Annotated in this window: 222 protein-coding genes and 1 pseudogene (1 of these 223 only partly in view); 81 read left to right on the top strand and 142 right to left on the bottom strand. The window is 70.6% G+C overall.

The features are described from left to right. Both KAG51_RS03140 and tgt read left to right on the top strand, forming a co-directional pair. A protein-coding gene (locus KAG51_RS03140) for a M50 family metallopeptidase (RefSeq protein WP_290580528.1) crosses the window boundary here: on the top strand, positions 1–459 show its 3' portion. Its footprint begins 207 nt before the window's first position; the window shows 459 of its 666 coding nt (coding positions 208–666); the start codon falls outside the window, past its left edge; its stop codon occupies positions 457–459. Beyond that, positions 456–1,673 carry a tRNA guanosine(34) transglycosylase Tgt gene (gene tgt / locus KAG51_RS03135; RefSeq protein WP_290581243.1) on the top strand — a complete coding sequence of 406 codons (1,218 nt, stop codon included), beginning with the start codon at positions 456–458 and terminating at the stop codon, positions 1,671–1,673. The genes KAG51_RS03140 and tgt overlap by 4 nt, the downstream gene beginning before the upstream one ends. Positions 1,674–1,719: 46 nt before the next feature. On the opposite strand, the gene KAG51_RS03130 is transcribed toward tgt, so the two are convergent. Further along, a complete protein-coding gene (locus KAG51_RS03130; RefSeq protein WP_290580526.1) occupies positions 1,720–2,433 on the bottom strand; it encodes a queuosine precursor transporter in 714 nt (237 codons plus the stop codon). Positions 2,434–2,495: 62 nt separating this feature from the next. On the opposite strand from KAG51_RS03130, the gene KAG51_RS03125 reads away from it, so the two are divergent. After that, complete coding sequence (locus KAG51_RS03125; protein ID WP_290580524.1) at positions 2,496–3,749, top strand: geranylgeranyl reductase family protein; 1,254 nt, start codon at positions 2,496–2,498, stop codon at positions 3,747–3,749. A 36-nt stretch (positions 3,750–3,785) separates the two neighbouring features. On the opposite strand, the gene KAG51_RS03120 is transcribed toward KAG51_RS03125, so the two are convergent. Next, complete coding sequence (locus KAG51_RS03120) at positions 3,786–4,307, bottom strand: hypothetical protein (protein ID WP_290580522.1); 522 nt, start codon at positions 4,305–4,307, stop codon at positions 3,786–3,788. A 123-nt stretch (positions 4,308–4,430) separates the two neighbouring features. On the opposite strand from KAG51_RS03120, the gene KAG51_RS03115 reads away from it, so the two are divergent. Both KAG51_RS03115 and KAG51_RS03110 read left to right on the top strand, forming a co-directional pair. Then, positions 4,431–5,237 (top strand): exodeoxyribonuclease III, encoded by an 807-nt coding sequence (locus tag KAG51_RS03115; RefSeq protein WP_290580520.1) that lies wholly within the window; start codon positions 4,431–4,433, stop codon positions 5,235–5,237. Positions 5,238–5,342: 105 nt separating this feature from the next. Continuing rightward, positions 5,343–6,614 carry an MFS transporter gene (locus KAG51_RS03110; RefSeq protein WP_290580518.1) on the top strand — a complete coding sequence of 424 codons (1,272 nt, stop codon included), beginning with the start codon at positions 5,343–5,345 and terminating at the stop codon, positions 6,612–6,614. A 72-nt stretch (positions 6,615–6,686) separates the two neighbouring features. Here the strand turns inward: KAG51_RS03110 and KAG51_RS03105 are convergent, their stop codons facing one another. Further along, positions 6,687–9,095: an immune inhibitor A domain-containing protein gene (locus KAG51_RS03105; protein WP_290580516.1), complete on the bottom strand. Its 2,409-nt coding sequence runs from the start codon at positions 9,093–9,095 to the stop codon at positions 6,687–6,689. 385 nt (positions 9,096–9,480) lie between these two features. Between KAG51_RS03105 and KAG51_RS03100 the strand changes: the two genes are divergently transcribed. Then, a complete protein-coding gene (locus tag KAG51_RS03100; RefSeq protein ID WP_290580514.1) occupies positions 9,481–9,684 on the top strand; it encodes a cold-shock protein in 204 nt (67 codons plus the stop codon). 103 nt (positions 9,685–9,787) lie between these two features. Here KAG51_RS03100 and KAG51_RS03095 read toward each other — a convergent pair whose 3' ends face one another. Beyond that, positions 9,788–9,955 carry a hypothetical protein gene (locus tag KAG51_RS03095; RefSeq protein WP_290580512.1) on the bottom strand — a complete coding sequence of 56 codons (168 nt, stop codon included), beginning with the start codon at positions 9,953–9,955 and terminating at the stop codon, positions 9,788–9,790. Between the two features lie 168 nt (positions 9,956–10,123). Between KAG51_RS03095 and KAG51_RS03090 the strand changes: the two genes are divergently transcribed. After that, entirely contained in the window at positions 10,124–10,531 is a 408-nt protein-coding gene (locus KAG51_RS03090) for a thioredoxin domain-containing protein (RefSeq protein ID WP_290580510.1), read from the top strand. Positions 10,532–10,543: 12 nt separating this feature from the next. Here KAG51_RS03090 and KAG51_RS03085 read toward each other — a convergent pair whose 3' ends face one another. Beyond that, positions 10,544–11,365, bottom strand: a complete 822-nt coding sequence (locus tag KAG51_RS03085; protein WP_290580508.1) for a class III extradiol ring-cleavage dioxygenase — start codon at positions 11,363–11,365, stop codon at positions 10,544–10,546. Between the two features lie 88 nt (positions 11,366–11,453). Here KAG51_RS03085 and KAG51_RS03080 point away from each other — a divergent pair, with 88 nt between their 5' ends. Beyond that, the gene (locus KAG51_RS03080) at positions 11,454–14,054 is read left to right on the top strand and encodes a DEAD/DEAH box helicase (protein ID WP_290580506.1); all 2,601 of its coding nucleotides are present in this window, start codon (positions 11,454–11,456) and stop codon (positions 14,052–14,054) included. A 12-nt stretch (positions 14,055–14,066) separates the two neighbouring features. Here KAG51_RS03080 and KAG51_RS03075 read toward each other — a convergent pair whose 3' ends face one another. Next, a complete protein-coding gene (locus KAG51_RS03075) occupies positions 14,067–14,240 on the bottom strand; it encodes a hypothetical protein (protein WP_290580504.1) in 174 nt (57 codons plus the stop codon). A gap of 66 nt (positions 14,241–14,306) precedes the next feature. Continuing rightward, positions 14,307–14,813, bottom strand: a complete 507-nt coding sequence (locus KAG51_RS03070) for a nuclease-related domain-containing protein (protein ID WP_290580502.1) — start codon at positions 14,811–14,813, stop codon at positions 14,307–14,309. 448 nt (positions 14,814–15,261) lie between these two features. On the opposite strand from KAG51_RS03070, the gene KAG51_RS03065 reads away from it, so the two are divergent. After that, positions 15,262–15,987 (top strand): alpha/beta hydrolase, encoded by a 726-nt coding sequence (locus tag KAG51_RS03065; protein ID WP_290580500.1) that lies wholly within the window; start codon positions 15,262–15,264, stop codon positions 15,985–15,987. Between the two features lie 38 nt (positions 15,988–16,025). On the opposite strand, the gene KAG51_RS03060 is transcribed toward KAG51_RS03065, so the two are convergent. From KAG51_RS03060 to KAG51_RS03050, 3 genes are all read right to left on the bottom strand, one after another. Further along, entirely contained in the window at positions 16,026–16,499 is a 474-nt protein-coding gene (locus tag KAG51_RS03060) for a hypothetical protein (protein WP_290580498.1), read from the bottom strand. 108 nt (positions 16,500–16,607) lie between these two features. Next, positions 16,608–17,030 carry an organic hydroperoxide resistance protein gene (locus KAG51_RS03055; protein ID WP_290580496.1) on the bottom strand — a complete coding sequence of 141 codons (423 nt, stop codon included), beginning with the start codon at positions 17,028–17,030 and terminating at the stop codon, positions 16,608–16,610. A gap of 47 nt (positions 17,031–17,077) precedes the next feature. Then, complete coding sequence (locus tag KAG51_RS03050; protein WP_290580494.1) at positions 17,078–17,509, bottom strand: MarR family transcriptional regulator; 432 nt, start codon at positions 17,507–17,509, stop codon at positions 17,078–17,080. Between the two features lie 150 nt (positions 17,510–17,659). Between KAG51_RS03050 and KAG51_RS03045 the strand changes: the two genes are divergently transcribed. Beyond that, on the top strand, positions 17,660–18,193 hold the full coding sequence (locus KAG51_RS03045) for a hypothetical protein (protein ID WP_290580492.1): 534 nt from the start codon (positions 17,660–17,662) through the stop codon (positions 18,191–18,193). Positions 18,194–18,240: 47 nt separating this feature from the next. Here KAG51_RS03045 and KAG51_RS03040 read toward each other — a convergent pair whose 3' ends face one another. Together KAG51_RS03040 and nrdR are read right to left on the bottom strand one after the other, a co-directional pair. After that, a complete protein-coding gene (locus KAG51_RS03040) occupies positions 18,241–21,120 on the bottom strand; it encodes a vitamin B12-dependent ribonucleotide reductase (RefSeq protein ID WP_290580490.1) in 2,880 nt (959 codons plus the stop codon). Between the two features lie 141 nt (positions 21,121–21,261). Continuing rightward, complete coding sequence (gene nrdR, locus KAG51_RS03035) at positions 21,262–21,756, bottom strand: transcriptional regulator NrdR (protein ID WP_290580488.1); 495 nt, start codon at positions 21,754–21,756, stop codon at positions 21,262–21,264. A 336-nt stretch (positions 21,757–22,092) separates the two neighbouring features. Between nrdR and KAG51_RS03030 the strand changes: the two genes are divergently transcribed. From KAG51_RS03030 to KAG51_RS03020, 3 genes are all read left to right on the top strand, one after another. Next, a complete protein-coding gene (locus KAG51_RS03030) occupies positions 22,093–22,467 on the top strand; it encodes a DUF2256 and DUF3253 domain-containing protein (protein ID WP_290580486.1) in 375 nt (124 codons plus the stop codon). A 40-nt stretch (positions 22,468–22,507) separates the two neighbouring features. Continuing rightward, positions 22,508–22,921, top strand: a complete 414-nt coding sequence (locus KAG51_RS03025; protein WP_290580484.1) for a VOC family protein — start codon at positions 22,508–22,510, stop codon at positions 22,919–22,921. Between the two features lie 82 nt (positions 22,922–23,003). Beyond that, entirely contained in the window at positions 23,004–23,567 is a 564-nt protein-coding gene (locus KAG51_RS03020; RefSeq protein ID WP_290580482.1) for a DNA starvation/stationary phase protection protein, read from the top strand. Here KAG51_RS03020 and KAG51_RS03015 read toward each other — a convergent pair. Then, entirely contained in the window at positions 23,560–24,273 is a 714-nt protein-coding gene (locus tag KAG51_RS03015) for a gamma-glutamyl-gamma-aminobutyrate hydrolase family protein (protein ID WP_290580479.1), read from the bottom strand. The genes KAG51_RS03020 and KAG51_RS03015 overlap by 8 nt on opposite strands. A 123-nt stretch (positions 24,274–24,396) precedes the next feature. Between KAG51_RS03015 and KAG51_RS03010 the strand changes: the two genes are divergently transcribed. The 3 genes from KAG51_RS03010 (at position 24,397) to KAG51_RS03000 (ending at position 25,967) form a co-directional block, all read left to right on the top strand. After that, positions 24,397–24,636: a hypothetical protein gene (locus KAG51_RS03010; RefSeq protein WP_290580477.1), complete on the top strand. Its 240-nt coding sequence runs from the start codon at positions 24,397–24,399 to the stop codon at positions 24,634–24,636. 96 nt (positions 24,637–24,732) lie between these two features. Further along, the gene (locus tag KAG51_RS03005) at positions 24,733–25,275 is read left to right on the top strand and encodes a DUF6318 family protein (protein WP_290580475.1); all 543 of its coding nucleotides are present in this window, start codon (positions 24,733–24,735) and stop codon (positions 25,273–25,275) included. 188 nt (positions 25,276–25,463) lie between these two features. After that, entirely contained in the window at positions 25,464–25,967 is a 504-nt protein-coding gene (locus KAG51_RS03000; RefSeq protein WP_290580473.1) for a hypothetical protein, read from the top strand. A gap of 143 nt (positions 25,968–26,110) precedes the next feature. Here KAG51_RS03000 and KAG51_RS02995 read toward each other — a convergent pair whose 3' ends face one another. Next, positions 26,111–26,545 carry a LysM domain-containing protein gene (locus KAG51_RS02995; RefSeq protein ID WP_290580471.1) on the bottom strand — a complete coding sequence of 145 codons (435 nt, stop codon included), beginning with the start codon at positions 26,543–26,545 and terminating at the stop codon, positions 26,111–26,113. A gap of 291 nt (positions 26,546–26,836) precedes the next feature. Between KAG51_RS02995 and KAG51_RS02990 the strand changes: the two genes are divergently transcribed. Continuing rightward, complete coding sequence (locus KAG51_RS02990; RefSeq protein WP_290580469.1) at positions 26,837–27,736, top strand: YihY/virulence factor BrkB family protein; 900 nt, start codon at positions 26,837–26,839, stop codon at positions 27,734–27,736. 31 nt (positions 27,737–27,767) lie between these two features. Further along, complete coding sequence (lexA, locus tag KAG51_RS02985; RefSeq protein WP_290580467.1) at positions 27,768–28,499, top strand: transcriptional repressor LexA; 732 nt, start codon at positions 27,768–27,770, stop codon at positions 28,497–28,499. 47 nt (positions 28,500–28,546) lie between these two features. On the opposite strand, the gene galE is transcribed toward lexA, so the two are convergent. The 6 genes from galE to trpC are packed head-to-tail and all read right to left on the bottom strand — an operon-like array spanning position 28,547 to position 35,320. Continuing rightward, entirely contained in the window at positions 28,547–29,506 is a 960-nt protein-coding gene (gene galE / locus KAG51_RS02980) for a UDP-glucose 4-epimerase GalE (RefSeq protein WP_290580465.1), read from the bottom strand. A 37-nt stretch (positions 29,507–29,543) separates the two neighbouring features. Continuing rightward, positions 29,544–31,487 (bottom strand): ATP-dependent DNA helicase, encoded by a 1,944-nt coding sequence (locus KAG51_RS02975; RefSeq protein ID WP_290580463.1) that lies wholly within the window; start codon positions 31,485–31,487, stop codon positions 29,544–29,546. Between the two features lie 53 nt (positions 31,488–31,540). Beyond that, positions 31,541–32,473 (bottom strand): prolipoprotein diacylglyceryl transferase, encoded by a 933-nt coding sequence (gene lgt / locus KAG51_RS02970; protein WP_290580461.1) that lies wholly within the window; start codon positions 32,471–32,473, stop codon positions 31,541–31,543. After that, a complete protein-coding gene (gene trpA, locus KAG51_RS02965) occupies positions 32,470–33,288 on the bottom strand; it encodes a tryptophan synthase subunit alpha (RefSeq protein ID WP_290580459.1) in 819 nt (272 codons plus the stop codon). The genes lgt and trpA overlap by 4 nt, the downstream gene beginning before the upstream one ends. 2 nt (positions 33,289–33,290) lie before the next feature. Then, complete coding sequence (trpB, locus tag KAG51_RS02960) at positions 33,291–34,508, bottom strand: tryptophan synthase subunit beta (RefSeq protein ID WP_290580457.1); 1,218 nt, start codon at positions 34,506–34,508, stop codon at positions 33,291–33,293. Between the two features lie 5 nt (positions 34,509–34,513). Continuing rightward, positions 34,514–35,320: an indole-3-glycerol phosphate synthase TrpC gene (gene trpC, locus KAG51_RS02955; RefSeq protein WP_290580455.1), complete on the bottom strand. Its 807-nt coding sequence runs from the start codon at positions 35,318–35,320 to the stop codon at positions 34,514–34,516. 169 nt (positions 35,321–35,489) lie between these two features. Between trpC and KAG51_RS02950 the strand changes: the two genes are divergently transcribed. Both KAG51_RS02950 and KAG51_RS02945 read left to right on the top strand, forming a co-directional pair. Continuing rightward, the gene (locus KAG51_RS02950; RefSeq protein ID WP_290580453.1) at positions 35,490–35,870 is read left to right on the top strand and encodes a DUF4190 domain-containing protein; all 381 of its coding nucleotides are present in this window, start codon (positions 35,490–35,492) and stop codon (positions 35,868–35,870) included. A 135-nt stretch (positions 35,871–36,005) separates the two neighbouring features. Beyond that, positions 36,006–36,497 (top strand): DUF4190 domain-containing protein, encoded by a 492-nt coding sequence (locus KAG51_RS02945; RefSeq protein WP_290580451.1) that lies wholly within the window; start codon positions 36,006–36,008, stop codon positions 36,495–36,497. Positions 36,498–36,512: 15 nt separating this feature from the next. Here the strand turns inward: KAG51_RS02945 and KAG51_RS02940 are convergent, their stop codons facing one another. From KAG51_RS02940 to priA, 8 genes are read right to left on the bottom strand one after another with little or no spacing between them, the layout of a single operon-like run. After that, a complete protein-coding gene (locus KAG51_RS02940) occupies positions 36,513–36,965 on the bottom strand; it encodes a DUF2752 domain-containing protein (protein WP_290580449.1) in 453 nt (150 codons plus the stop codon). 2 nt (positions 36,966–36,967) lie between these two features. Next, positions 36,968–37,159: an HGxxPAAW family protein gene (locus KAG51_RS02935; protein ID WP_290580447.1), complete on the bottom strand. Its 192-nt coding sequence runs from the start codon at positions 37,157–37,159 to the stop codon at positions 36,968–36,970. 44 nt (positions 37,160–37,203) lie between these two features. Next, complete coding sequence (locus tag KAG51_RS02930; protein ID WP_290580445.1) at positions 37,204–37,824, bottom strand: Trp biosynthesis-associated membrane protein; 621 nt, start codon at positions 37,822–37,824, stop codon at positions 37,204–37,206. A 1-nt stretch (position 37,825) separates the two neighbouring features. Beyond that, positions 37,826–38,164, bottom strand: a complete 339-nt coding sequence (gene hisI, locus KAG51_RS02925; RefSeq protein ID WP_290580444.1) for a phosphoribosyl-AMP cyclohydrolase — start codon at positions 38,162–38,164, stop codon at positions 37,826–37,828. Further along, complete coding sequence (locus KAG51_RS02920; protein WP_290580442.1) at positions 38,161–40,005, bottom strand: ABC transporter ATP-binding protein; 1,845 nt, start codon at positions 40,003–40,005, stop codon at positions 38,161–38,163. The genes hisI and KAG51_RS02920 overlap by 4 nt, the downstream gene beginning before the upstream one ends. Continuing rightward, positions 39,998–41,803, bottom strand: coding sequence for an ABC transporter ATP-binding protein (locus KAG51_RS02915; RefSeq protein ID WP_290580440.1), 1,806 nt, complete (start codon positions 41,801–41,803; stop codon positions 39,998–40,000). Before KAG51_RS02915 ends, KAG51_RS02920 begins: the two co-directional genes overlap by 8 nt. Continuing rightward, on the bottom strand, positions 41,800–42,561 hold the full coding sequence (gene hisF, locus KAG51_RS02910; protein WP_290580438.1) for an imidazole glycerol phosphate synthase subunit HisF: 762 nt from the start codon (positions 42,559–42,561) through the stop codon (positions 41,800–41,802). The genes KAG51_RS02915 and hisF overlap by 4 nt, the downstream gene beginning before the upstream one ends. Continuing rightward, entirely contained in the window at positions 42,558–43,319 is a 762-nt protein-coding gene (priA, locus tag KAG51_RS02905; protein ID WP_290580436.1) for a bifunctional 1-(5-phosphoribosyl)-5-((5-phosphoribosylamino)methylideneamino)imidazole-4-carboxamide isomerase/phosphoribosylanthranilate isomerase PriA, read from the bottom strand. Before priA ends, hisF begins: the two co-directional genes overlap by 4 nt. Positions 43,320–43,413: 94 nt before the next feature. On the opposite strand from priA, the gene KAG51_RS02900 reads away from it, so the two are divergent. Further along, entirely contained in the window at positions 43,414–44,121 is a 708-nt protein-coding gene (locus KAG51_RS02900; protein WP_290580434.1) for an alpha/beta fold hydrolase, read from the top strand. On the opposite strand, the gene KAG51_RS02895 is transcribed toward KAG51_RS02900, so the two are convergent. Genes KAG51_RS02895 through hisD form a run of 5 tightly spaced genes read right to left on the bottom strand, consistent with a single transcriptional unit; the run spans position 44,118 to position 48,192 of the window. Next, positions 44,118–44,540 (bottom strand): hypothetical protein, encoded by a 423-nt coding sequence (locus KAG51_RS02895; RefSeq protein WP_290580432.1) that lies wholly within the window; start codon positions 44,538–44,540, stop codon positions 44,118–44,120. The genes KAG51_RS02900 and KAG51_RS02895 overlap by 4 nt on opposite strands. Beyond that, positions 44,540–45,175: an imidazole glycerol phosphate synthase subunit HisH gene (hisH, locus tag KAG51_RS02890; RefSeq protein WP_290580430.1), complete on the bottom strand. Its 636-nt coding sequence runs from the start codon at positions 45,173–45,175 to the stop codon at positions 44,540–44,542. Before hisH ends, KAG51_RS02895 begins: the two co-directional genes overlap by 1 nt. Next, a complete protein-coding gene (gene hisB, locus KAG51_RS02885; RefSeq protein ID WP_290580428.1) occupies positions 45,175–45,789 on the bottom strand; it encodes an imidazoleglycerol-phosphate dehydratase HisB in 615 nt (204 codons plus the stop codon). Before hisB ends, hisH begins: the two co-directional genes overlap by 1 nt. A gap of 10 nt (positions 45,790–45,799) precedes the next feature. Further along, the gene (locus tag KAG51_RS02880; RefSeq protein ID WP_290580426.1) at positions 45,800–46,897 is read right to left on the bottom strand and encodes a histidinol-phosphate transaminase; all 1,098 of its coding nucleotides are present in this window, start codon (positions 46,895–46,897) and stop codon (positions 45,800–45,802) included. Further along, the gene (hisD, locus tag KAG51_RS02875) at positions 46,897–48,192 is read right to left on the bottom strand and encodes a histidinol dehydrogenase (RefSeq protein ID WP_290581241.1); all 1,296 of its coding nucleotides are present in this window, start codon (positions 48,190–48,192) and stop codon (positions 46,897–46,899) included. The genes KAG51_RS02880 and hisD overlap by 1 nt, the downstream gene beginning before the upstream one ends. Before the next feature lie 67 nt (positions 48,193–48,259). On the opposite strand from hisD, the gene KAG51_RS02870 reads away from it, so the two are divergent. Continuing rightward, on the top strand, positions 48,260–49,474 hold the full coding sequence (locus tag KAG51_RS02870) for a benzoate/H(+) symporter BenE family transporter (RefSeq protein WP_290580424.1): 1,215 nt from the start codon (positions 48,260–48,262) through the stop codon (positions 49,472–49,474). 56 nt (positions 49,475–49,530) lie between these two features. After that, positions 49,531–49,947, top strand: a complete 417-nt coding sequence (gene ybaK, locus KAG51_RS02865) for a Cys-tRNA(Pro) deacylase (RefSeq protein ID WP_290581239.1) — start codon at positions 49,531–49,533, stop codon at positions 49,945–49,947. On the opposite strand, the gene KAG51_RS02860 is transcribed toward ybaK, so the two are convergent. From KAG51_RS02860 to KAG51_RS02820, 9 genes are all read right to left on the bottom strand, one after another. Continuing rightward, entirely contained in the window at positions 49,891–50,454 is a 564-nt protein-coding gene (locus KAG51_RS02860) for a hypothetical protein (RefSeq protein WP_290580422.1), read from the bottom strand. The two genes, ybaK and KAG51_RS02860, sit on opposite strands and share 57 nt — an antisense overlap. Continuing rightward, positions 50,451–54,023, bottom strand: coding sequence for a DNA polymerase III subunit alpha (gene dnaE / locus KAG51_RS02855; protein ID WP_290580420.1), 3,573 nt, complete (start codon positions 54,021–54,023; stop codon positions 50,451–50,453). Before dnaE ends, KAG51_RS02860 begins: the two co-directional genes overlap by 4 nt. Before the next feature lie 153 nt (positions 54,024–54,176). After that, positions 54,177–55,145 carry a hypothetical protein gene (locus KAG51_RS02850; RefSeq protein WP_290580418.1) on the bottom strand — a complete coding sequence of 323 codons (969 nt, stop codon included), beginning with the start codon at positions 55,143–55,145 and terminating at the stop codon, positions 54,177–54,179. A 90-nt stretch (positions 55,146–55,235) separates the two neighbouring features. Beyond that, on the bottom strand, positions 55,236–56,456 hold the full coding sequence (locus KAG51_RS02845) for a pyridoxal phosphate-dependent aminotransferase (RefSeq protein WP_290580416.1): 1,221 nt from the start codon (positions 56,454–56,456) through the stop codon (positions 55,236–55,238). Between the two features lie 90 nt (positions 56,457–56,546). After that, positions 56,547–57,401 carry an ABC transporter permease gene (locus KAG51_RS02840; protein WP_290580413.1) on the bottom strand — a complete coding sequence of 285 codons (855 nt, stop codon included), beginning with the start codon at positions 57,399–57,401 and terminating at the stop codon, positions 56,547–56,549. Beyond that, positions 57,398–58,384, bottom strand: a complete 987-nt coding sequence (locus KAG51_RS02835) for an ATP-binding cassette domain-containing protein (protein ID WP_290580411.1) — start codon at positions 58,382–58,384, stop codon at positions 57,398–57,400. The genes KAG51_RS02840 and KAG51_RS02835 overlap by 4 nt, the downstream gene beginning before the upstream one ends. 218 nt (positions 58,385–58,602) lie before the next feature. Then, positions 58,603–59,529 carry an RluA family pseudouridine synthase gene (locus tag KAG51_RS02830; RefSeq protein ID WP_290580409.1) on the bottom strand — a complete coding sequence of 309 codons (927 nt, stop codon included), beginning with the start codon at positions 59,527–59,529 and terminating at the stop codon, positions 58,603–58,605. A gap of 4 nt (positions 59,530–59,533) precedes the next feature. Then, a complete protein-coding gene (locus tag KAG51_RS02825; RefSeq protein WP_290580407.1) occupies positions 59,534–60,136 on the bottom strand; it encodes a signal peptidase II in 603 nt (200 codons plus the stop codon). Between the two features lie 23 nt (positions 60,137–60,159). After that, positions 60,160–60,561, bottom strand: coding sequence for a TraR/DksA family transcriptional regulator (locus KAG51_RS02820; protein ID WP_290580405.1), 402 nt, complete (start codon positions 60,559–60,561; stop codon positions 60,160–60,162). Between the two features lie 160 nt (positions 60,562–60,721). On the opposite strand from KAG51_RS02820, the gene ileS reads away from it, so the two are divergent. After that, a complete protein-coding gene (gene ileS / locus KAG51_RS02815) occupies positions 60,722–63,820 on the top strand; it encodes an isoleucine--tRNA ligase (protein ID WP_290581237.1) in 3,099 nt (1,032 codons plus the stop codon). A gap of 80 nt (positions 63,821–63,900) precedes the next feature. Here the strand turns inward: ileS and KAG51_RS02810 are convergent, their stop codons facing one another. The 14 genes from KAG51_RS02810 to KAG51_RS02745 all read right to left on the bottom strand — a co-directional run bounded on the left by KAG51_RS02810 (position 63,901) and on the right by KAG51_RS02745 (position 78,498). Next, entirely contained in the window at positions 63,901–64,686 is a 786-nt protein-coding gene (locus KAG51_RS02810; RefSeq protein WP_290580404.1) for a DivIVA domain-containing protein, read from the bottom strand. A 90-nt stretch (positions 64,687–64,776) separates the two neighbouring features. Then, positions 64,777–65,070: a YggT family protein gene (locus KAG51_RS02805; protein ID WP_290580402.1), complete on the bottom strand. Its 294-nt coding sequence runs from the start codon at positions 65,068–65,070 to the stop codon at positions 64,777–64,779. A gap of 6 nt (positions 65,071–65,076) precedes the next feature. Further along, the gene (sepF, locus tag KAG51_RS02800) at positions 65,077–65,586 is read right to left on the bottom strand and encodes a cell division protein SepF (protein WP_300232488.1); all 510 of its coding nucleotides are present in this window, start codon (positions 65,584–65,586) and stop codon (positions 65,077–65,079) included. 88 nt (positions 65,587–65,674) lie between these two features. Continuing rightward, positions 65,675–66,382 carry a YggS family pyridoxal phosphate-dependent enzyme gene (locus KAG51_RS02795; RefSeq protein ID WP_290580400.1) on the bottom strand — a complete coding sequence of 236 codons (708 nt, stop codon included), beginning with the start codon at positions 66,380–66,382 and terminating at the stop codon, positions 65,675–65,677. Next, positions 66,379–67,056, bottom strand: a complete 678-nt coding sequence (locus tag KAG51_RS02790) for a polyphenol oxidase family protein (protein ID WP_290580398.1) — start codon at positions 67,054–67,056, stop codon at positions 66,379–66,381. The genes KAG51_RS02795 and KAG51_RS02790 overlap by 4 nt, the downstream gene beginning before the upstream one ends. Beyond that, on the bottom strand, positions 67,057–68,205 hold the full coding sequence (gene ftsZ / locus KAG51_RS02785; RefSeq protein WP_290580396.1) for a cell division protein FtsZ: 1,149 nt from the start codon (positions 68,203–68,205) through the stop codon (positions 67,057–67,059). Positions 68,206–68,402: 197 nt separating this feature from the next. Beyond that, positions 68,403–69,149, bottom strand: a complete 747-nt coding sequence (locus KAG51_RS02780) for an FtsQ-type POTRA domain-containing protein (RefSeq protein ID WP_290580394.1) — start codon at positions 69,147–69,149, stop codon at positions 68,403–68,405. 7 nt (positions 69,150–69,156) lie between these two features. Further along, positions 69,157–70,572 carry a UDP-N-acetylmuramate--L-alanine ligase gene (murC, locus tag KAG51_RS02775; protein WP_290580392.1) on the bottom strand — a complete coding sequence of 472 codons (1,416 nt, stop codon included), beginning with the start codon at positions 70,570–70,572 and terminating at the stop codon, positions 69,157–69,159. Further along, positions 70,572–71,681, bottom strand: coding sequence for an undecaprenyldiphospho-muramoylpentapeptide beta-N-acetylglucosaminyltransferase (murG, locus tag KAG51_RS02770; protein WP_300232502.1), 1,110 nt, complete (start codon positions 71,679–71,681; stop codon positions 70,572–70,574). The genes murC and murG overlap by 1 nt, the downstream gene beginning before the upstream one ends. Next, positions 71,678–72,895, bottom strand: coding sequence for a putative lipid II flippase FtsW (gene ftsW, locus KAG51_RS02765; RefSeq protein ID WP_290580390.1), 1,218 nt, complete (start codon positions 72,893–72,895; stop codon positions 71,678–71,680). The genes murG and ftsW overlap by 4 nt, the downstream gene beginning before the upstream one ends. 56 nt (positions 72,896–72,951) lie before the next feature. Beyond that, positions 72,952–74,406 (bottom strand): UDP-N-acetylmuramoyl-L-alanine--D-glutamate ligase, encoded by a 1,455-nt coding sequence (murD, locus tag KAG51_RS02760; RefSeq protein WP_290580388.1) that lies wholly within the window; start codon positions 74,404–74,406, stop codon positions 72,952–72,954. A gap of 34 nt (positions 74,407–74,440) precedes the next feature. Beyond that, a complete protein-coding gene (mraY, locus tag KAG51_RS02755) occupies positions 74,441–75,505 on the bottom strand; it encodes a phospho-N-acetylmuramoyl-pentapeptide-transferase (RefSeq protein WP_290580386.1) in 1,065 nt (354 codons plus the stop codon). Positions 75,506–75,571: 66 nt separating this feature from the next. Next, positions 75,572–76,972, bottom strand: coding sequence for a UDP-N-acetylmuramoyl-tripeptide--D-alanyl-D-alanine ligase (gene murF / locus KAG51_RS02750; RefSeq protein WP_290580384.1), 1,401 nt, complete (start codon positions 76,970–76,972; stop codon positions 75,572–75,574). Then, on the bottom strand, positions 76,969–78,498 hold the full coding sequence (locus KAG51_RS02745; protein ID WP_290580382.1) for a UDP-N-acetylmuramoyl-L-alanyl-D-glutamate--2,6-diaminopimelate ligase: 1,530 nt from the start codon (positions 78,496–78,498) through the stop codon (positions 76,969–76,971). Before KAG51_RS02745 ends, murF begins: the two co-directional genes overlap by 4 nt. Positions 78,499–78,608: 110 nt before the next feature. Here KAG51_RS02745 and KAG51_RS02740 point away from each other — a divergent pair, with 110 nt between their 5' ends. Beyond that, positions 78,609–78,941 (top strand): Lsr2 family protein, encoded by a 333-nt coding sequence (locus KAG51_RS02740; protein ID WP_290580380.1) that lies wholly within the window; start codon positions 78,609–78,611, stop codon positions 78,939–78,941. Positions 78,942–79,092: 151 nt separating this feature from the next. On the opposite strand, the gene KAG51_RS02735 is transcribed toward KAG51_RS02740, so the two are convergent. The 5 genes from KAG51_RS02735 to KAG51_RS02715 all read right to left on the bottom strand — a co-directional run bounded on the left by KAG51_RS02735 (position 79,093) and on the right by KAG51_RS02715 (position 83,686). Then, positions 79,093–80,856: a penicillin-binding protein 2 gene (locus KAG51_RS02735; protein ID WP_290580378.1), complete on the bottom strand. Its 1,764-nt coding sequence runs from the start codon at positions 80,854–80,856 to the stop codon at positions 79,093–79,095. Continuing rightward, positions 80,853–81,290 carry a hypothetical protein gene (locus tag KAG51_RS02730; RefSeq protein WP_290580376.1) on the bottom strand — a complete coding sequence of 146 codons (438 nt, stop codon included), beginning with the start codon at positions 81,288–81,290 and terminating at the stop codon, positions 80,853–80,855. Before KAG51_RS02730 ends, KAG51_RS02735 begins: the two co-directional genes overlap by 4 nt. A gap of 94 nt (positions 81,291–81,384) precedes the next feature. Next, positions 81,385–82,341, bottom strand: a complete 957-nt coding sequence (rsmH, locus tag KAG51_RS02725; protein WP_290580374.1) for a 16S rRNA (cytosine(1402)-N(4))-methyltransferase RsmH — start codon at positions 82,339–82,341, stop codon at positions 81,385–81,387. 166 nt (positions 82,342–82,507) lie between these two features. Then, positions 82,508–82,957: a division/cell wall cluster transcriptional repressor MraZ gene (gene mraZ, locus KAG51_RS02720; RefSeq protein WP_290580372.1), complete on the bottom strand. Its 450-nt coding sequence runs from the start codon at positions 82,955–82,957 to the stop codon at positions 82,508–82,510. Positions 82,958–83,257: 300 nt separating this feature from the next. Beyond that, positions 83,258–83,686, bottom strand: a complete 429-nt coding sequence (locus tag KAG51_RS02715; protein ID WP_290580370.1) for a DUF3040 domain-containing protein — start codon at positions 83,684–83,686, stop codon at positions 83,258–83,260. 86 nt (positions 83,687–83,772) lie between these two features. Here KAG51_RS02715 and KAG51_RS02710 point away from each other — a divergent pair, with 86 nt between their 5' ends. Beyond that, the gene (locus tag KAG51_RS02710; RefSeq protein ID WP_290580368.1) at positions 83,773–85,035 is read left to right on the top strand and encodes an NAD(P)/FAD-dependent oxidoreductase; all 1,263 of its coding nucleotides are present in this window, start codon (positions 83,773–83,775) and stop codon (positions 85,033–85,035) included. Between the two features lie 55 nt (positions 85,036–85,090). On the opposite strand, the gene metF is transcribed toward KAG51_RS02710, so the two are convergent. After that, positions 85,091–85,984 (bottom strand): methylenetetrahydrofolate reductase [NAD(P)H], encoded by an 894-nt coding sequence (gene metF, locus KAG51_RS02705; protein WP_290580366.1) that lies wholly within the window; start codon positions 85,982–85,984, stop codon positions 85,091–85,093. 23 nt (positions 85,985–86,007) lie between these two features. Between metF and KAG51_RS02700 the strand changes: the two genes are divergently transcribed. The 3 genes from KAG51_RS02700 to KAG51_RS02690 all read left to right on the top strand — a co-directional run bounded on the left by KAG51_RS02700 (position 86,008) and on the right by KAG51_RS02690 (position 89,776). Next, positions 86,008–87,096 carry a polyprenyl synthetase family protein gene (locus tag KAG51_RS02700; protein WP_290580364.1) on the top strand — a complete coding sequence of 363 codons (1,089 nt, stop codon included), beginning with the start codon at positions 86,008–86,010 and terminating at the stop codon, positions 87,094–87,096. A 71-nt stretch (positions 87,097–87,167) separates the two neighbouring features. Further along, positions 87,168–89,219 carry a Stk1 family PASTA domain-containing Ser/Thr kinase gene (gene pknB / locus KAG51_RS02695; RefSeq protein WP_290580362.1) on the top strand — a complete coding sequence of 684 codons (2,052 nt, stop codon included), beginning with the start codon at positions 87,168–87,170 and terminating at the stop codon, positions 89,217–89,219. Positions 89,220–89,242: 23 nt separating this feature from the next. Further along, a complete protein-coding gene (locus KAG51_RS02690; RefSeq protein WP_290580360.1) occupies positions 89,243–89,776 on the top strand; it encodes a carboxymuconolactone decarboxylase family protein in 534 nt (177 codons plus the stop codon). A gap of 337 nt (positions 89,777–90,113) precedes the next feature. Here KAG51_RS02690 and KAG51_RS02685 read toward each other — a convergent pair whose 3' ends face one another. Together KAG51_RS02685 and KAG51_RS02680 are read right to left on the bottom strand one after the other, a co-directional pair. Then, a complete protein-coding gene (locus tag KAG51_RS02685; RefSeq protein ID WP_290580358.1) occupies positions 90,114–91,454 on the bottom strand; it encodes a class II 3-deoxy-7-phosphoheptulonate synthase in 1,341 nt (446 codons plus the stop codon). Positions 91,455–91,496: 42 nt separating this feature from the next. After that, positions 91,497–92,231 (bottom strand): lysophospholipid acyltransferase family protein, encoded by a 735-nt coding sequence (locus KAG51_RS02680; protein ID WP_290580356.1) that lies wholly within the window; start codon positions 92,229–92,231, stop codon positions 91,497–91,499. Positions 92,232–92,299: 68 nt separating this feature from the next. Here KAG51_RS02680 and KAG51_RS02675 point away from each other — a divergent pair, with 68 nt between their 5' ends. Next, the gene (locus KAG51_RS02675; protein ID WP_290580354.1) at positions 92,300–93,100 is read left to right on the top strand and encodes an alpha/beta fold hydrolase; all 801 of its coding nucleotides are present in this window, start codon (positions 92,300–92,302) and stop codon (positions 93,098–93,100) included. Then, a complete protein-coding gene (locus KAG51_RS02670; protein WP_290580352.1) occupies positions 93,093–93,515 on the top strand; it encodes a hypothetical protein in 423 nt (140 codons plus the stop codon). The genes KAG51_RS02675 and KAG51_RS02670 overlap by 8 nt, the downstream gene beginning before the upstream one ends. On the opposite strand, the gene KAG51_RS02665 is transcribed toward KAG51_RS02670, so the two are convergent. The 4 genes from KAG51_RS02665 to KAG51_RS02650 are packed head-to-tail and all read right to left on the bottom strand — an operon-like array spanning position 93,427 to position 96,130. Next, entirely contained in the window at positions 93,427–94,479 is a 1,053-nt protein-coding gene (locus tag KAG51_RS02665) for an ROK family glucokinase (protein WP_290580350.1), read from the bottom strand. The genes KAG51_RS02670 and KAG51_RS02665 overlap by 89 nt on opposite strands. Then, on the bottom strand, positions 94,472–95,392 hold the full coding sequence (locus tag KAG51_RS02660; protein ID WP_290580348.1) for an ROK family protein: 921 nt from the start codon (positions 95,390–95,392) through the stop codon (positions 94,472–94,474). Before KAG51_RS02660 ends, KAG51_RS02665 begins: the two co-directional genes overlap by 8 nt. After that, on the bottom strand, positions 95,389–95,697 hold the full coding sequence (locus tag KAG51_RS02655) for a hypothetical protein (RefSeq protein WP_290580346.1): 309 nt from the start codon (positions 95,695–95,697) through the stop codon (positions 95,389–95,391). Before KAG51_RS02655 ends, KAG51_RS02660 begins: the two co-directional genes overlap by 4 nt. Continuing rightward, positions 95,690–96,130: an SRPBCC family protein gene (locus tag KAG51_RS02650; RefSeq protein WP_290580344.1), complete on the bottom strand. Its 441-nt coding sequence runs from the start codon at positions 96,128–96,130 to the stop codon at positions 95,690–95,692. Before KAG51_RS02650 ends, KAG51_RS02655 begins: the two co-directional genes overlap by 8 nt. 135 nt (positions 96,131–96,265) lie before the next feature. Between KAG51_RS02650 and KAG51_RS02645 the strand changes: the two genes are divergently transcribed. Then, positions 96,266–97,993, top strand: a complete 1,728-nt coding sequence (locus KAG51_RS02645) for a long-chain fatty acid--CoA ligase (RefSeq protein ID WP_290580342.1) — start codon at positions 96,266–96,268, stop codon at positions 97,991–97,993. Here KAG51_RS02645 and KAG51_RS02640 read toward each other — a convergent pair. The 3 genes from KAG51_RS02640 to KAG51_RS02630 all read right to left on the bottom strand — a co-directional run bounded on the left by KAG51_RS02640 (position 97,960) and on the right by KAG51_RS02630 (position 100,602). Continuing rightward, positions 97,960–99,207 (bottom strand): hypothetical protein, encoded by a 1,248-nt coding sequence (locus KAG51_RS02640; RefSeq protein WP_290580340.1) that lies wholly within the window; start codon positions 99,205–99,207, stop codon positions 97,960–97,962. The genes KAG51_RS02645 and KAG51_RS02640 overlap by 34 nt on opposite strands. Before the next feature lie 16 nt (positions 99,208–99,223). Then, positions 99,224–100,219 carry a C40 family peptidase gene (locus KAG51_RS02635; protein WP_290580338.1) on the bottom strand — a complete coding sequence of 332 codons (996 nt, stop codon included), beginning with the start codon at positions 100,217–100,219 and terminating at the stop codon, positions 99,224–99,226. A gap of 152 nt (positions 100,220–100,371) precedes the next feature. Next, positions 100,372–100,602 carry a hypothetical protein gene (locus KAG51_RS02630; protein WP_290580336.1) on the bottom strand — a complete coding sequence of 77 codons (231 nt, stop codon included), beginning with the start codon at positions 100,600–100,602 and terminating at the stop codon, positions 100,372–100,374. Between the two features lie 126 nt (positions 100,603–100,728). Here KAG51_RS02630 and KAG51_RS02625 point away from each other — a divergent pair, with 126 nt between their 5' ends. After that, positions 100,729–102,393 (top strand): DEDD exonuclease domain-containing protein, encoded by a 1,665-nt coding sequence (locus tag KAG51_RS02625; RefSeq protein WP_290580334.1) that lies wholly within the window; start codon positions 100,729–100,731, stop codon positions 102,391–102,393. A 3-nt stretch (positions 102,394–102,396) separates the two neighbouring features. Here KAG51_RS02625 and KAG51_RS02620 read toward each other — a convergent pair whose 3' ends face one another. From KAG51_RS02620 to KAG51_RS02610, 3 genes are read right to left on the bottom strand one after another with little or no spacing between them, the layout of a single operon-like run. Next, entirely contained in the window at positions 102,397–102,672 is a 276-nt protein-coding gene (locus tag KAG51_RS02620; RefSeq protein ID WP_290580332.1) for an Lrp/AsnC ligand binding domain-containing protein, read from the bottom strand. Between the two features lie 34 nt (positions 102,673–102,706). Further along, the gene (trpD, locus tag KAG51_RS02615; protein WP_290580330.1) at positions 102,707–103,744 is read right to left on the bottom strand and encodes an anthranilate phosphoribosyltransferase; all 1,038 of its coding nucleotides are present in this window, start codon (positions 103,742–103,744) and stop codon (positions 102,707–102,709) included. A gap of 47 nt (positions 103,745–103,791) precedes the next feature. Further along, on the bottom strand, positions 103,792–104,208 hold the full coding sequence (locus tag KAG51_RS02610) for a response regulator (protein WP_290580328.1): 417 nt from the start codon (positions 104,206–104,208) through the stop codon (positions 103,792–103,794). An 84-nt stretch (positions 104,209–104,292) separates the two neighbouring features. Here KAG51_RS02610 and KAG51_RS02605 point away from each other — a divergent pair, with 84 nt between their 5' ends. The 4 genes from KAG51_RS02605 to KAG51_RS02590 all read left to right on the top strand — a co-directional run bounded on the left by KAG51_RS02605 (position 104,293) and on the right by KAG51_RS02590 (position 108,583). Beyond that, the gene (locus tag KAG51_RS02605; protein WP_290581231.1) at positions 104,293–104,871 is read left to right on the top strand and encodes a heme-copper oxidase subunit III; all 579 of its coding nucleotides are present in this window, start codon (positions 104,293–104,295) and stop codon (positions 104,869–104,871) included. Positions 104,872–104,955: 84 nt separating this feature from the next. Continuing rightward, the gene (locus tag KAG51_RS02600; RefSeq protein ID WP_290580326.1) at positions 104,956–105,810 is read left to right on the top strand and encodes a cytochrome c; all 855 of its coding nucleotides are present in this window, start codon (positions 104,956–104,958) and stop codon (positions 105,808–105,810) included. After that, complete coding sequence (locus tag KAG51_RS02595) at positions 105,807–106,880, top strand: Rieske 2Fe-2S domain-containing protein (protein WP_290580324.1); 1,074 nt, start codon at positions 105,807–105,809, stop codon at positions 106,878–106,880. The genes KAG51_RS02600 and KAG51_RS02595 overlap by 4 nt, the downstream gene beginning before the upstream one ends. Then, positions 106,880–108,583, top strand: a complete 1,704-nt coding sequence (locus KAG51_RS02590) for a cytochrome bc complex cytochrome b subunit (protein WP_290580322.1) — start codon at positions 106,880–106,882, stop codon at positions 108,581–108,583. Before KAG51_RS02595 ends, KAG51_RS02590 begins: the two co-directional genes overlap by 1 nt. A 275-nt stretch (positions 108,584–108,858) precedes the next feature. Here the strand turns inward: KAG51_RS02590 and KAG51_RS02585 are convergent, their stop codons facing one another. The 11 genes from KAG51_RS02585 to KAG51_RS02535 all read right to left on the bottom strand — a co-directional run bounded on the left by KAG51_RS02585 (position 108,859) and on the right by KAG51_RS02535 (position 119,796). Continuing rightward, complete coding sequence (locus KAG51_RS02585) at positions 108,859–110,109, bottom strand: Ig-like domain-containing protein (RefSeq protein WP_290580320.1); 1,251 nt, start codon at positions 110,107–110,109, stop codon at positions 108,859–108,861. A gap of 92 nt (positions 110,110–110,201) precedes the next feature. Continuing rightward, a complete protein-coding gene (locus KAG51_RS02580; protein WP_290580318.1) occupies positions 110,202–110,597 on the bottom strand; it encodes a cytochrome c oxidase subunit 4 in 396 nt (131 codons plus the stop codon). Between the two features lie 3 nt (positions 110,598–110,600). Next, positions 110,601–112,364 (bottom strand): cytochrome c oxidase subunit I, encoded by a 1,764-nt coding sequence (gene ctaD, locus KAG51_RS02575; protein WP_290580316.1) that lies wholly within the window; start codon positions 112,362–112,364, stop codon positions 110,601–110,603. Further along, a complete protein-coding gene (gene coxB / locus KAG51_RS02570; RefSeq protein WP_290580314.1) occupies positions 112,364–113,176 on the bottom strand; it encodes a cytochrome c oxidase subunit II in 813 nt (270 codons plus the stop codon). Before coxB ends, ctaD begins: the two co-directional genes overlap by 1 nt. 127 nt (positions 113,177–113,303) lie before the next feature. Further along, entirely contained in the window at positions 113,304–114,299 is a 996-nt protein-coding gene (locus KAG51_RS02565) for a carbohydrate kinase family protein (RefSeq protein WP_290580312.1), read from the bottom strand. Between the two features lie 470 nt (positions 114,300–114,769). After that, positions 114,770–115,144, bottom strand: coding sequence for an iron-sulfur cluster assembly accessory protein (locus KAG51_RS02560; protein ID WP_290580311.1), 375 nt, complete (start codon positions 115,142–115,144; stop codon positions 114,770–114,772). A 93-nt stretch (positions 115,145–115,237) separates the two neighbouring features. Then, positions 115,238–116,362 (bottom strand): glycerate kinase, encoded by a 1,125-nt coding sequence (locus tag KAG51_RS02555; RefSeq protein WP_290580310.1) that lies wholly within the window; start codon positions 116,360–116,362, stop codon positions 115,238–115,240. A 26-nt stretch (positions 116,363–116,388) separates the two neighbouring features. After that, positions 116,389–117,657, bottom strand: a complete 1,269-nt coding sequence (locus KAG51_RS02550; RefSeq protein ID WP_290580309.1) for an aminotransferase class I/II-fold pyridoxal phosphate-dependent enzyme — start codon at positions 117,655–117,657, stop codon at positions 116,389–116,391. Between the two features lie 28 nt (positions 117,658–117,685). After that, positions 117,686–118,252, bottom strand: a complete 567-nt coding sequence (locus KAG51_RS02545) for a hypothetical protein (RefSeq protein WP_290580307.1) — start codon at positions 118,250–118,252, stop codon at positions 117,686–117,688. Between the two features lies 1 nt (position 118,253). After that, positions 118,254–119,165, bottom strand: a complete 912-nt coding sequence (gene htpX / locus KAG51_RS02540; RefSeq protein ID WP_290580305.1) for a zinc metalloprotease HtpX — start codon at positions 119,163–119,165, stop codon at positions 118,254–118,256. After that, positions 119,140–119,796, bottom strand: a complete 657-nt coding sequence (locus KAG51_RS02535) for a PspA/IM30 family protein (RefSeq protein WP_290580303.1) — start codon at positions 119,794–119,796, stop codon at positions 119,140–119,142. The genes htpX and KAG51_RS02535 overlap by 26 nt, the downstream gene beginning before the upstream one ends. A gap of 80 nt (positions 119,797–119,876) precedes the next feature. On the opposite strand from KAG51_RS02535, the gene KAG51_RS02530 reads away from it, so the two are divergent. After that, positions 119,877–120,446 carry a DUF3043 domain-containing protein gene (locus KAG51_RS02530; protein ID WP_290580301.1) on the top strand — a complete coding sequence of 190 codons (570 nt, stop codon included), beginning with the start codon at positions 119,877–119,879 and terminating at the stop codon, positions 120,444–120,446. 233 nt (positions 120,447–120,679) lie between these two features. Here KAG51_RS02530 and KAG51_RS02525 read toward each other — a convergent pair whose 3' ends face one another. Further along, complete coding sequence (locus KAG51_RS02525; protein ID WP_290580299.1) at positions 120,680–120,880, bottom strand: hypothetical protein; 201 nt, start codon at positions 120,878–120,880, stop codon at positions 120,680–120,682. Between the two features lie 38 nt (positions 120,881–120,918). Beyond that, positions 120,919–122,010 carry a glycine cleavage system aminomethyltransferase GcvT gene (gene gcvT, locus KAG51_RS02520; RefSeq protein ID WP_290580297.1) on the bottom strand — a complete coding sequence of 364 codons (1,092 nt, stop codon included), beginning with the start codon at positions 122,008–122,010 and terminating at the stop codon, positions 120,919–120,921. A gap of 36 nt (positions 122,011–122,046) precedes the next feature. On the opposite strand from gcvT, the gene KAG51_RS02515 reads away from it, so the two are divergent. Beyond that, a complete protein-coding gene (locus KAG51_RS02515; protein ID WP_290580295.1) occupies positions 122,047–123,543 on the top strand; it encodes a leucyl aminopeptidase in 1,497 nt (498 codons plus the stop codon). 167 nt (positions 123,544–123,710) lie between these two features. On the opposite strand, the gene KAG51_RS02510 is transcribed toward KAG51_RS02515, so the two are convergent. Continuing rightward, on the bottom strand, positions 123,711–124,232 hold the full coding sequence (locus KAG51_RS02510; RefSeq protein WP_290580293.1) for a hypothetical protein: 522 nt from the start codon (positions 124,230–124,232) through the stop codon (positions 123,711–123,713). A 204-nt stretch (positions 124,233–124,436) separates the two neighbouring features. On the opposite strand from KAG51_RS02510, the gene lpdA reads away from it, so the two are divergent. From lpdA to KAG51_RS02495, 3 genes are read left to right on the top strand one after another with little or no spacing between them, the layout of a single operon-like run. Beyond that, positions 124,437–125,843: a dihydrolipoyl dehydrogenase gene (gene lpdA / locus KAG51_RS02505; protein ID WP_290580292.1), complete on the top strand. Its 1,407-nt coding sequence runs from the start codon at positions 124,437–124,439 to the stop codon at positions 125,841–125,843. A gap of 22 nt (positions 125,844–125,865) precedes the next feature. Continuing rightward, on the top strand, positions 125,866–127,674 hold the full coding sequence (gene sucB, locus KAG51_RS02500; protein WP_290580290.1) for a 2-oxoglutarate dehydrogenase, E2 component, dihydrolipoamide succinyltransferase: 1,809 nt from the start codon (positions 125,866–125,868) through the stop codon (positions 127,672–127,674). Between the two features lie 3 nt (positions 127,675–127,677). Further along, positions 127,678–128,580: a TIGR01777 family oxidoreductase gene (locus KAG51_RS02495; RefSeq protein WP_290580288.1), complete on the top strand. Its 903-nt coding sequence runs from the start codon at positions 127,678–127,680 to the stop codon at positions 128,578–128,580. 18 nt (positions 128,581–128,598) lie between these two features. On the opposite strand, the gene KAG51_RS02490 is transcribed toward KAG51_RS02495, so the two are convergent. Next, positions 128,599–129,036: a hypothetical protein gene (locus tag KAG51_RS02490; protein WP_290580286.1), complete on the bottom strand. Its 438-nt coding sequence runs from the start codon at positions 129,034–129,036 to the stop codon at positions 128,599–128,601. A gap of 80 nt (positions 129,037–129,116) precedes the next feature. On the opposite strand from KAG51_RS02490, the gene lipB reads away from it, so the two are divergent. Continuing rightward, positions 129,117–129,842 carry a lipoyl(octanoyl) transferase LipB gene (gene lipB, locus KAG51_RS02485; RefSeq protein WP_290580284.1) on the top strand — a complete coding sequence of 242 codons (726 nt, stop codon included), beginning with the start codon at positions 129,117–129,119 and terminating at the stop codon, positions 129,840–129,842. Between the two features lies 1 nt (position 129,843). Here lipB and KAG51_RS02480 read toward each other — a convergent pair whose 3' ends face one another. The 5 genes from KAG51_RS02480 to KAG51_RS02460 form a co-directional block, all read right to left on the bottom strand. Continuing rightward, the gene (locus KAG51_RS02480) at positions 129,844–131,034 is read right to left on the bottom strand and encodes an ABC transporter permease (RefSeq protein WP_290580282.1); all 1,191 of its coding nucleotides are present in this window, start codon (positions 131,032–131,034) and stop codon (positions 129,844–129,846) included. Continuing rightward, a complete protein-coding gene (locus KAG51_RS02475; RefSeq protein WP_290580280.1) occupies positions 131,031–131,909 on the bottom strand; it encodes an ATP-binding cassette domain-containing protein in 879 nt (292 codons plus the stop codon). Before KAG51_RS02475 ends, KAG51_RS02480 begins: the two co-directional genes overlap by 4 nt. A 230-nt stretch (positions 131,910–132,139) precedes the next feature. After that, positions 132,140–132,778, bottom strand: a complete 639-nt coding sequence (locus KAG51_RS02470; protein WP_290580278.1) for a response regulator transcription factor — start codon at positions 132,776–132,778, stop codon at positions 132,140–132,142. 23 nt (positions 132,779–132,801) lie between these two features. Beyond that, positions 132,802–134,058, bottom strand: a complete 1,257-nt coding sequence (locus KAG51_RS02465) for a sensor histidine kinase (protein ID WP_290580276.1) — start codon at positions 134,056–134,058, stop codon at positions 132,802–132,804. Then, entirely contained in the window at positions 134,055–137,192 is a 3,138-nt protein-coding gene (locus KAG51_RS02460; protein ID WP_290580274.1) for a lipase family protein, read from the bottom strand. Before KAG51_RS02460 ends, KAG51_RS02465 begins: the two co-directional genes overlap by 4 nt. 166 nt (positions 137,193–137,358) lie before the next feature. On the opposite strand from KAG51_RS02460, the gene KAG51_RS02455 reads away from it, so the two are divergent. The 3 genes from KAG51_RS02455 (at position 137,359) to KAG51_RS02445 (ending at position 141,374) form a co-directional block, all read left to right on the top strand. Continuing rightward, positions 137,359–138,360: an Lrp/AsnC family transcriptional regulator gene (locus tag KAG51_RS02455; RefSeq protein ID WP_290580272.1), complete on the top strand. Its 1,002-nt coding sequence runs from the start codon at positions 137,359–137,361 to the stop codon at positions 138,358–138,360. Between the two features lie 79 nt (positions 138,361–138,439). After that, positions 138,440–139,351: a lipoyl synthase gene (lipA, locus tag KAG51_RS02450; protein WP_290581229.1), complete on the top strand. Its 912-nt coding sequence runs from the start codon at positions 138,440–138,442 to the stop codon at positions 139,349–139,351. A 76-nt stretch (positions 139,352–139,427) separates the two neighbouring features. Continuing rightward, positions 139,428–141,374, top strand: coding sequence for a helix-turn-helix transcriptional regulator (locus tag KAG51_RS02445; RefSeq protein WP_290580270.1), 1,947 nt, complete (start codon positions 139,428–139,430; stop codon positions 141,372–141,374). Between the two features lie 12 nt (positions 141,375–141,386). On the opposite strand, the gene KAG51_RS02440 is transcribed toward KAG51_RS02445, so the two are convergent. The 5 genes and pseudogenes from KAG51_RS02440 to KAG51_RS02420 all read right to left on the bottom strand — a co-directional run bounded on the left by KAG51_RS02440 (position 141,387) and on the right by KAG51_RS02420 (position 144,828). Continuing rightward, positions 141,387–141,908: a hypothetical protein gene (locus tag KAG51_RS02440; RefSeq protein ID WP_290580268.1), complete on the bottom strand. Its 522-nt coding sequence runs from the start codon at positions 141,906–141,908 to the stop codon at positions 141,387–141,389. A 45-nt stretch (positions 141,909–141,953) separates the two neighbouring features. Beyond that, positions 141,954–142,394, bottom strand: a pseudogene (locus KAG51_RS14015) (calcium-binding protein); the annotation flags it as partial. A gap of 155 nt (positions 142,395–142,549) precedes the next feature. Continuing rightward, positions 142,550–142,972 (bottom strand): hypothetical protein, encoded by a 423-nt coding sequence (locus KAG51_RS02430; RefSeq protein ID WP_290580264.1) that lies wholly within the window; start codon positions 142,970–142,972, stop codon positions 142,550–142,552. Between the two features lie 75 nt (positions 142,973–143,047). Continuing rightward, complete coding sequence (locus KAG51_RS02425) at positions 143,048–144,088, bottom strand: calcium-binding protein (RefSeq protein WP_290580262.1); 1,041 nt, start codon at positions 144,086–144,088, stop codon at positions 143,048–143,050. Between the two features lie 95 nt (positions 144,089–144,183). Beyond that, positions 144,184–144,828, bottom strand: a complete 645-nt coding sequence (locus KAG51_RS02420) for a DUF4333 domain-containing protein (RefSeq protein ID WP_290580260.1) — start codon at positions 144,826–144,828, stop codon at positions 144,184–144,186. 410 nt (positions 144,829–145,238) lie between these two features. On the opposite strand from KAG51_RS02420, the gene KAG51_RS02415 reads away from it, so the two are divergent. Then, on the top strand, positions 145,239–145,946 hold the full coding sequence (locus tag KAG51_RS02415) for a DUF4191 domain-containing protein (protein ID WP_290580258.1): 708 nt from the start codon (positions 145,239–145,241) through the stop codon (positions 145,944–145,946). Positions 145,947–145,948: 2 nt separating this feature from the next. After that, positions 145,949–146,317, top strand: a complete 369-nt coding sequence (locus KAG51_RS02410; protein WP_290580256.1) for a hypothetical protein — start codon at positions 145,949–145,951, stop codon at positions 146,315–146,317. A 6-nt stretch (positions 146,318–146,323) separates the two neighbouring features. Here KAG51_RS02410 and KAG51_RS02405 read toward each other — a convergent pair whose 3' ends face one another. Then, on the bottom strand, positions 146,324–146,689 hold the full coding sequence (locus tag KAG51_RS02405; RefSeq protein WP_290580254.1) for an RDD family protein: 366 nt from the start codon (positions 146,687–146,689) through the stop codon (positions 146,324–146,326). Positions 146,690–146,874: 185 nt separating this feature from the next. On the opposite strand from KAG51_RS02405, the gene glnA reads away from it, so the two are divergent. After that, positions 146,875–148,296, top strand: a complete 1,422-nt coding sequence (glnA, locus tag KAG51_RS02400; protein ID WP_290580252.1) for a type I glutamate--ammonia ligase — start codon at positions 146,875–146,877, stop codon at positions 148,294–148,296. 103 nt (positions 148,297–148,399) lie between these two features. Beyond that, the gene (locus KAG51_RS14010; RefSeq protein ID WP_363316133.1) at positions 148,400–148,819 is read left to right on the top strand and encodes a DUF4192 family protein; all 420 of its coding nucleotides are present in this window, start codon (positions 148,400–148,402) and stop codon (positions 148,817–148,819) included. A 145-nt stretch (positions 148,820–148,964) separates the two neighbouring features. Here the strand turns inward: KAG51_RS14010 and KAG51_RS02390 are convergent, their stop codons facing one another. The 5 genes from KAG51_RS02390 to KAG51_RS02370 form a co-directional block, all read right to left on the bottom strand. Continuing rightward, positions 148,965–149,273, bottom strand: coding sequence for a transposase (locus KAG51_RS02390; RefSeq protein ID WP_290580248.1), 309 nt, complete (start codon positions 149,271–149,273; stop codon positions 148,965–148,967). Between the two features lie 164 nt (positions 149,274–149,437). Then, positions 149,438–149,812 carry a hypothetical protein gene (locus KAG51_RS02385; RefSeq protein WP_290580246.1) on the bottom strand — a complete coding sequence of 125 codons (375 nt, stop codon included), beginning with the start codon at positions 149,810–149,812 and terminating at the stop codon, positions 149,438–149,440. Between the two features lie 9 nt (positions 149,813–149,821). After that, on the bottom strand, positions 149,822–151,591 hold the full coding sequence (locus KAG51_RS02380) for an AAA family ATPase (protein WP_290580244.1): 1,770 nt from the start codon (positions 151,589–151,591) through the stop codon (positions 149,822–149,824). 114 nt (positions 151,592–151,705) lie between these two features. Continuing rightward, entirely contained in the window at positions 151,706–152,842 is a 1,137-nt protein-coding gene (locus KAG51_RS02375) for an AAA family ATPase (RefSeq protein WP_290580242.1), read from the bottom strand. Positions 152,843–153,255: 413 nt separating this feature from the next. Next, on the bottom strand, positions 153,256–153,849 hold the full coding sequence (locus KAG51_RS02370) for a dihydrofolate reductase family protein (RefSeq protein WP_290580240.1): 594 nt from the start codon (positions 153,847–153,849) through the stop codon (positions 153,256–153,258). 280 nt (positions 153,850–154,129) lie between these two features. Between KAG51_RS02370 and KAG51_RS02365 the strand changes: the two genes are divergently transcribed. Further along, entirely contained in the window at positions 154,130–154,870 is a 741-nt protein-coding gene (locus KAG51_RS02365; protein WP_290580238.1) for a potassium channel family protein, read from the top strand. A 106-nt stretch (positions 154,871–154,976) separates the two neighbouring features. On the opposite strand, the gene KAG51_RS02360 is transcribed toward KAG51_RS02365, so the two are convergent. From KAG51_RS02360 to KAG51_RS02340, 5 genes are read right to left on the bottom strand one after another with little or no spacing between them, the layout of a single operon-like run. Beyond that, positions 154,977–155,771, bottom strand: a complete 795-nt coding sequence (locus tag KAG51_RS02360) for a M56 family metallopeptidase (protein ID WP_290580236.1) — start codon at positions 155,769–155,771, stop codon at positions 154,977–154,979. A gap of 9 nt (positions 155,772–155,780) precedes the next feature. Further along, on the bottom strand, positions 155,781–156,140 hold the full coding sequence (locus KAG51_RS02355) for a BlaI/MecI/CopY family transcriptional regulator (protein ID WP_290580234.1): 360 nt from the start codon (positions 156,138–156,140) through the stop codon (positions 155,781–155,783). Further along, the gene (locus KAG51_RS02350; protein ID WP_290580232.1) at positions 156,137–157,345 is read right to left on the bottom strand and encodes a Dyp-type peroxidase; all 1,209 of its coding nucleotides are present in this window, start codon (positions 157,343–157,345) and stop codon (positions 156,137–156,139) included. Before KAG51_RS02350 ends, KAG51_RS02355 begins: the two co-directional genes overlap by 4 nt. Beyond that, entirely contained in the window at positions 157,346–157,846 is a 501-nt protein-coding gene (locus KAG51_RS02345; RefSeq protein ID WP_290580230.1) for a copper chaperone PCu(A)C, read from the bottom strand. A gap of 1 nt (position 157,847) precedes the next feature. After that, complete coding sequence (locus KAG51_RS02340; RefSeq protein ID WP_290580228.1) at positions 157,848–158,405, bottom strand: copper resistance CopC family protein; 558 nt, start codon at positions 158,403–158,405, stop codon at positions 157,848–157,850. Between the two features lie 166 nt (positions 158,406–158,571). Here KAG51_RS02340 and KAG51_RS02335 point away from each other — a divergent pair, with 166 nt between their 5' ends. From KAG51_RS02335 to KAG51_RS02325, 3 genes are read left to right on the top strand one after another with little or no spacing between them, the layout of a single operon-like run. Further along, positions 158,572–159,069, top strand: a complete 498-nt coding sequence (locus KAG51_RS02335; protein ID WP_290580226.1) for a spore coat U domain-containing protein — start codon at positions 158,572–158,574, stop codon at positions 159,067–159,069. Further along, positions 159,056–160,024 carry a hypothetical protein gene (locus KAG51_RS02330; protein WP_290580224.1) on the top strand — a complete coding sequence of 323 codons (969 nt, stop codon included), beginning with the start codon at positions 159,056–159,058 and terminating at the stop codon, positions 160,022–160,024. Before KAG51_RS02335 ends, KAG51_RS02330 begins: the two co-directional genes overlap by 14 nt. Beyond that, on the top strand, positions 160,021–160,230 hold the full coding sequence (locus KAG51_RS02325; protein WP_290580222.1) for a hypothetical protein: 210 nt from the start codon (positions 160,021–160,023) through the stop codon (positions 160,228–160,230). The genes KAG51_RS02330 and KAG51_RS02325 overlap by 4 nt, the downstream gene beginning before the upstream one ends. Here KAG51_RS02325 and KAG51_RS02320 read toward each other — a convergent pair. Continuing rightward, a complete protein-coding gene (locus KAG51_RS02320) occupies positions 160,191–160,823 on the bottom strand; it encodes a TetR family transcriptional regulator (RefSeq protein ID WP_290580220.1) in 633 nt (210 codons plus the stop codon). The genes KAG51_RS02325 and KAG51_RS02320 overlap by 40 nt on opposite strands. 32 nt (positions 160,824–160,855) lie before the next feature. Beyond that, positions 160,856–161,068, bottom strand: coding sequence for a hypothetical protein (locus KAG51_RS02315; protein ID WP_290580218.1), 213 nt, complete (start codon positions 161,066–161,068; stop codon positions 160,856–160,858). Positions 161,069–161,205: 137 nt separating this feature from the next. Between KAG51_RS02315 and KAG51_RS02310 the strand changes: the two genes are divergently transcribed. Further along, the gene (locus KAG51_RS02310; RefSeq protein ID WP_290580216.1) at positions 161,206–162,666 is read left to right on the top strand and encodes a protein adenylyltransferase SelO; all 1,461 of its coding nucleotides are present in this window, start codon (positions 161,206–161,208) and stop codon (positions 162,664–162,666) included. A gap of 15 nt (positions 162,667–162,681) precedes the next feature. Here the strand turns inward: KAG51_RS02310 and KAG51_RS02305 are convergent, their stop codons facing one another. After that, positions 162,682–163,044 carry a DUF1330 domain-containing protein gene (locus KAG51_RS02305; RefSeq protein WP_290580214.1) on the bottom strand — a complete coding sequence of 121 codons (363 nt, stop codon included), beginning with the start codon at positions 163,042–163,044 and terminating at the stop codon, positions 162,682–162,684. A gap of 153 nt (positions 163,045–163,197) precedes the next feature. On the opposite strand from KAG51_RS02305, the gene KAG51_RS02300 reads away from it, so the two are divergent. Next, positions 163,198–164,754: a sodium-dependent transporter gene (locus tag KAG51_RS02300; protein WP_290580212.1), complete on the top strand. Its 1,557-nt coding sequence runs from the start codon at positions 163,198–163,200 to the stop codon at positions 164,752–164,754. Beyond that, entirely contained in the window at positions 164,751–164,900 is a 150-nt protein-coding gene (locus KAG51_RS02295) for a methionine/alanine import family NSS transporter small subunit (RefSeq protein WP_290580210.1), read from the top strand. Before KAG51_RS02300 ends, KAG51_RS02295 begins: the two co-directional genes overlap by 4 nt. A 33-nt stretch (positions 164,901–164,933) precedes the next feature. On the opposite strand, the gene KAG51_RS02290 is transcribed toward KAG51_RS02295, so the two are convergent. Genes KAG51_RS02290 through KAG51_RS02275 form a run of 4 tightly spaced genes read right to left on the bottom strand, consistent with a single transcriptional unit; the run spans position 164,934 to position 168,984 of the window. Next, on the bottom strand, positions 164,934–166,148 hold the full coding sequence (locus KAG51_RS02290; RefSeq protein WP_290580208.1) for an MFS transporter: 1,215 nt from the start codon (positions 166,146–166,148) through the stop codon (positions 164,934–164,936). Positions 166,149–166,151: 3 nt separating this feature from the next. Next, positions 166,152–167,120: an ABC transporter substrate-binding protein gene (locus tag KAG51_RS02285; RefSeq protein ID WP_290580206.1), complete on the bottom strand. Its 969-nt coding sequence runs from the start codon at positions 167,118–167,120 to the stop codon at positions 166,152–166,154. Next, the gene (locus KAG51_RS02280) at positions 167,117–167,914 is read right to left on the bottom strand and encodes an ABC transporter ATP-binding protein (protein WP_290580204.1); all 798 of its coding nucleotides are present in this window, start codon (positions 167,912–167,914) and stop codon (positions 167,117–167,119) included. The genes KAG51_RS02285 and KAG51_RS02280 overlap by 4 nt, the downstream gene beginning before the upstream one ends. Continuing rightward, complete coding sequence (locus tag KAG51_RS02275; protein WP_290580202.1) at positions 167,911–168,984, bottom strand: iron ABC transporter permease; 1,074 nt, start codon at positions 168,982–168,984, stop codon at positions 167,911–167,913. The genes KAG51_RS02280 and KAG51_RS02275 overlap by 4 nt, the downstream gene beginning before the upstream one ends. A 116-nt stretch (positions 168,985–169,100) precedes the next feature. Here KAG51_RS02275 and KAG51_RS02270 point away from each other — a divergent pair, with 116 nt between their 5' ends. Continuing rightward, a complete protein-coding gene (locus KAG51_RS02270) occupies positions 169,101–170,555 on the top strand; it encodes a cryptochrome/photolyase family protein (RefSeq protein WP_290580200.1) in 1,455 nt (484 codons plus the stop codon). Positions 170,556–170,576: 21 nt separating this feature from the next. Here the strand turns inward: KAG51_RS02270 and KAG51_RS02265 are convergent, their stop codons facing one another. Continuing rightward, positions 170,577–170,993: a hypothetical protein gene (locus KAG51_RS02265; protein WP_290580198.1), complete on the bottom strand. Its 417-nt coding sequence runs from the start codon at positions 170,991–170,993 to the stop codon at positions 170,577–170,579. Positions 170,994–171,085: 92 nt separating this feature from the next. Between KAG51_RS02265 and KAG51_RS02260 the strand changes: the two genes are divergently transcribed. Next, complete coding sequence (locus KAG51_RS02260) at positions 171,086–172,090, top strand: 5'-3' exonuclease H3TH domain-containing protein (RefSeq protein WP_290580196.1); 1,005 nt, start codon at positions 171,086–171,088, stop codon at positions 172,088–172,090. Between the two features lie 55 nt (positions 172,091–172,145). Then, positions 172,146–172,529 (top strand): hypothetical protein, encoded by a 384-nt coding sequence (locus KAG51_RS02255; protein ID WP_290580194.1) that lies wholly within the window; start codon positions 172,146–172,148, stop codon positions 172,527–172,529. A 134-nt stretch (positions 172,530–172,663) separates the two neighbouring features. Here the strand turns inward: KAG51_RS02255 and KAG51_RS02250 are convergent, their stop codons facing one another. After that, on the bottom strand, positions 172,664–173,494 hold the full coding sequence (locus KAG51_RS02250; RefSeq protein WP_290580192.1) for a hypothetical protein: 831 nt from the start codon (positions 173,492–173,494) through the stop codon (positions 172,664–172,666). 227 nt (positions 173,495–173,721) lie between these two features. Continuing rightward, entirely contained in the window at positions 173,722–174,237 is a 516-nt protein-coding gene (locus KAG51_RS02245; RefSeq protein WP_290580190.1) for a hypothetical protein, read from the bottom strand. Positions 174,238–174,316: 79 nt separating this feature from the next. Between KAG51_RS02245 and KAG51_RS02240 the strand changes: the two genes are divergently transcribed. Then, positions 174,317–175,195 carry an SMP-30/gluconolactonase/LRE family protein gene (locus KAG51_RS02240; RefSeq protein ID WP_290580188.1) on the top strand — a complete coding sequence of 293 codons (879 nt, stop codon included), beginning with the start codon at positions 174,317–174,319 and terminating at the stop codon, positions 175,193–175,195. A gap of 62 nt (positions 175,196–175,257) precedes the next feature. On the opposite strand, the gene KAG51_RS02235 is transcribed toward KAG51_RS02240, so the two are convergent. After that, entirely contained in the window at positions 175,258–175,560 is a 303-nt protein-coding gene (locus tag KAG51_RS02235) for a hypothetical protein (RefSeq protein ID WP_290580186.1), read from the bottom strand. Between the two features lie 58 nt (positions 175,561–175,618). Continuing rightward, positions 175,619–176,905: a thermonuclease family protein gene (locus KAG51_RS02230; protein WP_290580184.1), complete on the bottom strand. Its 1,287-nt coding sequence runs from the start codon at positions 176,903–176,905 to the stop codon at positions 175,619–175,621. 139 nt (positions 176,906–177,044) lie between these two features. Between KAG51_RS02230 and KAG51_RS02225 the strand changes: the two genes are divergently transcribed. The 3 genes from KAG51_RS02225 to KAG51_RS02215 are packed head-to-tail and all read left to right on the top strand — an operon-like array spanning position 177,045 to position 179,588. After that, a complete protein-coding gene (locus tag KAG51_RS02225) occupies positions 177,045–177,377 on the top strand; it encodes a nucleotide pyrophosphohydrolase (RefSeq protein ID WP_290580182.1) in 333 nt (110 codons plus the stop codon). After that, complete coding sequence (locus KAG51_RS02220) at positions 177,364–179,259, top strand: DNA/RNA helicase domain-containing protein (protein WP_290580180.1); 1,896 nt, start codon at positions 177,364–177,366, stop codon at positions 179,257–179,259. Before KAG51_RS02225 ends, KAG51_RS02220 begins: the two co-directional genes overlap by 14 nt. After that, on the top strand, positions 179,256–179,588 hold the full coding sequence (locus KAG51_RS02215; protein ID WP_290580178.1) for a hypothetical protein: 333 nt from the start codon (positions 179,256–179,258) through the stop codon (positions 179,586–179,588). The genes KAG51_RS02220 and KAG51_RS02215 overlap by 4 nt, the downstream gene beginning before the upstream one ends. 587 nt (positions 179,589–180,175) lie before the next feature. On the opposite strand, the gene KAG51_RS02210 is transcribed toward KAG51_RS02215, so the two are convergent. Beyond that, entirely contained in the window at positions 180,176–184,567 is a 4,392-nt protein-coding gene (locus KAG51_RS02210; RefSeq protein WP_290580176.1) for an ATP-binding protein, read from the bottom strand. Between the two features lie 221 nt (positions 184,568–184,788). On the opposite strand from KAG51_RS02210, the gene KAG51_RS02205 reads away from it, so the two are divergent. Beyond that, positions 184,789–184,929, top strand: a complete 141-nt coding sequence (locus KAG51_RS02205) for a hypothetical protein (RefSeq protein ID WP_290580174.1) — start codon at positions 184,789–184,791, stop codon at positions 184,927–184,929. Between the two features lie 101 nt (positions 184,930–185,030). On the opposite strand, the gene KAG51_RS02200 is transcribed toward KAG51_RS02205, so the two are convergent. From KAG51_RS02200 to KAG51_RS02190, 3 genes are all read right to left on the bottom strand, one after another. After that, the gene (locus KAG51_RS02200; RefSeq protein WP_290580172.1) at positions 185,031–185,468 is read right to left on the bottom strand and encodes a winged helix-turn-helix domain-containing protein; all 438 of its coding nucleotides are present in this window, start codon (positions 185,466–185,468) and stop codon (positions 185,031–185,033) included. Positions 185,469–185,575: 107 nt separating this feature from the next. Next, positions 185,576–186,952 (bottom strand): NAD-dependent succinate-semialdehyde dehydrogenase, encoded by a 1,377-nt coding sequence (locus KAG51_RS02195; RefSeq protein ID WP_290580170.1) that lies wholly within the window; start codon positions 186,950–186,952, stop codon positions 185,576–185,578. Between the two features lie 88 nt (positions 186,953–187,040). Continuing rightward, complete coding sequence (locus tag KAG51_RS02190; protein WP_290580168.1) at positions 187,041–188,327, bottom strand: hypothetical protein; 1,287 nt, start codon at positions 188,325–188,327, stop codon at positions 187,041–187,043. A gap of 279 nt (positions 188,328–188,606) precedes the next feature. On the opposite strand from KAG51_RS02190, the gene KAG51_RS02185 reads away from it, so the two are divergent. The 10 genes from KAG51_RS02185 (at position 188,607) to KAG51_RS02140 (ending at position 198,483) form a co-directional block, all read left to right on the top strand. Beyond that, on the top strand, positions 188,607–189,137 hold the full coding sequence (locus tag KAG51_RS02185) for a TasA family protein (RefSeq protein ID WP_290580166.1): 531 nt from the start codon (positions 188,607–188,609) through the stop codon (positions 189,135–189,137). Positions 189,138–189,197: 60 nt separating this feature from the next. After that, positions 189,198–189,896 (top strand): signal peptidase I, encoded by a 699-nt coding sequence (locus KAG51_RS02180; protein WP_290580164.1) that lies wholly within the window; start codon positions 189,198–189,200, stop codon positions 189,894–189,896. 7 nt (positions 189,897–189,903) lie between these two features. Continuing rightward, complete coding sequence (locus tag KAG51_RS02175) at positions 189,904–191,427, top strand: Ig-like domain-containing protein (protein WP_290580162.1); 1,524 nt, start codon at positions 189,904–189,906, stop codon at positions 191,425–191,427. After that, a complete protein-coding gene (locus KAG51_RS02170; RefSeq protein WP_290580160.1) occupies positions 191,427–191,825 on the top strand; it encodes a hypothetical protein in 399 nt (132 codons plus the stop codon). The genes KAG51_RS02175 and KAG51_RS02170 overlap by 1 nt, the downstream gene beginning before the upstream one ends. After that, complete coding sequence (locus KAG51_RS02165) at positions 191,818–192,576, top strand: response regulator transcription factor (protein WP_363316132.1); 759 nt, start codon at positions 191,818–191,820, stop codon at positions 192,574–192,576. Before KAG51_RS02170 ends, KAG51_RS02165 begins: the two co-directional genes overlap by 8 nt. Then, complete coding sequence (locus KAG51_RS02160) at positions 192,569–193,810, top strand: histidine kinase dimerization/phospho-acceptor domain-containing protein (protein ID WP_290580156.1); 1,242 nt, start codon at positions 192,569–192,571, stop codon at positions 193,808–193,810. The genes KAG51_RS02165 and KAG51_RS02160 overlap by 8 nt, the downstream gene beginning before the upstream one ends. 73 nt (positions 193,811–193,883) lie before the next feature. Further along, positions 193,884–195,125: a DUF222 domain-containing protein gene (locus KAG51_RS02155; protein ID WP_290580155.1), complete on the top strand. Its 1,242-nt coding sequence runs from the start codon at positions 193,884–193,886 to the stop codon at positions 195,123–195,125. 34 nt (positions 195,126–195,159) lie between these two features. Next, positions 195,160–195,999, top strand: coding sequence for an aldo/keto reductase (locus KAG51_RS02150; protein ID WP_290580153.1), 840 nt, complete (start codon positions 195,160–195,162; stop codon positions 195,997–195,999). A gap of 109 nt (positions 196,000–196,108) precedes the next feature. Next, positions 196,109–197,560 carry a hypothetical protein gene (locus KAG51_RS02145; RefSeq protein ID WP_290580151.1) on the top strand — a complete coding sequence of 484 codons (1,452 nt, stop codon included), beginning with the start codon at positions 196,109–196,111 and terminating at the stop codon, positions 197,558–197,560. Next, positions 197,560–198,483 carry a phosphatase PAP2 family protein gene (locus KAG51_RS02140; RefSeq protein ID WP_290580149.1) on the top strand — a complete coding sequence of 308 codons (924 nt, stop codon included), beginning with the start codon at positions 197,560–197,562 and terminating at the stop codon, positions 198,481–198,483. Before KAG51_RS02145 ends, KAG51_RS02140 begins: the two co-directional genes overlap by 1 nt. Here KAG51_RS02140 and KAG51_RS02135 read toward each other — a convergent pair. From KAG51_RS02135 to KAG51_RS02125, 3 genes are read right to left on the bottom strand one after another with little or no spacing between them, the layout of a single operon-like run. Beyond that, entirely contained in the window at positions 198,453–200,123 is a 1,671-nt protein-coding gene (locus KAG51_RS02135; protein ID WP_290580147.1) for an FAD-dependent oxidoreductase, read from the bottom strand. The genes KAG51_RS02140 and KAG51_RS02135 overlap by 31 nt on opposite strands. 9 nt (positions 200,124–200,132) lie before the next feature. Then, entirely contained in the window at positions 200,133–201,521 is a 1,389-nt protein-coding gene (locus tag KAG51_RS02130) for a glucose-6-phosphate dehydrogenase (RefSeq protein ID WP_290580145.1), read from the bottom strand. 39 nt (positions 201,522–201,560) lie between these two features. After that, entirely contained in the window at positions 201,561–203,966 is a 2,406-nt protein-coding gene (locus tag KAG51_RS02125; protein WP_290580143.1) for an excinuclease ABC subunit UvrA, read from the bottom strand. Positions 203,967–204,045: 79 nt separating this feature from the next. Here KAG51_RS02125 and KAG51_RS02120 point away from each other — a divergent pair, with 79 nt between their 5' ends. Continuing rightward, on the top strand, positions 204,046–205,134 hold the full coding sequence (locus KAG51_RS02120) for an NADH:flavin oxidoreductase/NADH oxidase (RefSeq protein WP_290580141.1): 1,089 nt from the start codon (positions 204,046–204,048) through the stop codon (positions 205,132–205,134). Between the two features lie 10 nt (positions 205,135–205,144). Here the strand turns inward: KAG51_RS02120 and KAG51_RS02115 are convergent, their stop codons facing one another. Then, entirely contained in the window at positions 205,145–206,653 is a 1,509-nt protein-coding gene (locus KAG51_RS02115; protein ID WP_290580139.1) for a SulP family inorganic anion transporter, read from the bottom strand. 38 nt (positions 206,654–206,691) lie between these two features. On the opposite strand from KAG51_RS02115, the gene KAG51_RS02110 reads away from it, so the two are divergent. After that, positions 206,692–207,087 carry a MerR family transcriptional regulator gene (locus tag KAG51_RS02110; protein WP_290580137.1) on the top strand — a complete coding sequence of 132 codons (396 nt, stop codon included), beginning with the start codon at positions 206,692–206,694 and terminating at the stop codon, positions 207,085–207,087. Positions 207,088–207,100: 13 nt separating this feature from the next. On the opposite strand, the gene KAG51_RS02105 is transcribed toward KAG51_RS02110, so the two are convergent. The 9 genes from KAG51_RS02105 to KAG51_RS02065 form a co-directional block, all read right to left on the bottom strand. Then, positions 207,101–208,417 (bottom strand): serine/threonine-protein kinase, encoded by a 1,317-nt coding sequence (locus KAG51_RS02105; RefSeq protein ID WP_290580135.1) that lies wholly within the window; start codon positions 208,415–208,417, stop codon positions 207,101–207,103. Between the two features lie 105 nt (positions 208,418–208,522). Next, positions 208,523–210,322, bottom strand: a complete 1,800-nt coding sequence (locus KAG51_RS02100) for a glycoside hydrolase family 15 protein (protein ID WP_290580133.1) — start codon at positions 210,320–210,322, stop codon at positions 208,523–208,525. Continuing rightward, on the bottom strand, positions 210,315–211,535 hold the full coding sequence (locus KAG51_RS02095; RefSeq protein WP_290580131.1) for a glucose-6-phosphate dehydrogenase: 1,221 nt from the start codon (positions 211,533–211,535) through the stop codon (positions 210,315–210,317). Before KAG51_RS02095 ends, KAG51_RS02100 begins: the two co-directional genes overlap by 8 nt. 125 nt (positions 211,536–211,660) lie before the next feature. Then, on the bottom strand, positions 211,661–212,638 hold the full coding sequence (locus tag KAG51_RS02090) for a serine/threonine-protein kinase (protein WP_290580129.1): 978 nt from the start codon (positions 212,636–212,638) through the stop codon (positions 211,661–211,663). A 37-nt stretch (positions 212,639–212,675) separates the two neighbouring features. After that, positions 212,676–213,803, bottom strand: coding sequence for a SpoIIE family protein phosphatase (locus KAG51_RS02085; protein ID WP_290580127.1), 1,128 nt, complete (start codon positions 213,801–213,803; stop codon positions 212,676–212,678). Next, the gene (locus KAG51_RS02080; protein WP_290580125.1) at positions 213,800–214,609 is read right to left on the bottom strand and encodes an alpha/beta hydrolase; all 810 of its coding nucleotides are present in this window, start codon (positions 214,607–214,609) and stop codon (positions 213,800–213,802) included. Before KAG51_RS02080 ends, KAG51_RS02085 begins: the two co-directional genes overlap by 4 nt. 27 nt (positions 214,610–214,636) lie before the next feature. Next, the gene (locus KAG51_RS02075; RefSeq protein ID WP_290580123.1) at positions 214,637–214,924 is read right to left on the bottom strand and encodes a DUF1330 domain-containing protein; all 288 of its coding nucleotides are present in this window, start codon (positions 214,922–214,924) and stop codon (positions 214,637–214,639) included. 37 nt (positions 214,925–214,961) lie between these two features. After that, positions 214,962–216,245, bottom strand: a complete 1,284-nt coding sequence (locus KAG51_RS02070; protein ID WP_290580121.1) for an ATP-binding protein — start codon at positions 216,243–216,245, stop codon at positions 214,962–214,964. Next, positions 216,242–216,868, bottom strand: a complete 627-nt coding sequence (locus KAG51_RS02065; protein ID WP_290580119.1) for a response regulator transcription factor — start codon at positions 216,866–216,868, stop codon at positions 216,242–216,244. Before KAG51_RS02065 ends, KAG51_RS02070 begins: the two co-directional genes overlap by 4 nt. 96 nt (positions 216,869–216,964) lie before the next feature. Between KAG51_RS02065 and KAG51_RS02060 the strand changes: the two genes are divergently transcribed. The 3 genes from KAG51_RS02060 to KAG51_RS02050 are packed head-to-tail and all read left to right on the top strand — an operon-like array spanning position 216,965 to position 220,547. Next, the gene (locus tag KAG51_RS02060) at positions 216,965–218,008 is read left to right on the top strand and encodes an iron ABC transporter substrate-binding protein (protein ID WP_290580117.1); all 1,044 of its coding nucleotides are present in this window, start codon (positions 216,965–216,967) and stop codon (positions 218,006–218,008) included. Positions 218,009–218,067: 59 nt separating this feature from the next. After that, complete coding sequence (locus tag KAG51_RS02055) at positions 218,068–219,537, top strand: iron ABC transporter permease (protein ID WP_290580115.1); 1,470 nt, start codon at positions 218,068–218,070, stop codon at positions 219,535–219,537. Further along, positions 219,534–220,547 (top strand): ABC transporter ATP-binding protein, encoded by a 1,014-nt coding sequence (locus tag KAG51_RS02050; protein ID WP_290580113.1) that lies wholly within the window; start codon positions 219,534–219,536, stop codon positions 220,545–220,547. The genes KAG51_RS02055 and KAG51_RS02050 overlap by 4 nt, the downstream gene beginning before the upstream one ends. A gap of 15 nt (positions 220,548–220,562) precedes the next feature. On the opposite strand, the gene KAG51_RS02045 is transcribed toward KAG51_RS02050, so the two are convergent. From KAG51_RS02045 to KAG51_RS02035, 3 genes are all read right to left on the bottom strand, one after another. Continuing rightward, positions 220,563–221,567, bottom strand: a complete 1,005-nt coding sequence (locus KAG51_RS02045; protein ID WP_290580111.1) for a hemolysin family protein — start codon at positions 221,565–221,567, stop codon at positions 220,563–220,565. Then, positions 221,564–222,910: a hemolysin family protein gene (locus tag KAG51_RS02040; protein WP_290580109.1), complete on the bottom strand. Its 1,347-nt coding sequence runs from the start codon at positions 222,908–222,910 to the stop codon at positions 221,564–221,566. The genes KAG51_RS02045 and KAG51_RS02040 overlap by 4 nt, the downstream gene beginning before the upstream one ends. Before the next feature lie 149 nt (positions 222,911–223,059). Beyond that, positions 223,060–224,346, bottom strand: a complete 1,287-nt coding sequence (locus KAG51_RS02035; protein ID WP_290580107.1) for an APC family permease — start codon at positions 224,344–224,346, stop codon at positions 223,060–223,062. A 536-nt stretch (positions 224,347–224,882) separates the two neighbouring features. On the opposite strand from KAG51_RS02035, the gene KAG51_RS02030 reads away from it, so the two are divergent. Next, on the top strand, positions 224,883–225,750 hold an 868-nt coding region (locus KAG51_RS02030; RefSeq protein WP_290580105.1), incomplete at its 3' end, for a DUF222 domain-containing protein.

Genomic DNA, 225,750 nt, shown 5'->3' with positions numbered 1-225,750 from the left:
GGGAAGCCCCGGGGGCCCGGCATGGTCGCCACTGCTGCGGCCGGATACCTCGCCCCGTCGGTCGTCGGTCTGCTGCTGATCACCGCCGTGCGTCTGGGGTGGGTCACGGAGGCGCTCTGGGTCGCGATCGGGCTCCTGGCCGTGACGCTCGTGTTCATCCGCAACCTGTTCGGTCTCGTCGTCGTGCTGGCGGCCGGCGCCGCGGTCGGCGTGACGGCCTCCCGGGCCGACGCGGACCTCCAGGTGCTGCTCGTCGCGTCCGCCGCCTGGTTCTGGCTGCTCGCGGGGCCGCGCACGGTCGTCGAGCTGTGGGGGCACCGCCGCCGCAGCCGCACCGGCACGAGCGATGCCGACGTCCTGGCCCGGCTCACGCACGTGCCGGCCGCGGTCTGGAATCTCGTCCTGCTGGCCCTGACGTTCGCCGCCCTCTGGCCCGCGGTCGACCGGCTGCTTGACTGATCCCCATGTTCGCGATCACCAGCCAGGCCCAGGACTCACGCGCCAGAGCCGGCGTGATCTCGACCCCCCACGGCGAGATCGCCACGCCCGCCTTCATCCCGGTGGGCACCCGCGCCACGGTCAAGGCCGTGCTGCCGGAGACGATGGCCGACATCGGCGCTCAAGCGCTGCTCGCCAACGCGTACCACCTGTACCTGCAGCCGGGATCGGACCTGATCGACGAGGCCGGCGGCCTGGGTGCGTTCATGAACTGGCGCGGTCCGACCTTCACCGACTCCGGTGGCTTCCAGGTGCTGAGCCTCGGAGCGGGATTCAAGAAGACGCTCGCGATGGACGCGAAGGGCGTGACCTCCGACGACGTCATCGCCGACGGCAAGGACCGGCTCGCGGTCGTCGACGACGACGGCGTGACGTTCAAGAGCCACCTCGACGGCTCGAAGCACCGCTTCACGCCCGAGGTGTCGATGCGGATCCAGCACGAGCTCGGTGCCGACATCATCTTCGCCTTCGACGAGCTCACGACCCTCATGAACACCCGCGGCTACCAGGAGGCCTCGCTCGAACGCACGCAGGCGTGGGCCGTGCGCTGCATCGCCGAGCACCGGCGCCTGACCGAGGAGCGGGCCGGCAAGCCGTACCAGGCGCTGTTCGGTGTCGTGCAGGGCGCGCAGTACGAGGACCTGCGGCGCAAGGCCGCCCGTGACCTGGTCGCGACCGAGGTCGACGGTCAGGGCTTCGACGGATTCGGCATCGGCGGAGCGATCGAGAAGGAGAACCTCGGCACCATCACCGCCTGGGTCACCGACGAGCTGCCCGACGACAAGCCGCGCCACCTGCTGGGCATCGGCGAGCCGGAGGACCTGTTCGCCGCGATCGAGTCCGGCTGCGACACCTTCGACTGCGTCAACCCCTCGCGCGTCGCCCGCACCGCGCGGCTGTACGCCGCCGACGGCTGGTTCAACCTCAAGGTCGCCGCCCACAAGCGCAGCCTGGAGCCCGTCGACGCCGAGTGCGACTGCTACACCTGCCAGCACTACACACGCGCGTACCTGCACCACCTCTACAAGACGGGTGAGTACCTGGCCGCCACGCTCGGCACGATCCACAACGAGCGCTTCATCCTGCGTCTGGTCGACCGCATCCGCGCGAGCCTCGTCGACGGCACGTACGCCGATCTCAAGGCCGACTTCCTGGGCCGCTACGCCCGGAGCTGAGGGCTGACGGACTGACGGACTGAGGGCTGACGGACTGAGCCGACCGTCAGTAGGTGGGCTCGCGGCGCTTGAGCCAGCCGATCACGACCACGGTCAGCGGCATCACGAGCAGCTCCACCGCGACCTTGTAGATCACGCCGACGACGAAGTAGTTCCAGAACACGCCCATCGAGTCGATGCCGATCGCCGTGGCGGCGATCGCGCAGAACAGGAACGTGTCGGCCATCTCGCCGACCCCGGTGGAGGCGGCGAGCCGGCCGACCAGGCCCTTCTCCTTCGTCCGCGCCTTCATGCGCACGAGGACCCACGAGTTCAACAGCTGCCCGGCGACGTAGCCGGTGACGCTCGCGAGCACGATCTGGGCGACCGGTCCGGCCACGGCCTCGAACGCCGCCTGGTTCTCGTAGAAGCTGGCCCCGGGGGCGATCTGGACGAGCCAGAACGTGAAGGCGGCCAGGATCGCCGCAGCGAATCCCATCAGCACCGCGCGCCGGGCGGCCTTGAACCCGTAGACCTCGCTGATCACGTCGCCGACGATGTACGCCAGTGGGAAGAGGAAGGCGCCGCCGTCGGTCACGACGGGCCACAGTTGCAGCGAGCCGATGCTCCACGAGCCCGACCCGAACTCGATGCTCTTGGTCGCGGCGACGTTGGAGACGACGAGGACCACGACGAACAGGGCCAGCAGGACGTCGAAGTGCGACGAACCTCGGGAGGCGAACCGGACGTCAGGTTTTGGTGAGGTTGCCTGAGAACTCATGGGGGCCATCATCGCAGCACGGACGTCGGCCCGGCGCGCAGCGCTCTGACATGATCGGAGCCATGTCCCTGCCGACCCGTACCGACGTGCTCGTGGTGGGCGCCGGGCCCGCCGGATCGGCCGCCGCCGCGTGGGCCGCGCGCGCCGGTCTCGACGTCGTCCTGGCCGATGCCGCCACGTTCCCGCGCGACAAGACGTGCGGCGACGGACTCACCCCGCGCGCGATCGCCGAGCTCGACCGGCTCGGTCTGGGCGACTGGGTGCGCGGACACACGCGCAACCGTGGGCTGCGTGCGGCCGGATTCGGTGTCGAGCTCCTGCTCCCCTGGCCCGGTGGATCGCTGCCCGACCATGGCTCCGCCGTCCCGCGCACCGAGCTCGACGACCGCATCCGCCAGGTCGCGCTCGCGTCCGGGGCCGTGGGTCTGGACCACGCCCGCGCGGTCGATGTCGATCGCGACAGCAGCGGGCGCGTCACGTCGGTCCATCTGCTGACGGGCCCTGATCGCACTCCGCACACGATCTTCTGCGACCGGCTCGTCGTCGCCGACGGCGTGAAGTCCCCGCTCGGCACGGCGCTGGGGCGCCAGTGGCACCGCGACACGGCCTACGGCATCGCCGGGCGCTCGTACGTGAAGTCGACCCGGGCCGACGACCCGTGGATCAGCTCGCACCTGGAGCTGCGCGACGCGCAGGACGAGCTGCTCCCCGGCTACGGCTGGATCTTCCCGCTCGGCGCCGAGCAGGGCGAGGTCAACCTCGGCGTGGGCGCGCTCGCCACGGCCAAGCGTCCTGCGGCCCTGCAGATCCGTCCCCTGATGGAGTACTACGCGACGCTGCGCCGGCACGAGTGGGACCTGGCCGGCGAGCTGCGCGCTCCCACGAGCGCCCTGCTGCCGATGGGCGGGGCCGTCTCGGGGGTCGCCGGTCCCAACTGGATGTTGATCGGCGACGCCGCCGGGTGCGTCAATCCGCTCAACGGCGAGGGCATCGACTACGGGCTCGAGACCGGCCGGCTGGGCGCTGAGCTGATCGCGCAGGAGGCACGCCTCGACCAGGCGTGGCCCCACCTGCTCACGACGCACTACGGCGAGGCGTTCTCGATCGCGCGCCGGTTGGCCGGCCTGCTCACGGTGCCGCGCCTGCTGCCGTTGGCCGGCCCCGTCGGCATGCGGTCTCCGCGTCTGATGACGGTGGCGCTGCGGGTCATGGGCAACCTCGTGACCGAGCAGGACCGTGACCTCACGGCGCGGGTGTGGCGCTGGGCCGGACGCCAGTCGATCCGCATCGACGAGCGCCCGCCCTTCACGGCGTGAAGGACGGGCGCTCGATCGTCGCTCGGTGAGCCTGGCTCAGGGAGCCGGCGGACCGGCCGGCGGGGCCGGCGGCGTCGGGCCGGCCGGCGGCTGACCGCCACCGTTGTTGTTGTTGAAGTCCGGGAGCTTTTCACCGGAGTCCTTGAACCCCAGCGCGGCGAACACCGTGAGGGCGATCGACGTGATGAAGATGGCGTAGCCGGACCAGCCGGGGCCGACGTCGACGCCGAAGCCGCCCGAGTACGTGAACGCGCGCAGGATGAGCAGGAGCGTGCCCAGACCCGCGGCGCCGGCCGCGGCCAGGTTGATCGGCACGCCGGCGGGGATGACCTGCGGCGCGAAGACCTTGACGGCGATCGCGGCGGTGGCCGCCACCAGGAGCAGGACACCGAGCACGGCGAAGCTGTCCCAGGCGCTCGTCCCGGAGGAGAAGTTGACGCCAGCGATGTCGCTGTCGATCGAGGCCGTCACGTAGGACGGGATGAACGAGAGGATGATCGTCAGCCCACCGGCGACGAGGGCGCCCAGGTTGAGCGGATTGATCTTCGAGAGATCCACGGTAGTACCTGATTTCTTCCTGAGAGGAGTAGGTCGGAGCGACAGTACCGCTCCCAGGCGTCGCCGTCACGGGTCTGTCCCCCTCGGACCGACGTGTCGCTGCCGGTCGTTACGGTGGGGCGCGTGCTTCGAATCGCCACCGTCAACGTCAACGGGATCCGCGCCGCCTGGAACAAGAACCGCGGCCAGAGCTCCGGCCTGAAGGAGTTCCTCGCCGAGCGTGAGTGCGACATCGTGACGCTGCAGGAGGTGCGCGCCCCCGACGAGATCGTGCGCGAGCTGCTGGCGGACACCGGCTATCACGTCGCCCACACCGAGGCCGCCGCCAAGGGCCGGGCCGGGGTGGCCGTGCTCAGCCGGTCGGAGGCCACCGACGTGCGCGTCGGTGTCGGCGAAGGCTTCGACGACGCCGGCCGCTGGATCGAGGCCGACGTGCCGCACGGCGACTCGACCGTCACGGTCGTCTCGGCCTACGTCCACTCCGGCGAGGCGGGCACGCCGCGCCAGGAGGAGAAGTACCGGTTCCTCCAGAACATGACCACGCGGCTCGCCGAGCTCGACGCCGCCGGGCACGCGGTCGTCACGGGCGACCTCAACGTCGCGCACACCCCGCTCGACATCCGCAATGCCAAGGGCAACGTCAAGAAGGCCGGCTTCCTGCCCGAGGAGCGGGCCTACTTCGACCAGTTCTTCGGCGAGCTCGGCTGGGTCGACGTCGCCCGGCGACTCGCCGGCGAGGTCGACGGTCCCTACACGTGGTGGTCGATGCGCGGGCAGGCCTTCGACAACGACACCGGCTGGCGCATCGACTACCAGATGGCCACGCCACAGCTCGGCGCGTCCGCCCGCAGCTGCGTCGTCGACCGTGCGGTCAGCTGGGCCGAGCGGTGGTCCGACCACGCCCCGCTCGTGGCCGACTACGACCTCTGAGGTGACCAACCCCACCCCCTGACCTGTGGGCCAGGGGGTGCGACGCGTTCCTTCCCGTGGTTAAGTAGTTGCGTTACGCAACCTTGATCCCCTTCCAGGAGTCGCATGTCCACGCGGTCCTCCCTGACCTCCCAGCCCGCCGCGGTCTACGCGGTCGCCTTCGCCTGCGTCGTGTCCTTCATGGGCATCGGCCTGGTCGACCCGATCCTTCCCGCGCTGCGCGACCAGCTCGACGCCACCGAGAGCCAGGTGACGCTGCTGTTCACGAGCTATCTCGTCGTGACGGCGGTCGCGATGCTCGTGACCGGAGCCATCTCGAGCCGCTTCGGCGCCAAGCGCACCCTCGTGATCGGGCTCGTGCTGATCATCGTGTTCGCTGCCGCGGCCGGCTCCTCCGGATCGATCGAGGCCATCGTGGCCTTTCGTGCCGGCTGGGGCCTGGGCAACGCCCTGTTCATCGCGACGTCGCTCGCGGCGATCGTCTCGAGCGCGAGGGGCGGTTTCGCCGGGGCGATCATCCTCTACGAGGCGGCCCTGGGCCTCGGCATCGCGGCCGGGCCCCTGATCGGTGGCGCACTGGGCAACCTCAGCTGGCGCGGGCCCTTCTACGGCGTCGCAGTCCTCATGAGCATCGCCCTCGTGGCGATCGTCTGGCGACTGCCGGACACCGGTCGCCCCGCGCACAGCTCGTCGATCACCGCTCCCCTGCGCGCCTTGCGCCATCGCGGGCTGCTGACCTTGAGCATCGCGGCCCTGCTCTACAACTGGGGCTTCTTCACGATGCTCGGCTATGCACCGTTCCCGATGGGACTCGGCATCACCCAGCTCGGCCTGGTCTTCTTCGCCTGGGGCCTGCTGGTGGCCTTCTTCTCGGTCGTCGGCGCACCGTGGCTGCAGGACCGCCTCGGCACGGCCCTGACCCTCTACCTGGCGTTCGGTGCGTTCGCCCTCGACCTCGCCGCCATGGCGATCTGGACGACCGACGCCGTGATCATGTCCTGCTGCGTCATCGCCGCCGGCATCGCGATCGGGATCAACAACACCCTGACGACCCAGGCGGTCATGACCGTCTCCCCCGTCGAGCGCTCGGTCGCCTCGGCGTCCTACGGATTCGTGCGCTTCATCGGCGGTGGCCTCGCCCCGTTCGCCGCGGGCCGCATCGTCCAGCACAGCTCGGTGCACGTGCCGTTCGCGATCGCCGCCGTCGCGGTGCTCGCCGCGATCGGCGTGCTCGCCTCGGCGCACCGGACGCTCGCCGAGGCCGACCGCGAGCTGCACCATCCCGGCGCCGACACCGAGTCCGACGTCGCTGAGGAGGTCGCCGACGAGTTCGGCGGCGCGGCGGGCGCCGTCGACGAGATCATCCACACGCGCTGAGCCCCTCTGGCCCAGGACGCGGCTCGGCGCCGACCTCCCCGAGGAGGCCGGCGCCGAGTCGTTCCAGCTGCCCTACTTCTTGTTGAACTTCACCGTCATGTTCGTGCCGTTCTGCTTGGTCACGGTGACCGAGAACCCGGTGGCCGGGAGCTTGACGCCGTGGTTGGGCAGCGAGTCGTAGAAGTACGTGCCGGTGTCGGAGAAGGTGGGCACCGCGGCCTCGCCGCGGATCTTGGACTCCTTGCCATTGGTGTGCAGCGTCAAGGTGTCGGCCTTCTTCTTCGAGAACGGCGCGTCGTACACCTGGATCCGTGCCCGCCACGGCAGGCCCGTCCACAGGTTGATGTCCGGCCGCGGGCGCGAGTCGATGATCAGGTTGCGACCCTCACCCGGATGCTGACTCGTGTTGTTGTCGGCCTGGGAGGTGTCCCAGTACGAGATCAGCAGGCCCTCCTGGTACGGGTAGTGCTCGACCCAGTCGGGCTTGGTGTCGGCGAACCCGAAGTTGTACGGACCCGTCTGCAGGTACTTGTCGTAGTCGACGTACGAGCGGTTGCCCATGATGTAGAAGTGGTCGAAGGTGGCCGTCGTCGACGCGCCCACGGCGCTGAAGCCGTCGCCGGTCCACGCACCGCCCTCCTGCTCGGCCCCGTCGCTGGAGAGCTCCTCCCCGTCGGCGCTGACCACCAGGTCGTCGGCGAAGAAGCCCGCGAGGGCCAGCCCGCCGTCGGTCTTGTAGTGGAACCGCAGCTGGACCGGAGCCCCCGCGTAGGCGTCGAGCGGCACCTCGAGCGCGGCCCAGTCGACCTGCTCGCCGTCGATGCCCGGGCGACCGGACGTGTCGGTGCCGATCGGCTGACCGTCGATCGTGCCGTCGAGCGACGTCCACGTCGCACCGCCGTCGGTCGAGGCCTGCACGTAGAGGTAGTCGTACCCCTCCTCGATCTCGTACCGCACCTGTCCGGCGAGGCTCGCCGTCGCAGCGTCCGTGAGGTCGACCGTGGTGGTCAGGGAGTTCGCCAGGTCGTCACCGGACCCGGAGAAGAACTGCTTCTCCCCCGCGAACGGCGCGCCGTTGTCGGTGGTGACCTCCTTGTCCGGCAGGGGCACGACCGCGGCCTGCGGGCGGTTCGAGTTGTACTCCTGCGGACCGAGGTCCAGCGAGCGCGTGTCGTCGTGCGCCACGACCTCGTAGTCGAGCCAGCCGAGCTCGAGCTTCTCCCAGGCGCCGAAGTCGCCCGGGCGGGTGCCGAGGGGCTCCCCCTCGGCGTTGAGCCGGCTCTGCGCCATCAACGTCCAGTGCTCGTTGTTGTTGTCGCCTCCACCGGAGGTGTCGTACGCGTCGGGCAGACCGAGGTCGTGGCCGTACTCGTGCACGAAGACCGACAGCCCACCGTTCTCGGGCTGGATCGTGTAGTCACCGACCCACACGCCGGTCGAGCCGACCTGCGTGCCGCCGAGCTTGTTGTCGGACGGGCCGGTCAGGCCCGCGTCGGTCAGGAAGGCGTACCAGCGGTGCGACCAGATCGCGTCCTCGCCGTAGGAGGAGTCGCCATCCTCCTCGCCGGGCCCGGCGTGCACGATCTGGAAGTGGTCGATGTAGCCGTCGGGCTCGTCGAACACCCCGTCACCGTCGAAGTCGTAGCGGTCGTAGACGTCGTACTCGGCGATGGTCGCCGCGATCTGTGCGTCGGTCTTCCCCTGGACCTTCTGGTCGGCGACCCAGGCCTCGAGCGCATCGGCCACGAGCTGCCAGGTGTCGGCGTCCTCACGGCCGTAGCGAGCCGTGTTGTAGGGCACCTTGACCCAGTCGGAGACGGTGCCGTCGACGGTGTACCGGCCCGACGACTGCTTCTCGTAGTACGTCTTGACCGACTCGACACCCTCGCCGGTGCCGAAGTACAGGCTCTCGTAGTGCGCCCGGTCGTAGTCGGCCTGCCACACCGTGGTGTTGTCGAGCGAGCGGTCGGGCTCGGCGATCATGTTGTGCCGGGGGCCGTCGAACCTCTCTGGTCCCGGGGTGTTCGGGTCGGTGTCACCGTCGGGATAGTCGGGATGACGCTCGTCGCCGAACTCGGCCAGGATCACGAAGACCTTGTCGGCACGCTCCTGGGCGAGCTCGACGTACTGGGCCTGCTGCGGCTTGGCCTGGGCCGCCTGGCGCTTGGCCTGCGGCGCGGCATCGTTCTGGGCCAGCGCGGCGTCCTGGGGCGCAGCGCCCTCGCCGACCTGCACGACCTCGGACCCCGCAACGGTCTGCGGCTGGAGGTCGCCGCCGACGACCGCGGCCACGGCCTGCTCCCGCAGGGCGGTGCGCTTGTCCTCCAGCGGGTGGGGCAGGTCGGGCTCCGAGGCCCCTTCAGCTGCTGTGGTGACGGGCACGCCGCCACCGGACGGTGTTGCGCTGACCGACGTCGAGCCCAGAGCAGCCATCGAGGCCGTCAGAGCCACACCGGTCGTCGCGATGATGAGTCGCTTCACGAAAACGGTCCCCCCTCGGGATCACGGCGGGGTCCAGGTGGCCCCGCTCGACCGGCACGCCGGAGTGGGGCGTGTCGGCACTCTGGTCAACCTAAGGAGTTCGTGAGGGGAAACGACAGTCTTGACTTTGGTGCCGAGTGACTATACGGACCTAGTTCTTTCGAACTATGTCTGACCGCACCTCAGCCGTTACCCAACTTTCACTTCTGCACGCAGAAACGGGGTGCCGCTCGACACCAGCCGTGCTCTAGGCTGTTCGGCAGTTGCAAGGTTTGAGCGATTGGCCACGATCTCGGGAAGCACCCCTTCGGTCGGTTCGGTGGAACGTGAAAGCTGCGACACCGGGTCGGAAGCGCCGCCCGGAACTCGCTGAAGGAGAGACAAGATGGCCACCGGAACCGTCAAGTGGTTCAACGCTGACAAGGGCTTCGGCTTCATCGCCCCCGACGACGGCGGCGCCGACGTCTTCGCGCACTACAGCGCGATCCAGACGTCCGGCTTCCGTACGCTCAACGAGGAGCAGAAGGTCGAGTTCGACGTCGAGGAGGGCCCGAAGGGCCTCCAGGCTGCGAACGTGCGCGTTCTCTGAGCTCCCCGGAGCAGCACGAAGCCCCCACCCGATCGGGTGGGGGCTTCGTCGTTCCCGGAGCCGCTGCGTGAGCAGCCCTGCGGGTGCTCGAGGTGGGACCGGTTCAGTGACCGCTCTCGTCCCAGGCGTGCTCGCCGAACTCGCCCGGTCGCGCCAGATAGCCCAGGCCGGCGGACGCCGGGGCTGCGGCGGGGGCCAGACGTCGAGCCGGGAACCGGGCCGAGGCGGCAGCCACGGCCGAGCTGTCGAAGTCGAATGAGCTGTCGTCCATGGGATGCTCCTCGGAGGGGGACGATCGGCTGCGAGGCCGCTGGTAAACCTGAGGATACCCTCACGTTCGACGGCAGGCCATCCCTACGCGCCAGTAGTGTTCGCCGACCCGGTCGAGCCGAGGTCCCGCACCTGGAATCTTCTCCGGGCCCGTCCGGTTGACCCCTGTATGAGCACCGTGAACCTGACCCAGGCCACGATCGACGACGCGATCGGCGGCGACGGCATCACCCTCATCGACTGGTGGGCGTCGTGGTGCGGTCCGTGCCGACAGTTCGCCCCCGTCTACGAGGCGGCGAGCGAGCAGCATGCCGACGTGACCTTCGCCAAGATCGACACCGAGGCCGAGCCCCAGCTCGCCGGCGCCGCCCAGATCTCGTCGATCCCGACCATCATGGCGTTCCGCGACGGCGTGCTCGTCTACGCCCAGCCCGGGGCCCTTCCCGCGGCCGGGCTGGAGGACCTGATCCAGCGCGTGCGCGACCTCGACATGGACGACGTTCACCGCCAGATCGCCGAGCGGGCCGAGGCCGAGGGCGCGTCGGCACCGCAGAGCCAGGACTCAGCGCAGGCCTGAGCACGTCGGCCCTCAGGCGCTGATGAAGGACCGCATCCCGATCGAGCCCATGTCGATCTGCTCGTTGAAGAACGACAGGGGCTCGGTCGGGTGCAGCAGTGACAGCGCCGCCACCATGGGCCGGTAGTGGTCGTCGGTCGGCACCGCGACGCGCGCGGTGTCCCACGTGCCGAACGGATCGAGCAGCAGGTCCGTGCGGCCCTCCCGTAGGGCGTCGGCCGTCACGCGGTCGAACTCCACCGCCCAGTCCCAGGCCGGCGCCTGCGGCTCCCACCGGGCCCGACCGAGCGCGTGCACGATGTTGCCGCTGCCGATGAACAGCACGCCGCGATCACGCAGCGCCCGCAGGCGCCCGAACAACGCGTGGAGCTCCGGCAGGGGCATCGCCGCGTCGAGGCTGATCTGCAGGATCGGCACCGCGGGCCGAGGGGCGAGGTGCACCAGCACCGACCACGTGCCGTGGTCCAGCCCCCACTGGGCATCGAGCTGGGCCTCGTACTCCACCAGCTGACGCTGCAGCACCCGCGCGACGGCGGGGTCACCCTCGCTCGGGTACGGCACGGCGAAGAGCTCGTCGGGGAAGCCGCCGAAGTCGTAGATGACCCGGTTGCGGGGGGCGTCGGTGATGTGGGTCGAGCCCGGGGTGAGCCAGTGCGCACTCACCACCACCACGGCCTGCGCCTCGGGCAGCTCCTGGCCCAGTCGGGCCCACTCGCGCGTGAACGCGTTGTCGCTGATGGCGTGCATGGGGTTGCCGTGGCCGACGAACAGCACCGGCATCCGCGGGCTGGGCGTCAGGCGTGCCTCGAGATCGGCGATCGAGTACTGGCGCATGGCGGCTTCCTGACGACCTGCGGTAGTTGACGCTTCAACGATACCATGCAGCCGATCGCCGTTGGGAGCCGTGCGTCAGAATGGTCGGATGGCCACCCGCGACGAGCTGATGCCGCTGCTTCGGCATCCCGTCCGCTTCGAGATCGGCGACGAACCGGCCAAGTCGCACTTCGTGATCGACGCCCCCGACGGCGAGCACCACGTGCCGGCCTTCGACGCTGTCGGCCCGCTGAGCCAAGGCATCCGCCTGGTCGCGGCGCACGCCTCGGTCCGCGCCTGGGCCACCCCCGCGATCATCGCCCTGCGCCTGATGACGACCGGGCACCTGCTCGAGCCGCCGGGCTCCTCGGTCGACCAGCTCCGGGGAGCCGGCGCTGCGATCGGCCCGGATCCGGCCACGGGCCAGAAGGCCGTGTTCGGCTTCCTCGAGGCGCTCGCGGTCGACGCACCGCCGGTCGCCACGACCCCCCAGTCCCCCACCCCACGCACTGTGGCGCCGCGCCAGCCCGAGACGCACTTCTCCTACGCGTTCGAGGTCTCGTTCCTGGAGCAGCCGACCGACACCGATGCGGCGGTCGTGCGCCTGCGGGTGATCCCTCGGGCCCAGGTCTCGGCGCCGTTCGACGCCTCGGAGCTCACGAGCGGCCCCGAGCGGCCCATCGTGGTCGACGCCCGCACGCCGACGCACGAGATGCTCGAGCGCGTGGCCCGGTGGTGGGAGCCTGCCGCCCGGCTCGCGGAGCCTCACTCCCGTGGCGGCGTCACGGTCAGCGCCGACGCCGTCGCCGAGCTCGGCAACGCCCGACTGACGGCCACCCTGCTGGCCAATCGCATCGAGGTCAGATGGCCCGAGTCGCTGGTGCGCCAGCTCGACACCAAGGCCGTGCTGCGGGCCGACGACTCACCGCGGCACGACCGCCCGGCGGCGTTCACCCATCACCAGCTGTTCCACTTCGACTGGCAGGTCGCGGTGGGCAACCAGGTGCTGAGCCAGGCCGAGGTCGAACAGCTGGCTCGCGATCACCGCTCGGTCGTGCGGCTCCGCGACACGTGGGTCATGGTCGACCGCGCCAAGATCGAGCGTGCCCTGCACGGCGAGTCCACCGAGATCCGGGCCGGCGAGGCCCTGCGCGCCGTCGTCACCGGCGAGATGTTCATCGAGGGACGCCGCACCGAGGTCGAGACGATCGGCTGGCTCGACGACGTCCGACGGCGCCTCTCCTCGCTCGACCCGAGCTCGGTGGCGACGCAACAGCCCACCTCCCTGGCCGGCACGTTGCGCGACTACCAGCTCGACGGCGTGCGCTGGATGAGCCAGCTCACCGAGCTCGGCCTCGGCGGCTGCCTCGCCGACGACATGGGTCTGGGCAAGACCGTCATGCTGATCGCGCTGCAGCTGCACCGCGCCGAGCAGGCCGCCGAGCTCGGACTCCCCCACGGGCCGACCCTGGTCGTGTGTCCCGCGTCGGTCATCGGCAACTGGGAGCGCGAGGTCAAGCGATTCGCCCCGGGCGCCGAGGTGCACCGGTTCCACGGCCCGCGCCGTTCGCTCGACACGGTCACGGGCGGCTTCGTGATCACGACCTACGCCACGATGGTCAGCTCTGCCGCCGACCTGGGCGAGATCGGCTGGGACCTCGTCGTCGCCGACGAGGCGCAGAACGTCAAGAACCCGCGCACCAAGGCCGCACGCGTGCTGCGCAGTATCGACGGGCTCGCCCGGCTCGCGCTCACCGGCACCCCGGTCGAGAACCACCTCGGCGAGCTGTGGGCCATCCTCGACTGGACGACGCCGGGCCTGCTCGGTTCGGTCGAGGAGTTCCGCACGGCCTGGTCGCGTCCGATCGAGTCCGGCCGCGAGCCGCAGCGCGCCGCTGAGCTGGCCGAGCTGGTCCAGCCCTTCGTGCTCCGCCGGCGCAAGACCGACCCGGGCATCGCGCCGGAGCTGCCGCCGAAGATCGAGACCGACTACCGCGCCCACCTGACCCGTGAGCAGGTCGGTCTGTACGAGGCCACGGTGCGCGACACGATGGCCGAGATCGAGCAGGCCGAGGGCATGAAGCGCCGCCAGCTCGTCGTCACGATGCTCACCCGCCTCAAGCAGATCTGCAATCACCCGGCCCACTTCCTGCGCCAGGGCGACGGCAAGCTCGACGGACGGTCCGGCAAGCTCAAGGTCTTCACCGACCTGACGGCCGACATCCTCGACGAGGACGGCACGATCCTCGTGTTCACGCAGTACACGCAGATGGGTCACCTGCTCACCCGGCACCTCGCCGACCGCGGCATCGCGCACCGGTTCCTTCACGGCGGCACCGGGATCCGACAGCGCGAGCGGATGGTGCGGGAGTTCCAGGCGGGCGAGTTCGACGTCTTCGTGCTGTCGCTCAAGGCCGCAGGCACGGGCCTCAACCTCACGCGGGCCGACCACGTCGTGCACTTCGATCGCTGGTGGAACCCGGCCGTCGAGGACCAGGCCACCGACCGCGCCCACCGCATCGGGCAGACCCGGGCGGTGCACGTGCACCGCATCGTCACCGAGGGCACGATCGAGGAGTCGATCGCCGAGCTCATCACGGGTAAGCGTGCCCTGGCCGATGCCGTGGTCAATGCCGGCGAGGGCGCGCTCACCGAGCTGAGCGACGCCGATCTGGAACGCCTCGTGCGCCTGCGTCCTGTGGCGAACTGACGCCCGCCACCCTCAGACCGAGGGACCTCGTCGGAACCATCGCGTCCGCGCACGGCCCTGGTCGCCGTGCTCCGCCGCCGGAGTCTCGGCGGGGACGGGCTCCAGGCGACGCCGTCCGTCCGTGGCCACGCCGGAGTCCACCGGCACGGCCGCGCGTCGCTTGCCCGCGTTCATGGTCTCGCTCATGGGTTCTCCTTCCCTGAGTTGAGGCTGATCATCCCGCGCCCCGGGCGCAGTCGCACGTTGTACGGCTCAAGCCGCAGCAGGTAGTGCTGCCGCGAGTCGCTGCACGATCTCGCCGCGGGTCGCCTCGTCGATCGGACCGCCGATACTCATCGCCCGGGTCAGGCCCTCTACGTCGGTCACGACGATTCCCTCCGCTCGCGCCCCATCGGCCGGGACACGACCACCGACGATGCAGATGGCTGGGTGCACCGGTACCCCCGGAACGGCGGCGGTGACAGCGGAGATTTGGCGCCACATGCTCTCGGTAAGCCCCGGTCGCCGGCGACTACCGACGACGATGATGTCGTCCTTCACCGTGACCTGACGTCCTCGGTAGTGCTTCGCATCAACGATCCAGATGCCGCTGTCGAGGACACCGAGGACGTCGATGTCCCCGGCGCGTCGACCCAGACTGCGGTTGAACATCCAGAAGCCTCGCCCGACCGTGGCTCGCACGACCTGGTCGGCGATGAGCTGCTCCCCCTCGGCCCCGACCATGAACGCCCGCGCACTCGGCGCCAGTGGAGCACGCACGCCGAACCATCGCGACCGGACGGGGTGACGCTTCCGGTACTCGGTCTCGGCCTTCGCCTGGCGTCGAGCAAACTCCGCGACCAACGACTGCCCGGGGACGCCTACCTCAATGGGAAGCGGTGGAGGCTGAACAGCCCTGCGCCGTCCTGGAGGGGATACTCCGCCGGTTGGGTCAGTGGTGTCCGCCGGCACGTCAGCGCGCCGACGGCCGACGCCTGGCAGACAGCTCAAGCACACGACCACGCGACGCTCTCGGTCCCAGCCGGCACGTGACCCACGGGGCGTCGCTGCACCGCACCCGCACCGATCGTCTCGGCGCATGTTCATGATCTTGATGTCGCTCATCGGGTCTCCCTCCCTTGGCGTGCGCCGATCATGCAACAAACGAGGGTCAATGCGCTGCTCGACGCCCTACACTCGCGGGGGCTGTCGATCAGATGAGGTGCGCATGAGCCTGTTGCCGTCATGGCGTCCGGGACCGGTGGGACTGCTCTGGGAGCTCGTCGGGATGCCAGTTGCGTTCGCGAAGCTGGCGGCCGGGCTCGACGACCTCGCGCGGGAGTCACCCCGGGGCGACGGCCACATGGTGCTGGTGCTGCCCGGGTTCACCGCCACCGATCACACGACCCTGCCGATGCGGCACTTCTTGGAGGACCTCGGATATCGCACCTCGGGATGGAATCTCGGGTGGAACCTGGGGATCACCGCCGGCGACGAGGAGAAGCTCGAGGCACACATCGCCGAGCTGGCAGTCGATGGCCCCATCACGCTGGTGGGCTGGAGCCTGGGAGGCGTCTACGCGCGCGAGGCGGCACGTCGCCATCCCGAGCACGTGCGCGACGTCGTGACGATGGGCACGCCGATCCGTGGACGCGAGGGCACCGAGTGGATCGTGCGGTGGTTCCGCCTCCTGAACCCCGAGGCCGCCGACGATCTCACGCCGGAGGGCGCGGAGCGCCATGCCCAGCCGCTCACGATGCCGATGACGGCGATCTGGTCGCCGATCGACGGCGTGGTGTCAGGGCCGGCCTGCCGCGTGCGGGAGGAGGACGAGGGCCCGTGGGCGCAGAACGTCCGGGTCGACTCGGCGCACCTCGCGATGGGGTTCAACCTCGACGTGCTGCGGGCTCTGGCCCAGGCGCTCGCGGAGCACCGCGCTGCGGCCGCAGCCTGAACGACGCGAATCTCGCCCAGCGCCGCAGACCGGTCGGGTCACGCAGCGTCGCGCGCGTCGTAGACGGCCTGGCGCGCCTCGTAGAACGCGCAGGCGATCTCGCGAAAGTCGATCAGGTCGCGGCGGCGCAGATGATCCAGGAGGCGCCCCGCGAGCGCGATCTGGGCCCGGCGCTCCGACGGCACGGGTGACAACCACTCCGGCTCCAGGAAACCCGGCAGGCAAAAGACCAGGCCCTCCAGGCCGAACAGGCGCAGCACAGCGCCCTTCGGGGCGAACTGCCGCTCTGCCTGGAGCAGGGCGGCGTAGTGCGGGCCGATCCAGGGCGTGGCGTCGACGGTGTGGAGGTAGTCGTCGAGTCGGGCGACCACCTGCGAGTAGGTGCGGACCGTGCGTGGCGTGACACGGGCCGCCTCGATCGCGAAGAACCGTTCGACGATGTCGATCGGCTCCAGCTGCGGCGACCCGCCGGGGCGCCGGCCGCCGTTGTCAGTCTGGCCGTCATCGATCATGAGGGTCCTCTCGTTCGGTTCCAGGTGGGTCCGAACGCTAGGTGCCAGCACTGACACGTGGCACAGCCCCGGCTCCACGGGGAGCCGGGGCTGTGGACAGATCGAGGCTCAGTCGTCGACGACGGAGACCTCGACCTCGATGTTGCCGCGCGTGGCGTTCGAGTACGGGCAGACCTGGTGGGCCTTGTCGGCCAGCGCCTGCGCCTCGTCGTGGGGCAGGTCGGGGATGACGACCTCGAGCTTCACGGCGAGCTGGAAGCCGCCCTGGCCGTCGGAGCCGATCGAGACCTTCGCCCCGACCGTGGAGTCGCCCAGCTCGGCCTTCTCGGCGCGGGCCACCGCCTGCAGGGCGCCGTGGAAGCAGGCCGAGTAGCCGGCGGCGAACAGCAGCTCCGGGTTGGCCGCGCCGCCCGCGCCGCCCATGTCCTTCGGGACGGCGAGGTCGAGGTCGAGCTGGCCGTCGCTCGTGCGCACGTGGCCGTCGCGGCCGCCGCCCGTCGCGAGAGCTTCGGCGGTGTAGAGGGCATCCATGGTGATCTCCTTGATGTTGGTGGTCTGGTGAGTCGTGCAGATTCGGATCAGGACCGAACCGGTTCGAGGTGCGCCACTCGGCGGGCGAGCGCGCGCAGTGCGGTGAACTCCTCGGCGTCGAGGTCGATCGCGTCGACCACGCACTGCTGGAGGCGTCCGACTTCGGCGCTCATGTCGCGGCCGGCGCCGGTGAGGTACACGTGGACGCGCCGCTCGTCCTCAGTGGACGCGCGGCGCTCGACGAGCCCCTGCAGATCAAGTCGCTTGAGCAGTGGCGAGAGCGTGCCGGAGTCGAGACTGAGGCGCTCCCCCAGCTCCGAGACCGTGATGCCATCGCTCTCCCACAGCACCATCAGCGCGAGGTACTGCGGGTAGGTGATGCCGAGCTCGGTGAGCGTGCCGCGATACGCCGTCGTCAGACGGCGCGACGCCGCGTACAGCGCGAAGCACAGCTGGTCGTCGAGGCGTGCCGTGGTCATGGGACAAAGCATTGCACACAACTCAGTTGGACACAATCGATTCTCGGAGGTCCCGATGCTCGCCCTGCGCCTGCGAAGGCCACCTCCATCGAGCGCTCTGATTCCTACCAAGGGCGACGCAACCGCGGTGGCCAGTGACAAGCTACGCCTGTGATCACCTATGTCCGGCACGTGAGAAGTGCACTCACGCCGGAAGAGGTGGCAGAAGTGGCGCTCGTCGACGGAATCGCTACTCGCCTTCGCTCAGCGATGGCCGATCGACGACAGGAGCTTGCGTTGGCTCACGTCCACGGCGCGTCGAGCAGCGCGATCCAGACCTTGGTGTCCGAGATCCTTCGCGCAGAGCTGGCCTTCGATGAGGAGGTTGTACTTCGACCCGAAGATCAGTTCGTCACCCAAGCCCGTCCCGACTTCTTCTACGACCTGGGCGGCGGGCGCGGAATCCTCGCCGAGGTTGAACGGGGAGGGACCACGACCAACAACCACGATCTGAAGGATCTGTGGAAAGCGCACCTCGCCCCGAACGCACATCACCTTTTCCTCATCGTCCCTCAGTCCAATTGGAAGCCAGATGGGAGTGCGAGGGAGAAGCCGTTTCCGATCGTCGCGCGGCGACTCGGATCCTTCTTCGGCAATCCGCGACGCGAGATCGACGTCGTCAGCCTGCACGTGTACGGGTACTGACGACGAAGGGCCCCACCGCACTGGTGGGGCCCTTCGTCGCTGCTAGATCAGCTGCAGCCGCTGGTGGAGCCGCAGCCCTCGCACACGTGGCACGAGCCGGCGGGGCGCATCTTGGTGCCGCAGGTCATGCACAGGGGCGAGTCGACCGCGGAGCCCGTGATGGCCTCGAGCAGCTCGGCCGAGGTGTGGGCCTGCGACGGTGCCGCCTTGGCGGTCTCCTCGACGACGTCCTCGGCAGCCGGGGCGGCCTCGGCCTTCGGCAGCGTCTCGACGGGGGTCTCGACCAGCTCGGCGGCGGTGGAACCGTCGTTGATGGGCTGGTAGGAACCGGTGTCGAGGTGACGCTGACGCTCCTCGGCCGAGAAGATCCCGAGCGCGGAACGGGTGTCGAAGTCCAGGTAGTCCAGCGCGAGGCGACGGAACACGTAGTCCATGATCGACTGCGCCATCCGAACGTCGGAGTCGTCGGTGAGACCGGCCGGCTCGAACTTCAGGTTGGTGAACTTGCTGACGAAGGTCTCCAGCGGCACGCCGTACTGCAGGCCGATCGAGGTCGCGATGCTGAAGGCGTCCATGACACCGGCCAGCGTCGAACCCTGCTTGCCGAGCTTGAGGAAGACCTCGCCCAGCTCGCCACTCTCGTGCGCACCCGAGGTCATGTAGCCCTCGGCACCGCCCACGGAGAAGCTCGTGGTGATCGACGCGCGCGACTTCGGGAGGCGGCGACGGATCGGCTTCTCGACGACGACCGTCTTGACCTGCGTGGCGGACTCGGCCGACGCGCTGGTCTTGTCGTCCTGCGACTTCTGGCTCGACAGCGGCTGACCGACCTTGCAGTTGTCGCGGTAGACCGCGAGCGCCTTCAGGCCGAGCTTCCAGCCCTGGTAGTAGACGTCGGCGATCTCCTCGACCGTGGACGACTCGGGCATGTTGACCGTCTTGGAGATGGCGCCCGACAGGAACGGCTGGGCCGCGGCCATCATGCGCACGTGACCCATGGGCTTGATGGCCCGCTCGCCGACCGCGCAGTCGAAGACCTCGTAGTGCTCGGGCTTCAGGCCGGGCGCGTCGATGACGTGGCCGTGCTCGGCGATGAACTCGACGATCGCCTCGATGGTCTCGCCGGTGTAGCCGAGCTTGGTCAGCGCGGCCGGGACGGTCTGGTTGACGACCTGCATGGAGCCGCCACCGACGAGCTTCTTGAACTTGACCAGCGAGAAGTCCGGCTCGATGCCGGTCGTGTCGCAGTCCATCATGAAGCCGATCGTGCCGGTGGGCGCGAGCACGGACGCCTGGGCGTTGCGCCAGCCGTTCTTCTCACCGATCTTGAGGTTGTCGGCCCACTGCTTGGTGGCCTCACGGTGCACCGCGATGTCCATCGTGTGCATCGTGCGGATGTCGTCGTTGGCGGCCAGGTGCTTGCGCATGACCCGCGTGTGCGGGGCGGCGTTCTGCGCGTAGCCGTCGTACGCGCCGACGATGCCGGCCAGCTCGGCCGAGCGGCGGTACGAGGTGCCGGTCATGAGCGAGGTGATCGAGCCGGCCAGCGCGCGGCCGCCGTCGGAGTCGTACGCCAGGCCCGAGGCCATCAGCAGCGCGCCGAGGTTGGCGTAGCCGATGCCGAGCTGGCGGTAGGCCCGCGTGGTCTCCCCGATCGGGTCGGTCGGGAAGTCGGCGAAGCAGATCGAGATGTCCATCGCCGTGATGATGAGCTCGACGCTCTTGACGAACTTCTCGACCTCGAAGGACCCGTCCTGACCCAGGAACTTCATCAGGTTGAGGCTGGCGAGGTTGCAGCTGGAGTTGTCCAGGTGCATGTACTCCGAGCACGGGTTGGAGGCCGTGATGCGGCCCGCCTCCGGCGTGGTGTGCCAGTCGTTGATCGTGGAGTCGTACTGGATGCCCGGGTCGGCGCACGCCCACGCGGCCTTGGCGATCTTGTCCCACAGCTCGTTCGCGTCGACCTGCTCGATGACCTCACCGGTCATGCGGCCGCGCAGGCCGAAGTCGGTCTTCTCCTCGACCGCGCGCATGAACTCGTCGCTGACGCGCACCGAGTTGTTGGCGTTCTGGTACTGCACCGAGGTGATGTCGGAGCCGCCGAGGTCCATGTCGAAGCCGGCGTCGCGCAGGACGCGGATCTTCTCCTCCTCCTTCTCCTTGGTCTCGACGAACTCGACGATGTCGGGGTGGTCGACGTCGAGCACGACCATCTTGGCCGCGCGGCGCGTCGCGCCACCGGACTTGATGGTGCCGGCCGAGGCGTCGGCGCCGCGCATGAACGAGACCGGGCCCGAGGCAGTGCCGCCCGAGGAGCGGAGCAGCTCCTTGCTGGAACGGATGCGCGAGAGATTGAGGCCGGCGCCGGATCCACCCTTGAAGATCAGGCCCTCCTCGCGGTACCAGTTGAGGATCGAGTCCATCGAGTCGTCGACGGCCAGGATGAAGCAGGCGCTGACCTGCTGCGGGCTGGACGTGCCGACGTTGAACCACACGGGGCTGTTGAAGCTGAACACCTGGTGCAGCAGCATGTGCGTGAGCTCGTGCTCGAAGATCTCGGCGTCGGCGGCGGTGGCGAAGTAGCCGAAGTCCTTGCCGGCCTTGACGTAGGTGAGCACGACGCGGTCCAGGAGCTGCTTGAGGCTCTGCTCACGCTCGGCCGAGCCGACCGCGCCACGGAAGTACTTGGTGGTGACGATCGTGGAGGCGTTGACGCTCCAGAAGTCGGGGAACTCGACGCCGCGCTGCTCGAAGACGCTCTCGCCGGTCTTCCAGTTGGTCTGGACGACATCGCGGCGCTCCCAGGTGACGGCGTCGTACGGGTGCACGCCCTCGGTGGTGTAGACGCGCTCGACCTTCAGGCCGGAACCGGCCTTGGAGGCGCTCTTGCGGGACGAACCGGTGGGTCCGCTGACGGTCTCCGTCATGGGGGTGCTCCTGTTGCTCAAAAGGGTTTGACTGCTGCTGACTGCGGTGCTGCTGTGCGGGTCGTGCGGTGGTGCTGAAGCGTTCTCGGGCTCGCAGCCGTGGCTCACGGCGACGGACCCCGGACGTGCGGGACGTGCTGACTACGACGAGGACGTACGGGTGGCGGCTTCCTCGGCGAGCTCGCCGTCGGCCGATCGGGACATGAGGCTGGCGATCTCCGCGGCGAAGTCGTCGGCGGAGTCGAAGGCCTTGTAGACGCTGGCGAAGCGCAGGTACGCGACCTCGTCGAGCTCCTTGAGCGGCTCCAGGACCGCGAGCCCGACCTGGTGGGCCTCGATCTCGGCGCAACCGGACGAGCGCAGCGTGTCCTCGACGCGCTGACCCAGCCGAGCGAGGTCGTCGTCGGAGACGGGCCGACCCTTGCAGGCCTTGCGCACGCCGGCCACGGCCTTCTCACGGGCGAAGGGCTCGGTGGCCCCCGACCGCTTGACGACCATGAGCTGCATCTGCTCGATCGTGGTGAAGCGCTTCTCGCAAGACGAGCAGGTGCGACGCCGGCGGATCGAGCCGCCCTCGTCGGCGACCCGACTGTCGAGAACGCGGGTGTCGGTGTTCTTGCAGAACGGACAGTGCATGTCGGGCCTCCTTGGAGAGTTGGGGGATGAACCTGGGGAGAAACTGTGGACCGAGGCCCTGATCGTGTGGGTAACACCGCCGAAGCTGTGCACCTAGATGTGGAGAACTACACACGTGTAAGTCCCAGATGTAGTGGCTACCGTACGTGGTCGGGGCAGGTCGCGCAAGCATCCTCGCGCGCGGCACTGACTATTTTCGGCGTGCGGACATTTGTGCAGGTCATGGCGTTGCCGAGGTCCCACCCGTCACACGAGCACCACGTCGCGGCCAGTCGGACTGGCCCGATCGGACCAGACCGACGAGCCCTCGCCCGCTCCCCTGGGCAGACTGGAGCGATGGCTCCCCCTGCCAAGACCTGCGCCTCCTGCGGACGCACGATCCAGTGCCGCAAGAAGTGGGAACGCGACTGGGACTCCGTGCGATTCTGCAGTGCGGCCTGTCGTCGCCGCGGCGTCACCACGGTCGACGCCCAGCTCGAGAGCACGATCCTGGAGCTCCTGGCCCAACGTTCGCCGACCTCCAGCATCTGTCCGTCCGACGCCGCACGTGCCGTCGGACAGCCTGACGACTGGCGCGACCTCATGGAGCCCGCGCGCCGCGCCGCCCGGCGGTTGGTCGCAGCCGGGGAGGTCGAGATCACCCAGCACGGGCACGTCGTCGACCCGTCGACGGCGGCCGGACCCATCCGGATCCGCCGCAGCCGGTCATGACCCCTTGTGGCGCACCCGGACGCGGGTGGAGGCTGTCGCCATGGCGACCTCACTCAACCCGTACCTGAACTTCTCCACCGAGGCCCGAGAGGCCCTGGAGTTCTACTGCGCGGCGCTCGGCGGCGAGCTGAGCATCATGACCTTCGGCGAGTCCGGCATGTCCGACGACCCGGCTCAGGCCGATCTCGTGATGCACGGCCAGGTCACGACGCCCCACGGTCTCGTGCTGATGGCCTCGGACACGCCGCCCGGCGGCGACAGCCCGCAGCACGGCACCCACGTCAACGTCTCGCTGAGCAGCGACGACACGGACCTGCGGCCGATCTGGGACAAGCTCACCGAGGGAGCCGAGATCGTCGTCCCCTTCGAGCCGGCTCCGTGGGGCGACGTGTTCGGCCTGTTCAACGACCGGTTCGGCATCGCCTGGCTCGTCAATCAGGCAAGCCTGGGCTGACCTGAACTTCCTGCAATCCCGGCATTTCAGGGCGATCCGCGCTCCGGTTGCGAGGCATGATTTGCGGCGTACCGTCGAAGACATGAGCACCCCCAAGTTCACGATTCCCGGACTCACCGACGCCGAGGGCGAGAAGCTCGCAGGCATCCTGCAAGAGCGCCTCCACGCCCTCAACGACCTGGCCCTGACCTTGAAGCACGTCCACTGGAACGTCGTCGGCCCGCACTTCATCGCGGTGCACGAGATGATCGATCCGCACGTGATCGAGGTACGCGACGCGGTCGACGAGACCGCCGAGCGCATCGCCACGCTGGGCGCCTCGCCCAACGGCCTCACGGGCGATCTGGTCAAGACCCGCACGTGGGAGGACTACTCCCTCGGCCGCGCCACGACCAACGAGCACCTCGGCGCGCTCGATCTGGTCTACCAGGGCGTCATCGCCGACCACCGCAAGGCGCAGGAGGCCGTCGCCGACCTCGACGCGGTCACCGAGGACATGCTGATCGCCCAGCTGCGCGCCCTGGAGCTGTTCCACTGGTTCGTCCGCGCCCACCTGGAGAACACCGGCGGCGAGCTCAGCAGCGCCGGCGCCGGGTCGGAGCAGGGCGCCGCCGACCAGGCCAGCGCTGCCGACACCGTCAGCTGAGGTTCGTGCCGCCCTCGACACCGAGATAGTCGAGGGCGGCGTCGACCAGGGCGAACGCCCGGGTGCGCGCCTGCGGAGCCAGACGACGAGCCTCACGCACGAGCTCGTCAGCATCGGCCTCCGCGGCGCGCACCGTCGTCTTCGCCTCGGCGACCCACTGCGCGTAGACCTCCGGCACCACCTCAGGGTGGAACTGCCAGGCGATGGCCCGCGCCCCGTGCGTCTCCTCGATGAAGCACTGCGGTCCGTGCCACGTGGAGCCGAGCACCTCGGCGTTCTGCGGCGGCACGAACGTGTCGTGGTGGAACTGGCCCCACGGGCCGATGGGACACAGCACGTGGTCGACCGAGTCGACTCGCACCCACCCGACCTCGGGCTCGGCCATGCGGTACGAGTGACCACCCAGGGCCCGCGCCATGAGCTGCGCGCCGAAGCAGATCCCCATGACGGGCGTGCCGGCGGCCAGCGAGCCGCGCACCCAGTCGGACTCGGCCATCACGTCGCGCACGTACCGGGGGTCGTGCGCCGACCGGTGCGACCCCAGCAGGAGCAGCAGGTCGACGCGGGGACCCTCGCCGGCGACCTCGCCCCGATCGGGAAGTGCGCCGCGGTCGACGAACTCGACGGCGGCTCCGAGCTGACGGAGCCGCTCGGTCACGTAGCCACCCTCGCGGTCGGTCTCGTCGGCGATCACCACGACACGCATGCCGACCATTCTCCCCTGCCGCCCCAGCCCGAGTTGTCCACAGGCCGGCGCCAGCGCGGCTGACACCTAGCGTGTCCTTGCCTAGGTTCATCGCCAACGAGCGACGACACATCGGGGGATGTCATGAACAGGATGCGATGGGCCGTGGCGAGTGCCGCGCTGCTGGGAGTCGCCGCGTGCGGCACGCAGGGCGAGAGCACACACGGCGATGGTCTCGGCACGAGCGTGCCGACGGCCTCCAGCACACCGACGGCCAGCACCGACCGCGGACCTGACCGGTACACGCCGCCCACCGGGGAGTGCGGCGTCACGCTGATCTGCGGGCTCGGAGCCGGACCCGACGGCCCCGTGACGGCCCCGTGACATCGGCCGAGCTGCCCGCACGCCGGGTCGACGGGTGGCTGACAAGTGCGGCACGGGGTCGTTACCTTCGGACCTCGATGACGATCGGGGGATCTCATGCGTAGGACGTGGTGGTCGAGCCTGGCCCTGGCGGCCGTGCTGCTCGCTGGCTGCTCCGGGGACCCGAAGCCTCGGGAACCGGACCCGTCCGGGTCAGAGACCCCAAAACCCTCCGCGACTCCCCCGCCCCTGCCGGAGGCCGCGACGCAGGAGACAGCCGAAGGGGCCGCCAGCTTCGTCGACCACTACGCCGACGTGCTCACATATTCGTCACATACTGGCGACACGCTGCCGTTGCGAGAAGCTAGCGATCCAAGTTGCCAAGGTTGCGCCACCTACGCGGACCTCTTTGAAGAGCGTCACAAGGCCGGCGGCTGGCGAACGGGCGGCGCGTGGACCGCCGGAGAAGTTCAGGTGAGCCAGTTCGGTGTTGATATCGCTCTCGTGACCGAACTAAAGACTGGCGCCGGTACCGTCAAGGAGAATTCGGACTCAGAACCACGCGATTTTGACCAACAGTCTGAAGTCGTAACGTTCGTCGCCTCGTATGCCGGGGGCAAATGGACGATGCTTGGGTTCGCTGCCGGGGACCAAACATGAGAAGCGCTCTGGCTGCCTTCACCTCCTTGGCTCTCTGCGCCTCTGCCGCAACGAGCGCTCGCGCTGTTGGCGTGACACCCGACCCGGATTCTCCTGGCCTCGTGCTCGAACACCAAGAGGAGATCACCCCGCGCATGCCTTCTCCTGACGGGGATCAGGTGGCGGCACCGCAGGAGCCAACGACCTGCGTGGTGACCGGACAGCTGCGCACCTGCCCGGGCAGATCGGTCGAGGTCCTCATGCCGGGCGACCCGAGCCTGGACGCGGAGATTCGCAGCGCGGTCGAGTCGGTCGGGCTACCGGCGCTCGCGCTGAGGATCCAGCCTGGTGGGGAGACGCTCGTGAACGTCGCCACGATCTTCCACACCGAGGCCCCGGAGTTCCGCCACTCCACGATCCTGCTCGGGCAGGCCGTCGAGATCGTCGCGACACCGCAGCGGTTCACCTGGCACCACGGCGATGGGACCACCCAGACGACCTCCAGCCCCGGGGCGCCGTATCCCTCGACGGAGGTGACCCACCGCTACACCCAGGTCGCCACCGGCCTGACAGCCCGGGTCGACGTCGGCTACCGCGTCTCCTACCGGGTCAACGGAGGCAGCTCGCAGGAGATCGATCAGCTGATCACCGCCTCCGGGCCTCCCACCGGTCTCGACGTGGCCGAGGCGGCTCCCGTCGTGGTGGCTCCGTGAGAAGCACCCCGACACGACATCGGGCAGTCACGGCCTTCCCCAGCGCGTGACTGCCCGATGACACGTCCGGGCGAGGCCCGGACAGGGCCGGTCGGCGGGCATCAGTCTCAACCCAAGGCCCGCCGACCAGGTCGGTGATGGCGTCAGTCGGTCGCGTAGACCGGCACGGACAGCTTGGTGCCCATCTGCAGCGTCTCGCCGTCGACCAAGGAGTTGAGCCGCACGATGTCGGCCATCGTGTCGCGGATGTCGCCGCCCGGGTTGGCCTCACCGGCGATGGACCACAAGGTCTCGCCCGGCTGGACCGTGATGCTCGTGGTGCCCGTGACGACCCCGGCATCGCTCGTGGCGGCCGTTCCGGAGCCGAAGACGACCATGAGCGCCGTGATGATGGCCAGCGCCGCGACGACCAGCACGACCCGGCCGCGCCGGGTGAGCCGCACCGGTCCGGCAGGGACCTCTCGCGAAGGCGCGATCACCTCGTCGGCCACCGCGACCAGATGACGCGGCCGGGCAACGATCGGACGCTCCTGCGCCGGAAGGTCGAACAGCGGAAGCTCGTCGTGGGTGATGCTCATGGTGGTCTCCGAACGGGGAAGAGTGGAGGTTGGCGTGTTCTCTCGAACGTCCGCCCGGCGCCTCAGCCGAGGGATGTCATTCGATCGGGATCAGTGCGAACGGACGTTCGATCGAACACATGAACGACCATACGGGCCGGCACGGACAAAAGTGAAGACCCCACTCGAACAAATTTGCGAATACTTGCGAAAACCGCGCCTGACCTGCATCGATGCAACCGATGTGATCTGGAGCACGGGCCACGAGCTCCCGGCGCGCGCGGCCCCCGGGCTCCGCCTAGGCTCGAAGTCATGCCCATCGACCACCTGAAGACCGCCTGGAAGCTCGCCTCCGAGCGCAATGCGTCGCTCCTGGCGGCGGGCGTTGCCTTCTACGTGTTCCTCGCGCTTTTTCCCGCCACGATCGCGAGCCTGCTGGTGTACGGACTCGTGGCGAATCCCGACACGGTGGCCCGGCAGTCGGCGAGCATCGCCGACGCCCTGCCCGCCGATGCCGCCTCGGTCGTCACCGGACAGCTCGAGTCGCTCGCCACCACCTCCTCCAGCTCGCTCAGCATCGGGTTCGTCATCGCGGTGCTGCTGGCTCTGCAGAGCGCCAGCGGCGGCATGTCGAACCTGGTCACCGCGATCAACGCGATGCTCGGGAACCGCCAGACCCGGAGCTTCGTCAAGCAGAAGCTGTTCGCCCTCGGGCTCACAGCCGGCGCCGTGGCCTTCCTCGCCGTCACGATCACCCTGGTGGCGGTCGCTCCGCCGGTGCTAGATGCCCTGATCGACGTGCCCGGCCTGCGGATCGTGCTCGACCTCGTCCGCTTCCTGGTGCTGGCGGGGGCGATCGTGCTCGGCTTCGGCCTGGTCATCCGCACCGCGCCGGACGCCGACTCGGGCCAGGAGCGTCCCGAGCTCTGGTCCCCCGGCGTCACCGGCGCCGCTGTCGCGTGGCTCGTGGCGTCGGTCGGGTTCTCGCTGTACGTCGACAACTTCGGCAGCTACGGCAAGACGTACGGCGCGCTGGCCGGCGTGGTCGTGCTGCTCCTGTGGCTGTGGGTCGGCTTCTTCGCCCTGCTGATCGGCGCCGCCTACGAGGCGGTCGACGAGGGTGAGCGCCCGGCCGACCCGGAGAACACCGACGACGTCGACGTCGACGACCGTGCGGTCGACACCGACACGCCCAGTCGAACAGATGTTTGATCTCGTCGAACATCTGTCCTAGCGTTGTCGCATGACCACCGAGGACCCGGCCGACCGTTCCAACGTCAGCGAGCTTCCTGATGGCCCACCCGATGCCGATGGGCTGACCGCACGCCAGCGCCGCGTCCTGGAGTTCCTGCGCGACGAGGTCGCCCAGCGTGGATACCCGCCCAGCATGCGCGAGGTCGGCGCCGCCGTCGGCCTGCACAGCACCTCCTCCGTCTCGCACCAGCTCAAGCAGCTCGAGAAGATGGGCTACATCCGGCGCGATCCGTTCCGCCCGCGCGCGATGGAGATCTTCCTGCCCGACGGCCTCGGCGCGCGGCCCGCAGTCTCCTCGGCCGACGAGACCGTCGTCGACGAGACCGACATGCGCGAGACCCTTCCCGACGCCACCTACGTGCCGATGGTGGGCCGGATCGCGGCCGGTGGCCCCATTCTGGCCGAGGAGCGCGTCGAAGAGGTCTTCCCGCTGCCCAAGTCACTCGTGGGCGACGGCACGCTCTTCCTGCTCGAGGTCAGCGGCGACTCCATGATCGACGCCGCCATCTGCAACGGCGACTACGTCGTGATCCGCCAGCAGTCGGTGGCCGAGAATGGAGAGATCGTCGCCGCGATGCTCGACGGCGAGGCCACGGTCAAGACCTTCCAGCGCAAGAACGGCGAGGTCTGGCTGCTGCCGGCCAACCCGGAGTACTCCCCCATCGACGGCACGCACGCCACGATCCTCGGCAAGGTCACCGCGGTCCTGCGCCGGGTGTAACTCGGGAGAAGCCGCCTCCACCGTCGAGGTGGTCCCGCTACGGGTCGTCAGGCCTGCGGACCGGCGTTCCACGCACTGCGGAACATGTCGGCCACCGAGTACCGCACCTTCCAGTCCAGGTCCCGCTCCGCGAGCGCGCCGGACGCCACGATCCGCGCGGGGTCGCCGGGACGGCGCTCGCCGATCTCGGGCGTGAAGTCGATGCCGGAGACCTCGGCCGCAGCGTCCATGATCTGGCGCACCGACACCCCGTCGCCGCATCCGAGGTTGTAGACCCGCTCGAGGTCACGCCCCTCCAGCAGCGCCCGTGCGGCGACGACGTGCGCGTCCGCCAGGTCGGCGACGTGCACGTAGTCGCGCTCGCACGTGCCGTCGGCCGTGGGATAGTCGTCGCCGTTGATGCGCGGCGTTCGGCCCTCCCGCAGAGCGCTGATCACGAGCGGGAACAGGTTGTGCGGGCTGGAGTCGTAGAGCTCCGGCACGGCCGAGCCCACGACGTTGAAGTACCGCAGCGACGTGTGGCGGGTGCCCCACGCCCGCTCGGAGTCGCGGAGCAGCCACTCCCCGATGAGCTTGCTTTCGCCGTACGGGGACTCCGGCGAGGTCGGCGTGTCCTCGGTGACCAGGTCGACGTCGGGTGTGCCGTACGTCGCAGCGCTGGAGGAGAAGACGATGGCGTCGACGCCGCTGCGCTCCATCGCCTGCAGCAGGCTCACGGTGCCCTGCACGTTCTGCTCGTAGGTGTGCAGCGGGCGCTCGACCGAGACACCGGCGTACTTGTACCCGGCGAGATGCACGACGGCCTGCACGTCGTGGTCGGCCATCATGGCCTCGAGGGCCGCGGTGTCGAGCAGCGAGGCCTCGACGAACGGCACGGTGTCCGGGACGAACTCCCGGTGTCCGCTCGAGAGATCGTCGACCACGACGCAGTCCAGGCCCGCGAGCCCGAAGGCCCGCACCACGTGCGATCCGATGTAGCCGGCGCCGCCGGTGACCACGATGCTCATAGGGGGCGAGTCTAGGAGGTCGGCCCGTGCGACCGGCTCACGCCTTGGTGGCGAGCTCGTCGAGGCGCTCGAGCGCGGCCAGGACCGTGGCCTTGTCGGTCGTGCGCCACATCGGCGGCAACGACGACGCGAGGTAGCCGCCGTAGCGTGCGGTGGCCAGCCGCGAGTCGAGCACCGCGACGACGCCGCGGTCGTCGACCCGACGGATCAGCCGCCCCGCCCCCTGGGCCAGCAGCAGGGCCGCGTGGCTGGCCGCGACCGACATGAAGCCGTTGCCGCCTCGCTGCTCGACGAGTCGCTGCCGCGCCCCCATGAGGGGGTCGTCCGGACGCGGGAACGGGATCCGGTCGATCACGACGAGCTGGCACGTGGGCCCGGGGACGTCGAGTCCCTGCCACAGCCCGAGGGTGCCGAACAGACAGGCCGTCTCGTTCTGCACAAACGCGGCGGTGAGCTCGCTGAGGTGCGCCTCCCCCTGGACCAGCACCTCCAGGTCGGGAAGGCGTTCACGTACCTTCTCGGCCGCGGCCTCGGCGCCACGCCGGGAGGAGAACAGCCCCAGGGTGCGCCCGCCGGCCGCGGCGACGAGCTCGACGAGCTCGTCGGTGAACTGCGTGCTCGGGCCCTCGCGGCCCGGAGGAGGCAGGTGCTTGGCGACGTAGAGCATGCCCTGCTTGCCGTAGTCGAAGGGCGACCCGACGTCGATGCCCGTCCACTCGTGGTCGCCGAAGCCCAGCCCCACCGACCGGACGACTGCGTCGAAGCTGCCGCCCAGGGCGAGTGTGGCGCTGGTGAGCACCACCGTGCGGTCGGCGAAGACGCTGTTCGCCAGCATGCTCGCGACATCGAGCGGGGCCAGCTGGAGTCGAGGACCCGAGCGGGCCTCGGCGGCCCAGAGCACGTCGGCGTCGCCGTGCGCCGCCATGCGCTCCGCCACGGCTCGGACGTCGTCCAGCAGACCGCGGGCCTGCTGCCGCGCGGCATCGGGCTCACCCCCGCCCTTCTCGGAGGTAAAATCGGACAGGCAGGCTCGTGCGGAGTCGCGCACGAGAGCCAGCACGTCGAGCAGCTCGTCGGTGGGGCGGTCGATGCGCCCCTGCTCGGTGCGCGTGAGCACGTCGGCCAACGCATCGGACGCATCGGCGAGATCGTCGGCGGCCTGGCCGCCCTTGAGGTGACCGCGGGCCCGCCGGGCCGCGCGCTCGACCGCGACCGGCTCGAGCTCGACCGTGGCGGCCTGGGTCACACGCGCCGCGAGCTCGTGCGCCTCGTCGATCACGACGACGTCGTGCTCGGGCAGCGTGGGGACGTCGCCCTGCGCGTCGATCGCAAGCAGCGAGTGGTTGGTGACCACGAGCTGAGCCGCGTGGGCCGTGGCCTTGGCCTTCTCGGCGAAGCACTCCAGCGCGAAGCCGCACCGGGTGGCCCCCAGGCACTCGCGGGCCGTGACGCTGACCTGACGCCACCCGCGGTCGGTGTGCGACGGCGCCGACTCGCGGTCGCCCGGGCCGGAGTTCTCGGCCTGGTCCTCCGCCCACTCCCGCAGAGCCACCACCTCGGCGCCGAGCGTGCCCTCGGGGACGTCGACGAGCGTGCCCTGGTCGTCGGGCACGCCCACTCGAAGCCGGTGCAGGCACGCGTAGTTTGAGCGGCCCTTGAGCACCGCGTGGGACGGCACCGTGTCGAGCACGTGCGCAGCACCCTCGAGCAGGGCCGGGATGTCGCGCTGCACGAGCTGGTGCTGCAGGCCCAGGGTGGCCGTGGCGATCACGACCCGCTCGCCGTGCAGCAGGCTGGGCACGAGGTAGCCCAAGGACTTGCCGGTGCCGGTGCCGGCCTGCACCAGCAGGTGGCGGCCGTCGTCCATCGCGGCGGCGACGGCCTCGGCCATCTCGACCTGGCCTGGTCGCTCGACACCGCCGACCGACCCCACCGCGGCGTGGAGGACCTCCCGGACGCGGGACGAGTCGTCAGCAGGCATGCGCGTCACCCTAGCCGCGCGGGCGAACCCGGCGGCTGCGTCGTCCACACCGGTCAGGTCGTGTCGGGTCGGAGCGACTCGTCGGCGCCAGCAGCGTCGTCGGTCGACACGTCGGCGTCGTCGGACTCGTCGCCGGTCGACGTCGATGCCTCGTCGTTCGGATCGTCGGCGTTGGAGCTGAAGTCGCCGGGACCTGCGCCGCGGGTGAACCAGAACAGGAACGCGGCCACGGCGAAGACGATGAGCGAGGTCCACACGTTCAGGCGCCACGGCCCGATCTCGTTGACCTCGTCGATCCGGAGCTGCTCGATCCAGAACCGGCCGGCGGTGTAGAGCATGACGTACAGCCAGAACACGCGGTAGCCCGTGAAGCGGTAGCGGCGGTCGAGCCAGACCAGCACCGCGGCAGCGGCCAGGTTCCAGAGCATCTCGTACAGGAACGTGGGGTGGAACGTCGCGAACTGCAGGTAGCCGTCGGGCCGGTTGACCGGGTCGATCTCCAGGGCCCAGGGCAGGGTCGACGGCCCGCCGAAGAGCTCCTGGTTGAAGTAGTTGCCGATGCGGCCGACCGCCTGCGCCACCAGCAGGCCGGGGGCGATCGCGCCTGCGACGGCCGAGAAGGACACTCCCGCGCGACGCGCCGCGATGTAGGCGCCGAGCGCGCCGCCGGCGATGCCGCCCCAGATGCCGAGGCCGCCCTCCCAGATGTACAGGGCGCGGATCGGCTCCTTGCCGGCCGCGAAGTAGAGCTCCGGGTCGGTGGCCACGTGGTACAGCCGGGCGCCGACGATGCCGAACGGAATGGCCCAGATCGCGATGTCGGCGATGACGCCCTCGCGACCGCCGCGGGCCTGGAACCGGCGCTCACCGATCCAGATCGCCAGCAGCGCGCCGATGATGATTCCGAGCGCATAGGCGCGCAGCGGGAAGGGGCCGATCTCCCAGACACCCGTCTCGGGGCTCGGGATGTAGGTCACGAGGGTCACGGTCGCTCCATTCCGGCCCGCAGCTCGCGGGTCAGGGCAGCCAGGGCGTCGAGGCCCTGCTGCTCGTCGTCGGTGTCCAGCAGGCATCGCACGAGGGCCGAGCCCACGATCACGGCGTCGGCGAAGGCGGCGACCTCAGCGGCCTGCGCACCGTTGCTGACCCCCAGGCCGACGCCCACGGGCTTGTCGGTGACCTCGCGGATGCGGGCCACGAGCTCGGGCGCGAGGCTGGAGGTCTCGGTGCGCTGGCCCGTCACGCCCATCACGGCGGTGGCGTAGATGAACCCGCTGGCGGCCTCGGCCGTCATGAGGAGGCGCTCGTCGGTCGAGGACGGCGCCACGAGGTAGATGCGGTCGAGGTCGTGCGCCCGGGACGCCTTCTCCCAGTCGACGCCCTCGTCGGGAATCAGGTCGGGCGTGATGAGGCCGGCGCCGCCGGCCTCGGCGAGCTGCGCCGCGAAGCGGTCGACGCCGCGGCGCTCGACCGGGTTCCAGTAGGTCATGACGACCGTGGGCACACCGAGCCCGGCCGTGGCCCGGACGACCTCGAAGACGTCGTCGACCTTGGTGCCGGCCTCGAGTGCCGCGCCGGCCGCGGCCTGGATCGTGGGTCCGTCCATCACGGGGTCGCTGTACGGCAGGCCGACCTCGACCAGGTCGACGCCGTTCTCGACCATCGTGGCGATCGCGCGGATCGAGCGTTCGACCGTGGGGAACCCGGCGGGCAGGTAGCCGACGAGCGCGGCGCGGTTCTCGGCGCGGGTACGGGCGAAGAGCTCGTCGATCCGGGACGTCCCGGCGTCGCTGTCCGACACGTTCAGCGCCCCTCGGCGAGCAGGCCGAAGTACTCGGCGGCGGTATGGACGTCCTTGTCGCCGCGCCCCGACAGGTTGACCAGGATCGTGGCGTCGGGTCCGAGCTCGCGGGCGAGGTCGAGCGCACCCGCGAGCGCGTGCGCCGACTCGATCGCGGGGATGATGCCCTCGGTCTTGCACAGCAGGTCGAAGGCCGACATGGCCTGGGCGTCGGTCGCGGGGCGGTAGGTCGCCCGCCCGATGTCGGCCAGGTGCGCGTGCTCCGGGCCGACGCCCGGGTAGTCGAGCCCGGCGCTGATCGAGTGCGACTCGATCGTCTGGCCGTCGTCGTCCTGCAGCAAGAACGAGCGGGCCCCGTGCAGCACGCCGACCTGGCCGCCGGTGATCGTGGCGGCATGACGGCCGGTCTCGACGCCGTCGCCACCGGCCTCGACGCCGAGGATGCGCACGTCGGCGTCGTCGACGAACGCCGTGAACATCCCGATCGCGTTCGAGCCGCCGCCGACGCACGCCACGACGGCGTCGGGCAGCTTCCCGTCGAGGGCGAGGGTCTGGGCCCGCGCCTCGTCACCGATGCCGCGCGTGAGCTCGCGCACCATGGTCGGGAACGGGTGCGGACCTGCCGCGGTGCCGAACAGGTAGTGCGTCGAGTCGACCGTGGTGACCCAGTCGCGCAGGGCCTCGTTGATGGCGTCCTTGAGCGTGCGGCTGCCGGTCGTGACCGGCACGACCTCGGCGCCGAGCATGCGCATGCGGGCCACGTTCAGCGCCTGGCGCTCGGTGTCGACCTCGCCCATGTAGACGGTGCACTCGAGGTCGAGGTAGGCGCAGGCCGTGGCCGAGGCGACGCCGTGCTGACCCGCGCCGGTCTCGGCGATGCAGCGCGGCTTGCCGATGCGCTTGGCCAGCAGCGCCTGGCCGATGACGTTGCGGATCTTGTGGGCGCCGGTGTGGTTGAGGTCTTCGCGCTTGAGCAGGATGCGCGCCCCTGCCGCCTCGCTGAAGCGGTGCGCTTCGTAGAGCGGACTCGGCACGTTGGCGTACTCGCGCAGCATGCGGGCGAGCTCGGCCTGGAACACCGGGTCGACCTGGGCCGCCTCCCACTCACGAGTGATCTCGTCGAGCGGCGCGATCAGCGCCTCGGGCATGAAGCGGCCGCCGAACCGGCCGAAGTGGCCCGGGCCGTCGGGCAGGACGGGACCGTCCGAGAGAGTGGTCACGCAGGTCAGCTCCGGTGCTGGAGGGCGGGATGTGATCCGGCCGCGACGAGGTCGGCGACCGAGGCTCGAGGATCGTCGTCGCGCACGAGGGTCTCGCCCACGAGCACGACGTTGGCGCCGTGACGGCCGTACTCGATGACGTCGTGCGGTCCGCGTACGCCGGACTCGGCGACCGACACGACGCTCGCCGGGATCCGGGGGGCAAGTCGGGCGAAGGTGCCGCGGTCGACCTCGAGCGTCTTCAGGTTGCGGGCGTTGACGCCGATGAGGTCGGCCCCCGCCGCGACCGCCCGGTCAAGCTCGTCCTCGTCGTGGACCTCCACGAGCGGTGTCAGCCCGATGGACACGGCGCGCTCGATCAGGCTCTCGAGCACGATCTGCTCGAGCGCGGCCACGATCAGCAGCGCCATGTCGGCGCCGGCCGCGCGGGCCTCCCACAGCTGGTAGGAGGTCGTGATGAAGTCCTTGCGCAGGACGGGGACGTCGACCTTGGCCCGGACCGCGCGCAGGTCGTCGAGCGTGCCGCCGAAGCGACGCTCCTCGGTCAGGACGCTGATCGCCGCAGCACCGCCCGCGGCGTAGTCGGCGGCGAGCGAGGCCGGATCGGTGATGAGCGCGAGCTCGCCCTTGCTGGGGCTCGAGCGCTTGACCTCGGCGATGACCGAGACGCCTTCGGCCCGGAAGGCAGGCATCGGGTCGAGCGCCTCGGGCTGACGCGCAGCGCGGGACTTGAGGTCGTCCAGGCTCGTGACGGCCATGCGGTCCTCGAGGTCGGCAGCAGCGCCGGCAAGGATCTCGTCGAGAACGGACATGACACCTCCTGACACGGGACCGCCCCGGTCGAGGCGACTGTCCTCACAGGGTAGACCCGTCGCGGCGACGAAGGTGCAGGGGTGCCGGAGGGTGGACCGGCGCACCGGACCTGGCCGCCGGACCGGCGAGCGGGTGCCGGAGCCCGCGAACTCCACTAGTCTCCCGGGCATGTCGACCAACGAACCGAACGACACGTCAGGACTGCCCAGCTACGGCTCCACGCCGCCGCCCGAGGGTGGCTACCCTCCCCCCGGCTCCTACCCGCCCCAGGCGCCCGGAGGCTACGGGATGCCGTCCAAGACCAACGGCAAGGCGATCGCCTCGCTCGTGCTCGGCATCGTGAGCCTGTTCTGCTTCGGACTCATCACCGGAATCCTCGCGATCGTGTTCAGTCGCCTGGCGACGCAGGAGATCGAGTCCTCGCAGGGCACGCAGACCGGTGCGGGCATGGCCAAGGCCGGTCTCATCATGGGCATCATCGGCCTCGTGCTCTGGGCGGCCTACCTGCTGCTGGTGCTGACCGGCGCGCTGGACAACGCGTTCGCCTGATCCCGCCCCTCCTGCGCCGCGGCGCCGTCGGGCGTCGGCCCCTGGCCCGGCACCCGACGGCCCCGGCGGAGGATCGGAGCAGTCCGGGGCGCGGCCGCCCCGCGCGGTGGCATCCCGATCCACTACGGTCCTGCCATGTCGCCGTACCAGCCGGGCCAGCCCGCTGACCAGCCGGAGTCGGGTCCGCCGCACCCCGACGGCGCGCCTCAGCAACCCGGGCCACACCCGCCCCAGCAGCCGGCGGCATCGCCGTACGCCTACCCGTACTACCCGCCACAGGCCCCGTACTACGCCCCGCACGCGTCGTACGGCTACTACGCGCAGCCTCAGGGCAGCCAGCAGGCGCTCTGGTCCATGATCCTCGGCATCGCCTCGATCGCGAGCATCGTCGTGGCCATCTGCTTCTACGTCCCGGGCATCGCGCTCGGCATCCCGGCGATCATCCTGAGCTTCACGGCTCGCAAGGAGATCGCTCGGTCGAACGGGCTGCGCACCGGCTCCGGCCAGGCGACGGCAGGTCTCGTGACGGGCATCATCGGCATCGTGCTCAACGTGCTGCTCATCGCGTTCTTCATCGTGCTGTTCGCGACCGAGGGATTCGGCAGCGGGTCTTGGGACACCTACTGAGCCTGATGCCCCGGATCAGGGCTGCAGGCCGTGCCCCCACGGGGTCCAGCGCAGGATCGCGAACACCAGCATCGCTGCGGTCACGGCGATGAACCACGGCCGCGACAGCCGGATCCACGGCACGTCCTGACCGCGCGCCCGCCGGGCGACCCAGACGATCCACGCAACCCCCATGACGGCCACGAACGTCACGGCGGCGGCATTGCTGCTCAGCGCCGCCGCGACGTCGCCGCGCGTCAGGTCGTTCATGGCGCGCAGGCCGCCGCAAGCCGGGCAGGGCTCGCCGGTGATCAGCAGGAAGGGACAGAAGCCCCAGCTGCCGCTGGCATGCGGATCGCGCAGGTTGAGCGCGCCGAGGGCGAGCGCGCCGGCCCCTCCGAGGAGGAACGGGGCGCGCAGCAGCTCGGCGCGCGAGCGCTCCGCCCGAAGCGGCTCGGGCGGTGCAGGCGGGAGAGCCGCCTGGGTCATGGTCAGTGGCTCTTGGCGCCGCGGCCCGACTTGGACATGATCAGTCCGACCGGCCCGGCCACGAGCGCCACGACGCACCCGATCGTGAAGACGATCCAGTTGGGCTCGGGCACCAGTCCGATCCCACCGATCGTGGTGCCGATGAGGGCCAGCAGGACGGCGGTCCAGGCGGCGGGCGAGGATCCGTGCGACATGGTGGAGACTCCTGCGGTGGTCGGGCGGTCTGACGCAGGTCAGCCTACCGGGCCGGGCGACCGTCGTCGGCCTCGCGGTCCTCACCCGGGTCGTCGTCGGACGCGGTGGGGTCGAGTCCGGCGTCCATCGCCTTCCAGAGGTCGGAGCCGTCGGGCTCGACCACACGGGCCGAAGGTGACTCGTACCGACTGCCCATCGTCGGCCACGCGGCACCGTAGCGGACCACGAGCAGCCCCAGCAGCACCGCGACGGCGAATGCGGCGGCCGCCAGCCAGGGTCCGGCGTGGGTCGAGGAGCTGACCTCGACGCCCTGGCCGAAGGCGACGCTCTCGCGGACCGCGGCGTCGACGACGCCGTCAGGATCGGTGCGGGTCGCCACGATGCCACCGATCGACGCAACGACGACGAGCACACCGATGAGCCGGCGGAACCAGCCACCCGCGGCCAGCACACCGAGACCGGCCGCCACGATCACGACGGCGAGACCGGGCACGAGGGCCGACACGTCGGTGCCGGACGTCTCGATGACGGCCCCGGCGCCGCGACCGTCGCCGAGCGTCGTGGTGACCCAGGCGCGACGTCCGAGCACGAACGCCGCACCACCGGCCAGCACGAGGCCGAGGACCGTGGGCCCGAACCAGCGGCGAGGACTGCTGCCGGCCACGTCAGAGCAGCCGATCGGCGTCGAAGCACGTCGTGGCTCCGGTGTGACAGGTCGGGCCCGCGGGCACGGCCGTGACGAGCACGGTGTCGCCGTCGCAGTCGAGGCGGACCTCCCGCACGGCCAGGGTGTTGCCGGACGTCTCGCCCTTGACCCAGTACTCCTGGCGACTGCGGCTCCAGAAGGTCGCCGCGCCGGTCGTGAGCGTGCGGTGGAGCGCCTCGTCGTCCATCCAGCCGACCATCAGGACGTCGCGGGTCTGCGCGTCCTGCACGACGGCGGCGACGAGGCCGTTCGCGTTTCGGGAGAGGCGATCGGCGACGTCGGGGTTGAGTGCGCTCATGAGGTCAGTGTCCCAGCCGGGGCGTCGAGACCGAGCGAGGCCTGCGCGACCCAGCTCGCGTGCAGCCGCTGGTACACGCCGCCCGCACCCACGAGATCGGCGTGCGAGCCGTCCTCGACGAGGCGGCCCGCGTCGAACACCAGGACACGGTCGGCGTTCTCGGCGGTCGACAGGCGGTGCGCGATCGTGACGCTCGTGCGTCCGTCGAGCAGGACCTCGAGGGCACGCGTGGCACGCAGCTCGGTCTGCGGGTCGACCGCGCTCGTGGCCTCGTCGAGCACGAGGAAGGCAGGATCGGCCAGGGCCGACCGCACGAGCGCGACGAGCTGCCGCTCCCCTGCCGAGAGCGACTCACCGCGCTGGCCCACCCGGGTCTGCAGGCCGCGCGGGAGCGCCTCGAACCAGTCACTCAGGCCGAGGTCGCCGATCGCGGCGACGAGCTCGGCATCGGTGGCGGACCGGCGGCCGTAGCGGAGGTTCTCGGCCAGCGTGGAGTCGAACAGGAAGCCCTCCTGCGGCACCATCACGACGTGACGCCGCAGGTCGGCGAACGACACCTGGGCGATGTCGGCCCACTCGTCGTCGCGGCCGAGCGAGACCGTGCCCTGGGCGGGGTCCATCAGCCGGGTCAGCAGCTTCGCGAACGTGGTCTTGCCCGAGCCCGTCTCGCCGACGATCGCGATGCGCTGCCGCGGGGCGATCGTGACATCGACGTCGTCGAGCACCGTCGGGCCGTCGGGGTAGGCGAACCTGACGTGGGCGAACCGGGCGCCGAGGTCGCCCGTGGGCAGCGACGTGCCCGCCGGCCCGGGGTCGACGACGTCGGCGGGCGTCTCGAGCAGCTCGATCACGCGCCGCCACGACGCGACCGCGTTCTGGGCCTCGGTGATGACCTGCGTGGCCATCTGCGCGGGGCCGACGAACAGCGTGATGAGGAAGATGAAGGCGATGACGGTGCCCATCGAGAGACCACCGACGACCCCCAGCCACACCCCGACGCCGAGCGCGGCCGCGTTGGCCAGGCCGCCGATCAGGATCGCCGACGCGAACGTGATGCTCACGATCGTCTGTGCCTTGACGTTGGAGCGGTAGTTCGTCTGGATCGCGTCGTCGATGCGCTGCTGCGTGCGCGCCTCGATCGCGTAGGAGCGCACGACCGACGCCCCGACGACGGGCTCGGCGATCGTCGTGAGCAGGTCGGCGACGGTCTGGCGCACCCGGTCGTAGGCCACCGACATCCGCTCGGCGAAGAACTTCAGGCTCAGGACGAGCGGCACGAACACCGCGAGCACGACGAGCGTGAGCTCCCACGACAGGACCGCCATGACCACGACGGCCACGAGCATCTGACCGATGCTGAGCACCAGGATCATGCCGGTCGACTGCAGGAACAGCGAGATCTGGTCGATGTCGGAGGTGACCCGCGAGACGAGCGAGCCCCGGCGCTGGGTGTTCTGCGTGAGCATCGACAGGTCGTGCACGTGCCGGAACGCCCGCACCCGCAGCTGGGTCAGGCCGCGTTCGGTGCCCGTGAAGATCCGGACCTTCGCCGCCCAGCTCGCGACGCCCGAGATCAGCAGCAGCACGGCGGCGAGGGTCACCACGAGCACGATGCGACCGCTCTCGACCCCGCCCTGGGTGTCGCCCAGCCCGGAGTCGACCGAGCGCTGGACCACGATCGGCACGAGCGAGCTGCCGGCCGTGCCGAGCAGGGCCAGCAGCACGGTGTGACGCCAGCCCTGCGTGATGGCGGGGCTCAGCGCAAGACCGCGCCGGATGATGCGCAGGCTGCCCTCGCGCCTCGCCGGCTGCGTCGACGCGGCGGTGCGCGTATCACTCATGGTCGACCTCCTGACGGGCCTGGTCGTAGGCGTCGACGAGATCGCGGTACGCCGCGGACCGTTCGCGCAGCTCGGCATGGGTGCCGCGGTCGGCGATGCGGCCGTGGGCCAGGTGCACGACCTGGTCGGCCAGCGCGATCGTGGCCTTGCGGTACGCCACGACGAGCACGGTCGGTCCGCCGGACTGGGAACGCTCGGCGAGCGCCCGCAGGATCCGTTGCTCGACGTCGGGATCGAGGGCGCTCGTGGCGTCGTCGAGCACCAGCAGGCGCGGCGACCGCACCAGCGCCCGTGCCAGGGAGAGGCGCTGGCGCTGGCCACCGGAGAGCGACGTGCCGCGCTCGCCCAGCTGGGTGTCGAGCCCGTGCGGCAGGGCCGCCACGAACCGGTCGGCCTGCACGGTGCGCAGGACCTCCCAGACGGTGTCGTCGTCGAGATCGGCGTCGAGCGTGATGTTGCTGCGCACGGTGTCGTCGAACAGGAACGTCGCCTGCGGCACGAGCGCGACGGCCGCGGCCAGTGCCCCGTGCTCGACCTCGGTCACCGGTCGGTCGTCGAGCAGGACGCGCCCCTCGTCGGCGTCGACGAGCCGGGTCACGAGCGAGGCGAGGGTGCTCTTGCCGCTGCCGGTCGACCCCACGACCGCCGTGACGCTGCCGGGCTGCACCTCGAGGTCGAGGTCGGCGAGCACGGGCTCACCCGGCTCGTACGCGAACCCGAGCTTCTCGGTGCGCAGGCCGACGGGGCCCGATCCCGGCAGATCGGCGGGGCCGTAGGGGAAACGGGTCGGGTCGTCGAGCACCCCGCGGACGCGGTCCCAGCCGACGACCGTGCGTGGCAGCTCGGCGAGCACCCAGCCGATCGCCCGGACGGGCATCGCGACGATCGTGAACAGGTACGCGATCTGCACGACGTCGCCCGGCTCGGTGGCCCCGGACTCGATGCGACCGATGCCGAGCAGGACCACGAGCAGCACACCGATGCTCGGCAACGCCTCCAGGATCGGCTCGAAGACCGCCCGGACCCGGCCGACCGCGACATTGGCGTCGCGCAGCTGCTCCGAGACACCGGCGAACCGGGCCGTCTCCTCGTCCTCACGCCCCAGCGACTTCACGACGAGGGCCCCGTCGAAGGACTCGTGCGCCACCGCGGAGACGTCGCCGCGCAGGCTCTGTGCCTGGGCCATGCGCGGCCCCTGGCGGCGCTGGTAGACGACGTTGAGCACGAACAGCAGCGGGAAGACCACGAGACCCACCAGCGTCAGCACCGGATCGGCGACCAGCATCGTGACGACGGCGACGACGAGCATCGCGATGACCCCGATCGCCATCGGCAGCGGCATGAACACCATCCAGATCGCCTCGACGTCGGCGTTGGCGTTGGACAGCAGCTGGCCCGTGGGGTGCGACTGGTGCCAGGACATCGGCAGCTGGAGGTACTTGCGGGTCACGCGGCGACGGTCGCCGGCGACGAGGCGGTAGTAGACGATGCCACCGACCAGGCGACGGCCGACGACACCGATCATGCGCAGCAGCGCGACGCTGACGAACAGCAGCGCGCCCGCGACCAGGGCACCGGTCGCGACGTCGCCGTCGGCGAACGAGGGCCGGATCACGTGGTCGGTGGCCCAGCCCAGCACCCACGCGTCGGCCACCGTCGTGGCACCGAAGAGCACCGAGAAGGCGATCGAGAGCGAGAACAGGGCCTTCTGGCGACCGATGCCGACGCCGAGGACGCGCAGGCCCCGACGGGTCAGGTCGGTCGTGTCGGTGCCCCCGAGGTTGTCGAGAGCGGTCATCTGACGGTGTGGCCGGCAGCGCGCAAGGTGTCTTTCACGTCCTGGATGGTCAGGCTGCCGAAGTGGAACACACTGGCGGCAAGCACGGCGTCGGCGCCGGCCTCGACCGCTGGGGGGAAGTGTTCGAGCTTCCCGGCACCGCCACTGGCGATCAGTGGCACCTGTGTAACGCCGCGGACCGCCCGAATCATTTCCAGGTCGAAGCCCTGTTTCGTGCCGTCGGCGTCCATCGAGTTCAGCAGGACCTCGCCCGCCCCCAGCTCACTGGCCCGGCGCACCCACTCCACGGCGTCGATCCCGGCGCTCCGCCGGCCGCCGTGGGTCGTGACCTCGAAGCCGCTCGGCTGGTCCTGGGCACGGCGGGCGTCGACGCTCAGCACCAGCACCTGGTTGCCGAAGCGCTGCGAGATCTCCCCGATGACCTCGGGCCGGGCGATCGCCGCAGTGTTGATGCCGACCTTGTCAGCGCCGGCTCGCAGCAGCCGGTCGACGTCGTCGGCCGAGCGCACGCCACCGCCGACCGTGAGCGGGATGAAGACCTGCTCGGCGGTCTGCCCGACCATGTCGTAGGTCGTGCTGCGGTCGCCGCTGGAAGCCGTGATGTCGAGGAACGTGAGCTCGTCGGCACCGGCGGCGTCGTACACCCGCGCCATCTCCACCGGGTCACCCGCGTCACGCAGGTCGACGAAGTTGACTCCCTTGACGACCCGGCCCGCGTCGACGTCGAGACACGGGATGACCCGGACCGCGAGGGTCACGCTCCACCACGGCTGCCGGCGGCCTCGGCGGCGCCCTTGGTGATCGCGAGCGCCTCCTCGAGGGTGAACTGGCCGGTGTAGAGCGCCGTGCCGGCGATCGCCCCCTCGACACCGAGGCCCACGAGCCCCGACAACGCGCGGACGTCGTCGAGCGTCGTGACGCCGCCGGAGGCCACGACGGGACGCTTGGTGCGGCTGCAGACGTCGCGCAGCAGGTCCAGGTTCGGGCCCTGCAGCATGCCGTCCTTGTTGACGTCGGTGACGACGTAGCGCGCGCATCCCTCGGCGTCGAGGCGCGCGAGGGTCTCGTAGAGGTCGCCGCCGTCGCGGGTCCAGCCGCGGGCCGCCAGGGTCGTGCCCCGCACGTCGAGCCCGATCGCGACGCGGTCGCCCCACGTGGCGATGGCGCGGGCGCACCACTCGGGCTGCTCGAGCGCGGCAGTGCCGATGTTGACGCGGCGACATCCCGTGGCCATCGCGGCCTCGAGCGACTCGTCGTCGCGGATGCCGCCGGACATCTCGACCTGGATGTCGAGGCGACCGACGATCTCGGCCTGCAGCTCGCGGTTCTGGCCGTGCCCGAACGCGGCGTCGAGGTCGACCAGGTGCAGCCACTCGGCGCCGGCCTCCTGCCAGCGCAGCGCCGCCTGGATCGGGTCGCCGAACGCCTTCTCCGAGCCGTCGACGCCTTGCACCAGCTGGACGGCCTGGCCGCCCTTGATGTCGACGGCGGGCAGCAGCTCCAGGTAGTCACTCACGCGGGCGAGCCTATCGGTGGCGCTCCATCCGACCACCGGCCGGTGAGTGCTTTCGGTGGGTGGCATGTCGGTGGGCGGCCGTAGCGTCGTCGCCATGAGCATCGTGATCCTCGTGCCCGGGTTCTGGCTGCACGCCGACTCCTGGGACGACACCCTCCCGCCACTTCTCGAGGCCGGCCATGAGGTCGTGTCGCTGACCCTGCCCGGTCTGGAGTCGGTCGAGACCGACCGCGCCGGCATCGGGCTGGGCGAGCACGTCGCCGCAGTCGTGGCCGAGATCGATCGCCACGACGAGCCGGTCGTGCTCGTCGGCCACAGCGGTGGCGGCACCGTCATCCACGCCGCGGTCGACCAGCGCCCGGACCGCGTCGCGCGGGCGGTCTATGTCGACTCGGGCCCGCTCCCACACGGGGCCCGCACCAACCCGCACCTTCCCGCCGAGGGCGCCGACCTCCCGCTCCCACCGTGGGACCTCTTCCGCCAGGACGGAGCGAAGGACCTCGACGGGCTCGACGACGCCGCGCTCCACGAGTTCCGACACCGCGCCGTGCCGCATCCGGCCGCTGCCGCGAGCGACGAGCAGCTGCTGTCCGACGACCGTCGATACGACGTCCCGGTCACGATCGTCAGCTGCACCTTCACGCGCGAGGAGATCGGCGAGGCCGTCGCGGCCGGCGTCGACTACTTCGCCGAGCTGCCGCGACTGCGCGACCTGACCGTCGTGGAGCTGCCCACGGGTCATTGGCCGCAGTTCTCCCGCCCCGACGACCTCGGTCGCGCGATCGCCGGCGCGATCGGCTAGCTGGTCTCGGCGGTCAGCCGCGCAGCCTCGGCGAGCATCTCGATCAGCACGTCGCGGTCGAGATCGGCCACGGAGCCGAAACCCAGGCTGGCGGCACCGACCTTGACCCGGCCGAGCCGGTCGGCGTACACCTGCGCGAGGTAGCGACGGTCCTCGACCGCGTTGACGTACAGGCTCAGGTGCTTCTTCTGTCGGGCCAGACCGACCACGAACCACTCGACGTCCGGTCCGCGAGGCCGGCTCTGGACCAGATCGCCGTAGCCGATGATCTCCTGCTCGGACCCACCCCAGAAGACCCCGGTCCAGAGTCGGCGCGACCTTCCGGCGAAGGCGGCGGCCAGGAGTGCGTCGAGCTCGGTCAGCTCCGGGTCGGCGGCGTGCTCGAGCCAGGTGTCGACGTCGATCTCGGCCGGCGTCATCAGAGCGTCGCGATCCAGTTCTCGAGCAGACGGCGGCCGGCATCGGCCGACTTCTCGGGGTGGAACTGCGTGGCCCACAGCGGACCCTGCTCCGCTCCCGAGACGAACCGGTCACCCTCGTAGGAGGTCCAGGTCACCTCGGGGGGCTTGACCGGACCACCCGGGGCGATGTCCCACTCACGCACCCCGTAGGAGTGCACGAAGTAGAAGCGCTCCTGCTCCAGTCCGGCGAACATCCGGGACCCAGCCGGCGGCTCGACCGTGTTCCAGCCCATGTGCGGCACGATCGGGGCCTCGAGGCGCTCCACCGTGCCGGGCCACTGACCGCAGCCGGCCGTGCGCACCCCGTGCTCGATGCCCTCGGCGAACAGGATCTGCATGCCGACGCAGATGCCGAGCACGGGTCGGTTGGCGATGAGCCTGCGCTCGACGAGCCGCTCACCACCGACCGCCGAGAGCCCCTGCATGCACGCCTCGAACGCACCGACGCCCGGCACCAGCAGCCCGTCGGCCTCGAAGGCGACCGCGGGGTCGGCGGTCAGCGTGACGTCCGCGCCCGCCCGCTCGACCGCGCGCACGGCCGAGCGCACGTTCCCCGACCCGTAGTCGAGGACCGCGACGGTGGGGAGAGCCACTACAGCGCGCCCTTGGTGGACGGGATGCCCGTCTCGCGGGGGTCGACCTCGACGGCCTCGCGCAGCGCCCGTGCGAGGGCCTTGAACTGGCACTCGGCGATGTGGTGCGGGTCGCGGCCGGCGGTCAGCGTCATGTGCAGCGTGAGCCCGGCGTGGTGCGCGATCGACTCGAACACGTGCGAGGTCAGCGACCCGGAGTACTGACCGCCGATCACGACGGTGATCTGACGCTCGGGCTCGCCGGTGTGCACGAAGTAGGGGCGACCGGACACGTCGACGGTGCACGTCGCGATGGCCTCGTCGAGCGGCACCGTGGCCGTGCCGTAGCGACGGATGCCGGACTTGTCGCCCAGAGCCTCGCGCAGGGCCTCACCGATGCCGATCGCGGTGTCCTCGACGGTGTGGTGGGCGTCGATGTGCAGATCACCCTCGGTCTTGACCGTGAGGTCGATCAGCGAGTGCCGCGCGAGGGCGGTGAGCATGTGGTCGTAGAAGCCGACACCCGTCGAGATGTCGTGCTGGCCGGTGCCGTCGAGATCGAGCTCGACGACGACGTGCGACTCGGAGGTCTTCCGCTCGATCCGGGCCGTGCGCGGACCGCGCGCATCGCTCACGGCCACAGGGTCAACGTGCCTGGCCATCGGTCACCTCCTGGAGTGCGGTGTGGAACGCCTGCATCTCGTCGGGGGTGCCGATCGAGACGCGCAGCCATCCTAGGGGTCCGGTCTCGCGCACCAGGACTCCGCGGTCGACGAGGCCCTGCCACACCTCGTGGCGGTCGGCGAACGTGCCGAACAGCACGAAGTTCGCGTCGGACTCGGCCACCGTGAAGCCGTCGTCGCTCAGCCGCTGGGCCGTGCGGTCGCGCTCGACGCGCAGCCCGTCGACCTGGGCCAGGAGCTCTGGAGCGTGGCGCAGCGCAGCCTCCGCCGCGGCCTGCGTGACCGACGACAGGTGGTACGGCAGACGCACGATGCGCAGCGCGTCGACGATGGCCGGGTCGGCGGCCAGGTAGCCGAGCCGGCCTCCGGCCAGCGCGAAGGCCTTGCTCATCGTGCGGGTCACGACCAGGCGGGGGAACTGCGCGAGCAGCTCGAGCGCCGAGGTGGTCCCGGCCCGGCGGAACTCGGCGTAGGCCTCGTCCACCACGACCAGGCCCGGCGCGGCCTCCAGCACCGCGCGCGTGTGCGCCGGGTCGAGGGCGGTGCCGGTGGGGTTGTTGGGCGAGGTGAGGAACACGACGTCGGGCCGCTCGGCCTCGATCAGCGCCACCGCGGCGCCGGCGTCGATGCCGAAGTCCTCACGACGCTGACCGGCGACCCACCGCGTGTGGGTGTTGCGGGCGTACTCGGGGTACATCGAGTAGGTCGGCGCGAACGACAGCGCCGTGCGTCCGGGACCGCCGAAGGCCTGCAGGATCTGCTGCATGACCTCGTTCGACCCGTTGGCCGCCCACACGCGGGTCGCGTCGAGCCCGGCGACCTCGCGGGAGAGGTAGTCAGCCAGCGCCGTGCGCAGGCCCCAGGCCTCGCGGTCGGGGTACCGGTTGAGGCCGAGCGCGGCCGCGCGGACCGAGGCCGCTATGTCGTCGGCCGCCACCTCGCTCGGACCGTACGGGTTCTCGTTGGTGTTGAGGCGCACCGGCACGTCGATCTGCGGCGCACCGTACGGCTCCTCGCCGCGCAGCTCCTCGCGCAGCGGCACCCAGTCCGGGACGCTCATCAGCGAGCGAGCCGGATCGACACGGCGGCACCGTGGGAGGGCAGGTTCTCGGCCTCCGCCAGGGTCACGACGTGCGGGCCGACCTCGCGCAGGGCCGCCTCGGAGTAGGTGATGACCTGCATGTTCTTGCAGAACGCCCGCACGGACAGGCCCGAGGAGTGGCAGGCGCACCCGGCCGTGGGCAGCACGTGGTTGGAGCCGGCCGCGTAGTCGCCGAGCGAGACCGGGCTGAACGAGCCGACGAAGACCGCTCCGGCGTTGACGATCCGACTCGCGACGCCGGCCGAGTCCTCGGTCTGGATCTCGAGGTGCTCGGCGGCATAGGCGTTGGCCACCTGCACCGCCTGGTCGAGGTCGCGCACGAGCACGGTGCCCGACTGGCGGCCCGCCAGTGCCGTGCGGATCCGCTCGACGTGCGCGGCACGTTCGACCTGACCCAGCAGCGCCTGATCGACCCGGTCGGCCAGGTCCTCGCTGTCGGTGATAAGCACCGAGGCCGCCATCGGGTCGTGCTCGGCCTGGCTCACGAGGTCCGAGGCCACGAGGTCGGCGTCGGCACTCGCGTCGGCGATGACGGCGATCTCGGTGGGACCCGCCTCGGAGTCGATCGCGACGGTGCCCTGCAGGTAGCGCTTGGCGGCCGCGACGTAGATGTTGCCCGGTCCGGTGATGAGGTTGACCGGCGCGCAGTCGCCGGCGCCGTAGGCGAGCATCGCGAGCGCCTGGGCACCGCCCGCGGCGTAGACCTCGTCGACGCCGAGCAGGGCGCAGGCCGCCAGGATCGAGGGGTGGGGCCACCCGGCGCCGTCCCAGTGATCGCGGCTCGGCGGACTCGTCAGCGCGATGCCGGAGACGCCGGCCACCTGGGCCGGGACCGCGTTCATGACGACCGTGCTGACGAGCGGCGCGAGGCCTCCGGGCACGTAGAGACCCACGCGCTGCATCGGCACGATCCGGCGCTCCACGACCGCACCGTCGGCGACCGTGGTGGTGACGGAGTGCTCGAGCTCGGCCTCGCACGTCACGCGCAGGCGCGCGATCGAGATCTCGAGCGCCGCGCGGATCTCCGGGTCGAGGTCCGCGAGCGCCGCGGTGAGCACGTCTGCCGGCACCCGCAGCTGCGCGGGGCGGACGCCGTCGAAGCGCTCGCCGGCGTCGAGGACCGCGTCGGCTCCTCGCGCGCGGACGTCCTCGCAGATGGGCCGCACCGCCTCGAGCGCCTGGTCGACGTCGACCTCGGCGCGCGGTACGGCATGGCCGTAGACCCGCTGCCACTCGTGGGCGTGGGGGGTCAGCTGGCGCAGGTCGAGACGTCGGAGCACGCAGCGAAGTCTACGGAGGCGGCGGCGTAGGCTTCGCGCCGTGTCCGACGCGCCCTTGCCACTCGCCGACGCCGGGGGCGTCCGCGCGCCCGTCGTCGCCGGCCTGGTCGCCGCGCTCGTCGGATTCACCTCGTCGTTCGCGGTCGTCATCGCGGGTCTGCGAGCGGTGGGAGCGACCCCGGCGCAGGCGGCCAGTGGGCTGGTGGCGCTCTGCCTCGTCTTCGGCCTGGTGATGCTCGCGCTGGCCACCTGGACGCGACTGCCGCTCTCGTTCGCGTGGTCGACCCCGGGTGCCGCGCTGCTGGTCAGCACGGGCACGGTCGACGGGGGGTGGTCCGCCGCCGTGGGCGCCTTCGCCGTGACCGGGGTGCTGCTGGCCCTGACCGGGCTGGTCCCGGCCCTGGGGCGCCTGATCGGGCGCATTCCCGTGCCCCTGGCCCAGGCGATGCTGGCCGGAGTGCTGCTGCAGCTGTGTCTGGCCCCGTTCGTCGCCGTGGCCGACTCCCCCGCTCTGATCGCTCCGATCCTCGTGGTCTGGCTCGTGGCCACCCGGTGGCTGCCGGTGTGGGCCGTGCCGATCGCGTTCGTCGTGGCGCTCGGCGTCATGGCGACCGATCTGCGCACCAGCGGCGCGTCGGTGCCGGCGGCCGACCTCGTCCCGAGCCTGACCTGGACGACCCCGTCGTTCACCGTCGCCGCCGTCGTCGGCATCGCGATTCCCCTGACCGTCGTGACGATGGCGTCCCAGAACATCCCTGGTGTCGCGGTCATGGCGTCGTTCGGCTTCCGGGTCCCGTGGACTCCGAGCATGGTGGCGGCCGGGGCCGGGACCGCGGTCGTCGCACCCTTCGGCGGGCACGCGATGAACCTCGCGGCGCTGTCGGCCGCGCTCACCGCCGGTGACGGGGCCGGGCCGCGGGACCGCCGCTGGATCGCCGCGGCCACCGCCGGGGTGGCCTATCTGGTGCTCGCTCCGGCATCGGCCGCGCTCGTGGCACTGTCGGCGTCGGCCGCGCCCGGCATCGTCGAGTCCGTGGCGGGGCTGGCCCTGCTCGCGGCGTTCACCGCCGCGATCCGAGGCTCACTCGACGACACCGAGCACCGCACGAGCTCGGCCGTGGCCTTCCTGGTCGCCGCGTCCGGCATCACGATCGCCGGCGTCGGCGGTGCGTTCTGGGCCCTGGTGCTGGGCCTGGCGGTGCGCGCAGTGATCGAACGTGCGGCTCCCGCCGGCACCACGACGGCGGCGCCGTGACGAGCGCAGGGACGCCGGCGACCGAGGCGCTGCGGGCCGCCGAGGTGGCCTTCACGATGCACGCCTACGCGCACGACCCGCGGGCGACGTCGTACGGGCTGGAGGCCGCCGAGGCCCTCGGCGTGGATCCTGACCGTGTCTTCAAGACGCTCATGATCGAGGCCGACGGCAGCCTCGCCGTGGTCGTGGTGCCGGTGAGCGGCACGGTCGATCTCAAGGCCGCCGCGTCAGCGCTCGGTGCCAAGCGCGCCCAGCTGGCCGATCCCGCGGCAGCGCAACGCGCCACGGGCTACGTGCTGGGCGGGATCTCACCGATCGGGCAGAAGCGCCGACACCGGACCGTGATCGACGAGACCGCCGAGCTCTGGGAGTCCGTGCTGGTCTCGGGCGGGCGTCGCGGACTCGACGTCGAGCTGTCACCGCGGGACCTGATCGACCTCACCCAGGGGATCGTGGCGGCCGTGGGTCGCTGAGGCCGCGACCTCACGCCAACGCCGCTCCTCGGCGCGCGCGTCGGCCCGTGCCGACGGATTCAGGGCGAGGCCCGGCAGCAGGCCGGCGATCGCGGCGATCGACCACGTGAGGAACGCCGCGGGGACCGTGACGGCGAGCTCGTCGGGGACGGTCTCGCCCGTCGTCACACCGCTGACGGTGGAGGGGTCCGGCGGACCCCAGATCATGCCGAGCTGCCACGCGACCAGGGTGGCGACCGCCCCGGCCCCGGCCGCGACGACCACCAGCGGCCAGCCCACCGGACGCGCCAGCACCCCCAGGAGGAAGCCCAGCAGCAGGCCGCCGCCCAGGCCGACCACCGCGAAGGCCAAGGAGACGCCGAACTCGGCGGAGACGGCCTCCTGCCCCATCTGCAGACCTCCGTCGGCCACGGTCCAGCGAGCCGGCTCGGCGACCTGGACCCAGATGACGGCGCCGGCGACCCCGGTCAGGACCGTGGTGAGGAGCACGCTGAGCGGCCACCTCATGCGAGGCAGTTCGGGCCGAGGAGCTCTTTGAGGTCGGCGATGAGCGACGACGACTGGGTCACGCGATACGCGCGGTCGAGGCGCATGACGCGAGTACCCGAGGAGCTGACGAGTCGCAGATGGACCTCGCTGGCCCCGGGGTGGGCGGCGAGCACCTGCTTGAAGCGCGCAATCATGTCTGCCGTACAGCGTGCCACTGGCATCGTGACCGCGATCGGCGCCTCGCTCCCGCCGACGCTCATGGCCGGCATCGTGACCTCGGTCGCCATGAGGTCGAGACCTTCGTCCTTGCGGCGGATCCGTGCCTTCACGGCCACGACCTGGTCGGCCCGGAGCAGGTCGGCCGCCAGGGCGTACGCCGCCGGGAACACCATGACCTCGACCGAGCCCTCGAGGTCCTCGAGCGTGATCGAGGCCCAGGTGTCGCCCTTCTTGGAGAGCCGCCGCTGCACGCCGGTCACGAGGCCGCACAGCTTGACGATCGAGCCGTCCGGCCGCTCGGTGTCGGTGACGAGGTCGACGATCGCGACGTCGCGGCTCGCCTGGAGCACGTGCTCAAGCCCGAGCAGCGGGTGGTCGGAGACGTAGAGGCCGAGCATGTCGCGCTCGAACGCCAGGAGCTGGGTCTTGTCCCACTCCGGGACCGGCGGGATCGTGATCGAGACCCCACCACCACCGCCACCGTCGTCGTCGAGCCCGCCGAACAGGGAGTCCTGGCCGATCGCGGCGTTGCGCTTGAGGTCGAGGTGCTGATCGACCGCTTCCTCGGCGATCGTGACGAGGGCGCGGCGACCGTGGTTCAGGGAGTCGAACGACCCCGCCTTGATGAGCGAGTCGAGGACCCGCTTGTTGCACACCGTGAGCGGAACCTTGTCGAGGAAGTCGGCGAAACCGGTGTAGGCACCCTTCTCCTCGCGCGCCTCGATGATGCCGGCCACCACGTTCTCGCCGACGTTACGGATCGCGGTCAGACCGAACCGGATGTCGGTGCCGACCGAGGCGAAGTTCGCCTGGGACTCGTTGACGTCGGGCGGCAGCACCTGGATGCCCAGGCGCCGGCACTCGCTGAGGTAGATGGCGGACTTGTCCTTGTCGCCGCGGACGCTCGTGAGCAGCGCCGCCATGTACTCGGCCGGGTAGTTGGCCTTGAGATAGGCCGTCCAGTAGCTGATGACGCCGTACGCCGCCGAGTGCGCCTTGTTGAAGGCGTAGTCGGAGAACGGGAGCAGGATCTCCCACAAGGCCGTGATGGCCTGCTGCGAGTAGCCGCGCTCGAGCATGCCGGCCTGGAAGCCCGCGTACTGCTTGTCGAGCTCGGACTTCTTCTTCTTGCCCATGGCTCGACGCAGGTTGTCGGCCTGTCCGAGGCTGAAGCCGGCCAGGACCTGGGCGATCTCCATGACCTGCTCCTGGTACACGATCAGGCCGTAGGTCTCGCCCAGGACGGTCTCGAGGGGCTTCTCGAGCTCGGGGTGGATCGGCTCGATCGGCTCGCGGCCGTTCTTGCGCCGGGCGTACTTGTTGTGGGAGTCCGCGCCCATGGGCCCAGGGCGGTACAGCGCGCCGACCGCGGAGATGTCCTCGAACTTGTCCGGGCGCATGCTGCGCAGCAGGGCGCGCATGGGGCCGCCGTCGAGCTGGAAGACGCCGAGCGTGTCACCGCGCGAGAGCAGCTCGTACGTGGCGGGGTCGTCGAACGTGAGATCTTCCAGCACGACCTCGATCCCGCGGTTGAGCCGGACGTTCTCGAGTGCGTCGTCGAGCACCGTGAGGTTGCGCAGGCCCAGGAAGTCCATCTTGACCAGCCCGAGCGCCTCGCACATCGGGTAGTCGAACTGGGTGATGATCGCGCCGTCCTGGTCGCGCCGCATGATCGGCACGATGTCGATGAGCGGCTCGCTGCTCATGATGACGCCGGCCGCGTGCACGCCCCACTGCCGGATCTGGCCCTCGAGCCCGATCGCGGTGTCGTAGATCGTGCGCACCTCGGCGTCCTGGGCGTGCATCTCCCGGAACTCCTTGGCGTCGTTGTACCGCGGGTGCTGGTCGTTGAAGAGATCACCGAGCGGCACGCCCTTGCCCATGATGTCGGCGGGCAGCGCCTTGGTGATCTTCTCACCGAGCGGGAAGTCGTACGACAAGACGCGGGTGGCGTCCTTGATGGCCTGCTTGGACTTGATGCGGCCGAAGGTGGCGATGTAGGCGACTCGCTCCGAGCCGTACTTCTGGGAGACGTAGTTGATGACCTCGGTGCGGCGACGCTCGTCGAAGTCGATGTCGAAGTCGGGCATCGACGGGCGCTCGGGGTTGAGGAAGCGCTCGAAGATCAGACCGTGGGTGAGCGGGCAGAGATCGGTGATGCGCAGCGCGTAGGCCGCGATCGACCCGGCGCCCGACCCACGACCCGGGCCCACGCGGATGCCGTTCTCCTTGGACCAGTTGATGAAGTCGGCCACCACGAGGTAGTACCCGCAGTACCCCTTGCTCTTGATGACCTCGAGCTCCATCTCGACGCGGTCGCGGACGTCCTGCGTCAGCGCGTCACCGGGATAGCGGGCCTCGATGCCGCGCCAGACCTCTTGGACGAACCACGACTCCTCGGTGTGCCCGGCGGGCACGTCGGCCTTGGCCATGTAGCCGCCGGTGTTCTCGCTGAACTCCATGTCGCAGCGCTCGGCGATCAGGAGGGTGTTGTCGCACGCCTCCTTCATGCCGTAGGAGTCCTCCCAGAGCGCGCGCATCTCCTGGGCCGACTTGATGTAGTAGCCACCCCCGTCGAAGGCGAACCGCTTGCCGCCCTGGGCGTACGTGGGCTCGGAGAGCCGGCTGCCCGAGTTGACGCACAGCAGCGCCTCCTGCGCGTCGGCGTCCTCGGGGGCGTTGTAGTGGGAGTCGTTGGTGGCGACGGGCGGGATGCCGAGCTCCTTGCCGAGCCGCAGGAGGTCGTCGCGCACGACCTTCTCGATCGAGAGCCCGTGGTCCATGAGCTCGAGGAAGAAGTTCTCCTTGCCGAAGATGTCCTGGAACTCGGCCGCGGCGGCCCTGGCCTCGTCGTACTGGCGCAGCCGGAGGCGGGTCTGGATCTCTCCCGAGGGGCATCCGGTCGTGGCGATGATGCCCTGGCTGTAGCGGTTGAGCAGCTCGCGATCGGCCCGGGGCTTGAAGTAGTACCCCTCGAGGCTCGACAGCGACGACATCCGGAACAGGTTGTGCATGCCCTCGGTGCTGGTGGCCAGCATCGTCATGTGCGTGTACGAGCCGCCCCCGGAGACGTCGTTGCCGCCCTCCTCCTCGGAGTCGCCCTTGCCCCAGCGCACGCGACGGCGCTCGGAACGGTGCGTGCCCGGGGTCAGGTAGGCCTCGAGCCCGATGATCGGCTTGACGCCGTGCTGACGCGCCTTGGACCAGAAGTCGTACGCACCGTGGAGGTTGCCGTGGTCGGTCATCGCGATGGCGGGCATCTCGAGGCGCGCCGTGCGCTCGAACAGGCCGTCCAGCAGGGACGCTCCGTCGAGCATCGAGTACTCGGTGTGGACGTGCAGGTGCACGAAGGACGAGTCGCTCGACATCGCGTGGACGGCCTCCTCACGGCAGGGCCGGGACGTGGGTCTCGGCGGGTCACGGGCTCCCGCACGACGGACGGTCGCGGGAGGGTGTCAGCCTAGTCGAGCCCACCGACCGGTCCGCGTCGCCACGCCTTCGGCGCGTGCCGCCGCACCCGTTCAGACGCGGCGCAGCGCCGAGAACTCCGCCACGACGGCGGAGACCTCGGCCGCATGCCGCTCCTCGGCCGCCACGAGCTCGTCCTGCAGGGCGGCGACCTGGCCGCTGAGGATCTCGGCCCTCATCTGGTGGTCGTCGATCGCAGCGCGCGCCGCGGCCAGGTCCGCCGAGGCACGGGCGGCTGCCGCCAGCTCGTCGTCGCGGTCCGACAGGCATCGCAGCAGGGAGCTGACCCGGGACTCGAGGTCGTCGATCGACGCGCGAGCACCCGCGAGCTCGGCCCGCAGGCCCGCCGCGGCGCGCTCCTGGCGATCCTCGACCTCGGCGGCCGTCGCGGCGTCCTCGACGCTCGTGCGGCGCAGCTCGGCGTTCTCGCGCTCGGCCCGTTCCGCGCGGCGTGCCGCCTCGACGAGGTCGGCGGCGATCTCGTCGAGATCACGCTGACGCTCGGCGAGGCTCCGGCGCGCCTCGGCGAGCTCACGGTCCTGGTGCTCGAGCTGCTGCCGGACAGCGCGCAGCGCCACGGTGTCGTCCCCGATCACCCGCACCTGGGACTCCAGGCGGGCGATCGTCGCCCGGTGGTCCTCGGCCTCTCCCTCCAGGCGCTGCGTCTGGAGGCGGAGAGCGTCGACCTCGTCGGCACCCTCGGCGAGACGGCGCTGCAGCGACTCCCGCTCGGTCATGAGCTCGGCGACGCGGTGGGTGAGCTCAGCGACCTCGAGGCGCGCGGCAGTGTCGACCGGGACGTCCGAGGCACGGCGGCCGGCGCGGACAGGTGCGGTGGTCACAGGCTCCTCGGGCCGCGAGGACGAACGTCGTCGTCCACCGGCGGCCGAGCGTCGCAACGACGGGAGGTCTCGGGCGGAGGAAACGCGGCGTGGGGCGTCCTGCTCGGGCTCGGCATCGCCCTCGAGCGAGGTCATGGCGAGGCGCAGGATCGATTCGTCGCTGTCGTGGGGGTGACTCACCGGCGTCCTGATTCCGTGGGGGTGGAGGAGCGTGCGGTTCATGTTAGCCGCGAGATGGCCCCGGCGACGGTGAATTGACCCCTTAATGTGCTAGGCCTGCCGATACGTCGACAGGAACTCCCCCATGCGCCCGATCGCCTCGGCGAGATCACGCGACCACGGCAGGGTCACGATCCTCAGGTGGTCCGGATCGGGCCAGTTGAACCCCGTGCCCTGGGTCAGCAGGATCTTCTCGGACTCCAGCAGGTCGAGTGCGAACTGCTGGTCGTCCTTGATGGGGTACATCTCGGGGTCCAGCCTCGGGAACACGTACAGCGCACCGCGCGGCTCCACGACCGTGACGCCCGGGATCTTGCGCAGCTCCGAGACTGCTGTGTCGCGCTGCTCGAGGAGCCGGCCGCCGGGCAGGATCAGCTCGCGGATCGACTGGTAGCCGCCGAGCGCGACCTGGATCGCGTTCTGCGCCGGCACGTTGGGGCACAGGCGCATCGACGCCAGGAGCGTGATGCCCTCGAGGTAGTCGCGGGCGCGTTCGAGCGGACCCGTGACGGCCAGCCACCCGGCCCGGTAGCCACACACGCGGTAGGCCTTGGAGAGCCCGTTGAACGTCAGGGTCAGCACGTCGGGCGCGATCGCGGCCATCGCATGGTGCACGGCGTCGCCGTAGAGGATCTTGTCGTAGATCTCGTCGGCCATCAGCACGAGGTCGTGACGGCGGGCGAGTTCGGCGATGCGCTCGAGCGTGGCCTGGGAGTAGACCGCACCCGTGGGGTTGTTGGGGTTGATCACCACGATCGCCTTGGTGCGATCGGTGATCTTGGCCTCCAGATCGGCCAGGTCGGGATTCCACTCGTTGTCCTCGTCGCACCGGTAGTGCACCGGCGTGCCGCCGGCGAGATTCGTGACGGCGGTCCAGAGCGGGTAGTCGGGGATCGGGATCAGGACCTCGTCGCCGTTGTTGAGCAGGGCCTGCAGCGCGATCTGGATGAGCTCGGAGACCCCGTTGCCGATCCAGACCTGGTCGATGTCCAGGGGCGGGAAGTCGTCGATCAGCTGGTAGTGGTGCACGACCGCGCGCCGGGCCGACTGGATGCCGCGGGAGTCGGAGTAGCCCGCTGACCCGGGCAGGCCGGCGATGACGTCCTGCAGGATCTCCGCCGGCGCGTCGAAGCCGAAGGGCTGCGGGTTGCCGATGTTGAGCTTGAGGATGCGGTGCCCCTCGGCCTCGAGCCGAGCGGCCCGGGCGCTGACCGGACCTCGGATGTCGTACAGGACGTCTCGCAGCTTCTCGGACTGTCGCACCACGCTCATCGGGCCATTGTGGCAGGGCGGGCGCGGGCGGTGTGGCGCGCGCAGGGGGCCACTCGCGGACGCGTGGCCCCCTGCGTGCGCTGACGGGGTTCAGCGACTGCTGGCGATGCGGTACTGCCGGACCGACAGCGGCACGAAGACGATCAGGATGCCGACGACCCAGAGCAGCGTGTACAGGACCGGGTGCTGCATCGACCAGGCGTCCGGGACCGGGACCGCGGCCGAGGTGTTGCCGAACAGCTCGCGGCAGGCCTGCGTGACGGCCGAGACCGGGTTCCACTCCACGAAGGGACGCAGGAAGCTGTTGAACCTCTCGGTCGGCACGAACGCGTTGGACACGAACGTGAGCGGCATGATGACCAGGAACGAGGCGTTGTTGATGACCTCGACACTGGGCACCAGCAGGCCGATGTAGCCCATGACCCAGCTGATCGCGTAGGCGAAGAGCAGCAGCAGCGCGAACGCCGCGAGCGCGTCGAGCACGCCCTCGCGGACCCGCCAGCCCACCAGCAGGCCCGTGAGCGCCATGATCGCCAGGGAGAGGACGTTGTAGATGATGTCGCTGGTCGTGCGCCCCACCAGGACGGCCGAGCGCGACATCGGCAGCGACCGGAAGCGGTCGATGATGCCCTTCTGCATGTCCTCGGCGAGACCGGCCCCCGTGAACGTGGCCCCGAAGACGACCGTCTGGGCGAAGATGCCGCCGATCAGGAACTCCTTGTAGTCGAGCCCGGCGCCGGGGTCGATCGCTCCCCCGAAGACGTACGCGAACAGCAGCACGAACATGATCGGCGACAGCAGCACGAAGACCAGGATCTCCGGCACACGCTTGATCTTGATGACGTTGCGCTTGGCCACGACCCAGCCGTCGGTGAGCGCGCGCACGGGGCTGGTGCCCGTGGGGCTGGTGCGAGTGGGGCCGGTGCTCGTGGGGGTGGTGCTCATGCGGAGACCTCCTCGGTCGTGGAGCCGGCGGCGTCGTCGCCCTCGGCGACGCGCCCGGTGAGAGTCAGGAAGACGTCGTCGAGGGTGGGACGCCGGAGCCCGACGTCGAGCAGCTCGACACCGTCGTCGCTCAGGGCCTGCAGGACCCGCATGAGGCGGTATGCCCCGTCGTCCTCGACGGCGGCCGTGACCGACCGCCGCGCGGGATCGGCCTGCACCTCGCCGTGGGCCACGACGGCCAGGGCGCGCACGGCGTCGTCGAGGCGTGCGACGTCGGCCACGACGACCTCGATCCGCTCGCCACCGGTGCGGGACTTGAGCTCGTCGGCCGTGCCCTGGGCGATGGCCCGGCCGTGGTCGATGACGACGATGTCGTCGGCGAGGAGATCGGCCTCCTCGAGGTACTGCGTCGTGAGCAGCAACGTGGTGCCGTCGGAGACGAGGTCGCGGATGACGGCCCACATCTGCTGACGGCTGCGCGGATCGAGGCCCGTGGTGGGCTCGTCGAGGATCAGCACGGGCGGCTCGGCCACGAGGGCACCCGCCAGGTCGAGCCGCCGACGCATGCCTCCGGAGTAGGTCTTGGACGGACGGTCGCCGGCCTCGACCAGGTCGAAGCGCTCGAGCAGCGCCCGCGCCCGCGCCGACGCCGTCTGCCGGCTCATGCCGTACAGCCGGCCGACCATCTCGAGGTTCTCGAAGCCCGTGAGGTGCTCGTCGACCGCGGCGTACTGGCCCGACAGGCCGATGCGTGCCCGGACACCCATCGGATCGGCGAGCACGTCGACGCCGGCGACCTCCGCCGTGCCCTCGTCAGGCTGCAGCAGGGTGGCCAGGATGCGCACCGCCGTGGTCTTGCCGGCCCCGTTGGGACCCAGCAGCCCCAGCACCGTGCCCTCGGGGACGATCAGGTCGAGCCCGGCCAGTGCGGTGGTGTTCTTGTAGCGCTTGACCAGACCGGTCGCGCGGATCATGTCGGACATGGGGTCAGACTGCCGCAGGAGACGGACAATTTTCGCTCGAACCGACGAGATTTGGCCGGATCGTCGCTCGCATGACCGTTCTCGGCGGTGCGGAGCGACGCGGGTCTGAGGGGTTGAGGGTGCCTGAGCACCCTCAACCCCTCGGACCCGCCGGCACAGCGACCACGAACCCTCAGATTGCGTCCCCCTGGGAGGTCGGAGGTTCGGTGCGCCGTGGCTCAGTCCAGCGAACGGATCAGGTCCAGCGCCTGCTGGAGGTCCTGGGGGTAGGGCGAGGTGTAGTCGACGGCGAGGCCCGTCCGCGGGTGGACGAAGCCCAGGCCCACGGCGTGCAGCCACTGACGCTCCAGACCGACCTTGGCCGACAAGGTCGGGTCGGCGCCGTAGAGCGGGTCACCGACGCACGGATGCTTGAGCGCACTCAGGTGCACGCGGATCTGGTGCGTGCGCCCCGTCTCGAGCTTGACCGTCAGCAGGGAGGCGTACCGGTGGGCCTCGAGCGTGTCGTAGTGGGTCACGCTCGGGCGGCCACCGTCGCGCACCGTGAACTTGAAGTCGTGCTTCGGGTGCCGCGCGATGGGTGCGTCGATCGTGCCGGTGTGCGGATCGGGATGACCCTGCACCAGCGCGTGGTACGTCTTGTCGACCACGCGGTCACGGAAGTACTGCTTCATCACGGTGTAGGCGTGCTCCGACTTCGCCACGGCCATGAGTCCGCTCGTGCCGACGTCGAGGCGGTGCACGATGCCCTGCCGCTCGGGCGCCCCGGAGGTCGAGATCCGGTAGCCGCGCGCCGCCAGGGCGCCGAGCACCGTCGGGCCCGACCAGCCCACCCCGGGGTGAGCGGCCACCCCGACCGGCTTGTCGACGATCACCAGGTCGTCGTCCTCGTGCACGATCGTCAGGTCGTCGACCGGGATCGCCTCGACGCGTACCGGGGCGACCGACGGGATCGTGGCCTCCAGGATCGCCCCGGCCAGGACCCGCTCGGACTTCGCCGGCGGGTTCCCGTCGAGGAGCACGTGCCCGTCGGCCACGAGCTCGGCGGCCCGTGAGCGGGACAGCCCGAGCAGCCGGGCGAGCGCGACGTCGACGCGTTCGCCCTCGAGTCCTTCGGGCACGGCGATCACGCGGAGGTCACTCACGGACCTAGTGTCCCCCGTCGGGCTCGGGCCGGGTGCCGTCGGGGGCGTCGGGGCCGTCGGGATCGGCGCGGTGCGCGCCGTCCGGCTCGGTCCGCTCGTGCTTGCCGGTCTCGGGTCGGTCGAGGTCGCGGCGACCGTCGAGCCCGATGCCGCGCCAGGACTGCAGCAGGATCAGGGCGGCCGCGACGGTCAGGTAGATGTCCGCGACATTGCCCACGAACAGGCCGCCGTAGTCGATGAAGTCGACGACGTGGCCCTTGAGCGGCTCGGGCTGGCGCAGGAGCCGATCGGTGAGATTTCCGGTGGTGCCGGCGAGCAGCAGGCCCAGCGCGAGACGCCACACGCCGTCGTGCAGGCGGGGCGCCAGTCGCACCACGACGACCGCCACGCCGATCGCGATGATCGTCAGCAACACGGTCATCGACGTGCCGAGGCCGAAGGCGGCCCCGGGGTTGCGCAGGAATCGCAGCTCCAGGACGTCGGGGACGAGCCGGATCGGCTCCGATCCTTCCAGCCGCGCCACGGCCCAGATCTTGGTGACCTGGTCCAGCCCCCACGCGGCGACCACGCCGGCGCCGAACCCGACCAGGAGTCGGCCGCGCGCCACGTGGCTCCCGGGAGCCCCAGCGTTCAGCGTCGCTCCTCGCGCTGCTTGCACGGGATGCACAAGGTGGCGCGGGGGAAGGCCATCAGACGGTTCTTGCCGATCGCCTGGCCGCACGACTCGCACTGGCCGTACGTGCCGTCGGCGAGCCGGCCCAGGGCCTTCTCGGTCTGGAACAGCAGCTCCTGCTGGTTGGCGCGCAGGGACAGTTCGGCATCACGCTCCAGCCCCTTGGAGCCCACGTCGGCCTGGTCGTTGCCGGCGCCCTCGGAGCCGTCGTCGAGCAGGTCGGCGAGATCGCGGGCCGTCTGCTCAAGCTCACCTCGAAGACGGCCGAGATCGCCCTCGAGCTCCGACCTGACCTCCGCCAGCTCACTCTCGGACCATGGGTCCTCATCGCTGCGGACGAGGAGCGTCGACTTCGGCATGGGCCGGACAGTAGACCGCCGTGCCAAGCGTGGCAACTTCGCCTCGCCGCCCGGGCCTCGAAGGCCGCTCCGTAGAATCGCGCGTGTGACCTCTCCCGCCACGCCCGACACCGGGTCCGCCCCCACCGAACACCCGCTCTACCGCGCCGTTCCCGCGCAGATCGACCTCCCCGGGCTGGAGCGGCAGATCCTGGACCTGTGGGAGTCCGAGGGCACGTTCGGGGCGAGCCTGACCGAGCGTGCCGACGCGCCCCGGTGGACGTTCTACGAGGGCCCGCCCACGGCCAACGGCGTACCGGGCACGCACCACGTCGAGGCGCGGGTCTTCAAGGACGTCTTCCCCCGGTTCAAGACGATGCAGGGCCACCTCGTGGAGCGCAAGGCCGGCTGGGACTGCCACGGGCTGCCCGTCGAGATCGCGGTCGAGAAGGAGCTGGGCTTCAACGGCAAGCCCGACATCGAGGCCTACGGCATCGCCGAGTTCAACGCGAGGTGTCGCGAGGCCGTGCTGCGCAACGTGGGTCAGTTCGAGGACATGACCGACCGCATGGGCTACTGGACCGACATGGCCCACCCCTATCGCACGATGGACTCCGAGTACGTCCAGAGCGTGTGGTGGGGGCTGCGCCAGATCTTCGACAAGGGCCTGCTCGTGGAGTCCCACCGCGTCGCGCCGTACTGCCCGCGCTGCGGCACCACGTTGTCCGACCACGAGCTCGCGCAGGGCTACGAGACGATCGTCGACCCCTCGGTCTACGTCCGGTTCCCGCTCACGAGCGGCCCCCACGCGGGAGTCGACCTGCTCGTCTGGACCACGACCCCGTGGACGCTGGTGTCGAACACCGCGGTCGCGGTGCACCCCGACTACACCTACGCGATCGCCCGCAACGGCGACGACCGCGTGATCGTGTTCGAGGGTCTCGTGCCGACGGCGCTCGGTGACGACTGGACCGTCGAGGAGACGTTCCAGGGCCGCGAGATGGAGCGGTGGGCCTACCAGCGTCCCTTCGAGCTCGTCGACGTCCCGGACGCCCACTTCGTCGTGCTGGCCGAGTACGTCACGACCGACGACGGCACCGGTCTGGTGCACCAGTCCCCCGCCTTCGGCGCGGACGACATGGAGGTCTGCCGGGCGTACGGCCTGCCGGTCGTGAACCCGATCACCGCCGACGGCCACTTCCAGCCCGACGTGCCGCTCGTCGGCGGCGCCTTCTTCAAGGAGGCCGACACGGCGCTGGTCGCGGACCTCCAGGCGCGAGGCCTGCTGTTCCGGCGCCTGGACTACGAGCACTCCTACCCGCACTGCTGGCGCTGCCACACGCCACTCATGTACTACGCGCTGCCGGCCTGGTACATCCGCACGACCCAGATCAAGGACCAGCTGCTCGCCGAGAACGAGGGCACGGCGTGGTTCCCCGAGACGATCAAGCACGGTCGCTACGGGGACTGGCTCGACAACAACCAGGACTGGGCGCTCTCCCGCTCGCGCTTCTGGGGCACGCCCTTGCCGATCTGGCGCAACGACGCCGATCCGTCGAAGCTCGTGTGCGTGGAGTCCCTGAAGGAGCTCTCCGAGCTCACCGGGCGCGACGTCACCGACCTCGACCCGCACCGGCCCTTCATCGACGACGTCACGTTCACCGTCGACGGCGAGCCCGGCACCTACCGCCGGGTGCCGGAGGTCATCGACGTCTGGTTCGACTCCGGCTCGATGCCCTTCGCCCAGTGGGGCTACCCGCACGTCCCGGGCTCGACCGAGAAGTTCGAGCGCGCCTACCCGGCGCAGTACATCTGCGAGGCGATCGACCAGACCCGTGGCTGGTTCTACTCGCTCATGGCGGTCGGCACCCTGGTGTTCGACAGGTCGTCGTACGAGAACGTCGTGTGCCTGGGCCACCTGCTGGCCGAGGACGGCCGCAAGATGAGCAAGCACCTGGGCAACATCCTGCTGCCGATGCCGCTCATGGACGAGCACGGAGCCGATGCGCTGCGCTGGTTCATGGCGTGCTCGGGATCGCCGTGGTCTGCCCGGCGCATCGGCCACGTCACGCTCACCGAGATCGTCCGCAAGGTCCTGCTGACCTACTGGAACACCGTGGCCTTCCACGTCCTCTACGCCCGCGCGGCCGGGTGGTCCCCCGCCCAGGGCGCGCCGGAGCCGGCGCAGCGCGACGTGCTCGATCGCTGGGTGCTGTCGCAGCTGCAGGTCCTCACCGCCGACGTCACGAGCGATCTCGAGCAGTTCGACACCCAGGCGGCCGGCGCACGCATCGCGCGGTTCGTCGACGACCTGTCGAACTGGTACGTGCGTCGCTCGCGTCGCCGCTTCTGGGCCGGAGACCCGGCAGCCCTCGCCACGCTGCACGAGACGATCGACGTCCTGAACCGCCTCATGGCCCCGTTGGTGCCCTTCATCACCGAACGGGTCTGGCAGGACGTCGTGCGTCCGGTCGATCCGTCCGCGACGAGCTCGGTCCACCTGGCGGGGTGGCCGGTGGCCGACGACTCGCTGGTCGTCGACGGCCTCGACGAGCGCGTGCAGCTCGCCCGTCGGGTCACCGAGCTCGGCCGCGCAGCCCGCGCCGAGGCCAAGGTCAAGATCCGCCAGCCGCTGCGGCGCGCGCTGGTCCCGTCCGCGTCCTACCTGCTGCTGGGCGAGGAGCTGCTCCGCGAGATCGGGGACGAGCTCAACATCCGCGGCTTCGACCGGCTGGGCGAGGGCGACAGCGACCTCGTCGACTACACGGTCAAGGGCAACTTCCGGGCCCTCGGTCGGCGGTTCGGCAAGCAGACCCCCCGTGTCGCCGAGGCGATCTCGGCGGACGACCCGGCCGAGCTCGCCCACGTGCTGCAGGGCGGCGCCGCGCGCCGGCTCGAGGTCGACGGCGAGACCGTCGAGATCACGCTCGATGACGTCGTGATCTCCGAGCGGCCCCGGGAGGGCTGGTCGGTCGTGAACGACCAGGGCGAGACCGTCGCGTTGGACCTCGAGCTCGACGACGAGCTGCGCCGCGCCGGACTGGCCCGCGAGGTCGTCCGTGCCGTGCAGGAGGCCCGCAAGTCCTCCGGCTTCGACATCAGCGACCGCATCACGCTCCGCTGGACCGGCACCGCCGCCGTGGCCGAGGCCATCGACGTCCATGGCGCCGAGATCGCCGACGAGGTCCTGGCGCTCGAGGTCACGCAGGCCGACGACCCCGCGGGCCTGCCGTTCACCGACGACGAGATCGGCCTGGGCTTCGCCGTCACGAAGGCCTGACCGCCGCCCCCCCGACATGACGAGGGGCCCTCACCAGCTCGCGCTGGTGAGGGCCCCTCGTGCTTCCGACCGGGGACGTCTCAGACGTCGTCGTCGCCGAGCAGCGAGCGCATGCGGCGCGGCGCCTGCTCGCCCGAGCCGTTGCTCGCCGGAGCGGCGCTGGCCTCGGGGGTGTTGTCCGACGAGGCGAGCTGCTCGAGCTGCGTCTGGAAGTAGTTCTTCAGACGCGCGCGGTACTCGCGCTCGTAGGCGCGCAGGTGCTCGACCTCACGCTGGACCTCGTAGCGCTCACGCTCGATGGCCGACAGCGCCTGCTCGCGGCGCTGCTTGGTCTCGTCGTCGAGCTTCTGCGCGCGGATGCGGGCGTCGGTCTCGAGACGGTCCGCCTTGCCGCGCGACTCGGTCTCGAGGCGCTCGGCCTTGGCCCGCGCCTCGCCCACGATGCGGTCGGCCTCTTCCTTGGCCGCCTCCATGAGCTGGTCGGCGTTGGTCGAGGCGATCTCGAGCAGGCGCGCCGCGGCCGACGAGGCGTCGGCGACGGACGGCTTGGCCGCCGGTGCCGGGGCAGCCGGAGCCTCGGCGACGGGAGCGGGCTCCTTCGCCGGCTCGGGGGTGGGCTCAGGCGCGCTCACCGCGGGGGCCGGAGCCTCCTGCGCGGGCGGCGCGACCTGCGGGATCAGACCGGTGGGCTCGCCGGTCGAGGCGGCCGCGACCTTCGCCCGCAGCTCGTCGTTCTCGACAGTGAGACGCTCCAGCTCGGACTCGACTTCGTCAAGGAACTGATCCACCTCTCCCATGTCGTATCCCTCGCGCAGGCGCACGGGAGTAAAGCGCTTGTTGCGCACGTCCTCAGGAGTCAGGGGCATCAGTTCACCTCATGGTCGGGTTGAGACTTCCGGTCGATCCTACGGTACCGGTCGATCATCCACTCCTGCCACACCTGCCCCACGAGTCGCTCAGGCGCTGGTGGCACGCACCACACTCATGAGGATCTGGATGACGATGAGCAGGATCAGCGGAGACAGGTCGAGCATGACCTGTCCGAGCCGCAGCGGCGGGATGACGCGGCGGATCGCCCGCAGGGGCGGGTCGGTGACGTAGTAGATGCCCTCGCACAGAACGGCCACCCAACCACTGGGGGCCCAGTTGCGGGCGAAGACCTGCACCCACTCGATGACGAACCGCGCCAGGAGCAGGACGATCGCGATCCAGAGGACCAGCAGGACGATGTCGGCAATGCCAGCAGGCATACGTGGTCAGCTGTGGTCGTAGAGGCCACCGCCGGCGATGCGCTGCTTGTCCTCGTCGGACACCACCACATTCGCCGGGGTGAGCAGGAAGACACCAGCCGTGACGCGGGTGATCGCTCCGTGGACCGAGAACACCAGGCCAGCGCCGAAGTCGACCATGCGCTTGGCGTCGGAGTCGTCGAGCTCGGTGAGGTTCATGATCACCGGAACGCCGCTGCGGAAGTTCTCGCCCACGACGCGTGCGTCGTTGAAGGTGCGAGGCGTGACCGTCTCGATGCGGGTCAGCTCGGTGTCGGCCGAGCTCACCTCGCGACGCCGGCGGTCGTCGATGTGAGCGACGGCGGCCGGACGGATGACCGCAGGGGTGCGTGCCGCGCGGGGCTCGCGCACCGGGGCAGCGGGCTCGGCGGCGCGGCTCTCGCGCGCCGAGGTCGGCTCGTCGTCGTACACGTCGTCGTAGTCGGCCTGCTCGACGAGGCCGAGATACTCGCCCATCTTTCGCATTGCGCCAGCCATGACTGCCCCTCGTGTGTCTGGTGCGGTCGGACCGCCACCGTGGTTCGTGGTCGTGACCTGAGAATTGACTCAAATCACAAGCGTGACATTACCCGAGCGGCGGTCGTTCACCGAGGATCGCGCGTCCGACACGCAGGTGTGTCGCGCCGACCGCGACCGCCGCCTCGAGATCGTTGCTCATGCCCGCCGACATCGTGACGGCCCCAGGGTGGTCGGCCCGTAGGCGCTGCGACAGCGCGGCGAGCCGCTCGAAGACCGGAGTCGGGTCGACGTCGAGCGGCGCGACCGTCATGACGCCCCCGAGGTGCAGACGGTCGGTCTGGGCCACGGCGTCGGCCAGGCTGGCGAGGTCGGTCGGGGCCGCGCCGGAGCGGACGTCCGAGGGACGACCGAACTCGGGTCCGAGATCGACCTGGAGGAGCACCTCGAGGTCACGCTCGGCCGCCGCGGCCCCGCGGCCCAGCGAGGCGACGAGCTTGGCCCGGTCGACCGAGTGCACGACGTCGGCGTACCGGGCGACCGCGCCGGCCTTGTTGGTCTGCAGGCCCCCCATGAAGTGCCAGCGCAGCGGCGCCGCGACCTCGGCGGCCTTCTCCCCCGCCTCCGGGTGCCGGTTCTCGCCGACGTCGGTGACCCCGAGCTCGGCGAGCAGCGTGACGTCTGACGCCGGGTAGGTCTTGGTGACGACGACGAGCGTGAGCTCCTGCGGGTCGCGATCCGCCGCATCGCAGGCGGCCGCGATCCGCGCCTGGACCGCGTCCAGGCGGCCGCGAAGCTCCTCCCGGCGCCCGCTCATCGGACGACCACCACGACCCCGTGCCGGCCGGCGCCGTCGCCGTCGCGCCGGTAGGAGTGAAAGCGCGGGTCCTCGATCGTGCAGCCGCCGACGTCGACGACCTCGACCCCGTCGGCGACGAGCTGGGCGATGACCCCGGCGCCGATGTCGAGAGCCGGGGTGTCGCGGACCGTGCGCGACCGAGTGCCCGGCACGACGGCCTCGACCTCGGCCGCCATGGCCTCGGGGACCTCGTAGCACCGGCCGCACGCCCGGGGACCGACCCAGGCGCGCAGCCGCGTGGCACCACGGGCGCGCAGGGCGCTCACCGCCGCCGGCACGACACCGGCGACGAGCCCGACGCGTCCGGCGTGGACGACCGCGCCCTGGGGCGCATCGAGGTCGACGACGGCGATCGGCACGCAGTCGGCCGCGCGCGCGACGGCCGCACCGGGTCGATCGACCAGGACGGCATCGGCGTCAGCCAGCTCGAGGTCGAGCTCACCACCTCGGATCGGACGCGCGGCGTCGACGGCGACGACCTCGCGGCCATGCACCTGGTGCACCGCCCCCACGACGTCCACCCCCAGCTCGCGGGCGAGCTCGGGGTAGACGTCCGGGTCACGCAGGTCGCGGTCCGACCCCGTGAACGCGACCTCGACACCGTGGTCGAGGCGCTCGTGGAACAGGAACACTCAGCGCAGGAAGTCAGGGATGTCGAGGTCGTCGTCGTACTCGACCTCGACCGGCTCCAGCGGGCCGTCCAGGTGCGGGTCGGGCTTGAGCGGACCGGCCGCCGGGGCCGCCGGCGCCGCGGGCGCCTGCTCCGGCGTCGACGGGGCGGTCGGCGCACCCCCGTCACGCAGCAGGGCCGGCTGCGAGGAGTCGCGCGCCTTGGGCTCCCCACCGTCGAAGCCGGCGGCGATGACCGTCACACGGACCTCGTCACCCAGCGCGTCGTCGATGACCGCGCCGAAGATGATGTTGGCCTCGGGGTGGACGGCATCGGCGACGAGACCCGCGGCCTCGTTGATCTCGAACAGGCCGAGATCGGAGCCGCCCGCGATCGACAGCAGCACGCCGCGCGCGCCCTCGATGGAGGCTTCCAGCAAGGGGCTCGAGACGGCCATCTCGGCCGCGACGGCCGCGCGCGACTCACCGCGCGCCGAACCGATGCCCATGAGCGCCGAGCCGGCGTCGGACATGACCGACTTGACGTCGGCGAAGTCCAGGTTGATCAGGCCGGGGGTCGTGATCAGGTCGGTGATGCCCGAGACGCCCTGGTGGAGCACCTGGTCGGCCTGGCGGAAGGAGTCCAGCAGGCTGACGTTGGGGTCGCTGATCGACAGCAGCCGGTCGTTCGGGATCACGATGAGGGTGTCGACCTCCTCGCGCAGCGCCTGAATGCCGGCGTCGGCCTGGCCCGACCGGTTGCGGCCCTCGAACTTGAAGGGGCGCGTGACGACACCGATCGTGAGCGCCCCGAGGGAGCGCGCGATGCGGGCGACGACGGGGGCTCCCCCGGTGCCCGTGCCACCGCCCTCGCCCGCGGTGACGAAGACCATGTCGGCGCCCTTGATCGCCGCCTCGATCTCCTCGGCGTGGTCCTCGGCGGCACGCTTGCCGATCTCGGGGTTGGCGCCGGCACCGAGACCGCGGGTGGAGTCGCGGCCGACGTCGAGCTTGACGTCGGCGTCGCTCATGAGCAGGGCCTGGGCATCGGTGTTGATCGCGATGAACTCGACACCCTTGAGCCCCACCTCGATCATGCGGTTGACGGCGTTGACGCCACCGCCGCCGATGCCGACGACCTTGATCACGGCGAGATAGTTCTGGACCGCCATGGGGTTCCTTCCGGGCGAGGTCCACCACGAGGGTGGGTGTGCGTCTGGGGTTCGAGTCGGGAGCAGACCGAGGAGGAGAAAAACCCTGACCCTCTAGTAGAGGGTTGTAGTTATGTCAACCTCGTTCGTGTCCGACGGTACGGGTCGCGCCCCGGGCGGATCGGCGCGACACGCCGACGGCGCGCGCGCCGAATTGGTCACTCGCGAGTCGTCGGCTGCTCCGGTGCGCTGACGTCGTACTCCGCGGCGTCGACCGAGCCGAGCAGGGCCGAGACGACCTCGATCTTGCGCGCCGAGTCCTCGGCGCTCCCCCACCGGATGCTGCGTCCGTCGGCGAGCTCGAACGTGAGCGAGTCCTGGGTCTGGGCCTCACCGTAGGCGATCGCCGCGAGCAGGTCCGGCGCCGAGGACGACAGGGTCGCCACGACCGCGCCCAGGCCCTCGAAGGCCTGCTGGCGGTCCCGCGGATCGCGGGTGTCGACCCGGATCTGGGTGAGCGCGGGCGGCTCGTCGAAGCGGCGGAAGCTGGCCCCGAACCGGTCGATGCCGCGGATCTCGCCGTCGATCTCGGCCCAGGCCACGGCGGTGCGCTCGGTGACGCGCAGCCGCACCGTGCCGGGCCACGAGCGCGAGGCCTCCACCGACTCGACGAGCGGCAGTGACCGGACCCGCTCCTCGATCGCGTCGAGGTCGATCCGGGCGAGGGGCCGCCCGATCGGCACGTCGGCCGTGGCCTCCACCTCGGTCTTCGTCAGCTGGTCGGTGCCGGTGATCTCCACGTCGTCGGCGGCGAGCAGCGAGGAGAAGGCGACGACCCACGCCCCTGCGAGCAGGACCGCCACCACCGCGCTCGCGAGCAGCACGCGCACGACGGTGTGACGGCGAGCCGCCCGTCGGCGCCGGCCGAACAGTCTCCGGGTCTCGTCCGGTCCACGTGAGGCCATGATGGGGTCAGCCGTCGACGGGCGTCGCGGCGAGCCGGTCGAGCAGGCGCGGTCCCACCGTCGTGATGTCGCCCGCCCCCAGGGTCAGGAGCAGGTCCCCCGGGCGCACGAGGTCGGCCAGCACGGCGTCGAGCCCGACGACCGGTCCCCCCTCGCTCGCCGGGGTCCCCTCGACCGAGCCGACCACGAGCGCCGAGGTGACGGTGGGGTCCGGCTCTTCACGGGCCAGGTAGAGATCGGCCACCACGACGCGGTCGGCGCTCGAGAGCGCCCGCCCCATCGCCCGGCCGAACAGTCGGGTGCGGCTGACCAGGTGCGGTTGGAACGCCACGACGAGGCGGGCGTTGCCGGCCACCGCACGGGCGGCCGCGAGGTCGGCCGTGATCTCGGTGGGGTGGTGCGCGTAGGAGTCGTAGACACGAACCCCACCGGCGTCGCCCAGGTGCTGCATGCGTCGCGCGGCGCCGGTGTACGTGGCGAGCCCGGCTGCTGCCGCCCCGACGTCGGCACCCAGGCGGTGGGCCGTGGCCAGGGCCAGCAACGCGTCACGCGCGTAGTGCGCGCCGACGACGCTCAGCGCGACGTCGACCTGCACCCCGCCCGGCCCGGAGGCCGTGAACCGGGTGCCAGAGGCGTCGATCGCGAGCTCGGATCCGGTCCACGTGGTGCCCGGCGCGTCGAATCCGCACGTGACGACGTCGAGGCCACGCGCGCGACCGGGCTCGGCCAGGAGCGCCGCGCCCGAGTCGTCGGCGTCGAGCACGAGGAACTCCCCGATCGTGGTGACGAACTCGTCGAAGGCCTGGGCGTAGGCCTCCGGCGTGCCCCAGACGTCGAGGTGGTCCGGGTCGACGTTGGTCACGACGGCTCCGGCCGGGTGGTAGACGAGGAACGCGCCATCGGACTCGTCGGCCTCGACCACGAGGTCGTCGCCCCTGCCGAGCCGGGCGTTCGTGCCCAGGCGCGCGACCTCCGCGCCGATCGCGAAGGACGGATCGACGCCGGCCTCCAGCAGGGCACACGTCAGCATCGCCGTGGTCGTGGTCTTGCCGTGCGTGCCGGCGACAGCCGTCGTGCGACGGCCGGCCATGAGCGAGGCGAGCCCCGCGGAGCGCGGCCACAGGCGGATCCCGGCGGCCTGCGCGGCGACGACCTCGGGATTGTCCTCCCGGACCGCGGTGGACACCACGACGGTGTCGGCCCCGGCCACGTTCTCGGCGCGGTGCCCCACGTGGACCTTGACCCCCTCGTCGACCAGCGCTCGCGTGACCGCCGAGGCGGCCTGGTCGCTGCCGCTGACCTCGACGCCCTGCTGGGCGAGCAGCCGCGCGATCGCGGACAGACCCGCGCCGCCCACGCCGACCAGGTGGACGTGGTGCAGCGACGACGCCGGCTCGATGACGTCCGGGACCGGGACCCGCATCAGGAGGCGCCGCCCGCCGAGGCCGAGGAGCCGGGGGTACCGGCAGCGGCGAGCACCATCTCAGCGAGTCGCTGGTCGGCGTCACGCGGAAGCTCGTGCGCGGCCGCCTGGCTCATCTGCGCCAGCCGGGTCGTGTCGCGCATCAGCGGGACGATGACCTGCTCGACCCAGCGCGAGGTGACGGCGGCGTCGTCGATCAGCAGCGCTCCCCCCGACTGCACGACGGGATGGGCGTTGACGGCCTGCTCCCCGTTGCCGATCGGCAGAGGGACGAACGCGGCCGGCAGGCCCGTGACCGCGACCTCGGTGACGGTGTTGGCCCCGGCCCGGCACACGATGAAGTCGGCCGCCGCGTAGGCGAGGTCCATGCGGTCGACGAAGCCCTCCACGACGTAGGGCGGGTCGCCCTGGCGCCGCTCGGGCGTGGCCTCGTCGACCCGTCCGGCCACGTGCAGGACCTGGAGACCGGCATCGGCCAGCTCACGGGCCGCCCCGGAGACGGCGTGGTTGATGCGCCGTGCCCCCTGGGAGCCACCGGTGACGAGCAGGGTCGGCCGGTCGGCGTCGAGCCCGAAGAATGCCCGGGCCTCGGCGCGCAGGGCATCGCGGTCCAGGGTCGAGATCAGACGCCGGATCGGCAGCCCGATCAGCCGGGCGTGCGGCAGCTCGGTGCCGGGGAAGCTCGTGGCGACGTGGGTCGTGAACCTCGCACCGAGCTTGTTGGCGATGCCGGGTCGGGCATTGCCCTCGTGCACGACGATCGGGACCCGCTTGCGCGCCGCCAGGTACGCCGGCACCGAGACGTAGCCGCCGAACCCGCAGACGACGTCGGGCTGCACCCGCTCGATGACCTCTCGCGCTGCGGCCACCGAACGTCGCAGACGCACCGGGACCTTCGCGAGGTCGGCACCGGGCTTGCGCGGCAACGGCACGGGCGGCACGAGCTCCAGCGGGTAGCCGGCCTGGGGGATCAGCGTGACCTCGAGCCCGCGCGGCGTGCCCAGGCACGTGATCTCGGCGCCGGCCTCGCGCAGCACCGCGGCCGTCGCGAGCAACGGCGACGTGTGACCCGCGGTGCCGCCGCCGGCCAGCAGGACCTTCACGCTCATCGCACCGCCGCCTGCTTGCGGCGCGCAGTCCGGCGCGTGGACAGTGCACGCTCCGCGCCGGGCTCGGTGAGGGCGCACCGCGCCAGCAGGCCGAGCGCCGTCATCGTGACGAGCAGGCTCGAGCCGCCGTACGACATGAGCGGCAGGGTGATGCCGATGACGGGCAGCAGGCCCAGGACCATGCCGATGTTGATCGCGGCCTGCACGCTGATCCAGACCGTGATGCCGACCGCGAGGTAGTGCGCGAAGGGATCGCGGGTGCGCAGGGCGATGCGCACCCCCGCGACCGTGAGCACGACGAACAGCACCAGCACGATCAGCGTGCCGAACAGGCCGAGCTCCTCCCCCACGACCGACAAGATGAAGTCGGTGTGCGCGTTGGGCAGGGCGCCCCACTTCTGGCGGCTGCCCCCCAGGCCGACCCCCCAGAAGCCACCCGTGGCCAGGGCCATCATCGAGTGGATCGCCTGGTATCCCGTGCGGTCGGGGTCCGACAGCGGGTCGATGAAGTTGAAGAGCCGGTCGACCCGGTGCGGGGCGGTGGCGACCAGCAGGACCAGGGCGACGCCGAGCAGCGCCGCACCCGCGGCGACGAGCTTGCGGGGCAGACCCACGGCCCAGAGGAGTCCGAAGATCACCGCGAACAGCACCAGCGCGGTGCCCAGGTCCTTCTGCAGCACGACCAGCCCGGCGACCGACCCCGCGACCGGCACGATCGGCATGAGCATCGTGTGCGTGGAACGCCGGCCGTGCAGGGCCTTCTGGCGATTGGCGTACATCGCGGCGATCCAGATGATGATGGCGAGCTTGGCGAACTCCGACGGCTGCAGACGGAAACCGGCCGCGAGCGGCAGCCAGTTGCGGTTGCCGCCGACCTCGACGCCGATGCCCGGCACCAGGGTCAGGAGCATCAGCGCCACGACGACGACCAGCAGCGGAACCGCGAGCTTGCGCAGGGCCGAGAGCGGCAGCTTGAGGGCGGTGTAGGCACCCGCGAGGCCGAGCAGGGCGAAGAGGCCCTGCTTCATGACGATCGCGTAGGAGTTCCCGCCGGAGCGGAAGGCGAGCACCGAGCTGGCGCTCAGGACCATGACCAGCCCCAGTCCCACGAGCAGCGCCGAGGCGCCGAGAACGAGCTGGTAGGACGCCAGCGGGCGCTCGAGCACGCGGCGCAGCGCCTCGGCGGGACGACGGTCGGTCGTGGTGGTGCTCATGCGGTGCTCACGGGTGGTTCTCCTGGGGGAAGGGGTGTCAGGAGTGGTCGGTCTCGTCAGGTGCGGGTGTGGCGCCGCACGGCTGCGGCGAAGGCCTCACCGCGGTGGGCGTAGCTGCGGAACTGGTCCATGGAGGCGCATGCCGGGGCGAGCAGCACCGTGTCGCCCTGACGGGCGAACGAGGCCGCAGCCACGACAACCGCATCCATGAGGTCAGTTTCACCTGTGTCGACCTCCAACCACGGGACCTCGGGCGCGTGTCGCCGCAGTGCCTCCGCGATGAGTGGGCGGTCGCGGCCCACCAGCACGACCCCGCGCAGCCGGTCGCGCACGTCGAGCACGAGCTCGTCGAACGTGGCGCCCTTGGCCAGCCCGCCGGCGATCCAGACGACGGGCTCGGCAGCGTGGAGTGCGGCGCGCGCCGCACTCACGTTCGTGGCCTTGGAGTCGTCGATCCAGCGCACGCCCTCCGCGTCGGCGACCAGCGCCATGCGGTGCGCGTCGAGACGGAAGCCGCGCAGACCGTCGCGCACCGCGCGCTGCGACACTCCGTGCGCGCGCGCCAGGGCGGCCGCGGCCAGCGCGTCGGCCACGACGTGGGGCGCCGCGGGGACGCCGTCGCGCTCGAGGTCGGCGAGGGTCCCGAGCTCGGCCGCGCTGGTGTGCCGATCCTCGACGAACGCCCGATCGGCGATGACGTCCTCGACGAGGCCGATCATGCTCGGACCCGGGGTGCCCAGCGTGAACCCGATCGCGCGGCAGCCCTCGACGACGTCCGCCTCGGTCACCAGGTGCTCGGTCGTGGGATCGTCCACGTTGTAGACGCAGGCGACGCGGGCGTTCTCGTAGATGCGTCCCTTCGCTGCCGCGTACGCCGCCTCGGTGCCGTGCCAGTCGAGGTGGTCGGGCTCGACGTTGAGCACGACCGACGCCTCGCACGAGAGCGACTCGCTCCAGTGCAGCTGATAGCTCGAGAGCTCGACGGCCAGGACGTCGTAGGGCTCGGGATCCATGACGGCCTCGAGCACGGGCCGGCCGACGTTGCCGACGGCGGCCGAGCGCAGACCCTCGGCGCGCAGGATCTCGTCGAGCATCTGCACGGTCGTGGTCTTGCCGTTCGTGCCGGTGACCGCCAGCCACGGCGCCGCGTCGGGGCCGCGCAGCCGCCAGGCGAGCTCGACCTCGCCCCAGACCGGGATGCCGCGATCGGCGGCCTCGCGGAAGAGGGGGTTTGCGGGCGACCAGCCCGGCGAGGTCACGACGAGGTCGACGTCGTCCAGGTCGACCCCGGCACCGGGCCCCATCCTGACGTCGACGCCGAGGATCTCCAGGAGCGTGGCCTTCTCCCGCTGGGCACCCTCCGGGACGGCGTGGTCGATCACCACGACGTCCGCGAGCAGGTGCTGCAGCGTGTCGGCCGCGGCGTAGCCGCTGGCGCCCAGGCCCGCGACGACCGCGCGGACGCCGGACCAGGAGGTCTCCCGGTCGAGGGTCCGAGGATCGACGCTCACCGGGACGCCCCCGTGAGCTGGAGGGAGCGCTGGCTCACAGGCCGGTGACCCATTCCCAGTAGAAGATGCCGAGCCCGGTCGCGACGCACAGGCCACTGATGAGCCAGAAGCGCACGACGATCGTGATCTCGGCCCATCCCAGCAGCTCGAAGTGGTGCTGCAGGGGCGCCATGCGGAAGATCCGTTTGCCGCCGGAGAGCTTGAAGTAGCCGACCTGCAGGATGACCGACGCCGTGATGATGACGAACAATCCGCCGAGGACCACGAGCAGGAGCTCGGTGCGCGTCATGAGGGCGAAGCCGGCCATGGCGCCGCCGAGGGAGAGCGACCCGGTGTCGCCCATGAAGATCTTGGCCGGCGAGGTGTTCCACCACAGGAACCCGAAGCACGCACCCGTCAGCGCCGACGCCACGATCGCGAGGTCGAGCGGATCGCGGACGTCGTAGCACTTCGGTCCCGGCGCGAGCGCACAGCTCTGGTTGAACTGCCAGATGTTGATCAGCACGAAGGCGCCGAACACCATGACGGACGCGCCCGTGGCCAGGCCGTCGAGACCGTCGGTCAGGTTGACGCCGTTGCTGGCACCCGCGATCAGGATCAGGACCCAGACGACGAGCAGCACGGTGGGCAGCTCCCAGCCGACCAGGTCGCGCGTGAAGCTGATCCCGTGCGTGATGGGGGTGTCGCCGTTCTCGTCCTCGAACCGGATCGCGAGCAGGGCGAACACCAGCCCGACGGCGATCTGCCCGATCATCTTGGCCTTGCTGCGCAGGCCGAGACTGCGTTGCCGCGAGATCTTGATGTAGTCGTCGAGGAAGCCGATCGCCCCGAGACCCACGAACAGGAACAGCAGCAGCAGTGCCGATGCGCTCGGTGCCACGCCGACCTGCAGGCGCCCCGCCGCGTAGCCCAGGACGACGGCGAACAGGATCACCAGGCCGCCCATCGTGGGCGTGCCGCGCTTGACGTGGTGCGACGTCGGTCCGTCGTCGCGGATGAGCTGCCCGTACCCCTTGGCGACCAGCACCTTGATGGCGAGACGCGTCCCGAGCAGCGTGCTCATCAGCGCCACGGCTCCGGCGATCAGGATGGCCAACATCGGGGGTGGTGTTCCTCTCGATCGGGCGGACGGGCGGGCTGTGCAGGTGGGCTGTCTGACCCACCCCTACAGCGGGGGTGGTCCCCCGGCAGTATGCCGGTTCGGCGCGCGCAGTGCGTCGACGACCCGCTCCAACCGACCGCCCCTCGATGCTTTCACGAGGACGACGTCCTCAGGGTGCAGGCTCGCCCGCAGGTGCTCGACCGCCTCGGTGACGTCGGCCACCACGACGGCGATGTCGCCCGCGCCGGCGGCGATGGGGGCCGCGTCGGCACCCACGACGACGACCGACCGCAGGCCTGAGCGCCGCGCCAGCTCGCCCACGCGCCGGTGCAGCTCCGCCGACTCGTCGCCGAGCTCGAGCATGGCCCCGAGAACCGCCACCCCGCGATGCCCGGCCGTGTCGGCGAGCCAGGTGACGGCGGCCGCCATCGACTCAGGATTGGCGTTGTACGCGTCGTCGACCACGACCACGCCGTCCTCGGTGACGTGACGGGCCATGCGGTGCGGCGACCTGGGGGTGGCCGTGCCCAGGCGAGCGGCAGCCTCGCGGAACGGCACCCCGGCCGCGACCGCCATCGACACCGCCGCGGCGGCGTTGGCCCCGTGGTGCAGGCCGAGCTGCGGGAGGACGACCTCGACGGACTCCCCCGCGTGCACGAGGGTCAGGGCGGGGAAGCCGCTGGCGTCCAGGGCCAGCGACGCCAGGCGCACGGCGGCCGCCGGGTCCGCGCCGAAGCCGAGCACCGAGGCCGCGGTGCGCGATCGCATGGCGCGCACGCGGTCGTCGTCGAGGTTCAGCACCGCGGTGCCGGCAGGACGCAGCGCCTCGACGATCTCCCCCTTGGCGCGGGCCGTGAGCTCCAGGCCACCGAACTCACCGACGTGGGCCGTGCCGACGTTGAGCACGGCCGCGACGTCCGGCGGCGCGATCTGGCACAGCGTCGCGATGTGCCCCAGACCGCGGGCCCCCATCTCCACGACGAGATACCGGGTCGAGCGATCGGCCCGCAGCACCGTGAGCGGGACCCCCCACTCGTTGTTGAACGATCCCTCCGGAGCGACCGTGGGCCCCGCCGGGTCGAGCACGTGGGCGAGCAGGTCCTTGGTACTGGTCTTGCCGGCCGACCCGGTCAGGGCGAGGGTCGTGAGCCCTCCGGCCGCGAGCACGTCGTGGACGTGTCGGGCCAGCCGCCCCAGAGCGGCCGTGACGTCGTCGACGACGACGAGCGGCACCGGCGCGCCGGGCAGGTCGTGGTCGACGAGGGCGGCCGCCGCGCCCTGGCCGGCAGCGCCGTCGACGTGATCGTGCCCGTCGGCGCGCTCACCGCGCAGGGCGACGAACAACCCGCCGGGGGGGACGTGGCGCGAGTCGATGACCACGGGGCTCGTCACGAGCGCCTCCGGATCGCCGACGGACCTGCCCGCCACGATCTCCGCGATCCGGCCGACCGACAGCTCGATCACGACGCGGCCGTCCTGCCCTCGAGGGCACCGCGCACCACGTCACGGTCGTCGAAGGGGTGCACGACGCCGTCGATCTCCTGCCCGGACTCGTGTCCCTTGCCCGCGACCACGACCGTGTCGCCTCGCTGGGCGATCGCGACGGCGTGCGCGATGGCTGCGCGACGATCTCCGATCTCGATCGTCTCGGCGACCTGGCCGCGCGTGCCCTCGAGCACCGCCCGGCGGATGCGCGCCGGGTCCTCGGACCTGGGGTTGTCGTCGGTCACGACGACGAGGTCGGCGAGCTCGGCGGCGACCGACCCCATGACGGGGCGCTTGCCCGTGTCGCGATCCCCGCCGGCGCCGATCACGACGATCAGGCGACCCGGCGTCACCGGTCGCAGCGCGCGCAGCACCGCCGTGACGGCATCAGGCTTGTGGGCGTAGTCGACCACGACGGTGAAGTCCTGGCCGGCCTCGACGTGCTCCATGCGTCCCGGCACCCCCGGCGAGGCCGCGAGCCCCGTGGCGAGCTCGACCAGGTCCCGCCCCTCGCCCGCGAGCGCGACCAGGACCGCCACCGCGTTGGAGACGTTGAACGCTCCCGGCAGCGGCACCGTGACGTCGACGGCCGCACCGTCTGGCGCGACGAGCTGCAGCTCCGAGCCGAGCCGGTGCGACCGGATGTTGACCGCGCGCCAGTCGGCGGCCGCGCCGTCGGTGGAGAAGGTCGTGACCGGCACGTCGGACTCCGTCGCCAGCCGCCGGCCGAAGGCGTCGTCGACGTTCACGACGCCGCGTCGTGCGTGGGCCGGCGTGAACAGCTGGGCCTTGGCGTTGAAGTAGTCCTCCAGGTCGCGGTGGAAGTCGAGGTGGTCGCGGCCGAGATTGAGGAAGACGCCCACGTCGAAGGCGAAGCCGTCGACCCGGTGCTTGACGAGGGCGTGGCTCGAGACCTCCATCGCGCAGGTGCGGACACCCTCCTCACGCATCACCGCGAACAGGGCCTGCAGCTGCGGCGCTTCGGGCGTCGTGAGCGACGAGGCGACGGGTCGGCCGAGGATGCGGGTGCCGATCGTGCCGACGACGGCGGCGGGCTGACCCGCGGCGGACTCGCCGAGATAGGTCGTGGTGGTCTTGCCCTGCGTGCCTGTGACGCCGAGGGTCGTGAAAGCGCGCGTGGGGTGGTCGTACAGCTCTGCACTGAGCCGGCCCAGGTCCCCGCGCGGGTCGTCGAGCACCACGACGGGCAGGTCGGCCGCGCGGGGGTCGGCCGCGACGAGCGCCGCGCCTTCGGCGTCGGTGATGACCGCGACGGCCCCAGCGGCCGCGGCGTCGCCGACGAAACGGGCTCCGTGGGCACGGGCTCCCGGCAGTGCGGCGAAGGCGTCACCCGGCACGACCTGACGGCTGCCCAGGGCGATGCCGGTGACCTCGACCTCGGGCCCCTCAGCCCCTGACCGAGCGGTGGCTCCGGCTGCCTGGACCAGCTCGCCAAGCCCCCGTCGGGGCGTCGTCGCGGGTCGGTCACGCATGAGGTCTGGCACCGCTCGAGAGTACCGGCCGACCCCGGGCGACGCGGGACGCCGCCATGTCGGATTCGCCCGCGATCATTTCGAATTGTCGGATTTCGGCCCATTCCCTATTGTTTGGGATTATGGCCAAGCGCACTATTGCCAAGTACTTCTCCGACATCAGCGGAGAGGAAATCGATTCCACCTCCCCCACGGTGCATTTTGCTTTTGACGGCGCCAGCTACGAGATCGACCTGACCGAGGGTGAGACCGCCGAGCTGCGCGAGGCGCTGGCCCCGTACCTTGCGGTCGCGCGTCGCGCCGCCGGCACCCGGGCGGCCCGCAAGGCCGCCTCCGCCTCCACGGGCCCCTCGCCCAAGGACGTCCGCGCCTGGGCCGTCGCCCAGGGCCTGGACGTCCCGTCGCGCGGCCGCATCCCCGCCTCCCTCGTCGAGGCGTACGAGTCCCAGCACTAAGCACCGATCTAGAGCATCGGCCTTACGCGAAGGTCGAGGGGTTGCGGGCGCCAGAGCACCCTCAACCCCTCAGATTCCGTCCCCCGGCGCCAAAGGCGATAGCGAAACTGAGCCGCCCGTGACGTGCTCCAGCGAGCCACGTGGCGGCTCGTCACCAGCTAAGCGGCGTCTGGGGTGCGGGGGCACCGGTCGGGAGGATCCCGAAGCGCTGCAGGGCCATCGACATGATGTCGCGGAACACCGGGGCCGCCGTGCCGCCGCCACTGGCGGCCGCCGTCGGGTTGTCGATCACGACATAGGTCAGGAAGCGCGGCGCGTCGGCGGGGGCGAATCCCATGAACGAGACCGTGTGTGATCCGCTCACGTAGCGGCCGGTGTCGGGGTCGACCCGCCACGCCGTACCGGTCTTGCCCGCCACCCGGTAGCCGGGGATCTGGGCCGCCGGCGCCGAGCCGTCGTCCGTCGTGACCGCTTCCATCATCGTGGTGACCGAACGCGCGGCCTCCTGCGAGATGATCTGCTTCGGCGCGTCGTGCGGGGTCGGCGTGGTCACGCCCTCGGGCGAGCGCGAACCGCTGACGACCGTGGGCTCACAGATCTGGCCGCCGTTCGCGATCGCTCCGACCGCCCGCACCATCTGCATCGCGGTGACCGATACGCCTTGACCGAACGAGATCGTGGCGTGATTGGCCTTCGACCAGCCCGCGGGGTCGGTCAGGATGCCGACCGACTCGCCCGGGAGGCCGACACCGGTCTTCGTGCCGAACCCGAAACGGCTCAGGTACTCGTACATCGTCTCGTCGTCCATCTGCTGCGAGGCGATGATCGTGCCGAGGTTCGAGGACTTGGCGATGACGCCCGCGGCCGTGAGGTTGAGCTGGCCGTGGTTCCAGGCGTCGCCGATCGTGAAGCCGTCGATCGACATCGACGAGGGCACGCTGATCGGCGTCGTCGGGGAGATCTTGCCCTGATCGGCGAGCGCCGCCATCGTGATGGCCTTCATGACCGAGCCGGGCTCGTACACCGTCTGCAGGCCCCGGCTGACGGTCTTGGCGTCGGTCAGCCCGGTCTTCGCATCGGCGTCGAACGTCGGCACCTGCGACATCTGCAGCACCTCGCAGGTCTGGACGTCGAGCGTCACGGCGAGGCCCCAGTCGGCTCCGGCGGCCTGCACCGCCTGCGACAGGGTGTCGTCGGCGTACCACTGCAGGTCGCTGTCGATCGTGGTCGTGACGTCGCTCCCGGGCACCATGTCGGTGACCTGGCTGTCGGCGAGCGGGATCTTCTCCCCCGTGGGCGAGACGCTGTAGGTCGCGGATCCGTCGGTGCCGGAGAGCAGGTCGTCGTACCGCTGCTCGAGTCCGCCGACGCCCTGGCCGTCGTTGTTCAGGCGCCCGATGAGATTGGCCGCGACGGAGCCGTTCGGATAGGACCGCAGGCTCTCGTGCTGCACGAAGACACCCGTGAGCTCGGCCTCCTTGAGACCGTCCATGACCTGGTCGGCCTGCCACGCCGGGATGTCCTTGACGACGTACACGAATCGGCTGTCGGGCTTGCGCAGCTGGTCGATGAGGTCGAAGTAGTCGACCTCGGTCCCGAGGACCTCCCGCAGGATGCCGGCGATCCTCGGCGCGTTCTCGGCCGTCAGCGTGGGATCGGCCGTCAGCGTGATCCCGTCGTAGCTCGTCGCGAGCGGCACGCCGTTGCGGTCGAGGATCTGTCCGCGCTCGGCCGGCACCACGGTGGAGCGCGTCCCGGCGTCGCTCGCCATCGCCGCGTAGGCGCTGGTGTCGAATCCCTGGATCTGCAGCAGGCGCGCACCGAAGGCGAGGAACACGACCAGCACCACCGCCAGGCTGATCTGCACCCGACGACGGACGACCCCCGCCCGCCGCGCCCGCGTGGTGCCGGTCACGGCTGGCTCCCGGCCGGCGTGGGAACGCCGATGATCTCCCCGGTGTCAGGCTTCAGGAAGACCGGGGTCTGGTTCGGGATCATGCCGATCCCGCTCGCCGCGGCCGCCAGCGACGCGGGGCTCGCCTGGCGGTCGGCCTCGTACTGGAGCTGCTGCTGCTGCACCGTGAGGCTCGAGGACTCCTGCTGCAGCCGCGCCAGCTCGAAGGCCTGATTCTGCAGCACGGTGCTGAGGACGACCAGGCCGACGAGGCCGACCGACAGGACCGTGACGACGACCACGACGAACGGAGCACGCCGAGCCCGGGCACGAGCCGGGGCCACGATGCGCAGCGCGCGCTCGCGGGCCGCACCGGCCCGGGACAGGTCCCGGGCCGGTGCGGTCGCGCCCCGTGCCGTCGACCGGACCACCGAGCGTGCGGGTGCCGCGCTCATGACCGCACCGCCTCGGCGACACCTGCACGGGGCGGGACCACGATGAGGACGAGCGGAACCGTCATGACGGCACCCACCCCGTTCGCTCGATCACTCATGCGGCAGCCACCCTCTCCACGGCCCGGACCCGCACGGAGGCGGCCCGGGGATTGGCCTCGATCTCGGCGGGCGAGGCGACCTCGGCACCGCGGGTGAGGAGCGTGAACCGGGGACGCTGGTCCGCTGGGACGATCGGCAGGTCGCGCGGCGCGGTGCTCGTGGTCACGGCACTGAAACGACGCTTCGTGATGCGGTCCTCCAACGAGTGGTACGACAGCACCACGACCCGGCCGGACACGTCGAGGACGTCCAGCGCCGCCGGCAGCGCCCGCTCGTACACGCGCAGCTCGTCGTTGACCTCGATCCGGAGCGCCTGGAAGGTGCGCTTGGCCGGGTTGCCCCCCGTGCGTCGGGCGGCCTGCGGGATGCTCTCGCGCACGAGGTCGACCAGGCGTGCGCTCGTCGTGAAGGGCTCGACCTCGCGCGCCCGCACGACGTTGTCGGCGATGCGCTTGGCGAACTTCTCCTCGCCGTAGACCCGCAGGACGCGCGCCAGGTCCCGGGCGTCGTACTCGTTGAGGACGTCGGCGGCGGTCACGGGACCGCTGGCGTCCATCCGCATGTCGAGCGGGGCGTCCTGGGCGTAGGCGAAGCCGCGGTCGGCCTCGTCGAGCTGCATCGAGGACACCCCGAGGTCGAACAGCACCGCCGAGACCGTCGGCGCGCCGGCCTCGGCGACCACGCGAGCAATGTCGTCGTAGACCGCCTCGGCCGCCGTGAAGCGCTCCCCGAACTGCGCGAGCCGCTCCCGCGCGATGCGCAGCGCATGGGGATCGCGGTCGATGCCGATGACCCGCGCCCGGGGGAAGGTCTCGAGGAACGCCCGGGAGTGCCCGCCCAGGCCCAGCGTCGTGTCGACGACGACCGCGCGGTCCCCCGCAGCCTCGACGGCCGGGGCGAGCAGCTCGAGCACACGCTCGAGCGCCACCGGCACGTGGGACGGGGAGGTCATCGGCGCTCCTGGGAGGGGTCGGTCTGGGCTGCTGCGAGAACGGTGGAGACGGGGTGCTGCGTGAGCGGCCGTGGGTCCAGACCCCCGGCCGTGCGGTCCTGGCGCCGGGGAAGTGCGCCAGGGCTGCTCGGTCGGAGATCTCGCTCCACGGACGGGCGGTGACGGGTCAGAAGAGGTCGAAGTCCTCCTCGTCGCCGAGATTGGCGAAGGCCTCGTCCTGCTCGGCGGTGAACTGCGTCCAGCGCTGCTCGTCCCAGATCTCGATCCGGTCCATCGCGCCGATCACGGCACAGTCGCGCTCCAGGGAGGCCCATTCGCGCAGCAGGGCCGGGATCGCGACTCGCCCCTGCTTGTCCGGCACCTCGGTCGAGGCACTCGCGTACAGGGAGCGCTGGAAATAGCGCACCTGACGGTTCGTGAAGGACGAGGCCCGCAGCTTCTGCGTCAGCTCCGAGAACGTCTCGGGCTTCCACCCGTAGATGCAGTTCTCCTGTCCCTTCGCCAGCACGACGCCCTCGTGGAACATCGCGCGGAACTTGGCGGGAAGGAAGATCCGTCCCTTCTCGTCGAGCTTGGGGGTGAACGTGCCGAAGAACTGCGCGGACTCGACGGTCACGGCGCACCTCCTCCACGTCACGCCGAGTCATCTCGGCTGCTCCCTTTTGCTCCACAGTACTCCACTTTGCACCACTGACGTATCCGGAGGCCGGCATTGCAGCATCAAATTTCTGCGCGTGTCGCCGCGTCTCGGCCGGGAATGCGCCGGAACGACGGCGCGGAGCTACCCAGGTGGAGCGATGGGGAGCGTCAGAGAGCGCGCGGACGCGGCCCGGCGCACGATCGTGGCCGGGCACACGAAAAACGGACCGAACCCGGGAGGGTTCGGTCCGTCAGGTAGAGCGGGGTGGTGGAGGGGTCAGAAACCGCCGTTGTCGTCGCGCCGCTTCTGCCAGCGCTGTTCCATGCGCTCGACGAAGCTGCCGGACTTCTGCGGCCGCTGCGAGCGACCCGGCCCGGCACTTGCGCGAGGCGCCCGCGGGGAGCCGCCCTCGGCGGGAGCCTCGGAACCCGAGCCGAAGCCGCGGCGCCAGGAACCCACGAAGAAGTAGCCGCTGCCGACCATCAGCACGAACCCGATGACCGCGAGCCACGTGTACGTCAGCATCGTGCCGTAGAAGAGCACGCCCAGACCGGCCACGAAGCCGATGCCGGCCAGCACGGCGATGCGGCGGTTGCGGGCCTCGAGCGCGGACCCGCGCAGCGTCGAGGCAAAAGCCGGGTCCTCGGCAGCGAGCGACTGCTCGAGCTGCTGGAGAAGTCGGGCTTCCTCGTCTGACAGCGGCACGGTTGCCTCCTGAAGCGATGGCGTTTCTCCAAGTCTAGGCGCCCTTCGGTCACCGGACCAGCCGGAGTGCGCACTAGGGTGCTCGCATGTCTCAGATCGTGGTCGTCGGCGCCGGCTTCGCGGGCCTCTCGGCCGCCGTCCGACTCGCGAAGTCCCACCACGACGTGACCCTCCTGGAGGCGTCGGAACGCGTCGGTGGAGCGCTCCACGGGATCGAGATCGACGGACGCCGGTGGAACCTGCATCCGCAGGCGGTCACGACCCCCGGGGTGTTTCGCGACCTGTTCCGCAAGTCGGGCCGCACGATGGAGGCGAGCCTCGGCCTGGCCCCGGCTCCCCCACGCCGGCACGTCTTCGCCAGCGGTTCGGTGCTCGACCTTCCGCACGGACACCGCAGCGAGCAGCACGACGCGATCGAGGCGCTCGTGGGTTTCGACACGTGGTCGCCGTGGGTCGACTCGCTCGCCGAGGTCTGGGAGGTCCTGCGCCGCCAGTCCTACGACCAGGTCCTGACCGGCCCCGAGGCCTTCGACCGCACCGCTCGCAAGCTCCTGCACCCGCGCCGAATGATGACGTCCTTCGGTCGCCGCAGCTTCGGCGATCCGCGACTGCGCAAGCTCGTGCTCGACCCCGTCCGGCACCACGGGCTCGACCGGGGCGCCACGCCGGCGTTCCTCTCGGTCTGGCACTACGTCGAGCGCACGTTCGGCCAGTGGAGCTTCGACGGCGACTGGCCGGGCCTGGCCGCCGCGCTCGAGAAGCGCCTGCGCGAACGCAAGGTCGACCTGCGCACCGGGACCCGCGGTCGCTCGATCGCCCGCGACGGCGACCGGGTGGTCGGCGTCGACACCGATGCCGGCCGCGTCGACGCCGAGGTCGTGATCTGGTGCAACCGCAGCGTGCCCACCGGCGACGCACGCCGGTCCGGCACCCCGGCCGTGCCCGCCTCGCGCACCTTCCTGGTCCTGGGCGAGGACCCGCCGGAGCTGGCCCCGGAGACGCTCGTGCACGGCAATCCGCCCGTCCTGGCCCATCGGACCTCGCCGGGCGTCTGGACGCTCGAGCACCGCAGCGGCGAGGACGTGCTCGCCGCACTGGCCCGCTTCGGCATCGACCTGCGGGACCGGGTGCTGGAGCGTCACGACCTCAATCCGTCTCAGGTCGTCGGCCACGTCGACGACGGCTGGACGTGGACGGGATGGACGTCGATGTTCCAGCGCCCCGGCGTCGCCCCGGCCGGTGGACTCTTCCACGCCGGCGCGCACGCCCACCCCGGGCCACGGCTGGAGCACATCGGCATGGCCACGGCCGCGATCTCCGCCGCCGTGGGCACGGCCCCTCGCCGGTAGCGCCACGGACCCGCACGACCGCGGGCCGGCTGAGGGCCTGTTCGAGTCGCGCGCCTCAGAGCACGCCGTCGGCGCGGAGCGCCTCCCAGATCTCCCGGGTCGCCTTGGACCGGTTGAGCGTGATGAAGTGAAGCCCCGGCGCGCCGCCCGCGACCAGGTCGCGACACAGCTGCGTCGCGAGCTCGATGCCCGCGGCACGGACCTTGACCGGATCGTCGGCGATCGGCTCGATGACGTCGAGCACCTCCCGCGGCATCTCGGCCCCGGAGAGCTCGGCCATGCGCGCGACCTGCCCGTAGTTCAGGATCGGCATGATCCCGGGGATGATCGGGATCTGCGAGTCGAGCGCCCGGACCCGCTCGACGAGCTCGAAGTAGTCCGAGGGCCGGAAGAACAGCTGCGTGATCGCGAACTCGGCCCCGGCGCGCGCCTTGTCGACGAGCACCTGGGCGTCGTGGTCGCGGCTCTCGGCGTCCGGATGACCCTCCGGGAAGGCCGCGACGCCCACCAGGAAGCGCTCCTGCGCCGCCGCGAGCTCGACGAGGTCGATCGCGTGGTCCATGCCGCCCGGATGGGTCTCCCACGCGGCCCTCGGGCCACCGGGCGGGTCGCCGCGCAGGGCCAGGACGTGCTGGACGCCGGCGTCGGCGTACTCGTCGAGCACGCCCGCGACCTCCTCGCGGGTCTGCCGGACCAGGGTGAGGTGCGCGACCGGGCACAGACTGGTCTCCCGAGCGATGCGCGACGTGACGCGCACCGTGCGGTCCTGGCTCGTCCCACCGGCCCCGTACGTGATCGACACGAAGGTGGGCCGGAGGGTCTCCAGCTGCGTGATGGTCTCCCAGAGGACGTCTTCGCCGGCGTCGTCCTTCGGTGGGAAGAACTCGAACGACACGGTCGGTCTGGCGCTGGCGAGCTGGTCGAGCAACGCACGGTCGAGGTCAGGCACGGGGCCACGGTATCGTCCGCGGCGTGCGTCCGACCGACAACTCCCCCGTCGATCTCGTGACGATCGACACCGCGCTGGCGGAGTTCGTCGCCCGTCAGCGCGCCCGCTGGGCCGGCGTCCATCCCGAGCTCGACGGCTTCGTCGACGCCGCAGCCGACTTCGTCGCCGACGGCAAGCGGATGCGCCCCCTGTTCTGTCTCGCCGGGTGGCGCGCCGCGACAGGAGCCCACACCGCGGCCCCGGCACCACGGGCCGTCGTGACGGCCGCGGCCTCCTGGGAGTGGTTGCAGGGCAGTGCGCTGGTCCACGACGACCTGATGGACGCCAGCGACACGCGCCGCGGTCGCCCGAGCGTCCACCGCGCCTTCGAGCGCCGCCACCGCGACGAGGGCCGTGTCGGCGATCCGGCGGGCTTCGGCGCCGGGGCCGCGATCCTGCTCGGCGACCTGATGCTCTCGTGGAGCGACGAGATGCTGCGGCACGCCGCGGACATCGACCCCGACCTCACCGCCGGACCCGGCGCCGCACGGCTCGCCCGGGCGTTCGCCGTGCTCGACACCTGCAAGACCGAGGTCACGTTCGGCCAGTACCTCGACGTCGCGGCGCAGACGCGCGCCGAGGTCGACGCCGATGCCGCGATGCTCGTGGTGCGGCTCAAGACCGCGAAGTACACGATCGAGCGGCCGCTGCACCTCGGCGCTGTGCTGGGCGGCGCCGACGACGACCTCCTGGAGCGACTCAGTGCCGTCGCGATGCCTCTGGGCTCGGCGTTCCAGCTGCGCGACGACGTGCTCGGCGTCTTCGGCGACCCGGCCACGACCGGCAAGCCCGCGGGCGACGACCTGCGTGAGGGCAAGCGCACCCTGCTGATCGCTCGAGCCATGGCGCGGCTGTCCACCGACGACGCCGCTCGCCTGTCCGACATGCTGGGCACGTCCGCAGGGGTGACGGCCGCCGCCGAGCTCGTCCGGTCCAGCGGGGCGCTCCAGGACGTCGAGGCCGAGATCGACCGCTGTGCCGCCCAGGCCACCGGCGCCTTGACCGCTCTGCCGGCCGTGGCACAGGAGACACTTGCCCCGCTGATCGACCGCGCGGTCCGTCGGGATCGCTGACCCACTCACTAGACTCGCGGGGCAGGGCCGCTGACCGGCGGCCCGTCGGTCTGCGCGCGAGGAGGTGGAGCATGGCAGTCGTGGGCGACGACGCCATGATCGGCCAGCTCGTGCACGACCGGTACCGCATCACCGGATTCATCGCACGCGGCGGCATGGCCAGCGTCTTCACGGCGCAGGACACCCGGCTCGACCGCGAGGTCGCGGTCAAGATCATGCACCACGGCCTCGGCGACACCGATCAGTTCACGGAGCGGTTCCAGCGTGAGGCCAAGTCCGCCGCACGCCTGAACCACCACAACGTCGTCGCCGTGTTCGACCAGGGCAGCGACGGTCCCATCACCTACCTGGTGATGGAGCTCGTCCCGGGCCGCACGCTGCGCGAGGTCATGCGCCACGAGTCCCCCATGCCCACCCTGCGCGCGCTGGACCTGGTCGAGCAGGTCCTGATCGCGCTGGTCGCAGCCCACGACGCCGGCATCGTGCACCGCGACATCAAGCCCGAGAACGTGCTCATCACCCCCGACGGCGACGTCAAGGTGGCCGACTTCGGGCTGGCCCGGGCCGTGAGCTCGGCCACGACCGCGACGGGCAAGACACTGATCGGCACGGTCTCCTACCTCGCCCCCGAGGTGGTCGTGAACGCCGGCACGGATGCCCGGTCCGACGTCTACTCGGTCGGCGCGATGCTCTACGAGATGCTCACGGGCCTCAAGCCGCACCACGCCGAGTCGCCGATCCAGGTCGCGTACAAGCACGTCCACGAGGACATCGGCCCGCCGTCGGCCCAGCGCCCCGGGCTCCCCGACTACATGGACGCGCTGGTGGCCCGCGCCACGAGCCGCGACCGCGACCGCCGCTCGGCCGATGCGCGCGTGCTCCTGCAGCAGCTGCGCCAGGTCCAACGGGCGCTGCGCGACGGCCTCGAGGACGACCCCGAGCTCGCCGCCGACCTGCGCCCGACACCGGTCACCCCGAGCACGTCCGACGCCGGCGCCGAGGTCGACACGGCCCCGGTGGCCGGACGGGCCGGATCGGCCGACGACGGTGCCGACACCGAGGTCGTCGCCGGGGCAGGAGCGGACGTGGGCACGTCCACGATGGTCCTCGGCGGTGCCACAGCGATGACGCCCGCACCCGGTCCGACGCCGCAGGACGCGGCCCCGGCTCCCCCGGAGCCGCCGCACCGCCCCGCTCCCACGCCGGCACCCGGCCCGGAACCTCAGGGCAACGACCGCCAGACCTCGCGACGCGGTCGCGTGCTGCTGATCCTGGCCCTGCTCCTCACGCTGCTCGCCGGACTCGGCGGGTGGTACTTCGGCATCGGTCGCTACGAGTCGACGCCCAGCCTGGTCAACATGACCGAGCAGCAGGCCCAGACCGCCGCCGAGAAGGCCGGGTACACCTTCACGGTCGACTCCCGCGACTTCTCCGAGACCGTGCCGCTCGGCTCGGTCATCTCCACCAGCCCCGGCCCGGGCGACCGCATCCTGCCCGGCGACCGCATCCAGGCCGTCGTGTCGAAGGGGCCGGAGCGTTACAAGGTCCCCGACCTTCGCGGTCAGACCCCCGAGGCGGCCGAGGCCATCCTCGAGGAGACCAAGCTGAAGCTCGGCGACCAGACCGAGGCCTTCGACCAGGACGTGCCCGAAGGTCAGATCATCGGCGTCGAGGGCGTCGCCGTGGGTGACCAGGTCAAGCGCGACACCGCGATCGACGTCGTGGTCAGCAAGGGTCGCGAGCCCCTCGAGGTGCAGGACTTCACCGGTCAGACGCGCGAGGCCGCGACCTCGGGCCTGCAGGACATCGGGTTCACGGTCACGGCGCAGGAGGAGTTCAGCGACTCCGTGCCTGCGGGCACCGTGATCCGTCAGGACCCTGCGAGCGGCACCAAGCTGCGCGGTGACGCGATCACGATCGTCGTCTCCAAGGGCCCCGACGTCGTCCAGGTCCCCGATGTCGAGGGCATGCGCAAGAACGAGGCGCAATCGACCCTCGAGGCGGCGGGGCTCCAGGTCCAGGTTCTCTTCGGCAACGGCAACTTCGAGGTCCGGGCCCAGACCCCCTCGCCGGGCAGCACGGTCAAGCGCGGCTCGACGGTGCAGATCCTCGGCATCAACTGAGACAGACGTCTAGGATCTGCGGCATGGACTCCACCCCGCGCATCGCTCCCGGCGGTCGCCGCGAGCTCGGGCTCGTCAACCACGGCATCGCCACGATCGCCGGCAAGGTCGTGGGCGGGCCCCGCCCCCACATCTTCACGACCCTGGGGCGCCAGCGCGGGCTGTTCCGTGCCTGGCTCTGGTACTCGGGACGCCTGATGCCGGGCGGCCGGCTGCCGCGCCGCGAGACCGAGCTCGTGATCCTGCACGTCGCCTCGACCCGCGAGTGCGAGTACGAGCTGAACCATCACCGGCGCATCGGCCGGCGCGTCGGCCTGACCGCCGAGCAGGTCGAGCACGCCGGCGACCGTCACTGGGACGGCTGGAGCCGGCGTGAGCGGGCCCTGCTCGAGGGCGCCCACCAGTTCGTGACCCAGCGCGACATCGACGAGACCGCGTGGGCCGCGTTGCAGCAGCACCTCGACGAGGCGACGCTGATCGAGTTCTGCCTGCTCTGCGGTCAGTACGACTCGCTGGCCACGACGCTCATGACCCTGCGGGTCCAGCCCGAGGCGTGACCGGGCAGCTCGTGCGGGGTCGTCCGCCGGGAGCACGGCCCGGCGGAATGTCCGCCGGGAGTGCGGCCCGGCGGAATGGTGCAGGACAAGCAGCCGGAGACCAGGACGTGGGGTCGGGGTCGTCCCCAGGCGATGGCCGGCCGCACGTCGCACGGCAGCTGGTGACTTCGCACGGCACGTGTGCCGTGCGAAGTCACCGACTGCCGTGGGAAGTCCCGCGAACCGCTACCTGACGGCACCCGCTAGCCCGCTCGCTGGTCCGTGCCGCTTGTCGCGTCACCAGACCCGCACCGCACCTCACGCCGGCACCCCGAGGCGCCGCACCACCGGCGAACCGTCAGTCGGTCGCCTCGCCGAGCATCTGGGCGACGAGGAAGGCGAGCTCGAGCGACTGCGCACGGTTCAGGCGCGGGTCGCACAGCGTCTCGTAGCGGGTCGACAGGTCCGCCGCCGAGAGGCGGTGGCCGCCGCCGATGCACTCGGTGACGTCGTCGCCGGTCAGCTCGACGTGCACGCCGCCGGGCCAGGTGCCGAGCGAGCGGTGCACCTCGAAGAAACCGCGGACCTCGTCGATGACGTCGTCGAACTCGCGGGTCTTGTAGCCGTTGTCGGTCGCGAAGGTGTTGCCGTGCATCGGGTCGCAGACCCACGCCGCCTCGATGCCCGCGGCCGTGACCTTCTCCACGATGTGCGGCAGACCGTCGCGGATCTTGCCCGCACCGAAGCGCGTGATGAACGTCAGCTTGCCCGGGACACGGTCGGGGTTGAGCTTCTCGGCCAGCGCGATCGCGTCGTCGGCGGTGGTCGTGGGACCGAGCTTGACCCCCACCGGGTTGGCGATGCGGCTCAGCAGCTCGACGTGCGCCCCGTCGAGCTGGCGCGTGCGCTCGCCGATCCAGAGGAAGTGCGCCGAGACGTCGTAGGGCTGCTCGGTGCGCGAGTCGATACGGGTGAGCGCGTGCTCGTACTCCAGCAGGAGCGCCTCGTGCGAGGAGTAGAAGTCGACCGTGTGGAGCTGCGCCGGGTCGACGCCGATGGCGTCCATGAACGACAGGGCCTTGTCGATCTCGCGGCCCATCGACTCGTACCGCTGCCCGAGCGGGCTGCTGCGGACGAAGTCGTTGTTCCAGGCGTGCATCTGACGCAGATCGGCGTAGCCGCCCTTGGTGAAGGCGCGGGCCAGGTTCAGCGTGGACGAGGAGGCGTTGTAGACGTCGACGAGACGCTGCGGGTCGTGCGCGCGCGCCGCGGGCTCGAAGTCGAAGCCGTTGACCGCGTCGCCCCGGTAGGCCGGCAGGGTCACACCGTCGCGCGTCTCGGTGTCGGACGACCGCGGCTTGGCGTACTGACCGGCCAGGCGCCCGACCTTGACGACCGGGACGCTCGCGGCGTACGTGAGCACGACGGCCATCGAGAGCAGCACCCGCAGCTTGTTGCGGACGTTGTCGGCCGTGACGCCCTCGAACGTCTCGGCACAGTCACCACCCTGCAGCAGGAACGCCTCGCCGCGCGCCACCTGGGCGAGACGGTCACGCAGCGCGTCGCACTCGCCGGCAAACACCAGCGGCGGCATGCGTCGCAGGGTGTCGACGGCCGCGTCGCGCGCGGCCGGGTCCGAGTACGTGGGCTGCTGCGCCGCTCCGATGGCGTGCAGGTCAGCCAGGCTGGGGATGCTCACCGGCCCAGGATATAAGCCTGGCCGCAGCGAGGTACCCCCGCCTCAGCGTCCGGAACCCAGCTCCTCGTGGACCTCGGCCGCCTCGGCGTCCTCGACGGCCTTCTGGCTGAGCTTCTTCGCGTCCTGCGCGTACAGGTCGACGTACTCCTGGTCGGACAGCCGCATGATCTCGTACATGATCTCGTCGGTGATGGCCCGCAGGATGTACCGGTCGCCCTCCATGCCCTCGTAGCGGCTGAAGTCGAGCGGCGCCCCGAACCTCACGCCCGGCCGGATGCGCTTGCCGAACACCTTGCCGGGCGGCGCCACGACATCGGTGCCGATCACGGCGACCGGCACCACGGGGACGCCGGACTCCAGCGCGATCCGGGCGACGCCCGTGCGCCCCCGGTAGAGCTTGCCGTCGTGCGAGCGCGTGCCCTCGGGGAAGATGCCGCACATCTGGCCCTCCCCCAGCAGCCGCAGCTGGGTCTTGATCGCGCCGGCGGCGGCCGAGCCGCTCGTGCGGTCGATCGGCACCTGACCCGAGCCGGAGAAGAACGTCTTCTGCAGCCATCCCTTGACCCCGGGGCCCTCGAAGTACTCGGCCTTGGCCACGAACGTGACCCGCCGCGAGAGGACCAGCGGCATGAAGAGCCAGTCGCTGTAGGACAGGTGGTTGCAGGCCAGGATCACGCCGCCGTCCTTGGGGACGTTCTCGAGGCCCTCGGCCCACGGTCGAAAGACGACGCGCAGCAACGGTCCCAGGGCGAGGAACTTGAGGAACCAGTAGAACAACGCGGCCTCCTTCAGGCAGTCGGCGACGACTCTACTCCGACGTGACCTGGGCGACATACGATGGCGTCATGGCGAGCCCCACACCCGCATCCGGTACCGGCGTCCGGCCGGAGGCCGCCCCGCTCTCCCACGACGGCGGGACTCTCGGATTCCTGCTGAGCCACGGCTTCACCGGTTCCCCCGCGTCGATGGTCCCGTGGGGCGAGCACCTCGTCGCCCAGGGGCACTCCGTGCGGGTGCCGCGGTTGCCCGGGCACGGCACCACGTGGCAGGACATGAACCGGACGCGCTGGCAGGACTGGTACGGCACGGTCGAGGCTGCGTTCCTGGAGCTGCGCGAACGCTGCGACCACGTCGTCGTGGGCGGCCTCTCGATGGGCGGATGCCTGGCCCTGAAGCTGGCCGAGCAGCACGCCGACGCCGTCGACGCCGTCGTCGTGGTCAATCCCGCGATCGCCTCGCGCCGCAAGGACCTGAAGCTCGTGCCGGTGCTGCAGCACGTGCTGCCGTCGATGCCCGGCATCGGCAACGACATCAAGCGACCCGGCACCGACGAGTACGGCTACGACCGCACGCCGCTCAAGGCCCTCGCCTCGATGACCAAGCTCTGGGCCGAGGTGCGCCGCGACCTCGGCCAGGTCCGGGCGCCGCTGCTGTACTTCCGCTCGACCGACGACCACGTCGTGGACTCCTGGTCCCGCGAGCTCGTCCTGGCGGGCATCTCGTCGAGCGTCGTCGACGACGTCACGCTGACCGACAGCTTCCACGTCGCGACGCTCGACCACGACGCTCCGCTGATCTTCGCCCGCACCGACGAGTTCGTGGCGCAGCACGTCTCGGGCGGGACCTCCGGAGGCCGGGGTGCCTGACGACGCCGACCGCATGCGCACCCGCTTCGACAAGATCGTCGAGGGGCTCGACCTGGAGCTGCCCGACGACCTGCGCAGCGCTGAGCCGCCGCCCGAGCCCCGCCGTCCCCAGCCCGAGCGGGCCGTCCCGGTCGAGCTCGACGAGCCTGAGTTCGACGACCTCCCCGACGAGCCGTTCTACCGCCAGGTCGAGCCCGTCGGCATCCCGCAGATGCCGTGGCCCACGACGGTCGCGTGGGTCGCCGCCCTCGGTGTGCCGGCGCTGCTGGTCGTGTGCACCGTGATCGGGGTCTTCCTGCCGCGCGGCATGGTGCTCGGGGGCGGCTTCATCGCCTGCGCCGGGGCGACCTACCTGTTCTCGCGGCTACCCGCGCGCGGCCGGCCGGATTCGCCGGACGACGGCGCCGTGCTCTGATCCGTGCCATATCGGCTGCGCCGACCAGGCCGGCGTCAGGGCCGAGGTGGGCCCGGACGATCCGGGCCTCCGAGCGGAACCCGCGCCCCACGAGCTGATCGGCGTGCGCGGCCCGCGCCGGGGCCAGCAGCATCTCGTCGGCGTCACTGACACCGCCACCGATCACGAACAGACCGGGGTCGATCGAGGCCGACAGGTTCGCCAGGCCGATGCCGAGCCAGTGCCCCACCTCCGCGATCCACGCCACGGCCGTGGCGTCGCCCGCGGCCGCGAGTCGCGTGACGTGGGTGCCGTCGACGAGCACGTCCGCCCCGCTGGTCGTCGGGTGGTCGAGGTGGGCCAGCTCGAGGAGCCGGCGCCCGGCGGGGCTGCCGGCGGCGACCTCGGCGCTGGCACGACGGGTCAGGACCCGACCCGAGGCGTACTGCTCCCAGCACCCGCGGTTGCCGCACTCGCACAGGATCCCGTCGGGCACGACCTGCTGGTGGCCGAACTCCCCCGCCATGCCGTGCGCTCCGCGGTAGGGCTGGCCGTCGATCACGATGGCGCCGCCGATGCCGGTGCCGAGGGTGACCGTGACGACGTCGGGCACGTTCTGCGCCGCGCCGAAGCGCCACTCGGCCCAGGCGCTCGTGTTGGCGTCGTTGTCGACCAGCACCGGCAAGCGCGTGCGCCGCGCCACGCGATCGCGCAGGGGTTCGTTGCGCCACGCCAGGTGCGGCGAGAACATCACGGTCGACTGCGACTCGTCGATAAACCCGGCGGCACCGATGCCGACGGCCTTGACGGGGTGCTCGTCGCGCAGCTCCTCGGTGAGCTCGGCGATCGCGGTGAGCACGAGCTCGGCGTCGGTCGACGGGGTCAGGCGGCGCCGACGCGCCAGGATGCGGCCGTCCTCGTCGACCACACCGGCGGCGATCTTGGTGCCGCCGATGTCGATGCCGACGGCGAGCCGGTCAGGCATCGGCGTCGGGGTCGGTGGCGAGGTCCGCCGCGCCGACGAGGCCGGCCTGGTTGCCGAGCTCGGCTGCGACGACGCGGGGTCCGGGGCGCTCGTCGCCACCGGTCAGGAAGGCTGCCAGACCGCGCCGGACCGGCTCGAGAAGCCGGTCCCCCGCCTCCGCGACGCCGCCTCCGATCACGACGACCTCGGGATCGAGCACCGCGACGAGCGTCGCGATGCCCTCACCGAGGTCGTGGCCGAACTCGGCGAGCAGCTCGCAGGCGGCCGGGTCCTGGATGCTGGCGAGGCGGGTGATCTCCGGGCCGGAGACCGGCGCGCCGCCCGGGCCCTGGAGTCGACCTTCGGCACGACGCTCCAGGGCCGTGCCGCTGGCGTACTGCTCCAGGCATCCGTAGAGGCCGCACCCGCACAGCAACCCGTTGCGCTCGAACCTGATGTGCCCGACCTCGGCGGCGATGCCGTGGGCACCGCGCACCAGGTGTCCGTCGACGACGACTCCGCCACCGACCCCCGTGCCCACCGTGACGGCCAGCATCTGCTGGGCCCCGCGTCCGGCCCCGAAGCGGTGCTCGGCCCAGGCCGCCGCGTTGGCGTCGTTCTCGACCACGACGGGCACGCCGAGCAGCGCCGAGACGTCCTGACCGAGAGGTGCCTCGTTCCAGTCGATGTTCGGGGCCGTGAGCACCGTCTGACGGTCCGCCGAGATGAAGCCCGCAGCGCCGATGCCGACGGCGGCCAGCTCCTGTCCGGCGGCGATCTCGCGCACCAGGTCGGCGATCGTCGCCGGGATGTCGGTCGACGTCGGCGTCGGTCGACGGGCCGACCGCACGATGGCGCCGGTCGCGTCGATGACGCCGGCCGCGATCTTGGTGCCGCCGACGTCCACGCCGACCTCCAGGCCGCGACGGGTCACGACCCGGGCTCCTCGTCGTGCCCGTGGCCACGTCCGCCGGCCTTGTCGACCGCGTCGCGCACGACCTTCATGAGCTCAGCACCGGCGACCAGGACCTGCGAGACGACCTCGGGATGCTCCTGGAGGTAGTCGGCCGCCTGGCACAGCGGGCACCAGCCGTGCGTGCACCCGTGGGTCGAGGACGCGTCGCCGGTCGCGGTGGGCTCGTCGCTGCCGGCCTCGCTCGTGCTGCCGCTGAGGACCGCGGCCAGCAGACGGGCGGCCTCCTCAGCGAGCGTGCCGACCGGCTCGTGGGCGTCAGGCACCGGCAGCCTCGACGTGCTTCTTGAGACCCTTGAGGGCCGAGTCGATCACGACCTTCTCGGCCTTTCGCTTGAGCATCCCCAGCAGCGGGATCGAGACGTCGACCCGGAGCTGGTAGGTGACGGTGGTGCCGGCATCGGCGGGCTCGAGCTCGTACGCCCCGTCCATCGAGGTCAGGACCTCGCCCGGCTCGACGATCTCCCACGAGACGCTGGTGTCGCCGTGCCAGGTGTAGCCCAGGGTGTACTCGTCACGGATGGGGGTCGCGTCGAGCGCGAAACGGACGGTCTCGGGTCGGCCGTCGTCCCCCGTCGTGAGCACCTCGCACCGGCGGACCCCGGTGGCCCAGCTCGGATAGGCGGCGAAGTCGGCGATCACGGCCATCACGTCAGCCGCAGGAGCGGCCACGACGATGTCACCGGAGGTGCGCGCCATCGGTTCTCCTGCCTCGTGGAGGGTGTGGGAGTCATCGTATCCACGCCGGGGCCGTGCGCGCGGACGCCCACCTCCTCGCCTCGGGGGCGTCGGGTGGCAGCGGCGACGACTGCGCCCGGCGAGTAACCTGCCGACGTGAGTACCGACCCCTTCGACGGCAACCTGACCCTCGACGTCCTGGACCGCCTCGGCGAGCCCGACGCGCCGGCCCTGGCCAGGCGCACGCCGGACGGCTGGGGCGAGGTGTCGATCGGGACGTTCCACCGCGAGGTCACGGCCGCCGCCAAGGGCCTGGTCGCCAGCGGCGTGCAGCCGGGTGACCGCGTGGCGATCCTGTCCAAGACGCGGTACGAGTGGACCCTGCTGGACTACGCGATCTGGTGGGCCGGCGCCGTGACGGTGCCGATCTACGAGAGCTCGTCGGTCGCCCAGATCGCGTGGATCCTCAGCGACTCGGGAGCCGTCGCGTGCATCGCCGAGTCGGCCGCCCACGTCGAGCGGGTCAACGCCGCGAGCCCCGAGGCTCCGGCACTGCGCTCGGTCTGGTCGCTGGAGTCCGACGCCGTGGCCGCGCTGACGGCGACCGGTCACGACGTGAGCGATGCCGAGCTCGAGGCTCGACGCGCGACCCTCACGAGCCGGACCCCGGCCACCGTGATCTACACCTCCGGCACCACGGGCCGGCCGAAGGGCTGCGTCCTGACCCACGGCAACTTCCGGGCCGAGCTCGCCGGCGCGCTCGAGCGTCTCCCGCAGCTGTTCTCGGTCGAGGGAGCCTCCACGCTGCTGTTCCTCCCGCTCGCGCACGTCTTCGCCCGCATCATCCAGATCGGCAGCATCCGGTCGGGCACGGTGCTGGCACACACCGCCGACATCACCGACCTGACGACCCATCTCGGCGAGTTCCGGCCCACCTTCGTGCTCGCCGTGCCTCGCGTCTTCGAGAAGGTGTTCAACACGGCCAGCACCCGCGCCTGGGCCGACGGCAAGGGCAAGGTCTTCGACAAGGCGGTGGCCGTCGCAATCGCCGTCAGCCGCGCCGAGGCCGACGGGCGCAAGCCGAGCCTGGTGCTGCGGGGGCAGCACGCCCTGTTCGACCGACTCGTGTACGCCCGGCTGCGGGCCGCGCTCGGCGGGCGCGCCGACTGGGCGATCTCGGGCGGCGCGCCCCTCGGGGAGCGCCTGGCCCACTTCTACCGGGGCATCGGCATCACCGTGCTCGAGGGCTACGGCCTGACCGAGACCACGGCGGCCCTGACCGTCAACACCCCCGACGCGCACCGCGTCGGCACGGTCGGCCGGCCGTTCCCGCGCACCGAGGTCCAGGTCGCCGAGGACGGCGAGCTGCGCTTCCGCGGACCCCAGGTCTTCACCCGGTACTGGAACAACGAGGAGGCCACCGCGCAGGCAATCGACGCCGACGGCTGGTTCGCCACCGGCGACCTCGGCGACGTCGACGACGACGGCTACGTCCGGGTCACAGGTCGCAAGAAGGAGATCATCGTCACCGCGGGCGGCAAGAACGTCGCACCGGCGGTCCTGGAGGACCGGGTCCGGTCGAGCCCGGTCGTGAGCCAGTGCCTCGTGGTCGGCGACGGCAAGCCGTTCATCGCGGCCCTCGTGACGATCGATCCCGAGGGCTGGGACGGACCCCTGGACTCCCCCGAGCTCACCGCCGCGGTGCAGGACGCGGTCGACGACGCGAACACGCTGGTCTCACAGGCGGAGTCGATCCGGAAGTTCGTGATCCTCGACGAGGACTGGACCGAGGGGAACGGCTACTTGACGCCCTCGTTCAAGGTCAAGCGCACCGCGGTGCTGCGCGACTTTCACGACACGGTCGAGGCGCTGTACACGAGGTAGTCGCGCCACTGCGCCGTCAGCTCGGCCACCGAGGTGCCGACGCCCGCGAGAGCCTGCTCGACCGGGGTCCCCGCGACGACCTCGCGGTACACCTCCAGCACGGCCGCGTCACCCCCGTCGTCCCGGCCGAGCACCACGAGCGAGAGCCAGGCGCCCTGGTAAGCGGCTCCAGAGGTGGGACCGGCGAGGTCGTCATCGGCCGGGAGGGCCTCCGGCGGGCCTGACCGGGCGACCTGGGCCAGCAGGTCCCCCGCGGAGGTTGCGAGGGGTGCCGTGTCGTCGTGGAGCGCCACCCAGTCCGCGAAGCCCTCGACGAGCCAGGTGGGCGCCGCGGTGCCGATGCCGCCGGTCATCGCGTGCGTCAGCTCGTGGGTGACGATGATCTGACGACCGCGAGGATCCATCCGCTCGAACTCCGCAGGGTTGAGCACCACCACCGGGACGCCGGCGCCGGCCACCGTCGTCGCGACCCCGGCCACGCGGCCGAGGCCCTCGCTCCCGCGGCCGAGGATCGCCGCGGCCGACTCCCCCGACGACGGCACGATGACGGCGACCCGCGCCGTGGAGCCCGTGAGAGCGCTGACCTGCGCCGCTCCGGTGGCGGTCAGCGCGGCGGCCGCGGGAACGCCCGGTCCGTCGCCCGTGGCGACCGTGACCACCAGGGCGGACGAGGTGTCGTCGATCGTCACCTCACCGCTGAGCCACAGCGGCACGGGGTCGGACGCCGACCCGTCGCCGCGCGGCTCGAAGCCGAGCACGTCGACCGTCTCGGACCGGGTCGAGGGCCGGACCCGCGCCGCGACCGTGGCGGTGGACTCCGCGGCCGGGCCGAGCACCGCGTCCTCGCGGACGTCCCAGGTGACCCGCACGATGGCCGAGCGGGTGCCGTCCTCGCGGTCCGGCGCAGCACCGACGCTGACGAGCGCGAGGTCGACGTCGGCGACCCCCAGGGCCTCGCGGGCCTCCCAGCTCGCGGCCCCCACCGGGGCACCGTCGGGGCCGAACGCCGCGGACCACGAGGCGGGATCGGTCGCGGCGGCGGCCTGCGTCAGCTGGCTGCGCAGCCGGACGTCGAGCTCGGAGTCGTCAACCGACGGCGAGGTCGAGTCGCCCGACGACCAGGGTTGCTGCCAGAGCAGCAGGACGGCGACGAGGGCCACGAGCACCCCGAGGGCGACGAGCGTCGGGGACGCTCGACGGGGTGAGGAGCTCACGGCCGCACGGCTCGGCTCAGCCGAACCGGCCCGCCTTCGAGAAGTCTCCGCGCAAGGTCGTGACGCGCACCGAGCCACCCGAGCTGGGCGCCTCGACGACCTGACCGTTGCCGAGGTAGATCGCCACGTGGGACATGCTGGCGTAGAACACGAGGTCACCGGGCTGGATGTCGCTCATCGAGACCTTGGTGGAAGCGCTGTACTGGGCGCTGGCGGTACGGGGAATGCTGATGCCGGCGGCCGCGAACGAGGCCTTCGTCAGGCCCGAGCAGTCGTAGGAGTCAGGGCCGTTGCCGCCGTAGCGGTACGGCACGCCGATGCGGCTGAGCGCGAAGTCGACCGCCGAGCCGGAGAAGGCGCTCGGCGCCGCGGCGGGGTTGGCCGGCAGCGACGCGTTGTTGGCGGAGTCGAACTGGGCACGCTGTGCCTGGTCGAGCCGGGACAGCTGCGCCTGGGCCGCGTCGTACGCGCTCTGGACCTCGGCCTGCTTCGCATCGGCATCGGCCTTGTCGGCCTCGAGCTGGGCCGTGAGCTGCTGCAGCTGGGCCTGGCGGCTGGCCAGGTCGTCGGCCGTCTCCGAGGCGGCGTCGAGCGCCTCGGCCTGGGAGGCGTTGAAGGCCTGGACGGCGCTGAGCCCCTCGAGGAAGCTCGACGGGTCCTCGCTGCCGAGGAGGCTGGCGGTGGCGCCGAGCGGCGAGTCGATCTGCTGCTGGGCGATGACCGAGCCCAGAGCCGAGCGCTGCTCGTCGTACCGGGCCTGGATGTCGGCGATCTCGGTGTCGAGCGCGGCGATCGAGGCCTGCGCCGCGGCGATGTCGCTCGTGAGCTGGTTGACCTCTTCGTTCACTGCGGCGGCGGCGTTGAACGCCTGCTCGACCTGTGCGACGGCGTCGGCGCGCTCAGGCTCGGCCTGGGCGGAGCCGGCGACGAGGCCAGCACCGAGGACGACCGCCGTGACGGCGACGGCAACGCGATGAGAAACAGCTCGGGCAGGGTGGTGTGTGGAGGCCACGCACTTCTCCAGACGATCGGACACCGAGGCGTTCAGGCGTCTTCCCCACGACTGACCATCTCGGCGGAGCGTCCGACGCCGATCGGGGGGATCGGCGTTCTCCGGACGCACAAGGAGTCACCTTACGCGGGGGTGGGTAGCGCCTTCAAATCTCACGCGGTGTCGGAGTGGCGGTGCGGCGTGGCCGTGACGAGGCGAAGGGGCGGCACGAGACCGCCCTCGGCCAGCGCGTCCAGGGCCGTCTGCTCATCGGCAGCGATCTCGATGCCGGCGGGCGGTGCCCCCAGCAGGAACGTGACGACGCAGTCGCCGCAGGCGGCCGGGCTGCGCACGACGCACGAGTCGCAGTCGACGACGACGGGATCGTGGGGTTCGGTGTTCATGTCGTGGACGCTAGGCCCGCCCCCGGACAGTTTTCGCTCGATGCTGCCGGCTGGCGGCGCCGGTCGGGGTCCGCGAGCCCGCAGGTCCGGCGGGAGTGTCGGACCCCGCGCCTACCGTGGGCGTCCATGGCCACGCACGCACGCTGGAGCCAGGACTCCCTGGACGACCTGGGCCGCCAGCTCTCGGACGTCACGTTCTGCGTCGTCGACCTCGAGACCACGGGCGGCTCGCCGGCCAAGGGCTCGCGCATCACCGAGATCGGTGCGGTCAAGGTGCGCGGCGGCGAGGTCGTAGGAGAGTTCCAGACCCTCGTCAACCCCGATGAACAGATCCCCGCCTTCATCACGGTGCTGACCGGGATCACCGACGCGATGGTCGTCGCCGCACCGCGCATCGCCGAGGTCCTCCCGAGCTTCCTGGAGTTCGCGCGCGGCACGGTGCTCGTGGCGCACAACGCCCCGTTCGACATCGGCTTCCTCAAGCACGGCGCCCGCGAGCTCGAGATCCCGTGGCCGAAGTTCGAGGTGCTCGACACCGTGGTGCTCGCGCGCCGCGTGCTGCTCAAGGACGAGGTCCGCAACGTCAAGCTCTCCACCTTGGCCGCGCACGTCGGTGCCACCACGACGCCCAACCACCGCGCCCTGGCCGACGCCCGGGCCACGGTCGACGTGCTCCACCACCTGATCGGGCGTCTGGGCACGTTCGGCGTCCACTCGCTGGAGGAGACCCGCGAGTTCACCTCCACCGTCACCGCCGCGCAGCGCCGCAAGCGCCACCTCGCCGACACCCTGCCCCACACCCCGGGCGTCTACCTGTTCCGCGACCGTCGCGACGAGGTCCTCTACGTCGGCACCTCCGGCGACGTCCGCACCCGCGTGCGCTCCTACTTCACGCGGGCCGAGACCCGCACCCGCATGGGCGAGATGGTCGGCCTGGCCGAGCGGGTCGAGGCCGTGTCCTGTGCGACGCGCCTGGAGGCCCAGGTGCGCGAGCTGCGCCTGATCGCCCGGCACCGACCGCCGTACAACCGCCGCTCCAAGTTTCCCGAGCGCACGACCTGGCTGCGCCTCACCGTCGAGCCCTGGCCGCGGCTCTCGATCGTCACCGCCGTGGCTCCTGAGGCGCTCCACGTCGGGCCCTTCCGCGGGCGCGCCGACGCCGTCGCAGCCCTCGACGCCCTGCACGAGGTCTTCCGGATCCGTCAGTGCACCCAGCGGCTCGGCCGCGCCCCCCGCTCCTCGCCGTGCGTCCTCGCCGCGATGGGTCGCTGCCTGTCCCCGTGCGACCAGGCGGTCACCGCCGACCGGTACGCCGAGGAGGTCGGGCGACTTCGCGCGGCGCTGGAGTCGGACCCGCACGCCGTCGTCGAGGTGCTGGGCCGGCGCATGACCGCGCTCGCCGGGCAGGAACGCTACGAGGAGGCCGCGGTCGTCCGCGACCGGCTCGACTCACTCGTGCGGGGGGTGACCCGGACGCAGCGACTCCTCGAGCTCACGCGCGAGCCGGAGATCGTCGCGGCCTCACGCGTCGACCGGGGCTGGGAGATGCACGTCGTGCGCCACGGACGGCTGGCCGCCGCAGGCGTGCTCCCTCACGGCCGCCCCTATGCGCCGTGGCTGGCCCAGCTCCTGGCGACCGCCGAGACGGTCGAGCCCGGCGCCGGGCCGGCGCCGGCCTGCAGCGTCGAGGAGGTCGAGACCGTCCGCCGCTGGTTGACGTCCCCGGGCGTGCGCCTCGTCGCCGGCACGTGGCGCTCCGGCTTTCCGGGCGCGGCGCGTCACGTGCGGTGAGGCTCAGAGACCGAGGCTGAAGGCGGCGTCGAGGTCGTGCTGGCTCACGGTCCGGAACGCGATCTGCGTCTGGGTCGCCACGACGCCCTCGACCGTGTTGATGCCATCGGTCACCGTCGTCGCGACGTCGTCGATCGAGCGCACCCGCACCATCGCGACGAGATCGAGGTCGCCCGTGACCGAGTAGACCTCGCTGACTCCGGGAACCTGCGAGATCTCGTCGGCGATGCCCGAGAGACGGGCGACGTCGGCCTGGATGAAGACGATCGCGGTGATCACGTGCTCACCCTACGCCGAGGACCCGGCCGTGGGGCTAGTCGACGAGCGCCTCGGTCGCGGCGGCCCAGCGGGCCAGCACGTCGCGGGCCCGACCGGAGTCGATCGAGCCCCGGGCCTGCTCGACGCCAGCGGCCAGCCGCTCCACGAGCGTGCCGGGCTGCGCCGCGTGCGCGGCGATGCCCGCGCCGGCATTGAGCAGCACCGCATCGCGCGGGGCCCCGGACTCGCCGTCGAGCACCCGGCGGAAGACGTCGGCATTGTGCGCGACGTCGCCACCCGCGAGCGCCTGGGCCGGCGCGAGATCGAGCCCGAGGTCGACCGGGTCAAGAGTCTCCTCCACGACCGCACCGCCGGCCACGACCCACACGCGCGAGGACGTCGTGATCGTGAGCTCGTCCAGGCCGTCGTCGCCGCGGAACACCAGGCCGTCGTTGCCACGCTCCGCGAGCACCCCGGCCATCAGGGGGGCCATGCGTGCGTCAGCGCAGCCGATCGCGATGGCGGGGGGCGCGGCGGGGTTCGTCAAGGGGCCCAGGAAGTTGAACGTCGTGGGGATGCCGATCGCGGAGCGCGCGGGGCCCACGTGTCGGAAGGAGGGATGGAACACCCGGGCGAAGCAGAAGGTGATCCCCGCCCGCTCGTACACGTCGAGGATGCGCTCGGCCGGCACGTCCAGCCGCACCCCCAGGGCCTCCAGCACGTCCGCCGAGCCGCTCGAGCTCGAGGCGGAACGGTTGCCGTGCTTGACCACCCCGGCGCCAGCACCGGCCGCCACGACCGCCGACATCGAGGAGATGTTGACGGTGTTGGCGAGGTCGCCGCCCGTGCCGACGATGTCCAGGACACGGTCGGTCACGGTGAGCCGGACCGCCGACGCGAGCATCTGGTCGGCCAGCGCCTGCAGCTCGCCCCGGGTCTCACCCTTGGTGCGCAGGGCCACCGCGAAGGCGGCGATCTGCGGGTCGGACGCCTGGCCGTCGAGGATCTCGCCCATCGCCCATCGGACGGCCTCGGGCTCGAGGTCGCGACGGGAGGTCAAGGTCGACAGGACGTCGGGCCAGGTGTGGGTCATGCGACCAGCCTGCCGTATCAGCGCCGTGCTCGGAGTCAGCGCCGGTGTCAGCGCTGGGCCACGACGTCGCGCACGACGCCGAGGACCGTCTCCGCGAACGTCAGCGGGTCGATCGGGTGGCTCGCGACGGCATCGGCGCGCGACCAGTGCGCGAGCCAGGTGTCGCCCGGTCGGCCCGTCACGACCACGACCGGCGGGGCCTGGAAGATCTCGTCCTTGATCTGTCGGGCGATGCCGAGACCACCGACCGGCACCGACTCGCCGTCGAGGATCACCAGATCGATCCGGTGGGACGCACGCGACTCGTCGAGGTGCTCGAGCACGACCGCATGGGTCGCGACCTCCACGAATTCCAGCGGAGGCAGATCCGGATGCGGCCGGGGTCCCAGGGCGCGCAGCACGGCTTGACGGACGTCGCGGTCGTCGCTGTAGACGAGGACACGCAGGGGGCGGTCACTGGACACGTTCGGATCGTACATAATGATGCCGTGGCGACTACTTCCGCGATCCCCGCGTCCCGACTTCACGGCCAGGAGGGCCGCCCGTCCATGGTGACGGTCGGCACGATCATCTGGTTGGCCAGCGACCTGTTGTTCTTCGCGGCGTTGTTCGCCGCGTACTTCACGGTCCGCAACGTCACCCCGGAGCTCTGGGCCCAGGAGACCGAGCTGCTGAACTTCCCGTTCGCGGCGACCAACACCTCGATCCTGGTGGCCTCCTCGGTCACCTGCCAGCTCGGCGTCTTCGCCGCGGCACGGGGCAAGGCCGGCCGCAGCGCGGGCCTCTTCAACGTCCGTCAGTGGGGCATGCGCGAGTGGTTCGGCCTGTCGTTCGTCATGGGCGCGATCTTCGTCGGCGGCCAGGCCACCGAGTACGCCGAGCTCATCGAGCACGGCCTGACCCTCTCGTCGTCGGCCTACGGCAGCCTCTTCTACCTCGCCACGGGCTTCCACGGCATCCACGTCGTGGCGGGCCTCATGGCCTTCCTGCTCGTCATCGGGCGCACGTTCGTGACGCGCAAGTTCACCCACGAACAGGCGATCAGCGCGATCGTCGTGTCGTACTACTGGCACTTCGTGGACGTCGTCTGGGTGGCGCTGTTCGCCTCCATCTACATCTTGCAGTGAGCAAGGCTCACCTAACCCACTCATCCGCGCTCGCGCGCGGTTACGCTGTAGCCAACGACATCCTGTAGTAGTCACGACATCGAAGTGAGGTACCCGGTGCGCACCTTGTCGACCCGGCGACGGCATCCCCTGGCCGGCGTCTTCGTGATCTTGGGGGCACTGGGCATCGCCGCCGTGCTCTACATGGCGTTCGCCCCCAAGGGAGCCACGGCCGACACGTCCTCACTCGACGACATCGAGGCCGGACGCGAGCTGTTCGTCATCGGATGCGCGAGCTGCCACGGCCAGAACGCCGAGGGCATCGTCACCGCCAGCGGCGGCAACTACGGCCCCTCGCTGATCGGTGTCGGCGCGGCCGCCGTCGACTTCCAGGTCGGCACGGGCCGCATGCCGATGGCCCAGACCGCCCCGCAGGCGCCGCGCAAGACTCCGGAGTACACGGCCGAGGAGACCAAGCAGCTCGCGGCCTACATCGCCTCGCTGGGCCCCGGCCCGGCCATCCCCGAGGAGGAGTACCTCGACGTCGAGAACGCCTCGGCCGAGGAGATCAGCCTCGGAGGCGAGTTCTTCCGCACCAACTGCACCGCGTGCCACAACTCCGTCGGCGCCGGCGGCGCCCTGCCCGACGGTCGCTACGCGCCCACGCTGAAGGGCGTCAGCGCCAAGCACATCTACGAGGCCATGCAGACCGGGCCGCAGCAGATGCCCGTCTTCTCCGACGACGTCATCACGCCCGAGGACAAGCGCGCGATCATCGCCTACATCAAGGCCATCCAGGACGAGCCCAACTACGGCGGCTTCGGCGGCGGGGGCATCGGCCCCGTGGCCGACGGCATCTGGGTCTGGCTCTTCGGTATCGGCGGTCTCGTCGGCTTCGCGATCTGGATCGCGGCCCACGGAACCCGATCCACCAAGAAGCCGAAGGGAGCCCAGCAGTGAGCGAGCTGGACAAGCACGGTTCCAACCTCCCGGTCGCGGAGCCGATCCCCGACCCGGGTCTGCCGGAGCACCAGTACCGCGTCACCGACGTCGACGAGTCGCAGGCCCGCCGCACCGAGCGCCAGATCTCGCTGATGTTCGGGATCGCGACGCTGCTCGCGATCGGCTTCTGCGTCGCCTACGTCACCGTCGACTTCGAGACCACGTTCCTGGGCTGGTCGGCGCAGAACTTCGCGCTGGGCATGACCCTCGGCGGCGCTCTGCTGCTGATCGGCGTCGGCATCATCCAGTGGGCCAAGAAGATCATGCAGGACCACGAGATGATCGAGATGCGGCACCCGGCGAAGTCGTCCGACGACGACCGCGTGGCCGTGCTCGCCGATCTGAACGCCGGCATCAAGGAGTCGCAGATCGGTCGTCGACCGCTCATCCGCAACTCCCTGCTGGGCGCCGTCGGCGCCCTGGCGCTGCCGGGCGTCTTCCTGCTGCGCGACCTCGGTCCGCTCCCCCACAGCCAGGCGCACACGGTCTGGAAGAAGGGCATGCGGGTCGTCAACGACATCTCCGGACTGCCGCTGCGGCCCTCCGACATCGAGGTCGGTCAGCTCATCAACGGTGAGCCGGCCGTGTTCTTCCCCGCCGAGGGCGAGGAGGAGGCCGAGATCCACGGGCACGAGCTCCTCGCCGCCAAGGCCAAGGCCGCGGTCGTCGTGGTGCGCATGCGCCCGGACGACATCACCCCTGATGCCGAGAAGGCCAACTGGGGCATCGACGGCATCCTCTGCTACTCCAAGATCTGCACCCACGTCGGTTGCCCGATCTCGCTGTGGGAGCAGCAGACCCACCACCTGCTGTGCCCGTGCCACCAGTCGACGTTCGACCTGGCCGACAACGGCAAGGTCATCTTCGGCCCCGCCCATCGTCCGCTCCCTCAGCTTCCGCTGGGACTGGACGCGCAGGGCTACATCATCGCGATGAGCGACTTCCCCGACATCGTGGCCCCGAGCTACCCCGAGCTGGCTCGTGACCAGAAGCGGCTCGACGACGAGAACAACCGGGACGGTGCGTGATGGCGACGGACACCTACACCCCCATCCAGGACACCAAGGGCGGCAAGAAGGCCGCGGGTCCCGTGGGCTGGATCGACGACCGCCTCGGCGTCGCCGGCATCGCGCGCAAGAACATGCGCAAGATCTTCCCCGAGCACTGGTCGTTCATGCTCGGCGAGATCGCCCTGTGGAGCTTCGTGATCCTGCTGATCACCGGCACCTTCCTGACCCTGTGGTTCCAGCCCAGCATGGCCGAGACGGTCTACAACGGGTCCTACGAGCCGCTCAAGGGCATCGAGATGTCGCAGGCCTACGCCTCGACGATCGACATCTCCTTCGACATCCGCGGTGGCCTGCTGATGCGGCAGATCCACCACTGGGCCGCGGCGCTGTTCGTGGCCTCGATGATCGTGCACATGCTGCGCGTGTTCTTCACCGGTGCCTACCGCAAGCCGCGTGAGGTCAACTGGCTCATCGGCGTCGGCCTGATCGCGCTCGGCATGGTCGAGGGCTTCGCGGGCTACTCGCTTCCCGACGACCTTCTGTCGGGCACGGGCCTCCGCTTCGTCGACGGACTGATCCGGTCGATCCCGTTCGTGGGCTCGTACCTCGAGTTCTTCATCTTCGGAGGCGAGTTCCCCGGCGACATCATCATCCCGCGCCTCTACATGGCACACATCCTGCTGATCCCGGCGCTGCTGCTGGGGCTCATCGCGGCCCACATGCTGCTGCTCGTCTACCACAAGCACACGCAGTGGCCTGGGCCCGGACGCACCAACGAGAACGTCGTCGGCTACCCGATGCTCCCGGTCTACGCGGCCAAGGCGGGCGGCTTCTTCTTCATCGTGTTCGGCTTCACGGCCCTCTTCAGCGCGATCATCCAGATCAACCCGGTCTGGGCGTACGGTCCGTACAACCCGGCCGAGGTCACGGCCGGTTCCCAGCCTGACTGGTACATGGGCTTCTCCGAGGGCCTCGTGCGCCTCATGCCGGGCTGGGAGAGCACGATCTTCGGCTGGACGTTCAGCTGGAACGTGGTCATCCCGGGCATGGGTGGCCTGGGTCTGCTGTTCACCTCGCTCGCCCTGTGGCCGTTCATCGAGCGCTGGATCACCCAGGACGACCGTGAGCACCACCTGCTCGAGCGTCCCCGTGACGCTCCGACGCGCACGGCGCTCGGCGTGGCCGGCATGACGGCGTACGGCGTCGGCTGGGCCGCGGGCGGCAACGACATCATCGCGACGCACTTCCACCTCGACATCTACACGCTGACGTGGATCTTCCGGATCGGGTTCTTCCTGTTCCCGGTCATCGCGTTCCTGATCGTGCGCCGCATCTGCATCGGTCTGCAGCACCGTGACCACGACAACGTGCTGCACGGCTACGAGACCGGCGTCATCGAGCGGTCGCCCTCGGGCGGCTACACCGAGCGTCACGCTCCCCTGCCGGCCAGCACGCAGTACGAGCTCACGGCGCGCCAGCGCCTCCCACAGCTGGAGGCTGCCGTGGTCGTCGACGCCAACGGTGTCGAGAACCAGGCCGGTCGCAAGGAGCGTCTGCGGGCTCGCCTGCGGCACTTCTACTACCAGGGCGTGCTCGACAAGCCCACGGTCGACGAGGTGCACCATGCCGAGGAGCACCTGTCGCACTTCGAGGGTCACCCGAACAGCCACGGCGACGACTTCGGCGGCGTGTCCGACGCGGGTGTCCCGAAGCAGCACTGACGCTTCAGCACCACCTCACCACGCCGAAGGCCGGCTCCCCCGCGGGGGAGCCGGCCTTCGGCGTTCTCGCCCCCTGCGCCCGGGGCCGTCTGGTCGGCGCTGACTCGCGCAGCAGGCAGGTGGGCGGGACGGCGGGCGGGTGACTCTGGTCCGATCCACGGCCCTGCGCGGTGGTCCAGGTCCAGATCTCCTGTGCCGTGCCGCGCCAGGCTCACCGCCCCCACCGGGACACGGCCTCTCGCTCAGCGCTCCCCCGCGACACCAGAGGAGGGGGGTCAGGCGGGCTCCTGGTACAGCGCGGAGCCCTTCTGGTACTCCTCCCACGGCACGTTCCAGTCGGTCCAGCCGTTACCCGGCTCGAGACGACGGGACCCGTTGACGAAGTTGACGACGTCGCCGCGCAAGGACTCGGAGAAGACCTTGCCCGCGTTCTCGGTGCTCATGCCGACGCAGCCGTGGCTCACGTTCGCGTGACCCTGCTGACCGACCGACCAGGGCGCCGCGTGGATGAACTCCCCCGAGTAGGTCAGCCGCATGGCCCACCGGACGCCTTCGACGCGGTAGTAGTTGGGGTCGCTGCTGTCGACGCCGGTCGTGGCCGCATCCATGTCGATCGACTCGTGCTTCTCCATGATGATCTTGGTGCCGATGCGCGTCTGGTGGCTGGAGTCGCCGGTCGTGACGGGGTAGGTGCCTGCCGGCTGGCCGTCCCGCTCGACCGACATCGTGTGACCGGCGATGTCGACCGTGATCACGTGGGAGCTGCCGACCTGGAAGTCGATCACGCGGCTCTCCTGGCCGTAGCGCCCGTCACCGCCGGGAACGCTGTTGAGGTCGAGCTGGACCTGCACGGACGTGCCGGCCTGCCAGTACTCCTGGGGACGCCAGTGCGCCTCGGTGTCGCTGAGCCAGTACCAGCCGCCCGTCTGGGCCGGCGTACTGGCCACGGCCATGTGCTGCTCGAACGAGGCGTGATCGGTCACCGGGTGGTCGAAGAGCACCACGACCGGCATGCCGACACCCACCGTCTCGCCCGCGAGCGGGGCCACCGACGGGAAGATCTCGTCATCGTCGGCCACCGCCATCGAGGTGAACGACCGGCTGAGCTCGGTGGTCTCGCCGTCGTCACCGACGGCCGTGGCCGCGAGGGTGTAGCTCGTGCCCGGCTCCAATCGGTCCGACGCCGCCCAGGTCGTGGCGTGGTCACCAGCGGGATCGGTCGAGCTGGCGGGCTCGGCCTCGCTGGCAGGGCCGTCCGTGCTGCTCGGCCCCTCCGCCGACTCGGTGACCGGGGCGCCCTCGATCGCGGTTCCGTCGGCCGCCGTGAGCGTGACCGCCTCGAACGTCCCGTGCTGCAGCGTGACCTCCACGACCGTCGAGATGTCGACGTCGACCGCGGCGTCGTCGACGTTGGCCCCCAGCTCGGCGGCCCGCTCCTGGTCGGCCTTCGGCGTCGACGAGCCTCCACCGGTGCACCCGGCCAGCGCGAGGACGGTCAGGAGGGCGAGGAACAGGAGCTTCTTCACCCGAACCATGCTACGCGCCAACCAAGAACCGCCCGCCCCGCACAGACGGCAGGACGGGCGGTGTCGGCGAGGAGCGCGGGCCCTCTACCGAGTCAGTGCTTGTGCACGCCTCGGTAGAACTCGAACACCCAGCCGACGAGCGCCACGGCGCCCACCGCGACGCCGATGATGAACAGCCACCAGCCGAACACGACGCCGAGCACGACCGTCGCGAAGGACATCGCGGCCCACAGCGGCCACCAGCTGGAGGCCGGGAAGAACCCGAGCTCACCGGCACCGTCGATGATCTCCGCGTCGCTGCGGTCCTCGGGGCGCTCGGGGATCTGACGGGCGACGACGGCCAGGTAGAACCCGATCAACACGCACAGCAGCGTGGTCATGAGCAGCGCCACCGACCCCGTGGGATCGCTCGTGAGCACCCAGTAGATCGGGGTGATGAGCGCGAAGAAGATGCCGCACGACGCGATCGTCCAGAGCTCAGCCTTCATGGGTCAGGACTCCTTGCCGTCGTTGAGGTGCTCGGACCCGGGCTTCCCGGACACGTCCGGCGCATCGGCGAAGGCCGAGTGCTCGTCGGGGTTGTCCTGCAGCTCGAGCGCCGCGATCTCGGGGTGGTGCAGATCGAAGGCGGGGCTCTCGGACCGGATGCGCGGCAGCGAGTGGAAGTTGTGCCGCGGCGGGGGCGAGCTCGTGGCCCACTCCAGCGAACGGCCCCAGCCCCACGGGTCGTCCAGGCCGACCGGCGGGTTCTTGCGCGACTTCCAGACGTTCAGGAAGAACGGGATCATCGAGGCACCCAGCAGGAAGGCACCCACCGAGGAGATCTCGTTGAGCGTCGTGAAGCCGTCGCTCGGCGCATAGTCGACGTACCGCCGCGGCATGCCCTCGATGCCCAGCCAGTGCTGGACCAGGAAGGTCAGGTGGAAGCCGATGAACAGCAGCCAGAAGTGGATCTTGCCGAGCTTCTCGTCGAGCATGCGCCCGGTGATCTTCGGCCACCAGAAGTAGAAGCCGGCGAACATCGCGAACACGACGGTGCCGAAGACCACGTAGTGGAAGTGCGCCACGACGAAGTAGGAGTCCGACAGCTGGAAGTCGAGGGCCGGCGAGGCCAGGATGACGCCCGTCAGACCACCGAAGAGGAAGGTCGTGAGGAAGCCCAGCGAGAAGATCAGGGGGGTGTCGAAGGACAGAGATCCCCCCCATAGTGTGCCGATCCAGTTGAAGAACTTGACTCCGGTGGGCACCGCGATCAAGAACGTCATGAAGCTGAAGAAGGCCAGGTCGACCGAGCCCGTGACGTACATGTGGTGGGCCCACACCGCGACCGACAGCGCCGCGATCATCAGCGTGGCGCCGACGAGTCCGACGTAGCCGAAGATCGGCTTGCGGGCGAAGACCGGCAGGATCTCGGTCACGATGCCGAAGAACGGCAGGGCGAGGATGTAGACCTCGGGGTGGCCGAAGAACCAGAACAGGTGCTGCCACATGATCGGCCCGCCGTTGGCGGCGTCGAACACGTGGGCGCCGAACATGCGGTCGGCCCCCAGCGCCAGGAGCGCCGCGCCGAAGATCGGGAAGGCGATCAGCGCGAGCAGGCTCGTGACGAGCGCGTTCCACACGAAGATCGGCATGCGGAACATCGTCATGCCGGGTGCACGCATGCAGAAGATCGTGGTGGTGAAGTTCACCGCACCGAGGATCGTGCCGATGCCCGAGAGGTACAGGCCCATGACCCACAGGTCGCCGCCGACACCGGGCGAGTTGATGCCGTCCGAGAGGGGGGCGTAGGCGAACCAGCCGAAGCTGGCCGCACCGCTGGGAGTGAAGAAGCCCGAGACCGCGATCAGCGAGCCGAACAGGTACAGCCAGTAGCTGAACATGTTCAGGCGTGGGAACGCGACGTCCGGAGCACCGATCTGCAACGGCATGATGACGTTGGCGAAGCCGAAGAACAGCGGCGTCGCGAACATCAGCAGCATGATCGTGCCGTGCATCGTGAAGAGCTGGTTGTACGTCTCGTCGTCGACGAACGTCGTGCCCGGTCGCGCCAGCTCGGCGCGGATCACCAGGGCCATGATGCCGCCGATGATGAAGAACGCGAACGACGTGACCAGGTACATGTTGCCGATGACCTTGTGATCGGTCGTCGTCAGACAGGTCACGATCTTCTGCGGCAGCGTCCGGCCCGCGACCAGCGGCGCCGGCCCGTCGTGGGCCTCACCGGTGTCGAACGCGGCGGTGGTGGTGGCCATCAGTCCTCGGCTCCTTCGGGATCGAGACCGGCGATCTTGTCAGCTTCGTCGGCGCCGGTCGGGCGACCGACGTTGCCGTCGCTCTGGAGCGACTCCAGGTGCGCGTCGTACTCGGCGCGAGAGACCACGTTGACCTTGAAGATCATCCGCGAGTGGTAGAGGCCGCACAGCTCCGCGCAGCGACCCGTGAAGGTGCCCTCACGCGTCGGGGTGACGTCGAAGGAGTTCACCTTGCCCGGGACGACGTCCATCTTGAAGTAGAACTCCGGGATCCAGAACGAGTGGATCACGTCGGGCGACTTGAGGTCGAAGCGCACCGACTCGTCGACGGCCAGCCACAGCTCGGCCGGGGCCTCGGGCGTGCCGAAGTCGTACACGTCGACGCCGCCGGTGGCGTCCTCGTCGAGGTAGTTGAAGGCCCACTGCCACTTCGAGCCGATGACCTCGATCGTGTGGTCGGGCTCGTCGACCTTCTCCAGGATCGCGTTCTGCGCGGTCACGGTGTGGAAGAAGAAGACCGCGACGATGATGACCGGCGCGAAGGTGTACAGCGCCTCGATCGGCAGGTTGTAGCGGATCTGGACGGGAACCTCGTCGTCGCTGCGACGGCGGTACCGCACCATGCACCACACGAGCAGGCCGAAGACCAGCGCGAAGATGACCGCGGTCGCGATCCAGGCGCCGAGCCAGAGGTTCCAGACGTGATCGGTTCGATCGCTTCCGGCCACCGGGAGCGCCAGGCGCTTGATGTCGGAGTCGTCGACAGGAGAGCAGCCGCTCAACACGACCGCTGCGAGGGCGAGAACCGCCAACTTCAATCGACCCACGGGGCGCCTTTCTGGTTCAAGATCGTCGCGTGATGACAGGTGCACAGTACTACCAGCGCATCGCCTGTCAGGAGATAAGGACACCCTATCTACGACAGAGTGTCGGAGACGCCTAGGGGTGGCTGCCGGAGATCGTCAGGGCCCCGCCGACACGCTCGGCAGCAGGATCACCGTACGCACCCGCCAGGCGCGCCAGGAAGGCGTCCCGCTCGAGCGTGTACTCCTGGGTACCGGTGGTCTCGACGACGCTGGCGGCGATCGTGCTGCCGATCTGCGCACACGTCGTGAGGTCCAGGCCCGCGGCCAGGCCGGCGAGGAATCCACCGCGGAAGCTGTCGCCGACGCCTGTGGGGTCGACCGCCGTGACGCCGGGGATCGCGTGGACCTCGAGGCGGGTGCCGTCGGTGTCGATCACGGTGACGCCGTCCTTGCCGCGCGTGATGACCTGCACGCCCACTGCGGCCTTGACCTCGTCGGCGGTCCATCCGGTCTTCTGCTGGACGAGGGCCGCCTCGTAGTCGTTGGTGAACAGGTAGGCGGCACCGTCGATGAGCTGGCGGATCAGGTCGCCGTCGGCCCAGGCGAGCTGCTGCGACGGATCGGCGGCGAAGGGCAGGCCGATCTCGCGCGCTGCCTGGGTGTGGCGCAGCATCGCACCCGGATCGTCGGGGCCGATCAGGAGCAGGTCGATGGGGCTCTCGCCGTGCAGGGCGGCGACATCGATCGAGCCGGCCTCGGCCATGGCCCCGGGGTAGAACGTGACGATCTGGGCGTGAGCCTCGTCGGTCGTGATGGTGCACAGCGCGGTGTGCAGCGACGGCGAGACGTGCACGCGCGAGCAGTCGACCCCCGCCTTCTCGAGCCAGGCCTGGTAGCCCTGGTCGGCGAAGTCGCGGCCGACGGCAGCCACGAGGGTGGGCCGCTGGCCCAGGTTGGCCAACGCGAAGGTGATGTTGCCCGCGCAGCCACCGCGGCGGATGTCGAGATCCTGCACCAGGAACGAGACCGACAGCTTGTCGAGCTGATCGGGCACGAGCGAGTCCGAGAAGCGCCCGGCGAACGTCTGCAGGTGGTCGGCGGCGATGGAGCCGGCGATGGCGAGATGCATGGGGCGAGCCTAGACGGTCCGGCGGGTGCCGCAGGCGAGTACCCGCGGAATGTCGTGACCCTCACCCCCACCACCTGCCGGTCGAGTGGGCCGACGGCCGAGGCCGCCCCCCACCCGCTGGTCGAGTGGGCCGACGGCCGAGGCCGCCCCCCACCCGCTGGTCGAGTGGGCCGAGGAACGAGGCCCGTATCGAGACCCCGCAACACCAACGGCTCCCTGCACCACCGGCGGGTGGTGCAGGGAGCCGTCAGCTCACCCCCACCATCCGCTGGTCGAGTGTGCAGGGCGCCCAGCGCCCGGAACGTATCGAGACCCAGCAAGACAAACAGCTCCCCGCACCACCGGCGGGTGGTGCAGGGAGCCGTCAGCTCACCAGGGTCTCGATACAGCCGACCGGCTTCGCCGGTGGACGACTCGACCTCTCGCGATCGTCGCTCGCAGGGCTCGCGAGATCGCTCGACCTGGGGTGGTTAGTGGAAGGAGTCGCCGCAGGCGCAGGAACCGGTGGCCATCGGGTTGTCGATCGTGAAGCCCTGCTTCTCGATCGTGTCGACGAAGTCGATCGTGGCGCCGTGCAGGTACGGCAGGCTCATGCGGTCGACGACGACGTTGACGCCGTCGAAGTCGCGGATCTCGTCGCCGTCGAGCGTGCGCTCGTCGAAGAAGAGCTGGTAGCGCAGGCCCGAGCAGCCACCCGGCTGGACGGCGATGCGCAGGGCGAGGTCGTCACGACCCTCCTGCTCGAGGAGGCTCTTGACCTTGGCGGCCGCGACGGACGAGAGCGTGATGCCGTCGGCCGGCGGGCTGGACTGGATCTCGACGTCGGTGCTGCTCTCGACGGTCATGTCATCTCCTGCGGTCGGGTGCGAGGTGTCGAACGGGTCAACCGTGCCCGGCACGATTCTGTTCCCGGTCATCTCCATCGTACGCGCCGAACCTCACGCCGAGGGCGACCACGTGCGCGCGACGCGCTCGGCGAGGGCGGCCAGGTGCGTCGCCGGGTCCGCCAGAGCGGCCGCCTCCCCCGCGAGATCGACCACGGCGTACGCGGACTCCACGCCCATCGCCCGCATCTCGCGGGCCCCGACGTCGACACGACCTGCGAGGACGATGCACGGCCGGGCGTGCCGCGCGGCCGCCTCCGCGACCCCGAAGACGGCCTTGCCTGACCGCGACGAGATGTCGTAGGCGCCCTCCCCCGTGACCACGAGGTCGGCGGCGGCGATGTGCGCGTCGATGCCGATCGCGTCGAGCACGACCTGGGTGCCCGGTACGAGCTCGGCCCCCAGCACGGCGAGCGCGAAGCCCAGGCCCCCGGCCGCGCCGGCGCCCTCGATCTCGGCGATGCGTCGCTGTGACGGGGCGGTGCCACAGACCGCGTCGACGAAACCGTCCAGCACCCGGTCGACGCGCCAGATCTGCTCATCGTCCAGCCCCTTCTGCGGGCCGAACGTGCGCGCGGCCCCGAACATCCCCAGGAGCGGGGCCCGGACGTCGATCGCGGCCACGAGGTCGACGCCGGCGAGCTGCGCGCGGACCGCCGTGAGATCGACCCGCGTGACGCCGTCGAGGCCTTCGGGCCCCTCCGTGAGGTCGACGTCGGCCGTGGCTCCCAGCGCCGCGAGCAGGCCGGCGCCTCCATCCGACGTGACCGACCCGCCGAGCCCCACGACGATCCGTCGGGGCCGCAGGGCGAGCGCGGCGACGAGAGCCTGGCCGACCCCGCTCGTGGACGCCCGCATCGGCTCGGCGCGCGGTTCGAGATCGTGCCCGCACGCCTGGGCCGACTCCAGGTGCACCGTGACCCCGCCGCCGGCGGACTCGGTCGCCACGAGGTCGACGGGCACCGGCGTGCCCAGCGGGCCGCGCACCGTGACCGTCTCGACCTGGCCGCCGAGCGCGTCGGCCAGGACGCCGGAGAACCCGGGGCCCCCGTCGGCCACCGGCAGGCACGTGAGGACGTCCGCGGGCGCCTGACGCGCCCATCCGTCGGCGATCGCCGAGGCGGCCTGCGCGGCACTCAACGTGCCGGCGAACTTGTCCGGCGCGACCAGGACCCTCACCGTGCGGCCACGTCAGACGAGCCGGGTCACGGGGTCAGGGCCTTCTCCGCCGCCGCGAGCAGCACGCACGTGGCGAGGGCCTCCATCGCGGCCTCGAGATCGGCCAGCGACGGGAAGGACGGCGCGATGCGGATGTTGCGGTCCCGCGGGTCGGACTTGTACGGGAAGGACGAGCCGGCCGGCGTCAGGGCCAGGCCGATGTCCTTGGCGAGCTGCACGACACGCGTGGCCGTGCCGTCGACGACGTCGAGGCTCACGAAGTAGCCGCCGCGCGGCTGGGTCCACGTCGCGACGTCGTGCTCGGCGAGCCGCTCGTGGAGCACCCGCTCGACGACCGCGAACTTCGGCGCGAGGATCTCGCGGTGCTGGTCCATGAGCGCCAGCACGCCGTCGGCGTCGCGCAGCAGGCGGGCGTGACGCAGCTGGTTGACCTTGTCGGGCCCGATCGTGCGCACCTGGACGTGCTGGAGGTACCAGGCGATGTTCTCGGGCGAGCCGCCCAGGAAGGAGACACCGGATCCGGCGAACGTGATCTTCGAGGTCGAGGCGAAGACGAGCGGCCGGTTCGGGTGGCCCGCGGCCGAGGCGAGCCCGAGGATGTCGGGCGTCTTGACGCGCTCCGGCGTGAGGTGGTGCACCGCGTAGGCGTTGTCCCAGTAGAGACGAAAGTCCGGTGCTCCGGTCTCGAGGCCGGCCAGCTCGGCCGCGACGGCCTCGCTCACGACCGCGCCCGTCGGGTTGGCGTACGTGGGCACGATCCACAGCCCCTTGACCGCCGGGTCGGCCGCGTGCTGACGCACCTGGGCGACGTCGGGGCCGTCCTCGTGCAGGTCGATCGGGATCAGGCGGAAGCCGAGATGCTCGGCGAGCGCGAAGTGACGGTCGTAGCCCGGCGAGGGGCACAGGAACGCGATGTCCTGCCCCGCCCAGGGCGTGGGCGACTCGGGGGTGCCGTGCAGCAGGGCGAACGCGAGGGTGTCGTGCATCAGCGCCAGGCTGGCGTTGTCGGCAGCCAGCAGCTGGTCGACCGGGATGCCGAGGAGATCGGCGAAGATGGCGCGCAGCTCAGGAAGACCCTGGAGTCCGCCGTAGTTGCGGGTGTCGGTGCCGTCGGCCGCGCGGTAGTCGTCGCCGGGCAGGTGGAGCAGGCCGGACGCGAGATCGAGCTGCTCGGGCGAGGGCTTGCCGCGCGTGATGTCGAGCGTGAGGCCGGCCGATCCCAGCATGGCGTAGGCCGCCTCCTGCTGGGTCTTGAAGGCGGACAGCTCGTCGGTCGTCAGTGACGTGAGGCTCACGTCACTCAACCTACAAGGGAGTCCGGACTCACGGCAGGTGCGGTGCACCCCAGAGGGCGAGCCATCGGCTGAGGTCGGCCTCGACCGGCACGTCCTGGCCGATGACACCGCGGACCTGGAGCTCGAGGGCGTTGTCGCGCGTCTGCGTGCCGGTCGGCGCGAACGGGTAGAAGGTGCCGCGCTTGAACAGGTAGACCAGCCCCAGGCGACCTCCGGCCGGCGTCGCGAAGACGACCGTCGAGCACAGCAGCGAGCTGCCGAAACCCGCCTGGTCGAGCCCGGAGTTCACCGCGTGGAGGTCGGTGCAGAGACCGGGCGCGTCACCGGGACGGGTCACGCTGATCCAGTGGAACCCGAACGCGTCGTCGGTGCGCTCGACCGTGGCACTGCCGTCGAGCCGCACGAGCTGCTCGGCCTCGTCGATCGAGACGTTGTCGGCGTTGCCCTCGACGTCACGGAAGCACACACCACCGGTGCCGGTGAACGTGAAGCCCTGGGCCTCGAGCGAGATGACCGCCTGAGGCACCTGGAAGAGGATGTCGAGGTCGGCCTGCGGCGGCTTGCTGCGACCCAGCAGGGAGTCGAACAGGCCCATGTCAGTGCTCCCCCAGCTCGCGGCTGATCTGCTGCAGCTGCGCGAGGCGCTGCTCCAGCGGCGGGTGGGTCGAGAACATCGCCGACACCGACTCCCGGTTGAGCGCCGGAGCGAAGAAGAAGGCGCTGACGGCTCCGGTGTCGCGCAGGTCGCGCGACGGGATGCGGGCCATGTCGCCGGAGATCTTGCTGAGGGCCGAGGCGAGCTGCGACGGCTGGCCCGTGATGTAGGCACCGGAGCGATCGGCACTGAGCTCGCGGTACCGCGACAGGGACCGGGTCAGCAGGAAGCTGATGGCGTAGACCACGACGCTGACCAGGATCACGATCAGGAAGCCGATCGCCCCGTTGCGGTTGCGGGACCGGCCCATGCCCAGGTACATGCCCCACCGGGTGATGAAGCCGGCGAGCAGCCCCAGCGTCGAGGCCACGGTCATGACCGTGACGTCGCGGTTGGCCACGTGCGCCAGCTCGTGCGCCAGGACGCCCTCGAGCTCCTCTGCCGTGAGCCGGTTCAGGATCCCGGTCGTGACGCAGACGGCCGAGTGGTTCGGCGTGCGCCCCGTGGCGAAGGCGTTGGGGATGTCGGTCTGGGCCACGGCGACGCGCGGCTTCGGCATGTCGGCCAGGGCGCAGAGACGGTCGATCATGGCGTGCAGCTCCGGCGCCTGGTGCGGCTCGACGACCGTCGCCCGCATCGACTTGAGCGCGAGCGTGTCGGAGAAGTACCACTGGCTCCACGCCATCGTGAGCACGATGGCCAGCGCGATGACACCACCGCCGACGCCGCCGCCGTTGAAGAAGACGGTGATGAGCACGGCGCCGAAGACGACGTAGAGCAGGCCCAGCGCGAAGCTGACCCCGCCCATCCGCCAGGTCAGGCCGGGGTCACTCCGGAAGCGGCTTCGGGCCATGACGGCCCCCTTCCTCGAGGGTCTGCTGCGGATCGCCGGACGCGAAGAGCCGGTCCCAGCTGGCGGTGTCGGTGGGGTCGGCGAGCTCGTCGTAGGCCGCCGCGGTGGCCTCGGCCTCGCGGGTGTGGCGCTCGACGTCGTCGAGGTCGCCGGCGATCGCACCGTTGTCGCGGTTGATGCGATGCATCTCGGTCTTGGCGGTCGCCGCCGACTCGCGGGCGACGAGGGTGTCCTTGCGGATGCGGAAGTCCTCGATCTGGGTCTGCACCTGGTCGGCCGTGTCGGTGAGACGCCGCTCGTCGGCCTGCAGCGTGGCGTGACGCTCGGTGAGGTCGGCGATCGCCTTCTCCATCGTGACCTTGCGGGTCAACGCGGACCGGGCGCCGTCGTCGTCGCCGGCTGCCACCCGCTCCTGGGCCGCGGCGTCGACCTGGGCGGCCTGCTGCTGCAGCTTGTTCAGCTGGAGCTCGACGCGGCGGCGGTTCGTGGCGAGGTCGGCCAGGGCCCGGCGCAGCTGCGCAAGCGTGGCCTGCTGGTCGCGCACGGTCGCGTCCATGCGCTCGCTCCAGCCCGCGTCGTCCGCGTGCCGACGTGAGCGGGCGATGCCCCGCATCCGGTCCCACAGCCCCATGGCAGCAGCGTACGGGGCCCGCGGAAGCCCGCGGCCGACACCTCGACCGGCCGGTGGGGCCCGGTCGATAGGGTGACGCCGTGACCGACGAGCAGACTTCCGAGCCCGCGCGCAAGAACCGGCCCACGCCGAGCCGCAAGGAGGCCGAGGCAGCCCGTCGACAGGAGCGTCGTCCGGCGCTGACCCGCAAGCAGCGCGCCGAGCAGGACCGGCGCCGTCGTCAGGAGATCCGCGCGAAGCAGCGCGAGGCACTCAGCTCGGGCCGGGGCGAGTACCTGCCGCCCCGCGACCAGGGACCCGTCAAGGCGTACGTGCGCGATCACGTCGACCGCCGGCACAACATCGCCGAGTTCCTGCTGCCGATCCTCGTCTTCATGCTGCTGTTCAACATCTTCGGTCCGCAGTTCCTGAACGCCCGCGCCACCGCCACGGTCGTCAGCCTGCTCTGGTCGTTCACGATCGTGGCGACGCTGTTCGACGAGATCCTGCTCGTGCGCAGCCTCAAGAAGGGTCTGCGTGAGCGGTTCCCGGACGCCGCGCCGTTCAAGGGCACGACGTCGTACGCGGTCCTGCGCAGCAGCCAGATCCGTCGCCTGCGTCTGCCCAAGCCGGCGATCCAGCGCGGCGAGGACTTCAAGACACGCTACTGAAGTTCAGCCCTGCCGGCACCCGACCCGCTGATCGAGTGTTCGCGAGGAACGAGCGAACGTATCGAGATCAAGGCCCAGTCGGGTTGACTCCCTCGGTCGGAGCGACCGGTGGCTGAGGAACCCGTCACCTGACCGGGTCTCGCTCCCCCTACGACTTCGTCGTGGGAGGTGCCCCCACGGCCGCTCGCAGAGCTCGCAACCACTCGACCACTGGGTGGTTCGGCCCGGCGTGGTCACTCCTCCCCGGGGCTGAGCGACATCGGTCCGTAGACCTGCGTCTCTCCCTCGAAGAGTCGCACCTGGGCGACGCCGTCGTCGGCCAGGTCGGCGAACGCCTCGCCGATCCAGGACTCCGCGTCGCCGCGTGCCTCGAACGGTGCCGACGTGCCGACCTCGGTGCCGTCGGCGTCCTCGTACTTCCAGGTCCAGGTCATGTCGGTCTCCTGACGTCGGTGGAACGGTCGGGTGGGGGTCAGCTGCTCGTGGACGGACTCACGAACGGCGCCTTGACCACCGTGAACGGCTCGGAGCGCTTGCGCACGTCGACCGTGACGGACGCTCCCTCCGGCACGCCCGGCTCGAGCAGGGCGAGGCCGATCCCCTGGCGCAGGGTGGGCGAGAAGGTACCGGAGGTGATCTCGCCGATGACCGATCCGTCGCCGTCACGCACGACCATGCCCGGGCGCGGGATGCCGCGGCCGTCGGCGCGCAGGGCCCGCAGGGTGCGCACGGTCTTCTCGCTCCGCTGCCGCTCGAGGGCGGCCTTGCCCCAGAACTCGGGCTTGCTCCAGCCGACGGCCCAGCCCGAGCGGGCCATGACGGGGCTGATCTCGCTCGACAGCTCGTGGCCGTGGAGCGGGTAGCCCATCTCGGTACGGAGGGTGTCGCGGGCGCCGAGACCGGCCGGCGCGATGCCGTGCGGCTCCCCCGCGGCGAGCACGGCGTCCCACACCGCGGGCGCCCCGGCGGCGGGGACGACGAGCTCGTAGCCGCGCTCCCCCGTGTAGCCCGTGCGGCAGACCGTGAACTCGTGCCCGTCGATCGCGCCGGTCTCGAACGACATGTACTCGTGGTCGATCGGGAGGCCGAGGGCCGTGAGCACCTCGTCACTCTTCGGGCCCTGGACCGCGATGACCGCGAGCTCACGGTGCTGGTCGACGACCTCGATGCCCTCGGGCGCCGCCGCCTGCAGACGGGCGACGACCGCGGCGGTGTTCGCGGCGTTGGGGATCAGAAAGACCTCGAAGGCGCTGCGCAGGTAGACGATCAGGTCGTCGACCGTGCCCCCGTCCTCGTCGCAGCACAGCGTGTACTGCGCCTTGCCGGGGGTGATCCGGTCGAGGTCGTTCGTGAGGCACCGGTTGACGAAGTCGGCCGCCCCCGTGCCCCGCACCACGGCCTTGCCGAGGTGGCTGACGTCGAAGACCCCCACCGCGTCGCGAACGGCGGTGTGCTCGCTGACGACGCCCGAGTACTCCAGGGGCATCTCCCAGCCGCCGAACTCGGCGAACTTCGCGCCGAGCGCGACGTGACGATCGTGCAGGGGCGAGTGCAGCAGATCCATGGCGGACAACCTAGCGGCCCACGCTAGGTTGAGGTCATGGCTGCCCCGACCGGAAACAGCACCGTCCGTCCCGACCTCCCCACCGTGTCCCTGAGCACGGCCCAGCCGCTCACCGCGAAGGCCGACGTCCTGGTCCTCGGGATCCGCGGCGCGAGCGCCGGCAACGGCGACCGCGAGGGCGTCGCCGACGCCCTCGACCTCCTGGGCTTCACGGGCAAGGACGACGAGGTCGTCGTCTTCCCCGCGGGTGACCGCGCCGCAGCCGGGGTGATCGTCGCCGTCGCGCTCCCCGCCGAGCCCTCCGGCTCCGACCTGCGCGCCGCCGCGGCCCGGGGCGTGCGCCGCGCGCCGAAGGGATCGGTCGCCGTCGCGCTGCACCCGGCCAGCATCGAGGACACCGTCGCGATCGCCGAGGGCGTGCGGCTCGGCCGGTACCGCTTCACGGCCTACCAGTCGTCGGCGTCCGACGAGCCGGCCGCGCCGGCCGAGCACGTCGTGCTGAGCTCGTTCGCCCGCCAGTCGGCGGCCGCCCGCGCCGTCGAGGACGCCCAGACCGTGACCGATGCCGTGGCGCAGGCCCGTGACTGGGTCAACACCCCGCCCGGCGACCTGCGTCCGCCGACGTTCGCCGACGCGATCAGCGCGCTCGCCGCCGACGTCGCCGGCGCGAAGGTCAAGGTCGAGGTGTGGGACGAGAAGCGGCTCGGCAAGGAGGGCTGCGGCGGCATCCTGGCCGTCGGCCGCGGCTCCGAGACGCCGCCACGGCTCGTGACCCTGACCTACGCGCCCCGTGGCGCGAAGCAGCACCTCGCGCTCGTCGGCAAGGGCATCACGTTCGACTCCGGCGGACTCTCGATCAAGACCGGGCCGGGCATGTCGACCATGAAGATCGACATGGCTGGCGCAGCAGCGGTCGTCACGGCGATGCTCGCGATCGCGAAGCTGGGCCTGCCGATCAAGGTCACGGCGTACGCGTGCCTGGCCGAGAACATGCCCAGCGGCACCGCGACGCGGCCGGGCGACGTCCTGACGATGCGCAACGGGTCGACGGTCGAGGTGCTCAACACCGACGCCGAGGGCCGCCTCGTGCTCGGCGACGGGCTCGCGCTGGCGACCGAGACCACGCCTGACCTGATCGTCGACGTCGCGACCCTCACGGGTGCCTGCGTCGTCGCGCTCGGCGAGCGCACCAGCGGCATCCTGGGCAGCGACGACGCGACGGTCGAACGCCTCGCCTCGGCGTCCACGACGGCGGGCGAGCCGATGTGGCCCCTGCCGATCCCGACCGAGATCACCGCGGCGGTCAAGACCTCGAAGATCGCCGACCTGCGCCAGCACAACCCCAAGCCCTACGGCGGCACCCTGTTCGCCGCGGCCTTCCTGCGCGAGTTCGTCGGCGAGGTGCCGTGGGCGCACCTCGACATCGCGGGACCCTCGTTCAACGACGGCGCCCCGTACGGCGAGATCCCCAACGGCGGCACCGGCGTCGCCGTCCGCACCCTCGTCCAGCTCGCCCGCGACCTGACCGCGTAGCCCGACCGCCCACCTCCCCCGTCCCGTGCCGCTGCACCCCCGTCCCCCGGGTGGGACGCAATCTGAGGGTCGACGGCTGCCCCAGCAACCGCGATCCCTCACTTTCGGTCCCCCCGTGCCGGTCCCCCGTGCGGTCACGGGAACGGACGGAGGCGGGGAGCTGCGGTCTAGCTGTCCAGGCCCAGCACCCGGGCGGCGTTCTCGACCTTGTCCCACGCGTCGCGCTTGCCACCGCGGCGATCCGGATGAGCCTTGGCACGCGCCTGGCGCCAGAGGTGGACGAGCTCGTCCCGGGTGGGGTCGTCGGGCAGCGGGTCGACCTCGGCCAGCACCTCGAGGGTCATCATCGCCGCCTGCTCCTGCGGTGTCTGCGACGGCGCGGGTGAGGGGTTGACCGTGCCGCGGGCCGTGGGGTTGAGCCGCTGACGCTGGTCGAAGTCGCGCATGCGCTGCGGGTAGCCCACGAGGTTGGTGTCGTAGATCGGCACGCCGAGCTTGCGGGCGAGGTCGCCGGCGATCTTCGGCGAGGCGACGCGGCGGCGGGTCCACTCCCCGTCACCGGCGACGAACACGACGGTCGTCTGCGTGACCGACGTCGCCGGCTCCACGAACGCCTCGACACCGGACCGCGACCGCGCGAACTCGCGCAGGTGCTCCAGGTCCGCGCGACTCGCGTCACGGTCTGACACCGCAGCACCTGATGCCGTGCGCGAGCCCCTGCGTCTGCTCCACCAACCCATGGCAGACAGTGTGCCGGACGAGCGGTCGAGAAGTGACTCCGGAGTAGGTCTGACACCCCTCCAGCCCCGCTGCGCGCGGTCACCTGCGTGGTGCAAAGATGGCTGTCAGGTGAGTGACTCACCCTTGACGACGACGCTTCAACGGAGGACATCGTGGCGGACGCCCCGAACGGCCCTGGCACCTACGACATCGTGATCCTGGGCGGCGGGAGCGGCGGGTACGCCGCAGCGCTGCGCGCCAGCCAGCTGGGCCTGTCGGTGGCCCTGGTCGAGAAGGGCAAGCTCGGCGGCACGTGCCTGCACAACGGGTGCATCCCGACCAAGGCGCTGCTGCACTCCGCCGAGGTCGCCGACGCGGCGCGGGAGTCCGAGACGTTCGGCGTCCAGGCGTCGTTCGACGGCATCGACATGAAGGGCGTCAACACCTTCAAGGCGGGCGTCGTCGAGAAGCTCTACAAGGGCCTGCAGGGCCTGATCAAGTCCTCCAAGAACATCACGGTCGTCGAGGGCGAGGGCAAGCTCGCCTCGACCAGCTCAGACGGCGGCGGCGTCGTCGAGGTGGGCGGTGAGCAGTACACGGGCAAGAACGTGATCCTGGCCACCGGCTCGACCGCCCGCACGCTGGGTCTGGAGATCGGCGGGCGCATCGTCACCTCCGACGAGGCCCTGGAGATGAGCGAGGTGCCCGAGCGCGTCATCATCATCGGCGGCTCGGTCATCGGTGTCGAGTTCGCGAGCGTCTGGAAGTCCTTCGGGGCCGACGTCACGATCATCGAGGGCCTGCCCTCGCTCGTGCCGCTGGAGGACCCGGCCCTGAGCAAGCAGCTCGAGCGGGCCTTCCGCAAGCGCAAGATCGCCTTCAAGACCGGCGTGAAGTTCAAGAGCGTCGAGCAGAACGACACCGGCGCGGTCGTCACCCTCGAGAACGGCGACACGATCGAGACCGACCTCGTGCTGGTGGCCGTGGGCCGTGGCCCGCGCAGCGAGGGCATGGGCTACGAGGAGGCCGGCGTCGAGGTCGACCGCGGCTGGGTCCCCACCGACGAGCGACTCCGCACCAACGTCAAGGGCGTCTTCGCGGTCGGCGACCTGGTCCCGGGCCTGCAGCTGGCCCACCGCGGCTTCGCGCACGGCATCTTCGTGGCCGAGGAGATCGCGGGGCTCAACCCGCAGCCGGTCATCGACGCGGGCATCCCGCGCGTGACCTACTGCGACCCCGAGATCGCCAGCGTCGGCATCACCGAGCCGCAGGCCAAGGAGAAGTTCGGCGACGAGAACGTCGAGATCGTCGAGTACAACCTCGGCGGCAACGGCAAGTCCCAGATCCTCCAGACCGCGGGCAGCGTCAAGCTCGTGCGCGAGAAGGACGGCCCGATCGTGGGGGTGCACATGATCGGCACCCGCTTCGGCGAGCAGGTCGGCGAGGCCTCGCTCATGGTCAACTGGGAGGCCTACCCCGAGGACGTCGCCCAGTTCATCCACGCACACCCCACCCAGAACGAGTCCCTCGGCGAGGCCGCTCTGGCCCTGGCCGGCAAGCCCCTCCACTCCCACGCCTGAGCCGGCGGAAGGAACACAGAACATGGCTACCGAAGTCACCCTGCCCGCCCTCGGCGAGAGCGTCACCGAGGGAACCGTCACGCAGTGGCTCAAGTCCGTCGGCGACACCGTCGAGATCGACGAGCCCCTGCTCGAGATCTCCACCGACAAGGTCGACACCGAGATCCCCTCCCCCGTCGCCGGCACCCTGCTGGAGATCAAGGCCGAGGAGGACGACACGGTCGAGGTGGGCGCGATCCTGGCGATCATCGGTGACGCCGACGAGAGCGGCAGCGACGACTCCGCCTCGGACGAGCCCGCCGAGGCCGAGGAGCCGGCCGAGCCGGAGGAGACCGAGGACGCTGAGGTCGAGAAGCCCGCCGAGGACTCCTCGGACGAGCCCGAGGCACCCTCCACGGAGACCGACGAGCCGGCCGAGGCCCCCCAGGCCGAGACCAAGCCCGCCTCCGGCAAGGCCGAGGGCACCTCGGTCACCCTGCCCGCCCTCGGCGAAAGCGTCACCGAGGGAACCGTCACGCAGTGGCTCAAGTCCGTCGGCGACACCGTCGAGATCGACGAGCCCCTGCTCGAGATCTCCACCGACAAGGTCGACACCGAGATCCCCTCCCCCGTCGCCGGCACCCTGCTGGAGATCAAGGTCGATGAGGACGAGACCGTGGAGGTGGGTGCCGAGCTCGCGATCATCGGCTCGGGCGACGCTCAGCCCGCTGAGGACACGTCGGAGGAGAAGGCCCCCGAGCCCGAGCCCGAGGAGACCCAGCCCGAGCCGGAGCCCGAGCCCGAGCCGCAGGCTGAGGAGAAGGCCCCCGAGCCGGAGAAGAAGCCGGAGCCCGAGAAGAAGCCTGAGCCGCCGGCCCAGGAGTCCACCAGCAACGAGTCCTCCTCGCACGACGGCGAGGGCTACGTCACGCCGATCGTCCGCAAGCTCGCCAAGGAGCACGGGGTCGACCTGTCCACCGTCACCGGTTCCGGTGTCGGCGGGCGGATCCGCAAGGCCGACGTGCTCGAGGCCGCCGAGAAGCAGAAGGCGTCCGCCGAGGACTCCGCTCCGGCCGACACGGCCCCGGCCGCGAAGGCTCCCGCCGCATCGGCACCGGAGCCCTCCGCCCTGCGCGGCAAGACCGAGAACATCTCGCGCCTGCGCAAGGTCATCGCCTCGCGCATGGTCGAGTCCCTCCAGATCTCGGCGCAGCTCACGCAGGTCCACGAGGTCGACGTGACCGAGGTGGCACGCCTGCGCGCCAAGCACAAGACGGCCTTCGGCGAGCGTGAGGGCGTCAAGCTCACGTTCCTGCCGTTCTTCGCCAAGGCCGCCGTCGAGGCGCTCAAGGCGTACCCGCAGCTCAACGCCGCCCTCGACATCGAGGCCGGGACCGTCACCTACCCCGACGGCGAGCACCTCTCGATCGCGGTCGACACCGAGCGGGGCCTGCTGGCGCCGACCATCCGCGATGCCGGTGACCTGTCGATCGCCGGGCTGGCACGCAAGATCGCCGATGTCGCCGAGCGCACGCGCACCAACAAGATCAAGCCCGACGAGCTGTCCGGGGGCACGTTCTCGATCACGAACCTCGGCAGCAACGGCGCCCTGTTCGACACGCCGATCATCAACCAGCCTCAGGTCGCCATCCTGGGAGTCGGCGCGGTCGTCAAGCGTCCGGTCGTCACCACCGACGAGCAGGGCAACGACAGCATCTCGGTGCGCAGCATGGCGTACCTGGCGCTGACGTACGACCACCGCATCATCGATGGTGCCGACGCAGGCCGGTTCCTCACGGCGGTCAAGCAGCGCCTGCAGGAGGGCCAGTTCGAGGCCGAGCTCGGATCCTGATCCATGGCTGAAGCGTTGCGGGTCGTCGTCGGAGGAGCCTCCGGGTTCCTCGGCGTGCCCCTCGTCGACGAGCTGCGTGACCGCGGGCACGCGGTCACGCGGCTCGTCCGCGGCGGCGCCGACGACGCCGACGCCTCGCACTGGGACCCGTACTCGGGCGACCTCGACCAGCGCCTGATCGACGATGCCGATGTCGTCGTCAACCTGAGCGGGGCGCCGATCTCGCGCTGGCCGCGCACCGCCTCGTACCGCGAGAAGATCCTGAGCTCGCGTCTCGCCGCCACGTCGACCTTGGCTCGCGCCGTCGCCCGCTCGAAGCGTCCGGCCGCCCTGCTGTCAGCCTCGGGCATGTCGTACTACGGCGCCGACCGGGGCGACACCGTGCTGCAGGAGTCCGCCTCGGCAGGCGAGGGCTTCCTGGCCACCGTCTCGCAGCAGTGGGAGGCCGCCGCCCGCCCGGCGCTCGGCGCCGGGTCTCGCGTGTGCTTCCTGCGCACGTCACTCGTGCTCGACGAGTCCGGCGGGGCCCTCAAGCTCATGGCCATCCCGTTCCGCCGCTACGGCGGGGCCGTGCTCGGCTCGGGCGAGCAGTACATGTCGTACATCGCGCGCCGGGACTGGGTCCGCGCGGTCGTGCACCTGGCCGAGGGCACGGTCTCCGGTCCGGTCAACCTGGCCACCGCTGACCCCGTCACCAACCGCCAGTTCACGATGGCGCTCGCCGAGGCGGTCGACGCCAAGGCGTTCCTGAAGGCCCCCGCGCCCGTGCTGCGGCTCGCCCTCGGCGGGCTCTCCGACGAGCTGCTCGGCTCGCTGCGCCTGGAGCCGATGGCGCTGTCGCAGTCGGGCTTTCGCTTCGAGGCGCCCGACATCGCCTCGACCCTGGAGCTCGGCCTCCGCTCCTGACCCGAGCCGCCGCGGGCGTCACGGCCGGGTGGTGACCTCGGCATAGCGCCACGCGCCGTCGACCTGCTGCAGCACGACCTGGCGCCCCGACCAGGAGTCGACGGGCAGCGACGTCGCCTGCCCCAGGGCGTCGACCGCGATCGTGGGAGCGAGCCGGTCGACGACCTCGAGCCGCACGACGGCGCCCTCCCCGCTCGCCACCTGGCACGACCCGGTCACGAGCATCGCCGACGCGGGCCGCACTCCGCGGTCGACCCACTGCTGCAGCGCCGCGACGTCCGTGGCGGCCGACGCCGGGTCGGCGTAGAGCGCCTGGACCGCGGCGACCGAGCCCGTGGACCATCCGACGCTGCGCTGCAGGTCGAGTCCGACCAGCGCGACGCACGGCGGGCCTCCCGAGGCCGCGCCGAGCAACGACATCAGGTACCCGACCACGGTGAAGCCCCACACGTCCATGGTCCCCAGCGTGCGCGGCGGGGCGCCTTCGGCCAAATGGCCGTCCACAGCCGGCTCGGGACCGGGCGTACCCTGATCGCGTGAGCGATCTGCAGGTGCGCGACGACTGGTTCGGGGACCACGCCCTCGAGTACACCGAGGCCTGGGAGCTCCAGCGCCAGCTGCTGGCGCAACGGGCGGACGACCAGATCGGCGACACCGCCCTGTTCCTGGAGCACCCGCCGACCTACACGGCCGGCCGGCGCACCGAGCCGTTCGAGCGCCCGCAGGACGGCACCCCCGTGATCGACGTCGACCGCGGCGGGAAGATCACGTTCCACGGCCCCGGCCAGCTCGTCGGGTATCCCATCACCAAGCTTCCGTCGCACGTCCTCGTGGTCGACTACGTCCGCCGGGTCGAGGAGGCCCTGATCCGCGCGGTCGGCGACCTCGGCGTCGCGGCGGGACGGGTCGAGGGCCGGTCCGGCGTGTGGCTCGCGGCAGCCGCGGGCCGGCCGGAGCGCAAGATCGCCGCGATCGGCATCCGCGTGTCGCGCGGCGTCACGATGCACGGGTTCAGCCTCAACGCCGACGTCGACCTGGCGTGGTACGACCGCTTCGTGCCGTGCGGCATCGCCGACGCCGGGGTCACGACGCTCTCGGCCGAGCTCGGCCGCGACGTGACGGTGGCGGAGGCAGCGGCCGTCGTTCGTCCCCACCTGGTGGAGCTGCTGCGCTGGGAGCCGTACGTCCCGAGCCCCGACGTGACGCGTGAGCACGAGCACCCGTCGGTGCCCGTGCTCACGTCGCCGCGTCCGCGCGGCTGACTCAGTCCGCGGCGAGGCTGAGCGCCTCGCGGTAGCCGAGCTTGGTGCCGGTGCGCAGGAGCGAGCGCTCGTAGATCCGCACGCCGAGCCTGACCAGCAGGACCGCCGCCAGGATCGTGCCGCCGATCGCGACCCCCAGCTGCCACGCCGGGACGGTCTCGGTGGCCAGGCGCATCGGCATGACCATCGTGGCCGCGATCGGCACCATCGAGACGACCTCGGTGAGCGAGTCGTTGCCGGCGAACACCGCGAAGTACGGCACGAACAGCAGGCCCTGGATCGGCAGCGTCGTCGAGTTGATGTCCTGCACGCGCGACGCCAGGGAGCCGGCGACGGCCCACAGGGTCGCCATCGCGACGAAGCCCAGCAGGAACAGGACGAGGAACCACACGAGCGACCACCCGACGTCGCGGACGAACGGGAGCTCCCCCACCGCCAGGGCCGCCCCGACACCGGCCACCACGACCAGCACGACCTGGCCCAGGGCGAGCACCGTGTTGCCGGCGATCTTGCCCCAGAGCAGCGCCCGGATCGGCACGGCCGCGGCCAGGATCTCGACGACGCGGCTCTCCTTCTCCTGCGTCACGCTCTGGGCGATCTGCAGACCGAAGATCATGACCGTCAGCAGGAAGAGGATGACCATGACGGTGGCGACCGCCGTGCGCGCCCCCTCGTTCTCCGGCGACTTCTCGAGCACGCTCGTCGTGGTGGTCGTGCCGGCACTGAGTGCGTCGAGATCGACGTCCTGGGCCGCGGCGTTGGCCTGCAGCACGGTCTGCGACACGGCCGCGGTCAGCGCCTGCTCGGTCGTGCTGTCGACCGAGCTCAGTCCGATGATGCGGAATCCACCGTCGTCGCCGGGCACGAGGGCTGCGTCGACCCGCTCGTCCTGGAGCGCACGCTCGGCCTCCGTGAGTGACGCGACTTCGACCGCCTCGAAGGACGTGTCGCCGCCCTGCGCGATGGGCCCGTCGTCCGCAGACTGGACGATCGCCGCCGCCTCGGGCCCGACGACCGCGATGTCCTCGGTGCTGGAGCGTCCGGACAGCAGCGAGGCCGCCACGACCGCACCGGCCACGAGCACGACCGTGACCGCCACACCGATCAGGAAGGCCTTCTCACGGACGCGCGTCGTGATCTCGCGCTCGGCGACGAGACGCCAGGCGCCGCGGGCTGGGGTCGAGGTGCTCATCGGATGACCTCCCGGAAGATCTCGGACAGGGGTTGGCGGGCGCGGCTGACCTCGACGACGGGACCGTGGTCGAGGGCTGCGCGGGTGAGGTCGGTGGGGCTGATGCCGTCGAGGTCGACCAGGGCGGTCGCGCCGTCCACGTCGCGGACCTCGAGACCGCGCACGTCGCGGAGCCAGGCGGCGTCGCTGCCGTCCATGACGACGCGGTAGCGCTCGGCGCCCTGACCGCGCAGCTCGTCGACCGGGCCGTAGGCCACGAGCCGGCCGCCGGAGAGGATCACGAGGTCGTCACACAGCCGCTCGACCAGGTCGAGCTGGTGGCTCGAGAACAGGAGCGGCAGGTCCTTCGCCTCGCGGCGCAGCAGGTCGACCATGGCGTCGACCGCGAGCGGGTCCAGGCCGCTGAACGGCTCGTCGAGCACGAGGGCCGAGGGACGGTGGATCAGCGCCGCGGCGATCTGGATGCGCTGCTGGTTGCCGAGCGAGAGCTCGTCGAGCAGGTCGTCCGCCCGATCGACGAGGCCGAAGTGCTCGAGCAGGTCGTCGGCACGGCTGCTCGCGTCGGTGCGGCTGAAGCCGTGCAGCCGCGCGAAGTAGACCAGCTGATCGCGGATCTTCATCCGCGGGTACAGCCCGCGCTCCTCGGGCATGTAGCCGAACGTGCGCCGGGTGTCGGCCGTGATCGGCTCCCCGTTCCACCGCACCTCCCCCGCCGTGGGCGCGAGGACGCCCATGATCATGCGCATCGTCGTGGTCTTGCCGGCACCGTTGGCGCCGACGAAACCGGTCATGCGGCCAGGCCGGACAGAGAAGCTCACGTCGTCGACGGCGAGGTGGTCGCCGAACTGACGGCTGAGGTTGCGGACGTCGATCATGCTTCGAACCTAGTTCCCCACCCCCGCGTCCCACATCGCCCGCAGGACCGGTTCCGGGGCTCACCCGTGACGCCGAGTTACCTCATCCCTCCGGTGGAGGCCGGTGGCCGCAGGGGACCGCTGGTCGAGTACTCGGCGAGCGCCAGCGAGCCGGTGTACCGAGACCCGGTCGGCTCACCAGGGCCCCACCCACCAGCCGGTCCCGCTCGACGATCGGACGGCGAAGGCCACTACTCCATGAGTCCCGACTCGTAGGCCCTGATGACGGCCTGCACGCGGTCGCGGGCGTCGAGCTTGGCCAGCACGTGCGAGACGTGCGACTTGACCGTGGCGGGGCTGACGAACAACGACGCCGCGATCTCGGCGTTGCTCAGGCCCTGGGCCATCGCGACCAGGACGTCCCGTTCCCGTTCGGTGAGCTGGTCGAGGCGCGGATCGGCCGTGCGAGCGCCGCGCGCGGACCGGGCGATGACGCGTTCGGTGACCTCGGGGGCGAGCAGGGAGTGACCGCCCGCCGCGAGCCGGATCGCGTTGACGAGGTCGTCGGCCGGACAGTTCTTGAGCAGGAAGCCGCTCGCCCCGGCGTTGAGCGCGTCGAAGAGGTACTGGTCGTCGTCGAAGGTCGTCAGGATCACGACCCGCGTGTCCGGATGGGCCTCGACGATCGAGCGGGTGGCCTCGATGCCGTCGACCCCGGGCATCTGCACGTCCATCAGCACGACATCGGGCCGCAACGTGGCGACCTGCTGGAGCGCCTCCGCCCCGTCGCGGGCCTCCCCGACCACGTCGATGTCGTCCTCGGCGTCGAGGATCATCGTGAACCCTGTGCGGATGAGGTCCTGGTCGTCGACCAGCAGGACCGTCGTCATGGTGTCTCCTCGGGTGATGTGGTTCAGCCGGCGGCTCGGGGCGCCCGGACGCGGACGCGGAAGCCCCCGTTCGGACGGTTGCCGATCTCGTGGTGCGCGCCGAGCATCGCCACGCGCTCGCGGATTCCGGCCAGGCCGAACCCGCCGTCGTCCGAGCGGACGGGCGGGTCCTCCGGGGAGCCGTGGCCGTCGTCGACGATCTCGACCTCGACCGCGTCGTCGAGGTACCGCAGCGTCACGAGGACACGCGTGGCCTGTGCGTGCCGGCGCGCGTTGGTGACGGCCTCCTGCGCGATGCGGAACAGGTTCAGCGACACCGTGGCGTCGACGTCGGTGCGCTCGCCCACGACCTCGACCTCGACCCGCGGCCTGCCGTGGGGATCGGCGAGACTCAGCACCTCGCACAGGCCGGGCTGCGGCTCGCGGGTGGCGTCCTCGTCGCCTTCGCGGAGCAGGCCCACGAGCTGGTGCATCTGCGCGACGGCCTGGCGCGACGACGCCTCGATCGTGGCGAGGGCGTCTGCGGCGCGGGCGGGGTCGCGGTCGAGGATGCGGCGCGCGCCCGTGGCCTGGATGCCGATGCTGCTCACGTGGTGCGCCACGACGTCGTGCAGGTCGCGTGCGATGCGGACCCGCTCGGCCTGCACGGCCTGCCGGCGCTCGACGGCCTGGTGACCGCGCTCGCGCTCGAACTGCGCCTCCAGCAGTGCTCGTCGCCGGGCGCTCATCCACGCGGCCTGCCCCCACGCGATCGCGCCGAAGAAGTACACGACGTTGATGGCCAGGGTGTAGATGATCGCGGCGGTGTCGCGCGGCAGGAGGAAGCCGGCGTCGCCGTCGCCCGGCAGCATCCCCGGACGGGTGAAGCTCCAGGCGAGCCAGCCGAACATGCCGACCAGGACCACGGCGGTCGTGACGTACAGGGCCTTCGGGGTGCGCGACCAGGCCCAGGCCGCGTACAGCGCCGCGAACAGGACCATCTGGATCGTGAAGACCACCGCGAGGTCGGCGAACCGCTCCCCGATCACGACGAAGATGACCGACTCGAGCAGCAGCACCGCGAGCGGGAGCCGGCGCCGCAGCCCGAGGAGTGCCCCGGCGAGCGCGAACCAGAGGTACGACTCGTTGCCGTGCTCGGGCGCGGCCACCCCTGCCGCACTGCGGAACACCGCCAGCGAGGCGACCGCGAGGAGCGCCAGGACCGCGCCGAGGACCAGGTCGTTGCGCAGGAGACGGGCGGTGGGTAGGGGACGCTGCCAGTCGCGGGTCAGCCAGGTCACGCCCCGAGACTACGGGTACGCAGCCGTCCGATCGACCACAGCTTCGCCCCCAGCGCCACCAGCAGCAGGCCAGCCAGCACGCCGGTGAGGCTCGACGAGGATCCCGTGGACGGCAGCGACGAGTCGGCGTCGCCCGAGCGTGGCTGGTCGCGGCCGGTGCTCTCGGCGTCTCCGCCACGGCCACGGTCACCGCCTCCCTCCCCACCACCGGGCACGCCGTGAGCCGCGTCGGCGTCGGCGTCGGCGTCCGCGTCCGCGTCGGCGTCGGCGCTGGCTCCAGCGCCGGCGAAGACGTCCAGCATCCACGTCGATGCGGCCGCGACCGCTGCGGCGGAGCTCGTGATCGGCGAGTGGCCGGCAAGCCAACGCTCGTAGGTGAGGTCGACTCCGGCGGCCCGGTACGACGCCGCGAGACCCTCGGCGAACGGAAGGGGGACGACCAGATCGAGCAGGCCGGAGTCAAGGCGCACGGGCACGTCGCGAAGCCGCAGGTGACGGACGTCGTTGTCGTCGACGATCGCGTCGAGCAGTGCGAGCAGGTCGTCGCCGCGCGGTCCGACGATCTGCGACGGGGCCAGCCCTCCGAAGGAGTCCGAGCTCGCCAGGTCCTCGAAGCACCGCTCCTCGAGATCGGGCCACAGCTCGAGGGCCTGGTCGCTCACGCCCCCGGCGGGCAGCAGGGCGGCGAGCTCGGGGTCGACCGTGGCCGCGCCGTACGCGATCAGCGCAGCGAGAGCCACCAGGTCGCCCGTAGGGCCGGCGGCGACCGGCACGTTCCGAAACGTGTCGATCAAGTCGCTCATGCGCGTCGGCGGCACGAACGCGGAGACGCCCACCAGGTCGACCGACTCCGGCAGCGCGCGATCCGACTCGCCCGTGAACAGCGCCGCGACGCCGCCCTCGGACTGGCCGGCAGCGATCCACTGGCGCCCGATCCGAGGATCGAGGTCGCGGGCCGCTGCGGCCATGTCGGCCGTGGCGGTGGCCAGTGAGTCACCGATCAGGTACGGGTGCGGGCCATCAGTTCCGAGGCCCTCGTAGTCAGGCTTCGCGACGGCCACGCCGGCCTCGAGCAGGCGCGCGACGAGGGCGTCACCCTGAGTCGCGTGCGAGATCTCGGAGCTCGTCGCCGCGATCGAGCTGGGCGCACACACATCGGCGACGCCCGTCGTCATGTGGTCCCAGGTGACCAGGGGCCACCCCTCCCCGGGCGGCTCCCCCGGCGGCACCAGGACGGTTCCGCTCATCGCGACCGGATCACCGCTCACCCCGGTCGACCGGTAGAGCACGGTCGTCGCCTGGCCCGCCTCCGGCAGTGCTGCGACACCGGTCGCTGGCCGGGAGTCGATGACGGTGCCGGGCTGGCCGCGGATCCCGCTGCTCGGCCGGTAGAAGGAGTCGTCGGACGGCTCGGACGGCTCGGACGGCTCGGACGGGCTCGACGGCTCCGTCGGCCCGGACGGCTCACCGCTGCCGGTCAGCGCGGACACCAGTGGTCCCGTGACCGAGCCGAGCAGATCGGTCACGACCGGCGGAAGGAGCCCGATCGCGCCGGAGGGGGTCTCGTCCATCGCGTCGATGATCTGCCGGTAGGCATTGCCGATCGGCACGAGCTGCTCCTGATCGATCTTGTCCAGGGTGTCGGCGTCGTCGTACATGTAGAGCGGGCCGGCGATCAGACTGACGACCGGCACACCGGCGGTCAGCACGAACGAGGCGTCGGTCGGGATCCCGCCGAGCAGCTGCGTCGGTGTCGCGTTCAGGACGGCCATGGGTCCGAGGTCGTTCGCGACGATGATCGAGTCGAGCTTGAGCTTGAGCAGCAGACTGAGGTTCTCGAAGATGCCGCGTGGCTCGGTCTGGTCAAGCGTCACGAGCTCGCCCTCGGGACCGATCACGGCCTTCTTGCCGATGTGCTCGATCGTCGCGTTCGCGACGATCCGGTACGGCGTCTCCTGGCGAGTGATGTACTTGTCGACGAACGCCATGTGGCTCTGGTAGCCCGTGAAGTGCGTGTCGAACGTGATGAACATCAGGGTCTTGTCGCGGGTGGCTCCGGCCCTCGCCTCGGCGGCGTAGTGCTCGGCGAGGGCGATGACCTCGGCCGTGCCGCTTGCGTCCTCCACCGCTCCCGGTCCCTGCGAGTCGTGGTGTGACTGCACCATGATCGTGTCATCGGTGTCGCCGGGCAGAAAGCCCACGACGGTCCGGGCCGTGACCTCGTCGCGGTCGACGGTCAGACGCATCGTCGCGGTCCCGTCGCCCTGGGCCAGCTCCTGACGAAGCCGCTCCCCCTCCGCGATCGTGACCCACATCCCCGGGATGGTCATGTCCACACGGCGGTAGTACTCGTTGTGGTAGCGGTTGGAGTCGAAGTAGTCCGCGAGCACCCCGATGACGCCCTCGGCCCCGGCGGCCATGGCGTCCTGGAACATTCCCTGCTGATTCGTGACGTAGGGATTGGCCGTCATGAGGGTCTCAAGATCCAGCATCTCCAGGCCCGGGTCGTACAGGAACGTGATGAGCGGGACGAGGGCTCCCAGGGGCAGCGTGAACTTCAGGTCGAACAGGACCCACTTGCCGGCAACATCGGTGTCGCCGATCTTGCCGGAGCCGACGTCGACGACCTCAGCGGTTCGCCCGTCGGGTCCGAGTGTCGTCGTGCCGGTCTGCGTGGCCCCCGCGATCATCGAGTACGACACGGGAAAGGCGTCGATCGGCGTCTCCCCGACGGCGAGCGAGTAGTCGCTCGGCTTCCAGTCGTAGGAGGGGACCTCCTCGAAGTGCACGTCGCTGAGGCCCGCGCCCCGGAAGCGGTCCGCGACGTAGTCGGCCGCCTGACGACCGCCTTCGGACCCGGTGGAACGCGGCGCCATGTCGACGAGGTCCTCGATCGTCGCCATCATGTCGTCAGTTCCCGGCAGGGTCGCCGGCACCTCGGCCGGGCCCACCAGTCCGGTCTCCTCGAGAAGTCCCTCGACGCTCGACAGCAGTCCGGAGACCTCCTGACCACTCGGCGGCGGATCGTCCTGCGCCTGGGCGGGGCCCGCGGCGACGACCGAGACCAGGAGCAGGGCGGTCGCGCTCGCCGTGACCGGGGTCGCGGTGAATCGGCGCATGGAGTGCGGTCGCATGGGCTGTCCTCTCGTGTGGGTCTCCCTCCCACAGACACCCGGACGGTATGCCGAGCCACCCCGTCCAGCACCGCCCACACCCACAATCTGGTCATCTGAGCGCGCCTTCGGTCACGAATCCTCCGGAGTGGAGAAGGAACGCCATCGATTCCGTCATACTGTGACGATGGACGTGGACGAGCTCGACCTGGCACTCGTGCACGCCCTGCAGACGGCGCCCCGCGCACCGTGGAGCGCCGTGGGCCAGGTGATCGGTCTGGATGCCGGCGCGGCGGCACGACGCTGGCGCCGACTGGTCGATGAACGACTCGTCTGGGCGACCGTCATGCCGTCGGTGGAGTCGGCCCACGACGCACCGATCGGGGCCGCGGTCGAGGTGGAGTGTGCCGCGGTCGACCTCGAGCGAGTCGGCGGTCAGCTCGCGGAGGTCCCGTGGATCCTGACCGTGGAGCAGGTGTCGAACCGGTCGAGCCTGCTGCTCGAGGTCGTCGGGCTCGAGACGACGGCGTTGGCCCGACGAGCCCAGGCCGAGATCGGACGTGTCGACGGCGTGGCCCGCGTCATGGTCTACCCGGTGGCGGAGCTCTTCGGGGAAGGTGGCGCCTGGCGACTGGACGCGATCTCACCGGCCCAGAGGGCACGACTGCTGCAGATCTCACCGTCCAGCGGCGCGCGCCGCCGCCCCACGCCCTCCTCGCTCGCCGCGATCACGCAGTGTCTGCGCGACGACGTCCGGATGCCGATCGCGACCCTGGCTCGCACGTGCGGATGGTCCGAGAGCACGGCACGGCGCAAGCTCGACCAGGTGCTCGGGACTGGTGCGCTCCGCCTCCGCGTCGACCTCGCGCAGCCGGCCACCGGTTTCCCCCTGACCTTCACCTCGTGGTGGCGGGTCCCGACCGACCAGATCACGTCGGCGGGCACCGCTGCCTCACAGCTGCGGAGCACCCGCCTGTGCGCGTCGCTGGCCACCGGGCACGCCAACCTGGTCACCGGGTCTTGGGTCCGCGACCTCGCGGGCATGCGGAACGTGGAGAGCGAGCTCACGACGCGCCTGCCGGAGGCGACCCTGCTGGATCGTGCGCTGACGGTGCGCTCCTTCAAGCGCGGAGGGTGCCTTCTGGACCACCACGGGCGGACCAGAGGGGTCGTCCACATCGAGTTGTGATGGGCTTGCAGCCGACGGCGCCGGCCTGGGCCGCAGGCGTACAGTGGACCGCGTGACCATCGCACCTGACGGACGCAAGATGCTGCGACTCGAGGTCCGCAACGCGGAGACCCCGATCGAGAAGAAGCCCGAGTGGATCAAGACCCGCGCGAAGATGGGCCCGGAGTACAACGAACTCATGGGCCTGGTCAAGGGCGAGGGCCTGCACACGGTGTGTCAGGAGGCCGGTTGTCCCAACATCTACGAGTGCTGGGAAGACCGTGAGGCCACGTTCCTGATCGGTGGCGAGCAGTGCACGCGTCGCTGCGACTTCTGTCAGATCGACACCGGCAAGCCCGCTGCGCTGGATCGCGACGAGCCACGGCGCGTCGCCGAGAGCGTGCAGAAGATGCAGCTGCGGTACTCCACGATCACCGGCGTCGCCCGCGACGACCTGCCCGACGGCGGTGCCTGGCTGTACGCCGAGACCGTGCGCCAGATCCACGAGCTCAACCCCGACACGGGCGTCGAGAACCTGATCCCGGACTTCAACGGCATCCCCGAGCTGCTGACCGAGGTGTTCGAGTCGCGCCCCGAGGTGCTGGCCCACAACCTCGAGACCGTGCCGCGCATCTTCAAGCGCATCCGTCCGGCGTTCCGCTACGAGCGTTCGCTCGACGTCATCACCCAGGCCCGCGACTTCGGGCTGGTCACGAAGTCGAACCTGATCCTGGGCATGGGCGAGACCCGTGACGAGGTCTCCGAGTCCCTGCGCGACCTGCACGAGGCCGGCTGCGACCTCATCACGATCACGCAGTACCTGCGCCCCTCCAAGCGCCACCACCCCGTCGAGCGGTGGGTCAAGCCCGAGGAGTTCGTCGAGCTCTCCGACGAGGCCACCGAGATCGGCTTCGCCGGGGTCATGTCCGGTCCCCTCGTGCGCTCCTCCTACCGCGCCGGCCGCCTCTACCAGCAGGCCATCGAGGCCCGCGAGGCCGCCCGGGTCCGCTGAGCCGTCCGTGTCACGCTCCCGCAGAGCCCGGGGTACGCGCCTGGCTCGATAAGATGCCGAATCCGGAGACTTGGTGGTGAAGCGCGTGCAGCAGTCGGACCGAGACGACACGGTCGACCTCGGTCCGCACAGCCGCGTCCTGGAGGCCGTGGCACGCGTGGGAACGGCCTCGACGCGCACCGAGTTCACCGAAGCAGCTTGTCGCGAGCTGTACGAGCTCGTGCCGGGCCGCTGGACCGGATTCGAGGAGCTCGAGCTCGACACGGGACGATCGACCGTCACAACCTGGCCCGCCCAGTCCCCGACGTGGCACGAGTCCTACGTCGACCTGCACGGCCGGCATGGCGCCGAGCACCCGATGATGCGTCGGATGTTCGACGGCGACGCCGGTCAGGTGGTGACGTGGGGCGACGTCGGGATGATCGACCAGTTCACGTCGACGACGCTCTACACCGAGTTCTACGCCCAGCACGGCATCACCGATCAGCTGGCGATCCGTCTCCCGTCCGCCACCGGGGTCGTCGCGACCATGACCGTGTGCCGCGGTGGTTCCACCTTCGACGCGTCCGACCGCCAGGTCGCGGAACTGTGGCGTCCCCAAGTGGCCAACCTGCGCGAGCTCTTCGCCTGGCGCGAGCGAGCACACGTCGCCAGCGCTCTGGCGGAGCTGGGCGTCGGGTGGAAGGCCGCGGTCGTGGACGACTCAGGTCTCGTGCTGGCCGCGACGGCGGCGGCCTCGCTGATCGGAGACAGCATCGGAGCAACCATCCGTCCCGGTCGCTCCCTGGCCGGCACGCGGCTCTGGTCACACGTGACGGCGAACCGCGGAAGCGACGACGTGTACCGGATCGAGAGTGCCTATGGCGGCGTCGACGCCCAGGCGCGCGAGGACCACCTGGGCCGGTGGCGCCTGCTGATGAGGCCGGTGGCGCACCATGCGTCGATCCCCGACCGCCCGAGCGCCACCGACATCGTCGGTCTGTCGGTGGAGGACCAGGAGTCCGTGCTGGAGGCCATTGGTTCCATCGGCCGGGCGGAGACCTTGGAGGAGTTCGCACGGGCCGCGTGCCGCGAGCTGCATCGACTCGTGCCGGGCATCTGGGCGTCGTACAACGAGACGAACCTGCTGACCGCGCGAACGGCGGCCTACGTCTGGCCTGAGCGTGATCCCGAATGGTTCGACCAGAATGTCCGCACCTTCGCCCGATTTGCCGACCAGAGCCCTCTCGTGCGCCACATCTCTGACGAGGGCGAGTCCGACGTCCGGACCTTGCTCGAGCTCGACCCCGACCACGCGTTCGAGCAGACAGACCTGTATCGCGAGTACTACGCCCCGCTCGGGGTGCGGAGCCAGGCCGCTTTCGGACTCCCGGCACCGTCAGGCGTCGTGATCGCACTCGTCGTCAACCGCGACGGCGCCGAGTTCACCCGCCGTGACCGGCGGGTCATGGAGGAGCTGCGCCTCCACCTTTCCAACATCTACCGGATGGTGGCGGCCTACGAGCGCTCACGCGGCATGTCGACTGCGGTCGAGAGCGACGGCTGGGAGACGATCCTCATCGCTGATGACGGAACCGTGATCGAGTCGACGCCGACGGCCGAGGAGGTCGGGCGTCGGATCGGCACGGGACTCCGAGTGGGCGACTCGCTGCGTGGTACAGCACTCTGGGAGCAGCCGGAACCCGGCGAGCAGTGGTGGTCGGTCAAGCGGGTCCCAGCCACGAGTCTCGAGGTCGAGGACGATGCCTTCGACGCGTCGCTCACGGTCAACCCGGTCGGACCGCACGTCCTGCTGCTCAGGCCGGCGCACACCGCGACGGTCGAGTCGGCGATGCACCTCGGCTTGACGCGGCGTCAGGCCGAGGTGGCCCTGCTGATCGTTGACGGGGCGACGAACGTGCAGATCGCGCGACGCCTCGGCATCTCGCCGGGCACGGCCCGCAAGCACGTCGAGGCGGTGCTGGCCGTGCTGGGCGTGCCCTCACGGGCGGCCGCGGCAGTCGCCGTGATGCGCAGCCGCTGACGAGGGCGTGGCTCAGCCGCGCTGAGCGCGGCGTGCCACCGTGATCGTGAGGGCGCCGCCAGCAAGCAGCAGACCTCCCAGAACCAGGACACCGACGAGGTCCTCGGGAGCCCCAGTCGCGGGAAGCACGCCGATGTCGCCGGCGGCAAGAGCAGCAGGTGACGCGACCTGGGCCACGCCCGCGCCGCGGGATCCGTCATCGTCAGGCGCGACCGTTCCCGGCATCGTGTCCGCATCCTCCTCTTCAGCCGCGGTGAGCCTGATCGTCAGGAGAGCGGTCGACTCGATCGCGCCCGTGCCGGTCGGCCGGCTCACCACGTAGAACAGGTCACCAGTCGTGAATGTCGGATCAGTGATCTCGAACGTCACCAGGCCCGTCAGCTCGTCGATCGAGGCCGTCACGCCCGCCGGCACACCCAGGATCGAGTACCGCACTGGATCGGCCTCATCGGCCTCATCAGTGAGCTGCTCGTCGTTGGCCCGCACGTCCACCACCGTCGAGACACCCACCGGCGCCGAAGCTGCGTCGTCCACGGCGCACGCCAGGTCGGCGCCAGCGCCGCCCTGGAGCAGGTCATTCCCACCGCCACCGCAGAGCAGGTCGTTCCCGTCGTCTCCGTGGAGCTCGTCGTCGCCGTCTCCACCGCTGAGGAGGTCATCGCCGTCACCACCGAACAGCTGATCGTTGCCGTCGCCGGCGTAGAGGTAGTCGTCACCGTCACCTCCGTCGAGGTCGTCGTCGCCGGGCCCGCCGACCAGGTCGTCGTTGTCGCCCTCTCCGTCGAGGTCATCGTCGCCGTCACGGCCGAGAAGGATGTCGTCTCCTTCACCACCACGGACCTGATCGTCTCCCGCGCCACCGTCGAGGTAGTCGTAGCCCGCGCCACCGTCGAGGAGGTCGTCGCCGTCACCGCCGCCGACGGAGTCGTCGCCCGGAGTTCCGCTGAGGACGTCGTCACCGCTGGTCCCTTCGATGACATCGGCATCGGCACCAGAGGGTGCGAGCACCACGACGGACATCAGGCCGAGAACGGCGACCAGGCGTGAGAAGGCAGGACGAGACAGTTTCATGGATCCTCATCGACGAGTGACGGCTGTTGCTCCCAGCCTCGCAACCCTCGAACCAGAGCAAAATACGCCGTTCTACGTAGGGCCGGACGGGACCTCACCTGAACTCAGCTGCCGGGGCTGCGGCTCCCCACGCGCCCCACCAGCTCGTCCACGGCGGCGACCACGGCCGCGACCAGCTCGTGATCGGGTCCACTGAAGTGACCGTCGATGAGCCCGTTGCCCGACTCGGCCACCCCCTGCCAGCCACGCACCTCGAAGGAGAGCCCGTGGACGTCGTTGTCGACCCGGTTAGCCAGGGTCGCCTCGGCCTGTCGGCCAGCCTCGATCACGACGCTCGTCCCGGTCCCGGCCGCGCTCGCGGTCATCGGCGGCATCAGGATCACCGTCACCGGGATCCCTCCCCTGACGGTCGTCACGATGCCGAGCTGCAGATCGACCTTCCACCCGGTTCGATCGACGAGCTCGGCCATCGCCGAGTGGCGCCTGCGCCATTTCGCCATCGGGTCCTTGGTTCCGAAGAGTCCCACGGCCTGCCTCCATCTGCGGTTCGACAGCATTCGGACGGTCCTTGGCGTCGCACCGGGCGGCGCCCGTGACGATCGTCAGGCACGGTGGGGGCGACGGCGCGTGCCGGCCACGAGCGCTCCACCAGCCAGGATCAGGACGCTCGCCAGTGCCACGAGGCCCTGGAGGTCCTCCGGAGCGCCCGTCTCCGGGAGCACGACGTCGCTGTCGTCGGACGTCGGGAGGACCGGCGAGGCGGCCAACACCACGCCACGGTCCTCATCCTGGTCGGGCGTGGCTGGCACCCCGCCCTCGTCGGCCGTCAACGTGATCGTCAAGAACGCCGTGGACGCGATCGTGCCGGTGTCGGTCAGCCGGCTGACCAGGTACACCAGGTCACCGCTCGTGAACGTCGGATCGGTGATCTCGAAGGCGACCAGCCCCGTCAGCTCGTCGATCGTCGCCGTCACGCCCGCGGGCACGCCCACGATCTGGTAGCGCACTGGATCGGTCTCGTCGGCCTCGTCACTCAGCTGCTCGTCGTTGGCCCTCACGTCGACCACGGTCGGCGTGTCCAACGGAGCCACTGCCACGTCGTCGACCGCACAGGCCAGGTCGGACCCGGACCCACCGAAGAGGACGTCGACCCCGCTGCCACCGCACAGGAGATCGTCACCGTCGCCGCCACTGAGGTAGTCATCGCCGTCGCCGCCACTGAGGTAGTCATCGCCGTCGCCGCCACTGAGGTAGTCGTCACCATCCCTGCCGACGAGAAAGTCACTGCCGTCGCCGCCGTAGAGCTCGTCCGCGCCAGCGCCACCGTCGAGCTGGTCGTCGAGCTCGCCGCCGCTGAGGTAGTCGTCGCCATCGCCGCCGTCGACCTCGTCGCTGCCGTCGCCGCCGAACAGCACGTCATCGCCAGCACCACCGACCAGGATGTCGTCACCGGCACGGCCGTCGACCTCGTCGTCACCGTCGCCGGCACTGATGGTGTCGTCGCCGGGGGTGCCGGTCAGGACGTCATCCCCGGGAGTCCCGTCGATCACGTCGGCGTGCGCGGGGACGGGTGCGAGCAGCACGACGCAGGTCAGGCCGAGAACGGCGATCGGGCGGGTCACGGCGGGACGAAGCGGCTTCATGGATCCTCATCAGAAGAGTGACTAGGGCGCACCCAGCCTGTCGACTCGTGCGGCGCGACGGAATACGCCGTTGTGCGTAGACGCCGTCGACCACGTCAGTCGTTCCGGTCGCCGCACCGCTGACCACCGGCAGCTTCCCCGCACGACGCGCTGCTCCCGCTCGGACGTGTCTGGTCACCCAGACGCCAGGAGAAGTCGACCTGCAACCCTTCGGCACCCTTGGCGCTCAGGACGACCGGTCCTGAGCGGCCTTCGGCTGTGACGGCGTCACAGCTCATCTCCACCGTCGACGTACCGGCGAGCTCCGGCTCGGGACAGGTCAGCTCAGTGAGCGTCAGGCCCGTGGCCTCGGCGAAGTCATCGGCGATGATGTCACCGACGCGGTCGGTCAGGAGCCGTTGGGAGCCCGGCTCGACCTTCCAGACGAACTCGAGCGTCTCCTCGTCCTCCCGCAAGCCGGTGGCCTCCACAGCCACAGTGCTGCGCACGTCGTCGTGAACCATCTCGCACGTCGTCGTCGCACCGATCTCGGCGTCGAGACCGTCGGGACAGTCCATGGACTCCGGAGTGACCTCACTGAGCTCAGTGACCAGGTCGGCCAAGTCGTCCTCCAGGCTGGGCCCGCTGATCCCGGCCGGACCACCCACCGAGACGTCGACGTGCCCGGAGCACGCTGTGCCGCCGGCCAGGAGCAGCACGGTCCCGAGCAACGCGGCGATCCGTCGCCCTGGATCAACCACGGTGGATCCAATCGTGCGCGAACAGGTCGGCTGTCACGTCACGGTCACGACAGACCGTGACCCGGGTGGCCGGGCGGCCGAGCACGGAGACGACACGGGGCAAGGGCATGCGAAGCAACTTCATGGATCCTCATCGGAAGAGAGCTCGGGAGAACCCCTAGGCTGTCGAGTTCCAGCTCAGCTCGACATACGCCGTTCTGCGTAGGCGTTGCGACCCACGGCGCCACCGGGGCCCACTCCATCGCCCGCGCGCCGGACGCCCTCCCCTGGCCACGTCTCGATACGGGCGCTCGCCGAGCTCGCCCCCACTCGACGACCCGGTGGCGCGGCCCGGCGTGGTTGCGCCTCCCCCGTTCGACGAGCAGGTGGCACCGGCTTGGGGTTGGGTGATCTGCCCCTAGACTGACCCCATGTCTGCAGGTACTCCCGCCCCGGCCACGGGTCGCATCGCCCAGATGCGCCAGGCCTACCGCATCACCAAGAACTCCGATCCGAACATCGGGCTGCTCCTGCTGCTGTGGTTCCTGGTCGTCGGCGGCGTGTTCGCCGTCGCGATGCTGCTGCTGTTCGACCGCGGCGTGCTCGGGATCATCCTGGCGGTCGTCTTCGGCATCCTCACCGGCATCCTCGCGGCGCTGATCGTCTTCGGCCGTCGCGCCGAGCGGGCCGCCTACGCCCAGGTCGAGGGTCAGCCCGGCGCCGCCGCCAGCGCGCTGCAGATGCTGCGCCGCGGCTGGATCGTCAAGCCGGTCGTGGCGTTCACCAAGAACCAGGACATCGTCCACCGCGTCGTCGGCAAGCCCGGCGTCATCCTGGTCGGCGAGGGCAACCCCAACCGCGTGAAGTCGCTCATGGCGTCCGAGAAGCGCAAGCACGCGCGCATCGTCGGCGAGAGCGTGCCGATCGTCGAGGTCGTCGTGGGCCGCGACGAGGGCCAGGTCCCCCTGCCCAAGCTCAACCGGCACCTGCAGAAGATGAAGAAGGCCGTCAAGCCGGCCGAGCAGACCGCGATCGTCAACAAGCTCAAGGCGCTCGACGCGATGCGTCCGGCCGCGCCCATGCCGCGCGGACCCGTGCCGACCTCGATGAAGTCGGCGCGCAAGATGATGCGCGGCTGACGATGCTCCGCCGGGCGGCGGTGCTCGTGATCTGCACCGCCGCGCTCGCCGCCTGCGGCGCCTCCGAGCCCACGCCGGGCGAGATGAGCTCGCAGACCTACCGCAGCCTCGTCGTGCAGGACGACCTCACGATCGCCGACGTCGAGGCCGCGGGCGCGATCGTCTCAGAGGATCTCGAGCGCACGTTCGTCGACGAAGGCGGATACCCCGCCCGCGACGTCGCCCGGTGCCGGTACGCGCGCACGCTGCACCTGCGCACCGCCGAGGAGCACCAGTACCGCGGCACGGCCCGGTTCTGCTTCGACGCGCAGGGACGCTCGGTCAGCATCGAGCGCCACCGCGTCGACGCGCCGGACGAGCCGGCCGGCTGAGGACGATCAGAACCGCACGACGCGAGACCCGGCGGCCAGGTCGTGCAGTCCACGCTTGTCGTCGGTCATGACGATCGCGGGGATCACGAACGTCAGCAGCACGGTGCGCACCAGGGCCCGCGGGATCCCGATGGGCCGGCCGGCCGGGTTCTCGACGCGCAGGCGCATGATCCGCTTGCCGATCGACACCCCGAGCAGCCCGGTCAGGATGGCGACCTGACCCACGAAGATCCCGGTGATCACGAGGTTCTGAGGAATGTCCTTCGGCGGGTACGTCACCCCGAAGAAGAGAGCCGCGGCCAGCGCCGCGATGATCCAGTCGATGAACAGGGCGGCCAGGCGCCGGCCCAGCGACGGTTCGGTGTCGTCCACGGACTGAGCCTAGCGAGCGCGACGATGCGCCCTGAGCACGGCAGGACTGGCACATGTAACTTGGCCGAAACAATTCGTTGACGGTCGGGAAACTGCCTCCGCCTACATTCAGGGGCGACGCAGGCCCCCGCGCCTGTGACGTGGAAACCCGACTACCTGTGCCGCTGCGCGGCCGAGGAGGCCCAATGTTCGGCAATGCCGACGAGTTCTTCAAGTTCGTCAAGGACGAGGGCGTCGAGTACCTCGACGTCCGATTCACCGATCTTCCCGGCATCCAGCAGCAGGTGACCCTGCCGGCGTGGACGTTCGACGCCGACGCTGCCGAGAACGGCGTCGCCTTCGACGGTTCGTCGATCCGCGGCTTCCAGAGCATCGACCAGTCCGACATGGTCCTGTTCCCCGACTTCGGCACGGCGTACGTCGACCCGTTCAAGCGCCGCAAGACGATCGCGATGGACTTCTTCGTCCACGACCCGATCACGGGTGAGGCCTACTCGCGCGACCCGCGCAACGTGGCCCGCAAGGCCGAGGCGTACCTGGCCACGACGGGCATCGGCGACACCGCCTTCTTCGCCCCCGAGGCCGAGTTCTACATCTTCGACCGCGTCGCCTACGGCACGAGCGCCAACAAGTCGTTCTACGAGATCACCTCGGCCGAGGCCGCCTGGTCCACCGGCGACGACATCGCCGACAACCGTGGCTACAAGGTCCGCTACAAGGGCGGCTACTTCCCCGTCGCGCCGACCGACAAAACGGCCGACCTGCGCAACGACATGATGAGCAACCTCGCCGAGGCGGGCCTGGTGCTCGAGCGCGGTCACCACGAGGTCGGCACGTCGGGCCAGGCGGAGATCAACTACAAGTTCGACACGCTGCTCAAGGCCGCCGACGACGTCATGAAGTTCAAGTACATCGTGCGCAACACGGCGTGGGCGAACGACAAGACGGCCACCTTCATGCCGAAGCCGATCTTCGGCGACAACGGCTCGGGCATGCACGTGCACCAGTCGATCTGGAACAACGGCGAGCCGCTGTTCTACGACGAGGCCGGCTACGGCGGACTCTCGGACACCGCCCGCTACTACATCGGCGGCATCCTGAAGCACGCCCCGAGCCTGCTGGCGTTCACGAACCCCTCGGTCAACTCCTACCACCGCCTGGTCCCGGGCTTCGAGGCCCCGATCGCGCTCGTGTACTCGGCCCGCAACCGCTCGGCCTGTGTCCGCATCCCGATCACCGGCTCGAACCCGAAGGCCAAGCGCATCGAGTTCCGTTGCCCCGATCCGTCGAGCAACCCGTACCTGGCGTTCTCGGCGCTGCTGCTCGCCGGCCTGGACGGCATCAAGAACAAGATCGAGCCGGCGGCCCCGATCGACAAGAACATCTACGAGCTCCCCGCCGAGGAGTACGAGGCCATCGACATGGTCCCGACCTCGCTCAACGCGGTGCTCGACAACCTCGAGCAGGACCACGAGTTCCTGACGGCCGGCGGTGTCTTCACCCCCGACCTGATCGAGACGTGGATCGACTACAAGCGCACCGAGGAGATCCTCCCGGTGCAGCTGCGGCCGCACCCGCACGAGTTCGAGCTGTACTACGACATCTGATCTGAGGGTTTTCACCCTCTGTCGCTAGTTGCCGAAAACGGCGGCTGACCTGCGGAGACGTCGTCCGACGTCTTCCAGAGTCAGCCGCCGTTTTCGTTGGCGTGTGTCACCAGTGTGTCAACGTAACCGGCGGACATCGCAGGTCCGGGCGGCTCACCTCGGGGGCACGAGGCTCTCCGCTCACTCCCCCGACGAGCTGACTGCGGCACTCCCCCACCTGCTCGGGTTCAAGCCCGAGGAGTCGGTCGTGTTCGTGCCGATGAGCGCCGACCTACCCATCGCTCGCATCGGCCTTCCGACCACTCCGCGAGACCACGACTTGGCCTGGGAGGCCATCCGCTCCCCTCTCGGCCGCTACGCCCGGCCAGGAGCCAGCGTGGGCATCGTCTGCGTCACAGCGAACCGCGAAGAAGCGGATCGAGTCCTCCAGAACTTCGCCGCTCGACTCGACACCATCGGCATCGACACCGCGCTCATGCTGTGGGCGAACGACTCCGACCCGTACTGGGGGTCCTCGTCATGAGCGGCGAGGATCGCGTTGGACAGGTGGGCGTTGTCCCACTCGGAGTCGGTGATCGGGTTGGCGCGCCAGCGGTAGTACTGCTGACGGCACAACCCGAGCACCCGGCAGCTGACCGTGACGGGGACGTCGTCGCCGGCCAGCTCTCTCACGAGTGGGAAGAGCCTTTTCCCGGCAGGTTCGCCTGGGACAGATAGGCCGTCGCGCGGCGCAGGATCTCGTTCTCCTGCCCCAACAGGCGGATTCGTTTCTTCGCTTCACGCAGCTCGGCGTTGTCGGCGGCGGTGGCGCCGGGCTTGAGGCCGTCCTCGACGTCAGCGGCCTGCATCCAGTTCGACAGGCAGGTCTCGCTGATCCCGAAGTCGGCAGCGATGTCGGCCAGACGAGTCCCGGGCTCACGACCACGAGCAACCCGGACGACGTCCTCACGGAACTCGCGGGGATAGGGCTTGGGCATGGTCCACATCCTTCCAGCGGCACCTCTCGACACCACAGATCAGATGTCACCTATCGGTGCAGCAGTCACAAGGAGTCCACTCCGGACGCCAACTCCACGAACGCATTAAGTCTCACAATTGAGACGCTAGCGACTCGCTCGTAGGTTGTCTACGTTTTGCGACTTCAGTCGTTGGCAGGCGTAGGTTTCGCCCTCATCGACTCGACATGGTCCCGGTACGCCTCGAAGTCGATCGTGACGCCAGGGAGCTCAAACTCGTCGGGGTGCATCTTCAAGTACTTCCGACAAGCCGCGATCTTCCGATAGATGGAGGCTCGACTCATGCCGAGTTTTTCGAGGCCCTCGAACCCGCCTTCGAGCCGCCACAGCACTGCAAATCCGATCAGGTCAGCGACCTTGTTCGCGGCATAGCTCCCGAATAGGACCCGCACACCAGGATCGAGGATCTTGTGAGCCCGGCGCTCGTAGGACTCCCATGCCTGCCTCGCGATGCCGTGCCCCTCGGCTGATGGCATTCGGTCAGATCGAAAGTCACTCATAGTCTCACCCTAGCGACTTGGTTGCTCGTGATCGATCTCGGAACGGCCGTTCGGAATCGACGCCAGGATCTCGCCCACGAACTTTGTGGCTTCATCCGCAGCGTCCAGATGTCCTTCCTCGACTACCTGCACGACCCAGCGGGGGCCCTTGCCGCCTACTTCGGGGACGAAGGATTCAACTTCGCCGCTTGGGACGACGAAGATCCCGGCCGCTCGCAGTGTCGCGAGCAACCGTTTTGCCGCCACAGTTGCCTCTGCTGGCGGAACTGCAGCGAGTCCCCGACGTTTTGCATCTCGCCAACCAGTCGGCGGCTCGATTATCTGCCTGATCCCTCTCACGTCGCTGGCATCGAGTTCGCGCCCCCTTGAGCCGCTGAGCGCCTCTTCAATAGCGTCCGCGACTGGGCCGACCTTCGGAGCCACCGCGCCACCTCGAATGTGAGAGTTCACCAACTTCAGGTCCGAACTCATCTCACCAGTCATGCCCGATCCAGTGGCCTCGACAAGCGTCCGTAGTTCGCTCTCACTACTGAGAATGTCAAAATCGACAGCTGCTCGAACCGGAACGTCGAGAGCACGGAGCGCCCGAACAATCAGCGGAATCCGGTGTTTGCTTCCGGCGTAAGTGAACATCACATGCCGGCCCGGAGTAGGCGTGGCGTCGGGATCAGCTCTGGCAGCAATGGCGCTGTAGAACTGTGAGTCAGTATCGCCTTCGCAGACGACGACACCGTCGTGAAAGAGACCGTCAAGGGCTCTTGAGAACCTCAGCAACGGATCACGCCACAGACCCGCAAGTTGATCTGGGGGCAGGGTCCTGCATGAGGTTCGCTCGCCGTCACGAGTGAGTCGCACGATAAGGACCTTCTCTGGCCGGGACTCAACTAGTCCGAGCAGGACATCCAAACTGTGAGTGGCGACCAGCAGCTGCCCATCACGTTGGAACTCGGCAAGGCTTCGACCGAGCAAGCGAGCTTGTGGCGGGTGGAGAAATGCCTCGGGCTCGTCAAGAAGGACTGTTGGAAACTGCGCCGTCAAAAGAGTAAGGACCATGCCTGCGAAGCTACGTACGCCATCGCTTTGCGATTCGAGGGTCGGCAGCTGTCGAAGCCTTCGCACGAGGTCCGCGTCGGGCAGGCCATCTTCGGAGGTGCCGACGAAATCCGACTGCGTCTGATTGCGACTGACGCGCAGGAGGATCGACGTGCCCCAGGCGTCGACAATCACGTGCATCCCGAATGCCGTCCAGATTGCACTATCAAAAGCCTGTAGAAGTGCCTTGTCTCGGACTAGCCAATGAACTGGATGATCGGGGTGCCCGTCATGGTCGAGTCGATTTGGCGCGCCGAGGTGTTGGAGTCGTTCCCCGCACCAAAGGCCGCGCACAAGATGGCTGCCGAGACTGCCCAACCTCGACGAGCGTTCAGCTGGCGGCCAGCTGTGCGCCACGGACTCGACGGTCTGCTCGCCGGAGTTGATCGTCCGGAATCTCGCCACATGGTCGTGATCATTCACCCATGAGTAGCGCCTCTCGAGCAACCAATCTCGTGTTTGGGAACCGTCTAGGAGTTGCTCAACCCCTGGCTCGTCAAGGACGAAGAATGCGTTAGCGGGCGGCTCCACGTAGTGCTCGAGCGACAACCACTGTTGGAGTTCAACTAACGTGCGGGACTTGCCGGTGTTGTTCGGCCCAACAAGCACGATGACATCCGCGTCACCCGTGTCGACGCTCTCGCCACCGTTGAAGTTCAAGCGAGTGATTCTGAAGGGCGCGGACACGTGCTCATCGTAGGGCGCTGAAGCCGTCAGAGATCTAGGCTCCCGCAGTTTGCGGGTGCTGTGTTACACGACGCGCACCCTCAGCACGGCATGCCTGCGAGTCACGACGCACGTCTACGACCAGATTTCATCGTCGTCGATCTCGTGGTAGTCCAAGGTGCCGTCGGATACCGCTTTGAGCAGAACGTACGGTTGAAGGAGTGGATTCGCGAAGCGGTACCGCTTTCGACGATCCGCGAACTCTCGCTGCTGAAGAGCAGGACCGCGATCGGCAGCCGACAAGCTCGCAAGATTGCCCGTGAACGCCGCCATAGCGTAGGTCTTGCCGCTCACCTTATTCAACGGTCCATGCACGTCGGCCGGGCGGAAGAATCCTTGCTGGTCCTTTTTTGCAAGCGCGCAGGCCAGCAGGAGGTCCGGGAACATGCTGGGCTTCGCCGTCGTAGTTGCGTCGCCGTAAAGGTCAACGATTTGCTGCTCCGCCTTTTCCAGCGCCCCTTCGAGCGCAGCGGGCCAATCGTCCGCGATGACTTCGTCACGCTCCGCCAAGATGGACCGGCGAGCCAACTCTTTACCTAGCAGATGCGTGTAGTGGGGAAGACCCTGTGAGAGACGGATGACCCGCAGCTCGAGAGCTTCAGGAATCGACATCGACAGTTCGCCGAACCCGTTCCGAAGAATCGCGGCGAGCTCTTCCGGTTCCAGGCGCGGCATCGGAACTTGACTCAAACCCCTAGCGATGGAGGCATGGCCCTTCAAAATCGCATCGACATCTTCGGCGACACCGACCACCACCAAATGGCTGTCCACCTGCTTGTCTGCCAGTGCCTTCATGAGGTTCGCGAAATCCTCGCCCACGCCTGCATCTGCGACAACGTCAAACTCGTCGAGGATGATGACGGAGGGCACTACCTTGGCGATGCCGTCAAGCGTGCGCACAATGTCAGCCTGCCCGAAGTTGCCGCCAAGAAGATGCGGCAAATGCTCAGCCGCGATGTCTTCAGGAGAGTGCGAAATCCATTCCGTCGCCACGTCTTCGATAAGGCTACGAAAGCTACTGAGCGAACTGCAGTTGATCCGGATCGCGCGGACGCCGCGCTCCCTCAGATCGGTTTCAAAGACCGCTGCGACGCTTGTCTTGCCAACTCCCCGCTCACCGAAGATGGCTGCGTGGCCCCCGGGGGTCTGAGAGGTCTCGAGCAGCGAGAACAGCTTCTCCTGGCGTCCAGACAGCAACTCCTGTCGATGCACGGGGGCCGAGGGAAGAAACGCGTGATTCATCGCTAGAAGACGGTCCCCGATTGACATCTCCGACGCAGACTTCCCCATGAGGCTCCCCAATACGCAGTGGGCAGCCATGCTAGCGCCCCACCCCCGCACCGGTGTTCGACGCCGTTCAGGGTGTCAGGACCGAGCCGGTCGGGTGGCCGCCCCGACGCGAAGATGTTCACAGCCTGGACGCCCGCTCGAGCTGTCGCGGAGGGCAACACTCAGGATCCCGTGCGCCCCCGGTGCGCCGGCTGACAGCACGGGCGGACATCCCTGCAGGTGAGCGCGACAGTGCAGTAAGGGAACAGCTGTACTACGACATCTGAGCCACCCCAGGCCCAGCACGAACGCCCTCGCCGACCTCGGTCGGTAGGGGCGTTCGTCGTCGCTGGGCGCTAGGTCAGCCGGGCGTGGGGGCGGTACGTGGTCTCGAGGACCCGGCCATCGAGCACGTGCGACTCGAGCAGCTCCAGATCGAAGTCCTGTACCCCGACCATGACGGGGCTGGTGCCGGACACCCCCGACAGGACCGGGAACACGGTGATCTGGATCCGGTCGACCAGGCCGGCCTCGAGCAGCGACCAGTTGAGCGACAGGCTCGCCTGCGAGCGCAGCGGGACCTCGGACTCGTGCTTGAGCCGCTGCACCGAGTCGACAGCGTCTCCACGGTCGATCGTGGCCCTGGGCCAGTCCATCGTGTCGGTGAGCGTGGACGAGAAGACCGTCGCCGGCAGAGCGACCAGCAACTGGTTCCACTCGTCGAGGATGTTGGCGTCGGCGCCGTCGGCGAAGATCTGCGCGTTCTCGCGGAACGTCGTCGCGCCATAGACCAGGTGCTGCGGCTGCCGGAACTGTCGGGCCCGGTGCCCGAGCAGCTCCGGGCCCTGCTTGCTCCAGTACCCGCCCCACCCCGAGCGCCCTCGTGGCATCTCGTAGGAGCCGCAGCCGTCCACCGTCGAGAACACGTCCCACGTATAGGTGACTGACATGTCGCCACTCCAGGCGCCGCCGACGACCGGCCGATGCCATCGTCGACACGGTTCCGACCTCGCTCGGCGTGACACGAGTCCGAGCTGCACGACACCCGCGTGGGGCTGATGTCCGAATCCCAGTCTGGACGACTCAGATGTGGGCCCAGGTCCTGTCATGAGTCCGGCCAGGGATGGTCGCCCGCCTCGAGCGGGGTGCAGGCAACAGGTGATAGATGCGAGCCTGACCGGCTTCTTGGCTCCTGCCGAACGCGGAGCCGAGGCGTGCGACGATCGGTCCATGACACTCGCACGCTGGGAGCGTCTCTCGTCGGCACCACTTGCCGCGGCCACCCTCGCGTTCCTCGTGGCCTACGCCTGGCCGATCCTCGACCTGAGCCTCGACGCCCGGTTGCGTGGTCTGTGCAATGCAGTGGTGGTCGTCACCTGGGTCGCGTTCGGTCTCGACGTCCTGCTGCGACTGAGCCTCGCCACCGACCGTCGGCGCTGGCTCAAGCAGCACCCGATCGACGTCCTCGCGGTGGCGTTGCCGGTGCTGCGACCCCTTCAGCTCCTTCGGGTGCTGGCCTTGATCACGACCCTCAACCGGTTCGCCAGCACGAACCTGCGCGGCAGGGTGGGGCTCTACCTCGGCGGTTCGATCGTCGTGCTGACGTTCGTGTCAGCCGTGGCGGTCCTCGATGCCGAGCGCGGATCGGACGGAACGATCCAGACCTTCGGCGACGCCCTGTGGTGGGCGTTCGCCACGTTGACGACGGTCGGATACGGAGACGTGTTCCCCGTGACGACGACGGGCCGCGTAGTCGCGGTCGCGCTGATGATGTCAGGGATCGCGGCGCTCGGCGTGGTGACGGCATCGATCGCGACGTGGCTCATCGACCAGGTGTCGGACGAGAGCAAGGACGCGCAGGCGGCAACGCAGGAGGACGTGACCGAGCTGCGCGCGGAGGTCGCCCGCCTCACCGCAGCGATCGAGCAGCTGGCCGGTCGGGCCCCTTACGACGACGAGCCGGAGCGTTGAACCTGCTCACGCCCTGAGCGGTCCGCGAGCAGGGCGGCCACGGCGCAGGGGCCGGGTCGAAGGTGGCGGTCCACCTTCCTCGCAGCCGCCCACCGATGGCACTGCGTCAGGGCCGGCGCGCGGTCCGTTCCGCTCGCAGCTCGAGCGTCGGCTGCGCACTACCGCCAGCCATCTTCGCCAGAGCCGAGGCCGTGGCGTCGCGCCCGACGCAGCGGCGGGCGTGGTCGTCGGCCGCGAGCTCGACCAGCAGCGAGGTGAGGCGGCGCAGGTCGCGCGAGGCCGGCAGCCACGGGAAGCACGCGGCGCCGATCTCGGCGAGGCGGGCCAGCTCGTTGTGGCGTCCGACCAGGTGCGCCTCCTCGTGGCACAGCACCGCCTCGACCTCGGCGTCGGACAATGTGGCCAGCAGCCCGCGCGAGATCAGCACCCGGGGGCGCCGTCCGGGCAGGCTGCAGGCGACGTCGAGGTCGGTGTCGAGCACGACGAGCTCGAAGCGCTCACGCTGCTGCGACCACAGGGCCCGGGTCGAGGCCAGCGTCGCGAGGTCGCGCCGCCGGTCACGGCCCGCGAACAGCACCAGCTCGGCGCGCCCCGCCGTCACGGCCAGCGCGCCGACGATGAGCAGGATGATGCCCCACGCGGCGGCCTCGAGGCCGATGCTGCTGGCGACGTCGTGTGATCGTTCAAGGCGATGTCGGTCCAGCAGCATGATGCCGAGCAGCGCGGCGGCCACCGTGGCGACGACGCCGGACAGGAACGCACCCCACCAGCACCACAGCGCCAGGCGCGGACGGGCCATCCACCAGGCGCCCTGCTTCAGGAGCACCGGGGCGCACACCGTGACGCTGCCCGCGTAGAGCAGCGTCAGCGTGGTGCCCTCCTCGACGCCGATGCCGTGCACGGAAGTCCGTCAGTTCCGGCGCAGGCTGCGGCGCAGCAGCTCGGCGTCCTCGTCGGCGAGGTTGCCGACGAAGTGCAGCAGCGCCGCCTCCCGGTTGCTGCTGGTGCGGAGCTGGTCGAGCATCGTCTGGCTGACGTGCTGCTCCTCGGTGCGCGCGGCGCGGAAGGTGATGCCGCGCTGGCGGTCGTCGCGCACCACGTGCTGCTTGGCCACGAGGCGGTCGAGCGCCGTGAGCACCGTGGTCGGGGCCGGCGCTGCGCCGGGCAGCCGCTCACCGATCTGCTTGGCGGTGAGACCCTCGCCAGCGCCCCAGAGGACGTGCAGCACCTGCGCCTCGAGCTCGCCGCGCGCGCGTCTGACCGGGTTCACCCGAACATCTTCTCACCCACGAACTCGCCCTCGGCCGCACCGGGCGGGATCGCGAACACGGCCGACCCGATGGGCACGGTCCACTGGTTCAGCAGGTCGAGCTCGGCGAGGCGGGCCTGGATCGGCAGGTACTGGTGCTCGAGGTCGCGTTGGAAGCACGTGAAGATCAGGCCGGCGTCCGAGGCCATCTCGCCGCGCGGTCCGAGGTCGTAGTTGTAGCCGCGGCGGAACATGACCTGGGTCGGGTCGTCGGACCGAGCCCGGCGGATGTGCGAGAACTCCGGGATCACCGGGAACCCGACCGGGGTCGTGGCGTCGAAGTCGGGCTCGTCGTGCTCGCGCGTGCCGGTCAGCGGCGCGCCGACGTCGAGGGTGCGCCCCACCGACAGCTCGCGGCCGTGCCGGTCCAGACGGTCCCAGTCGTCCTGCAGCATCTCGATCCGCCGCACCACCATCGTCGTGCCGCCGGCGAGCCAGTCGTCGTCGCGCCACACGACGTCGGCGAAGCTCGCGTCGCCCGGCCGCGGGTTGACGGTGCCGTCGACCTGGCCCAGCAGGTTGCGCATCGTCGTGCCGGGCTTCTCGGAGCCGTAGGCGCGACGAAAGCCCGCCTGGTGCCACCGCACCGTGCCGAAGCTGCGGGTGTCCTTGACCAGCATGCGCACCGCGTGGGCCACCGTGACCTGGTCGTCGGAGGCGACCTGGAGCAGGAGGTCGCCGCCCGACCACTCCTCGCGCAGCCGGTCGATCGGGTAGGCCGGGAGCGGTCCGAGCCAGGCCGGCACGTCCTGCGCACCGCGCACGATCCGCACCAGCCCCGGCCCGAACCCGAAGGTCACGGTCAGTCGCGCCGGGATCCGCGCGAACTCCGGCTCGGGGTCGGCCAGCGCAGGCTTTCCGGCCATCATCGCGCGGGCGTCGTCGGTCAGGACCGACAACAGGCGGCGGACGTCGTCGCGCCCGGTGCCGGGATCGAGCTGCACGGCCACCAACGACTGGTGGGCCTGCGGCGTGATGGCGATGCCGGGCTGGTGGGCGCCGTGGAAGCGCACCGTCTCACGGCCATGGGCGTCGACGAGGACCTCGTCACCGCCCAGGTCCAGCCGGTCGGCGCCGACCGCGGCGGCGGCCCCCACCGCCGCCACGGCTCCCCCGATCAGGAGCTGGCGTCGACCGACGCCGCGGCTGGCCTTGTCGAGCGACACTCACTCCCCCGGCATGTACTGCTCGTCGGCGCCGGTGTAGTCCTTCGCCGGAGCGGTGAACTCGACCGACGACCCGTCGTCGAGGTCGAGCGAGAACTTCACCTCGTCGCCGGCGAGGATCGGCGTCTGCAGGTCCATCAGCATGAGGTGGTTCGCGCCGGGGGCCAGCACGTACTCGCCGCCGGCCGGGATGACGAATCCGCCGTCCTTCTCGCGCATGACCATCGTGCCGGTCTCGTCGGCGACTGTCTCGTGCAGCTCGACCATGGTGGACGCGGCGGACGTGCCGGAGACGATCGTGATGTCGGAGTCGGTCGTGTTGACGATCGTGCCGAACGCGGCCGACATGCCCTCGTCGGCCGACTTGACCCACATGTCGGTGAACTCCAGTCCCGAGGTGTCCTCGTCACCGGTCTGGGTCTGCGTCGTGGTCGATCCGCAGGCGGCCAGGAAGGTGGCGGCGGCCAGCAGGGCCACCGTGGTCCAGCGTCGTCGGGTCATGTCAGTTCTCCTGTCGAGAGGGGCGGCGCAGGCGCGCGAGAGCGGCCCACAGGCCGAGTGCGACGAGCGCACCGGCCACGGCGATGAGTGCGGTACGTCCGACACCGGTCCCGGAGTCGGAGCCCGCGGGCGCCCGAGAGGTCGACGCTGCGGCGTCGGACCCCTCGAGCGGCGGGAACTGGTCGGCGGCACTGACGTCGCCGACCGCGAAGTCGAAGGCACCGCTGATGGCGTGGCCGTCGCTCGAGACCACGCGCCAGCGCACCTGGTAGTTCGTGTCGCTCGGGCCAGGGGCCAGATGGGCGGTCACGACGTGATCGGCGAACGTCACGTCGGTGGTGTACTCGCGCTCCTGGGTGTCGACCACGACGATCGTCGCGCCGATGTCGAGCGGCGTGTTGTTGAACTCGAGGTCCACCGCGGACGGAAAGGTCGTCAGCGTGGATCCGTCGGCCGGGTCGCTGCCGATGAACTGGTCGTGGGCGGACGCCGGCACCGGCCACAGCAGGGCCGATGCCAGCAGCATCGCGGCTGCCGTGCGCCAGGTTCGGATGATCACGCCCTGGACTGTACGACAAGTTGTAGAACAACTACAAGTTGTAGAGAAGTGCGAGTCGGACGCGTGGCCACGACGCCGACCTGCGACCGAGGCGGAGCGGTCTCCTCAATTTCATACATGGCAGACCCGAATGAATTACTCTGAGGCGAACCCGACTGGAGGACCCATGATCGCCCGCTCCTGCACCGCCCTGATCGCCCTCACGCTGCTGCTGGTCCCTGCCGGCGCCACGGCGGAGACGTCCACCGCCAACGCCCCCATCGCGGCCGAGGCGACCAACGGCGCCTCCGTGTACGCGCCGCCGTGGTACCTCGGCTCGGTCAACCCGCTGAGCACCGTGCCCGTCGACTCCACGCACTACGTCGAGGTGACCGCGACCCCCGGCACGACGTACACCATCGCGATCGGTCCAGGATCGAATGCGTCGCAGGAGGGCCGCCGCGTTCGCGGCACTTCCGCGCGTGACGACTACCTGCGCTACGACGTCTACACCGACGAGGCCCGCACGAATCCGTGGGCACCCGTGCCGACCCCGACCAACCAGGTGCAGGGCACGGGCACCGGCGAGGTCCAGCGCTACCCCGTGTACGTGCGGATCCCCCTGCCACAGCCGGTGACCCCGGGCACGTACAGCGACATCGTGCAGGTCGGTGTCCTCTACTGAGGCCGGCGCGGGGCGGCGGCGCGGCCGACGCTGGGCGCTCGCGACTCTGGCGTTCGTCGCCACAGCGACGACGGTCTGGCTGCTGACGAGTCCCGCGGCTCCGCCGCCTCCGCGTGGGGGCGAGCTCCCGGTCGAGGGGGGCGCCGCCGGGCTCGGGATCGCCCCGGTTCGCGCCGTGGTGACGGCCGACGCGGCCACGACGACACTGAGCTTCAGCGTCGCCAACGAGTCGAGCGAGACGACGACCTATCGAGTGACGGCCGGCGAGCTGAACCCCGAGACCGGCACGCCGCTCTCCGGTGGCCCGGCCGATGCCGCCGCCTGGGTCACCGTGCCGGAAGGCCCGATCGAGATCCCGGCGCGCACGGCTCGACCGGTCTCGGTCGAGATCAGCCCACCGGACGACCGGGGCGCGAGCCAGCGCCGGATCGGCATCACGTTCGCTGCCGATCCGCGCTCGGACGCCGGCACGACCTCCAGCTCCACCCCCACCGGCGGCGTCTCGATCGTGCCCAGCATCACGGCCTCGGTGTACGTCGAGGGAACCGGGCCGGTGCGCCGCGCCGCGCGGATCGAGTCGCTCTCGCTCCCCTGGGCGGCGACCTCCGCCGTGCGCGTGCGGGCCTCGGTGCAGAACAACGGCACGGTCAACGTCGTCCCCGGCGCCACCGACCAGGCTGTGATCGTCTCGGCCAGCGGCGGGTCGCGGACCCAGCTCAACGGTCCGCTCATCCGTGTCGACGAGGTCGGCGACGTCGTGGGCGAGCTCGGTGACCTGCCTGCGGCCTGCTGGTGCGAGGTCCGGGTCGACGCGCTGGTCGACGGCGAGCCCGTCAGCACCGTCTCCGGTCGCGTCCTCGTGCTGCCGACCTTCGGGTGGATCGCCCTGGTCGCCCTCCTCGCCGGCGGCCTGGTGGTCGCGATCGTCCTGACCTTCAGGCGGGTCGTCCGGTGACGCGGCTGATCGGCTCGACGGGAGTGGACGTCATGGTCGTGGTCGAGTCCTCCGGCACACAGATCCTGCCGCAGCTGGGGGCCCTGCCGCCCGGAATCCTGGCCCTGGGTGCCGGACTGGCGGCTGCCGGTCTCGTGCTGTTGCTCTCGCGCTCACGCACCGCCGGTCAGGACCGCGACCGGGTGACGGCCTCCCCCACCACCTGACGGAGCCAGGTCTGCACCTGCGCGCTCGACCATCCGCACCGCTGCGTCAGCTCGCAGTAGACGGCGGTGGAGGTCAGCACGAACAGCTCGTCGACCAGCTGCGGATCGGGATCGGCGAGCAGGATCTTGCGCAGGACGATCTGGGTCGAGTCGCGCCGCGTCCGCTCGATCTCGTCGAGCATGGCCCGCGCCGGCGGCTCGGCGTCGGCCGCCTGGCGCAGCACGTCGTGGAACTCGGCGATCGGCTCCAGCGTGGCGACCGCGAACGAGCTGAACCGCGCCACCCGCTCCTCGACCGACGTCTCGGGTCCACCGAGGTCCAACGCTTCCACGGCCTGCCGCAGGTCGGGCACCTGCGTGAAGGCCGTGGCGCGCAGGGACTCCACCAACAGCGTCACCTTGGTGCCGACCCGGAGGCTGACGAGGTCCACGGAGACGCCCGCGTCGCTGGCGATCGCCGCCACCGTGGTGCGATGCCAGCCGTCGGAACGGAAGCGGTCGGCAGCGGCCCGGAGCACGTCCTCGCGTCGGCGTTCGGCTGCGAGCCGGCGACCGGTGGAGTCGTACGAGCGACGTCGCGGGCTGGTGGTCACGACGCCAGCGTAGACAGCAGGCGGGCCGCACCTCAGGCCGCGAGCGTCCCGACGTCGCGGGGGCGGCCTCGGCGTCGTGCTGTCACGGCATCAGCGGAGCTGCTCCGGCCCGCGCCACCGCGCTGGCGGAGGTCCTGGACGGTACGGCGCCCGGCCTCGCCGATCGAGATCAGACCGAAGAGCGTCGAGGTGAGCGCGAGGGCCGCCAGGGAGGAGTTCGAGGTCATGAGGTTGCGCTGGGCCATGCCCAGATCTTCGGGCCAACTGCGTCTCGACGCTCGCCGAGCGGGCCTCGTCGCTGCCCGGGGCTCGGCGTCGCTCCGCCGACCGCCATCGTCGGTAGCCTCACCCCGGCGACGACCCGGTCCGTAGGCTCGGGAGGGTGACGACGACGCCCGACCTGCTGCCGGTCGCGAACGACTTTGCGACCGAGCTGCCCGAGCTCGCACTGGCCTGGCAGGCCGAGGAGGCCCCCGAACCGCGGGTGGTGCTGCTCAACGAGCCGCTCGCCACCGAGCTCGGCCTCGATCCGGCGCCGCTGCGCAGTGCGGACGGCGCGCGCCTCCTGACCGGAAACGTCGTGCCTGTGGGCGCCACGCCCGTCGCCCAGGCGTACGCCGGGCACCAGTTCGGCGGCTACTCGCCCCGCCTCGGGGACGGGCGCGCACTGCTGATCGGCGAGCTGACCGACCCGGCGGGCCGTCTGCGCGACCTGCACCTCAAGGGCTCGGGCCGCACGCCGTTCTCACGCGGCGGTGACGGCCGGGCCGTCCTCGGACCCATGCTGCGCGAGTACGTCATCAGCGAGGCGATGCACGCCCTCGGCGTGCCGACGACGCGATCGCTCGCGGTCGTGGCCACGGGACGTCCGGTCCGTCGCGAGACCGACCTGCCCGGCGCTGTGCTGGCCCGCGTGGCCAGCAGCCATCTGCGCGTCGGCACGTTTCAGTACGTGGCGGCGTCCGGCGATGTCGAGCTGCTGCGTCGCCTGACCGCCCACGCGATCGCGCGCCACCACCCGGAGGCGGCTGACGCGCCGATCCCGCCGCTCGCGCTGCTCGAGGCCGTCGCCACGGCCCAGGCCGACCTTGTCGCGCGGTGGATGCTGGTCGGCTTCCTGCACGGGGTCATGAACACCGACAACATGACGATCTCGGGCGAGACGATCGACTACGGCCCCTGCGCCTTCATGGAGGCCCTCGACCCTGCCGCGGTCTACAGCTCGATCGACACCGGCGGGCGATACGCCTACGGCAACCAGCCGATGGCCGCGGAGTGGAACCTCGCCCGGTTCGCCGAGACGCTCCTGCCCCTGATCAGCGAGGACTCCGGCCGCGCCGTCGAGCTCGCGACGCAGTCCCTCGGCACGTTCCGCGCACGCTACAGCGCCTCTTTCACCTCCGGTCTGCTGGCGAAGATCGGTCTGACGTCCGCCGTGGGCGACGCCGCCGCGGTCGACCTGAGCGAGCAGCTGCGGGGGCTCCTGCAGGAGAGCCGCGTCGACTGGACGAGCGGGTTCCGGGCGCTCACCGCCGCGGCGCGCGGTGACGCCGAGATCCTGCGCGGACTCGTCGTCGACCTGCCCGGCCTGGACGCGTGGCTGCAGCGGTGGCACGAGATGGGCCCTGACGCCGACCTGATGGACCGCAGCAACCCGGTCTACGTGCCTCGCAACCACCTGGTCGAGGAGGCTCTGGACGCCGCGACCGCGGGCGACCTCGGCCCGGTCCACCGGCTGCTGGACGCGGTCCAGCAGCCGTTCGACGAACGGCCCGGGCTGGAGCGGTACGCCGAGCCCGCGCCGCAGGACTTCGGCCGGTACGTGACCTACTGCGGCACCTGAGCCGTCAGCGGCGGGTCACCCCCAGGGCGACGTGGCCTGCAGGACTGCTTCCTCCAACGCCTCGGTGCGCAGGTGCGTGATCTGCTGGTACTCCGGATCGGCCACCATCTGCGAGAACGCCGCCCGCGACGGGTAGCGCACCAGCAGCACGGCGTCCCAGCCGCTGCCGCCGGCCGGCACGAGCGAGGTGCCACACTCCCCCGCGTAGACGATCGAGCCGCCCACCTTGGCCAGGAAGGGCTTGATCTCACGGGCGTAGGCCGCGTACGAGTCGCGACCGTCGGCCGTGAAGCGCAGCAGGTTCAGCATCACGACCTCGCCTCCCTCGTCCTCGGCCAGGTAACGCTTGAGGTCCGATCCGGTGGGGTCGACGGCCATGGTGCTCTCCTCCAACAGGCAGGTTCAGGGTCGGTCGCACGCTACCGCCACCGCACCGGGCCGGCTCAGGAACCGCCCGGCCAGCCGGTGAGCACGCGGCGCGGTCCTGTCCTACGATGCCGTGAGCCCGACAACGACGTCAGGAGACGCACCATGGCGAGCGCAGAACACTCCAGCAGCGCGGCTTCGCCCGAGCAGCAGGAGGCCCGACGCGGGGCCTTCTCCTCGCGCAAGGTCTTCATCCTGGCCGCGATCGGCTCGGCCGTGGGTCTCGGCAACATCTGGCGCTTCCCCTACGTGGCCTATGAGAACGGCGGCGGCGCCTTCGTCATCCCGTACCTGGTCGCCCTGCTCACCGCGGGCCTGCCCTTCCTCTTCCTGGACTACGCACTCGGGCACAAGCACCGCGGGTCCGCGCCACTGTCGATGGCGCGCGAGTCGCGCAAGGCCGAGCCGCTCGGGTGGTGGCAGGTGGGCATCTGCTTCGTGATCGCCGTGTACTACGCGGTGATCATCGCCTACGCCGCCCGCTACACGTTCTTCTCGATCGACAAGGCCTGGGGCTCCGATCCCGAGGGCTTCTTCTTCGGCGAGTTCCTGCAGACCAGCGACCCGGGCGTCACGCTCGACTTCGTCGCAGGGGTGCTGATCGCCCTGCTGATCGTGTGGGCCGCGGTGCTGCTGATCATGGGACTCGGGGTGCAGAAGGGCATCGGCGCGACCTCGGTCGTGTTCATCCCACTGCTTGTGCTGGCGTTCGGCTTCCTGGTCGTGCGGGCCCTGTTCCTGCCGGGCGCGGGCGAGGGACTCGACACCCTGTTCAGCCCCAACTGGGACGCGCTGCGTGACACGTCGGTGTGGGCCGCGGCGTTCGGCCAGATCTTCTTCTCGCTGTCGATCGGCTTCGGCATCATGATCACCTACGCCTCCTACGTGGGCCGGCGCACCGACATGACGGGGTCCGGCCTGGTCGTCGGGTTCGCGAACTCCAGCTTCGAGCTGCTGGCCGGTATCGGCGTGTTCGCGGCGCTCGGCTTCATGGCGCAGGCCGGGGGCGTCGCGGTCGACGAGGTCGTGGCCGACGGCATCGGCCTGGCGTTCGTGGCCTTCCCCGCGATCATCAGCCAGGCGGCGGGCGGCTCGCTGATCGGCGTGCTGTTCTTCGGCTCGCTCGTGATCGCCGGCTTGACGTCCCTGGTGAGCGTGCTCGAGGTCGTGGTCTCGGCGGTGCGCGACAAGTTCGACCTGAACCGCGTCACGGCGGTGCTCGTCGTGGGCGTCCCCGCGATGGTCGTGAGCGTCGTGCTGTTCGCGACCACGAGCGGACTGCTGGTGCTCGACATCGTCGACTACTTCGTCAACCAGTTCGGCATCCTGCTCGTCGCCGTCGTCACGATGATCGTCATGGGCCTGGGCCTGCGGGCGCTTCCCGGCCTCGCGGCGCACCTGAACCGGTACGGCTCGGTCAAGCTCGGGCGCACGTGGATGGCGCTCGTCGCGGTGATCGCGCCACTGGCGCTCGGCTACGTGCTCGTCCGCGCCTTCATCGACACCCTCGACGAGCCGTACGGCGGGTATCCGGCCTGGATGCTCAACGTGTTCGGGTGGGGCACGGCCGGCCTGCTGATCGTTGTGGCCATCGTGGTCACGTTCGCCCGACGAAAGCCGGTCACGCCGGCCCACGACGACCGAGAGGAGGTCGGCCGATGAGCACCGGTGCGATCATCATGATGGTCCTGGCGATGCTGATCATCTGGGGCGGTCTCGCCGCCGCGATCATCAGCCTCAGCCGCCGCCCCGACGCCAGCGCCGACTCCGACGCGTACGAGACCGGCGGCACGCACCGCGACCTCTGAGGCGTCGAGTGCGCGGGACGTGGGCGACCTCGCTCAGGACCCGGCGACGGCGGTGAGCCGCACCTGCGGCAGGCCTGCCGCGACGGCGTAGACGGCCGCGCCGAGCGACACGGCAGCGACACCCGCGAGCACGACCGGGAGGTGCACGTGCTCCGCGGAGGCCCCGGCCGCCAGCGCTCCGAATGGCGTCCCACCCCAGGCGAGCATGCGCGCCGAGGTGTTGACCCGTGACTGGAGGGCGTCCGGGGTCAGCTGCTGACGGGTCGAGATCCCGTTCAGCACGACCAAGGTCGTGGCCAGCCCCCACCCGATCAGCCCGATCACGGCCACGGCCACGGTGTCGGCCAGCGCCAGGAGCAGGAGCGCCGGAGCACCGCCCACGAGCGCCCCGACGGTCACCCGGCCGAGCCGCACGACCCGCAGCAGACGCGGCAGGCAGACCGCGGCGAGGAAGCCGCCCGCCGCGATCGCGGTCAACAGCAGTCCCGGGACCTCCCCGGTGGCCGAGTCGTCCAGCTGCCGCACGGCCACGACCACCACGAGTCCCGTGACGGCTCCGGCCGCGACCGAGTTCAGCGTCCCGGCCAGCGTCAGCGGACGGATCACGGGATGGCGCAGCACGAAGGCCAGTCCCTCGACCATGTCGGCCCGCAGCCGGGTGCGCGCCCCGGTACGACGCTGCGGACCCATCGGGGTCCGAACGTGCGCGAGCAGGAGTGCCGCCGCCGCGCAGGCCACGACGTCGATCACGAGGGCCAGGCTCGGGCCTCCCGCGGCCACGGTGAACCCGGCGAGCGCCGGCCCTGCGACACCCACGAGGGTCGTCGCGGTCCACAGTGCGCTGTTGGCCGCGACGACGCGCTCGCGACCCACGAGGGCCGGCAGCGCCCCGAAGGCGGCCGCGTCGAACCACACGAAGGCCGTCGGGACTACGGTCGCGACCACGAGCAGGTGGGCGATCGCCACGTCGCCGCCCGCGAGCACGAGGCTCGCCAGGGCCGCCGCACTCACCAGCTCGCTGAGCACCATGAGCACCCGGCGCGAGACCCGGTCGGCGATCGCGCCGGCCACGAGACCCAGCACCAGGTAGGGCAGGACCTGCAGGGCGACGATCGTCGCGGTGAGGAACGGGGAGCCCGAACGCTGGAACGTCAGCACCGGAACGGCGACGGCCGTGACCGTGGCGCCGGCGACCGCGAGGACCCGCGCCGACCAGAACAGGGCGTAGTCGCGCCCGAGCTCCCTCACGCCTCAGCCGTGCAGGGCCTCGGCCACGAGGCGGGCACCCGTGATGCCCGACAGCGTGCCGGGCTGCACGTAGGTGTTGTCGACGGCGACGAGCAGGCCGTTCTGGGCCGCGGGGGTCTCGGCGAGGGTCCGCTCCAGGTAGGCGCGCGTCTCCTGCTCGTGAGCGGCGTCGTTCACGGCGAACACGAATGCGTCGGGCTGGAGGTCGACGACGACCTCCGGGTTGACCTCGGCCGCGAAGAAGTCGTCGAAGCGCGAGTCGCCGGCGAACAGGTTCTCGCCGCCGCCGAGTCGCAGCACGTCGATCTCGACCGCACCGCCGATGGCGTAGAGCTTGCCGCCCTCGACGTAGACCTGGACGGCGCGCACGGGCTCGTCGTCACCGACGATCTCGTCGATCTCGGCCAAATCCTGCTCGGCCTGGGCGATCAGCTCGTCGGCACGGTCGGACACGTCGAAGATCCGGCCGAGGTTCTCGACGTCGGCGAGGGTGTCGGCCACCGTGCCCTCGGACCGGCGGTCGATGCAGCCCGCGGTGGCGACGTAGGCCGGGGCGCCAGCCTGTTCGAGGGCGTCGTACCCGGCGAACCCCTGGTCGGTCGAGAACTCGTACTCGGTGCCACTGATGACGAAGTCCGGGTCCTGGGCCAGCAGGTCCTCCCGGGTCGGGGGCGAGTCGGCACTGATCGAGGTGATGGCCTGAACCTCCTCGGCGAGCTCGGGCGACGGCTCACCGAGCGCGTCCTGCGCCTGGGCGACCACGCGGTCGCCCAGGCCGAGCTGCACCATGAGCTCGGTGAGGCTGGGGTGCATGCTGACGACGCGTTCCGGCACGGCGGTCACGGTGACCTCGCGGCCGCAGCTCTCGACGGTCACGCTGTCGCCGTCGTCTCCGGACGACTCGGTCGTGACCGAGCCGCATCCGGCGGCGATCACGGCGACGGTCAGCAGCGGGGGGATCGTGCGCTTCATGGTGCCTCCTGGGCAATGGGGGAACTGGGGACGCGCGGCGACAGCGCCACGAGGGGCCGGCCGGTACGCGGATGGGTGAGCAGGTCGCACGCGACGCGGTAGGTGGCCTCCACCCGCTCAGGGGTGAGGACCTCCTCGGGTGTGCCGACCGCCACGAGCCGGCCGGCGTCGAGCAGCGCCACGCGGTGGCAGTGCGCGGCGGCGAGGGACAGGTCGTGGAGCGCCACGACGCACGTGACGCCCAGCGATCCGACGGTGCGCATCAGGTCGAGCTGGTGGGTCACGTCGAGATGGTTCGTGGGCTCGTCGAGCAGCAGCACCCGTGGGTCCTGGCACAGGGCGCGGGCCAGGAGCACGCGTTGTCGTTCGCCACCGGAGAGCGTCGGGAAGGCACGGTCGGCCAGGTGGAGGGCATCGGTGCGCGCGAGCGCGTCGGCGGCGAGGCGCAGGTCACCGGCCGCCGAACGCTGCGAGGCCGGGTGCGGGATGCGTCCGAGCAGCACGACGTCCATGACCGACAGCTCGACGTCGGTCGCGTGGTCCTGGGTCAGGACGGCGCACCGCCGTGCGACCTCGCGCCGCGGCGACCGGGCCACGTCGAGCCCGTCGAGGTGTACCGAGCCCGTGGTCGGTCGCTGCGTGCCGTACATCGTGCGCAGCAGCGTCGACTTGCCGCAGCCGTTCGGGCCGAGCAGTCCGAGCACCTCGCCCGGGCGCACCTCGAGGTCGACGTCGGCGAGGGCCTGGGTCTGACCCAGGCGCACCGAGAGGCGCTCGACGCGCACGCCGCTCATCGCTCGGCCCCCACCGGACGGGTGCGCAGCAGCCACAGGAAGAACGGCGCGCCGACAAGGGCCGTCACGACGCCGAGGGGGATCTCGCGCGGCGAGGCGGCGGTGCGCGCCACCGTGTCGACGAGCACCACGAGCAGCGCGCCGGCGACCGTGGCGAACGGCAGGAGCACCCGGTGGCTGGCGCCGACCAGGAGCCGGCACACGTGCGGCACGACCATGCCCACGAAGCCGATGCCGCCGGCGACGGCGACCACGGCCCCGGTCATGGCGGCGGTGACCACGAGCACCTCGACGCGTAGGCGGGTCATGTCGACCCCGAGCGAGGCCGCGGTCTCGTCGCCGGTCATCGCGGCGTCGAGGTGGCTTGCGCGGCGCAGCGCATAGGCCAGACCGAGCACGAGCGCGATCGCGGGCAGCGTCAGCATCTCCCAGGTGGCCGAGCTGATGCTGCCGAGCAGGAAGAACAGCAGACCGGGCAGGCGACCGTGGTCTGCCGTCGCGGTGATCCAGCCCGTGGCCGCGCTGAACAGGTAGGACAGCGCGACACCTGCCAGGACGAGGCGCAGCGACTCGATCCGCCCGCCGCGGGACGCCAGGACGTAGACGATCACGCCGGCCACGGCGGCTCCGCCGAAGGCCGAGCCCGAGACGAGCAGGCCGGGGACGCTGGCCCCCAAGGCCAGGGCACCCACGGCGCCGAGGGCCGCACCGGAGGACGCGCCGAGGACGTACGGGTCGGCGAGCGGGTTGCGGACGATGGCCTGCAGCAGCGCACCCACGACGGCGAGCGAGGCACCGACCAGCACCGCCATCAGCACGCGCGGGAGCCGGAAGCTCCACACGATCTGGTCCTGGGCCGCCGTCCAGGTGGCCTCGTGCTCCCCCGGCAGGAGGTGTGCGGCCAAGATGCGGGCCACGGTGCCCGGTGGCACGCCGACCGGTCCCGTGCCGATGCTCAGCAGCACCACGGCGCCCAGCACGGCGGCGGTGCCGACGACCGCGAGCCGGCCCCGACGGCGTCGGCGGGCCAGGGCGACGACCACCTCGGGCGACTCCTGCTGCAACTTCACAGACGCGAACGATACTCATTAGCGTTTTGAGGTCGCCGCCCACCCCTTGACCGACGTCACGCGCCTCGCCTCGTCCATGACTCGCCGGGGCGGCCGAGCGGTGGTGGGATGGCGGGGTGCGCCGTGTCCACCTCGTGCTCCCCCACCAGCTGTTCGCCCAGAACCTCGACGTCGAGGCCGACGCGTTCGTGCTCGTGGAGCACGATCTGCTGTTCCGCCAGTACCCCTTCCACGCGCACAAGCTCGTGCTGCACCGCGCCTCGATGGAACACCACGCCCGCGAGCTGGCGGGCGCGGGCAAGACGGTCGAGTGGGTGCGCACCGACGGCCGCACGACGAGCCGGCTCGCCGTGGCCCGCGCCCTGGAGGGCGCCGACGTCGTCAGCTGGCACGACGTCGTCGACGACTGGCTCGAGCGCGACCTACGCGCCGCCGCGGCCGATGCGGGGGCCCGGGTCGAGGTGCTGGCGACGCCCAACTTCCTGACCTCGGCCGAGGACGTCGCCAAGCAGTTCACGGGCAAGCGCACCCGCATGGCCGGCTTCTACGCCCGGCAGCGCCGACGGCTCGACGTGCTGGTCGACGACGGTGAGCCGGTCGGTGGCCAGTGGTCGTTCGACACCGAGAATCGCAAGAAGCTGCCGAAGAACCATCCCGTGCCGGCCACGTCGCGACCCGAGCCCGACGAGATCACCCAGGAGGCCATCGCCTTCGTGCGCGACCGCTTCCCCGACGCACCGGGCGACCCCGCGGGGTTCGCCTGGGCCGTGACCCGCGAGCCGGCCGACGAGATGCTCCAGGAGTTCCTCGAGCAGCGCTTCCACGAGTTCGGCCCCTACGAGGACGCGATCTCGGCCGAGCACGGCTTCGTGTTCCACGCGGCCCTCACGCCGGCGCTGAACATCGGCCTGCTGGACCCGGCCGACGTGCTCGACCAGGTGGTGCGGTTCGCCGAGCGCAATGCCGTGCCGATCGCGTCGTACGAGGGATTCGTGCGTCAGCTGATCGGATGGCGCGAGTACATGCGCGGCAGCTACGTCTCGCGCGGGCGCAGGCTTCGCACGACCAACGCTCTCGACCACTACCGCGAGCTGCCGCCCGGCTGGTGGACCGCCGAGACCGGGCTCGAGCCGGTCGACACCGCGCTGCGGCGCGTGCTCGAGACCGGCTATGCCCATCACATCGAGCGGCTCATGGTGCTCGGCAACGCCCTGTGCCTGCTGCGCGTGCATCCCGACGAGGTCTACGCGTGGTACATGGCGATGTTCGTCGACGCCTACGACTGGGTCATGGTGCCGAACGTCTATGCGATGAGCCAGTACGCGTCCGGCTCAGCCATCACGACCAAGCCCTACGTCTCGGCCAGCAGCTACCTGCGGAAGATGTCCGACATCCCCACCGGTGACTGGACCGAGGCGTGGGACGGCCTGTTCTGGACGTTCGTGCGCGACCACCGCGGCGTGTTCGAGTCCAACCCGCGCAGCACCATGATGGTGCGCCAGTGGGACGGCTTCGACGACGCCAAGCGCCGCAGCCTCGTGGCTGCGGCGCGGCCCTGGTTGGTGGGCTGAGTTCGAGTCCTGATCTTCTGATCAGTACGTGACCCCTCGCGACGCGGCGTCCCTGCAGACTGCCGCTTGCTGGTACCCGAAGCAGGCAGACAGAAGCTCCAGACGACCAATCTCTGCTGAAGGCGTCAACCCCATCACGCCGGGATGGAGCTTCACGGCTGAGAGCCACTCATCCGCGGTCGTGCACGCGTCCAGCGTTGCCGCGATCAGAGGCTCAGCCGCGCGTGAGTCCTTCTCGCGGGCGGCTAGCACCGCCGCCGCCTCGCAGTCAGCGGAGGGAACGACTTCGACACCGTCAAAGTCGACCCAGGAACCAGAACTGCTCACCGTCGGCGGGGAAGAGCTGGCCGGACCGCGGTCAGTCCCAGGCTCCGATGAGCAGGCGGCGACGGACAACATCGCCACGAACAGGTAGGCACTCAACCTGATAGTCGTCATGGGACGTGATCGTGGCACCAGTTCAGCAACAAGTACCAGTGGCTGGCTCACGGACTGACTTCGTCGATCCACCCGTACGATGACCGGAGCCCATGCCTGCCCCCGAAGATCGCCCGCGCCGGCTGCTGCTCGTGGTCGACGCCCCGTCGCTGCTGCACCGCAATCACCACGCGCGGGCCCACACGCAGATCGTCGATCGGTCGGGGCGTCCCGCGTGGGCGTTGCACGGCATGCTGCGGCAGATCCTGGAGGCGATCGACGGGTTCGCGCCCGACGCCGTGATCTTCGGCCTCGACGACCGCACCGCCTCGGTGCGCCGCGACTTCTACCCCGACTACAAGGCCGGGCGCACCGAGAAGGAGGCCCAGCTCGTCGAGCAGCTCGACCGGGCGGGCGCGATGCTCGACGCGCTCGGCCTCGCGACGCTCACTCCCCCGGGCCTGGAGGCCGACGACGTCAGCGCGTCCGCAGCGACGTGGGCCCGTGACAACGACTGGGACTGCGTCATCATCACGTCCGACCGGGACGCGTTCGCCCACATCAGCGACCACACCCAGGTGCTGCGGCTGATCAACGGCGGCATCAGCGGATCACCCATGCTCAACCCGGCGCGGCTCGTGGCGCTCTACGGCGTCGCGGCCGACCGCTATCTCGACTTCGCCGCCCTGCGCGGCGATGCCAGCGACAACCTGCCCGGCGTCGATGGCATCGGCGAGAAGACCGCCGCGACCCTGCTGACCCAGGTGGGGCCGATGTCGACGGTGTGGGCCGACGTCGACCACAACGCTGGCCAGGCCGTGGCCGCCACCCTCGACTCGTGGGCGAGCGAGAACGGGTCACGGCGGATGGGCGCCACGGTCGTGCGCCGGCTCACCGCCTCGGGAGCGCGGGAGCGGTACGACTTCAACATCCGGGTCATGCAGGGCCACGACGACCTCGACCTCGGGATCACCCCCGACGTGCCCGGCACGCCGGGGCTGCTCCCGCTCGACACCCACCGGGTCAGCACCGTCGTGAGCTTCCTCGGCGTGGAGGCCACGACGGCGCTCGCGGTGCGGGTGCTCAGCACCGACCCGGCCTCGGCCGCCTTTCGCTGACGGGCCCCGCCGCGCACGCCGATACGATCGGGGGCGTCGACGACAAGGATGACTCATGCCGAACGCGGTGTCTGCGGTCCTGCGCCTGCTCGGGCCCAAGGTCGCGGCGATCGCCGGGCCGGCCGTCATCGCCTGGCTCGCCCGCCCGGAGAACCGGGAGCAGGCCGCCGAGGTCGTGCGCGGCCTCCAGGCCAAGAGCGCGACGCAGCGACTGATGGCTCGCATCGATCTCGCCGTTGTGACCTTCCACGAGGTCATCCGCACGAGCGAGCCGGACTCCGAGCACTACGAGCTGGCCACGTCGGCCATCCGGGAGCTCCACGCCCTGCGGATCCGCCTGCAGCTGCCGTTCTCGTCGCTCAAGGCACGCCGCGACAACCGCCGCGACGTCGCCTCGCAGCTCGACGCACTGCTCGTGCGGACCAACCAGGCGCTGTGAGGCCCCGGCGCTAGGAGCGATCGCGGGCGAGGTTTCCGACCGCGTCGCGCTTCCAGCGCCGGCCTCCGAAAGGCAGGCCCGCGGCCGCTGTTGGGCGCGGGGCCTGCCTCGTCAGGACCGCCGCGAGGCGACGGTCACTGCACGGCGAAGAAGACCTTGTCCGCGATCACGTCGATGGAGACGGCGAGCGTCCCCTGAGCCGCAGTGTCGGCCGGGACGGCAAGTCCGACGTTGCCTGAGACCGAGGCACCCGAGTAGAGAGTCGACAATGTGTCGATCTCGTCGGGAACCACGACGAACGAGTCGTAGGAGTTGATCGTGTTGCCGTCGACGGTGACGTACTCGACGGTCGACCAAGGAGTGGCGCCGGCGGGGTCGTCGCCGGTGTAGGTCAGGGTGTAGTTCACGAGGATGTAGGTCGTCCCGGCCGGAGCAGGCTCGTTGAAGGGGTTCTCCGCCGCCACCTGGCCGTTCGCGTCGAGGTTCACGCCGTTGAGGGTCAGCGTCCACTCCTCGCTCTCGATCGTGCTCCCGATCGGGAGGGGGTTGTCGCGGCTGGCGCCTGCAGGATCTCCCTCGTCGGCCGAGATCGGCTCACCGTCAGAACTCGAGACGGTGGTCTCCTCCTCGAAGGCAGTGTCAACGGCGTCGGCAACCACCGCGAAGAACACGATGAAGCCGACCAGCGTGCCGACGATCGAGATGATCAGGCCAGCGATGCCCAGGCCCTTCTTGCCCTTCGCAAAGAGCGACACGATCGCCAGGATGAAGGCGATCGGGAGGAGGATCCAGCCGACGATCAGCGCACCAGGAATACACGCGAACACGAACCCGACGATCGACAGGATGAACGCGATGAGACCCACCGTGTTCTTCTCCGGCGCCGGCGAGGCGTGCGAGCTGGGCGGCGCCTGCGGGAAGGGCGGCGGGGTGACGCCGGCGGGCGGCGGGGGCGTGACGGACATGGGTGTTCCTCCCGAAGTGGCTGAGACGAACGAGAGGCTAGACGTCGGCGGAGCACTCCATATGCCATTTCACAGCCAACTCACGGAAATGAGCCGATCGAGCCATCCCGCGTGGTTAGTCGTATCTACCCGGCTCCCGAGCAACGACAGACTTCTGGGGCTGGCCAGCGCCGCGGTCCGTACACGCGTCGGGGCGAGCTGACGTTGCTCGATTCCAAGTCTCGGCGCTAGGAGCGATCGCGGGCGAGGCTGCCAACCGCGTCGCGCTTCCAGCGCCGGCCGCCCGCGTCGCGGAAGGCGACCGCGGCGACGATGTCGCTGAACGCCCGGTCGGGCTCGCCTCGGCCCTGGCCCTGCCGTTCGCGGAAGGCTGCCTGGGTCTCTCCGTTGAGGGTCACGATGTCTCGCCCGCCGCCGGGCACGGTCTTGCGCACGCGCGTCTGCCCGATGAGGTCGCCGCGGTAGAAGTACTCGACGTGCCAGTCGTAGATGGGCCGGCTGCTCTGGTTGGCGACGATCAGGCACGGCGCCCCGGCCCGCGACGAGACGAGCAGCTCGTCGGGCTCGTGGTACGAGACCCACGCCGAGACCTGCTGCGCCTGGGCCGACCGGTCGCGCCGGATCGTGCGCGCCAGAGCCACGATCGAGACCACGAGCGCGATCGACGCGATGAGCGCCGAGGGCCAGTCGGTGTTGCCGAGGTTCACAGCAGCGATGCTCCCACTGCCAGGCCGGATCGTCACGGCCCTTCCCTCCCGGCGGCCCACGAGGCACGATCGAGAAGCGGGCCTCAACGCGGCGGGCCGCGGAAGGAGACCACCCATGGCCCACGAGATCACGACCGTCGTCGACGGACTGAGCTTCAGCGAGTGCCCGCGGTGGCACGACGACCGGCTGTGGTTCTCCGACTTCTACACCGGCGAGGTCGCGTCGGTGCGGGCCGACGGCAGCGACAAGCGCCTGGAGGCCACCGTGCCCGAACAGCCGTCCGGGCTGGGCTGGCTTCCCGACGGCCGGTTGCTCGTGGTCTCGATGCGTGACCAGAAGATCCTGCGTCGTGAGGACGACGGATCCCTCGTCGTGCACGCCGATCTGTCAGGGCACGCCCGTGGCCACCTCAACGACATGGTGGTCGACGCCCAGGGCCGCGCTTACGTGGGCTGCTTCGGCTTCGACCTGATGGGCGGAGAGCCCTCGTCCCCCGCTCCCCTGCTGCGCGTCGACCCCGACGGATCGGTGACGGTGGAGGCGACCGACCTGTGGTTCCCCAACGGCGTCGTCATCACCCCAGGCGGCACGCTGCTGGTCAACGAGACCTTCGGCAACCGGGTGAGCGCCTTCGACGTCGCCGCCGACGGCTCGCTCGAGAATCAGCGCGTCTGGGCCGAGCTGGGGCCACTGCCGACCGAGCGCGAGTTCGAGAAGGTCCTCCCCCAGGTCGTCGTGGCCGCCGACGGCTCCTGCCTCGACTCCGAGGGCGGCCTCTGGATCGCCGACGCCACGGGCGGACGGCTCCTGCGACTCGTCGACGGCGCGATCGACACCGAGATCGAGACCGGCACCCCGGTCTACGCCTGCGGCCTCGGCGGCCCAGACGGGACGACCCTCTTCGCCTGCGCCGCCCCCGACTTCTTCGAGGAGGCCCGTCGACCCGTCCGGGAGGGCTCGATCATCGCGATGACGGTGGACGTGCCGGCGTAGGCGGCGCGCGCGCACTTCCGTTGGCTTGAGCGAGCGGGGCCTGTCAGGAGACCGCTCCGTCGCTATCTGGCTGCCTCCCACCGGATTCGGATCTCCTCGATCAGTGACGGAGTCACCAGGTCCTCCGCCCCTCCGATCAGTCCAACCACCTGGTCACCAAGGTACTTGCGGACATCGGCGTCAGTAGCGCCCCGAATCAGGCGGCTCAGCAACGGCATCGCCCAACTGTCGTACTCCCCTGGCGGCGCATTGTCCGCGTCGTCCTCGGACTGGTAGACGCCGATCGGGTCCCACCTGGCGAGGATCGACTGTAGGTCTCGCTCAAACGAACGCACCCACTTGGCGTCGTGTTGCTGACCGCTCACGCCGCAGTCACCTCTGCCATCAAGTCGCCCAGAACCATCTCGCTCGGCGACCTGAGGATCAGCAAGGGTGCCATACCTTGCCGCCCGGCTCGTAGCAACGCGGGCCGGTGTATCCGGGATAGGGGTTCGTCGATCCGCCCCCGTTGCTGGACGAGCCGCCGCTCCCACCGCTCGAACGCGGCTTCGGCTTCTCAGCGGCTTTACGCGCCGCTTCTTCGGCGGCCCGTTGGGCCGCTTCCTGCGCGGCGGCGACGCGGGCGGCCTCGGCCGCGGCCGCCTCCTCCGCCTGGCGCTGAGTCGCAACAACCGCGACATCAGACTGTCGCACTGAGATCGCTTCGAGCTGCGCCTCCAGAGCCGCGAGCACTCCTGACTGACCCGCGGCAACGTAGGCAGTGATCGTCTTCTCGGACGAGGTGCCCGCCTGGCTCAGCAGAGCCTGAATCTGGGTCTTCGCTTCGCTGATCGCCAGGAGCGCTGCGGCGGCGGCAGCTGCGTCAGCCGCACTGGTGCCCTCATTCACGGCCGCTGCGGCCGCAACCTGCTGCTCGGCCGCCTGCACCTGGTGCGCGAGTGTGCACTGGATGCTCGGATCGAAGTACCCGCGCTGGGCTTCGGCCGCATCTTTGAGGGCATTCTCGATGGTGGCGATGCGTTCGTCGTTGGGCCCAAAGACAACGGGCACGCCAAGACCCTGACGAGCAATCTCCGCGGCCACGTTCCTGCCGTCGGGAAGGATGACGTGAGCGAGAGTTCTGTCGTACTGATCGGTTCTCTCCTGATCGAACTCCAGTGTCACCGGCTGCCCGGGAGCGAGCAGCGACTCGGTGTATGCCGTCGCTTCGGGGCCGAGGCACTCAACAGGCGCGTCCGGCTTCACGGTCTCCGGCGTGTCCACATTGAGGAGCCGCACCCGGGTAACGGTCCCGTCGATCACCACATCGACAGTGTCCCCGTCAACCACGCGATCGACCGTGGCTTCCACAGCCGAGGCGGGCGAGGCCACGAAGACGACACCGAGTGCGACAGCGAGCAGGAGCCCGGCACCCACGCCCACTCGAGCCGCCAGCCGCTTGCTCGAGAACCCACGGCCGCGCTCGGGGTTGAATCCTCGACTGGCCTTGGCCGGGTTGCGAGCACCACCGTCCGCCCAGTCCTGGAAGCCCGGCGGCGGCAGCTGCTGCGACGGAAGTACGACCCAGCGACCTGGCGCCACGACGACCTGGCCGTTGAGCACATCGCCGGGCCAATAGGGGCCGCGCGCGCCGGGCTGCAGGTACCTCAGGGGATACCAACCGTCCTGGGTCAGCACGTGCCCGTTGACGACGTCACCGAGGCTCCACATGCCTGCGATTGTGGCAGCGTCGAGGTCCGATATCCGACGGTTTCAGAACTCCCGGCGGGCGACGCCTGCAGCCCGTCAGAGTCCCCATGGAGCCTCGATGCCTGACCAGGACATCCGCTTCGTCATAGGCTGACCAACCATGAGCCCCGAACCGTCGACGTCGCCGCTTGTGGAAACACTTCGTGATTTCGTCGCGGACCGGGACTGGGCCCAGTTCCACTCCCTGGAGAACCTGGCGAAGAGCATCTCGATCGAGGCCGCCGAGCTGCTCGAGTGCTTCCAGTGGAATACCGACGGTGACATTGACCGCGTGACGGCCGAGCTCGCTGACGTACTCACGTACTGCCACCTTCTGGCCGACCGTCTCGGCGTCAACCCTGACCAGATCGTTCTGGACAAGCTCGCGGTGACGGGGGCGAAGTACCCGGTCGACAAGGCTCGGGGCCGGAGCGAGAAGTATGACCAGCTTTAGGATCGACCGCGTCCCCTTCGAGCCGGCGGCTCTCGTCGAGTGGGCGAAGGAGGATCCTCGGAGCGCGAACTGGCCCGTCGTCTACACGCTCGAAGGCAGAAAGCGCATCTACGTCGGTGAGTCCATCCACGCGCTCACCCGGATGAACCAACATCTCGCGCGGCCCGATCGCAAGCATCTCGACAACGTCAGCGTCATCATCGACCCGACCTTCAACAAGTCGGTATGCCTTGACCTCGAGTCGCAGCTCATCGCCTGGTTCGCCGGCGACGGCAAGTACCAGGTCGACAACGCCAACGCGGGGCTCACCGGGTCGAACTACTACGACCGCGACTTCTACCGCGAGCAGTTCCGGGCGATTTTCGAAGCCCTCCGCGCGGACGGCATGTTCGAGGGCACCATCACCGAGATCGAGAACAGCGATCTCTTCAAGCTGTCGCCGTTCAAGACGCTGAACTACGACCAGCGCGTGGCGGTCATGCGCATCATGGAGCACCTCTTCGAGGACCTGCGTCTTGGCCGCCGCAGCACGGCCGTGGTGCAGGGCCAGCCAGGGACCGGGAAGACGATCGTCGGCATCTACCTGATGAAGCTGCTGAGCGACATCCGTCGCGGCGTGACGATCGACGACTCCGACTCGGACGCGGTGTTCGCCGGGTTCTTCACGCCTGAGAACGCCGCGCTGCTCGCCGACTTCAGGATGGGGCTCGTCATCCCGCAGCAGTCGCTTCGAGAGACCGTGGGCAAGGTGTTCCGCAAGACGTCGGGGCTGAGCAAGGACCTCGTCCTCTCCCCTTTCGATGTCGGCCAGAGCGCCGACGCGTACGACCTGCTGATCGTGGACGAGGCACACCGCCTCCAACAGCTGTCGGCGACGATCGCCGTGCTGATCACCAAGTTCAAGACGATCAACCGGGAGCTGTTCAACGGTGACGAGCAGGGTGGGAATCAGCTCGACTGGATCCGTCGCAAGAGCACCCACCGCATCTTCCTGCTCGACGCGGAGCAGAGCATCCGTCCGGGCTCTGACCTGCCTGTGCACGTCACGCGCGACCTCGAGCGCGAGGCCGCGGTCGCCGACCGCCTCTATCCGCTGACCACCCAGATGCGGGTGCGAGCCGACGAGGACTACATCGGCTACATCCGCGAGGTGTTGTCCGAAAGCCCTCCGGCCCCAGCACGGTTCTCCGAGTACGACTTCCGCCTCTTCGACGACATCAGCGAGATGCGCGCGGCGATACTCCAGCGCAACCGCGAGCTCGGCCTCTCGCGGCTCGTTGCCGGCTACGCGTGGGAGTGGCGCAGCAAGAACGACCCCGAAGCCTTCGACATCGAGATCGGACGCGAACGGCTGCAGTGGAACCGGACCGCGAAGGACTGGGTCAGCTCACCCACCTCGATCGACGAGGTCGGGTCGATCCACACCATCCAGGGATACGACCTCAACTACGCCGGCGTGATCATCGGACCGGATCTACGGTTCGATCCGGCCGCGAAGCGCCTCTACTTCGTTCGCGAGTCGTACTACGACACCAAGGGCAAGCAGAACAACACGATGCTCGGGCAGACCTACACCGACGACGACCTCCTGAGCTACGTCGTCAACATCTACCGGGTGCTGCTCTCTCGCGGCATCCGCGGGACGTACGTGTACGTGTCTGACCCAGCGCTTCGCGAGCACCTCCGCGGCTTCATTCCGCCCGCGGATTCCACTGTCGCTGAAGCCCGCGACGCGGGTCCCGTGCTCGACCTCATGCACCGCTCCAACAGCCAGTCCGCGGGCAGCAGCTCGATCCTCGCGATCGAGGTCGACACTGCCCCGCACGCGGCAGCGGCGCAGCAGCCGGACCGACCTGGATCGCCGCTCAAGGACCACCTTTGAGCAGGGCCGAACAGGTTCTGGCACTGGTCCTGACCGGGCTCGCGGCTCGCCCCGACACCTCGGGCTTTGTGACCCACGTCGAACGCTCCTGGACTGAAGGAGACGACGTGCTCTGCCTGGTCTACCGGCAACCACGGTGGTACGGCGACCTCACAATCGGACTGCGTCGCACCGTCGAGCCGGACTGGTCGATCGACGGTGTCGCCGACGAAGTGCTCGTCGGTGAACTGGACGAGCCGCTCGGAAGCATGTTCGACACGCTCGAGCCAGATGAAGACGGCGTCATGTGGTGGTCGGGCAACCTGCCGGAATGGAAAGAGCGCCGCTGACACAGTCGGCGGTCATCCATGCCCATGCCGCACCGTCTCCGCACGTAGCCGTCAGCCTGAACCGGAGAACGGATGGCGTTGCCAGGGCGTTCACCGTCGTCGCCGTGTCCGGAACCTCCGATGTCAGGTCTCGGCTTGCACTCACGGCCCACCCCCCTCCTGCAGACCCCGGGGGCATGCCCAGCACGGGCTGGTACCGACCGCCGGGGTGGCAGCTTTGGTCCGCGTCTCGGTCTCTAGACTATTCGCTTCTGACGCCGCCTGGACATCGGCCAGCTCGGCTCTAGCCTCAAGAGTTCCGTCCGCTAACTGGCTCAGCGAAAATGTGCGCTAGATCGACGAGAGGTTCCGCCATCGCCGACAACTGCCCGTGGCGACCTGCACCGGGACCTCCTGGCGATGCGAACATCGCAAACGTATGACGCATGAATGGATCAACCACTTTAGGCAGAACTGCGTCTTGCTGTCTTGCCATTCATAGACACTCACCGTGACGGGCGCGGCTTCTATCCCACAAGATTCAGACCAGTTCTTCGCTGTGCGGTCGCTCGTCGTGCGAGGGACCCAACAGTACCGTCGGATTGGACCTAGTCAGCATCGTCCTCGTCTAGCAAATGCCACAGGTATCTCGACTGAGTTTCGATCATTGCATCCATGCAGTCGAGTACCGCGTCACCGAACAAGACGGGATCCTGTCGCTGAAGGCGGAGAAGTATCTTCAAGATGTCCGGAATGCTTCCTGTGGAGCCTCGTCTCTGCTGGACTGCGGTAGCGAGAGTTGAAGCTGACAGGGCGCGCTCCAACACCAGTATTGCTTCACGAGGGTAAAGGTCGTCGTAATCGAGAAGAAGGTCTACGAGCCCCTCAGCAACCTCGGTGAAGTTCTCAGATGCCAGGCACCATCGGAGAAGTTCGGACAATTCCTTCGTCGGAATTTCAGTCAGGTGCCGCAAGCGTTGCACCGCTTCCTCGCGGACGCTCGTCTCCGAGTCCGAGAGGATTTCGCAGATCACCTCAAGGTTTTGATTCGAGTGCATTCGCGCGCCCGCCACGCCGATCCGCGCGGACGCAGTTAGGTTCCGAAATTCTCCGGGCAAACGCGGATCTAGTAATTCGAAGTGCGCCATAGCCGCCCAGACGGCGCCCGCGTTCGTAGCGACTTCCACATCTCCGTGTTCCAAAGCGTGGGACAGCAGCTCGACTCGAACCCAGGGCGATCTGAAAGCCGCGTATCGAAATAGCGTGAACCCCTCTACCGTTGCCAGAGGCTCGAGTCCACGCGCAAACAGGGCCTCGGCAAGCTCTACTGCCGTAGATTCGTCGAGATGGCTGAGCGCCCCGACGACTTCACAGGCCGCGTCTCGGATAGCAGGAACGTCGTCCTCAACCAGTTGGCGGATGGTCCGTATCGTCGTGATATCGAGCTCGGGCTTGGCCCAGACGTGCTTTGCCAGCGCGTGCGCAGCAGCACCGCGGTTGGAGTTCAGCCCGAGCATCGTGAGTTGGTCAGCGAGCTTCCGTTCGTCCGCGAACCCTTCGCTGCCCGGCGAAGGATCTTCGTCGCAAGCGATCGCACAAATGAGCTCGACCGCCTCTGGTGGCCAAGGCCCTGCGTGCTTTTCGAACGCCCAAGCAACTGTGCGGCCGACCGAGGTGCCGTGGGACATTCGTGCTCGGCTCGCTAAAGTCAGGAGGTCATTCACCCGGACCTTGCCCGCGAGTCCTCGGATGAGGTGCTCTATGTAGGTGGAGTTGTGCTGAGGCGTAAGGCTCAGTCCAAGTTGTAGGAACCTTTCCGGATCCTCCTCGGCAAGTTGCTCGAGAAGCCTCGACAACTCGAGCGCACTTCCCTTAAGGAAGTCGCCGTCCCAGTGCTCCCGATTGCCATGGTAGGACTCCATCGCGCGCAACCACTGCTCATCTGACATGCGTGAGGCCGCCTGGTGCCCGATCGGAGAGCGGACCATCCCGCTGGTAATCGTGGTTGGCTTAGGCGCTTCTGAACCGAACTTTCTGATCAGTTCCTCGCGTCGACGCAGGCTCTCCACCGGAAGGACCGCCTCGGGGAAGGCAAGCAGGAGGGACCACTCAGCCCATCCGCGACGCTTCCAGCCATACGTCGACTTCTCGAATGGAGGCACCTCGGAGTGCACTAGCGATAGAAGCCTCGAGATCGAAGTCGGCGAAGCGGAGGAAGCGAACTGGCGAATGAGTGAGGCAGATGTCCCGTATCGAAGGCCGTCCCATTTGAGACGAAGATTCTTCGGCTCATCGACGAGCCACGAGAAAGCGAGATCAGCGTCACCGATTGCCTCAAGAGCTCGAGCAGTCAAGTAAGCAGCGGCGCGCGTCGGCTGCTCTTCGGAGGACAGGTGCCGAATGGCTTCTGCTCCCGCTCGAGGATCTCGTGATGCGCTAGCGACAGCGGTCGCCACCGCGTCGAAGATCGCTTCGTCAAGATCATCAAGGGACGAGTGGAAGTAGCGATCCCATCGAGAACGGGCATGTTCGTCGCCTTCGCTGAGGTGCACTGTTCGGCGAGCGAGGTCCAGGACGAACGGCAATACCGCCTCTAGGAACTCCTCGGGTGCGGCGTCCGCGATTTCGCTCAGGGGCGCGTGTGAGTAATGCCTGCTCAAGACTCCGTGTTCAAAGGGATCTGCGAGTCCTTGCTCGTCGCACAGCTGGAGAGCGCGGCGAAGCATGAGAGCGACCCACCATGTTGCGACTGGATCTCCCGGCTTGAATGTGTACGTCAGCGTCCAAACGCCATCTGGAACGACAGCGAGTCCCTCAACGGTCTCATCAATGCAACCGCGGGCCACGAGTTCTTCCACCAGAGCGCTTGGGCGCTGGTGGCGGGTCTGCAGCAGCGAATAGCGGACCTCGTCTGAGAATCGGCCTGCGTCTAAACGCGGAAGAAGTACATCGCGGAGGGCGTCCGGACGCTCGCCGAGGTTTCTCAACATGACCGGAACGACCTGTGCCGCGAATGGCTCTTCCATCAGTTCTTGGAGGCCATCCGCAGCGTGACATGCGTCGAACCACGCGGGGAGGCCGAGCAGCTCGCGGATTTCGTTGCCGGCGAACTCCAGTTTCTTGGCAACCGACGCACACCGACGCCACTCGGACGGTGTCGGGCTGAGCCCTCGAGCCACCTCGATGACGACCTGCTTGATGTGCGTCCTGATCGCGCCGTCTTCAAGTAGGTCGAGGGCGACATCGAAGAATCGCCTAGGTTGGAGATCGATCAGACGCTGAAGTACCTGACGGGTCTGCCCTCGACGGAATAGCGCTTGGCCCGAACCGAGTAGGAACTCTCGAAGGCTTTCGCCTGCGTCCACGAACGATCGAGCGAAGACATGGTCCATAAACCGCTCGTGGAAGAACGAAATCCCGGAGCCATCCTCGATCAGCAGCCCGGCCGACACGAGCGAGTCAACAGTCAGTCGAAAGGGGACTGCGATGCTCGCAGGCACCGTCAAGGACTCTGAATCAACCATCGTCCGAGCCAGCGCCTGCATGACTGTGTTCCATTGACCGACATCGGTCCCATCCGGCGCCGAACGTTGCGCCTCAACCTCTACGGCATCGAAGAGATCAGTCGGTGTGAGTTGCGCATCTCGGCCGAAACTAGCCCCTGCGTCAACTGCAAGGCGCAGATACAAGGGGTTCTTGACCAGCTCCGACCGCCGGATCTTCTCCGAGATCGCCGTGCCCTCCGCCGCTTCCAGAGCCTCGGCAATCTGATCTGGGTTCAAACCTCCCAGCTCGACCTCGACACAATCCTCGCGTTTGAGGATCGCCGCGAATCGAGGGTCACGGCGCAGATCCACTGTTCGAACCGATAAGAGCACTCGCATCTGCGGCCAGGACCTGCTCCGGTCGAGAAGGTCCTCGACTGCGGCGAAGGCCTCGGTTATCCGGCCGCTGAAGCTACTCACCGCGTCGAGTTGATCCACCACCAAGAGGCTCGGCTGATCAGCCGAAAACGCACCAAGCAGCTGCCCGGGTGACCCATTCAGACCGAATTGTTCACCAAGCTGAGAGGCGGTGTAAGCGACTGATTGAAGCGCATCCATGCGAATAACTACCGCTGGCACGGAATCGAACCGCTCGAGGAGCTTGCCGATCACTTGAGATTTCCCAATGCCGGGGTCCCCATGAAGCATGACGATCCTGGCGCCACCTTCGAGCTGCTGAACCAACGTTTCCAATTCGTGGCGGCCCACTATTGCAATCGGTCCGGCAGCCGACCTCAACCTGCGCACGTATCGGTCCACGCTCTGCCGCAGCACCACGGCGACAGCTGGGTCGTCTCGAAGGTCGCGAGGGTGCAGCCCGTCCTCACCTAGGAAACTTCGTACGTCGTTTGCATCGATCGTCTGATGCACCTTCTGGAATAGCCAACCGTGAAGCCGTCGCACGATGGACGAAGGACTTCCGGAGACCTGCTCACCAACCCTTGCCTCAACGTGATTGCGCAACGCAGATCCGGGCCAGTGCTCGACCTCGATTCGCTCAAGAAGGTCTTGCACCTCGCCGCGCTCAGCCCCAAGCAAAGAAGCAAAGGCTTCGAGTCCGTCGGGATCTGGCCGCCCCGCCTTCACACCGTCCAGAAGCCCCGTGAACTCGCGCGCCGGGCTGGCCAAGACGAATCGGATGGAATCACCTCTGTGCAGGTGGTCCAGGACTGGACGCACGAGGTCTCGCGCGACGGTGTTGAGTGAGAGGTTCGGCCGCGAGGTACCGCTCTTCACCTGTTCCCTGACCGTGCGATCAGGTTCTCGAACCGCAAACTCGACTCCCGCACCGCCCGGCCCGATCGGCTCCAACGTGATGGTGTGCGCCCTACCACTGAGAACATCCATCAACCGCGTGATCGTCCACCACGACTCGTACTCGTTTCCGTACTTGTCGGATGCTCCACCTGCCTGAGTCACTGCGCTTGCCCTCCTCGGGCGACGGTACTCGAGCATCTTGAGAATGGTTGGCGAACGAACGACCTAGCCCGAGCCCGAGCCTTCCGGGACAAGCGGAACGAAGACCTACCACCGGCGGCGCGCGGACCGCCTGACACTCGCAAGCCTCTACTTGCACAAACATGCCCATTCTCATGTTGAAGCGGAACGTCCGTTTTCCCGGGCCCGGCGGCTGCGCTTCGACGAGCCGGTTGCTGTGCGTCGACTTAGCCTGAGGCATGGGATTGTTCAAGAGAGCCGGAGCACTCGGCGTCGCCAAGCTCGTCTACGACCAGGCACGCAAGCCCGAGAACCAGGCGCGGATCAAGCGGGCTGTCGACAACGTCAAGGCTCGCCGCGACCTTCGGCCGCCTCGCTGACCAGGGGGCGTCCGGCTCGATCTTTCGACCCGCTGGTTTCGCGCTGATTCGTCGGAGAGGTTGAAACCGACCTGCGTCGGCGAGAGCGGACGCCGCCGTCGTCAACCCTCGCTCAGGCCAGCGGGCGTGAGCTGCCAGACGCCACGCTCGATCACCGGCTCCAGGAGGCCGGCCTCGACCATGTCCTTGCGCTCGAACCGTGCGGCGCGCCGCCAGCGGGCCTCGCCCTGCACCACCTCGTAGTCGCCGTCGCGGAGGCGGGACCCCAGACGACGCTCGACCTCGGCGAGGATCTCATCCGCCTGGCCGCGGCCGCCCATGTCACGCAGGACCTCGAGGATCACCTGGCGATAGGCCGTGGTGGACGTGCGCCGGGCTGTCGGGACCCGGCGCGTCTCGACGGGCGGCTGCGCCGGCTTCGCCTTCCGGGGCGCTGCCGGCTTCTTGGGCGGAGCGGCCTTCGGCACCACCACCGGAGCAGGGCGCCCGTGCACGCATTGGTCGAGAGGCAGGTCGCATCGATCGCAGTACTCAGCCACGGCCCCAGTGTCTCGCGACGCCGCAACCCACGGGCGCCGAGGGTGGTGTCTTGCTCACGCGAGGGCCGCTCGGGCAGCGGATGCCTGTCTGCCCGAGCGGCCGCGGCTCACGCCTCGGCGATCATCAACGTCTTGATGTTCACGAACTCCTTGAACCCGGCCTCGCCGTGCTCGCGGCCGTAGCCGGAGTCCTTCACTCCCCCGAACGGCAGGTTGGGCTGGGCCAGGCTGAAGCCGTTGATGTTGACCATGCCGGTGTCGAACTCGGCGCGGGCCAGCTCGATCGCGCGCTTCTCGTCGCGCGAGAAGATGCCGCCGCCGAGGCCGTAGCGCGAGTCGTTGGCGATACGCATCGCGTCCTCGTCGTCCTTCGCGCGGATCAGCGCCGCGACCGGACCGAAGAGCTCGTCGTCGTAGGCGGGCTGGCCGGGCGTGACGTCCTCGATCACCGTGGCGGGGTACCAGGCGCCGGCGCGGTCGGGCTTCTCCCCGCCCACGAGCACGGTTGCGCCGCCGTCGACCGACTCGGTGACCTGGTCGTGGAGCTCGTCGCGTAGCTGCTCGCGCGACATCGGGCCGAGGGCCGTGCCGTCCTGCATGGGGTCGCCCAGCTCAATGGCCTTCATCGCCTCGACGTAGCCGTCGCGGAACTCGTCGTAGACCGCGTCGACCACGACGAATCGCTTCGCGCCGACGCACGTCTGGCCGTTGTTGGCGATGCGGCCCTGCACGCTCATCTCCACGGCGAGCTCGACGTCGGCGTCGGACAGCACGAGGTAGGCGTCGTTGCTGCCCAGCTCGACGACCGACTTCTTCAGGTTCTCGGCCGCCTTCGCGGCGACGTGCCGGCCGGCCACGTCCGAGCCCGTCAGCGTCACCCCGCGCACCTTCTCGTGGGCGATGACGTCGTCGGACTGGTCGTGGTCGATCAGCAGCGCCCGGAACGTGTCCTTGGGCAGCCCCGCCTCGCGGTAGAGCTCCTCGAGGCGCAGCGCCGTGCCGAAGACCGACTCGGCGTGCTTGAGCAGCACCGTGTTGCCCGCGACGAGCTGCGGCACGCTGTAACGGATGACCTGGTAGATCGGGAAGTTCCAGGGCTGGATGCCGTAGACCACACCGATCGGCGCGTGGGTGATGATCGCGCGGCCACCCTCCATCGGCTGCTCGACGTCGGCGAGGGCGTCAGCGGCGTTGTCGGCGGTCCAGTCGCAGATCGCGGCGCACAGCTGCACCTCCTGGGAACCCTGCTCGAGGGGCTTGCCCATCTCGGTCGTCATGAGCTCGGAGAGCTCGCGCTCGTTCGTGCGCAGCAGCTCACCGAGTGCGCGGATCTTCTCGGCCCGGTCCTCCAGCGCGACCTTGCGCCAGGAGTCGAAGGCCGTGTGGGTCGCCTCGATGATCTGGGCGACCTCGTCGTCGGTCTGCAGCTGGTAGGTCGTGAGGTCCTCGCCGGTGGCGGGGTTGATCGTCGTCGTGGAAGCCATATGGAGGGAGTACCCGCGAGCACCGCGGGGCACACACTCGCGTAGATGAGTGTTGCCTGAGTACACGCAACACGCGGCCCGGCCACCGTCAGGCGAGCCCCGCGAAGAGGTCAGCGTGCTGCGCGAATCGGGGAGCAGTGTGAGAGGTGTACCGACCGGCGGCCAAACCTTCGACCGCCGTCACCGCGCCGGCCACGGCTGGTGTAGGCGGACGCCTCAGGGAGATCACTTCACCGTCCGCGTTCACTCCGATGTATCCGGCCTCGAACATCGCGTCGCAACCGAACAAGCATGCGAGCATCGCTGCGGATGCGAAGTCGAGTCGCTCAGCTTCGTCGAGAGAGGCCCTGGGAGTGATGTGGGCGGCCACCAGTAGCTCCGTCGACAGCATCCGGCCGCAGATGTCGCAGGCAGCGATCGCACGGCCTGCGAGAAGGTGTCGGCGCAGAAACCGCTGTTCCCTTCGCACGAGGACTACCTGCGCAATGTCCGTTCCGCCGGCGCGCAGCTCCTCATTGGCGGGCTCGGACGGGCCGTCGTTCAGAGAAGGCCCGCGCTGAACGTGCTGCGATGCCCTCGCACGGACCAGGCAGAGGCCGCAGGGTGGCACGTCGCGCAGCTGAGGTGCCTCGGCGATCGATCGTGGCCCGTCACCGAGACTCTCGCAGTCCCTCAGGTGCCGCTCCGTGCCGCTCTCTGGCGGACTGGCCACCCAGTCGAGCGTTGGCCACTCGTACTCCGGTGAATCGTCACGCTGGTCGATCAGGTCCAGAAGTTCTCGTGCCCCCAGATGCTGCTGCGGATCGGCGGCACCCCCGACGAATCGCACGCCTTCGCTCGCCAAGACCTCGTTGGGGTCGAGGCCCCGATCATCAGGGTCGCTCCACCTGAAGCTGTCGCGATGAGGCACACCACCCGCCTGCAGCACCCGAACAGCATGGGGGCAGCAGGGCTTGCTCTTGATGTGGCTCCCCAGGCCCTTGGGGTGAATGCCCGCAGCGCGACCGAGGTCTCCATACGTCGTCCATCGACCCTCTGGGATGGCGCACATCAGATCGTGAAGCCTGGCGTAATCGTCCCACGCACGCGGCGGACGCCGGAGGCGGAACGTGCGCTCTCCCGTCCGGCGACCCCACCCGCCGACAATCAGTTCTCGGTGAACCAAGGACCGCAGGCTGTTGTTCGGCTCCTCGGTCCTGCCACCGACCACGGGGGAAGCGCTCATCTCAGCGACCAGCCGCGTAAGGCTCGTCTGGCCGATCGAATGGAAGAGGCGTGTCCCGTCCCCTCGATCGTCAGCCGCAAGATTCCAGATTCGCTCATAGAGCGCGTCGAAATCGAGCATCACTCCCGCGGAAGACAAGGTGCGCGACATGACTCGACCCTAGAGCCGATCGTGGCGCTCAGGTCCGAGGCCGCCGCACTCCGCCACGCGCCCCCGCCGGAGGACGCCAAAGCTGCCGCCTCCCGCCCTTCGACCCCTCCACGGCCCGCCCGTGGGGATTCGTGGCGTCATGTGCCGAGTTGTGGAGATCCGGTGGCCCTGACGTGGAGGGAGCGTGGAGCGCGCCTCGCGAGAGTTGTCACATCGGCACCGGCGGTCAAGAAGCGGCCGCCGGTTCCGACACCAACCACCTCGTCACAGGGAGACACCATGAAGAACTCGCGCAAGATCCTCGTCCCGCTCGCCACCCTCGCCGCCGCCGGCGCCATCGCGGTCGGCTCGGGCGCCACGTTCACCTCGACCACCGCGAACACGATCAGCTCGGTCACCTCCGGCACGCTGACGCACACCAACTCCAAGGACGACGCCGCGATCTTCACGCTGACCGACCTGAAGCCCGGCGACACGCTCACCGGCTCGCTGACGCTCAAGAACACCGGCAGCCTGCCGGCCGCGTTCAGCCTGACCGAGCAGAGCTCCACCAACGGCTTCACCGGCTCGAACCTGAGCCTGACGATCACGAACGCCACGACCGGTTCCGTGGTCTACACCGGCACCTTCGGCGGCCTCGAGGACGGCGTCAAGAAGGACATCGGCCAGATCGCGCCCGACGCCTCCAGCACGTTCGACTTCACGGTCAAGCTCGCCCAGGGCGCCGACAACGCCGACCAGGGCAAGAACGCCACCGCCACCTACACGTGGGACTCGGTCCAGCTCGAGGGCTCGACCTTCACCCAGTGATCGTCGCCTGAGCGACACCCCCGCGGCCACGCCGCACCCTTCCCCTGACGAGGAGCCACCATGAGAGCCGCCCAGACCCGCCCGATCGCGCGCCGGCTGGGCGGCCTCGTGGTGAACCTGCTCCTCGTCACCCTGACCCTCGGTGCCATCGCCTACGTCGTGCCCTCGTTCCTCGGCTACGAGCGCTACGTCATCACCGGTGGGTCCATGACCGGCACGATCGACAAGGGCTCGATCGTGTTCTCGAAGAACACCCCCGCCGCGGACCTCAAGGTCGGTGACGTCATCACCTACCTGCCTCCGGCCAGCAGCGGCGTCTCCACCCTCGTGACCCACCGGATCCTCTCGATGGAGCCCGGCGAGAACGGCACCACCGTCTTTCGCACCCAGGGCGACGCGAACCCCGACCCCGACCCGTGGACCTTCTCCCTCGTCGGCTCCGAGCAGCCCGTCGTGCAGCACGCGGTGCCGAAGGTCGGCTGGCTCATGATCGCGATGGCCGACCGCCAGGTCCGCATGCTCGTCGTGGGCCTGCCCGCCGCGATCATCGCGCTGATGGCGCTCGTGCAGCTGATCGGCGCACTGCGCCCCTCCCGCATCAACGAGGATGTGCACGAGGAGGCCGTCGAGGCAGTTCCGAATTGTGGAGATCGCGTGGACGTCCTGTCACCCGCCTGGGCCACGGCGCTCACTAGCGTTGATGCCATGACCTCAGGACGACCGGCCCCCCGCCACCTGGCCACCAGCGGACGGTCCTGAGCTCGCCATGAAGCACCGGCTCGAGATCCGACGCACCCCGACGAAGCGCACGCTGTCCCTGCTGGCCCTGGCCCTCACGGCCGGTGCCAGCATCGCCGGCGCCACGGGATTCTCGTCGGCCACGTTCGTCTCGGCCTCGTCGAGCACCGGCTCGGTCCAGGCCGCTGCCGACTGGACGCCCCCCACGGTGGCGATGACCTCCCCCGGCTCGACGGTCAGCGGCACCGTCACCGTCACCGCCACGGCGGCCGACGACCGCTCGGGCATCGCCTCGGTCCAGCTGCAGGCCCGCGCCGCGGGCGCCACGACGTGGTCCACGATCTGCACCGCCACGAAGTCGCCCTACTCCTGCTCCTGGAGCACGACCGGCCTGGCCGACGGCGCCTACGACCTGCGCGCGATCGCGACCGACAAGGCCGGCTACACCGCGACCTCCGCCACGGTGCGCACGACCGTCCTGAACACCGCCACGATCACCCTCGCCGACCCCGGCGACGTCGTCAGCGGCACCGTGACCCTCAAGCCCACGATCTCCTCCGGCACCGGCTGGTCCGTCCGCGTCGAGCGTGCTCCGCTCGGCACCACCAGCTGGACCACGATCTGCACCACCAGCACGAGCCCGTACTCCTGCAGCTGGGCCACGGGGTCGACGCCGTACGGCCGCTACGACCTGCGCGCGGTCGCCACCTCCGGCTCCACCACCATCACCTCGCCCGTCGTGCCCGACACGCTGGTCGACAACACGGTCCGCAGCATCACGCTGGCCGACCCGGGCGCGTTCCTCGAAGGCACCGTGAACCTCACGGCCACCGCCAGCTCGACCGCCCCCGTCGCCTCCGTGGTCTTCCAGCGGGCGGCCGCCGGCACGACCTCGTGGACCACGATCTGCACCGACACCGCGGCTCCCTGGGCCTGCGCCTGGGCCACCACGGGCGTCAACGACGGCAGCTACGACCTGCGCGCCGTGCTGACCGACACCAACGGCGCCACCGCCACCTCGAACGTCGTAGCGGCGCGCAAGGTCGACAACGTCACGACCCCGCTCAGGGCGCTCGACATCCAGACCATCAACGGCGGCGTCGCCGGGCGCATCGACCCGGGCGACCGCATCGTCCTGACGTACAGCCGCCTGCTCGACCTCGGCACGGTCACGCCGGGCTGGGACGGCCGACCGGTCCAGGTCGGGATGACGGTCGATCGCGGCTTCCTCAGCCTGAGCACCGACACCCTCTACCTGACCGGTCCCGGCTCCAACCTCGGAACGGTGCGCACCGGCACCTCCTCGGGCGGCTTCCTGAGCGGCAACGCCGTTCTCGACGCGACCATGACGGCCTCGACGGAGACCGTCAACGGGGTCCCCCGCACCACCGTGACCATCGAGATCGACAACGTCGTCCGCGGCATCATCAACTCGGTGACCCGGGCCTCGACCCTGGAGTGGACGCCGTCGACCGCGGTCTTCGGGCTCAACGGCCAGCGCGTGGCCGGCACCACCGCCACCGAGTCCGGCGCGAGCGACCTGGACTTCTGATGACCACAACCGACCGCACCGCGGCCTCCGTCGTGGCGGCAGGGGCCACCGCGCTGCAGGCAGTGCTGCTCGTCGTCTGGTCCACGCGGGTCATGACGTCGTCCCTGAGCGTCGGTGTCGTCGGGCTCGCCCTCATCACCGCCGCGGTGGCCCTCGCGCTCGCCTGGCGGAGCACGTTCGAGGCCCGGCTGGCAGCGGGCCTGGTCGCGACGTACGCCCTCGTCTCGGGCCTGCTGGTCGTGACGATCGGACTGCCGACCCTGCCCGCGGCCCCCACCGATCCCGTCGCCCTCGTCTCGGTCGTGGCCGCCGCAGCGGGGTTCGCCGCGCTCGAGCTCGACCGACGCGCGCAGGTCCGTCGCGCAACGCTCCGCAGGGCGCAGCGCACCTATGCTTGACGACGTGCCAGCCCACATCCTGATGGTCGAGGACGACGACGCGATCGCCGCTCCTCTGGCCCGGGCGCTGGGGCGCGAGGGCTACGAGGTGGCTCGGGCCGCGAACGGGGCCGAGGCGCTCGCGATGGCCAGCGGGCCCGGCCCGGTCGATCTCGTGCTGCTCGACCTGGGCCTGCCGGACATGGACGGACTCGACGTGTGCCGCCACCTGCGCGCGGGCGGCTTCGAGGCCGGCATCCTGATCCTCACCGCCCGAGGAGGTGAGCTCGACCGCGTCGTCGGGCTCGACGTCGGCGCCGACGACTACCTCAGCAAGCCCTTCAGCCTCTCCGAGCTGCTGGCCCGCAGCCGCGCCCTGCTGCGCCGCGCGAGCCGTCCCCTCGCCGCCCCGGCCGAGCCCGCGGCCCCGGCCCCCACCGCCGCGCCGGAGGTCGGCGCGCCACCGGCCTCGCGCGGCGACCTGCGGGTCGAGGCCGACGCGCGCCGGGTCTGGGTCGCGGGCACCGAGGTCGTCCTGACCGCCAAGGAGTTCGACGTCCTGCTGCGCCTCGACGCCCACCGCGGCGCGGTCGTGACCCGCGAGGTCCTGATGGCCGAGGTCTGGGACGAGAACTGGTTCGGATCCACCAAGACCCTCGACACGACGGTCGGCCGACTGCGGCAGAAGCTGCACGACGCCGACGCGCCGGTCGTCCTCAGCACGGTCCGCGGCGTCGGATTCCGTCTCGAGGACGCCGCGGCCGATGCGTGAACGCCTGGTCGGCATCCTCGTCGCCCTGATCGTCGGCGTCGTCGTTCTCTACGCCGTGCCCCGCGCCTACGTCACGGCCGATCTCGTGCGCGACCACGAGGCCGCGATGATCGAGCGCACCGCCGACTTCCTCGAGGCCCGGATCGACTCTCGGATCCAGTCCGGCTCCCCCATCGACGCCAGCATGCTGAGGGCCGGCCTGGACGGCACCGACGGCGCCCGGTACGTCGCCCTCGACGGCACGACGGTCGAGGCCGGGCAGTACGACGACGATCCGGACGCCTCCTTCGTCGAGACCCGACGCACCGACGGCCAGGGCACGCTCACCGTCACCCGCGACCGCTCGGTCGTGACCGCCGAGGTCGAGCGAGCCCTCGTGCCGCTGATCGTGCTCGGCGTGCTGCTCGCGGCCGTCGCGTGCGCGATCGGCTACGTCGTGATCGGACGCATGAGCCGGCCCTTCGACCGGCTCGCGGTCGCGGCCGAGGAGCTGGGACGCGGCACGTTCGACCTCGACCTGCCGCGAGGCGGGGTGCCCGAGGCGCAGGCGATCAGCGAGGCGCTGCGCACCTCGGCCACACGGCTCGACGAGCTGGTCCGCCGCGAGCGCGAGCTCGCCGTCACCGCCTCCCACCAGCTGCGCACGCCCATCACGGCCCTCCGCCTCGAGCTCGAGGACCTGACCTACTGGCCCGAGACCTCTCCCGAGGTCGCCGCGCAGGTGCGGCGCTCGATCGACGAGCTGGACCGGCTCACGGCCTCGATCGACGACCTGCTGGACCTGGCCCTTCGCCTGCGCCACGACGGCCAGATCGAGCTCGACCTCACCGCCTTCGTGGCCGACACGGTCGAGCGCTGGCGGCGGCGCGCCGCCGCGCGGGGACGCACCGTCGTCGTGACGGCCCCCGGGCCGGTGCGTGCCACGATCGCCACCGAACCGGTCGCGCAGGTGCTCGACGTCCTGATCGAGAACGCCTGCCAGCACGGCACCGGCACCATCACCGTGTCGGCCCGCGAGGCGGGCAGCAACGTCGAGGTCCGCGTCGGCGACGAGGGAGCACGCACGTTCGGCAGCGAGGTCTTCGGTCGCGGCGACAGCACCGACGCCCGGGCGCCCTCCCGGCTGGGCCTGCCGGCTGCCACCGAGCTCGCCACCGGCACGGGCGGTCACCTGAGTCTCGACGAGACGTCCGCCACGACCTGCTTCGTGCTGCTGCTTCCCGGCGGCCGCTGACGGCGCGGCAGGTTTTCCCCAGGCGAGTGCGCGGCTGGGTGGTCGTGTCGGTGGGGGCGTGTGTGATGGAGCCATGTCCGAGAACCCGACCGGTCTGATCGACCTCAGCGGCATCGCCCGTGACCGGGCGCGGGCCGAGGCGTGCGAGTGGCGGGCGATCCTGGACTACCGCGACCACGAGATCGACCGCATCAACGCCGCCGACACCACACCCATGCGCAAGCTCGTCGAACGCTCCGCCATCGCCGTCGAGATCGGCCTGCACCTCAACCTCTCCGAGGGGCAGGTGCTCGACCGCATCGCCGCCGCAGACGCCGTCCGCTGCCACACACCACGGGTGTGGCTGATGTTCCAGCGCGGCGTCCTGGACGCCGCACGGGTCCGCGAGATCTCCCTGACCGTACGCCGCCTCGAACGCCCCGAGTCCCACGACCGCCTCGACACCCAGGTCGTCTCCTACGCCGCCACCCACACCCTGACCGAGCTACGGCAGTGGCTCCGACGGTTCGTGACCCGCGTCGAGGCCGACCTGGCGATCGAGCGCGCCAACACCGAACGCGAGAACCGCCACGTCCAGGTCGTCCAGGGCGACGACGCCATGGCCTGGCTCAACGCCTACCTCCCCGCCCACGAAGCCGCCGCGATCGCCACGAGGCTGCGCACGGCCGCCAAGGCCGCCCGCGCGGCCGGCGACGACCGCACCCAGCCCCAGCTCGAGGCCGACCTGCTCACCGACTGGACCCTCCACCACCCCCAGTCCCAGGACGCCCGCACCCGAGGCCTCGCGATCGACGTCGCCGTCACCCTCGACGCCGCGGTCGCCGCCGGCGCCAGTCCCGGCCACGCCGAAGCCGTCGACGGCACCTGGGAAGTCCCCACCGAGTGGCTCCTCGACGCCGCCGTCGACGGCGACGCCTTCTGGCACCAGCTGCTGATCGACCCCCTCACCGGCAACACCCTCGCCCACCACTACATCGGCTACCAACCCCCCGACATCCTGCGGCGCGCCATCATCCTGCGCGACGGCGTCTGCGCCGCCCGCGGATGCGTCAGACCAGCCGCCCACTGCGACCTCGACCACCGAGAACCCTGGCCCGACGGACCCACGTCGGGCGAGAACCTCGACCCCCACTGCCGCGGCGACCACTCCCGCAAGGGCCACGGCGTGATCGACGACGTCCTCCACCGACTCCACCAGATCGAGACCACGCCCACCAACCGGCACCGACTCGCGCCGTACCGACCCGACCCCGTCGCGACCCACCTCGCGCACCGGCTCGCTCACGTCACCGACGACGACCTCCTCGCCGGCTGAGCACCGTCACGCCCTCCCTCCTACCGTGGGTGCCATGACGATCGCCAACACCCTGCAGCTCAACGACGGCGCCACCCTGCCGGCCATCGGCCTCGGCACGTACTCCCTCGACGACGCCGCGGGCGTCGACGCCATGGTCTCGGCCCTCGAGGTGGGCTACCGCCTGCTCGACACCGCGGTGAACTACGGCAACGAGGAGGCCGTGGGCGAGGCGATCCGCCGCTCGGGCCTGCCGCGTGACCAGGTGCGCGTCACGAGCAAGATCCCCGGCCGGCACCACGGCCACGACGACGCCATGACATCGACCCGGGAGTCGCTGCAGCGCCTCGGCCTGGACCACCTCGACCTGCACCTGATCCACTGGCCCAACCCGAGCGTCGGGAAGTACGTCGAGGCGTGGCAGGCCCTGGTCGACCTGCAGCAGCAGGGACTCGTGCGCTCGATCGGCGTCTCCAACTTCACCGAGGAGCACCTCGACGCCGTCATCGCCGCCACCGGCGTGACCCCCGCGGTCAACCAGATCGAGCTGCACCCCTACTTCCCGCAGGAGCACATGCGCGCGGTCAACGCGGCCCGCGGCATCGTCACCGAGTCCTGGAGCCCGATGGGCAAGCGGCAGGCGCCGTTCGACGAGCCGCCGGTCGTCGCGGCGGCGCAGGCCCACGGCGTCACGCCGGGCCAGGTCATCCTGCGCTGGCACGTGCAGCTCGGCGCCCTGCCGGTCCCCAAGTCGGCCACCCCGCAGCGCCAGCGCGAGAACATCGGCGTCTTCGGCTTCGAGCTCTCCCCCGACGAGATGGCCGCCATCACGGCCCTGGGCCGCCCTGACGGGCGACTCTTCGGGGGCGACCCCGACACGCACGAGGAGATGTAGCCCGGCCACCTGGCCTTCACCTGGCCGTTAAGGTGCTGTCACGGTCCTGACCGCCGGGCGCAGCCCTGCCCGGAGGCGTGGTCCGCCGCCGAGAACAAGGGGACCGCGCATGCGCCTGGAGCACCGCACCCCGCTCCTGGCCGTGGTCGGTCTGGCCCTCGCGACGATCGGGCTGCGGCTGCCGTTCCTCGGCGCGCCGGCCGGCAACGACGAGGCCGGCTTCCTCATCGTCGCCCGGTCGTGGGGCACCGGCTCCTCGCTCTACGGCGACTACTGGGTCGATCGCCCTCCGCTGCTGCTGTGGATCTTCGACGCTGCCGGCGACCTGACGACGCTGCGCCTCCTGGGCTGCCTGGCGGCCGGCGTCACGGTCGTCGCCGTGGGCGCCGCGGTGGCCGTCGTGGCGGGACCTCGGGCCGCGCCGTGGGCCGCGAGCGCGGCGGCGGTGTTCTGCGCGTCCCCGTGGCTCGGCACGGTGCGCGTCAACGGGGAGATCCTGGCCGCACCGTTCGTGGCCACCTCGATCCTGTGCACGGTGCTGGCGCTGCGGCCCCAGGGCCGCACGCTGCCGTGGGCCCTGGCCTCGGGGGCGCTCGCCACTGCCGCGTTCGGCATCAAGCAGTCCACGATCGACCCGTTCGTGTTCGCCGTCGTGGCGGCCGCCGTGCTGGCGCTGTGCCAGCCCACCGAGCGGCGTCGCGCGGCGCTGCTGGTCGCCGGCGGCGTCGTGGCCGCGCTGGCCACCACCGCCGTGCTCGTGCTGAGCGCCGCGGCCCGGGGCACCGGAGCCGGTGCCCTGTTCCAGGCCGTCGTGGTGTTCCGCTTCGACGCGGGCCAGGTCATCGGCAGCTCGGCCTCGTCGGCCACCGACCAACGGCTCGTGACCCTGGTCAGCACGTGGGCCGTGAGCGGTCTGGCGCTGCTGAGCCTGGCGATCCTCGTGGTGGCCGCCCGGCGCCGCCGTGACCCCGTCGTCGTGGCCACCGCCGTCACGGTCGTCGCGTCGAGCGCCGTGGCCCTGCTGGGCGGCAGCTACTGGGCGCACTACCTGATCCAGCTCGTGCCTGCAGTGGCTCTGGGTGCCGGACTGGTCGCGGTGGCCGTGGTGCCCTGGGTCCGGTGGATCGGCGCGGGCGCTCTCGGCATCGCCCTGGTGACCACGCTGTCGTACGCGTTCGTGACCGGTGGCCAGCACGAGTCCGAGGCCGAGGACCTCGGCCTGGCCGTGCGGGCGGCCAGCCAGCCCGGCGACACGATGGTCGTGGCGTACGGACAGCCCAACGTGCTGCTCGCGGCCGGGATGGACTCCCCGTACGAGGACCTCTGGAGCCTGCCGATCCGCGTGCGCGACCCGGAGCTGACCGACCTGGTCGAGGTGCTGCGCGGGCCCGACGCACCCGCCTGGGTCGTGGAGTGGTCCGACTTCGACACGTGGGCGGTCGACGCCAGCGCCCTGAAGGACGCCGTCGACGACGCCTACCGCCCGGTGGCCGCCCCGTGCGGCCACGTCGTGTGGCTGCGCGACGACCTCGACCGTCCGCCCGTGACGGAGGACTGCTGATGCCGATCCGTGCCCTCGCGATGAGCGTCTACGCCCTGGCCCTCGGGGTCTGGATCGTGGTGGTCGGCCTGCCGTCGGACCCGTTCCAGATGTTCGTGTGGCTCTGGCTCGCCGCGATCGCCTGGTACGCGGGCGCCCCGTGGTCGGAGCACACCCGGTTCGTGCGCGACTGGTGGCCGGCGTTCGCGGTGCTCATCCTCTACCTCTACAGCCGCGGCCTCTCCGACGAGCTCATCGGCATGCCCGTGCACTGGACCATGCCGATCGAGGTCGACCGCTGGATGTTCGGCGGTCACCTGCCCACCGAGGTGCTGCAGGACCGGCTCTGCGGCGACCCGTGCCTGCGCAGCACCGAGCCCCGCTGGTACGACGTCGTGCTGACCACGGTCTACTTCAGCCACTTCGTGCTCGGCCTCGGACTCGCGTTCGTGCTGTGGATCCGCGACCGCGCCGCCTGGGCCGCCTGGCTCACGCGCTACCTGACGATCAACGTGGCGGGCCTGGTCATCTACATCCTCTACCCCATGGCGCCGCCCTGGCTGGCCTCGAAGGAGCGCTACATCGGCGAGGCCCTGCCCCGGCTGACCGGTCGCGGCTGGGAGGTCATCGGCCTCGACGGCTTCCACGTCGTGCTCGCCTCGGTCGGCAACCCCGTGGCGGCGATGCCGTCGCTGCACTGCGGGATCGCCGCGCTCGTCGCGTTCTGGCTCATCGCCCGCCTCCAGTCGCCCTGGCGGTGGCTGACCCTGCTCTACCCGGCCACGATGGGCTTCGCGCTGGTGTACTACGCCGAGCACTACGTGATCGATCTGATCGCCGGGTGGGCGCTCGCGGGGCTCGTCATGGTCGCGGTCGGGCGGTGGGAGAGGCGCCGCGCCCGAACCGGCGTGACTCAGCCGGCGCGCTCGCCCGCCGCCAGGTAGGCGTGCACGAGCGGCACGACCGAGGCGCCCTCGCCACTGGCCGACGCGACCCGCTTCATGGACCCGGACCGCACGTCACCGGCGGCGTAGACACCGGGCACGGACGTCGCGAGATTCTCCGGCGGAAGCCCGTCCCTCCAGTGGTGCTTGGGCACGTCGCGACCCGTGACGACGAACCCGCTGTCGTCGCGCACGACCTCGGGCGGGATCCAGTCACCGTGCGGCTCGGCGCCCAGCAGCAGGAAGAGGCCACCCGCGTCGACCCGCTCGCGGGCGGAGGTGTGCACGTCCTCGAGCTCGAGCCACTCCAGACGCGCCTCACCGCCGCCGTCGACGACGCGGGCCGAGGGGCGGACCGTGATGCGACGGTTGAGCTCGATCTCGGCGATCAGGTACGACGACATCGTCGCGGCGAGGTCGTCGCGGCGGACGACGATCGTGACCGACCGGGCGAAGCGCGCCAGGTGCACCGCAGCCTGACCCGCGGAGTTGCCGCCGCCGACGACGTAGACGTCCTGGCCCTCCATCTCCCGCGCGGCCGACATCGCCGCCCCGTAGTGCACGCCGGCGCCCGTGAGCGCGTCCAGGGATTCCACACGCAGCTTGCGGTAGGCCACGCCGCTGGAGATCACGACGGCCCGGGCCCGGACCTCGCCCGACTCGGTGCAGAGCACGTGCGGCTGCCCGGGCGGACCGACCCGCATCTGCTCGACGACCTGCCCCGTGAAGAAGCGGGCGCCGAAGCGGAGGGCCTGGTTGCGGGCCCGCTGGGCGAGCCGCATGCCGGAGATGCCCCGCGGGAAGCCGAGATAGTTGCGGATCATCGAGCTCGTGCCCGCCTGGCCACCGATCGCCTCGGCCTCGAGGATGATCGCCGAGAGTCCTTCGGAGGCGGCGTAGACCGCCGCCGCCAGGCCCGCGGGGCCGCCGCCCACGATCGCGACGTCGACGACGCGGTCGACGTCGATCTCGGTCGGGGCGCCGTAGACCGAGCGCGCGACGTCGCGCACCGAGGTGGCGTGCGTGACGAGCCCGTTCCCGCCGAACACCAGCGGGAAGACCGGCTCCCCTTCCCACCGCTCGAGCACGTGCCGGCCCGCGTCGCTGTCGGGCTCCCAGATGCGGTTGGGCATGCCCATGCGGTCGAGGAAGTCGCGGATCGAGAGCGTCAGCGCGTCACGGACCGGCGAGATGATCTTGACCGAGACAACCTCCGGGTCCGGCACAGTCGAGCCCCAGTCGGACAGGATCTCGGTGATCGCGTGGTGGAACTCCTCGTCGCGCGTGCCGCGCGGCATCAGCAGGTAGGCGTCGAACTCCCCGCGCGCCATGGCCGACCTCAGGTCGGGGGCGTCGTCCAGGAAGCGCTCCCAGTGCGCCGCGACGACCCGGCGCGCCGTGGGCACCTTCTCGCGCAGCTTCGCGAAGCAGTGCAGCACCTCGGCGTCGGGCAGCCGCGACTCCGACACGACCATCGCGACCGTGCCGCCCGCCTGGACGATCTCGTGCGTCGTCGCCAGGGCCGCGTGGCACGAGCCCGTGACCCGCACGTCGTACTCGTGCACGTAGCGGGCCAGGCCCGCACGCATCTCCTCGGGATGGTCGGGAGCGACGAGGACGATCGCGGGGCCTGGACTCACGGGCTCAGACTAGGACGCCGGCAGCGACAAGGCGGGCCATCGGTCCGGACCCGACGTGCCGGCGGGATACTCCTCGAGCGGCACGCGGTCGTCGCGCCACGCCTGCACCACCGGCTCGACGACCGTCCAGCACTGCACGGCGGTGTCGCCGCGCACCGCCAGCGCCGGGTCGCGGTCGAGGATCCCCTCCAAGACCTCGCCGTAGGCCGACAGCCGGCCCTCCCCGAACGTGGCGCCGAGCACCGTGCGACTCAGGTCGTACGGATCGCCCTCACCGTTGATGGTCAGCTCGAGACTCAGCTGGTCAGGGGCGAGGTAGATGCGCAGCACCGTGGGCTCGGCGGTGCCCGTGAGGCCGACCGGCAGGTGCGGCACCGGGCGGAAGGTGATCGCGATCTCGCGGCGACGGGCGCCCAGGGCCTTGCCGGAGCGAAGCGTGAACGGGACACCGGCCCATCGCCAGCTGTCGATCTCGAACGTGACCTCGGCGAGCGTCTCGGTCTGGTGGGTGGGGTCGACACCGGGCTCGTCGACGTAGGCCGGCAGGCTGCGGCCGTCGACCTCGCCCGCGGTGTACCGGGCGCGGCGGCTCGACTGCTCGGGCGAACCCTGCGCGACCCGCGTGGCGCGCAGGACGGCCGCCTTGGCCCCCCGGATGTCGGCCTCGCCGAGGGTCGACGGCGGTTCCATCGCCACGACGGCCATGACCTGCAGCAGGTGGCTCTGGATCATGTCGACCAGGGCGCCGGCGTGGTCGTAGTACCCCGCGCGGCCCTCGAGCCCGAGCACCTCGTCGTAGACGATGTCGACGCTGGCGATGTGGTCGCGGTTCCACAGCGGCTCGAAGATGCGGTTCGCGAACCGCAGCCCGAGCAGGTTGAGCACGGTCGAACGCCCCAGGAAGTGGTCGACGCGGTGCACCTGCGCCTCGGAGACGAGATCCGCGAGCTGCGCGTTGAGCGCCTCGGCGCTCTGCGGGTCGACCCCGAACGGCTTCTCCAGCGCCAGCTGGATCCCGTCCGGCAGATCCAGGTCGGCGAGTGCCGTGCACACCCGGGCCGTGACGGCCGGTGGGAGGGCGAAGTAGATCGCGGGGGTGCCCTCGCAGCGGCCGATCAGGTCACGCAGCTGGTCGGTGTCGGTGACATCGGCGCGGTGGTAGCTCGTGCGGGCGAGCACGTCCTCGACCGCGGGCCCCGAGGCGTCGACGGTGGCGAACGACGCCCGCACCCGCTTCAGCCAGTCGTCGTGGGAGAGCTCCTCCATCCCGGTGCCGACGACGAGCAGGCGCCGCTCGGACTGCTGGTCGAGCAGCTGACCGACGGCGGGCAGGAGCAGCCGCGAGACCATGTCGCCGCTCGCCCCCAGGACCAGGAGTGTCTGGGTGGATTTGCTCACGTCGTCCACGGTAGCCGCCGGGTCACGGCGTCCGTCGGGTCACGGTGTGAGGGAGCGTCGCAGGTACGGCGCGGTGATGCTGGCCTCGAGCTCCAGCAACGCGGCCGGGGTGTCCTGGGCGACGATCGTGCCACCGCGGTCACCGCCCCCTGGGCCCAGCTCGACGACCCAGTCGGCCGCCGCGACGACCCGCATGTCGTGCTCCACGACCACGACGGTCGCACCGGAGTCGACGAGCCGGCCGAGCACTCGCACGAGGTCACGCACGTTGACGGGGTGCAGACCGCCCGTCGGCTCGTCGAGGACGAACACCGTGCCGTCGCGCTGCGGACGCTGCAGCTCGGTCGCGAGCTTGATGCGCTGGGCCTCGCCGCCGGACAGCTCCGTGGCCGGCTGCCCCAGCGTCAGGTAGCCGAGCCCGACGTCGAGCAGCGTCGTGAGCGAGCGGTGCACGGCCGGCACGTCGGCGAAGAACTCCGCCGCCTCGTGGGTCGTCATGGCGAGGACCTCGCCGATGTCGCGGCCGGCGTACCGCACCTGGAGCGTCTCGGGGTTGTAGCGCGATCCGTGGCAGGTCGGACAGCTTGAGTAGCTCGTGGGCAGGAACACGAGCTCGATCGCGATGAACCCCTCCCCCTCGCACGTGGGGCAGCGTCCCTCGGCCACGTTGAAGGAGAACCGGCCGGCAGACCATCCCCGCTCCTTCGCCTCCGGGGTCGCGGCGAACAGCCGGCGGACCGCGTCGAACAGCCCCGTGTAGGTGGCCAGGTTCGAGCGCGGCGATCGTCCGATCGGCCGCTGGTCGATCGCGACGACCCGGCGCTCGCCCTCGGCCTCGAGCCGGTCGGCGACTGCCGTGAGCAGCGACGACTTGCCCGCGCCGGAGACCCCGGTGATGGCGGTCATGACGCCGAGCGGCACCCGCAGGCTCACGTCCTGCAGGTTGTTGGTCGCCAGGCCGTCGAAGGCGAGCCAGCCGTCGGGCTCGCGCGCCACGAGGGCAGGTGTCTCGTCGCGCCCGAACATGAACTCGCCCGTCGCGGACTCGGCGACGCTCTCCAGCGACGCGGGCGGCCCGCTGTGCACGACGCGCCCGCCGAGCACGCCCGCGCCCGGACCGACGTCGACGACCCAGTCGGCGTTGCGCGCGATCGACAGGTCGTGCTCGACCACGAACAGCGAGTTGCCCGTGGCCACGAGCTCGCGCAGCGCGGCGTACAGGGCCTCGGAGTCGGCCGGATGCAGGCCGGCCGACGGCTCGTCGAGCACGTAGAGCACCCCGAAGAGCCCGGCGCGCAGCTGTCCGGCCAGCCGCACGCGCTGCAGCTCGCCGGCCGACAGCGCCGTGCTGGAGCGGTCCATCGACAGGTAGCCCAGACCCAGCGAGATGATCGCCTCCACGCGGGCCCGGAAGTCGGCCACGAGCGATCGCGCCGCCGTGGCTGCCGCGGCGCCGTGACGATCGGTGCCGCGCGCCTGCTCCTCGAGCCCCTCGTCGAGCAGCGAGCAGACCGATGCGAGCGGCATCGCGGCCATCTCGGCGATGTCGATGCCGGCGAACGTCACGGCGAGCGCGGCCGGACGCAGCCGCTTGCCGCGACAGGTCGGACACGGCCCGTCGGCGATGAACGCCTCGAGCTTCTCGCGCTGCGACGCCGACTGCGTCTTGGCGAGGTTACGCATCAGGTACGCCTCGGCCGAGGTCCAGTGGCCGTGATACGCGCTCTGTTCGCCCTGCTTGTTGCCCTGCAGCAGCATGCGCGGCGTCTCGTCGGTGAACAGCAGCCAGTCGCGGTCCGCCTGCGGCAGGGTGTGCCACGGGGCGTGGATGTCGATGCCGAGCTTGGTCACCATGCGGCGCACGTTCTGGCCGACCCACGCCCGGCTGGCCCAGACCCCGATCGCGCCCTCGTCGATCGACAGCGTGGGATCGGGCACGAGCAGGGCCTCGCTGGTGCTGCGGGCGACGCCGCTGCCGTGGCACGTGGGGCACGCGCCCACCGCGGTGTTCGGCGAGAACGCCGACGCCGGGAGGTGCTCGGCTCCCGCCGGGTACGTCCCGGCGCGGCTGTAGAGCAGGCGCAGCACGTCCGACAGCGAGCTCAACGTGCCCAGCGTCGAGCGCGCACTCGACGCTCCGCGCGCCTGCTTCAGGGCGACCGCCGGCGGCAGGCCGTCGATCACGTCGATCGCGGGTGCACCGACCTGGGCGAGCAGGCGGCGGGCGTAGGGCGCGACCGACTCGAAGTAGCGCCGCTGCGACTCGGCGAAGATCGTGCCGAACGCGAGCGACGACTTCCCCGAGCCGGACACGCCGGTGAACGCCACCAGGCAGTCGCGCGGCAGGTCGACGTCGACGTCGCGGAGATTGTGCTCGCGCGCGCCACGCACGCGGATCCAGCCGGAGGAGGCGGGCGGGAGCTGGGCGTCGCGGGGAGCAGGCATCTCGCCAACGTAGTCGGACGGCGTGCCCGGTGCGCTTCGGGCGTGGAATGAGCGGTGGCCTCCCCCGGTTGCCACTCACGTGACCTCTCTCCTGGAGCCCCTGACCCTGCGCGGGCGCACCGCGCGCAACCGCATCTGGCTCTCGCCGATGTGCCAGTACTCCGTGACGAAGCGGGACGGGGTGCCGACCGACTGGCACCTGGTCAACCTCGGCCGGCACGCCACCGGCGGCTTCGGCCTGGTGACGACCGAGGCCGCCGCGGTCACGCCGGAGGGCCGTATCAGCCCCGAGGACGCGGGTCTCTGGAACGACGAGCAGGCCGGCGCCTGGGCCCGCATCGTCGCGTTCGTCCAGTCGCAGGGAGCGCTCGCCTCGGTCCAGCTGGCCCACGCGGGCCGCAAGGCCAGCACCTACGCACCCTTCGCGGACGGCACCGGTTCCGTGCCGGAGTCGGCGGGCGGCTGGCGCACGCTCGCCCCGTCCGCCGTCGCGTTCGAGGGCTACGCCGAGCCCGTCGCGATGAGCCCGGACCAGATCACCGAGCTCGTGCAGGCGTTCGCCGACGCGGCCGTGCGGGCCGACCGGGCCGGGTTCGACGTCGTGGAGATCCACGCGGCACACGGCTACCTCCTGCACGAGTTCGTCTCGCCGCTCGCGAACCACCGCACCGACGCGTACGGCGGATCCTTCGAGAACCGCACGCGGGTCGTGGTCGAGGTCGTCGACGCGGTGCGAGCCGTCTGGCCCGACGACAAGCCGCTGTTCGTGCGCCTCTCGGCCACCGACTGGGCCGAGGGCGGATGGGACGTCGAGCAGTCGACCCGTCTGGCCGGTATCCTGAAGGATCACGGCGTCGACCTCGTCGACGTCTCCTCCGGCGGGGCCGTGGCGCACCAGAGCATCGAGATCGGACCCGGCTACCAGGTGCCCTTCGCCGAGACGATCCGCCGCGGTGCCGACCTCCCCGTCGCCGCCGTCGGCCTGATCACCGAGCCGGCGCAGGCGCAAACGGTGCTCGACACGGGTGCGGCCGACGCGGTCCTGCTCGCCCGTGCCGCGATCCGTGAGCCCTCGTGGCCGCTGCGCGCGGCCCACGAGCTGGGCGTCGCGCCCGAGGACGCGCCCTGCCCGCCCCAGTACGAGCGCGGGGCCTGGCGCATCCGCTGACCTTCGCTGCTCAGTGGCTGGGCAGCCGGCCGCTGAGTCGCCCGTGCCGCTCGGCGCTCGCGTCGTCGAGCCCCGTGATCGTGACGGTCTTGCCCTTGCGCTCGTACTTGGTCGTGATGGCGTCCAGGGAAGCGACGGTCGAGGCGTCCCACACGTGCGAGTCCGACAGGTCGATCACGACCTGGTCGGGATCACCCGCGTAGTCGAACTGGGTGTACAGGTCGTTGCTCGAGGCGAAGAACAGCTCGCCGGTCACGTGGTAGGTGGCGATCTCGCGACCGCCGCCATCGGTCGTGAGGTGCCGGTTCGTCTCGGTCAGGTGGGCCACGCGACGGGCGAACAGCGTCATGGCCACCAGCACGCCGACGCCGACGCCGATCGCGAGGTTGTGGGTCAGCACGGTCACGAGCACCGTCGAGAGCATCACGGTGGTCTCGCTCTTGGGCATGCGCCGCAGGGTCGAGGGGCGCACCGAGTGCCAGTCGAACGTGCCGACCGACACCATGATCATGACCGCGACGAGGGCGGCCATCGGGATCAGCGCGACGACGTCGCCGAAGCCGACCACCAGCACGAGCAGGAACACCCCGGCGAGGAAGGTCGAGATCCGGGTGCGTGCCCCGGAGACCTTCACGTTGATCATGGTCTGGCCGATCATGGCGCAGCCACCCATGCCGCCGAAGAAGCCCGTCACGACGTTGGCGGCACCCTGGCCCCAGGCCTCCCGGGTCTTGTCGGAGTGCGTGTCGGTGATGTCGTCGACGAGCTTGGCGGTGAGCAGCGACTCCAGGATGCCGACGAGCGCCATCGCGAGCGCGTAGGGCGCGATGATCTGCAGCGTCTCGAGCGTGAGCGGCACGTCAGGGAGGAACCACGTCGGCAGGCTGTCGGGCAGGTCTCCCTGGTCACCGACGTTCGGGACGTTGACGGCCGCGACGAGCGTGAACGCCGTCAGCGCGACGATCGCCACGAGCGGGGCCGGCACGACCCGGTTGACGCGCGGGAAGGCGACGATCACGGCGATGCCGACCGCGATCATGACGTAGACCGACCACGGGACGTCGATCATGTGGTCGAGCTGGGCCCCGAAGATCAGGATCGCGAGCGCGTTGACGAACCCGACCATGACCGAGCGGGGGATGAAGCGCATGAGCTTGGCGACCCCCACGACGGCGAGCAGCACCTGGATCACCCCGCCCAGCAGGACCGTGGCGATGAGGTAGTCGTACCCGTGCTCGCGCATGACCGGCGCGACCACGAGCGCGATGGCGCCGGTGGCCGCGGAGATCATGGCCGGCCGCCCGCCCAGGAACGAGATCGCCACCGCCATCGTGAAGGACGCGAACAGGCCCACCTGAGGATCGACGCCGGCGATGATCGAGAACGAGATCGCCTCGGGAATCAGTGCCAGGGCCACGACGAGGCCGGCGAGGACCTCGGTGCGCAGCAGGGTCGGCGAGCGCAGGGCGGCACGCACGGAGGGAGCCGGGTTCTCGGACGGGTGGTTCGTGGTGGTCACCGTGGAACCCTACCCTTACGTCAGGGTAGGTTCTGACCATGACGAGCGAGAGCATGGTCACGATGCACATCGGTGAGGTCGCCGCGCGGACCGAGCTCTCCCTGCGCAGCCTGCGGCACTGGGAGGAGGTCGGCCTCCTCACGCCGTCCGGCCGCACCGAGGGCGGATTTCGCCTCTACACCGAGGACGACGTCGAGAAGATCCTCGTGATCCGGCGCATGAAGCCCCTCGGCTTCAGCCTCGACGAGATGAAGGCCGTCATGGCCGACCTCGCGGTGCTCCGCTCGGCCACGTCGGACTCCTCGGACCGCGAGGCGGCCCGCGCCCACCTCGGCGAGATCCATGCCGACGCGCACGAGCGGCGCGCACGGCTGGCCCGGCAGCTCGACATGGCCGATGAGTTCATCAGCCTCCTGGAGGACCAGACCCGCTGAGCCGGCCGGCTCGCTAACGGGCCTTGCCGCCCGCGTTCCCGTTGGCGTTGGCGTTGGCGTTGCCGTTGCCGTTGCCGTTGGTGTTTCGGCTCGCGCCGGCGTTGGCGGGAGCGGGCTGGGTGCTCGGAGCCTGCGTGGCCACCACGGGAGTGGGCACCGACTCGACGGGGGTCGGCACGGGATCAGTCGGCACGGGATCAGTCGGCTCGGGGGCGGTCGTCTCCGCCGTCTCGGCGGTGTCGGTCGAGTCCGAGGTGGCCGGTGGATCGGCCACTGAGGGCGATCCGCCTTCGCCGGTCAGCAGCAGTGCCGCCACGAGGGCGACGGCGGTGAGCGATCCGGCGGCGAGCCAGCGCGAGCGACGGGGCCTGACCGGGGCACCGATCGTGACCGCGCGGGTGGGCGCACGGTCGAGCGACGCAGACACAGGCGCCGGGGTCGACGCTACGTCGGCCTCCCCCACACGCGGCAGGTCGAGCGTCAGGCCCAGGGCGTCGATCGTGCGCACGACCGTGTCGGCGTCGACCGGGCGTCCGGCCGGCTCCTTCGACGCCAGGGCCGTCACCAGGGACCGCACGGCCGGCGGCACGGACTCCGACAGCCGCGGGAGCTCGTCGTTGACCTGGGCCCAGGCCGTCGCGATGGCCGAGGACCGCCGATAGGGCGAGGACCCGGTCAGGCAGCCGTGCGCCACGAGGCCCAGGGCATAGAGGTCCGACGCCGCCGTGGCCGAGGCGCCGCCGATCTGCTCCGGGCTCAGGTACTCGACCGTGCCGAGCATGACCCCGGTCGACGTGAGCGCCGCGCTCTCCTGCGCCCGCGCGACGCCGAAGTCCACGAGCACGACCCGCGAGTCCGTCGTGAGCATGATGTTGGCCGGCTTCAGGTCACGGTGGACCACGCCGTGCGCCTCGAGGTGCGACAGGGCCGCGGCGACCCCCTTCACGACCGCGAGCGTCTGGTCCCACGGCAGCGCTCCGCGCTCACGCAGCAGCTGGGCGAGCGTGACGCCCTCGACCAGCTCCATCACGACGAACGGGGTGCGGTCCGGGGAGGCCTGGTCCTCGGCGTGGTCGAAGACCTGGGCGATCGAGGGATGGCGCAGGGAGGCCGCGATCGTGGCCTCGGCCTCGAGGCGGCGGCGATGATCGGCGTCGCCCTCGGCGCTGGTGCGCAGCAGCTTGACCGCCACCTCGCGGCCCAGCCGCAGGTCCCGAGCGCGGTGCACCGTGCCCATGCCGCCGCTGCCGATCGGCTCCAGCAGCCGGTAGCGGTCGTTGAGCACGCGCTCGTCGGCGGAGCTCTCAGCCGTCGGGCGGGTGTCCGTCATGCTCGATCCGATCGTGTCGCGACGTCAGCGATGAGTCCCCCGTGGGACCCACCCTGGCGCCCGTACCCAGCAGCCGCACGCTGAAACGGTCGGACCCGCGACGCCTCACCCCAGCGCGCGGTCCAGGTTGATCGCCGCGCTGATCATCGACAGGTGGGTGAACGCCTGCGGGAAGTTGCCCAGCTGCTCCCCCGTCGCCCCGATCTGCTCGGCGAACAGTCCCACGTGGTTGGCGTAGGTCTGCATCTTCTCGAAGGCGATCTCAGCGTCACGGAGCCGGCCCGAGCGGGTCAGCGCCTCGACGTACCAGAACGAGCAGAGCGTGAACGTGCCCTCGTCGCCGGCGATGCCGTCGGGTGACTCGTCGGAGTTGTAGCGCAGCACCAGGCTGTCGGTCACGAGACGGTCCTCGATCGCCTGCAGCGTGGATAGGAACCGCGGATCGACCGGCGAGATGAACTTCACGAGCGGCATCAGCAGCACCCCCGCATCGAGCGCCGTGCCGTTCGCCTCCTGCGTGAAGGCCGTGCCGTTCCAGGACTCGGCATGGATGCGCTCGTAGATCTCGTCGCGGACGCTCGACCACCGCACGAGGTCACCGGGCAGCCCCCGTTTGCGCGCGATCCGGATCGTGCGCTCCAGCGCGACCCAGCACATCAGCCGCGAGGTCGTGTGCTCGCGCACGTCGCCGCGGATCTCCCACATGCCGGCGTCGGGGCGGTCCCAGTTCTCGGCCACCCAGTCGGCGACCCGGCTCACGTCGGCCCACGCGTCGTGACTGATGCCCGTGCCGTGCTTGTCGAAGAGGTAGACCGAGTCGATGATCTCGCCGTAGATGTCGAGCTGGAGCTGGCCGGCGGCGGCGTTGCCGACACGCACCGGTCGGGAGCCGCGGTAGCCGGCGAGGTGGTCGAGCTCGATCTCGGTCTCCGGCGGCGAGCCGTCGATGTCGTACATGACCCGCAACGGCCCCAGTCCCCCGTCGGCGTCCTCCCCGAGCCGCTCCGAGAGCCAGCGCATGAACGACGCCGCCTCGTCGGTGAACCCCAGGGCCAGGAGCGCGTACAGGCTGAAGGCGGCGTCGCGGATCCAGACGTAGCGATAGTCCCAGTTGCGCTCGCCACCGATCTGCTCGGGCAGGCTCGTCGTCGCCGCTGCGACGATCGCGCCGGAAGGCTCGTGGGTCAGGAGCTTGAGCGTGATGGCCGAACGGTTGACCGACTCGCGCCAGCGTCCCCGGTAGGTGGAACGGCTGATCCAGTCGCGCCAGAACTGCGACGTCATGTCGAACAAGGCGGCGGTGTCGTCGATGCCGCACGGGCGCAGCTCGGCGTCGGGGGCGAGCACCTCCAGGACGTAGAGCGCCGTGTCGCCCAGCTCCAGGTGGCACGTGCTGACGACGTCGTGGCCGTCGACCTCCAGGTCTGCCGTGGCGCTCAGACCCAGGCGTGTCGCGTCCCCGGCGATCAGGAGTCCCCCCTCGACCGGGCGCACCGCAGCCTCGGCCCGGGCGTAGTCGGGGCGGACCGCGACGCGGGTGCGCACCGTGGCCGAGCCACGCACGACCTGCACCCGCCGCACGATGCGCTGGCGGTGATCGGGATCGTGGGGCCCCGCGATGGGCATGAAGTCGTGGACCTCCACGACCCCGGCGTCGGTCAGGAACCGAGTGGCGAGAATCGCGGTGTCCGGCAGGTAGAACTGCTGGGTCCGTCGCACCGGCTCCTCGGGCGTCATGGTCCAGGCGCCGCCGCGCTCCTCGTCGAGGATGCTGGCGAACACGCTCGGCGCGTCGAACCGTCCCGGGCAGAACCAGACGACCGCACCGTCCTGGGCCACCACCGCGGCGCTGCGAAGATCGCCGATCAGGCCGTGCGCGGCGATCTCGTTGTCGGTGTCAGCCACGGGCCAACCTCCATCCGGGAGCCCCGGGCAGGTCGTCGGCCTCGTCGGGCCCCCACGATCCCGGGTCGTACGGCGCAGGGGGACGGTCGTCGTCGAGCACGGGCCCGACGACGCGCCACAGCTGCTCGGCGTGGTCGGCGCGCACGAAGCGCGCCGGGTCTCCCGCGGCGACGTCGGCCAGCAGCCGCGCATAGGGATCGAGGGCCTGGCCCTCCTCGGCGGCGTCGATGTCGATGACCCGGTCGGCCCCGTCGTCGGTCACGACCGTCACGACCGACCGGTCGACGGCGAGGTTCTTGCCGGTGCGCACGACGAACGGGATGTCGGCCCACGCTCCGTCGCGCACGCGGAAGATCGTGGCGGCATAGGTCTCGACGGTCGACCCGTCGTCGACGTCCTCCTCGTCGCGGTACCCGTCGTACTGACCCAGCACGGTCTCCTCCTGGCTCAGCGGCGCCATGGCCGCGAACACGGCGGCGCGCGCGTCGCGCCACGGCTCCTGTGCCGAGCGGTCCGCCGCGACGACCCCGACGAGCTGGGCCAGATGGGTGACGACCATGTCGCGCAGGCATCCGGTCGACTCGTAGAAGCCGGCCCGTCCCTCGAGGCCGAGGGTCTCGGGCACGTCGACCTGCACCTGCTGCACGCCGTCGGGCTGCAGCGCGGCGAGCTCGTCGATCGCGGCCGAGCCGAGGAAGTGGTCGATCCGGTAGACGCACTCCTCGTCGACCACGTCGTGCAGGGCCGCATCGAGGGAACGCCCCGAGGCGGCGTCCAGTCCGTAGGGCTTCTCGATCACGAGACGAGCCCCCTCGGAGAGTCCGGTGCGCGCGATCATGCCGAGCAGGTCCTCCAGCGCCGTCGGGGGCACCGAGAGGTACAGGACCCGGTCGCCGTCCCCGAGCTCGTCCTGCGCGCTCGCCACCGCCCGGGCGAGGTCCTCGCCGTCGTCGGCGCTGGACACGACGAACGAGATCTGCTCGACCACGGCGTCCACCGAGGCCCGAGCCCTTTCCGGGACTGCGTCGGTGGCGGCCTCGCGCAGATCGGACCGCCAGGCTTCCAGATCGTCCGGCGCGTGGCGCCCGGTGCCGACGACACGGATCTGGTCCAGCTCGCCGGCCGCGTGGAGGCGCACGAGCGAGGGCAGCAGCTTGCGCGAGAACAGATCGCCCGTGGCACCGAACATCACGAGCACCTGCGGCCGGCTCATGCGGCGCCCCTCGTGCGGCAACGCGCTCGGGCTGGTCGGACGGACAGGGCGGGGGTCGTCGAGGGCACGGCTCCACGGTAGGTCTGGCGTGGTCGGGCCGCAGTGCGAGCGGCGACCGCGGGGGCTCAGGCCGCCGCGGGGAACGAGCGCACGGTCGGCGACGCGTCGAGCGACGCGGTGCGCGGCAGGCGCGCCGTGGGCGCGACCCGCTCGACGAGCGACGCCACGGACCCAGCGCTCGCCGGCCGATCGGCCGGGTCCTTGGCACACAGCGCCGTCACGAGGTCGCGCAGGGCCTGCGGGACGGAGTCCGGCAGCGGGGTGACCGGCTCGTGGACGTGGGCGTAGGCGCTGGCGATCGTGGTCTCGCGGCGGAAGACGGGAGCACCGGACACGCACAGGTGGGCGACCAGGCCCAGGGCGTACAGGTCGCTGGCCGGCGTGGCCGAACGCCCGAGGATCTGCTCCGGGCTGATGAAGTCCGCCGTGCCCAGCATCGCGCCGGTCGTCGTCATGGCCGTGCTGGACGGGGCGAGGGCGATGCCGAGGTCGACCAGGACGACCCGCTGGTCCGGGGTCAGCATGATGTTCGCGGGCTTCAGGTCACGGTGCACGACGCCGTGATGCGCCAGGTGGTCGAGCGTCGTGGCCACCTCCCGCACCAGCGCCAACGTCTCGTCGGCCCCGAGCCGACCGCGCTCCTCGAGCACGCTCGCCAGGGTCACCCCCTCCACGAGCTCCATCACGAGGTACGGGGTGGGCTCCAGCCCCGAGCGGAACTCGGCGTGCTCGTAGACCTGCGCGATGCCGGGATGGCGCAACGAGGCGCCGATCGTGGCCTCGGCCGCGAGGCGTCGGCGCTGCTGCGGGGCGTCCGGGACGCTCGAGCGCAGGATCTTGACCGCCACCGGGCGGTCGAGCAGACGGTCGTGGGCCCGGTGGACCGTGCCCATGCCACCGGAACCGAGCGGCGCGACGAGCTCGTAGCGACCGCTGAGCACCTGCCCCGCGGCCCGCTCGTCACCGGACGAACGCCGTCGACTCGGGGCCCGGTGCCGGCCCGCCGTGCTGGGCGCTGGGCCGAGGAGGCGCAGAACCTTCATGCCCCCAGCGTCGTGCAGATGCCCGGCGACCGCATCTTCAGTGAGGGCTCGCGTCGTCCGACGGGGCGAAGGAGATGACGGCGATGTCGTCGACGGCCACGCCGCCCTGGTGCTGGACCGCCTGGTGCGCGAGCTGCTCGACCACGACCGCCGGATCGGGTGGAAGCTTCGCCAGCAGCGCGTGGAGCCGGTCCTCGCCGAACAGGGCGGCCCGGCCGCCCGCCTCGGTCACACCGTCGGTGTAGAACGTGATGGTCTCGTCGCGGAGCTCGTGGCGCACCGTCGTGAACGACGGGTCCGCGATCAGGCCCACGGGGGTGCCGAGGATTCCGAGCTCGCTGACGCGTCCGTCGGAGCTGCGCACCAGGGCCGGTGGATGTCCGGCCAGCGCCAGGCACATGGTCCAGCCGGCACCGACCCGACTCAGGCGGGCCAGGACCACCGTGCAGTAGTGGTCGGTGTTGTCCAGGTGCAGGGCGCGATCGAGCTCGTGCAGCAGCTCTGCGGGATCGGGGTGGTCGAAGGCCAGGGCACGCACCGTGTGGCGCACGAAGGACGTGACCGTGGCGGCGCCGATGCCCTTGCCGCTGACATCGCCCAGGACGACCCACCAGTCGGCGGCACCGACCTGGAAGACGTCGTAGAAGTCGCCCCCGACGACGCTGCCGTCGCCCGCCGGGCGGTAGGCGGCCGCGACCTGGAGGAACGGGACCTCCGGGGGCGCCGGCGGGATCAGGGTGCGCTGGAGGGCGTTGGCCAGGGCGCGCGCCTCGCGGCTGGAGCGCTCGGCGCGCTGGGTCGCGTCGCGCAGGTCCTGCTCGTACCGGTGGCGCTCGCGGGTCTCCACCACGACGGCGCGGAACGCAGGCCCCTCCCCCGTCATGGTGTCGGCGTTGAAGAGCACCGGGACGCGGGTGTGGTCGGGCCGCACGAGATCCAGCGCGACCTCCCGCACCCAGCCGTCGTGCTGGAGCATCGGGCGCAGGTGGGTCTCGGCATAGATGCGCCCACCGGTCGAGAGCAGCGACTCCAGGGTCGCGGCCCCCACGAGCTCCTCGTGCTCGCGATCGACGAGCCGGCGGAACTCGGCGTTCGCCCGCTGGATCACGCCGTCCTGGCCCACCAGGACGTAGCCGCAGGGTGCCGCCTCGAAGTGGTCGCTCATACGACCGCCGCCGTGACGGCGAGGAAGTCGCGGATCGCCGCGAGGGTGTCGGCCGGTGCGGTCAGGTGCGGGGCGTGGCCCCGGGTCTGGATGAGCCGGTACTGCGCGCCGGGGATCGCGTCACGCACGAACTGCCCGGCCGACTCCGGCGCGACGACGTCGTGCGCCGACTGCAGGACGAGCGTGGGCGCCGTGACGTGCGGCAGGTCGGCCCGGTTGTCGCCCCGGAACGTGACGTTCGCGAACTGTGCGGCGAACTCGGGCCGCGTGCGGCAGAAGGCCTGCTCGAGCTCGTCCTTGGCGGGCCCCTCGGGGCTGCCGGCGACCATCGTGGAGAGCGGGTCCTGCCAGCCGAGGTGGTTGCGGCTAAGCAGGTCGAGCAGCTCGTCGATGTCGGGCTCGGAGTGACCACCGACGTAGTCGCCGACGTCGACGTACCGCGCTGACGGGGCGACGAGGACGAGGCGGTCGACGAGGTCGGGGCGCTCGATCTGCAGCAGCACGCCGATCATGGCGGCGACCGAGTGCCCCACGAGCACGACCGAGCTCAGCCCCAGCTCCTGCAGCAGGTCCGCCAGGTCGTCGCGATAGCCCTCCAGCGAGGCGTGCCGGTCAGGGTCGTAGCCGGCCTCGTCGGCGTCGCCCGATCCGGGCAGGTCGAGCAGGACGACCCGGTGGTCGGCCTCGAAGGCGGGGGCGACGTGGCGCCACATGTGCTGACCGCAGCCGAAGCCGTGGACGAACACGACCACGGGGGCGCCGGAGGGGCCGCGGACCGAGGCGTTGAGCAGCTCGGCACGCGTCATGTCCGCACCCTACCCCGCGGCCCGGGGTCAGACGCCAGGCACGATCCGGAGGTCACGGGTCACGCCGTCGCCGAGGGCGGCGAGCGCCTCCTGGTACGGCGCGCCGTCGTGCGCGGCCACGGCCGCCTCGACCGAGTCGAACTGGATCAGCACGGTCCGCTGGTGGACCGCGGCCTCGTAGGTCTGCGCGGGCAGACCGCGCGCCAGGAAGGTGCCTCCGGCCTCCTGCAGGGCGGGGCCGGCGAGCGTCGCGTACGCCCGCAGCTTCTCCTCGTCGTGGATCTCGAGGTAGGTGCTGATCCAGTAGGCCGTCATGCCCCCATCGTGGCAGGTGCCCACCGCCGCCGGAGCGTCAGCGCCGCGGCAGCGTCAGGGTCACGGTCGTGCCGGCACCCGGACCGGTCTCGACCTCCAGGGTCGCCCCGACGGAGTCCGCGACGTGCTCCATCAGGCGCAGACCCAGGTGTCCGGGCTCGGCCTCACGACGGGCGAACCCGACGCCGTCGTCCTGGACGACGACGCACACGCCGTCTGCGTCACGGGTCACGACCCGCACGGTACCGGCGTTCGCGTGCCGGACGGCGTTGCGCACCGCCTCGCGCACGACGTCGCGCACCGCCGCGGCGCGGCGCTCGTCGAGGAGCTCCGTGTGGCCGATGTCGACCTCGACGTCGACGTTCCCCCGAGGCACCTCGGACGCCGCCTCGCGCACGACCGACCCGAGATCGGCGTCCGCCTCGACCGGGAACAGGTCGTCGCCGATGGAGCGGAGCTGACCGACGTCGCGGCGCAGGAGTCCGGCGACCTGGTCCAGCACGGCACGCCGCGGCTCGTCGAGGCCGGCACCGACGCTGTCGAGGGCGAGGCCGGCCCCGGAGAGGTCCTGCAGCACGCCGTCGTGCAGGCGCTGCGCGAGCCGGCGCCGCTCGAGCTCACCGGCGCGCAGGGCCGAGCCGATCAGCTCGCGGCGCTCCGCCTCGACCGTGGCGACCCGGCGGGCCAGCCGGGCCGAGAGCCCGGCCGTGGTCAGACCCAGCACGACGAGCGACCCCAGCACGAGCGGCAGCCAGCTCGTGAGCAGCTCCGCCCGGGAGGGGGCCATCGCCGGAGTCGGCAGGTAGGCCTCGAACACGTACGACGCCCCCGTCCCGTCACGGAAGCCGACATAGGCCTCGAACGTGCCCTCGGGATACGGATCTCCGGGGTAGTCCCCCGGGCCCACCCGGTGGGCGATGGCCTCCTCGGTGCCGAACAGCTCGGCAGACCGTCCGAGGTCGAACGTGCTCCCCCGCAGCTCGTTCCGGACCGAGTAGACGGCCCGGGCCCGGGAGCCGCCGACCGACTCCCAGATCGTGACGCCACGGATCTCGTCGCGGCCGATGCGCGCGGCGAACGTCGCGTCCAGCTCGCGGCGCAGCTCGTCGCCGCCCTCGTGGAGGTCGCTGATCGTGAGGGGCACGACGTACTCCGCGGCGAGGGTGCGGGTGTCGCGCTCGGCGTGCCGGGCCGCCTCCCGCGTCGCGATCCGGTCGGCCAGCGCGACAGCCAGCACGCCCACGACCAGCAGGATCACCGCCAGACCGCCGAGGTGGCGCACCAGCACCCACCGAAGCGGGCGGTCCAGCCGGTCGCTCACCCGCGACCGATCGTGACGATCCCTCGCCGGGCCGCCTCGACGACGGCGTCCAGCTGGGAGGACGCGCCGAGCTTGGCCAGCACGGACTTCACGTGGTCGCGCGTCGTGTGCGGGCTGATGCCCAGGGTGCGCGCGATGGCTCGCACGTCGGCCGCGCCGGCCAGCATCGACAGGACCTCGAGCTCGCGCGCCGTGAGGTCGTGGTCGGGGCCGGGGAGCTCGACCAGCACCGGGTGCGCCGGGGAGGCGCTCCGCAGCCCCTCGACGAGATCGGCGAGCGAACCGTCCTTGGCCAGGAGCCCGCTGGCGCCGATCGACACAGCCCGCCGGACCAGGTCGGGCCGCGGATAGGCCGTCAGCATCACGACACGGACCTCGGGCCGTGTGGCGAGGATCTCCTCGGCGAGCACGAACCCGTCGCCGTCGCCGAGCTGGACGTCGATCACGGCGACGTCGAAATCCTGGGCTGCCACGATCTGGCGGCCCCGCGCCACCGAGTCGGCCGGAGCCACGCAGGAAAAGCCGGGATCGGCGTCCAGGGCGAGCAGCAGCAGATCGGTGAACACCCGGTGGTCGTCGACCACCAGCACCTGCTGCACGTCGACCAGGACCTGCGTCGTCACGGCGGGACCCCCTCAGATTGGGGAGTGCTCGTCACCCGCAGGTGAACTTAGCCTCTCCTTGGTTGTTGACCACTTTAGCCGTTCGAAGGAAGCCCCATGCGGACCCCCCAGCGACACCGTCCCCTGCGCCTGCGCCCCCTGGTCGTCGTCGCCACGAGCCTGCTCGTCCTGAGCGCCTGCGGATCGGGTGGCGACAGCGACGACGCGGCCGGGGACGACGAGCCGCTCGTCGTGTACGTGGGGCGCGACGAGGAGCTCGTCAAGCCCCTCATCGAGCAGTTCACCGAGGAGACCGGCATCGAGGTCGAGGCTCGCTACGGCGACTCCCCCGAGCTCGCGGCGACCCTGCTCGAGGAAGGCGACGCGACGCCGGCCGACGTGTTCCTGTCCCAGGACGCCGGAGCGCTCGGAGCCGTCTCGGCCGAGGGCATGCTCCAGGACCTGCCCGCCGAGATCACCGGCGCCGTGCTGCCGCAGTACACCTCGACCGACGACACCTGGGTCGGCGTGACGGGCCGCGCCCGGGTCATCGCCTACGACAGCCAGACCTACTCCGCCGACGAGGTGCCCGGGACCGTCGCGTCGTTCACCGAGCCGCAGTGGGAGGGCCAGGTCGGCTTCCCGCCCGGCAACGCCAGCTTCCAGGCGTTCGTGACCGGCTTCCGCGTCGCCGAGGGCGATGACGCCGCTCGCGCGTGGCTCGAGGGCATCGCCGCGAACGACGTCCAGTCGTACGAGAAGAACGGACTCACGTTGGCCGCCGTGAACGACGGCACGCTCGGCATCGGTCTGATCAATCACTACTACTGGTTCCAGCTCGCGGACGAGGTCGGCGCCGAGAACATGCGCGCCCAGCTGAAGTTCGCCGACGCCGGCGACCCGGGGGCCCTCGTCAACGTCACCGGCGCCGGGATCCTCTCGGACCACCCCGACGCCGAGGCGTTCGTGGCCTACCTCGTCTCCGAGGCGGGTCAGCAGTACTTCGTCGACGAGACCTACGAGTACCCGCTCGTCCCGAGCGTCGCCGCCCCGGCCGGGCTGCCCGCCCTGGACGACCTGCAGGGTCCCGACATCGACCTGTCCGATCTCGCCGACCTGGCCACGACGATCGCGATGATCCAGGAAGCCGGTCTCAGCTGACCGGGTCGCGCCTCCGGCCGCCACCGCTCCTGCTCACCGCAGGGGCGGTGGCGGCCGTCGTGGCGAGCATCCCGTTGGTCTACCTGGCCGTGCGCGGCCTGCAGGTCGACCGCGCCGACGTCGTGGCGACGCTGACCCGCACCCAGACGACGGCCCTGATGGGGCGCAGCCTGCTGCTGACCGCCGCGGTGTGTCTCACGTGCCTCGCGGTCGGGACGGCCAGCGCCTGGATGCTGGTGCGCCTGCGCCTGCCGGGCGGACGGCTCTGGATGGTCGCCGTCGCGCTTCCGCTGGCCGCCCCCTCGTACGTCGCGGCGACCGGCTGGCTCGCGACGGTGCCGGGGTGGAGCGGGTTCGCGCCGTCGTGGCTCGTGCTGTCGGCCGTCAGCGTCCCGTACGTGACGCTGCCCGTCCTGGCGTCCCTGCGATCGGCCGACTCCGCTCCGACCGAGGTCGCCCGCTCGCTCGGTCGCTCACCGGCGGTGGCCTGGGCCACGACCGTCCTGCCGCAGGTCGCACCCGCGGCGGCCGCGGGATCGTTGCTCGTCGCCCTGTACGTGCTCTCGGACTACGGCGCCGTCTCGATCTTCCGGTTCGAGGTCTTCACGTTCGCGATCTCGCGCCAGTACGGCTCCTTCATCGGTCGCGACTCGGCCGTCGTCCTCGCGATCGTGCTGGTCGTGATCGCCGTGGTCGTCGTGGCCGCGGAACGGTTCGCGCGCGGACGCGGGCAGCGCTGGCGCAGTGGCTCGGGCGTGCGGCGCGCTCCGGAACGCCGCGAGGCCGGCGCCTGGACGCTGCCGGCCGCCGCCTTCCTGCTCCTGCCGGCCGCGATCGGGGTCGCCGTCCCGATCGCCGCCCTCGCCCAACGACTGCTCACCGGCACCTCGCGCGCACTGGACCGCTCCGAGCTCCTCACCGCGACCGCCAACACCGCCCTCGTCTCAGCCGTCGCGGCCCTCGCCGCGCTCCTGCTCGCCCTGCCGATCGGCGTCCTGGCCGCCCGCCACCGGGGACCTGCCGTGGCCCTGGTCGAGACCGGTGGCTACACCGGCCACGCCCTGCCCGGCATCGTGGTGGCCCTGTCGCTGGTCTACCTGTCGTTGCGGGTCGTGCCCGACCTGTACCAGAGCCTCGCGATCCTGGTGTTCGCGTACGTCGTGCTGTTCCTGCCCCAGGCGATCGCCGCGGTGCGCGGCTCGGTGGGACTCGTGCCGCCGACGCTGCCGCAGGTGGCCCGCTCCCTGGGCCGCGGGCCGATCGCCGCCTCGGCCTCCACGACGTGGCGCCTCTCCTCCCCCGGTCTCGCCGCGGCGACCCTGCTCGTGACGCTGACCGCGATGAAGGAGCTGCCCGCGACCCAGCTGCTGCGTCCCACGGGGTTCGACACCCTGGCCACCGAGATCTGGTCGCGCACCACGGCGGCCGCGTACGGCGCCGCCGCCCCGTACGCCCTGGCCCTCGTGGTCGTCGCGGTGCTCCCGGCCTTCTGGTTGTCGCGACCCTCGGCGTGGGAGAGGACCCGATGAGCGTCGAGGTGGAGGTGCGCGACGTGCGCGCCGGGTTCGGAGACACCGAGGTGCTCCGCGGGGTCGACCTGAGCCTGCCCCGCGGTTCGCTGACCGCGGTTCTCGGCCCCAGCGGCTGCGGCAAGACGACCCTGCTGCGGGTGCTCGCCGGGTTCCATGCCGCGGACGCCGGCAGCGTCGTGGTCGACGGCCGCGTGGTCGACGACGGCCGGCGCCGCGTGCCACCGGAACGCCGGCGCGTCGCCGTGGTCCCGCAGGAGGGCGCTCTGTTCCCACACCTGACGGCCCTGGAGAACATCGCCTACGGACTGCCCCGGACCGAGCGGCGCGGACCGCGCGCCGCCGCGATGCTCGAGCTGGTCGGGCTCGCCGGACACGGCGACCGATTCCCCGACGAGCTGTCCGGCGGTCAGCAGCAGCGCGTCGCGGTGGCCCGGGCGCTGGCCCCCGGCCCGGATGTCGTCACGCTGGACGAGCCGTTCTCGGCCCTCGACGCGCACCTGCGCGAGGAGCTGCGCCGCGACGTCCGGGACCTGATCCGTGCCGAGGGCGTCACGGCCCTGCTCGTGACCCACGACCAGGGCGAGGCCCTGGCCCTGGCGGACGAGGTCGCCGTGATGCACGACGGCGTCGTGGTGCAGCAGGCCACCCCGCAGGACGTCTACCACCGCCCCGCGACGGCGTGGGTCGCCGGTTTCGTGGGAGACGCGACGATCCTGCCCGCGGACGGCGGTGAGGACGGCCGGCTCACGACCGAGCTCGGGGTCGTGAGCACCACGGTCGGTGCGCCGGGCTCCCAGGTGCTGATCCGGCCCGAGCAGCTGGTCGAGTCGAGCCAGGGGGCCGACGTGGTCGTCGAGTCGGTCGAGTTCCACGGCCACAGCTCGATCGTCCGGGGTCGCCTGGCCAGCGGACGCCTCGTCCTGGCCCGCGCCTCCGGACGGCCGCCCGCCGTCGGCGACCGCTGGCGGCTCGCGGTCGAGGGCCCGGTGTGGACCCTGCCGGCCTGAACGGGGCAGGACGCCTCAGCGGACCACCGGGAACAGCCGCTGGAGGATGTCGGCGAGCGTCACGACCCCGACCGGGTCGTCGCCCTCGGTGACGACCACGAGGTGCTGCCGGGTCTCGCGCATCGTGGCCAGCGCCGCGTGCACCACGGTGGAGGCCTCCAGGTGCAGCACGGGACGGGTCAGCGCGACCAGGTCACCGTCGGCGGGCGCGGTCAAGGTGTCGCGCACGTGCACGACACCCTCGATCGCATCTGCGTCGCCCACGAGGATCCGCAGGTGACCCGAGCTCAAGGTGGCGTCCTGCACCTCGGCCACGGTCGACCCGAGCGGCACGGCCGTGGGCGGTGAGCCCGGTGCCACGAGATCGCGGATCGTCATGGTCTCCAGGTCCAGGGCGAGGGCCAGCTGGGAGGAGTAGCCCTCCTCGAGCGAGCCCGTCTCGGCCGAGTGCTCGACGAGCTGGCGGAGGGCGCCTGGGTCGCGTCCCTCCCCCACCTGGTCGGACGGCTCGACGCCGACCCGGCGCAGGCACCAGTTGGCCGCCTCGTTGAGGCCGCGCAGCAGCGGCCGCGTGAGCCACATGTAGCCCCGCATGGGGATCGCGAGCATCGTGGCGGAGCGCTCGGGGTGCGCGATGGCCCACGACTTGGGGGCCATCTCGCCGATCACGAGGTGCAGGAAGGTCACGATCAGCAGCGCGAGCGCGAAGCCCGCTGCATCCGCGACCCACAGCGCCCAGCCCCACTCCTCGAAGATCGGGGTCAGCCAGTAGTGCACGGCCGGCTTCGTGATGGCGCCGAGCGCGAGGGCGCACACCGTGATGCCGAGCTGGGAGCCGGCCAGCATGACGGTCAGCTCCGACGACGAGCGCAGGGCCGCGCGCGCCGACCGGCTCGTGGCGGCGGCGTCCTCCAGCCGGTGGCGCTTGGCGGCGATCAGGGCGAACTCGATCGCCACGAAGAACGCGCTCAGCGCGATGATGACGACCGTCACGATCGCGACGACCCACCCCCCGCTCATCGGTCGTCCTCCGTCGTGAGCTCGAGCCGCAACTGGGACGGCACGTGGTGCTCGACCTCCTGGACCTCGATCGCCAGGTGTCGCACCGGAGCGACGTCCAGCAGCGCGACGTCGGCCGGGTCTGGCGGCAGCTCGACCGCGACGACCTCCGCCACCTCGGGCAGACCGCCGTGCGCCGCGATGGCCAGGCCCGCGATCGTCTCGTAGTCGCCCGCGGGCAGGTCATGGCCGATCATGCGCTCGATCTCGTCGACGTGGGCGTCCCCCGGGACGATCCAGCTGCCGTCCTCGACCTGGGCCGCGGGCGCCTCGGCGTCGTGCTCGTCGGTGATCTCCCCCACGAGCTCCTCGGCCAGGTCCTCCAGCGTCAGCACCCCCGCGAAGCCGCCGTACTCGTCGACGACGCACGCGATCTGGGTGCGCGACGTCGTGAGCTCGGCCAGCGCGTCGGGCAGGGACATGAGCGTCGGGATCACGAGCGCCGGGCGCATCACGGCCTCGGCCAGGGCCTGCGGATCGGCGCCGGCCAGCACGTCGTCGAGATGGATGACGCCCACGACCCGCTCCTCGTCGAGCACGGGGTAGCGCGAGTGTCCGGACGCCATCGCGGTGCGCACGTCGCCGACCGTGTCGCGGGCCTCGACCGCACCGACCCGTGCCCGCGGGATCATGGCGTGCTCGACGTCCTGGCGCGGGAAGTCCAGGATCCGGTCCAGCACGATCGACAGCTCACGCGGCAGGTCGCCGCTCTCGCGCGACTCCGCGACGATGTGCTCGAGGTCGCGCGCCGTGGCCGAGTGCTCGACGTCGTGCACGGGCTCGATCCGCAGGGCCCGCAGCAGCAGGTTCGACGACTGGTCGAAGATCCAGATGAGCCAGCCGAAGAGCGCCAGGTAGAGGACCGTGGACCGCGACAGCCAGCGGGCCAGCGGCTCGGGCCGCGCGATCGCCAGGTTCTTGGGGAACAGCTCGCCGAAGATCATCTGCACGAGGGTCGACATCACCAGCGCGAGCACCGTGCCGATCGCGATCCCGACGGCCGTGGGCACCCCCACGCCACCGAGCATCTCGCCCACCGACTCGCCGATCAGCGGCTCGGCGACGTAGCCCACCAGCAGGGCCGTGACCGTGATGCCGAGCTGCGCGCCCGAGAGCATGAAGGACGTCCGCCGCGTGACGTCGAGGGCGCGCGCCGCCGTGGCGTCGCCCTGCGCCGCCGCGGCCTGCAGGCTCGAGCGGTCGACCGCCATGTAGGCGAACTCCTGCGCCACGAAGTAGCCCGTGGCAGCGGTGATCGCGAGGACCACGAGGATGCCGAGCAGGAGTGAGAGGAGCGTCAGCACCGGTCATCACCCCGACCCGGCTCGGTACTCGGACAGACGTCTGGTCGAGAGCTCGACTCGCTGCTCATGGCTCCTGCTCGTTCGGCGGGGGGTCAGCGTGTGCAACGGACGAGCGTCGCACCGAGTTCCGGAGCGTACCGGTCCGTGACTCAGCGCACGCCTCTGGCGCGCCCGCGCAGCGCGACGGCTCGGCCCAGCAGCCCCACCGCGAGCACCGCCGCGCCCGCCGCGACGGCACTGCCGGGCAGGGTGGCCGCGAGGACGACGCAGCTGAGCGCGCCCAGGACGTTGGACCACCGCGGCCACCGACGCTCGCTCGCAGGCTGGGTGAACGCACTCGCGTTGGCGATCGCGTAGTACAGCAGCACCCCGAACGACGAGAACCCGATCGCGTCCCGCAGGTCGACCGCGAGCACCAGCGCGGCCACGACGACCGCGAGCGCGACCTCGGCATGGTGTGGCGACCGGTGCGTGGGGTGCACCGCGGCGAGCCAGCCCGGGAGGTCGCCGCCCCGGCCCATCGCGAGCGCCGTGCGACCGATGCCGGCCATGAGCGACAACAGAGCCCCGAGCGCCGCGACCGCCGCACCGGCCCCGACCACCGGGGCCCACGAGCCCTGCCCGACGGCGTCGAGCGCCGCGACCAGCGGCGCGGACGACCCGGCGAGCCGGTCCGGACCCGCAGCGAGCAGGGCCGCGACGGCGACGACGAGGTACACGCCGATCGTCAGCGTCAGCGCCGTGACGATCGCCCGCGGGATCGTGCGACGCGGCTCGACGACCTCCTCGCCCAGCGTGGCCAGCCGCGCGTACCCGGCGAAGGCGAAGAACAGCAGGCCCGCAGCCTGCAGCGTGCCGAGCAGGCCCCCCTCACCCAGGAAGTCCCAACCGTCCAGGGACGTCCCGCTGCCCGCCTCCCCCGCCTCTCCCGTGGCGAGCGCGACGACCACGACGACCAGGGCCAGCAGGGTGAGCGCGAGCAGGACCTTGGTCAGTGCGACGGTCTTGGTCACGCCGCGGTAGTTGAGGGCGGCCAGCGCGACGACCGCGCCGGCGGCCACGAGCCGCTGGACCCACTCCGGGCCGGGCACGGCGTAGGCCGCGAACACCAGCGCCATGGCGGCGCACGAGGCGGTCTTGCCGATCACGAACGACCAGCCCGCGGCGAATCCCCACCACGGGCCGAGGCACTCCCGCCCGAACACGTAGGTGCCGCCCGAGGTGGGGTGCGCCGCCGCGAGCTGGGCGGAGGCCGTGGCGTTGAGGTACGCCACGCCAGCGGCCAGGACGAGCGCGAGGAGCAGTCCGGTGCCCGCCGCCTGGGAGGCGGGGCCGAGCACCGCGAAGATCCCGGCGCCCAGCATCGCGCCCATGCCGATCACGACGGCGTCGGCGAACCCCAGACGTCGCGCCAGCGTCTCCGGACCCACGGACATGCCCAGCACGATAGGTCGCGCAGATGACCAGCACCTGAACACCACAGCCCGGGGTGGCGGTCCCCTGCTGGTCGAGTGGCCCCCTCCCGCCGGTCGAGTGGCTCGCGAGGAACGAGCGGCCGTATCGAGACCCCCGCGGCTGGCCGCGAACCGTCACCACCCCACCCGCTGGTCGAGTTGGTCCGAGGGACGAGGACCAGTATCGAGACCCGGACAGCTGACCCCGCGCCTTCGTGACGGACAAGCAGCACGGACCACAAACGTGGTTGCGGCTCGCCGCCCACCTCCCGCTGGTCGAGTGGCTCGCGAGCTCTGCGAGCGGCCGTGGGGGTACCTCCCAGGACGAAGTCCTAGGGGGAGCGAGACCCCGCCAGGTTGCCGCGAACCGTCACCACCGACAAGCAGCAATGACCAGAAGAAGGTCCCCGACGCCCGCCACCATCTGACCGGCCCGCCTGTCAGAAAAACCTGCAACCCCAGCAAAAAGTGGCGGCGGACCCTTGCTATTCGAACATCTGTTCGACTACACTCGAATCATGGTTTCGGGGCCCACGGTGCACGCACTCCGTACCGCCGCGCACGCCGTCACCAGCACCGACCACCGATCCGCCCTGGTCGCGATCCAGACCGCCCAAGACGCCCTCGACGCCGCCAAGGCCCACCACCTGGCCGAGCTGGAACGCACCGCCGACCACGAACTGGATGGCGCCTCGACCGTCACCGCCTGGGCGCGGGATCACCTCCGTTTGGACGCCCGCACCACGCGGTCCCTGATCGCCGCGGACCACACGATGCGGGAGCTGCCCGCCGTGGCCGAGGCGGCCGTGGAAGGCGCCATCCGCCTGGACCACGTCAAGCTCTTCACCTTCGGGCTCAAGCACATCGGCCACGAGATCGTGACTGATGCTGAACCGTGGCTTCTCGCCGTGGCGACGACCCACGAACCCGTGCAGCTGCGCCGGGTCGTGAGGGCTCTGCGCGACGCGGTCTATCCCGAGGCGTTGGATGAGGCGTGGATCAACGGCATGGCCAAAGAAGACCTCCAACTGTCCGCCGTGCCTGAGGGCTGGCACCTGACGGGGTTCCTGAAGACTGAGACCGGGGCGAAGCTGAAGGCCGTCCTCGACTCGTTGTCGATCCCCACCCAGGCCAATGACGACCGCACGAGTGCCGAACGTCGTGTCGCCGGTCTCGACCGGCTCCTGTCCTCGGTCCTCGAAGCGGGCCTTCCCAGCAGCAAGGGCATCCGCCCCCAACTGAGCGTGATCGTGGGGGTCGAGACCTTGCATGAGGCCATGACCGCCCACCCCGGCACCGCCCAACCCGTGGGTGAGCCGGCCGAGCTCGCCGGATTCGGACCCATCGGACCCCAGCTCCTCTCCTACCTGGCCTGCACCGGCGACA

Source organism: Aeromicrobium sp. (assembly GCF_023146395.1).
Lineage (GTDB): Bacteria > Actinomycetota > Actinomycetes > Propionibacteriales > Nocardioidaceae > Aeromicrobium.
Note: the sequence above shows the minus strand (reverse complement) of the source record. Positions and strands in the feature narration are given on the sequence as shown.

Coding starts and splice junctions, on each gene's coding strand:
- KAG51_RS03025 (WP_290580484.1), top strand. CDS start 22,508: ATGGCGACCTCACTCAACCCGTACCTGAACTTCTCCACCGAGGCCCGA.
- KAG51_RS02295 (WP_290580210.1), top strand. CDS start 164,751: ATGAGCACCGGTGCGATCATCATGATGGTCCTGGCGATGCTGATCATC.
- KAG51_RS02255 (WP_290580194.1), top strand. CDS start 172,146: ATGCCGAACGCGGTGTCTGCGGTCCTGCGCCTGCTCGGGCCCAAGGTC.
- glnA (WP_290580252.1), top strand. CDS start 146,875: ATGTTCGGCAATGCCGACGAGTTCTTCAAGTTCGTCAAGGACGAGGGC.
- KAG51_RS02515 (WP_290580295.1), top strand. CDS start 122,047: ATGGCTGCCCCGACCGGAAACAGCACCGTCCGTCCCGACCTCCCCACC.
- KAG51_RS02345 (WP_290580230.1), bottom strand. CDS start 157,846: ATGACCCGACGACGCTGGACCACGGTGGCCCTGCTGGCCGCCGCCACC.
- KAG51_RS03065 (WP_290580500.1), top strand. CDS start 15,262: ATGAGCCTGTTGCCGTCATGGCGTCCGGGACCGGTGGGACTGCTCTGG.
- KAG51_RS02365 (WP_290580238.1), top strand. CDS start 154,130: ATGACACTCGCACGCTGGGAGCGTCTCTCGTCGGCACCACTTGCCGCG.
- KAG51_RS02665 (WP_290580350.1), bottom strand. CDS start 94,479: ATGCCTGACCGGCTCGCCGTCGGCATCGACATCGGCGGCACCAAGATC.
- KAG51_RS02095 (WP_290580131.1), bottom strand. CDS start 211,535: ATGAGCCGGCCGCAGGTGCTCGTGATGTTCGGTGCCACGGGCGATCTG.
- ybaK (WP_290581239.1), top strand. CDS start 49,531: ATGCACGCCTACGCGCACGACCCGCGGGCGACGTCGTACGGGCTGGAG.
- KAG51_RS02260 (WP_290580196.1), top strand. CDS start 171,086: ATGCCTGCCCCCGAAGATCGCCCGCGCCGGCTGCTGCTCGTGGTCGAC.
- KAG51_RS02145 (WP_290580151.1), top strand. CDS start 196,109: ATGCGCCTGGAGCACCGCACCCCGCTCCTGGCCGTGGTCGGTCTGGCC.
- dnaE (WP_290580420.1), bottom strand. CDS start 54,023: ATGTCGAGCGACTCGTCCTTCGTGCACCTGCACGTCCACACCGAGTAC.
- KAG51_RS02650 (WP_290580344.1), bottom strand. CDS start 96,130: ATGGCGCGCACCTCCGGTGACATCGTCGTGGCCGCTCCTGCGGCTGAC.
- KAG51_RS02280 (WP_290580204.1), bottom strand. CDS start 167,914: ATGAGCGGCGTGCGCGTCGAGCGCCTCTCGGTGCGCCTGGGTCAGACC.
- KAG51_RS02060 (WP_290580117.1), top strand. CDS start 216,965: ATGCGGACCCCCCAGCGACACCGTCCCCTGCGCCTGCGCCCCCTGGTC.
- KAG51_RS03125 (WP_290580524.1), top strand. CDS start 2,496: ATGTCCCTGCCGACCCGTACCGACGTGCTCGTGGTGGGCGCCGGGCCC.
- lexA (WP_290580467.1), top strand. CDS start 27,768: ATGACCACCGAGGACCCGGCCGACCGTTCCAACGTCAGCGAGCTTCCT.
- sucB (WP_290580290.1), top strand. CDS start 125,866: ATGGCTACCGAAGTCACCCTGCCCGCCCTCGGCGAGAGCGTCACCGAG.
- KAG51_RS02455 (WP_290580272.1), top strand. CDS start 137,359: ATGGACGTGGACGAGCTCGACCTGGCACTCGTGCACGCCCTGCAGACG.
- KAG51_RS03030 (WP_290580486.1), top strand. CDS start 22,093: ATGGCTCCCCCTGCCAAGACCTGCGCCTCCTGCGGACGCACGATCCAG.
- KAG51_RS03050 (WP_290580494.1), bottom strand. CDS start 17,509: ATGACCACGGCACGCCTCGACGACCAGCTGTGCTTCGCGCTGTACGCG.
- KAG51_RS02170 (WP_290580160.1), top strand. CDS start 191,427: ATGACCACAACCGACCGCACCGCGGCCTCCGTCGTGGCGGCAGGGGCC.
- KAG51_RS03015 (WP_290580479.1), bottom strand. CDS start 24,273: ATGCGTGTCGTGGTGATCGCCGACGAGACCGACCGCGAGGGTGGCTAC.
- KAG51_RS03090 (WP_290580510.1), top strand. CDS start 10,124: ATGAGCACCGTGAACCTGACCCAGGCCACGATCGACGACGCGATCGGC.
- KAG51_RS02180 (WP_290580164.1), top strand. CDS start 189,198: ATGAGAGCCGCCCAGACCCGCCCGATCGCGCGCCGGCTGGGCGGCCTC.
- KAG51_RS02560 (WP_290580311.1), bottom strand. CDS start 115,144: ATGACCGTCGAGAGCAGCACCGACGTCGAGATCCAGTCCAGCCCGCCG.
- KAG51_RS02525 (WP_290580299.1), bottom strand. CDS start 120,880: ATGACCTGGACCTGGAAGTACGAGGACGCCGACGGCACCGAGGTCGGC.
- KAG51_RS02175 (WP_290580162.1), top strand. CDS start 189,904: ATGAAGCACCGGCTCGAGATCCGACGCACCCCGACGAAGCGCACGCTG.
- KAG51_RS02125 (WP_290580143.1), bottom strand. CDS start 203,966: ATGCCTGCTCCCCGCGACGCCCAGCTCCCGCCCGCCTCCTCCGGCTGG.
- KAG51_RS02210 (WP_290580176.1), bottom strand. CDS start 184,567: ATGCTCGAGTACCGTCGCCCGAGGAGGGCAAGCGCAGTGACTCAGGCA.
- KAG51_RS02590 (WP_290580322.1), top strand. CDS start 106,880: ATGGCGACGGACACCTACACCCCCATCCAGGACACCAAGGGCGGCAAG.
- KAG51_RS02415 (WP_290580258.1), top strand. CDS start 145,239: ATGTCTGCAGGTACTCCCGCCCCGGCCACGGGTCGCATCGCCCAGATG.
- KAG51_RS02315 (WP_290580218.1), bottom strand. CDS start 161,068: ATGGCCCAGCGCAACCTCATGACCTCGAACTCCTCCCTGGCGGCCCTC.
- KAG51_RS02495 (WP_290580288.1), top strand. CDS start 127,678: ATGGCTGAAGCGTTGCGGGTCGTCGTCGGAGGAGCCTCCGGGTTCCTC.
- mraY (WP_290580386.1), bottom strand. CDS start 75,505: ATGTTGGCCATCCTGATCGCCGGAGCCGTGGCGCTGATGAGCACGCTG.
- KAG51_RS02390 (WP_290580248.1), bottom strand. CDS start 149,273: ATGCCCAAGCCCTATCCCCGCGAGTTCCGTGAGGACGTCGTCCGGGTT.
- KAG51_RS02230 (WP_290580184.1), bottom strand. CDS start 176,905: ATGTGGAGCCTCGGTGACGTCGTCAACGGGCACGTGCTGACCCAGGAC.
- galE (WP_290580465.1), bottom strand. CDS start 29,506: ATGAGCATCGTGGTCACCGGCGGCGCCGGCTACATCGGATCGCACGTG.
- KAG51_RS02990 (WP_290580469.1), top strand. CDS start 26,837: ATGCCCATCGACCACCTGAAGACCGCCTGGAAGCTCGCCTCCGAGCGC.
- KAG51_RS02045 (WP_290580111.1), bottom strand. CDS start 221,567: ATGAGCGGGGGGTGGGTCGTCGCGATCGTGACGGTCGTCATCATCGCG.
- KAG51_RS02035 (WP_290580107.1), bottom strand. CDS start 224,346: ATGTCCGTGGGTCCGGAGACGCTGGCGCGACGTCTGGGGTTCGCCGAC.
- KAG51_RS02190 (WP_290580168.1), bottom strand. CDS start 188,327: ATGTCGCGCACCTTGTCTTCCGCGGGAGTGATGCTCGATTTCGACGCG.
- lipA (WP_290581229.1), top strand. CDS start 138,440: ATGCTGCGACTCGAGGTCCGCAACGCGGAGACCCCGATCGAGAAGAAG.
- KAG51_RS02305 (WP_290580214.1), bottom strand. CDS start 163,044: ATGGCCGTCGACCCCACCGGATCGGACCTCAAGCGTTACCTGGCCGAG.
- KAG51_RS02110 (WP_290580137.1), top strand. CDS start 206,692: ATGACGAGCGAGAGCATGGTCACGATGCACATCGGTGAGGTCGCCGCG.
- KAG51_RS02950 (WP_290580453.1), top strand. CDS start 35,490: ATGTCGACCAACGAACCGAACGACACGTCAGGACTGCCCAGCTACGGC.
- KAG51_RS03040 (WP_290580490.1), bottom strand. CDS start 21,120: ATGACGGAGACCGTCAGCGGACCCACCGGTTCGTCCCGCAAGAGCGCC.
- KAG51_RS02165 (WP_363316132.1), top strand. CDS start 191,818: ATGCTTGACGACGTGCCAGCCCACATCCTGATGGTCGAGGACGACGAC.
- KAG51_RS02880 (WP_290580426.1), bottom strand. CDS start 46,897: ATGAGCGTCCCGGACTGGGTGCCGCTGCGCGAGGAGCTGCGCGGCGAG.
- KAG51_RS02160 (WP_290580156.1), top strand. CDS start 192,569: ATGCGTGAACGCCTGGTCGGCATCCTCGTCGCCCTGATCGTCGGCGTC.
- KAG51_RS03020 (WP_290580482.1), top strand. CDS start 23,004: ATGAGCACCCCCAAGTTCACGATTCCCGGACTCACCGACGCCGAGGGC.
- KAG51_RS03010 (WP_290580477.1), top strand. CDS start 24,397: ATGAACAGGATGCGATGGGCCGTGGCGAGTGCCGCGCTGCTGGGAGTC.
- KAG51_RS02920 (WP_290580442.1), bottom strand. CDS start 40,005: ATGAGTGATACGCGCACCGCCGCGTCGACGCAGCCGGCGAGGCGCGAG.
- KAG51_RS02140 (WP_290580149.1), top strand. CDS start 197,560: ATGCCGATCCGTGCCCTCGCGATGAGCGTCTACGCCCTGGCCCTCGGG.
- KAG51_RS02385 (WP_290580246.1), bottom strand. CDS start 149,812: ATGAGTGACTTTCGATCTGACCGAATGCCATCAGCCGAGGGGCACGGC.
- KAG51_RS02240 (WP_290580188.1), top strand. CDS start 174,317: ATGGCCCACGAGATCACGACCGTCGTCGACGGACTGAGCTTCAGCGAG.
- KAG51_RS02150 (WP_290580153.1), top strand. CDS start 195,160: ATGACGATCGCCAACACCCTGCAGCTCAACGACGGCGCCACCCTGCCG.
- KAG51_RS03095 (WP_290580512.1), bottom strand. CDS start 9,955: ATGGACGACAGCTCATTCGACTTCGACAGCTCGGCCGTGGCTGCCGCC.
- KAG51_RS02630 (WP_290580336.1), bottom strand. CDS start 100,602: ATGAACACCGAACCCCACGATCCCGTCGTCGTCGACTGCGACTCGTGC.
- KAG51_RS02845 (WP_290580416.1), bottom strand. CDS start 56,456: ATGAGCGTGGTGCGACAGTCCGAGAAGCTGCGAGACGTCCTGTACGAC.
- KAG51_RS02090 (WP_290580129.1), bottom strand. CDS start 212,638: ATGAAGGTTCTGCGCCTCCTCGGCCCAGCGCCCAGCACGGCGGGCCGG.
- KAG51_RS02220 (WP_290580180.1), top strand. CDS start 177,364: ATGACCAGCTTTAGGATCGACCGCGTCCCCTTCGAGCCGGCGGCTCTC.
- KAG51_RS02225 (WP_290580182.1), top strand. CDS start 177,045: ATGAGCCCCGAACCGTCGACGTCGCCGCTTGTGGAAACACTTCGTGAT.
- KAG51_RS02805 (WP_290580402.1), bottom strand. CDS start 65,070: ATGCCTGCTGGCATTGCCGACATCGTCCTGCTGGTCCTCTGGATCGCG.
- KAG51_RS02080 (WP_290580125.1), bottom strand. CDS start 214,609: ATGACGCGTGCCGAGCTGCTCAACGCCTCGGTCCGCGGCCCCTCCGGC.
- KAG51_RS02565 (WP_290580312.1), bottom strand. CDS start 114,299: ATGCATCTCGCCATCGCCGGCTCCATCGCCGCCGACCACCTGCAGACG.
- KAG51_RS02835 (WP_290580411.1), bottom strand. CDS start 58,384: ATGTCCGACATGATCCGCGCGACCGGTCTGGTCAAGCGCTACAAGAAC.
- KAG51_RS02995 (WP_290580471.1), bottom strand. CDS start 26,545: ATGAGCATCACCCACGACGAGCTTCCGCTGTTCGACCTTCCGGCGCAG.
- KAG51_RS03060 (WP_290580498.1), bottom strand. CDS start 16,499: ATGATCGATGACGGCCAGACTGACAACGGCGGCCGGCGCCCCGGCGGG.
- KAG51_RS02250 (WP_290580192.1), bottom strand. CDS start 173,494: ATGTCCGTCACGCCCCCGCCGCCCGCCGGCGTCACCCCGCCGCCCTTC.
- KAG51_RS02105 (WP_290580135.1), bottom strand. CDS start 208,417: ATGACGGACACCCGCCCGACGGCTGAGAGCTCCGCCGACGAGCGCGTG.
- KAG51_RS02860 (WP_290580422.1), bottom strand. CDS start 50,454: ATGAGGTGGCCGCTCAGCGTGCTCCTCACCACGGTCCTGACCGGGGTC.
- KAG51_RS02780 (WP_290580394.1), bottom strand. CDS start 69,149: ATGGCCTCACGTGGACCGGACGAGACCCGGAGACTGTTCGGCCGGCGC.
- nrdR (WP_290580488.1), bottom strand. CDS start 21,756: ATGCACTGTCCGTTCTGCAAGAACACCGACACCCGCGTTCTCGACAGT.
- trpC (WP_290580455.1), bottom strand. CDS start 35,320: ATGTCCGTTCTCGACGAGATCCTTGCCGGCGCTGCTGCCGACCTCGAG.
- murG (WP_300232502.1), bottom strand. CDS start 71,681: ATGAGCGTGAAGGTCCTGCTGGCCGGCGGCGGCACCGCGGGTCACACG.
- KAG51_RS02050 (WP_290580113.1), top strand. CDS start 219,534: ATGAGCGTCGAGGTGGAGGTGCGCGACGTGCGCGCCGGGTTCGGAGAC.
- KAG51_RS02490 (WP_290580286.1), bottom strand. CDS start 129,036: ATGGACGTGTGGGGCTTCACCGTGGTCGGGTACCTGATGTCGTTGCTC.
- KAG51_RS02285 (WP_290580206.1), bottom strand. CDS start 167,120: ATGAAGCGCACGATCCCCCCGCTGCTGACCGTCGCCGTGATCGCCGCC.
- KAG51_RS02915 (WP_290580440.1), bottom strand. CDS start 41,803: ATGACCGCTCTCGACAACCTCGGGGGCACCGACACGACCGACCTGACC.
- KAG51_RS02820 (WP_290580405.1), bottom strand. CDS start 60,561: ATGCCGAAGTCGACGCTCCTCGTCCGCAGCGATGAGGACCCATGGTCC.
- KAG51_RS02940 (WP_290580449.1), bottom strand. CDS start 36,965: ATGACCCAGGCGGCTCTCCCGCCTGCACCGCCCGAGCCGCTTCGGGCG.
- ftsZ (WP_290580396.1), bottom strand. CDS start 68,205: ATGGCGGTCCAGAACTATCTCGCCGTGATCAAGGTCGTCGGCATCGGC.
- KAG51_RS02895 (WP_290580432.1), bottom strand. CDS start 44,540: ATGACGCCGGCCGAGATCGACGTCGACACCTGGCTCGAGCACGCCGCC.
- KAG51_RS03085 (WP_290580508.1), bottom strand. CDS start 11,365: ATGCGCCAGTACTCGATCGCCGATCTCGAGGCACGCCTGACGCCCAGC.
- hisI (WP_290580444.1), bottom strand. CDS start 38,164: ATGAGCGCACTCAACCCCGACGTCGCCGATCGCCTCTCCCGAAACGCG.
- KAG51_RS02840 (WP_290580413.1), bottom strand. CDS start 57,401: ATGAGCACCACCCCCACGAGCACCGGCCCCACTCGCACCAGCCCCACG.
- KAG51_RS02335 (WP_290580226.1), top strand. CDS start 158,572: ATGATCGCCCGCTCCTGCACCGCCCTGATCGCCCTCACGCTGCTGCTG.
- KAG51_RS02265 (WP_290580198.1), bottom strand. CDS start 170,993: ATGACGACTATCAGGTTGAGTGCCTACCTGTTCGTGGCGATGTTGTCC.
- KAG51_RS02185 (WP_290580166.1), top strand. CDS start 188,607: ATGAAGAACTCGCGCAAGATCCTCGTCCCGCTCGCCACCCTCGCCGCC.
- KAG51_RS02740 (WP_290580380.1), top strand. CDS start 78,609: ATGGCCAAGCGCACTATTGCCAAGTACTTCTCCGACATCAGCGGAGAG.
- KAG51_RS02975 (WP_290580463.1), bottom strand. CDS start 31,487: ATGCCTGCTGACGACTCGTCCCGCGTCCGGGAGGTCCTCCACGCCGCG.
- KAG51_RS02795 (WP_290580400.1), bottom strand. CDS start 66,382: ATGAGCGGGCGCCGGGAGGAGCTTCGCGGCCGCCTGGACGCGGTCCAG.
- KAG51_RS02480 (WP_290580282.1), bottom strand. CDS start 131,034: ATGAGCACCTCGACCCCAGCCCGCGGCGCCTGGCGTCTCGTCGCCGAG.
- KAG51_RS03005 (WP_290580475.1), top strand. CDS start 24,733: ATGCGTAGGACGTGGTGGTCGAGCCTGGCCCTGGCGGCCGTGCTGCTC.
- KAG51_RS02475 (WP_290580280.1), bottom strand. CDS start 131,909: ATGATCGACGTCCGCAACCTCAGCCGTCAGTTCGGCGACCACCTCGCC.
- KAG51_RS02810 (WP_290580404.1), bottom strand. CDS start 64,686: ATGCCCCTGACTCCTGAGGACGTGCGCAACAAGCGCTTTACTCCCGTG.
- KAG51_RS02710 (WP_290580368.1), top strand. CDS start 83,773: ATGTCTCAGATCGTGGTCGTCGGCGCCGGCTTCGCGGGCCTCTCGGCC.
- KAG51_RS03075 (WP_290580504.1), bottom strand. CDS start 14,240: ATGAGCGAGACCATGAACGCGGGCAAGCGACGCGCGGCCGTGCCGGTG.
- KAG51_RS02155 (WP_290580155.1), top strand. CDS start 193,884: ATGTCCGAGAACCCGACCGGTCTGATCGACCTCAGCGGCATCGCCCGT.
- KAG51_RS02535 (WP_290580303.1), bottom strand. CDS start 119,796: ATGGGGCTGTGGGACCGGATGCGGGGCATCGCCCGCTCACGTCGGCAC.
- KAG51_RS02730 (WP_290580376.1), bottom strand. CDS start 81,290: ATGAGCGCGGCACCCGCACGCTCGGTGGTCCGGTCGACGGCACGGGGC.
- pknB (WP_290580362.1), top strand. CDS start 87,168: ATGGCAGTCGTGGGCGACGACGCCATGATCGGCCAGCTCGTGCACGAC.
- KAG51_RS02935 (WP_290580447.1), bottom strand. CDS start 37,159: ATGTCGCACGGATCCTCGCCCGCCGCCTGGACCGCCGTCCTGCTGGCC.
- KAG51_RS02605 (WP_290581231.1), top strand. CDS start 104,293: ATGGTGACGGTCGGCACGATCATCTGGTTGGCCAGCGACCTGTTGTTC.
- KAG51_RS02370 (WP_290580240.1), bottom strand. CDS start 153,849: ATGTCAGTCACCTATACGTGGGACGTGTTCTCGACGGTGGACGGCTGC.
- murC (WP_290580392.1), bottom strand. CDS start 70,572: ATGCGGGTCCCGGTCCCGGACGTCATCGAGCCGGCGTCGTCGCTGCAC.
- trpD (WP_290580330.1), bottom strand. CDS start 103,744: ATGACCCACACCTGGCCCGACGTCCTGTCGACCTTGACCTCCCGTCGC.
- KAG51_RS03110 (WP_290580518.1), top strand. CDS start 5,343: ATGTCCACGCGGTCCTCCCTGACCTCCCAGCCCGCCGCGGTCTACGCG.
- KAG51_RS02675 (WP_290580354.1), top strand. CDS start 92,300: ATGGCGAGCCCCACACCCGCATCCGGTACCGGCGTCCGGCCGGAGGCC.
- htpX (WP_290580305.1), bottom strand. CDS start 119,165: ATGGCCCGAAGCCGCTTCCGGAGTGACCCCGGCCTGACCTGGCGGATG.
- KAG51_RS02085 (WP_290580127.1), bottom strand. CDS start 213,803: ATGAGCGACCACTTCGAGGCGGCACCCTGCGGCTACGTCCTGGTGGGC.
- gcvT (WP_290580297.1), bottom strand. CDS start 122,010: ATGGATCTGCTGCACTCGCCCCTGCACGATCGTCACGTCGCGCTCGGC.
- KAG51_RS03055 (WP_290580496.1), bottom strand. CDS start 17,030: ATGGATGCCCTCTACACCGCCGAAGCTCTCGCGACGGGCGGCGGCCGC.
- rsmH (WP_290580374.1), bottom strand. CDS start 82,341: ATGACCTCCCCGTCCCACGTGCCGGTGGCGCTCGAGCGTGTGCTCGAG.
- KAG51_RS02580 (WP_290580318.1), bottom strand. CDS start 110,597: ATGAAGGCTGAGCTCTGGACGATCGCGTCGTGCGGCATCTTCTTCGCG.
- KAG51_RS02460 (WP_290580274.1), bottom strand. CDS start 137,192: ATGCGACCGCACTCCATGCGCCGATTCACCGCGACCCCGGTCACGGCG.
- KAG51_RS03130 (WP_290580526.1), bottom strand. CDS start 2,433: ATGAGTTCTCAGGCAACCTCACCAAAACCTGACGTCCGGTTCGCCTCC.
- KAG51_RS03100 (WP_290580514.1), top strand. CDS start 9,481: ATGGCCACCGGAACCGTCAAGTGGTTCAACGCTGACAAGGGCTTCGGC.
- KAG51_RS02625 (WP_290580334.1), top strand. CDS start 100,729: ATGGCCACGCACGCACGCTGGAGCCAGGACTCCCTGGACGACCTGGGC.
- KAG51_RS02425 (WP_290580262.1), bottom strand. CDS start 144,088: ATGAAGCCGCTTCGTCCCGCCGTGACCCGCCCGATCGCCGTTCTCGGC.
- KAG51_RS02410 (WP_290580256.1), top strand. CDS start 145,949: ATGCTCCGCCGGGCGGCGGTGCTCGTGATCTGCACCGCCGCGCTCGCC.
- KAG51_RS02205 (WP_290580174.1), top strand. CDS start 184,789: ATGGGATTGTTCAAGAGAGCCGGAGCACTCGGCGTCGCCAAGCTCGTC.
- KAG51_RS02470 (WP_290580278.1), bottom strand. CDS start 132,778: ATGACGACGGTCCTGCTGGTCGACGACCAGGACCTCATCCGCACAGGG.
- ftsW (WP_290580390.1), bottom strand. CDS start 72,895: ATGAGCACCACCACGACCGACCGTCGTCCCGCCGAGGCGCTGCGCCGC.
- sepF (WP_300232488.1), bottom strand. CDS start 65,586: ATGGCTGGCGCAATGCGAAAGATGGGCGAGTATCTCGGCCTCGTCGAG.
- KAG51_RS02945 (WP_290580451.1), top strand. CDS start 36,006: ATGTCGCCGTACCAGCCGGGCCAGCCCGCTGACCAGCCGGAGTCGGGT.
- KAG51_RS02075 (WP_290580123.1), bottom strand. CDS start 214,924: ATGACGGCCTACTGGATCAGCACCTACCTCGAGATCCACGACGAGGAG.
- KAG51_RS02300 (WP_290580212.1), top strand. CDS start 163,198: ATGGCGAGCGCAGAACACTCCAGCAGCGCGGCTTCGCCCGAGCAGCAG.
- ctaD (WP_290580316.1), bottom strand. CDS start 112,364: ATGGCCACCACCACCGCCGCGTTCGACACCGGTGAGGCCCACGACGGG.
- KAG51_RS02900 (WP_290580434.1), top strand. CDS start 43,414: ATGAGCATCGTGATCCTCGTGCCCGGGTTCTGGCTGCACGCCGACTCC.
- KAG51_RS02690 (WP_290580360.1), top strand. CDS start 89,243: ATGGACTCCACCCCGCGCATCGCTCCCGGCGGTCGCCGCGAGCTCGGG.
- KAG51_RS02545 (WP_290580307.1), bottom strand. CDS start 118,252: ATGGGCCTGTTCGACTCCCTGCTGGGTCGCAGCAAGCCGCCGCAGGCC.
- KAG51_RS03080 (WP_290580506.1), top strand. CDS start 11,454: ATGGCCACCCGCGACGAGCTGATGCCGCTGCTTCGGCATCCCGTCCGC.
- KAG51_RS02195 (WP_290580170.1), bottom strand. CDS start 186,952: ATGGCTTCCACGACGACGATCAACCCCGCCACCGGCGAGGACCTCACG.